The organism is Pseudomonas sp. GW822-FHT04C11 (assembly GCF_058800905.1).
On the sequence record NZ_JBXAMS010000009.1, the window covers coordinates 56,189 to 237,828 of the forward strand.

A 181,640-nucleotide genomic window follows, 5' to 3' on the forward strand; every position below is an offset into this window, starting at 1 on the left:
AAGCCTGATTTGACTACTGAGAGATCGTTCCCACGCAGTGGGAACGATCAGGGTTACTTCCAGATGTGGATCGGCCAACCGGCCTTTTCGGCATGTTCGAGCAGTACCGGATCCGGGTTGACCACATGCGGATGGTCGACTTTGATCAGCAACGGCAGATCGTTGCGTGAGTCGGAATAGAAACTTGCGCCTTCAAGGTTCTCCTCTTCGGCGTCCAGCCACTCCAGCAAGCGAGTGATCTTGCCTTCGCGATAGGTCAGGGTGCCAACCGTTTTGCCGCTGTAGACCCCGTGAGTCACTTCCAGGTCTATACCGAGGATCTCGTCGATGCCCAGGCGTTCGGCGATGGGTTTGACCAGATGTGTGCCCGAAGCGGAGATCACCAGAATCCGGTCGCCGGCCTTGCGGTGCTCGGCGATGGCTTTGCAGGCGTCGCTGAAAATGATCGGCTCGATGAAATCTTCGACCCATGGGGCCACAAGGTGCTCGATTTCTTCCGGAGTGCGTCCGGCCATCGGCTCCAGGCTGAAGGTCATGTAATCCTCCATGGCCAGGTGGCCCCTGCCATAGGCGTCCATCAATTCCTTGTCGCGACGCAGGAAGGATTCGCCGTCGACCCAGCCGAGGCGGGCCATCTGCTCGCTCCACAGCGAGGCGCAGTCGCCGTGGATCAGGGTTTCGTCCAGATCAAAAATTGCCAAAGCCATCAGTGCTGCTCTCTCTTTAACAGTGTGCACAGCGAAAACATCAGGCTACCTCACACAGGGCTGTCGGATCGATGGAAAGTGCCAGCCGTTGACCATCGGCATGCAGGTCAGCCGCCGAACGGTTCAGCACGTCCACCACCAGTTCAACGCCGCGAGCCTCGACCCGATAGCGGATCACGTTGCCGAGCAGGCTGTGGCTACGGATCAGCGCATCCGGCTCGCCATTACGGCTCAGTTCGATGGCTTCCGGGCGAATCGCGATGCGGCCATTGATCGGACGTTGCAGCAGCTTGCTGGCGCTGGCGGCATCGAGCAGGTTGTAGTTGCCGATGAAGCCTGCGGCAAACACATCGACCGGTGCGGTGTAGAGCGTTTCAGCATCGCCGCTCTGGACGATCTTGCCTTGGTTCATCAGGAAGATCCGGTCGGACATGGTCAGGGCTTCTTCCTGATCGTGCGTCACGAAAATCGTGGTCAGCCCCAGCTCGCGCTGAATCTGCCGGATCTGCTCACGCAGGTGCTTGCGGATTCGTGCATCGAGTGCCGACAGCGGCTCATCGAGCAGCAGCAGGCGTGGTCGGGTGACCAGCGAGCGGGCGAGGGCCACGCGCTGGCATTGGCCGCCGGACAGTTGATGCGGATAGCGGCTGGCAAAATCGGTCAGTTCCACCAATTGCAGCACTTCGAGCACCCGCTTGCGGCTGTCGTCGGCGTTGACCTTCTGCATGCGCAAACCGAAGGCGACGTTCTGCTCCACGGTCATGTTGGGGAACAGCGCGTAGCTCTGGAACACCATGCCGATTCCGCGTTTCTGCGGGCTCAGCGGCACCAGGTCATGGCCGTCCAGCAGGATCTTGCCACCATCCACCGCGGTCAGCCCGGCGATGCAGCGCAGCAGGGTCGATTTGCCGCAACCGGACGGGCCGAGCAGGGTGACGAACTCGCCTTTCTGGATTTCGCAGTTGATATCGCTGAACACCGGAGTGCCGGCGGAGCCCGTTTGCGAGTAGCTTTTTTGCAGGTGTTGGACGCTGACATAGCTCATTGGCTTTTGTCCTTGTTCAAGATATTGGCAGCCCAGGTCAGAACCAGCACAAAGAAAAAGTAGGAAATCACCAGCGCGCTGGTGAAGTGACCGCTGCTGTTACGCATGTTATTGAGGTAGACCTGCAGGGTTTCGTAGCGCGTGCCGACGAGGATGTTGGCGAACACGAACTCACCGAAAAGGAATGAGAATGACAGCAGCAACGCAACCATCAAGCCTTTGCGCAGGTTCGGCAGCACCACCAGGAACGCCGCTTGCCAGGTGCTGGCACCGAGCAGCTGGGCGGAGTCCATCAGGTCGCGCAGGTTGATCGCCTGCAGGTTGTTGGTGATCGCCCGGTACATGAACGGCAGCGCCACGGTGAAGTAGCAACCGACCAGAATCCACGGTGTGCCGACCATCGCGAACGGGCCCGAACCGTAGAGCTGCAACAGCCCCACCGAAGACACCACGGGCGGCACCGCGAACGGCAGCAGGATCAGGATGTTCATCAGCGCATCGAGTTTCGGGAAGTGGTAATGCACCACGAACAGCAGCGGCAGAATCAGCACCACCGACAGAATCAGCGCGCCCACGCAGACCAGCAGCGACTGGCCAAAGGCGTTGAGAAAACGCGGGTCGCTCCACAGTTGGATATACCATTTGAAGGTAAAGCCGCTGGGCAGAACGGTGGCCGACCAACTGCTGGCGATCGAGTAGATCAGGGTCCCGGCCAGCGGCAGCAACAGAATGGCGAACAGCAGATAAACCACGACCCGGTGATAGACACCGACGGGGCCCAGTTCAGCGCGAGACATGGTAGCTCCTCTTCAACAGCAACTGATGGACCACGGTCACCAGGGTCATCAACGTCACCAGCACAACGGCCAGGGCACTGGCCATGTTCGGGTCCAGGGAAATATCGCCCGAAACCATCGCCGCGATGCGGATCGGCAGCACGTTGAAGTTGCCGGTGGTCAGGGCGTAGACGGTGGCGTAGGCGCCGAGGGCGTTGGCCAACAGGATCACGAAGGTGCCGAGCAAGGCCGGGGTCAGTACTGGCAAGCCGATGTGCCGCCAGAACTGCCAGCCGCTGGCACCGAGCAGGGATGCCGATTCGCGCCAGTCTTCACGCAGGGCGTCGAATGCCGGGTACAGCAGCAACACGCCGAGGGGAATCTGGAAGTAGGTGTAGAGGATGATCAACCCGGTTTTCGAGTACAGGTTGAAGTCCTGAATAATCCCGGCCTGTTTGAGCATGATGGTGAAACTGCCGTTGAACCCCAGCAGGATGATGAACGCAAAGGCCAGCGGGACGCCGGCGAAGTTGCTGGTCATGTTGGCGAAGGCGTTGACGAAGTTGCGCAGCTTCGAATCGACCCGGCGCAGCGAGTAACTGCCGAGGATTGCGATGACGATGCCGAACACGCTGGACCAGAAGCTGATATCGAGGCTGTACTGGATCGCCTGCATGTAGAACTTCGAGCTGAAGATCTTGTTGAAGTTGGCCAGGCCCCAACCGAACTCTTCCGATTGCACACTGTTGATCAGCACCCAGCACAGCGGGGCGATCTGGAACACGATAAAGAAAATGGCGAAGGGCACCAGGCACAACGCCGCCAGCCACTTGCCGCGGGTGATTGAATTCACTTGAGCAGCTCCCGGCACACAGGCTTGTCGTGGGCAACACCCAGCAACTCGCAGACAGTGCCACACAGTTCGGTTTGTTTCGGGGCTGCATGGGGATTGAAGCTGAAGGCATCGCCGATGACGAACAGCGGTACTTCACGTTCTTCGGCCAGCAGGCCGTTGTGGGAGCGGTCGTTGTTCATGCCGTGATCGGCGGTCACCAGCACCTGATAGCCAGCGTCGAGCCAGCCTTGCAGGTGGTCGGCGAGAATGATGTCGGCCGAGCGGGCACTGTTGCGGTATTGCGCAGTGTCGAGGCCGTGCTTGTGTCCGGCGTCGTCGATGTTCATGGGGTGAACCAGCAGAAAGTTCGGCGCATGACGCAGACGCAGGTTCTCGGCGTCGGCGAACAGGTGCGAATCGGGGTAGTGATCGGACCAGTAGAAATGCGCATGCTGGATTGGCAGTTCAATGTTGTCGGTGTGGCGGTCGCGGGCCGCCACAAATGGCGAACGGTTATACAGTTCGCTGACCCAGTGGTAGGCCGCAGCGGCGGTGCTGAGCCCGGCGGCGGTGGCGTAGTGGAACACGCTGCGCTGGTTGGACAGGCGTGACACGTTGTTGTGGACGATACCGCTGTCGATCGGTGTGACGCCGGTGAGGATGCATTCATAGAGCGGGCGCGACAGGGACGGCAGTTCGCATTCGAGTTTGTAGAGGGCTGCGCGTCCTGCGCCGACATAAGCCTGAAGATGTCCCATGGCGTGGCGGGCAACCTCGTAATTGAGGCCGTCGAGCACGACAAGGATGACGTTGTGCTTCATGGGGGAGGAAACTCCAAAATCAGGTGGTAGCGTCAAAACCTGTAGGAGCAAGGCTTGCCCGCGATGGTATCGCCGCGCTCGTTAGACAGATCGCGGTGCCTGCATCGCGAGCAAGCTTTGCTCCTACGGATGCAGCATTACTGCATATTGATGATGACTTCTTCCTGCCACTTCTGCGGCAGGGCCTTGGAGGTTTTTTCCCAGGCATCGGCGTCGGTGATCGGCTTGGGCTTGGCGGCTTCGTACTGCGCGGCCGGGATCAGGTTTTTCGCGACATCAGCAGGCAGTTTCAGGCCCGTTTCAGCACGAATCGGACGGGCGTTACCGCGCGCCAGATTGATTTGGCCGGCATCGCTGAAGATGTACTCGCGGGCCAGTTTTGCGGCGTTCGGGTGCTTGGCGTATTTGTTGATGATGGTGGTGTAACCGGACTTCACCGAACCATCGGACGGGATCAGCACGACGTAGTCATCCGGGTTGACCATCTTGGCTTTATAGCTCAGGCCATTGAAGTCCCAGACCACACCGACTTCGACTTCACCCTTTTCCATGGTGGAAATGGTCGGGTTGGCCAGCGACAGGCGACCTTGCTTGGCGATCTCGGCGAACATCAGCAGTGCTGGCTGAATATTCTTCTCATCACCACCGTTGGCGATGGCGGCGGCCAATACACCGTTGGCGGCTTGTGCAGCGGTGCTCACGTCACCGATGGAGACCTTGTATTTACCGGTTTTCAGGTCAGCCCACTTTGTCGGGGCTTCGGAGCCGTGGAGCAGCTTCTTGTTGACGATAAACGCGATGGTGCCGGTGTAGGCCAGTGCCCAGTTACCGTCCTTGTCCTTGGCCCAGTCCGGAACTTGCGCCCAGGTGCTTGGCTTGTACGGTTGAACCACGCCTTGCTTGACTGCGATCGGGCCGAAGGCGGCGCCGACGTCGCCGATGTCAGCACTGGCATTGTCTTTTTCGGCGGCGAACTTGGCGACTTCCTGGGCCGAGCTCATGTCGGTGTCGATATGCTTGAGGCCGTAGTTCTTGGCCAGGTCTTCCCAGGTACCTTTCCAGTTGGCCCAGTCATCGGGCATGCCGACGCTGTTGACGGCGCCTTCCGCTTTCGCAGCGGCTTCCAAGGCTTTTAAATCGGTATCAGCCGCCATGGCTGCGGTGCACATGGCAATGGTCGAGCCTAACAGTGATGCCAGGAAAAGCTGTTTCATCCGAAGCTCCTTTGGGCGTATTCAACGCTGCGTTTGCGGTTTGTTGGTCTAGGTCAGCAATACCTGAGCCAATTTAGGTGAGCTGGATGACACTTTGATGTCGGTATCAGGCGCGCTCGCATTCTTTTCGCTCGGTAGTGAGGGCTGCGAAGTAAGCGTAGACCATGGCCGGAAGGCCGGTTTGCAAGGACTTGGCCGCTTATTTGCACAGGTCTGGATCAGCCGTTCGGCGGCTTTGTCATCGATCAGTCATATGTATTGCCTAGGCTTGCAATACGTTTCAGGACGCGCTTTTTGGCGCAGTCCTGCTCTGAAACAGTGCTGGTCTAGTCCAGATAGGTAACGTTGATGCGTGAAGAGGCAACGAAAGCGGTGACAGCCATCGGTCAGGTGCTCCAGGAGCAGATCGACCACGGTCTGCTGGCGCCCGCGAGCAAGCTGCCGGCCGAGCGCAAGCTCAGTGAGTTGTTCGGGACCACGCGGATCACTGTGCGTGAGGCGTTGTTGCAGTTGGAGGCGCAGGGGCAGATTTATCGCGAGGAGCGGCGCGGCTGGTTCGTTTCGCCACCGCGTCTGGCGTACAACCTGATGCAACGCAGCCACTTTCACGCGATGGTCAGTGCGCAGGGGCGGGTACCGTCGACCGAGGTGATTTCGGCGCGGTTGCAGCCGGCGTCAGCGGCGGTGTGTGCCTGGTTGCAGCTGCCGGCGTTGTCGAGTGTGATTCAGATCTGCCGTTCGCGGCGTATCGATGGACGGTTGGTTTTGTATGTCGAGCACTATTTGAATCCGCAGTTTTTTCCGGGGATTCTGGCGTTTGATCTCAATCAGTCGATTACCGAGTTGTATGCGCGGCATTATGATTTGCACTATGGGCGGGTGCGCTTCGAGATTGTGCCGACGGCGTTGTCGGTGGATGCGGCGGCTGCACTTCGGGTGTCCGTGGGCAGTCCGGGGTTGCGGATTGCGCGGGTCAATTATGATCAGCATGGGCGGTTGATCGATTGTGATCTGGAGTTTTGGCGGCATGATGCGATTCATGTCGGGGTGGATGTGGTCTGAAACTGCTCCCGTTCCTGCTCCTGCTCTTGTAGGAGCCGAGCTTGCTCGCGATGGCGGCCTGACAGCCGGCCGATCTCCCGCAGATGTACATAGATCTACTGTGGGAGCTGGGCTTGCCCGCGATGGCGGCCTGACAGCCGACCAACCTCTTGCAGGTGTACATATCCATTTCTTCGGTAACGGCCGCTTAGGGTTTCGCCCTTACGGCGACTCCCTTTGGCAGACGCCCCAAAGGAAGCAAAGGTCTTCGCCCCAAGCGTACGGCACCTCGCCTAGGCTCGGCGTTCCCTCACTCCGGTGTCCATCAGGGGGCATCGCCTACGGTCTGCTGCGCGACGACCTCCTCTCGATGTGTCCGGCTGCGCCGTACGGCGCTGCGCGCCCACCCCCTGATGAACACCTGCGCTCGGCCTTCCGAAGGGGCGGGTGGATCAAGATCAACAGCACGGCGGCCTGCCGGCCGGCCTGAGTGGTAAGAGCGCGAACGGCTTTAGATCGTTGCCACGCTCTGCGTCTGCTTTTTTCTCGTTATTCCTTCTCCAGCCCGCCGGCCGCCGTCACTACTTGAATGCTCATGCGCGGTGTCGCCAAATCCAGTCCTGCTTCATCCAGATGGCGTTTGAGTGACAGGTTGAACGCTCTTGAGACTTCCCACTGTTTGATCGGTGCGGTCTTGAACCGTGCGCGCAGAATTGCGCTGCCGGACTCGAAACTCTCGACGCCCTGGATCTCCAGCGGCGACCAGATGTTGCGACGTTGTATCGGGTCGGTGCGCATTTTCTGGCCGACGTCGCGCATCAGTTTGATCGCGTCATCGATTTCCATGTTGTACGGCACTGCTACGCGGAAGATCGCGTAGCCGAATTCCCGTGAGTAGTTCTTGATGCTTTTGATTTCACTGAACGGGATGGTGTGCACGATGCCGTCGATGTCGCGCAGGCGCACGGTGCGGATGGTCAGACCTTCGACGGTGCCCAGGTGGCCGCCGACGTCCACGTAGTCGTCGATGGCCAGCGAGTCTTCGATGATGATGAACAGCCCGGTGATCAGGTCGGCAACCAGCGACTGCGCGCCAAAACCGATGGCCAGGCCGATCACGCCGGCACCTGCCAGCAGCGGTGTGACGTTCATGCCCATGTTGGCCAGTGCGACGATCATCCCGATGATGAAGATCGCCACGAACAGCACGTTGCGAATCAGCGGCATCATCGTTTGCGCCCGCGCATTGGCCTGGCCTTTGCGCGAGCGGGTGAGGGCGTGGTGCACGGCGGTGTCGCTGAGGATCCAGATCAGCCACGCGAAAATCAGCGTACCGCCCAGGCTGAACAGTTTGACGCTGACTTCATGGCCCTCACCTTCGGTGAAGCGGATCAGCGACATGCCCCAGACCCGCAAGCCGAGTTCGATGAACACCAGCCACACCGCCAGATGCGCGAGGGTATAGAAGAAGTTCTTCAGGCGCTCCGAATACAGCGCATGACGCTTTGCCCCGCGTTGTGGCTTGAGCGCGTGGCGGCGGACCAGGCCGTTGATGACCATGCACAACACCAGCAGCACGGTGCAGATCAGTGATTGGCGCAGCGCGGTGCTGGTGTCGCCAGCGGAGACGAAGGTGGCGAACAGCGAGATTCCCACCAGCACCAGTGCAGGCAAGAACCAGAAGGTCCCAAGAATCTCGATCGTGTCGCTCAGTGCACGGCGGGTCAGTCGCCGCGACAGCGGCTGGTTGCGGATCAGGTGGGCGATGGGCCGACGGAAACGCAGGATGAACAGGCCGGTGAATATCGCTGCCAGCACATTGGCGATGGTCGCGGTGATGTGCGCCAGGTGAATGCCGAGGCTGGTGACCAGCCGTGGGTCGTTCAAGGCTTCGCCGAAGGCTGCAAAACTGCCAATCAGCCACAGGGGGCGAAAGGCCTGGTGCCGCAGGATGTACAGGGCGCGATGGCGGTGCGGGCCGTCGAGCACGGAGAACGCGATCACGCAGATCGCCGAGAAGCAGGTACCGACCACCAGTGCATAAGCCAGCACCATGGCCAGGTATTTACCCAGCGATGATGGCAAGGCGTAGCTCATGTAGACGGTAATCAGCAGCGCGATCAGCCAGGGGCCGAGTTTACGCAGGGCAAAGCGCAGCATGTCCCAGGTCTTGGGGTGTTGCGGCAGTTCTTCGGTCAGGCCGAAGCGCGTTCGAACGCGATGACCGAGCCAGATCAGCGCAGCGGCGAGCAGGCTCCAGAGCATCAGGATCAGGGCGAAGGCAAAGAGCATCGGCAGCCATTCACTGGCTGGCAGCATCAGTGCGCTCAGTTCGTCCTTGGCCAGTTCGAACTCATCGGACCAGCGAGTGAGCGGGCTGTCGGCGCCGGAAAACTGTTTTTCGAGGTTGGCCAGGGTGCCGCCGATCAAACCGAGTACGCCATCTTCGGTCGGTGTCTGGGCTTTTTTGCTGACGTCGCGCAGTTTCTTCAGGTCGGCCAGCAACCTGGCTCGTTGCTGATCGTTTTCCAGTGATTTGATCACTTCGTCCAGCGATTGCCCCAGCGGTGCGGTTGCTTCGGGTTGGGCTTTTGGTGAACCGTTGAGCAGGCTCGGCAGGCCGACGGCCTGAGCAGGCGCCACGGGAAGCAGCATCAACAGGCAGATGAACAACGTAGACGGCAGGGCAAAAAGACGAGCGAACACTAGGCGGTCAACCTCAACGGGTACAGGTCGACCGAGTGTACGAGCGGGGCAAAACCAATGCGAGCGCAGTCAGTGCTTTTATTCGTTCAGCTTGGCGAGGATTTTGTAAATCACGGTGGCGAGGATCAGCAGCATGCCGATCCACATCGAGAGCACCCCGGCGTTCTTGTCACGAAAGTTGAAGCCAATGGCCAGCAGGATCATTCCCGAGAGAATCGGAATGAGCATGGAGTTGAACACAGACATCGAGATCATGACGACAGCCTTGTCGGGGAAGGTGATGTAAGTCTAGGTGGCTTTTGTGCGACGTGGGTTGATGCGTGTCAGAAATGGTTCAGCAGCATCGCGTAATGACAGTGGCGAGGGAGCAAGCTCCCTCGCCACAGGGATTGCGTTACGGCAACTCGCGACTGGCGTAGAAAGCGCTCAGCACTTTGACCAGGTGCGCCAGGTCATGGCTGCCGCACAGCTCGCGGATCGAGTGCATGGCAAACGTCGGCAGGCCGATGTCCACGGTGCGTACGCCCAAATGGCTGGCGGTGATCGGGCCGATGGTCGAACCACAGCCCATGTCGCTGCGCACCACGAAGCTTTGCACCGGAACTTCTTCGGCCATGCACAGATGACGGAAGAACCCTGCGGTTTCGCTATTGGTGGCGTAGCGCTGGTTGCTGTTGACCTTGATTACCGGGCCGGCGTTGAGTTTCGGGCCGTGATTGGCGTCGTGTTTGTCGGCGTAGTTGGGGTGTACGCCGTGGGCGTTGTCGGCTGAGACCAGCAGCGATTTCTGAATGGTGCGGACGAACTCGTCACCCTCAGGCAGCAGACGACGCAGGGTTTGTTCGAGCATCGGGCCGTCGGCACCGCATGCCGAGCAGGAGCCGACTTCTTCGTGGTCGTTGCACACCAGCACGCAGGTTTCATCGGTTTCAGCTGTCAGCAAGGCTTGCAGGCCGGCGTAGCACGACAGCAGGTTGTCCAGGCGCGCACCGGCAATGAAGTCGCCATGCAGGCCGATGACGGCAGCACTTTGGGTGTCGTAGAAGCTCAGCTCGTAATCGAGCACCACGTCGGCGTTCAGGCCGTGTTCCCGGGCCAATTGATCGGTGAGTACGGCGCGGAAGTCCACACGCTCGTCACCGGCAAATTGCGCGAGGATCGGCGGCAGTTCGGTCTGTGCGTTGATCGCCCAGCCCATGTTGGCTTCACGGTTGAGGTGAATGGCCAGGTTGGGAATGGTGGCGATCGGTGCCTTGAAGTCGATCAGTTGGCTTTCGACCTTGCCGTCGCGGCGAAAGGTCACGCGACCGGCCAGCGACAGGTCACGGTCAAACCAGGGGGCGAGCAATGCGCCGCCATAGACTTCGACGCCCAACTGCCAGAAACCCTGACGCTGCAGTTCAGGTTGTGGCTTGACTCGCAGGCATGGGCTATCGGTGTGAGCGCCAACCAGGCGGATGCCATCGTACAGAGGGGAATTGCGGCCCATCTTGATGGCAACGATCGAGGAGTCGTTGCGCGTGACGTAGTAGCGACCATTGGCTTCGGTGGTCCAGGGCTCGCGCTCGTCAAGGCGCTGATAACCCGCCGCTTCCAGGCGCTGAACAAGGCTGGCGGTGGCATGGAATGGGGTAGGGGAGGCCTTGAGGAAGTCGATCAGGCCTTGGTTCAACTCTTCGCGCATAAGTAGCTCCAGACAGCAGTGCCGCGAGTTTAACGTATTGGCTCGGGGCATTGGGCAAGTGCTTTGATAACACTGTCACGAGGCAGGCCCGCTAGCTCGTTTCGGATAATCGCTTTTTCAGATAAGCAATGATTGCCTGCTTGTCGCCTGGCTTTGTCGGCTTGGGTAATAGTTTTGGCCAGTGCCCCTGGCCCAGTGGCAAGAGCTTTTTCTTTTGGTTCTCGTCCCAACGCAGAATTTCCCGAGACGCGCTTTCCCACCACTCATGTCGACAGACCGCGTAATACGGGTGATCTGGCGCGGCACTTCCATACAGAAGATCGCGACCGACTTTTCTCAAGCTTCCACGCTTATTGCGCAGTTTCCATTTGATTTTCAGGCGCCGCCAGGCTGAAGGGAACGGTTTGCTGCGAGGGACCTCAAGGCAAAGCTCGAGCAACTGCGGGCGAAACTGTTCGCCATGCAAGGCAAAGAAGTGCTTTTGCATGGCATGAAAGAATCTTTTTTCGGCAAAGTAGTGGTAGATGAACTTCTTCGCTTCCTGCACGGGTTTGTCACGCATGGCGAATGACAGGGCAATTTGTTCGATTGTATGGATATCGAACGAGCCTTGAGTCCATTCGTCGATCAGCTTGATCGTCTCTTCCAGTAACGGCGTATCGCTGTCCGTGACGCCGCACAGACCACTGTTGTAAAGCTTGAAACTGTTGTCGGAGCTGATGCCATGGGCTTGCAGGCACGTGCCGAGCTTCACGTAGTCCGGACGTTTGCAGACGTAGCTCCAGTCGTACTCGAAACAATCCATCAGATACTGCTGAGGCTGAATTCGTTTGAGGATCAGGTTGGGGTCTTCGAGGAACAGCGTGTCGGTATCAACAAACAGGGTTTTTTCCGCCAGCTTCAACCCGGCAGCAATGGCACAGGCCTTGCGGCGATGGTGGTAACCGTTCTCGCCTTGCCATGAGGTCAAGGTCTGCTGATCCAGGGCCAGGGTTTCAACAGGCCAGCCGGCATAGTCTTCAGGTCTGTCGGTAAAGATCCTGATGCACAGGGGCTCGCCTTTCCTGAGCTGCGACAAAGCGGTCAGAATACTGAATTTGGCTTCTCTGCGGTAAACGTCCTGGTCGCCATACACCAGGTACAGCAACTGTTGCGGCGCTTTTGCCAGAGCGGTTGAGTCGGGGGCTTTATGCGTCACCGGGTTCCATGTCCTTACGATTGTCGATGGCTGCTGCGACGGGCTGCTCACTAGTGTTCAAAACGGTGCCGGGCACTCGAAGCGCAAGCGTTCGCCACTTTGCGGGTGGGTGAAGCTGAGCATGCTGGCGTGCAGGCACAGGCGCGGCCAGGCAGCCAGGGCTTGCGGGTGAGCGTAAAGCCCGTCACCCAACAACGGATGACCGATGGAGAGCATGTGCACGCGCAACTGATGCGAGCGGCCGGTAATCGGCGTCAGTTCCACCCGGCACCAGTCGCCGCAACGTTCCAGCACGCGCCAGAAGGTCAGTGCATGCTTGCCGAACTCATGGTCCACCACGTGGCGGGGTTTGGTCGGCGGGTCGTAGCGCAACGGCAAATCAATGCTGCCGCTGTCCAGTTCCGGTTGGCCCCAGCACAGTGCGGTGTAGGCTTTTTCGGTTTCGCGGTCGTGAAACTGTCGAGACAGTTCGCGATGGGTATCGGGGTCGCGGGCCAGCAGGATGATCCCGGAGGTTTCCCAGTCCAGTCGATGGACGATGCGCGCTTCCGGGTAGCCGTTTTCTTGCAGGCGGGTGATCAGGCAGTCCTTGTTGTCATCGGCGCGACCGGGCACGGAGAGCAGCAGGGTAGGCTTGTCCACCACCAGTACGGCGGCGTCCTGATGGATGATGCGGATATTCGACAGCGGCATTAAAACAGCCTCGTAACAAACGCCAACGGCGGCTCAGGTCCTCTCCGTTGCTGGAAAGGACCTGAGCCGCCGTGGCTCCAGCCGGATCGACTCAGCGATCAGGCAGGGTGATATTGAGTTCCAGAATCGAGCAGCTGCCCTGGTTTTCCAGTGCGACGTGCACGTCATCGGACCCGATATTGACGTACTTGCGGATCACCTCGACCAGTTCCTTCTGCAAGGCCGGCAGGTAATCTGGGGTACTGCGTTGGCCGCGTTCATGCGCCACGATGATCTGTAGACGCTCTTTCGCTACCGACGCGGTGCTTACTTTTTTGTTGGCACGAAAGAAGTCAAAAAGATTCATTATCTACCTCCAAACAGGCGCTCGAAGAATCCCTTCTTCTCAACGTCAAGGAACCGGTGTTGCACGGTTTTGCCCAGCAGACGATCGACGGCATCGCTGTACGCCTGACCGGCGTCGCTTTGGTCGTCGAGAATCACTGGCACGCCTTGGTTGGAAGCCTTGAGTACGGCTTGCGATTCCGGAATCACACCCAGCAGGGTGACCGCCAGAATCTCTTTGACGTCTTCGACGCCGAGCATTTCGCCGTTGCTTACGCGCTCTGGGTTGTAGCGGGTCAGCAACAGGTGTTCCTTGATCGGGTCTTCGCCGTTCTCGGCGCGACGCGACTTGCTGGCCAGCAGGCCAAGCATGCGGTCCGAGTCACGAACCGAGGAGACTTCCGGGTTGGTCACGACAATCGCTTCGTCAGCGAAATACATGGCCAGGTGGGCGCCTTTCTCGATACCCGCCGGAGAATCGCAGACCACGAACTCGAAGTCTTCTTTAAGTGCCATGAGCACTTTTTCCACGCCTTCTACGGTCAGCGCGTCTTTGTCGCGGGTCTGACTGGCGGCCAGCACGTAGAGGTTTTCCAGGCGCTTGTCTTTGATCAGGGCTTGCTGCAGGTTGGCTTCGCCGTTGACCACGTTGACGAAGTCGTACACCACGCGACGCTCGCAACCCATGATCAGGTCGAGGTTACGCAGGCCGACGTCGAAGTCGACGATAACTGTTTTGTGACCGCGCAGAGCGAGGCCGGTACCGATAGCGGCGCTGGTGGTGGTCTTACCCACACCACCCTTGCCGGATGTAACCACGAGAATCTTGGCCAAGGTGTTTCACCCCTAAGGAAAAAGGACTTTTAGCCCCTGAAAAACATCTCCTGAAAACTACTGCAGTCGGACAGCCTTGGCTGGAATCCGGTGTTGGGCGGGGTTTACCTCGGGTAAACGCTGCCTTGCGCCATTTTCCTACTTCGTTTGAGCCGTTTTCGCTACGTTTTAGAGATGCTTGGAAAATGCGGCAGTATCCGTTAAAGCCGAATGATGTTCAACACGTCACCCGACAGGCTGACTTGTACACCGGCGCCCCACAGCGGATCGCGGCGCAGATCTTCGGAAACCTTGTAATGACCGGCGATAGAGAGTAGTTCAGCGCTCAATTGCTGACAGAAAATCCGTGCCTTGGAGTCACCCTTCACACCGGCCAGCGCACGACCGCGCATCGGTCCGTATACATGGATGTTGCCATCGGCGAGAAGTTCCGCCCCCGGGCTGACCGAGGAAACCACTACCAAATCGCCACCTTGAGCATAAATCTGCTGGCCGCCACGTACTGGCGAAGTGATTATTCGGGTCGGTTTGATGGTCGGCTCCGGCGGTTTTTCCGGTTTTTTCCTGACTTCGCCTTCGTGCGGGTCAAGTGCTCGTTCGCGCGCGCCAGACGGCGGCAGCACCGGCAGGTCGACGGCAATGGCGGCGGCGATGTCTTCGATGCGACTGGCGCGGATGGCCAGCGTGCGCAAGCCATGGTGTCGGCAAACACGCATCAGCGCAGGCAGGTCGACCGCGCCTTCAGTGGCCGGGAGTTTGTCCAGGGCCAGCACCAGCGGCGCATTGCTGAAAAAGTTAGGCGCCAGGGCGACCTTCGCAGCCAGTTGTCGGTCGAGGCTTTCGAGGTCATTGCGGGCCAGTTCCAGCACCGTAATGGCGAGCATGCTGCCCTTCAACTGGAACACGGGATCTTGGTCTAGCGGTTCGGTTTGGCTCATGGTCGGCATAAAACGGCTTGTCACTAAAAGTGCCGAGACTTATAACGAGAACGCCCGTAAGCCGCAAGCCGGGTCGAACCGATGTAGAATGCGCGGCCTTGTTGTCTGTCCGGAATCGTTAATGGATCGCCCGCAATTTCGAGCTGCATTTTTTCATCCACGTTTTTGGCTGCTATGGTGCGGTCTAGGGCTGTTGTGGCTGATCGTACAGCTGCCGTATCCGCTGCTGCTGCGTATTGGTCGCCTGCTGGGTAGCGGGATGTATCGGGTTGCCACCGATCGTCGGCGCATCGCCAAACGTAACCTTGAACTGTGTTTCCCGGAAAAAACACCTGCCGAGCGCAAGCGTCTGCTCAAGGAAAACTTCGCCTCGACCGGCATTGCCTTCTTCGAGATGGCCATGAGCTGGTGGTGGTCCCGCGCGCGCCTGGCACGCCTGGCCCAGGTCGAAGGGCTGGAGCACCTCAAACAGGCTCAACGCGATGGCAAGGGTGTGATCCTGATGGCGTTGCACTTCACCACGCTGGAAATCGGCGCGGCGTTGCTCGGCCAGCAGCACACCATCGACGGCATGTACCGCGAACATAAAAACCCGCTGTTCGATTTCATTCAGCGGCGCGGTCGCGAGCGGCATAACCTCGACTCGCTGGCGGTCGAGCGCGATGACGTACGCGGCATGCTCAAGTTGCTGCGCGCTGGCCGGGCCATCTGGTACGCACCGGATCAGGACTACGGCGCCAAGCAAAGTATCTTCGTGCCGTTGTTCGGCATTATGGCGGCAACCGTTCCCGCCACCAGCAAGTTTGCCAAGCTGGGCAAGGCGCTGGTGGTGCCGTTCACCCAGGAACGCCTGGCCGACGGCAGTGGCTACCGCCTGGTGATCCATGCGCCGCTGAACAACTTTCCGGGTGAAAGTGACGAAGCTGACTGCATCCGGATCAACCAGTGGGTCGAAGGTTGCGTGCGCAATTGTCCTGAGCAATACCTCTGGACCCATCGACGCTTCAAGAGCCGTCCGCCCGGCGAGCCGAAATTGTATGCCAAGCGCGGTTGAATCCATTTCGTCAGACTAGATTGAAAGCCCCAAGCACCATGGAGTGTTGCGATGAGTTCAGGTGAGCCGGTTACAGGTTTGATTCTTTCCGGCGGCGGGGCTCGGGCGGCGTATCAGGTCGGGGTGCTGGCAGCGATAGCCGAGCTGCTGCCGGCAGGTTCCGCCAATCCGTTCCCGGTGATCGTCGGCACTTCGGCCGGGGCGATCAATGCGGTCAGCCTGGCCAGCGGGGCGACGGACTTTACCGCGGCCATCCAGCGGTTGACCGCGTTCTGGCAGGGCTTTCGCAGTGACCTGGTGTTACGTAGCGATTGGCCAGGAGTCATCAGCCAGGCGACTCGGTTTGTCAGTCACAGCCTGTTGGGGATTGGCGCAAAAGTGCCGGTGGCGCTGGTCAACAGCTCACCGCTGCGCAATTTGTTGAACGACAAGCTGCAGCTGTCCGGCATCAATGAAGCCATCGCACAAAAACAATTGCACGCAGTCGCCGTAACCGCATTCGGTTATGAGTCCGGGCAAGCCGTGACCTTCTATCAGGGGGGCCGGAGCATCGATGCCTGGCTTCGCCATCGGCGTATCGGCGTACCGACTCAATTGACTGTCGACCATTTGCTTGCCAGTTCGGCGATCCCGTTGCTGTTTGCGCCCGTGAAGATCGGCAACGAGTACTTCGGCGACGGTGCGGTGCGTCAGTCGGCGCCGATCAGCCCGGCCCTGCACCTGGGGGCGAGCAGGGTGCTGGTGGTGGGCGTCAGTGGCAACCCGCGCGGCGTTGACCCTGATAATCCGTTGCAGCGCACCTACACCGGTCAGCAACCCTCGTTGGCGCAGATTGGTGGGCACCTGCTCAACAGTACGTTCATTGACAGCCTGGAGAGCGACATCGAGCTGTTGCAACGCTTGAACGAGTTCAGTCACTTGTTACCGGCAAATACCGCGGCCCGCAGCCTCGGCGTGGCACCGGTGGACGTGTTGGTGATTGCTCCGAGTCAGCCGATCGATGAAATCGCCGCACGGCATCGACAAGAGCTGCCAGCCGCGTTGCGACTGTTCTTGCGCGGGCCGGGTGCGACCAGGACCAGCGGTGCCGGGGTGCTGAGTTATCTGCTGTTCGAGGCGGGGTATTGCAGCGAGTTGATCGAGCTTGGCCGCCGCGATGCCTTGGCCAAGCGCGAAGAGTTGTGCCGGTTTTTGGGGCTGGAAGAGCCGGCAATTCTGGCTTGAGATCGGCGGCGCGGCTATCGCGGGCAAGCCTTGCTCCTACAAATCTATGTCACACCCCAGATCCGTAGGAGCAAAGCTTGCTCGCGATGGCGTCCTTGCAGATGCAAAACTCAGGCAGTCAACCGATCATCGCGAAAATCACGCAATGCCTGTTCGATCTCCTCCCGGGTATTCATCACGAACGGCCCGTACTGCACGATCGGCTCGCCCAGTGGTTTACCGGCAATCAACAGCACTCGGGCTCCAGACTCGCTGCTCAGTTGCAGCTCACCTTCATCCGACAAACGGACCAGTTTGCTGACGCCGATACTCTGGGTTTGTCCCGGCAACTCCACGCTGCCGTCATACACGTAAAGCAGTGCCCGATGCCGATCCGGCAGTTTCGGTGTGATGCGGCTGCCGGCCGGTAGATGGAAGTCAAAGTAATACGGCTCGGTATCTGGCCGTTGTACCGCACCGGTTTGCTTGACTGTGCCGTCGTCGAATAGACCGGCGATCACTACCACCTCGACGCCTTGCGCGGTTTTCAGCTGTGGAATGTCTGCCGGCTGAATGTCCCGATAGCTGGCCGGATCGAGCTTGTGCTTGCCTGGCAGGTTCAGCCACAGCTGGAAGCCGCGCATCACGCCTTTTTCCTGCTCCGGCATCTCGCTGTGGATGATGCCCTTGGCGGCGGTCATCCATTGCACGCCACCGCCTTCCAGCAAACCGACGTTACCCAGATGGTCCTCATGACGCATGCGCCCTTCGAGCATGTAGGTCACGGTTTCGAAGCCACGGTGCGGGTGGGGTGGGAAGCCGGCAATGTAGTCGTCGGGATTTTCCGAGCCGAACTCGTCGAGCATCAGGAACGGGTCGAAGCGTTCGACGCCTGCGCCACCAAATACCCGGGTCAGCTTGACCCCGGCGCCGTCGGACGCAGGTTGGCCGGTATGCAGGCTAAGCACTTTGCGAAATTGAGTCATCGGTGCAACTCCTCGATCAGAGTGGAATGGCGCCATGCTATGCCAGACGGACTGATCAATGGTTGCGAATTTTGCGGAGGTTTAATCGGGTTGTTCGATGTGTTGGCGGCAAAGCAAAAGACCGCAGCCGGCGCCGGCCCCTACACTCGATGCGCTTATGTAGGAGCTGGCGAAGCCTGCGATCTTTCAACCCTGGATCAGAAGTGGTACTTCACCAGCAGGCTCGTGGCGCTCTGATTGGTGGTGAAGTCCTTCGTGTCTTCGATGGCGTATTTGTTTTTCCAGTAATCGTACTCGACACCGACGTACAGCTGCTTCTCGCCCCAATGCAAGGCTTTGCCCAGGTCGTATTTGATCTGCGGGTTGAAGTGCAGGTTGGCGTGGTAGGTGCCTTGGCTGTTCTTGTCGTTGTCGACCACCCAGTCCATGAACCCGTCGATCAGCACGCTGGAGCTGCCCACCGGGATGGTGTAGGACCACACCGGAGTGATCTGCCAGATGTTGTTACCCGGGCGTTTGTCGTCGGTGTGGCGATTGTAGAAGTTCAGCTGGAAGTAATCGAAACCGGGAATGGCCAGGTCGAAACCCGGACCGATCAGGTAGGAGTTGACGTCGCCTTCGCCGGTTTCGTAGGTCATGGCCAGCAGGACGTCCTTGATCGGGCCGAACTCGAGTTTCTGGTCGAAGATCTTGCCGAACGACAGACGCGGGCTGAACTCACCGTAGTACGTGTTATTACCGAGGTAAGCGTCAGGTTTACCGTTGTAGAAAATCTTGTCGATGAACAGGAAGTTGTCCCCGTATTTCCAGGCATCGGCGTGCTCGAAGGTCACGGTTTGCTGGATGCTCGGGTTGACTTTGAAGTCTTTGCCATAGAGATAGGTCAGGCTGTTGTTCTGCCACTGCAGCAGGTCGCCGGCCATTGCCTGCCCCCCAGCCAGCAAGGATCCAGCGAGCATCAGGCTAGTGCACGTACGGTTCATTCGGTTGCTCCCAAAGTAAGTAGTTCCACGTTTTTTTTTAAGTCGGCGCTCTGCTGTGGCGCCTGTTTTTCGTTGCTGTAAACGATCATCCGGTCGGTCGGTTTCAGCGCTCCGGCGAGCGCTGAGTCAAGGCTTTTAGAACGCGAAAGAATGCCTGCTCGGCTGTTCGGAAACAGTCGATCAAGCGTCCGTTCGGTTTTTATTGGAGTGTGCCGCGTGACCGTCAAGAGCCTGGATAAGCTGGCTATCTGGTCAGGAATTAATCCCGGGCTTTTTTTTAGAGCCGATTCAGGCGGCCTCGGAGAATACTGACTCGCGCACCATGGCTCAAGCGCCCCGCAACGGAGCGCCGCTATCAAGTTTGTCACTGTGTTGCTCCTCGAATGTTTTTATTGTTAAGGCGCAGACAGCCGCTGACGGCGACCGGACGTATCGCCGGCCGGTCTGTCATGCGGGTATTTCGTGTCACGGGTGAAACCGGATAACGATGGAAGGACGGGCGGACCGTCCGCTTATCCGTCAGTGCTGATGAGCGTGGCACTCGTTGTTGGTGGCTCGTTCTGCGCCGCCGAGGATGTTGAACAGCAGGTTCAACGAGAGGGCGCTGAGGGTCGCCATGGCAATGCCGCTGTGGGTGATCGGGCTCATCCACAACGGCAAGTGGGCGAAGAATTTCGGACGAACCACCGGGATCAGCCCCATGCCGATACTCACCGCCACCAGCAATTGGTTGCGACGGTCGGCGATGTCGGCTTCCTGGAGAATCTTGATCCCGGTAGCCGCGACCATGCCGAACATCGCAATCGCCGCGCCGCCGAGTACCGCCGGTGGAATCGATGCCACCAGAAAGGCCGCTTTGGGCAGCAGGCTCAGTACCACCAGCAAGCCACCGGCAACGATGGTCACCGAGCGGCAGCGCACGCCGGTCATTTGCACCAGGCCGATATTCTGGGCAAACGAGGAATGGGTGAACGTGTTGAAGAACCCGGCGAAGAATGACGCGCCGGCATCACACAGCAAACCGCGGCGGAGCATCCGTGGGCAGACTTCCTGGCCGGTAATCTTGCCCAGGGCGAGGAACATTCCGGTGGACTCGACGAAGATGATCACCACCACCAGACACATTGAAAGGATCGGCGCGAGATGGAATTGCGGCATGCCGAAATGCAGCGGGGTGACGATTTGCACCCACGGCGCCTGCGCCATGCCGCTGAGGTCGACCATGCCGATCAGGCCGCAGAGGATGTAACCCAGGCCCATGCCGATCAGTACCGAAATGTTCACCCAGAAACCGCGCATGAAGCGGTGGATCAGCAAGATGGTGCCCAGCACCAGCGCGGCGATGGTCAGGTAGACGGGGGAGCCGAATTGCGCGGCAGCGTTGCCGCCACCCGCCCAGTTCACGGCCACGGGGAACAGCGACAAACCGATCGAGGTGATGACCGTGCCGGTCACCAGCGGCGGGAAGAACCGCACCACCTTGGACATGAACGGCGCGATGAGCATGCCGAAGAACCCGGCGGCGATGGTCGCGCCGAAGATCCCTTGCAGGCCGATGCCAGGCATGCCAGCCATTGCTACCATGCTGCCGACCGCCGCGAAACTGGCGCCCATCATCACCGGCATGCGAATGCCCATGGGACCGATACCCAGTGATTGCACGACGGTTGCGATGCCGGCGACCAGCAGGTCGGCGTTGATCAGGAAGGCGATTTCTTCACGACTCAGGCCAGCGGCCTGTCCGATGATCAGTGGCACCGCGATGGCTCCGCCGTACATCAGCAGAACGTGTTGCAGGCCGACCAGAATCAGTTGCAACAGCGGCAGTCGTTGAATCGCGGGTGCGTCGGGGATGCGTGCTTCGGATGACACGGACATGCAACACCTCGGATCTTTTTTATTCTTGTGATTTTGTGCATCAGGTGGACCTGTGGCGAGGGAGCTTGCTCCCGCTGGGTCGCGAAGCGGCCCCGCTTTTCTCCAGGAAGAAAGGGGACTGCTGCGCAGTCCAGCGGGAGCAAGCTCCCTCGCCACAAAAGCCTGCTTGTCACAGGCTTTTGTATTGCTTAATTGGTTCGGGCTCCCTGATTGATCCAGGCGCCGATCAGGTCACGTTCCTGCTGGGTCATCTGCGTGATGTTGCCCAACGGCATGATCTGGCTGGCGACAGCCTGGGCCTGGATCCGCGGGGCCAATTGCTGGATCTGTTGCGGGGTATCGAACATCACGCCAGCGGGTGCCGCGCTGAACAGCGGGCTGGTCGGTTTGGCCGAATGGCAGACCGCACAACGTTCCTGAATCACGCTGTGTACCTTGCTGAAGTCCGGACCGCTTGCCGTCGAAGCTTGCGCCGGTGCCGCAGCGGCGGCCGGAGCGGCTGGTGCTGCTTCAGCGGGTTTGGCGCCACCGCCGAGGGCGGTTTCGGGCAGCGGTTGGTACTCGATCTTCGCCGGTGCCTTGGCCACTTCCGGGGTGTTCATCGGCGCTGGGCCGGTGACGTAGGCCAGGCAGATCATGCCTACTGCCGCGACAGGCAGGGTCCAGGCGAACTTGTGGCTTTCGTGGCGGGTGTTGAAATAGTGACGCACCAACACCGCGAGTACCGCGATCCCGGCCAGGATCAACCAGTTGTACTGGCTGCCGTAAGTGCTCGGGAAGTGGTTGCTGATCATGATGAACAGTACCGGCAAGGTGAAGTAGTTGTTGTGCCGTGAACGCAGCAAACCCTTGGCTGGCAGTGCCGGATCCGGCGTGCGGTTCTCGGCGATGGCCGCCACCAGTGCCCGTTGGGCCGGCATGATGATGCGGAACACGTTACCGACCATGATGGTGCCGATGATGGCGCCAACATGCAGGTACGCACCGCGACCGCTGAACACTTTGCTGAAGCCGTAAGCGGCGCCAATGATCAGCACGAACAGAATGAACCCGAGCAGGGCAGGGCGTTTACCCAGGGCCGAGTCGCACAGGAACGAGTAGATGAACCAGCCGATGAACAACGAGCCAAGACCGATGGCCACGCCTTCCGGTCCGCTCAGGCTGCTGCCCGGTGCCAGCAGGTACAGCGTCGGGTTGGAGTAGAACACCACGCACAGCAGCGCGATCCCCGACATCCAGGTGAAGTAGGCTTCCCATTTGAACCAGTGCAGGTTGTCCGGCATGGTCGGTGGGGCCAGTTTGTATTTCTCCAGGTGGTAGATCCCGCCACCGTGAATTGCCCAGAGATCGCCCGCCAGGCCGTTTTTCGGGTTGACCCGATTGAGGTTGTTTTCCAGCCAGACAAAGTAGAACGACGCGCCGATCCAGGCCACGCCAGTGATCATGTGAACCCAGCGCACGCTCAGGTTCAGCCATTCCAACAGATGTGCTTCCACAGTCTTTACCTCTCGCCTGTCACTCTTGTTGTCGAGTGATCAGACCTTCTCTTATTGGTGGGGGGCGAGGATCAAACGCTCATCCTCTTTGAAAAAATGCTCATCGCAGTTATTGCCTGTGCCACTGCGATCAACCACCAGGAAGTCATCCCGCTTTTCGATCGTCAGCACCGGGTGGTGCCAAACGCCGCGATGGTAATTAATGCCCTGCCTGCCGTTGGTGACGAAGGCGCGGACCAAGCCTGATACAGGTTCATCGCCAAGTGGCGCGACCACGATCAGAAAGGGGTTGCCGAGCAGCGGAATGAAAGCCTGGCTGCCCAGCGGATGGCGCTCCAGCATGCAGACGGTCAGCGGCATGTCCTGCGCGTCGGCGCGGAAGATGCTGATGATCGCCTTGTCTTCTGGCGTGGCGGTTTCCACCGTCGCCAGTTTGTGAAAGCGCATGGTCGAACCGTTGTTGATCATGAAGTGATCGCTGCCATCGGTTTCGATCACGTCACCGAAAGGGGCGAAGGCTTCTTTGGTCAGCGGTTCAATCGTCAATGTGCGCATGCTGGTCTTCTTAATCCAAAATTCTGTGTTGTTTATTGTGGCGAGGGAGCTTGCTCCCGCTGGACTGCGCAGCAGTCCCGATTCTTTTTAAACAAAGAGCGGGGCCGCTTCGCAGCCCAGCGCGAGCGTGCTCCCTCGCCACAGGTTCAGCGCTTATTTCGCGACTTTGCCTAGTACACGCAAGCGGCTCACGCCACCGTCCGGGAACACGTTCAGACGGATGTGGGTGATCGGGCCCAGGGCCTTGATCTGCTCGGCGAAGGTGTGTTCGGCGTGCATTTCCAGTTTCTGCGCTGGCAGCAATTCGCGCCAGAACAGCGACTGGGTTTCGATCTGGCTGTCGGTGCCGCCCTTGACGAACGCGCCCTGGATCGAGCAGGTGTCCGGGTAGTTGCCCTTGAAGTGCAGGGTGTCGACGATGATTTTTTCGATCTCGCCCGGGTGGCCCAGCGCGACGATGACCCAGTCATTGCCCGGAGTGCGACGACGTGCGGTTTCCCAGCCATCGCCCATATTGATGCCGCGACCCGGGTTGAGGATGTTGCTCATGCGACCGAAGTGTTCGTCGGAGCAAGCCAGGGCGCGACCGCCGTTCAGGGCTGCGGCCAGGTCAATTTGCTCGTTGTCGCCAACCGTCGACCAGTCGCGGTACGGAATGCCGTACACGCGCAGACGGGCGACACCGCCGTCCGGGTAGATGTTGAAGCGCAGGTGGCTGAAGGCCTGGTCGTTGTTGATTTCGTGGTAGTGGTGGCTGTTGCCTTGCAGCTCGACGGCCGACAGCACTTCAACCCACTGAGTGGTTTCAGTCGGCTCGCCGGAGGCCACGAAGCAGGCTTCCAGGGAGGCAGATGGCGGGTAGTTGCCGGTGAAGAATGAAGTGTCGATGTCCACGCCCTTGATCGAGCCTGGCACGCCGAGACGGATCACCGCGCTGTCGTAGCCTTCGAAGCGCTTGCGGCGCGATTCCCAGCCATCCATCCACTTGCCGTTGTCATCGAACACGCCTTCTTTCCATACGGCCGGGGTTGGCTGGAACAGGCGGTTGGCATCAGCGAACCAGTCATCGGTGACCGAGATGATTTTGGTGCCCAGGCGGGCGTCGGCCAGGTTGACGAACTTCTCGAAAGGTACGGCGTAAGCTTTCATTCTTCTTGTCTGCCTTTAATTGAAGTGGCTTGGGATGCTTGCAGGGCCCTGGGCGTTTTTCACGTTCATTCACGCTCGGGTCATGTTCGCTAAAGAGTCAGTAATCGGAACAGCGCAATCTTGTTGATCTCCGCCAGCGCGCATTTGAATTCGGTGTCTGCCGAGTTGTGAATGCGCGTTTCGAACGCAGCGAGGATCTGATGCCGGTTGCTGCCTTTTACCGCCATGATGAAGGGAAACTTGAACTTGGCTTTGTAGGCGTCGTTCAACTCGGTGAAGCGCTGGAACTCTTCGCTCGTGCATTGGTGAATACCGGCGCCAGCTTGCTCGTTGGTACTGGCTTCGGTCAGTTGGCCCTGGATGGCGGCTTTACCGGCCAGGTCCGGGTGAGCGTTGATCAAGGCCAGCTGGCTGGCGTGATCGGCACAGAGCAGGATATCGCTCATGCGCTGGTGCAGGGTTTCAATCTCGTCGATTGCCGCGTCCTGGCCCAAGTCGAAGGTTTTTTCGGCGACCCATGGCGAATGTTCGTAGATGTCGGCGAAGGCGTTGACGAAGGCGTCGCGGCTCAAGGTCGATGGCTTCAGGGTTTGGAAAGCAGTCATTTCGAAGCCCCTGGGTACGGATGGGTTGCGTGCCAGTGGCGGGCAATATCGACCCGGCGGCTGAACCAGACCTGCTCATGGCTTTTTGCGTATTCGATAAACCGCTTGAGTGCGGCCAGGCGGGCAGGGCGACCGATCAGGCGGCAGTGCAAACCGATGGAGAGCATTTTTGGCGATTCGGCACCTTCGGCGTAAAGCACGTCGAACGCGTCCTTGAGGTACTGGTAGAAATCGTCGCCCTTGTTGAAACCCTGAACCTGGGTGAAGCGCATGTCATTGGTGTCCAGGGTGTACGGAATCACCAGGTGCGGCTTGCCGGTCGGGTTGTTCGGCTCCCAGTACGGCAGGTCGTCGTCGTAGGTATCGCAGTCGTACAGGAAGCCGCCTTCTTCCATCACCAGCCGACGGGTGTTCGGCCCGGTACGGCCGGTGTACCAGCCCAGCGGGCGCTCGCCGCTGATTTCGGTGAGGATGCGGATCGCTTCGAGCATGTGCTCGCGTTCCTGTGCTTCGTCCATGTACTGGTAGTCGATCCAGCGATAGCCATGGCTGCAAATCTCGTGGCCGGCTTGAACCATGGCGCGGATCACGTCCGGGTGGCGCTGGGCGGCCATGGCCACGGCGAAGATGGTCAGCGGAATGTCGAATTCCTTGAACAGCTTGAGGATCCGCCAGACGCCGGCACGGCTGCCATACTCGTACAGCGACTCCATGCTCATGTTGCGCTCGCCTTGCAACGGCTGCGCCGAGACCATTTCCGAGAGGAAGGCTTCCGACTCTTTATCGCCGTGCAGGATGTTGCGCTCGCCGCCTTCCTCGTAATTGAGCACGAAGGACAAGGCAATGCGGGCATTGCCCGGCCAGTGTGGGTGGGGAGGGTTACTGCCGTAACCGATCAGGTCGCGTGGGTAGTCAGCGCTCACTGCAGTCTTCCTTCTTATTCGGGGTTACTTATTCGCGATAAGGGGTGTGTGGCGGCCTGAAGGTGAGGTGACAGGCTGGCGTCACAGCGATGGACTGATTGTATACAACTTTATATTCACTTTGTAAGCCTGATTTTTTGCATTTTTCATCAACTGTCATCTTTTCAGGGGGCTGCAAGAAACCTGCCTGAGTGGTCAGCTAATGGATGGAAGGTCCTCTGATCTTATGGTTCAGCGTCAGATTCGCCGAGAAACCATGGACGGCGAGTGCTGTGGTAAAAATGTCGTTTTTATTGTGTACAATTTTTTTAAAAAGTGTCTTAATCAGTCGCTTGCCGCCGCTTTTCGTGCTCCGAAAAGGTGCGGTCTCCTTTTTAACTGACTCCGGGAGGCGCGAGGCCTGGCTGCTGAAACGCAGGCAGGCGCGCAGAATCAATGGGACGTTTGACTACACACGTTTTGGACGCAGCACACGGTTGCCCGGGCAGCTCGATCAAGGTCGAGTTGTACCGCGTTGAGGGTTCGCAGCTGGAATTGGTCGCCAGTGCACTGACCAACAGCGACGGCCGTTGCGACGCACCCTTGTTGCAAGGCGATGACTACCGTTCCGGGGTTTATCAGCTGCAGTTTCATGCCGGCGATTACTACCGCGCGCGCGGTGTACAGCTGCCGGAGCCGGCCTTTCTGGATGTGGTGGTGCTGCGCTTCGGCATCTCGGCAGAGCAGGATCACTACCATGTGCCATTGTTGATTTCGCCCTACAGCTATTCGACCTACAGAGGAAGCTAGGACTTTCCCTCAGCTATCTTTCTCAGAAGCGACTGCGCATATAGCTTCTTTGGTCTTTCGCCCGCTCACACTGCGGGCTTTTTTTCGTCTTGAGAAATGTAGAGTCTGGGATGACGCCATCGCGGGCAAGCCTTGCTCCTACAGATCTTGAGTTGTTCTCGATATTTACGAACGACATAAATCTGTAGGAGCAAGGCTTGCCCGCGATGCTTTTAGCGGCTCAACAGGGAGGCAGCACCCGCGCCACTGAACAGCCCGGCACTGATCCGGTTGAACCAGCTCTGGCCCTTGCCGCTGCGCAGATACCGCGCCGCACCATGCGCACCGAGGCCGTAGGCCACCTTGCAGCACAGATCCAGCACGGTCCAGGTGGCGATCATGATCAGCAACTGCGGCAGGAAGGGTTGCTGTGCGCTCAAGAACTGCGGCAGGAAGGCGGCGAAGAACAGAATGTCTTTCGGGTTGCTGGCACCCAGCACGAACGCGCGCCCGAACAGTGCACGAAAGCGCGGTGTCGGCGCGGTCTGGGGCACTTCGGCGCCGACCGATGGCTGGCGCGATTGCTGCCAGCTTTGCCAGGCGAGGTAGAACAGGTACAGCGCGCCGACAATCTTCAGCGCACTGAAGAGTTGCTCCGAAGCCAGCAGCAGGGCGCCCAGACCCAATGCCGATGCGCTCAGCAGGCAGATCGAGGCAAATACGCCGCCGAGAAACGCCGGGTAAGAACGCCGCAGACCATAATTCAGACTGTTGCTGATCATCAGCAACGACAGTGGCCCCGGGATCAGGATCACCACCAGTGCAGCGCCGCTGAACAGCAGCCAGGTTTCCAGACTCATCACTTTCCTCCCTATGTGCAAAAGCCCCACCCGACGGGGTGAGGCTGGTTTGAAACGCGTACCGCTTACAAGAAAATGAACTTGGCGATAAAGATCGCGCACAGCACCCAAAGACTGATGGAAATTTCCTTGTGTTTACCCGTACCGGCCTTGAGCACCACGTAGGTGATAAAGCCCAGCGCGATACCGTCGGCAACCGAGAAGGTCAGCGGCATCATGATGGCCGTGACGATCGCCGGAATGCTGTCGGTGGCTTCACTCCATTTGATGTGCTCCAGGCCGCTCATCATCAGCATGGCCACGTAGATCAGCGCACCGGCGGTGGCGTAAGCGGGGATCATGCCAGCCAGCGGCGCGAAGAACATCGCAGCAATAAATAGCACACCTACGGTCACTGCGGTAAGACCGGTACGACCACCGGCGGCCACACCCGCGGCACTTTCCACGTAACTGGTGACTGGCGGCACACCGACCATCGCCCCGAACACGCTCGACGCACTGTCTGCTTTCAATGCTCGGGAGAGGTTTTCGATCTTCCCGTCCTTGCCGACCAAACCTGCCCGTTGCGCCACGCCCATCAAGGTCCCGGCGGTATCGAACATGTGCACGAAGAGGAACGCCAGCACCACGCTGATCATGCTGACGTTGAACACGCCGGCGATGTCCATGGCCATCCAGGTCGGTGCCAGGCTCGGCGGGGTCGACATGATGCCGCTGTAGTGCACCAGGCCCAGACCCCAACCGGCGAGAGTTACGGCGATGATGCTGATCAGGATTGCACCGAACACGCGGTGGTAACTGAGTACGGCAATCATCAGGAAGCAGACGGCGGCCAACAGCGGACCAGGGTCACGCAGATTGCCCAGCTTGATCAGCGTGGCCGGGCTGGCGACGATGATACCGGCGGTTTTCAGGCCGATGATCCCCAGGAACAAGCCAACGCCTGCGCCCATGGCGAAGCGCAAGCTCACCGGAATACTGTTGAGCAGCCATTCCCGTACGCGCGATAGCGTCAGGAACATGAACAGCACACCGGAAATGAACACCGCGCCCAGTGCCGCTTCCCAGTGGTAACCCATGGTGCCGACTACGGTGTAGGTAAAGAAGGCGTTCAAGCCCATGCCTGGCGCGAGGCCGACGGGCCAGTTGGCGTACAGACCCATCAACAGGCAACCGAGCGCAGCCGCGATGCAAGTCGCGACGAAGGCGGCGCCGTGGTCGATCCCGGCGTCCGCCATGATGTTGGGGTTGACGAAGATGATGTAGGCCATGGTGATGAAGGTGGTAATACCTGCGATCAACTCGGTCTTCACCGTGGTGCCATGCAAGCTGAGTTTAAAAATGCGCTCCAGCCAGCCATTGCGTAACGGCGGCGAGAGTTCCAGCGTCGAGGCTTCGGATTTGCGGCTTTCCACAGCGAGTACTCCTCAAGAGTTTTATTGTTATTTCCAGAGCCGGACACATGAGGTGGGCAGCGGCTCTTTGAGGTACTTGCGAATTTGTTGACCGCTTGGTCAGGAACTCGCACGAAACGGATTATGCTTTTGTATACAAATAAAGCAAATAATGTTTTTGATTTTGTAGACGAAAAGTCTGGAGAGAAAGCTATATGCAGGGGATAGGGCTGTTCCGTAGCGGCTGGCGAAGCCTGCGTTCGAGCGCGCAGCGGTCGTAAAATCCAACTCAACTCTATGGTTTATCGGGGGGAACCCTACGACTGCTTCGCAGCCGAACGCAGGCTTCGCCAGCTGCTACGAAAGCGTGGTTTAGCGGTTTTCGCCCAGCGCTTTGTTCACCGCCAACCAGCCATCCACCGCCGCCTCGCCAGCCTCGGCAAACACTCGCTCAAGCAATTTCACTTGCTCACGCCGCAGCGACTCCTCGAACCGCGCGCCGTCGACGGTCAGCTCCAGCAGGCGTTTACGCTTGTCGGTCGCTGACGCCACGCTGTCCACCAGGTGCATTTCCACCAACTGACGCAGCGGAATGTTCAGCGCCTGCTTGCTCACACCGAGTAGTGCGAGCAATTCCTTGACGCTCAGGGCTGGGTAGCGGGCGATGAAAAACACGATGCGCTGATGCACGCGGCTCAAACCGCGCCGCTCAAGCATTTCGTCGGCTTTGGCAGTAAAGGCCTGGTAGCCGAAGAAGAACGCTTCCATGGCGGTTTGCTGGGTGCTTTGGTTTTTAAGGTCAAGCATATTGACGTATCTGCTCGCGCTGTCGTAATTTCGGTCAAGTAGTTTGACTTAATTTCCTTGGCCTTCGCTACCGGTGACCCCCATGGCTTTTTCCGAACGTGTCTCGCGCCTTAAAAGTTCTTTGATTCGTGAAATCCTTGCCGCGGCTCAGCGCCCGGAAGTGATGTCGTTTGCCGGTGGCCTGCCTGCCGAAGCCATGCTGCCGAAGGTCGAGTGGGCTGACATGCCGTTGTCCATGGGCCAATACGGCATGAGCGAAGGCGAACCGGCATTACGCGAAGCGCTGGCGGCTGAGGCCCGGGCCTTGGGCGTACCGTGTGAGGCGAGTCAGGTGTTGGTGGTCAGCGGCTCCCAGCAAACCCTGGATCTGGCGGCCAAGCTGTACATCGACAAAGGCACCGAGATCATGCTCGAAGCGCCGACCTATCTGGCGGCGCTGCAAATCTTCCAGCTGTTCGGCGCTGACTGTCTGACCGTGCCGCTGGAGGCTGACGGCCCGAACCTGAATGAGCTGCGCGCGCGCCTGGAAAAACATCACCCGGCGTTCATCTATCTGATCCCGACGTTCCAGAACCCCTCGGCCGTGCGCTACAGCGAAGCCAAGCGCGATGCAGTGGCAGCGTTGCTCGATGAATTCGGCGTGACCCTGATCGAAGACGAACCCTACCGTGAACTGACCTTTGATGGCGGCAGCGCGACGCCCATCGTCAGTCGCTTGAAGAAGGCCAGCTGGATCTACACCGGCACCGTGTCCAAGACCTTGCTGCCTGGCTTGCGCGTCGGCTATTTGATCGCCAGCCCGGACCTGTTCCCGCACCTGCTGCGACTCAAGCAATCGGCTGACTTGCACACCAACCGTGTTGGCCAATGGCAGGCGTTGCAATGGATTGGCAGCGAGAAGTTTCGCGATCACCTGAGTGAGCTGCGGGACTTCTACCGGGTTCGGCGTGACGCCTTCCAGTTGGCACTGGAAACCCATTTCTGCGATCTGGCCGAGTGGAGTGTACCGCAAGGCGGGCTGTTTTTCTGGTTGATCCTGAAGCAGCCATTGGACACCCGGACCTTGCTGAACGAGGCGTTGGCGCAGAACGTGGCCTTTATGCCGGGGGAGCCGTTCTTCTCTGAACCGGACAACAATCCGGGGCATCTGCGGCTGAACTTCAGCCACATCGATCCGGCGCGGCTGGACGAAGGGCTTAAACGATTGGCTGGAGTAGTGCGTCAGGCACAGGCTGCTCAGGCTGCGTGAGGGAAGGTTAAAAACCAATAAACCGGCGAATGAGCCGGTTTATTTTTTCTGAGTTTTACGGTATCTGTGCGGGCCTCATCGCGGGCAAGCCTTGCTCCTACGGATGAGGGGCGTCCGCAAATGTTGTGATCACCGCTGCCTTTGTAGGAGCAAGGCTTGCCCGCGATAGCGCCCTCAAAAACACCACAAAACCATCAGGCTGTCGCGAAGCGCTTGTCCAGATAATCAATGATCACCTTGGATTCATACATCCAGGTAGTCTGGCCATTCTCTTCGATACGCAGGCACGGCACCTTGATCTTGCCGCCTTGCTCAAGCAGGGTTTGGCGATCCTGTTCGTTGTTCTTCGCATCACGCAAAGCCACCGGCACATTCAGGCGGCGCAGGGTGCGGCGGGTTTTCACACAGAACGGGCAGGCGTGGAACTGATACAGCGTCAGGCCTTTCGCTACGTTTTCGACCTGGGCCTGAGCGGCAGCGGGGCGCTTCTTTTTGCTCGGGCGGGTGAGGAAGTCGATGAAAATGATCAGCTGGCCGAGGCCGACACGAAGCGCTTTTACTAACACGGTATAAGCCTCACGGGCGAATGAAGAAAGGCGCGCAGCTTACCTGATTTTTCACAGGCGAAAAAAAACCGGCGATGAATGCCGGTTTTCTTCGTACAGCGATTACTTGATCAGGCTGAGAAACTCGCTGCGGGTCGCCGCGTTTTCGCGGAACTCACCAAGCATCACCGAGGTGATCATCGACGAGTTCTGTTTCTCTACACCGCGCATCATCATGCACATGTGCTGGGCTTCGATCACCACCGCCACGCCCAGGGCGCCAGTCACTTGCTGGACAGCCTCGGCGATCTGCCGGCTAAGGTTTTCCTGGATCTGCAGGCGGCGGGCGTACATATCGACGATCCGCGCGACTTTCGACAGGCCCAGCACCTTGCCACTCGGGATATAGGCCACGTGGGCCTTGCCGATGAATGGCAGCAAGTGGTGTTCGCACAACGAGTAGAGCTCGATGTTCTTGACCAGCACCATTTCGCTGTTGTCGGAGCTGAACAAGGCACCGTTGGTGACTTCTTCGAGCGTCTGCTCATAACCGCGGCAAAGGTACTGCATGGCTTTGGCGGCACGCTTCGGCGTGTCGAGCAGACCTTCGCGGGTGGCGTCTTCGCCAAGCTGGCCGAGGATCGCCGTGTAATTCTGTTCCAGGGACATGAAACTACCTGTGGGATTTTACGCAAAGGGCAAGGGTACGGCGGCGGACACGGCGCTGCAAGCGTAGCGCATCAGCTTTACTCGTCGCGACCTTCCATCATGGTCCGTTTGAGCATCACATAAACCGCTCCGGCACCGCCGTGTCTGGCCTGGCACGAGGTGAAGCCAAGCACCTGCGGATGCTGGCGCAGCCACGTGTTGACGTGACTTTTGATCATCGGCCGCTTGCCGTCCAGGCGTACAGCCTTGCCGTGAGTCACGCGCACGCAGCGGATTTCGAATTTTGTTGCTTCGGCGAGAAAAGCCCACAGCGTCTCGCGGGCTTTTTCGACGGTCATGCCGTGCAGGTCGAGGCTGCCTTCGAACGGGATCTGCCCGACCTTCAACTTGCGCATCTGGCTTTCCTGCACGCCGTCACGCGCCCACATCAGCTCGTCTTCCGGACCGACATCGATCACGAACTGATCGGACAGACCGTCAACGGTGGTGGCATCGGTGCGCACGGTGGCGGCTTGACGCAGCTTGGCGATGTGCGCGCGGTCAGCCTTGGGTTTGCCGGTTTCGGCGCGATCGTGCTTGATCGGCTTGACGCCTTGGATCGCGCTTTTGAACAGGGAAAAATCGTCGTCTTGCATGTCAGCCTCCGCGAAGGGCGGCCAGTTTACCCAAGTCGAGGTGAATCGGGCGCGTCAAAACGCAACGCGCGCCACTCAGTCATGTTTTTTCATCAAATGCGGAGCCAGGTTCAGCTCACGCGGTTGGCGCATCCGGCGACGGCAGCGACGCCACAACGCGACACCGACATACAGCAGCAACAGGCCAAGCGCCAAGACCACCGCGGCGCCGGCCGGGCTGGTGTTCAACTCGCCAAGAGCCGGCGGGTGGCCCAACAGGCTGGCGGCACCGGCCAGCGCCAGAAACACGCCGAGGGTTGCCAGCAGCGCGGAAAATGCCGCACCAAAACGATAACGCCAGTTGCGCGGGCCTTTGGGCCGCAAGCGGCGAGCGTCAAAACCATCGGATTTCTTCATTCCGACCTTCCTCAATGGGTATCGGCCCTTCGACCGGGAGTTGACCGGGTGGTTCCTGAGGCTAAGGCAATTGCGGGGAATGAGCGGTTTTTGCGGATGAGCGGCTGCGTTGGCCGCTCATCAAGCGCTTGATCAGATCAGTTCCTGAGTCTGGGCGAGGGTCGCGAAATTGTCGGCCATGATCGCCATTTCAGTCTGCTGGACATGTTCGGCGCTGAGGACGCCACCTTTGAAAGGCAGGTCCCGGGTGGCACAGGCGTCTTCGACCAGGGTGCAGCGAAAGCCCAGGTTCTTGGCGGCGCGCACGGTGGTGCTGACGCTGGAGTGACTCATGAAACCGCAGACGATCAGGTCCAGCGAGCCGAGGTCTTGCAGGCGTTTTTCCAACGGGGTGCCGTGGAACGCACTGGGCAGCAATTTACCGATGACAGTTTCGTCAGCCAGTGGCTCAAGGCCCGGGATGAATTCACCGCGTTCGCCTTGTGGGTCGAACAGGCCACCGACGGTGCCGAGGTGGCGTACATGGACGATCGGCCGACCCGCCTTGCGGGCAGCCGCGAGCAGTTGCTTGATATTGTCGACGGCGGCGTCCATGCCGGAAAGGGCCAGGGGGCCGCTCAAGTATTCTTTCTGGGCATCGATGATCACCAGCGTCGCATGGGCCAGATTGGCCGGCGCGTAACCACGACCGCTGAGTTGAAACATCGTTTTTGGAACGGACATTCTGGGGCTCCTTCGAGTGGGGCTTTTGCGACATTGTCCTCTGGCTGAGCGCTTCTGTGAATCGCTACCATCGTAGGCACCGTCGTTGCTGGCCTGCAGCCTGTCAAGAGCTGAGCAGATGTTCAATCAAAAGCTGAAAATCAGGATCAATCCTACATCCGTCCGGTGATTTTCTTGCGTCGTCGGGGCGGGTTTAGGCTGTTAGAATCGCCAGTCGTTTTTTCAGGAGTTTGCCCCGTGATCACTTCCCGCCTGCGCACCTTGCGCGACCACATTCGTTGGGCTGTCAGCCGTTTTCATGGGGAGGATCTGTTTTTCGGCCATGGGACCGACAACGCCTGGGACGAAGCCCGTCAACTGGTGTTGGGGGCGTTGCACCTGCCGTGGGAAATCGCCGATAGCTACCTGGACTGCCGTCTTGAAGACGACGAACTGGTCAACCTGCAGCGCTTGCTCAAGCGTCGAATCGAGGAGCGCATCCCGACGGCTTACCTGTTGGGCGAAGCCTGGTTCTGCGGGATGTCGTTCATCGTTGACGAGCGTGTATTGATTCCGCGTTCGCCGATTGGCGAACTGATCGAAAAACGTTTCGAGCCGTGGCTGGGCGCCGAGCCTGCACGGATTCTCGACCTGTGCACCGGTTCCGGTTGCATCGGCATAGCCTGCGCCTACGAGTTCCAGAACGCTGAAGTGGTGTTGGCGGACCTGTCTTTCGAAGCGCTGGAAGTGGCCAATCAGAACATCGAGCGCCATGGCGTCGATGAGCGCGTGTACACCGTTCAGGGCGATGGCTTCGACGGTTTGCCAGGGCAGCGTTTCGACTTGATCGTGTCCAACCCGCCTTACGTTGATGCCGAAGATTTTGCCGACATGCCGGACGAATACCAGCATGAGCCCGAACTGGGTCTGGCCTGTGGCGACGATGGTTTGAACCTGGTGCGGCGCATGCTCGCCGAAGCGGCGGATCACCTGACCGAGAAGGGCTTGCTGATCGTTGAAGTCGGCAACAGCCAGGTGCACGTCGAGGCGTTGTACCCGGAAGTCGATTTCGCCTGGCTGGAATTCGAGCGCGGCGGTCACGGTGTGTTCATGCTCAGCGCCGAGCAATGCCGCCAGCATCAGGCGTTGTTCGCTGCCAGGGTTTAATGTGGTGAACGTGGCGAGGGAGCTTGCTCCCGCTGGGCTGCGCAGCAGCCCCCGACCTTGTTTTCTCAACGATGAGGTAACAGGATTGCGAGCGCTTCGCGCTCGAGCGGGAGCAAGCTCCCTCGCCACAAGAGCCTCAGCAAGCTCCCTTGCCACAAGAACCACAGCAAACTCGGGTTTTTAGCGGTGCGTAGCAATCCAGATCAGCAGTCCCGCCTGGAACACCGAAAACGCCACCAGACAGGTGATGGTGAAACGTAGCCCGGTGTCCTCGCGTTTGTATTTGCTGACTTTCTCTTCCTGCTTTTGCAGTTTGACTTCCTGCTCCGCCAGATTCTGCTCGGCTTGCTGCAGCATCTGCGCGGCTTCGAGGATTTCCACGAATTGCAGTTTTTCGGAGTTCCAGTCGCCGAGCAGATCGCCGACCTTTACCTCTTTGACGCTGCCCTTCAAATGCTGGGCGTCGGCGTAGACCACGTCAAAGCCATGCACGCGCAGGAAGTGGTCGCGGCGCAGGCGGGTGTCTTCGTTGAGGGCGTCCTTGTTGTTCAGGTCAGCACCGTCGACGGTGTAGCTCGACCACTTTTTCTTCGCCCACGTAATGCCTTGAGCGGCCAGAAAACGGCCAATGCCACGGTTCAGCGGTTCAATCTGCAGACCGCTGTCGGGACCGAAGTGCACGCGACGGTTCTCATGATCGACCCAGACGTCCAGGTGGTTCTGTTCTTTGCGCACCCGTTGACCGGGCAGTGAAATGCTCATGCGCAGCAGGCTGCGTTCTTTGCTGTTGCGCTCGGCATAACCGAACTCGACAAAGCGCAATGGCCGCCCACCGGTCGCTCGATCGGTTTTCAGCGGCGCCAGGCGAAGCATCTTGTGGTGCTCGGCCTGGACGTCCGACCACGGCAGGTCGACCACTTCAGTGGCGGTGGTTTGCGGCGCAGTGTCGGGTGAATTCTGGGTATCAGTCATAACGGCGAGATCCTGTCCAAGCCCTGCTTGGCGGCAGCCAATGGGCTGCCGACACAGGCTTATCGGCCGTTTTTTCCAGGACTGGAGGGTAAAACCGGCTTAACTGGCGCGAAGTCCGTCAATAAAGCTCAGGATGCTCGAGCCGAGTTCGACAGCGAGGGGCAGTTGCGGGTCTTTGTAGGAGGCCAATTGCCGTTTGATGTCATTGGGCACGATACGCATCACGTGGTTCATGCCTTCGATCAGCGCCAGTTGGGCATCCGGTTTCGCCGCTTTGAGCATCTGTGCGTCACCGACACCGACCTGCATGTCGTTGCTGCCCTGGATGATCAGCGCCGGCATTTTCAATTTGGCGAAAGCCGCTGCCGGGTCCTGGCGAAACAGGCTGATCAGGTACGGTTGCACGCTGGGACGGAAGATCACCTGCAGCGGCGTCGGAACATGTTCATCGACATGTCCGGCCTTGAGGCTGTCCAGCAGCTCATTGCTGCGCAGCAGCAGATCGGGAGGCATTCGATTGCTCAATTGTTGACGCAAGACCTGATCTACCGGACGGGCGCTACCGGACACGGAGATTACTGCGGCGGCATCGACTTGCGGAGCGGCGAGTGTGGCCACCAGTGCACCTTCACTGTGCCCGAGCAGAATCAATGGCCCCATACGCGGGTCGGACTTGAGTTTCTGGCCCCAGGCCACGGCATCGGCAACGTAGGCCTCAAGGGTCAGATTGCGTTCATCCGGGGTCGCTGCGAGGCTGGCCGCCACGCCGCGTTTGTCGTAACGCACGCTGGCGATGTTGTGTTTGGCCAACACCCAGGCCAGGCGCTTGAGGCTGTCGTTGTTGCCGCCTTCCGGGTTATTGCCGTTACGATCAGTCGGGCCCGAGCCGGAAATGATCAGCACAACCGGCACCGGGCTGTCGGACTTTGGCAGCAACATCGAGCCGAAAAGCTCACCGCTGCCGGTATCCAGACTGATTGGCCGTTGCAGTACAACAGAGGCCTGGGCTGCATTGGAAAGCAGGCCAGTAAACAGGGTAAGGCTCAAGGCAATAACTCGCAGCATCATCACGCCATCATTCAGAAGGTGTCGGTTGGACTTGCAGGCACCGATAAGGTTCGAGGATGAACTAGTTGGATAGCCTGCGTATACTCGCCGACATTACATTTTCAGGTTGAGTCACTCAGCGAATTCACGGAGCGCCCTGCATGTCCGGCAATACCTACGGCAAGCTGTTCACTGTCACCACCGCGGGCGAAAGCCATGGTCCGGCGTTGGTCGCCATTGTCGACGGCTGCCCGCCGGGCCTTGAGCTGTCCCTGGAAGACTTGCAGCGTGATCTGGACCGCCGCAAGCCCGGCACCAGCCGCCACACCACCCAGCGTCAGGAAGCCGACGAAGTCGAAATCCTCTCTGGCGTGTTCGAGGGCCGCACCACCGGTTGCGCGATTGGCCTGCTGATCCGCAATACCGACCAGAAGTCCAAGGACTACTCGGCGATCAAGGACCTGTTCCGCCCGGCCCACGCTGACTACACCTATCACCACAAATATGGCGAGCGCGATTACCGTGGCGGTGGTCGCAGCTCGGCGCGGGAAACCGCCATGCGTGTGGCTGCGGGGGCGATTGCGAAAAAATACCTGGCGACCCAGGGCATCGTCATTCGCGGCTACATGAGCCAGCTCGGGCCTATCGAAATCCCGTTCAAGACCTGGGACTCGGTCGAGCAAAACGCCTTCTTCAGCCCCGACCCGGACAAAGTGCCAGAGCTTGAGGCCTACATGGATCAATTGCGCCGCGACCAGGATTCGGTCGGCGCGAAGATCACCGTAGTCGCCGAAGGCGTGAAGCCTGGGCTCGGCGAACCGATCTTCGACCGTCTCGACGCCGAACTGGCCCATGCGCTGATGAGCATCAACGCGGTGAAAGGCGTGGAAATCGGTGCCGGTTTCGCCAGTGTCGCCCAACGCGGCACCGAACACCGTGACGAAATGACCCCGGAAGGTTTCCTCAGCAACAACGCGGGCGGGATTCTGGGCGGCATCTCTTCGGGGCAACCGATCGTTGCGCACCTGGCACTCAAGCCAACGTCGAGCATCACCACGCCGGGCCGTTCGATCGATATCCACGGCAACCCGGTGGACGTTGTTACCAAGGGCCGTCATGACCCTTGCGTCGGCATCCGCGCCACGCCGATTGCCGAAGCGATGATGGCCATCGTCTTGATGGACCACTTGCTGCGCAATCGTGGGCAAAACGCCGACGTGCGCGTCAGCACTCCGGTGCTGGGCCAGCTGTGAAGCCATGCCCTGACGTCGCCGCGGTCTGACGGCCGTGGCGGCGCTTCCATACTGGCGGTTGTCCAGCTTCTATCTGTTCTATTTCGCCTTGCTCGGTTCGACCGCGCCGTTCCTGGCGCTGTACTTCGATCACCTGGGGTTTTCCAGTGCGCGCATAGGCGAACTGGTGGCGATCCCGATGCTGATGCGCTGCGTCGCACCGAATATCTGGGGCTGGCTCGGTGACTACACCGGCCGGCGCCTGGCCATCGTGCGCTTCGGCGCGATCTGTACGCTGCTGACCTTTTCGCTGATCTTCGTCAGCAAAAGCTACGCCTGGCTGGCGATGGTCATGGCGCTGCATGCATTCTTCTGGCACGCGGTATTGCCGCAGTTCGAGGTCATCACCCTCGCGCATTTGCAGGGCCAGACTTCGCGCTACAGCCAGATCCGCTTGTGGGGATCGATCGGTTTCATCATCACCGTGGTTGCGTTGGGGCGGCTGTTTGAATGGTTGAGCCTGGACATCTACCCGGTGACGCTGGTGGTGATCATGGGCGGGATAATCATCAGCAGCCTCTGGGTGCCGAACGCCCAGCCGGCGCAAGGCAATCGGCTGGCGGGCGAGGGCTTTCTCAAGCAACTGCGCAGCCCCGGCGTGTTGGCATTTTATGGCTGCGTGGCACTGATGCAGATGAGCCATGGGCCGTATTACACTTTTCTGACCCTGCACCTTGAACACCTCGGTTACAGCCGCGGCGTGATCGGTATGCTCTGGGCGTTGGGAGTGGTCGCCGAAGTCCTGATGTTTTTGTTCATGAGCAAGATCCTTGGGCGCTTCTCGGTACGCCGGGTGTTGATGGCGAGTTTCCTGCTGGCGGCGTTACGCTGGCTGCTGCTCGGCTCGTTCGCCGAATTCCTGTGGGTGCTGCTGTTTGCGCAGATTCTGCACGCGGCGACCTTCGGCAGTTTTCACGCCGCGGCCATCCATTTCGTGCAACGTAGCTTCGGCGCACGCCAGCAAGGGCAGGGCCAGGCGTTGTACGCGGCACTGGCCGGCACCGGCGGAGCGTTGGGCGCGTTGTATTCCGGTTACAGCTGGAATGCCCTGGGCGCTACATTGACCTTTAGTATTGCCAGCCTCGCAGCGTTCGCTGCAGCCGTTATCATTGCCACACGTATGCAAGAGGACAGGCCATGAGCCTTACCCGTGAACAGCTCGCCCAGCAAATCATCGACGCCGGGCGTTTTTTGTATGGCCGAGGCTGGTCGCCCGCCACCAGCAGCAACTATTCGACGCGACTGTCGGCCACTGAAGCCCTGTTGACCGTTTCCGGTAAACACAAAGGGCAGTTGGGGATGGATGACGTGCTGGCCACGGATATGTCGGGCAGCAGCCTGGAACCGGGCAAAAAGCCGTCTGCCGAAACCCTGCTGCACACCCAGTTATATAATTGGCGTGCCGACATCGGTGCGGTGCTGCACACCCATTCGGTCAATGCCACGGTGTTGTCGCGGCTGCTGCAGGGGCCGGTCATTACGTTTGAAGACTACGAACTGCAAAAAGCCTTCAGTGGGATCTCGACTCATGAGTCCAAGGTGCGGGTGCCGATCTTCGACAACGACCAGGATATCGAGCGCCTGGCGTCCAAAGTCCAGCCATGGCTCGACGACCATCCCGACTGTGTCGGTTACCTGATTCGCGGTCATGGCCTCTACACCTGGGGCCCGAAGATGAGCGATGCGTTGCGGCAGATCGAAGCGTTTGAGTTCCTGTTTGAATGCGAGCTGAAAATGCGCGCGTTGATTAACCGTTAAGGCCTACTTCACCTGAAGTCGCCAACCGCCTGATGAAACGCGTTGCCTGACCGGTCTGTAAAAGCCGGACGGCAGCGCCGCTAACGAGGAATTGCCAGCATGAGCAGCCTGTCCGTTTACCACGTTTCAAGCCCGGACCTGCCGAACAAGGTCCTGACCCACTTCGACGATATCGCCTCGACCCTGGCCGAAAAAGGTGTGCGCTTCGACCGTTGGCAAGCCGCGGCGAAGATCCAGCCCGGTGCCAGCCAGGAAGAAGTGATTGCCGCTTATCAGGTGCAGATCGATCAATTGATGACCGAGCGCGGTTACATCACCGTCGACGTGGTCAGCCTGAACAGCGATCACCCGCAAAAAGCCGAATTGCGTGCCAAGTTTCTGGAAGAACATCGTCATGGCGAAGACGAAGTACGATTTTTCGTCGCGGGCCGTGGCCTGTTTACTTTGCACATCGACGACTACGTGTACGCCGTGCTCTGCGAGAAAAACGACCTGATTTCGGTGCCCGCCGGTACTGCACACTGGTTTGACATGGGCGAGCACCCGCACTTCGTGGCGATTCGGCTGTTCAACAACCCCGAAGGCTGGGTGGCCAACTTCACCGGCGACGACATCGCCAGCCGCTTCCCGCGTCTCGAGGACTGATGGCATGACGATCAAAGCCATTCTCACCGACATCGAAGGCACCACCAGCGCGGTGAGTTTTGTGTTCGAGGTGCTGTTTCCCTACGCCGCCAAACATTTGCCGGACTTTGTCCGTCAGCAGGCGCAACGGGCCGACGTAGCCCGGCAGATCGACGCCGTTCGCCAGGACAGCGCCGAACCTGGCGCTGACGTCGAGCGGGTGATCGAAATCCTGCTGGGCTGGATTGCCGAAGACCGCAAGGCCACGCCACTCAAGGCGTTGCAAGGGATGGTCTGGGAGCAGGGTTATCAGGCCGGGCAGTTGAAGGGGCATGTTTACCCGGACGCAGTCGAGGCGCTGAAACGCTGGCATCAGGCCGGTTATCAACTGTTCGTTTACTCGTCCGGTTCGATCCAGGCCCAGAAGCTGATCTTCGGTTGCTCCGAGGCCGGTGATTTGACGCCGCTGTTCAGTGGCTACTTCGACACCACTTCGGGACCCAAGCGTGAGGCGCAGTCCTATCAGCGCATTACTCAAGCCATTGGCTGCGAGTCTGCGCAGATCCTGTTTCTCTCCGATATCGTTCAAGAACTGGATGCCGCCCGTGAAGCCGGCATGGCCACCTGCGGACTGGTACGTGATGGCGGTGAGCTCGCCGGGCATCTGAACGTCAGCAGCTTTTCGCAGATCGATCCCGCCACGTTCTGAGTCGCTACGGCTGACTGCAACACACGCGGTCAGCCGACTTTCCATCACGAACTAACATCACGACCAACGCACGTCTGTAGGACGTGTAGGAAGTTGCCTGTTGATAAGTCGGCCATGCCTGTTTGTGGTTTTCCTTACTTGTTTAATCTTGTCCCTGTGTAACTCTTCGGCCCTTAAGTTTGTTCGCTTACCCAGGCACTTTTCGCGCTTGGCAATGGTGCGGACTCCTGGTGAGAGGGCTAAGGATGAAAACACCAAAGCGACAGCGTCCGGATCCGGCAGGCAAACCGCTGAGCGAAAAGGAACTGGAGATTCTGTATTGGGCCAAGGCCGGCAAAACGGTGTGGGAAATCAGTGTGATTCGGGACATTTCCGAGGCGACGGTGAAGTTTCACCTGAGCAACATCTACTCCAAGCTCGAAGTCACCAACCGTGCCCAAGCGGTCGGCGAGGCGGTTAATCGTGGCTTGTTGAGCTGAGCTCAAAACGCACTCAGGCCGTGCAGCGCAAGGCTTGCACGACCTGAAAGGTTTGAACGGTTGAAGCTTATCTCGAGTGATAGGTCGGCAAGGCGAAACGCTGCTGGCTTTGCAGCATTGAAATCTGCGGCAGTTCGCTGGCCTGTTCGGCCAAGTCACGGCGAATGGCACTGATTACCCAGGACAGTTGATCGCCGGCGTGCAATTGAGCGTAGGAAATCGAGCGTTTGAACACTCGGCCATCGCTGCTATTGAGCGTCAGCAGAATACCGCCGTCAGGGCGTGCTTGCGTGGTGACGTCGAAGTTGGAGAACAGGGACGAAAATTTTTCCTGGATCAGGCTCATGTCGATCAGCTCCGTTTGCACTTGAATGGCAAGCATGGAGTGATAGGTGCACTGATTGTGCCATTATGAGATTTTATAAAAACTGTTATAAATCAATAGTATAGAAAGTTAGTAATTTTTTGGCATCGTGCATTTTGCATGAATGGCCATCGTGCATCCTGCATTTTGCGTGTTTGCCGCAGTATCGACCCGGATACAAAACATTTCAAAAACCGCGTGTACAGCGACACAAGCGCGGGCGTACTTTTTGGCTTGAATCGACTCTTCCACGTTTGTTTTTATCTCTAACCAGAGGTTATCTGCCGTCTCTGATTCGGGGATGAAGTTGCCTCAACATCTGCGACCAAATGTTCACCCGACAATAACAAAACAGGCCTGGCATCAAGGGCCGAACGGGAGCAACCATGAGTCTCGCGTCAAACGACATGATCACCTGGGGCATGATGCTCCGTAAGTTGCCGTCCATTGCCAAGGCCCTGCCACGGGTGGTCAAGGGGCTGAAAGTCGCCAATGTCAAACAACCGGATCAACCCTGCGGCCTCGGTTGGAGCTTCGAGCAAGCGACGCAGCGTAATCCCGATGGCCTGGCGCTGCTGCAAGGTGAGGTCAGACTGAGTTATGCACAGGTCAATCAGTGGGCCAACCACATTGCTCACTACCTGATTGCCCAAGGCATTGGCAAAGGTGATGTGGTCGGGATCTTCATCGAAAACCGCCCGGAACTGCTGATCACAGTGTTGGCGGTGGCCAAGGTTGGCGCGATCAGCGCCATGCTCAATACCTCGCAAACCCGACAGGCGCTGGTGCACAGCGTGAATCTGGTGGCTCCGGCGGCAATCGTGGTGGGCGAGGAGTTGGTCGAGGTTTATTCGGCGATCCGCGAGCAGGTTGCAATCGATACCGCGAGAACCTGGTGGGTGGCCGATCAGGACACTTCCCGTGATCCCGGTTCGGTGCCCGCAGGCTTTATCAACCTGATGTGCGTCAGCGCCGATTACCCGAGCGACAACCCGCTCAGCAGTCAGCAGGTGTACCTCAACGACCCTTGCTTCTATATCTACACCTCCGGCACGACCGGGTTGCCCAAGGCCGGAGTGTTCAAGCATGGCCGCTGGATGAAGACCTCCGCCAGTTTCGGGTTGATCGCGTTGGATATGACCCCCGACGATGTCATCTATTGCACCTTGCCGCTGTACCACGCCACGGGGTTGTGCGTGTGCTGGGGCTCGGCGATTTGCGGGGCGTCGGGCTTTGCCATTCGGCGCAAGTTCAGCGCCAGTCAGTTCTGGAACGACGCGCGCAAATACCAGGCGACCACCATCGGCTACGTCGGCGAGTTGTGCCGTTACCTGATCGATCAGCCGCCGAGCACCGTCGACTGTGATAACGCGGTGCTGAAGATGATCGGCAACGGGCTGCGCCCCGGCGTCTGGAGCGAGTTCAAGCGGCGCTTCGGGGTCAATCACATTTGCGAGTTGTACGCCGCCAGCGACGGCAATATCGGTTTCAGCAACATCCTCAACTTCGACAACACCATCGGCTTCTCACTGATGTCCTGGGCGCTGGTCGAGTACACCCACGACAGCTGCACGCCAATCCGCAACAGCAAGGGTTTCATGCAGAAAGTCGGTAAAGGACGGCAAGGCCTGTTGCTGGCAAAGATTGATGACAAGGCGCCGTTGGACGGCTACACCGACCCGCAGAAGACCGAAAAAGTTGTGCTCCACGATGTCTTCGAGAAGGGCGATCGCTACTTCAATACGGGTGACTTGCTGCGCAGCATCGGTTTTGGTCATGCACAGTTTGTCGACCGCCTCGGCGATACCTACCGCTGGAAGGGCGAGAACGTGTCGACCACCGAGGTCGAGAACATCCTCTTGAAACACTCCCACATCGCCGAGGCGGTGGCCTATGGCGTCGAGATCAACAACACCAACGGCCGCGCCGGCATGGCTGCGATTACCCCGGCTGAGTCCCTGGCGACCCTGGACTTCAGCGAGTTGCTGAGCTTCGCCCGCCAACACCTGCCGGCCTATGCAGTGCCGTTGTTTTTGCGGGTGAAAGTGAAAATGGAGACCACCGGGACCTTCAAGTACCAGAAGACCCGCCTCAAGGATGAAGCCTTCGATCCGCGCAAAACCGGCGAAGATCCAATCTACGCCTGGCTGCCGGGCTCGGACACTTATGTGCAGGTCACCGAACAGGTACTGGCGGATATCCACGCTGGCAAGTTCCGTTATTGATTCTGGCTATGGCCGGACGAGAGAAAAAAGGAGTGACAGGTGTCAGGCCGCTTAAGGAAACTAGCGGCTTTGCGATTGACCGAATGTGGAGTCCCCAATGACAGACAAATCCCGCCAGATGACCCCGGAAGAAGCCGCGGAGTTTGCCGAGCAGGTGTTCAATAAGGCACGTGATGGTGACGCGGCGATGCTCGCCGCACTGCTGAGCAAAGGCCTGCCGCCGAACCTGCGTAACCACAAGGGCGACACCTTGCTGATGTTGGCCGCCTATCACGGCCACGTCGATGCAGTGAAAGTGCTGCTTGAGCACAAGGCCGATCCAGAGATTCGCAACGAAAATGGCCAAAGCCCGATTGCCGGCGCGGCGTTCAAAGGCGATCTGGCAGTGGTGACCGCCCTGGTTGAGGGTGGCGCCGAGGTTGAAGGTTCGTCCTTTGACGGCCGCACCGCGTTGATGATGGCCGCGATGTTCAATCGCAGCGCAATCGTCGACTACCTGATCAGCAAAGGTGCTGATCCCAAGGCCAAGGACGCCAACGGCATCAACGCCCTGGACGCGGCCAGGACCATGGGCGCGGCAGATACCACGGCGCAGTTGCAGAAGCTGCTTGGCTGATCCCGAACCCTGTGGCGAGGGAGCTTGCTCCCGCTGGGGCGCGAAGCGGCCCTGAATCCTGAACCCCGGTTGTATCTGATACTCCGAGTGTTTCTGATTACGACTGCTTCGCCCGAGCGCGGACCGGCCGGCGGGAGCAAGCTCCCTCGCCACAGGTTCGCGCTTGACCTCGGGCTCGGTATCCATTCGCGAATGCGCTATCCTTCGCGCCCTCAAATTTCCCTCGCTACAGGATCCGCCCATGAAAGCCGCACTCATCGAACTCATCAGCAAAATCAGCTCCGGCTGCATGAGCGAGGCGGAAATTGTGCAGATCGCCGATGAAGCCGCCCAGGCCTATGCCGATCCCGAGGCGTTTCTGGCGGCCAACCCGGACATCAACTACGACGACACTTTCCCGATCCCGCTGGGTGAATGGGTGGTAGTCGGCAGCCTGCCGGAAACCGTGCTGTTCCAGGCCGACACCTACATGGACCTGTTTGAGCAGATCGTTGCGTCTTTCGGCCCGGGCGTGACGTTCAACATCAAGCCCAAGCAACTGGCCAAGACCGAAGCGTTGACTGCACTCAACCGCATCCAGATCCAGATGGGCAGCATGAACCCGGAAAACGGCGGCTACACGCTGATGAACTTCAGCCAGCTGCTCGATGACGAGATTCAGGTCGTGCTGGTCTATGGCAACGATGTCCCACGGGTGCTGGAGTTGTGTGCGCACATCGGGATTGCCGCGGCACCGTCGCTGGAAGCGCTGAAAGTGGCGATCCACGTTTAAGGCCATTACGGCGCCAACCGTAATAAATCGGAGCCCTTGTCAGGCCCGACTATCCTAAGGGGGAAATTCTTCTCCTGGGAGCGACACCATGGGTTCCACCTTCAATGGCCTGGTTGGCCTGATCATCCTCGCGCTGGATATCTGGGCGATCATCAACGTGCTTAAAAGCGGTGCAGAAACCGGGATGAAAATCATCTGGGTGCTGCTGATTCTCCTGCTTCCGGTGCTGGGCCTGGTTATTTGGGCAATTGCGGGCCCCCGGGGCAACGTACGGTTCTAACCCCCACACCATGACCCTGTAAGCAAGGCTTGCCCGCGATGAACATAACGCGGTTTGGCTGAAAAACGCGGAGTCTGCATCGCGGGCAAGCCTTGCTCCTACGCCGAAGTATGGCCAGCCGTAACGTGAGGTTCGACCTGTCATGTTCGGCGACGTAGAATGCGCGCCTTTCCGTGGACAATCGCCTGCCCAGCGCCTGCGATTGTCCATCATGGGCGGGTAACCGTCCGTTGCCACCAGCATTCACCGGGGGACTTCCCATGAGCACCACCAAGACAAGCGAGTACCTGGAAACCCTCTACGAAGGCTACGGCCAGCGTTTTCGCATGGAAAAACTGCTGCACGAAGTGCGCACCGAGCACCAGCACCTGGTGATTTTCGAGAACCCGCGCATGGGCCGGGTCATGGCGCTCGACGGTGTGATCCAGACCACCGAAGCCGACGAGTTCATCTACCACGAGATGCTCACTCACGTGCCGATCCTGGCTCACGGCTCCGCCAAGCGCGTATTGATCATCGGCGGTGGCGACGGCGGCATGCTGCGTGAAGTGGCCAAGCACCGCAGTGTCGAACACATCACCATGGTCGAAATCGACGGCACCGTGGTCGACATGTGCAAGGAATTCCTGCCGAATCACTCCAAAGGTGCGTTCGATGATCCACGCCTGAACCTGGTGATCGACGATGGCATGCGTTTCGTCGCCACCACCCAGGAAAAATTCGACGTGATCATCTCTGACTCCACCGACCCGATCGGTCCGGGTGAAGTGCTGTTCTCGGAGAACTTCTACCAGGCCTGCCGCCGCTGCCTGAATGAAGGCGGTATTCTGGTGACCCAGAACGGCACGCCGTTCATGCAGATCGAAGAAGTGAAAACCACCGCCGGGCGCTTGCGCAGTCTGTTCCCGGACTGGCACTTCTATCAGGCTGCGGTGCCGACTTACATCGGCGGTGCCATGACGTTTGCCTGGGGCGCGACCAACACGGCGTACCGCAAGCTGTCGCGCGAAACCCTGAGTCAGCGTTTTGCCGGCAGCGGCATCATCACCCGCTACTACAATCCGGAAATCCATATTGGCGCATTCGCTCTTCCGCAGTACGTGCTGCAAGCGGTGAACAAGCCGAGTAATGATTAAGCCGGGCTGACCGAAAAGGGCCGAGAGGCCCTTTTTGTGTTTCCAGATATACGTTGCACGAAATTTTCACAAACACTCCAAGACAATTCACCCACGCCGATTTAACGCTCAACCCCCTGTGACCCTTGTTCCAGAGCCCTGGAAGCCAGGCTTTGGGGGGGTGTTTGCCAGTAATGAATGGTAATGCCGCGAGTGATCGTGCAACATTTGCGCATCGCGCACGCTCCCGGCCACTTCCTGCAAGTAATCGCAACGGAGGGCAGGGCGCCGCAACATCTTTGAAACTTCAACTTCCAATGAGTCCTATAAACGACATGGCTAACCCGGACGCCCTTAGTCAGCAGCGAGCTTCGAATCGCTTGCTGCAACCGACCGTCAAATCGCATCTGGCGTACACACTGCTCTGTGCCGTGGTCATGATGGCAATGCTCTCCCTGCTGCGCGTTGCGCTGCTGGTGTACAACCGGGAGATGATCCTCGACACACCCGCCTCAACCTTCCTCGAAGCGTTCGCCAACGGCTTGCGTTTCGACCTGCGCCTGGTGGTCTACCTCAGCATTCCACTATTGCTGTCCCTGTTCAGTGTCCGGGCGATGGCTGCCCGTGGTCTGTTCCGGTGCTGGCTGACCATTGCCTCGAGCATCGCGCTGTTCCTCGGCCTGATGGAAATGGACTTCTACCGTGAGTTCCACCAGCGCCTCAACGGCCTGGTCTTCCAGTATGTGAAGGAAGACCCGAAAACCGTCATGAGCATGCTCTGGTATGGCTTCCCGGTCGTCCGTTATCTGTTGGCCTGGGCCGTTGGCACCTGGTTGCTGAGCCTGGCGTTCAAGGGCGCCGACCGTGCAACCCGCCCACGCGGCCCGTTCAGCGGAGGCGCAATCAGCACCCGTCAGGTAGCCCCGTGGTACGCGCGCATCGCGGTATTCGTGGTGTGCCTGTTGATCTGCGTCGTGGCTGCCCGTGGCACGTTGCGTCAAGGTCCGCCGCTGCGTTGGGGTGACGTTTACACCACCGAGTCGAACTTCGCCAACCAGTTGGGCCTGAACGGCACGTTGCAATTGGTTGCTGCTGCAAAGAGCCGCATGTCCGAAGAGCGCGACAACATCTGGAAGCCGACGATGGAACAGTCCGTGGCCCAGAAAATTGTCCGCGATATGCTGGTGATGCCGGACGATAAGCTGGTTGATGCCGGTATCGCTGCGGTACGCCGCGATTACACGCCACCGGCCGACAAGACGCTGCCGATCAAGAACGTCGTTGTGATCCTGATGGAAAGCATGGCCGGTCACTCGGTCGGTGCCTTGGGCGCGCCGGGCAACATCACGCCCAACCTCGATAAACTGTCGAAAGAAGGCCTGTTGTTCGACCGCTTCTTCTCCAACGGCACTCATACCCACCAGGGTATGTTCGCCACCATGGCCTGCTTCCCGAACCTGCCAGGTTTCGAATACCTGATGCAGACCCCGGAAGGCAGCCACATGCTGTCCGGCCTGCCACAGTTGCTCAGCGCCCGTAACTACGACGATGTGTACGTCTACAACGGTGATTTTGCCTGGGACAACCAGTCGGGCTTCTTCAGCAACCAGGGCATGACCAACTTCATCGGGCGTAACGACTACGTCAACCCGGTGTTCTCCGACCCGACGTGGGGCGTGTCCGACCAGGACATGTTCGACCGTGGCCTGCAGGAACTCAAGGCGCGCGAAGGCAAGCCGTTCTACGCGCTGCTGCAAACCCTGTCCAACCACACTCCCTATGCCTTGCCGACGCCATTGCCGGTCGAAAAAGTCACTGATCGTGGCAGCCTGAACGAGCATTTGACGGCCATGCGTTACGCCGACTGGGCGTTGGGGCAGTTCTTTGAAAAGGCCCGTAAAGAGCCGTACTTCAAGGAAACCCTGTTTGTCATCGTGGGCGACCATGGTTTCGGCAACGAGCGTCAAATCACCGAAATGGACCTGGGCCGCTTCAACGTGCCGATGCTGATGATTGCACCGGGCATCCAGGAAAAATTCGGTCAGCGTGACCACACCGTGGGCACTCAGATCGACATCGTGCCGACCATCATGGGTCGCCTCGGTGGCGAAGTGCGTCAACAGTGCTGGGGACGAGACCTGCTCAACCTGCCGCAAGGCGACACCGGTTTTGGCGTGATCAAGCCATCGGGTACTGAACAGACCACGGCCATCGTCACGGCTGACCAGATCCTGATTCTGCCGAAGGAAAAGGAAATGGATCCGAAGATGTACCAGTACCAACTGGGTGCCAACCCGCATGCCGAAATCATCCCGAATGCACCGCGTACCGCTGAGCTGAAGCTCAAGCTGGAAGCGTTCCTGCAAACCGCGACCAAGAGCTTGCTGGATAACACCGCGGGTGTGACCGAAAGCATGCAGACCAAGTAAAACGTCAATAAAAAAGAGGCCCGCGAGGGCCTTTTTTTTCGTCTGCCGAATCTGTCGGCGGGCGGTTGAACCTTGCCGACAACCCGGTCGGCTCGGCGCGTTTCCGTGCCATGCAACCGCTACGGTTTGCCTGGGGTATTCAGCAATCTGATGGTCATGGGTGTAGGAAAATCCTTCGCTACACTGCGAGCATCTTCCCCCGGAACATCAAGGCAACTCCCTATGCAAAATCGCATGATGATCACTGGTGCCGGGTCCGGCCTGGGTCGCGAAATCGCTCTGCGCTGGGCTCGAGAAGGCTGGCAGTTGGCCTTGTCGGATGTCAGCGAGCCAGGCTTGAAAGAAACCCTGAAACAGGTCCGCGAGGCGGGTGGTGACGGTTTCATTCAGCGTTGCGATGTGCGCGACTACAGCCAGCTGACCGCCTTCGCCCAAGCCTGTGAAGAGAAGCTGGGCGGCATCGATGTGATCGTCAACAACGCCGGCGTGGCCTCGGGCGGTTTCTTCAGTGAGCTGTCGCTGGAAGACTGGGATTGGCAGATTGCGATTAACCTGATGGGCGTGGTCAAAGGCTGCAAGGCGTTCCTGCCGCTGCTGGAAAAGAGTAAAGGCAAGATCATCAACATCGCCTCGATGGCTGCGTTGATGCAGGGGCCTGCCATGAGCAACTACAACGTGGCCAAGGCCGGTGTCGTGGCGCTGTCCGAGAGCCTGCTGATTGAACTGGCACAGCAGGAAATCACTGTGCATGTGGTCTGTCCGTCGTTCTTCCAGACCAACCTGCTGGACTCCTTCCGTGGCCCGACCCCGGCCATGAAAGCCCAGGTCGGCAAGTTGCTGGAAAGCTCGCCGATTACCGCCAGCGATATCGCTGACTACATCTACCAGCATGTTGCCGCAGGCGAGTTCATGATCCTGCCTCATGAGCAGGGCCGTATGGCCTGGGCACTCAAACAGAAGAATCCGCAGTCGCTCTACAACGAGATGACCGTGATGGCCGACAAGATGCGCGCCAAGGCCAGGCAAAGCGCCAGCTGAGCTTGCGAGTATCGGGCTGCGTCGTTAGGGTTGCCGCTTCTGGCCGCCCTGACGAGATGTGTGCATGCTCAATTACCTGTGGTTTTTCCTTGCGGCGCTGTTCGAAATCGCCGGCTGTTTCGCTTTCTGGATGTGGTTGCGGCAGGGCAAAAGCGTCTGGTGGGTCGTTCCGGCGCTGCTCAGCCTGACGCTGTTCGCCATTGTGCTGACCAAAGTCGAATCGACCTACGCGGGCCGTGCTTATGCAGCCTACGGCGGCATTTACATTATTGCGTCCATCGGCTGGCTCGGCGTGGTCGAGCGGATTCGACCGCTGGGCTCGGACTGGCTGGGCGTTGCACTGTGCGTACTAGGCGCGAGCATCATTCTGTTTGGCCCACGCTTCACGACACCTTGAGTCATTGATGTTGCCGTGAAAGGGAAGTCTGTAAGAGGAGTCGTTTTGCCGCGTAGGGGGGGACTGTTTTGCCGCTGTTGCATTGTAGACCCGGCCTCAGCCGGTCATCTTCAAGGCCCGGTAATCTCAAGGACTAGAGCCATGCTCGTACTCAGCCGCGTTGTGGGCGAAATGATCTCCATTGGCGACAACATCTCTGTGCGTATCCTCGCCGTGAACGGAGGCAACGTCCGGTTCGGTATCGAAGCCCCGCAAAACATCAATGTGCATCGTGCCGAAGTCTACGAGCGCATTCAGGCCAAACAGGTACACGGCAAACGCGGCTGAAGTACTCGATCAAATAGCTGCCCGGCCAAACGGGTGCTCAGTCAAACAGGTGCTTGGGCACGTCGTGCTTGAGCATCAGCTGACATTGCTGGCTTTCAGGATCGAACACGATCAGCGCCTGACCTTTGCTCAACGCATGGCGCACCCGCAACACGCGGGTTTCCAGCGGGGTTTCGTCGCCATTGTCGGTACCGTCACGGGTGACGAAGTCTTCGATCAGGCGGGTCAGGGTGTCGACTTCAAGTTGGTCGTGGGGAATCAGCATAGGCACCTCGGATCATCAATCCGGCGATCCTACGGCGCTTCACGCCGCAGGACCAGTCTGTCCGCCTTGATCCCATCATCACGAACCGCGAATCAGCTTGCGCAAGGCAAACCGATTCGGATGACAGGCCTCGGCGACGCTTCGCGGCAGGGGCAACGGTTCGTTGTCCAGCCACGCCGCCAGCAATTCGCCGGACAGCGGTGCGGTGATCAATCCGCGTGAACCGTGCCCGCTGTTGATGTACAACCCGTCGAGCCATGGACACGCGATGTCTGGCACCTGCCGAGCGTCTTTGCTCAGTGCGGTGTAGGCCTGGGCGAACGCCTGGCTGTCAGCCAATGGGCCGACGATCGGCAGGTAGTCGGGGCTGGTGCAGCGGAACGCGGCGCGACCTTGTAGCTGTTCCGGGTCCAGCTGTCTGGCGTGCAGGCGGGTGACCAGATCGCTGGATATCTCTTCCAGCAGTTCCAGGTTACCGAGGTGTTCGGCGGTGGTTGGAGTCAGGTCGTCGCTCTTGAAATCGAAGCTGGCACCCAGGGTATGTTCACCCAAGCGTGCGGGTGCGACGTAACCTTCAGCGCAAACCACCGTCGCCAGGCACTGGCTCTCAGCGGTTTGCGCCAAGCGGGTGATTTGCCCGCGAATGCGTTTGAGCGGCAGCTCGGCACTGTGCGCGAAGCGTTTGATTTCCGCTGCGCCGGCCAGTACCACCACGGGCGCGCTGGCGAGCAGGGTCTCGCCGTCCCAGGCTTGCCACTGATCATCGACCTTACGCAGTTCCAGTACATCGCGGTGCGTCAGCAGTTGGACATTGGGGGGCGATGCTTGCCATTGGCACAGGGCCGGCGGATGAACCCAACCACCCTCTGGATAGAACAGCCCGCCATGGGCCAGTTCGATTCCGGCCTGGGCCTGCGCGTGCGGCTGGTCCAGCAGGTGCAACAGATCGGCGGGGAAGGCCGCCGCCAGTTGCGCCTGACGCTCGGCTTCCTTGGCATTGAATGCCAGTTGCAGCACGCCGCAATCGTCCCAATCGACGCCACGTTGCAAGTGTTCAAGCAAGCGCCGGGTGTGCCCGAAACCGCTGACGATCAATTGCGAAAGTGCGGTGCCGTGGGCCGAGAGTTTCAGGTACAGCACGCCTTGCGGGTTGCCGGAGGCTTCTTGGGCCAGGTCGGCATGCCGTTCCAGCAGGCTGACCTGCCAACCGCGCGCGGCGAGGCTGGCGGCGCTGGCGCAACCGGCCAGTCCGGCGCCGATCACCAGTGCACGACGTTCGCCGCTCAGTTGATTCGGGCGAGCAAACCAGGGTTTGGCGGTTGCCGGGGCCGGTGTTTCCTGCGGCCAGCCGACGAACTCACCCCGCAGGATTTCCCATTTGTGGCCGATGCCCGGTGTGCGGCGCATTTTGAAACCCGCCGCATTCAGTAGACGGCGCACCCAGCCGGTGCTGGTGAAGGTGCTGATGGTCGAACCGGGTGCCGACAGACGCGCCAATTCGGCAAACAGTTCGGCGGTCCACATGTCGGGATTTTTCGCTGGAGCGAAGCCGTCGAGAAACCACGCGTCGATCTGCGCGTCCAGCTGTGGCAGTTGTTCCAGCACGTCACCGATCAACAGCGTCAGGGTCACGCGGCCATTGTCCAGCACCAGTCGCTGAAAGCCCTGGTGGATGGCGACGTACTGCGCCAACAACTGATCGGCAAACGGTTTGAGGTCGGGCCAGAGTGTCAGGGCCCGTTGCATATCTGCCGGGCTCAGCGGGTATTTCTCGACGCTGATGAAATGCAGCCGTGCGCCAGCCACAGCCTGTTGCTCGAACAACTGCCAGGCGCAGAGAAAATTCAGCCCGGTACCGAAACCGGTCTCGCCAATCACCAACCTTTCTCCGGCCGGCAGTTCGGCAAAACGTTCGCTCAGGCGGTTTTGCTCGATGAACACGTAACGGGTTTCATCAAGGCCCGACTGGTCAGAGAAATACACGTCGTCAAACACCCGCGAGCGCGGGCGACCTTGGTCGTCCCAGTCGAGCTGGGCATGCGGTACGGGGTTCGGCAGTGTTTCAGGGGTCATGGTCGGCTCAAGCGAGGCTAGGTGGCCATTCTAGCCGATCGCGACACAAGCGATTGATCCATGGCAACGTTCGGGGATGCTGGCTCAGCGAAAGTCCCGGTCGGGTTCGTTTTTTGTGGCGAGGGAGCTTGCTCCCGCTGGACGGCGAAGCCGACCCAAAACCGGCGCGCGCGGTTTATCGGACAGAACGCGTCATCCTGATTCGCGACTGCTTCGCCCGAGCGCGGACCGGCCGGCGGGAGCAAGCGCCCTCGCCACAGGGAATTTCTCTGCTAAGCACCTGCTCAATCCGCTAGTCTTGGACAATCTTGGAAGGGAGTCGCTCATGTTCGAATCTGCTGAAATCGGTCATGTGATTGATAAAGAAACCTACGATGCTGAAGTGCCGGCGTTGCGTGAGGCTTTGCTTGAAGCCCAGTTCGACCTCCAGCAGCAGGCGCGATTTCCGGTGATCGTGCTGATCAACGGGATTGAAGGTGCAGGCAAGGGCGAGACGGTCAAGTTGCTCAATGAGTGGATGGACCCGCGACTGATTGAGGTCCGCACCTTCGATCAGCAAACCGATGAAGAGCTGGCGCGACCACCGGCCTGGCGCTATTGGCGAATGCTCCCGGCCAAGGGGCGAATGGGGGTGTTTTTCGGCAACTGGTACAGCCAGATGCTGCAAGGGCGGGTCCATGGTTTGTTCAAGGATGCGGTGCTGGACCAGGCGATCAACCAGACCGAGCGCCTGGAGAAAATGCTCTGCGATGAAGGCACGGTGATCTTCAAATTCTGGTTTCACCTGTCCAAGCAACAAATGAAAGCGCGTCTCAAGTCCTTGCAGGACGACCCGCTGCACAGCTGGCGCATCAGCCCGCTGGACTGGCAGCAATCGAAAACCTACGACAAGTTCGTGCAGTATGGTGAGCGGGTGATTCGCCGCACCAGCCGCGACTACGCACCCTGGCATGTGATCGAAGGTGTGGATGCCCATTACCGCAGTCTGACCGTGGGCAAGATCCTGCTCGACGGTCTGCAAAATGCCCTCAAGCGCCCCAGGATCAACCCGGACAAAGTCAGCGCTGCGCCGCTGTCGGCCAGTGTCGATCACTTGAGTTTGCTCGGTAGTCTGGACATGAGCCAGCGGCTGGAAAAGGACGATTACGAGGAGCAACTGATTACCGAACAGGCACGGTTATCCGGCCTGATGCGTGACAAACGCATGCGCCGACACGCACTGATCGCGGTATTCGAGGGTAATGACGCCGCGGGCAAGGGCGGGGCGATTCGTCGTGTGGCCGCCGCACTCGACCCGCGCCAGTACAGCATCGTGCCGATTGCCGCGCCGACCGAGGACGAGCGCGCCCAGCCGTATTTGTGGCGTTTCTGGCGCCAGATCCCGGCGCGGGGAAAATTTACTGTCTTCGACCGTTCCTGGTATGGCCGGGTGCTGGTGGAACGCGTCGAGGGCTTTTGCAGCCAGGCCGACTGGCTGCGCGCCTATGGCGAAATCAACGACTTCGAAGAGCAGATCAGCGCCTCCGGGGTGATCGTCGTGAAGTTCTGGCTGGCCATCGACAAACAGACCCAGCTGGAGCGTTTCCAGGAGCGCGAAGCAATCCCCTTCAAGCGCTTCAAGATCACCGAAGACGACTGGCGCAACCGCGAGAAGTGGGACGACTACCGGACGGCTGTCGGCGATATGGTCGACCGCACCAGTACCGAGGTTTCGCCCTGGACCCTGGTGGAAGCCAACGACAAGCGCTGGGCCCGGGTCAAAGTACTGCGCACCCTCAACCGCGCGCTGGAAGAGGCCTTCGAGAAGTCCGACAAGGACCAGAAGAAGCTGAAGAAAGACAAGAAGTAGCCCGATGGGTTTGCATGCGCGGGGTGAATGATTGTCGCGGTCGGCCGGGAGCTGGCAGGGGCAATGTCGTGGGCACGCGTGGTTAACTGATCAACGGTAAACGTCAACTTCTCGGTGCGACCGATACAGTCTCATTTACGGCTTGTCGCCAACTGTCCGTGTGTGATGCCTCGCCGGCAGCCTAGAATGGCTTTTCTCGCCGTCAGCCTTTTGGGGTTTCCATGCATATTTCGTCCGGTCGCTGGGTTTATGGTCTGTTCCTCGCCTTGCTGACCGCGTTTTTGTGGGGAATCCTGCCGATCAAACTCAAGCAGGTATTGCTGGTGATGGACCCGGTCACGGTGACCTGGTTTCGGCTGATTGTATCCGGCAGCTTGCTGTTCCTTTATCTGGCGGCGACCAAGCGTCTGCCGAGCCGACGGGCGCTCGGGCCTAAAGGTGGCTGGCTGGTGCTGATGGCGGTACTCGGGCTGGTGGGCAATTACGTGTTGTACCTGATGGGCCTGAACCTGTTGAGCCCGGGTACTGCGCAACTGGTCGTGCAGATGGGGCCGATCCTGTTGCTGATCGCCAGCCTGTTTGTGTTCAAGGAACGTTTCAGCGTGGGGCAGGGGATTGGCCTGCTGGTGCTGTTGTTGGGGTTCGGGTTGTTTTTCAATCAGCGGCTCAGCGAGTTGCTGACATCGTTGAGTGATTACACCGCAGGCGTGTTGCTGGTACTGGCGGCGTCAACCGTCTGGACCTTCTATGCGCTGGGCCAGAAACAATTGCTGACGGCGTGGAATTCGTTGCAGGTGATGATGGTGATCTACCTGTTTTGCGCCTTGTTGCTGACGCCGTGGGTACATCCATTGGAAGCTTTGCAACTGAGCCCGCTGCAAGGCTGGTTGCTGCTTGGGTGCTGCCTGAACACGCTGATCGCTTACGGCGCTTTTGCCGAAGCGCTGGCCCATTGGGAGGCGTCGAGGGTCAGTGCGACGCTCGCCATCACACCGTTGGTGACCTTCGCGGCCGTGGCGCTGGCCGCCTGGTTATGGCCCGATTATGTACAGGCCGAACAGATCAACAGTCTGGCGTATGGCGGTGCGGTGCTGGTGGTGCTGGGGTCGGCACTGGTCGCGTTGGGGCCATCGCTGATCGCCGGGCTCAAGGCCCGACGGATGCGGGCCGCGGTCAGCCGGTAACCGCGTTATCGTTCATCGCGAGCAAGCTTTGCTCCTACAGAGGAGATGCGGGCTTCTCTTCTGTAGGAGCAGAGCTTGCTCGCGATGACTGACCGTCAGACGCTAGATAACTGACTGATTCAACCCTGCTTCCCGGCCTCCAGCATGTTCTCCGGCCGCACCCACGCATCGAACTGCTCATCCGTCAGATAACCAAGCTGCAACGCCGCCTCGCGCAGGGTCAGCCCTTCGGCATAGGCTTTCTTGGCAATCTCGGCGGATTTGTCGTAGCCGATGTGCGGGTTCAGCGCTGTTACCAGCATCAAGCCGCGTTCCAGGTGAGCGGCCATCTGCTCGGCATCCGGCTCAAGGCCTGCAATGCAATGCTGCTGGAAGTTACTGCAGCCATCACCGAGCAAGCGGATCGATTGCAGCAGGTTGTGAATGATCACCGGCTTGAACACGTTCAACTGCAGGTGGCCCTGGCTGGCGGCGAAGCCAATCGCCACGTCGTTGCCCAGTACCTGGCAGGCGAGCATCGACAATGCTTCGCACTGAGTCGGGTTGACCTTGCCAGGCATGATCGAACTGCCGGGCTCGTTGGCGGGCAGCTTGACCTCGGCGAAACCCGCCCGTGGTCCGGAGCCCAGCAAGCGCAAGTCGTTGGCGATTTTCATCAGGGTCACGGCGAGGGTTTTCAGCGCGCCAGACAAGGTGGTCAACGGTTCGTGCCCGGCCAGTGCGGCAAACTTGTTCGGCGCGGTGATAAACGGCAGGCCGGAGAGCGCGGCCAACTCGGAGGCAATCGCTTCGCCAAAGCCATGGGGCGAGTTGAGGCCGGTCCCCACCGCAGTACCGCCCTGAGCCAACTCGCAGACGGCCGGCAAGGCGCTGCGGATCGCACGTTCGGCGTAATCGAGCTGGGCGATGAACGCTGAAAGCTCCTGGCCGAAGGTGATCGGCGTGGCATCCATCATGTGCGTGCGACCGGTCTTCACCAGTTTCATGTGCCGTGCGGCCTGCTCGGCCAGCCCGGCGGAGAGTTCAGCGATGGCCGGCAACAGCTGCTGTTGTACGGCCTGCACCGTGGCGATATGCATGGCGGTGGGGAAGCTGTCGTTGGAGCTTTGCGAGCGATTGACGTGGTCGTTGGGGTGCACCGGAGCCTTGCCGCCACGAGGGTTGCCGGCCAGTTCGTTGGCGCGGCCGGCGATCACTTCGTTGACGTTCATGTTGCTTTGGGTGCCACTGCCGGTCTGCCAGACCACCAGCGGAAACTGGTCGTCATGCTGGCCGTCGAGCACTTCGTCGGCGGCCTGCTCGATCAGCCGGGCGATGTCGGCCGGTAGATCGCCATTGCGACTATTGACCCGTGCCGCGGCTTTCTTGATCAGGGCCAAGGTGTGCAGTACGGCCAGCGGCATGCGTTCATTGCCAATGGCAAAGTTAATCAGCGAGCGCTGCGTCTGAGCGCCCCAGTAGGCTTCATCCGGGACTTCCACTGGGCCAAGGCTGTCGGTTTCGATACGGCTCATCGGTTACATTCCTGTAGGTCTGATAGCGAAGTTTAGGTCGTGAATGACGCTTGGGGTTCCATCAGTCGTTTTTTTAACCGTTCGGTCCTGAAAATCAGGCCTGGCAAGGGGGAGGGGTTGAGCGCATGAGTTTTTTAGGCGCAGAATGGCCCCCCTTGGGGTTTTACCTCGCCTGCTAGAAAAGGAAACTCGATGACTCGTCTTCGTGCCATCTGTACCGCGGTTGCTCTGGTCTGTGCCAGCGGCCAGGTTTTCGCCGATACCGCCAGCCACAACGCCAGTGCCGAAGCTTTCCTGACCCTGGCGCATGCTGACAAACTGGGCACACCGGTGTACATGCAAGTACAGCAAATGTTCGCCCAGCGTTTTGAACAAACCAAAGCGCCGGAATCGAAAAAAGCTTTGCTGGAAACCTACCAGGCCAAGGCCAACGCCGCTCTGGACCAAGCCATTGGCTGGAACAAACTGAAGCCGGACATGGTCAAGCTCTACACCACCAACTTCAGCGAATCCGAGCTCAAGGACCTGGTCGCGTTCTACCAGTCGCCACTGGGCAAGAAAGTCCTGGAAAAAATGCCTCAGTTGACTCAGCAATCGGCCCAGATGACTCAAGCCAAGCTGGAAAGCGCAGTGCCTGTGGTCAACAAGCTGCTGGCTGACATGACTGCCGAGCTGACGCCGAAAGACGCCGCTGCTCCCGCCAAGAAAAAGCCTTGAGCGGAGCCCCGCAATGACCATGCAACAACGTATTGAATCGGCACTGAACGCGTTGCAACCTGCACATCTGGAGGTGCTGGACGAAAGTCATATGCACAGCCGCGGGCTGCAAACCCACTTCAAGGCCGTGGTGGTCAGCGAGCAATTTGCCGGGCTCAACAGCGTCAAGCGTCACCAGAAGGTCTACGCCACGTTGGGTGACCTGATGGGTGAATTCCATGCGTTGGCGCTGCATACCTATACGCCTGAGGAATGGGCAAAGACCGGCGCGGCACCTGCCTCGCCGACCTGTGCTGGCGGCAGCAAGCACTGATTCTGAGGGCTGTTGTGGCGAGGGAGCTTGCTCCCGCTGGGTTGCGAAGCGACCCTAATATCAACCGCCGCGAGTATTCAGATGGAACGCGATTGCCGGATTACGACCGCTTCGCGGTCCAGCGGGAGCAAGCTCCCTCGCCACAGGTGAAACACCACAGTCCTAAAACCACAGTGTTTTTGTTAGAATCTGCAACGCGCCGCTTAGCCGGCGCGTTTTTTTTCGCATCCGGTTCACCCCTTGCGCGGGTAGCCACCTGGAGAATCACCCATGACACAACAGATTGTCGTGGCGGCACTGTATAAGTTCGTCACCCTTGAAGATTACGTCGCCTTGCGCGAGCCACTGTTGCAGGCAATGGTCGACAACGGCATCAAAGGCACCTTGCTGATTGCCGAAGAAGGCATCAACGGTACGGTTTCCGGTAGCCGCGAAGGCATCGACGGGCTGATGGCCTGGCTCAAGAACGATCCGCGCATGGACGACATCGATCACAAAGAGTCGTACTGCGACGAGCAGCCGTTCTACCGCACCAAGGTCAAACTCAAGAAAGAGATCGTCACCCTGGGTGTTGAAGGCGTTGACCCGAACAAGAAGGTCGGCACCTACGTTGATCCGCAGAACTGGAACGCGTTGATCAGCGACCCCGAAGTGCTGCTGATCGATACCCGCAACGACTACGAAGTGTCGATCGGCACCTTCGAAGGCGCGATCGATCCGAAGACCACCAGTTTTCGCGAATTTCCCGACTACATCAAAGCCAACTTCGACCCGGCCAAGCACAAGAAAGTCGCGATGTTCTGCACCGGCGGCATTCGCTGTGAAAAGGCTTCGAGCTACATGCTCAGCCAGGGCTTCGATGAAGTCTTCCACCTCAAGGGCGGAATCCTCAAGTACCTCGAAGAGGTGCCGCAGGAAGAAACCAAATGGCAGGGCGACTGCTTTGTGTTCGATAACCGCGTCACCGTTCGCCACGACCTGAGCGAAGGCGACTACGATCAATGTCATGCCTGTCGTACGCCAGTGAGTGTGGAAGACCGTGCATCCGAGCACTATGTCGCCGGCATCAGCTGCCCGCATTGCTGGGATAAGCTGAGTGAGAAGACCCGCCGCAGCGCGATCGACCGGCAGAAACAGATCGAACTGGCCAAGGCCCGTAATCAGCCGCACCCGATCGGTTACAACTACAAGCAATCCAACACCGAGGCCTGAACCATGTCTGCGCGCCTGCTCTATGTAATGGATCCGATGTGCTCCTGGTGCTGGGGCTTCGCTCCGGTGGCCGAGGCCCTGGTCAAGCAGGCGCAGGCTGCGGGCGTTGATGTGCATTTGGTCGTCGGCGGTTTGCGCACCGGCAGTGGTGCAGCGCTGGAACCCACCACGCGGCGCTACATTCTCGAACACTGGCAGGCGGTCGCCGAAGCCACCGGCCAGCCGTTCAAGTTCGAAGGCGCGCTGCCCGACGGTTTTGTCTACGACACCGAACCTGCCTGCCGTGCGCTGGTGACGGCGCGCAGCCTGGCACCGGATTGCGCCTGGAAACTGCTCAAACTCATCCAGCAGGCTTTTTATACCGAGGGTCGTGACGTCACCCGCGCCAGCGTGTTGGTGGAGTTGGCCGAACAAGCCGGCTTGCCGCGTATCGAGTTCGCGGCAGCGTTCGACCGTGCCGATCAGCACGCGGCGACGGCGGCAGACTTCACCTGGGTTCAGGATCTGGGCATCGCCGGCTTCCCGACCTTGCTCGCCGAGCGCAACGGTCAATTGGCGCTGTTGACCAATGGTTATCAACCGCTCAGCGAACTGGCCCCGTTGCTCGGCCGTTGGCTGGAGCGCGCAGCCTGTGTATGAGCAACCCGATGATGCACCGCAACCCAAGCGGGTCGATCGGCTGAGTTGGGCGGAAATCCGTCGACTGGCACTTCAGCATAAAAAGTCCTTGTGGATCGCCAACGGCGTCGCCGTATTGGCAACCCTGTGCAGTGTGCCAATCCCTTTACTGTTGCCATTGCTGGTGGACGAAGTGCTGCTGGGGCATGGCGACGCCGCACTGAAAGTCATGAACCACGCGCTGCCCACCGGCTGGCAACGTGCTGCCGGTTACATCGGTCTGATGTTGCTGGTGACCTTGACCCTGCGTTGCGGCGCATTGATGTTCAACGTCTTGCAGGCGCGTCTGTTTGCAAGTCTGGCCAAGGACATCGTTTACCGTATCCGCGTACGGCTGATCGAGCGACTCAAGCGTATTTCCCTTGGCGAATACGAAAGCCTGGGCAGCGGCACGGTGACCACGCATCTGGTCACGGACCTGGACACGGTCGACAAATTCGTCGGCGAAACCCTCAGCCGCTTTCTGGTGGCGATGCTCACACTGGTCGGCACGGCGGGGATTCTGGTGTGGATGCACTGGAAGCTGGCGCTGCTGATCCTGTTGTTCAACCCGCTGGTGATCTACGCCACCGTGCAGTTGGGTAAGCGGGTCAAACACCTGAAGAAACTTGAGAACGACAGTACCTCAAGGTTCACCCAGGCGCTGACCGAGACCCTGGATGCGATACAGGAAATCCGCGCTGGCAATCGCCAGGGATTTTTCCTGGGACGGCTCGGCTTGCGGGCGCAGGAAGTGCGCAACTACGCCGTCAACTCACAGTGGAAAAGCGACGCATCGAGCCGTGCCAGCGGTTTGCTGTTCCAGTTCGGTATCGATATCTTCCGCGCCGCCGCGATGCTCACGGTGCTGTTCTCCGACCTGTCCATCGGCCAGATGCTGGCGGTGTTCAGCTACCTCTGGTTCATGATCGGGCCGGTCGAGCAGTTGCTGAATTTGCAATACGCCTATTACGCGGCCGGCGGTGCACTGACGCGAATCAACGAGCTGTTATCGCGTGCCGACGAGCCGCAATACCCAGGTGGCGTCGACCCGTTCAAAGGGCGCGAGACGGTGGGCATCGAGGTGCAAGGCTTGAGTTTCGGCTATGGCGGTGAGCTGGTGCTGGATCAGATGAACCTGTCCATCGCACCCGGTGAAAAAGTCGCCATCGTGGGCGCCAGTGGTGGCGGTAAAAGCACGCTGGTGCAGTTGCTGCTGGGGCTCTATACGCCACAGTCGGGCAGCATCCGTTTTGGTGGCGTCACTCAACAGGACATCGGCCTGGAAACCGTGCGCGAGAATGTCGCCGTGGTGTTGCAGCATCCGGCACTGTTCAACGACACCATACGGGCCAATCTCGCCATGGGCCGCGAACGCAGTGACGAAGCCTGTTGGCAGGCACTGGAAATCGCCCAGCTCGAGGCAACGGTCAAGGCGCTGCCGCAAGGTCTGGATAGCGTCGTTGGCCGTTCCGGTGTGCGCTTGTCCGGCGGGCAGCGTCAGCGCCTGGCGATTGCGCGCATGGTGCTGGCCGAACCCAAGGTCGTGGTCCTCGATGAGGCGACTTCTGCGCTGGACGCCGCCACCGAATACAACCTCCATCAGGCGCTCGCGCGGTTTCTCAGCGGTCGCACGACACTGATCATTGCTCACCGGTTGTCGGCGGTGAAACAGGCGGATCGTGTGCTGGTGTTCGATGGCGGGCAGATTGCCGAAGACGGCGACCATCAGCAACTGATTGCTGAAGGTGGCCTGTATGCCAAGTTGTATGGGCATTTGCAGCAGCATTAGCAATCTTGAGTTTTGCCCGGATTTCTGTACTTATTGATCAGCCATCCTTTTTGGGAATCGGCCTTGTGGACCCTTTGATTGTTACATTGCCCCTAAATCGAGCTTGATCGAAGCCTGACGTCTTCGAAAAATCGAAAATTAGCCTAGTCTGTGCTGCTAGGAGCGGAATTCTCTAGGGTGTTCATCAGGCAGCGCTTATGCAAGGGACCTCATGAAGCAAAAGCGGACTCTCGGAACGCCACGGTTGTTGGGCATCGTCTGGCCATTTATCGCCGTCGTATTGTTTCAGGCCCTGTTGGGCGGCGTCAGCCTGTACGTTTTGTCGGCGGTTCGCGGCTATGTTGCCGGAGAAAGCCTGTGGTCCAAGGGTCAGAAAGACGCTATCTATTACCTCAATCTCTACGCTGACAGTCGCGACGAGTCGATTTTCCTCAAGTATCAGAAGGCTATTTCAGTCCCCCAGGGCGGGCATGAACTGCGGGTCGCGCTGGATCATCAACCGCCTGATCTTGAGGCCGCGAGGCGGGGTATCCTCAACGGCGGTAACCATCCCGATGACGTTTCAAGTCTGATTTGGCTGTACCTGAACTTCCGGCATTTCAGTTACCTGGAAACCGCTATCGATCGCTGGACCGTGGGCGATGCCTACCTGATGCAGCTCGATAACGTCGCCCTTGAAATGCATCAGCGCATTGTCGGCAACCAGGCGAGCGACGCCGACATTCAGCGCTGGAAAGCCCGGATATTTGCCATCAACGAAGCGGTGACCCCCGCCGCCAAAGCATTCAGTGACGCATTGGGCGAGGGCTCGCGGCTGATTCTGCGGTTGTTGCTGTTCACTAACCTGGCCACGGCGTTGGGGTTGATTGCCCTGGCACTCTTGCGCACCCATAAGCTACTGGCTCAGCGCCACGCGTTTGCCAATGCCTTGCAGCTGGAAAAGGAACGCGCGCAAATCACCTTGCAGTCCATTGGCGATGGCGTGATCACCACCGACGTTGAAGGTGCCATTGCTTACATGAACCCGGCAGCCGAGGAGTTGACCCACTGGAAGGCTGAGCAGGCAATCGGGCTGCCGCTGGCAGCCTTGTTCAATCTGCTGGATGACAATGCCCAGGCGGATGGCTTCACGCTGATCGAGCATATTCTCAGTGGTCAGCTCAGCGGCGGCAGTGAACACTCCAAACTGATCCAGAGGCTGGATGGCAGCACGGTTTCAGTCACGCTGGTAGGTTCGCCGATTCGCAATGCCGGTAAAGTCAGTGGCACGGTACTGGTGCTGCATGACATGACCCAGGAGCGGCAGTACATTGCCAATCTTTCCTGGCAGGCCACCCACGACGCGTTGACCGGGCTGGCCAACCGCCGCGAATTCGAATATCGCCTGGAGCAGGCGTTGCACAGCCTGACGCGCCAGCCAGCCCGACATGCCTTGATGTTCCTCGATCTGGATCAATTCAAACTGGTCAACGACACTTGCGGGCATGCTGCGGGTGATGAGCTGCTGCGGCATATCTGCGCACTGTTGCAATCGGGTTTGCGCGAAGGTGACACCTTGGCCCGATTGGGCGGTGACGAGTTCGGCATTCTGCTGGAAAACTGCTCGCCGCAAGCCTCGGAAAAAATCGCCGAGGGCCTGCGCCAGACGGTACAAAACCTGCACTTTGTCTGGAAAGGCCGGCCATTCGTGACCACCGTCAGCATCGGTCTGGTGCACATCATTCAAGCTCCGGCCACCCTTGAGGCTTCATTGCGTGCTGCAGACATGGCCTGCTACATGGCGAAGGAGAAGGGCCGCAATCGGGTGCAGGTCTATCATGCCGACGACTCCGAGTTGTCCCTGCGTTTTGGCGAGATGGCCTGGGTGCAACGCCTGCACATGGCGCTGGAAGAGAACCGCTTCTGTCTGTATTCACAGGAAATCGCTGCGCTGGGGCATATCGAACGGGGCGGCGGGCATATCGAAATCCTGCTGCGTCTGCACGACGAAGCCGGGCGGATGATTCTGCCGGACAGCTTCATTCCTGCCGCCGAGCGTTATGGGCTGATGACGTCCCTGGATCGTTGGGTGGTCGAGAATGTTTTCAGGATCATTGCGCAGGGCATCGCCCAAGAGCGCAAAGGGCCGTTGGCCATGTGTGCGATCAATCTGTCAGGCACTACCATCGGTGATGAGGCTTTTCTGCACTTTCTGCGTGAAAAATTCACTGCCTATGCCATCCCGCCTGAAATGATTTGTTTTGAAATCACTGAAACCAGCGCGATTTCCAATTTGGGCAGCGCAATCAGATTTATCAATGAGCTCAAAGGGTTGGGATGTCATTTTTCGCTGGATGACTTTTGTGCCGGTATGTCCTCATTCGCCTATCTAAAACATTTACCTGTAGACTTCTTGAAGATCGACGGGAGTTTCGTAAAGGATATGCTGGACGACCCGATTAACCGTGCAATGGTCGAAGTGATCAATCACATCGGTCATGTCATGGGTAAGCGCACCATTGCCGAGTTTGTTGAAACACCCCAGATCGAGCAGGCATTGCTGGAGATCGGGGTGGATTATGCTCAAGGGTATATCATTGAACGCCCGCAATTGTTTACCTGTGACAGCCTGCAATGTCGGCCCGCCAGACCGCAGCCTCTGTTATTCAGGGCGCCTGGCACGTTCCGTTGAAATCTCTTGCTGATCCGTACCATCACAATCAAAAGGAGTGCGACAGTGATCGATACATTCAACAGGTCCGGCCCGCTTATGGAAGCCGCAAGTTACCCCGCCTGGGCTCAGCAACTGATCCGGGATTGCAGCGAGAGCAAGCGTCGGGTTGTCGAACATGAACTGTATCAGCGGATGCGTGACAACAAACTCAGTGCAAGGACCATGCGTCAGTACCTGATTGGTGGCTGGCCGGTCGTTGAACAGTTCGCGTTGTACATGGCGCAAAACCTGACGAAGACCCGCTTTGCCCGCCATCCCGGCGAGGACATGGCGCGTCGCTGGCTGATGCGCAACATTCGGGTTGAGCTCAATCATGCCGACTATTGGGTGCACTGGAGTCGCGCGCATGGCGTCAGCCTCGATGATTTGCAGGCGCAGCAGGTTGCACCTGAGCTTCATGCGTTGAGTCATTGGTGCTGGCATACCAGCTCGGCGGATTCGCTGATTGTTGCCATTGCGGCAACCAACTATGCCATTGAAGGGGCGACCGGGGAGTGGTCGGCGCTGGTGTGTTCCAGTGGAGTCTATGCGGCAGCGTTCCCTGAGGACGACCGCAAGCGCGCGATGAAGTGGCTGAAAATGCACGCTCAATACGATGATGCCCATCCATGGGAAGCCCTGGAAATCATCTGCACGCTGGCGGGCCTGAACCCCACCAGATCCCTGCAAGCTGAACTGCGTCAGGCGATCTGCAAGAGCTACGACTACATGTACCTGTTCCTGGAACGTTGCATGCAACTGGAACACTCCGAAAGGGTTCCGGTAGCCCGGGAGCGGATGGCGCTGGCCGAAAGCTAAACAATCACAGCCAGGTGGCAGTTCCTACATTCGGCGGGGTGTCATGACAGACCGCAGTCTGTAGGAGCTGCCGCAGGCTGCGATCTTTTCCGGAGCGCTTGAGTTCAAGCTTCAACCCGCCATCGCCAACCGGTTACGCCCCTCGCGCTTGGCCACATACAGCGCACTGTCGGCGCGTCGCAACAAGCTGTCTGCGGACTCACCCGGCAGCAGCGTCGAGCATCCGAGGCTGACCGTTAAGCCGATCAGCGTCCCATCCGCCGAATACTCCCCGGCTTGTGCGGCATAGCGCAGGCGTTCGCCTATCATTGCAGCGGCATCGCGGCTGGTGTTGGACAGCAGAATCAGAAACTCTTCTCCGCCGAAGCGAAAGACCATGTCTACGTTGCGCAACTGGTCTTTGATCAAGGTTGCGACAGCCTTCAACACGTCATCGCCGGCGCTGTGACCGTAGTTGTCATTGATCTGTTTGAAGTGATCGATATCGAGCATCAACAACGACAGCGGCTGCAAGTGTCGCCGGGCCATGTCGATCTCCCGTTGCAGGGTCTGATCCATGGCAATGCGATTGCCGGTGCCGGTCAGTGGGTCGCGCAGTGCACTTTGAGTGGCCGCTCGATAGAGCAGGGCATTGCGCATCGGGAAGAGCAAGCTGGATAGCAGGGATTCGAGGTTACCCTGATCCTTTTCGCTGAAGCGCTGATTGCGACGGAACACCAGATCGCCCAGGTGTGTGCCTTCGTGGCTCAGGCTATAGCTCACCGAGTGATGTCCGCGCTGACCGAACTCCAGGCGCAGGTCGCTGGTTTTGTGTTGATAGTTCAAGGCGTCCAGTGGCACAAGGCGCTGAATTTCGCGGAAAAACAGTCCCAGAATGCGCTGCGGCTCAAGGCTGGTTTGCAGTTGCAGGCCCAGCTGCTGGCGCAATTGACCGAGGCTGGCAGGACGCTCCAAAAGGGCTGGCAACTGGCCAAAGCCCAGCCGCTGCATTTTGGCGCTATCAAAGTCAATTGCGTTGGTCTGGGTTGGAGATTTCATATGGCGTGAGCCCCTAAGCAGGAATGCTGTCTTACAGGCTGGGTGAGAGCGGCTTTGGGCTGCGCGTCATACTGGTCCATCAGTCCCGTAGGACATGTGGCTAGATTTTAGTCTGCTTTGTCGAGCAAACGTAAGCTCGACATGGCGCTGCCCGATCGCTAACACGCTGCGTGTTTCAACAGGATTAGAGCGAAAGTCATGCCATTCGGTTCAGACGAATAAAATTCGTTTTAAATCAGCTTGTTGGCTTGTGTGTCGGTGACTGGTGGCTGATTCGGCGGCATTTGATTGACTTCAAACAGACGCTTGAAGGAGGGGAGGCACGTGCCGCGACAGTATGCCGTCGCGGCAGCGGGGTGCGGCGAGGGGCTTACTGAGCGTTGAACGCCTGACCGTTGATGCCAGTGCTGTCCGGCCCCATCAGGTACAGGTAAACCGGCATGATCTCTTCAGGCGTCGGGTTGTTGGCCGGGTTTTCGCCCGGGTACGCTTGAGCGCGCATGCTGGTGCGGGTTGCGCCTGGGTTGATGCTGTTTGAGCGAACCGGCGCGACGTTGTCGACTTCGTCGGCCAGGGTTTGCATCAGGCCTTCGGTGGCGAATTTCGACACGCCATAAGCGCCCCAGTACGCACGACCTTTGCGGCCGACGCTGCTGGAGGTGAAGATTACCGAGGCGTCCTGAGACAGCTTGAGCAGTGGCAGCAGGGTGCTGGTCAGCATGAACATGGCGTTGACGTTGACGTGCATCACGCGCATGAAGTTTTCGCCGGAGAGTTGCTCCAGTGGCGTGCGCGGGCCAATGATCGAGGCGTTGTGCAACAAGCCATCAAGGTGACCGAACTCGGTTTCGATCATGGCCGCCAGTTCGTCGTATTGATGCGGCAGGGCGGTTTCCAGGTTGAACGGAATCACTGCAGGCTGTGGATAACCGGCCGCTTCGATTTCGTCGTAAACCTGGGTCAGATTGGCCTCGGTCTTGCCCAGCAGCAGTACGGTAGCGCCGTGAGCGGCATAGGTTTTTGCCGCGGCAGCGCCGATGCCACGACCGGCGCCGGTGACCAGGATGACCCGATCTTTGAGTAGTTCAGGGCGGGCGGAATAATCAAACATAAAAAACCTCTACAAAGCAGAAAACAGACTGTGGCGAGGGGGCTTGCCCCCGCTGGGTTGCGAAGCGACCCCAAGCTCGGTTTGTCAGCTTCACCGAACTGGCTGATTTACGACTGCTTCGCAGCCGAACGGGGGCAAGCCCCCTCGCCACAAATGCCTCCGGCAGCCAGTTAGATCAGCAGCTACACAGCGCGCTATCGAGCACCTTGCGCAACTCCGAAGGGTGGTCCACCACCACATCCGCGCCCCAGTTTCGTGGATTGTCATCAGGGTGAATGTAGCCAAAGGTCACCGCGGCGGTCCGGGTGCCAGCATCGCGGCCCGACTCGATATCGCGCAGGTCATCACCCACGAACAGCACGCTGGCCGGGTCCAGGTCGAGCATTTTGCAGGCGAGGATCAATGGCTCCGGGTGCGGTTTGCTGTTGGTCACGTGGTCTGGGCAAATCAGCAGCGCCGAGCGTTCGGCCAGTCCCAGTTGTTGCATGATCAGCTCAGCGAAGCGCAGCGGTTTGTTAGTCACCACGCCCCAGATCAGATTGGATTTCTCGATGTCGGCCAACAGTTCAGCCATGCCATCGAAGAGTTTGCTGTGAACCGCGCAACCCTTGAGATAACGCTCCAGAAACTCCAGTCGCAATGCCTCGAAACCCGGTGATTCCGGGTCCATCGAAAAGGTTACCGCCACCATGGCTTTGGCCCCGCCAGAGATCTCGTCGCGGATGTGTTTGTCCGGGATCGGTGCCAACCCGCGGTCGGCCAGCATGCTTTGGCAGATGGCAATGAAGTCCGGCGCGGTGTCGAGCAGGGTGCCGTCCATGTCAAAAAGAACTGCTCTGATTGCCATCGGCTTACTCCTCGCGCAGCGTCTGGATCATGTAGTTGACGTCAACGTCGGCGGCCAGCTTGTAATGCTTGGTCAGCGGGTTGTACGTCAGGCCAATGATGTCCTTGACGCTCAGGCCGGCCTGGCGGCTCCAGGCACCGAGTTCGGAAGGACGGATGAATTTCTTGAAATCATGCGTGCCGCGCGGCAGCAGTTTCATGATGTATTCGGCGCCGACGATAGCGAACAGGTAAGCCTTCGGATTACGGTTGATGGTCGAGAAGAACACCTGGCCACCCGGTTTTACCATGCGGAAGCAGGCACGAATGACCGACGATGGATCGGGCACGTGCTCGAGCATTTCCAGGCAGGTGACGACATCGAATTGCTCGGGCATTTCTTCCGCCAGGGCTTCAGCGGTGATCTGCCGGTACTCGACGCTGACGCCTGATTCCAGTTGATGAAGTTGCGCGACCGCCAACGGCGCTTCGCCCATGTCGATGCCCATCACGGTGGCACCGCGTTGTGCCATGGATTCGCTGAGGATACCGCCGCCGCAACCGACGTCCAGGACCTTCTTGCCGGCCAGTTTAACGCGCTCGTCAATCCAGTTGACCCGCAGCGGGTTGATGTCGTGCAGCGGCTTGAACTCGCTTTCGCGGTCCCACCAGCGATGAGCCAGGGCTTCGAATTTGGCGATTTCAGCGTGGTCGACGTTGCTCATGGGTAATCCTCTAAATCTAAAAAATTCTGCTGTCAGCCTTGAAGTTCGATTCAAGGGGGCGTTCTATTCGGCGTGTCCGCTGATGCGCAGGCCCCAGGCGGTGGCCGTGGCGCATAGCTGTTGTTCATCGAGGCGCGTCAGGCGCCGGTCGTCGAGCAATTGCTTGCCGGCGACCCAAAGGTGTTTCACACAGTCCCGGCCGGTGGCGTAGATAAGCTGCGACACCGGCTCATAAACCGGTTGCTGGGCCAGGCCAGACAGGTCGAAGGCCACCATGTCCGCGGCCTTGCCGACTTCCAGCGAGCCCACTTCGGCTTCCAGCCCCAGCGCACGGGCCCCGTTGAGGGTCGCCATGCGCAAGGCGCGATGAGCGTCCAGGGCGGAGGCCGAGCCGGCAACGGCTTTGGCCAGCAGGGCGGCGGTGCGGGTTTCGCCCAGCAGGTCGAGGTCATTGTTGCTGGCCGCGCCATCGGTGCCGACCGCCACATTGACTCCAGCCTGCCACAAGCGCTCCACTGGGCAAAAGCCGCTGGCCAGTTTCAGGTTCGATTCCGGGCAATGAATCACACTGGTGTTACTTTCTACCAGTAACGCCAGGTCTTCTTCGCTGATTTGCGTCATGTGAACGGCCTGGAAGCGCGGGCCGAGCAAGCCCAGGCGACCGAGGCGGGCCAATGGCCGCTCGCCGCGCTGTTCGACCGATTGCTGGACTTCGAAGGCTGTTTCGTGGACGTGCATGTGAATCGCTGCGTCCAGCTCCTCGGCGATTACCCGGATTTTTTCGAGGTTTTCGTCACCGACGGTGTAGGGTGCATGAGGGCCGAAGGTGATTTTGATGCGCGGGTGATGCTTGAGATCGCCGAACAGCTCGACGCCCTGACGGATAGCCTCATCCGCATCGCAGGCGCCGGGAATCGGGAAATCGAGGATCGGGATGGCGATTTGTGCGCGAATGCCGCTGTTGTGCACGCGTTCGCTGGCAACTTTCGGGAAAAAATACATGTCCGAGAAGCAGGTGATGCCGCCCTTGATCTGCTCGGCAATGGCCAGGTCGGTGCCGTCGCGGACGAAGGCCTCATCGACCCATTTGGTCTCGGCTGGCCAGATGTGCTGCTCAAGCCAGGTCATCAGCGGCAAATCATCGGCCAGGCCACGGAACAATGTCATCGCCGCATGTCCGTGGGCGTTGATCAGGCCTGGGCTGAGCAGCATGCCCGGCAGTTCACGGACCTCGCTGGCCTTGAGCTTCAAGGCTTCGCTGCGCGGGCCGATGAAGGCAATACGCCCGTCGCGGATGCCCAGGCCGTGCTCCTTGAGGACTACGCCAGCAGGTTCGACAGGTACTAACCAGGTTGGCAGCAAGAGTAAGTCGAGCGCAGCGGCAGGATTCGGCATCGAGGGTTCGGTCCAGTGCTTTTATGTAGGATGGCGAAGTATACCCGAGCGTCTTCGCGGGGGGATCGCTATAATCGGCGGCTTTTGTTCATGAGTGCGGGGTGAGGGATGCGCGATCGACTGTTGGCTGCGGAGAAGGTGAAGGCCATCGATTGGCGGGACGGCGCCCTGTACCTGCTGGATCAGCGCATTTTGCCATTCGAAGAAACCTGGATTGCCTACACCGGCGCAGCGGGTGTGGCTGAGGCTATTCGCTCGATGGTGGTGCGTGGTGCTCCGGCAATCGGCATCAGCGCAGCCTACGGCGTGGTGCTGGCGGCGCGCGCGCGGTTTGCTGCGGGTGGCGAATGGCAGGTGGCGCTGGAAGAAGACTTTGCCCTGCTCGCGGATTCACGGCCGACCGCCGTCAACCTGTTCTGGGCGCTGGGTCGCATGCGCGAACGCCTGGAGCGGCTCAAAGATCACCCCAATCCATTGGAAGTGCTTGAGGCAGAGGCTTTGGCAATCCATGAAAGTGATCGCGAAGCCAACCTGACCATGGCGCAATTGGGTGTCGACCTGATCCGCAAGCATCAGGGCAATGCCCAGGCTGTTTTGACCCACTGTAATACGGGGGCGTTGGCGACTGGCGGTTTCGGTACTGCGCTCGGGGTGATTCGTGGCGCGTTCCTGGAGGGCATGATCGAGCGGGTTTATGCCGACGAAACCCGGCCTTGGCTGCAAGGCTCGCGCTTGACCGCCTGGGAACTGGCCAACGAAGGCATTCCGGTCACCCTGAACGCCGACTCGGCCGCTGCGCACATCATGAAAACCAAGGGCGTGACCTGGGTGATCGTCGGCGCTGACCGAATTACCGCCAACGGTGACGTGGCGAACAAGATCGGCACTTACCAGTTGGCGGTCAATGCCATGCACCACGGCGTGCGTTTCATGGTGGTGGCGCCGAGTTCGACCATCGACATGAATCTGGCCAGTGGCGACGACATCCCGATCGAAGAGCGTGATGGCAGCGAGTTGCTGGACATCGGTGGCAAGCGGGTGGGGGCTGATGTCGATGCATTCAATCCGGTGTTCGATGTCACGCCGGCTGACCTGATCGACGTCATCGTTACCGAAAAAGGCATCGTCGAGCGGCCGGATACCGCGAAGATGGCGCAACTGATGTGCCGCAAACGCTTGCACTGACGATCCGGGGGTGCCTGAAATACTGCCATCGCGGGCAAGCCTTGCTCTGTAGGAGCAAGGCTTGCCCGCGATGAACGATGACTCGGTCTGCCGTTCCTGGCACCCATATTTTGCTTGTGAATCGAGGGTTGTCACGGCTCTAAGCCTCTCTCGTCGCCTTTACGCCTGTCACCGGTCAACTAACTATGCTCCATGCGCATCTGGGGGATAGGTGCGTGGCGGCTCTTGTGATAACATCCGGCGGTTTCCAAGGTAGTCCGATGTGGCTGCCTTTACTGCGCAGATCCATGGCATAACTCGTTGATTTGTCGTAAGTCGGTGCTGGCACTCAGCCTGCAGCGGCGAGCTTCGTTCGTCCCATATGGATGTGACGAAGTTTCACCAGAAAAAGGAATCAGGCTTCTCATGGGCGAACTGGCCAAAGAAATCCTCCCGGTCAATATCGAAGACGAGCTGAAACAGTCCTACCTCGACTACGCGATGAGCGTAATTGTCGGTCGGGCACTGCCTGATGCGCGCGATGGCTTGAAGCCCGTGCATCGGCGTGTGCTGTTCGCGATGAGCGAGCTGGGTAACGACTTCAACAAGCCGTACAAGAAATCTGCCCGTGTTGTCGGTGACGTGATCGGTAAGTATCACCCGCACGGTGATACCGCGGTGTACGACACCATCGTTCGTATGGCGCAGCCATTCTCGCTGCGTTACCTGCTGGTAGACGGTCAAGGCAACTTCGGTTCGGTCGACGGCGACAACGCCGCTGCGATGCGATACACCGAAGTGCGCATGACCAAGCTGGCGCACGAGCTGCTGGCTGACCTGCATAAAGAAACCGTGGACTGGGTGCCGAACTACGACGGCACCGAAATGATCCCGGCGGTCATGCCGACCCGCATTCCCAACCTGCTGGTCAACGGTTCCAGCGGTATCGCCGTGGGCATGGCGACCAACATTCCGCCGCACAACCTCGGTGAAGTCATCGACGGTTGCCTGGCACTCATCGACAACCCCGAGTTGACCATCGATGAGCTGATGCAATACATCCCAGGTCCGGACTTCCCTACCGCCGCGATCATCAATGGTCGCGCCGGTATCATCGAAGCCTACCGTACCGGTCGCGGCCGCATTTACATGCGTGCCCGTTCGATCATCGAAGACATCGACAAGGTTGGTGGTCGTCAGCAGATCGTCATCACCGAACTGCCTTACCAGTTGAACAAGGCACGTCTGATCGAGAAGATCGCCGAGCTGGTCAAAGAGAAGAAGCTGGAAGGCATCACCGAGCTGCGCGATGAGTCCGACAAAGACGGTATGCGCGTGGTGATCGAGCTGCGTCGTGGCGAAGTGCCTGAGGTCATCCTCAACAACCTCTACGCCCAGACCCAGCTGCAAGCGGTGTTCGGTATCAACATCGTTGCGTTGATCGACGGCCGTCCGCGGATCCTGAACCTCAAGGACCTGCTGGAAGCCTTCGTGCGTCACCGCCGCGAAGTGGTGACCCGTCGTACCGTGTTCGAACTGCGTAAAGCCCGTGAGCGTGGTCACATCCTCGAAGGTCAGGCAGTTGCGCTGTCGAACATCGACCCGGTCATCGCCCTGATCAAGGCTTCGCCAACGCCGTCGGAAGCCAAGGAAGCGCTGATCAGCACGCCGTGGGAATCCTCCGCGGTGGTTGCGATGGTTGAGCGCGCCGGTGCTGACTCTTGCCGTCCAGAGACCCTGGACCCGCAATACGGTCTGCGCGAAGGCAAGTACTTCCTGTCGCCGGAACAGGCGCAAGCCATTCTGGAACTGCGTCTGCACCGTCTGACCGGCCTGGAACACGAAAAACTGCTGGCCGAGTATCAAGAGATCCTCAACCAGATCGGCGAGCTGATCCGCATCCTCAACAGCGCCACGCGCCTGATGGAAGTGATCCGCGAAGAGCTGGAAGTGATTCGTGCCGAGTACGGCGATGTGCGTCGCACCGAAATTCTCGATGCGCGTCTGGACCTGACCCTGGGTGACATGATCCCGGAAGAAGAACGCGTCGTGACCATTTCCCACGGTGGCTACGCCAAGACCCAGCCTTTGGCTGCGTACCAGGCTCAGCGTCGTGGCGGTAAAGGCAAATCGGCTACCGGCGTCAAGGATGAGGACTACATCGCTCACCTGCTGGTCGCCAACAGCCACACCACGCTGCTGCTGTTCTCCAGCAAGGGCAAGGTTTACTGGCTGAAAACCTACGAAATTCCTGAGGCATCCCGCGCTGCCCGCGGTCGTCCGCTGGTCAACCTGCTGCCGCTGGACGACGGTGAATACATCACCACCATGCTGCCGGTCGAGGAATACACCGAAGGTCACTACATCTTCATGGCTACCGCCAACGGCACCGTGAAGAAGACCCCGCTGGAATCCTTCAGTCGTCAGCGTAGCGTTGGCTTGATCGCGCTGGAGCTGGACGAAGGCGACGTGTTGATCAGTGCTGCCATCACCGATGGCGAGCGTGAAGTCATGCTGTTCTCCGACGGCGGCAAGGTTACCCGCTTCAAAGAGTCCGACGTTCGCGCCATGGGCCGTACCGCTCGCGGTGTCCGCGGCATGCGTCTGCCGGAAGGCCAGAAGCTGATTTCCATGCTGATCCCGGAAGAAGGCAGCCAGATCCTCACCGCTTCGGCGCGTGGTTTCGGCAAGCGTACCGCCATCACCGAGTTCCCTGAGTACAAGCGTGGCGGTCAGGGCGTTATCGCCATGGTCAGCAACGAGCGTAACGGCCGTCTGGTCGGCGCAGTCCAGGTGCTCGACGGCGAGGAAATCATGCTGATTTCCGACCAGGGCACCCTGGTGCGTACTCGTGTTGACGAAGTATCCAGTCTGGGTCGTAACACCCAGGGCGTGACCCTGATCAAACTGGCCAGCGATGAAACACTGGTCGGTCTGGAGCGGGTTCAGGAGCCATCGGAAGTCGAAGGCGAAGAGCTGGAAGGCGAAGAGGGTGCCGGGCTCGAAGGTGTGGTGCTCGATGCCGGCACCGAGCCGGACGATACTGTCGAAAGCCAGCAGGCTGAAGCAGCTGACGAAGAAGAGTCGCAAGACTAACCAAATCGTAGCAGGGCAGAGTGTTTGCTCTGTCCGCTACCGTGAATGCATAGCGAGAGTGGATGTGAGCAAACGAGCCTATAACTTCTGCGCAGGTCCTGCTGCGCTGCCTGAAGCTGTCCTGTTGCGTGCCCAGTCGGAATTGCTCGACTGGCATGGCAAGGGTCTCTCGGTCATGGAAATGAGCCATCGCAGCGATGAGTTCGTGTCCATTGCGACCAAGGCCGAGCAGGATCTGCGTGATCTGCTGAATATCCCCTCGAACTATAAAGTGCTGTTTCTGCAAGGCGGCGCCAGCCAGCAATTTGCTCAGATTCCTCTGAACCTGTTGCCGGAAAACGGCAAGGCCGACTATATCGACACCGGTATCTGGTCGCAGAAAGCCATTGAAGAAGCGCAGCGCTTCGGCCACGTCAACGTCGCCGCGACCGCCAAGCCTTACGACTATTTCGCAATTCCCGGCCAGAACGAATGGAAGCTGTCGCAAGACGCGGCCTACGTGCACTACGCGCCGAACGAAACCATCGGTGGTCTGGAGTTCCAGTGGATCCCGGAAACCGGTGATGTTCCGCTGGTTGCAGACATGTCTTCGGACATTCTCTCGCGCCCTGTGGATATCTCGCGTTTCGGCATGATCTACGCCGGTGCCCAGAAAAACATCGGCCCGAGCGGCATCGTCGTCAACATCGTGCGTGAAGACCTGTTGGGTCGTGCCCGTTCGTTCTGCCCGACCATGCTTGACTACAAGGTCGCGGCCGACAACGGCTCGATGTACAACACCCCGCCAACACTGGCCTGGTACTTGTCCGGTCTTGTGTTCGAATGGCTGAAAGAGCAGGGTGGTGTTGAGGCCATTGGCAAGCTCAATGAAGTCAAGCAGCGCACGCTGTACAACTTCATTGATGCCAGCGGCTTGTACAGCAACCCGATCAACAAGACTGACCGCTCGTGGATGAACGTGCCGTTCCGTCTGGCTGACGATCGCCTCGACAAGCCGTTCCTGGTCGGTGCTGAAGCACGCGGACTGCTGAACCTCAAGGGTCACCGTTCGGTAGGCGGCATGCGTGCCTCTATCTACAACGCCGTCGACATCAACGCAGTCAACGCGCTGGTGGCGTACATGGCAGAGTTCGAGAAGGAACACGGCTAATGTCTGAGCAAGAACTCAAGGCACTGCGCCTGCGCATTGATGCTCTGGACGAAAAAATCCTCGAGCTGATCAGTGAGCGTGCACGCTGCGCCCAGGAAGTCGCGCGAGTAAAGATGGCTACGCTGGCCGAAGGCGAAGTGCCGGTGTTCTATCGTCCTGAGCGTGAGGCTCAGGTGCTCAAGCGCGTAATGGAGCGCAACCAGGGGCCGCTGGGTAACGAAGAGATGGCGCGGTTGTTCCGTGAAATCATGTCCTCGTGCCTGGCGCTCGAGCAGCCGCTGAAAGTGGCCTACCTCGGCCCTGAAGGAACCTTCACTCAAGCAGCGGCCATGAAGCACTTTGGCCATGCGGTGATCAGCAAGCCAATGGCGGCGATCGACGAAGTGTTCCGTGAAGTGGCTGCCGGAGCGGTGAACTTTGGCGTGGTGCCTGTGGAAAACTCCACCGAGGGTGCGGTCAACCACACTCTCGACAGCTTCCTCGAACACGACATGGTTATCTGTGGCGAAGTCGAGCTGCGCATTCACCACCACTTGCTGGTGGGTGAAAACACCAAGACCGACAGCATCAGCCGCATTTACTCCCATGCCCAGTCCCTGGCGCAGTGCCGCAAGTGGCTGGACGCTCATTACCCGAACGTCGAACGCGTGGCGGTATCGAGCAATGCCGAAGCGGCCAAACGGGTCAAGGGTGAGTGGAACTCGGCGGCGATTGCCGGCGACATGGCGGCAGGCTTGTACGGGTTGACCCGTCTGGCCGAAAAAATCGAGGATCGCCCGGACAACTCCACGCGATTCCTGATGATCGGCAGCCAGGAAGTGCCACCGACCGGCGACGACAAAACGTCGATCATCGTCTCGATGAGCAACAAACCTGGCGCGCTTCACGAGTTGCTGGTGCCGTTCCATGACAATGGCATCGACCTGACGCGAATCGAAACCCGTCCATCGCGCAGCGGCAAGTGGACCTACGTGTTCTTCATCGATTTCGTCGGCCACCACCGCGACCCGCTGATAAAAGCGGTGCTGGAGAAAATCAGTCAGGAAGCGGTAGCACTTAAAGTGTTGGGTTCCTACCCGAAAGCAGTTCTCTAAAGGCGTTGATAATGAGTGGCGACTTCCTCGCTCTGGCACAGCCGGGCGTGCAACAACTTTCGCCTTACGTTCCGGGCAAACCCGTGGACGAACTGGCCCGCGAGCTGGACATCGATCCGGCAAAAATCGTCAAGCTGGCGAGCAACGAAAACCCGCTGGGTGCCAGTCCCAAGGCACTGGCGGCGATTCGCGAAGAACTGGCTGAGCTGACTCGCTATCCAGACGGCAACGGGTTTGCGCTGAAAACCCTGCTGGCTGAGCAGTGCCGGGTCGAGCTCAATCAAGTGACGTTGGGCAACGGCTCCAACGACATTCTTGAGCTGGTCGCGCGTGCCTATCTGGCGCCAGGTCTGAATGCGGTCTTCAGTGAGCACGCGTTTGCCGTCTACCCGATCGTCACTCAGGCGGTGGGTGCCGAGGCGCGAGTGATTCCAGCCAAAGACTGGGGGCATGACCTGTCGGCGATGCTCGAAGCCATCGACAGCAACACCCGCGTGGTGTTCATCGCCAACCCGAACAACCCGACCGGAACCTGGTTCGACGCCGAGGCGCTGGACGAGTTTCTGCAGGACGTGCCTGAGCGCGTGCTGGTGGTGCTGGATGAGGCGTACATCGAATACGCCGAAGGCAGCGACCTGCCGGATGGTCTGGATTTCCTCGCGGCGTACCCGAACCTGCTGGTTTCCCGGACCTTCTCCAAGGCCTACGGTCTGGCTGCGCTGCGTGTGGGTTATGGCTTGTCGACCGCAGTGGTCGCCGATGTGTTGAATCGTGTGCGTCAGCCATTCAACGTCAACAGCCTGGCCCTGGCAGCAGCCTGCGCAGCGTTGCAGGACGATGAATACCTGGCTGAAAGCCGTCGTCTGAACGAGTCCGGCATGCAGCAGCTCGAAGCAGGTTTTCGTGAGTTGGGGCTGAGCTGGATTCCTTCCAAGGGCAACTTCATCTGTGTCGATCTGGGGCGCGTTGCGGCGCCGGTTTTCCAGGGTTTGCTGCATGAAGGTGTGATCGTGCGTCCGGTGGCCAATTACGGCATGCCGAACCACTTGCGCATCACCATCGGTCTGCCGGCTGAAAACAGTCGCTTCCTCGAGGCGCTGGCCAAGGTTCTGGCCCGTGGTTGATGTCATCGCCGTGCAACCTGCTGTGCCTATGATCGGTCGCCTGGTGGTGATTGGTCTCGGGCTGATCGGTGGTTCGTTCGCCAAGGGCCTGCGTGAAAGCGGATTGTGCCGAGAAGTGGTGGGTGTTGACCTCGATCCGCAATCGCGAAAACTGGCGGTCGAGCTGGGCGTGGTGGACCGTTGTGAAGACGACCTCGCTACCGCGTGCTGCGGCGCCGATGTGATTCAGCTGGCGGTGCCGATCCTGGCGATGGAGAAACTGCTGGTGCTGTTGGCTGGCATGGACCTGGGGGCGGCGATTCTGACCGATGTCGGCAGTGCCAAAGGCAATGTGGTGCGCGCAGCGACCGAAGCCTTCGGTGGCATGCCGGCACGCTTCGTTCCAGGGCATCCGATCGCCGGTTCCGAGCAGAGCGGAGTCGAGGCTTCCAATGCTCAGCTGTTCCGTCGACACAAAGTGATTCTGACACCGCTTGAACAAACCGATCCGGCTGCACTGGCAGTTGTCGACCGGCTCTGGCGTGAATTGGGTGCCGATGTCGAGCACATGCAGGTCGAGCGTCACGACGAAGTGCTGGCGGCGACCAGTCATTTGCCGCACCTGTTGGCGTTCGGATTGGTCGATTCGTTGGCTAAACGCAGTGAAAATCTGGAAATCTTCCGTTACGCTGCCGGCGGTTTCCGCGATTTCACGAGAATCGCCGGCAGTGACCCGGTCATGTGGCACGACATCTTCCTCGCCAATCGCGAAGCTGTCCTGCGCACACTCGATACATTTCGCAGCGATCTCGACGCCTTGCGCGACGCGGTCGATGCAGGGGACGGGCACCAACTGTTGGGCGTCTTTACGCGCGCCCGGGTTGCCCGCGAGCATTTCAGTAAAATCCTGGCCCGCCGGGCCTATGTGGACGCTATGAACTCCAACGATCTGATTTTCCTGGCAAATCCTGGTGGCCGCCTGAGTGGGCGGATTCGTGTACCGGGCGACAAATCAATTTCCCACCGTTCGATCATGCTCGGCTCCCTCGCTGAAGGCGTTACCGAAGTCGAAGGTTTCCTCGAGGGTGAAGATGCCCTGGCGACCTTGCAGGCCTTCCGTGACATGGGTGTCGTGATCGAAGGTCCGCACCATGGTCGCGTGACCATCCACGGTGTCGGCCTGCATGGCTTGAAACCGGCTCCCGGCCCGATCTATCTGGGCAACTCGGGTACGTCGATGCGTCTGTTGTCCGGCTTGCTGGCTGCGCAGGACTTCGACAGCACCTTGACGGGCGATGCGTCGCTGTCCAAGCGTCCGATGAATCGTGTGGCCAACCCGCTGCGCGAAATGGGTGCGGTGATCGAGACGGCGGCAGAAGGTCGTCCGCCGATGACCATTCGTGGCGGCAACAAGCTCAAGGGCCTGACCTACACCATGCCGATGGCCAGCGCCCAGGTTAAATCCTGCCTGCTGTTGGCGGGTCTGTACGCCGAGGGCAAGACCACCGTCACCGAACCTGCTCCGACCCGTGACCATACCGAGCGTATGCTGCGTGGCTTCGGCTACCCGGTTACCGTCAACGGCGCCACCGCGTCGGTCGAATCCGGCCACAAGCTGAGCGCGACGCACATTGAAGTGCCGGGCGATATCTCCTCGTCGGCATTCTTCCTGGTCGCGGCGTCGATTGCCGAGGGTTCGGAGTTGGTGCTCGAGCACGTGGGGATCAACCCGACCCGTACCGGTGTGATCGACATCCTGCGTCTGATGGGCGCCGATATCACTCTGGAAAACCAGCGTGAAGTCGGTGGTGAGCCAGTGGCTGATTTGCGCGTGCGGGCAGCTAAGCTTAAGGGTATCGAAATTCCTGAAGCGCTGGTTCCGCTGGCCATCGACGAGTTCCCGGTACTGTTCGTGGCGGCGGCCTGTGCCGAAGGTCGGACTATTTTGCGCGGCGCGGAAGAGTTGCGGGTCAAGGAGTCGGATCGTATCCAGGTGATGGCGGATGGTTTGCTGGCGCTGGGCGTCAAGTGCGAGCCAACGCCGGACGGCATCATCATCGACGGCAGCCAGATTGGCGGCGGCGAAGTGCATGGTCACGGCGATCACCGGATTGCCATGGCGTTCAGCGTTGCATCGTTGCGTGCCAATGCACCGATCCGTATCCATGATTGCGCCAACGTTGCGACCTCCTTCCCGAACTTCCTCGCGTTGTGCGCGCAAGTCGGTATTCGTGTTGCTCAAGAGGCTCAGTCGTGACCAGCCACGCTCCGGTAATCACCATCGACGGACCGAGCGGCTCGGGCAAGGGCACTATTGCCGGGATTCTCGCCAAGCGCCTGGGTTGGTGCTTGCTGGATTCCGGTGCGTTGTACCGTTTGCTGGCATTCGCTGCGCGCAATCATGGTGTCGACTTGACCAACGAAGAGTCGCTGAAGCTGTTGGCCGCTCATCTCGATGTGCAGTTCATCGGGGCGACCGAAGGTCATCCGCAGCGCATCATCCTTGAAGGTGATGATGTCACTGACGATTTGCGCAACGAGCAGGTTGGGGCATGGGCCTCGCAAGTGGCGGCACTTCCTGCCGTGCGTGACGCCTTGCTGCAGCGCCAGCGGGCATTTCAGGAGGCGCCGGGGTTGGTGGCTGATGGCCGCGACATGGGCACCGTTGTATTTCCCGACGCGCCGCTGAAGATTTTTCTGACCGCCAGCGCCGAGGAACGGGCGCGCCGACGTTATTTACAGTTGAAGGGCAAAGTCGAGGGTGTTAGTCTGTCGAGTCTGCTAGATGAGATCCGTGTGCGCGATGAGCGCGACACCCAGCGAGCGGTAGCCCCGCTCAAGCCGGCGGTCGACGCCATACAGCTGGATTCCACGGAGTTGTCCATCGAGCAGGTGCTGGAACGCATCATGAGCGAGATCGCCATTCGCGATATCGCCGGGTGACCAAGAAGCACCGCAGGGGACCAGTCATAGTCTTGCGGCGTTTCTTTTATATAAACGTAACCCACATTGTCTGGGATGTGGCAGATGGGCGTATTCTTCGCCCTTATCAACAGGAATTAAAATGAGCGAAAGCTTTGCGGAACTCTTTGAAGAAAGCCTAAAAACCCTGAACCTTCAGGCAGGCTCCATCATCACCGGTGTTATCGTTGATATCGATTACCAAGCTCGCTGGGTAACCGTTCACGCTGGCCTGAAGTCTGAAGCACTCATCCCGCTTGAGCAGTTCTACAACGACGCTGGCGAACTGAATATCAACGTCGGTGACGAAGTTCACGTTGCGCTGGATTCGGTTGAAGACGGCTTTGGTGAAACCAAGCTGTCCCGTGAAAAAGCCAAGCGCGCTGAATGCTGGATCGTTCTGGAAGCAGCCTTCGCAGCCGAAGAAGTGGTCAAGGGCGTTATCAACGGTAAGGTTAAAGGCGGCTTCACTGTCGACGTTAACGGCATCCGTGCGTTCCTGCCTGGTTCTCTGGTTGACGTCCGTCCAGTGCGCGACACCACGCATCTGGAAGGCAAAGAGCTGGAATTCAAGGTCATCAAACTCGACCAGAAACGCAACAACGTTGTCGTTTCCCGTCGTAGCGTCCTCGAAGCCGAGAACTCCGCTGAGCGTGAAGCTCTGCTGGAATCCCTGCAGGAAGGTCAACAAGTCAAAGGTATCGTCAAAAACCTCACCGATTACGGCGCATTCGTCGATCTGGGTGGCGTCGATGGCCTGCTGCACATTACCGACATGGCTTGGAAGCGTATCAAGCATCCTTCCGAAATCGTCAACGTTGGCGACGAGATCGATGTCAAGGTTCTGAAGTACGATCGCGAGCGCAATCGTGTTTCCCTGGGCCTGAAGCAACTGGGCGAAGATCCATGGGTTGCTATCAAAGCCCGTTACCCAGAAAGCACTCGCGTTACCGCACGTGTGACCAACCTGACCGACTACGGCTGCTTCGCTGAGCTGGAAGAAGGCGTTGAAGGCCTGGTACACGTTTCCGAAATGGACTGGACCAACAAGAACATCCACCCTTCGAAAGTCGTACAAGTCGGCGACGAAGTGGAAGTTATGGTTCTGGACATCGACGAAGAGCGTCGTCGTATCTCCCTGGGCATCAAGCAGTGCAAATCTAACCCATGGGAAGATTTCTCTGGCCAGTTCAACAAGGGCGATAAAATCTCCGGCACCATCAAGTCGATCACCGATTTCGGTATCTTCATTGGTCTGGACGGCGGCATCGATGGCCTGGTTCATCTGTCCGACATCTCCTGGAACGAAGTGGGCGAAGAAGCCGTACGTCGCTTCAAGAAGGGCGACGAGCTGGACACCGTTATCCTGTCGGTTGACCCAGAGCGCGAACGTATCTCCCTGGGTATCAAGCAACTGGAAAGCGATCCGTTCTCCGAGTACGTTCAAGAGAACGACAAAGGCGCAATCGTTAAAGGCATCGTGAAAGAAGTTGACGCTAAAGGCGCCATCATCACTTTGGCTACCGATATCGAAGCTACTCTGAAAGCCTCCGAAATCAGCCGTGACCGCATCGAAGATGCGCGCAACGTTCTGAAAGAAGGCGAAGAAGTTGAAGCCAAGATCATCAGCGTTGACCGCAAGAGCCGTGTAATCCAGCTCTCGATCAAGTCGAAAGACGTTGAAGACGAGAAGGAAGCAATCCAGAGCCTGCGCGACAAGCCAGCTGCTTCGGATGCTCCAGTTGACACCACTCTTGGTGCTCTGCTGCGTGCACAAATGGAAAAACAGAACTAAGTTCTGTCAGACCATAGAAAAAGGGCGACTTCGGTCGCCCTTTTTTGTGCCTGAAATTTGAGGTGTCGGGGTGCTGGGGAAACAATGCGGGAATAAGGTGGTCTGTTGTTTGGGTGTATCAATTGCCTATCTGGAGCTAGGCTTTAGCTTGAACCGAGCATTCGTCGGGTGTGACTCCTGGCATTAAAGGAAGGAAATGAACAAGCTCATTGTTGTATTGGCAGTCTTGGTCTTGGTGGGGTGTACGACTAGTGTCAAGACTCACGTGGTGCGTGGCGTGAGTGGTATCGAGATCGATTGTTCGGGGCTCGGATCAGGTTGGGATAAGTGTTACAAGCGTGCTGCAAGAGAGTGTGGGGTGGAGGGGTACAAGGTCATTGGCAGGTCCAGTGATGCTAAGGAGGAGGAAGAGGATTATCTATTCGGGTGGAACCCGGCCGGATACCTCACTCGCGTCATGTTGGTGGTCTGCAGGTGACGGTTCGGTTTGCCTCTGTGGTGTGGAAGGGTGGGGTGTCGGTCTCCGGGAGGCGAGCTTTGCGGTGTCTGTCAGGGAATGCAGATAAGTCAATATATAGGCTGTTCAAAACCCTTCGAGCATGCTAAAACCTTTGAAGCGCTGATCTAGCTGCTTGAAAAAGAAGGGAAAAATATGACGAAGTCGGAGTTGATCGAACGAATTGTCACCCATCAAGGGCTACTCTCATCCAAGGATGTGGAGCTGGCCATCAAGACCATGCTTGAGCAAATGTCCCAGTGCCTGGCTACCGGTGATCGAATCGAAATCCGTGGCTTTGGCAGCTTCTCTTTACACTATCGTGCACCGCGCGTCGGCCGTAACCCAAAGACCGGCCAATCCGTCAGCCTCGACGGTAAATTCGTTCCTCATTTCAAACCGGGCAAAGAGCTCCGGGATCGGGTGAATGAGGATGAGGAGGAGGGGCTTTGACAGTCGTCATTCAGAGAGCGATTCATGCGTAATCTCAAACGCGTACTCCTCGGAGTCTTTGTGTTGTTGCTGGTTTTGGCAGTATTGGCATTCGTGCTGGAGAATCAGCAGTCAGTCTCATTGTTGTTCCTGGGGTGGGCAGGGCCACAGTTGCCGGTCTCGGTAGTGATGGTCCTCGTACTGCTATTGGGGATGGCGATCGGCCCTATCCTTGGTTGGCTCAGTCGTAAAGCCAGAATGGTGCGCAAGCACCGTGCCTGACGGTGATAGGGGTGGGGCTGGTATCGAATTTGTGCCGCAGTTTGTCTATATCCATTAGTAAAACCTTTATTAAACTGTAAAATGTTGCGCCTGTCCGAATAGCGGTACATTTCCCATTCGGTTCAGACTGACTCTGTCAGCGGCCTTTGCTCAACCGACGGCTTCTGCATTTATGGATTAGACAGCGCTCGGTTGGCGGCCCTGTCAGTAACTCAAGGGTATGGTTTCGCGTGAAAATTCTAGTAACCGGCGGCGCCGGATTTATCGGCTCGGCAGTCATTCGTCATATCATCTCCAACACTGCCGACTCTGTCGTTAACGTCGATAAGCTGACTTATGCCGGTAACCTTGAGTCGTTGGCCGAAGTCAGTCAGAACTCGCGTTACGTGTTCGAGCGCGTCGACATCTGCGACCGTGATCAAGTGGACCGTGTCCTGCGTGAACACCAACCGGATGCGATCATGCATCTGGCCGCAGAGTCTCACGTTGATCGTTCGATCTCCGGTCCGTCCGAATTTATCCAGACCAACATCATTGGTACCTACACCTTGTTGGAAGCTGCGCGCCACTATTGGGCAGCGCTGGATGACTCGCGTAAAGCCATCTTCCGCTTCCACCATATCTCGACCGACGAAGTCTATGGAGACCTCGAAGGTCCAGAAGACCTCTTCACCGAAACCACGCCGTACCAGCCAAGCTCGCCATACTCGGCCAGCAAGGCCAGTTCCGACCACCTGGTTCGTGCCTGGAGCCGTACCTATGGCCTGCCGACCCTGGTCACAAACTGCTCGAACAACTACGGCCCGTGCCATTTCCCTGAGAAGCTGATCCCACTGATCATCCTCAATGCACTGGAAGGCAAGCCATTGCCGGTCTACGGTAAAGGCAACCAAGTTCGTGACTGGCTCTACGTCGAAGACCACGCCCGCGCACTGTACAAAGTCGTAACCGAAGGCGTTATCGGCGAGACCTACAACATCGGCGGCCATAACGAAAAGCAAAACATCGAAGTGGTGCACACCCTGTGCGCACTACTCGATGAGCTGCGTCCGGACTCCGCTCATCGCCCACACGCCAGTTTGATCACCTACGTTCAAGATCGTCCGGGCCACGATCAGCGTTACGCCATCGATGCCAGTAAAATCCAGCGTGAGCTGGGTTGGGTGCCTGAAGAAACTTTCGAGACCGGGATACGCAAAACCGTCGAGTGGTACCTCGAGAACACTGAATGGGTTGCTCACGTGAAAAGCGGCAGCTATCAACAGTGGATTGATAAAAACTACGCCGACCGCTCAAGCAAAACATGAAAATCCTTCTGCTTGGAAAGAATGGCCAAGTCGGCTGGGAGCTACAGCGCTCCCTTGCGCCACTCGGAGAGGTCATTGCTCTTGACCGCCAAACAGTCGATGGGTTGAGTGGCGACTTGTCCGATCTTGACTCACTGCGCACAACGATTCGTCAGGTCAACCCCGACGTCATCGTCAACGCCGCAGCTTATACCTCGGTGGATAAAGCTGAATCAGAGCCTGAACTTGCAACTCGCATAAATGCACTGGCGACCCAGGTTATGGCCGAAGAAGCATTATTCCTTGATGCCTGGTTGATTCACTACTCGACGGACTACGTGTTCAGCGGCAGTGGGCAAAAGCCATGGCAAGAAAATGACGCAGTTGCGCCATTGAATCATTACGGTGCGAGTAAGCTCGCTGGCGAGCAGGCCATTACCGCTTCGGGCTGCAAACACCTGATTTTTCGTACCAGTTGGGCCTACGGCGCTCGGGGCAACAACTTTGCCAAAACCATGTTGCGTCTTGCTAAGGACCGGGAAACGTTGAGCGTTATTGCCGATCAGATTGGCGCACCCACCGGTGCAGATCTGATCGCAGACGTAACCGCCTTGGCTATTTGGCAAGTCGTTAAGCGCCCGGACCTGGGAGGCGTATATCACTTGGCAGCTGGCGGCGAAGTCTCATGGTACGGCTATGCTAGTTATGTAATAGATTTTGCGCGGGCCAATGGTGAGCAGTTAGCTGTAGTTGAGATCACTTCTATAGAGGCAGTGTCTTACCCTACGCCTGCACGCCGTCCTCTGAATTCCCGGTTGAATACTCAGAAGCTGCGTGACAATTTTTCTCTGCACTTACCGGATTGGCAAAGTGGCGTAACCCGAATGCTTATGGAAGTTCTAAATAAATGATCAACACGACAAATCGCAAAGGCATCATCCTCGCAGGTGGCTCGGGCACGCGCTTGCACCCGTTGACCCTCGGCGTTTCCAAGCAGATGCTGCCGATCTACGACAAGCCGATGATCTTTTATCCTCTGTCAGTGCTGATGCTTGCGGGCATGCGAGAAATTCTGATCATCTCCACCCCAGAAGACTTGCCGTGCTTCCGCAAGCTGTTAGGTGATGGCAGCCTGTACGGCATTCAGCTCACCTATGCCGAACAACCGAGCCCGGATGGCTTGGCCCAAGCCTTCATCATAGGGGAAGAATTCATTGGCAAGGATCCATGCTGCCTGATCCTGGGCGACAACATTTTTTACGGTCAACACTTCTCTGATAATCTGCGTTCAGCCAGCAGCCAGGAGCATGGGGCTACAGTGTTTGGCTATCATGTGTCCGACCCGGAGCGCTTCGGCGTGGTTGAGTTCGATGGTTCGGGCCGCGCCCTCAGCATCGAAGAAAAGCCACTCAAGCCAAAATCCAGCTATGCCGTCACCGGGCTGTATTTCTACGACAACAAGGTTGTCGAAATCGCCAAGAACATAAAGCCGTCCGAACGCGGCGAGTTGGAAATTACCGACGTTAACCGTGCCTATCTCGAGCAAAAGACTCTTAATGTAGAAATGCTCGGTCGCGGCTTCGCCTGGCTGGACACCGGTACCCACGACTCGTTGCTGGAAGCCAGCCACTTTGTGCACACCATCGAGCAGCGTCAAGGGCTGAAAGTGGCTTGCCTGGAAGAGATTGCCTATCACAACGGCTGGATCACAGCCGAGCAGTTGGGCGTCCAAGCCGACGCTCTGAAGAAGACTGGCTACGGTCAGTACTTGAAGAAACTGCTGGATTTGTCTTCCCACTATGGCGACAACACAACCTTTTGAGCTGCAGCGTTCGACTCGTTTAAGCAGGAATGGCATGCCAGTAAAACACCCAAGGGTTGCAGTTTTGCTAGCGGCCTATAATGGCATGCAGTGGATCGAGGAGCAGATTGCCTCGATCCTCATCCAGTCATCAGTAGACATAACGATCTATATTAGTGTCGACCCTTCAACGGATGGCACCGAAGTTTGGTGCGCGGCGTATGCGGCTGAGCACTCCCGTGTGGTACTGCTACCGGCCGCCGGTATCTTCGGTGGTGCCTCGCGTAATTTTTTCCGGCTGATCCGTGATGTCGATTTCGACGGTTATGACTTCATTGCCTTTGCCGATCAGGATGACGTTTGGCACACTGACAAGCTTGAGCGGGCGACACGGACTCTGAACACCGGCGAATATGCGGCTTACTCGAGCAACGTCACCGCCTTCTGGCCGGATGGTAGAACCCATTTGCTGAATAAGGCGCAGCCGCAAGTCACTTGGGATTTCCTGTTCGAAGCCGCTGGCCCCGGTTGTACCTATGTGTTTGATAAGAGTCTGGCCGAGCCCTTGAAGGCATCCATGCTTAGTAACTGGCAACAATTGCAGGAAGTCGGCTTGCACGACTGGTACTGCTACGCCTATGCCCGCAGTCACGGATTCAAGTGGTTCATTGATCCGAAATCGAGTATGCAATACCGCCAGCATGAGAATAATCAGGTAGGCGCCAATACTGGAATCAATCCTTTGATCTCGCGCTATAAAACTATTCATGACGGCTGGTGGTTCTCTCAAGTCCGGCTTATCACATGCTTGGTTGGGCAAGGCGCTGAACCGTTCGTTCAGGCTTGGTTGCCACTGCGACGTTGGCAACTGATGACGTTGTCATTCAGCGCCTGGAAATGCCGGCGGCGCGTGCGCGACAAAGTGTTCTTTTTTTGTATCTGTTGGGCCACCGCGTTGATAGGGAAGAAAGCGAAATGACTGCCCCAAAGGTATTGGTTACTGGGGCGAGCGGGTTTGTCGGCGAAGCGGTGGTCTTTCATCTGTTGCTGGAAAAGAAGTTTGTTCCAATCGCGGCGGCTCGAGGTACAACGCGACTACGTGGCTTATGTCGGGTGGAGCCCTTAGATCTGACGAATCCCAAGGTCTTGCCCTCGCTAAATAATATACATGTGGTCATCCATGCTGCCGCCCGCGTTCATGTGATGAATGAAACCGCCGTGGACGTCTTGGCCGAGTTTCGTAGAGCCAACGTGGAAGGAACTCTCAGGCTAGCCCGGAGTGCCGCCGAATCAGGGGTAAAGCGCTTCATTTTCATCAGTTCGATTAAGGTCAACGGTGAACGCACTGTCTTGGGTACACCATTTAAAGCTGATGACTGCCCGGCCCCAGTTGATCCTTATGGTGTATCCAAGTACGAAGCCGAAGAGGCGTTGAAGCGACTCGGCCGTGACACGGGCATGGAAATCGTGATCATCCGCCCACCTCTGGTCTATGGCCCCGGGGTCAAAGCCAATTTCCTGAGCATGCTGAACTGGCTCAATAGAGGGATTCCACTGCCATTGGGTGCGATCCGAAATCGGCGAAGCCTGGTAGCGATTGGAAACCTGGTAGACCTTATAATCACTTGTATTGATCATCCCGCAGCAGCCGGCCAGACGTTCCTAGTCAGCGACGGCGAGGACTTATCCACAACTGAACTGCTGCGTCATCTGGCTAGGGCACTGGGTAAAAATGCCCGACTCCTACCACTGCCTGAGTGGCTATTGAAGCTGGCAGTGTCAATACTGGGCAAGCAAGCCCTCGCCCAGCGCATCTGCGGGTCGTTGCAGGTCGATATTAGCAAGAGCCGCGAATTGCTGGGATGGACTCCTCCAATCAGCGTGGATAAAGCCATGCGTCAGACCGCTGGCCATTACTTGGATGAACAAACGAAATGATTTTTTGGTGGGTGCTACTTGCGGTATTTGCAATTTCTTGGGTGTTGACGCTTGTCCTGCGGCGTTACGCCCTAGCCAAGAGCTTGATGGACATACCCAACGAGCGCAGTTCCCACTCAATCCCTACACCTCGCGGTGGAGGCGTGGCCATTGTTGTCGCGTTTGTGCTGGCGCTTCCCATTCTTACTAGCCTCGACCTGCTGAGCTCTGCCGCATTGTATGGCCTGCTGGGCTCCGGCCTGCTTGTCGCGGTCATTGGTTTTTCCGACGACCATGGGCATATCGCTGCCAGATGGCGACTGCTGGGGCACTTTATCGCGGCAGCGTGGGCGCTGTTCTGGCTAAACGGCCTTCCGCCAATGTCGCTCTTTGGTTTTGTGGTTGATCTTGGATGGTTTGGTAATGTTCTGGCTCTGGTCTATCTGGTCTGGATGCTTAACCTTTATAACTTCATGGATGGCATTGATGGTTTAGCCAGTGCTGAAGCGATCAGCGTCTGCTTGGGAATGTGTCTGGTTTATTGGCTTAACGGGATCGTTGAGCTGATCTGGGCTCCTCTGATTCTGGCGGCCGCAGTGGCGGGTTTTCTTTGCTGGAACTTCCCTCCTGCGCGAGTTTTCATGGGCGATGCGGGGAGCGGTTTTCTTGGTTTTCTTCTAGGTGGGTTGGCGCTTCAGGCCGCCTGGATGGTTCCTGAATCATTCTGGAGCTGGATGATTTTGCTAGGAGTATTTATCGTCGATGCAACTTGGACATTGATCAGGCGATTTGCTCGTGGAGATAAAGTATCTCAAGCTCATCGAAGCCATGCTTATCAATATGCGTCGCGTCGTTTCGCTAGCCATAAAGTCGTCATATATAGCGTTACGGCGATAAACATCGTGTGGTTGACTCCCTTAGCCCTTATTGTGGCTAAGGGAGGCCTGCACGGAATCGAAGGTATGCTCTTGGCCTACTTTCCGTTATTTATTTTGAGCTATGTATTTAATGCTGGTACGCCTGAGGGGGCTAAGCAGAGCTGACAAGTATGTACTGCTGCCATACCCAGATGCAGCATAAGCGATCCACCGTGTGTACATTCAAAGCTGCCAGTTGAAGCCTGACTCTGTGCTCCGATTTCCATCATGAGGGCTGGCCCCGGGAAAAATCGGTATGCGATCCATGAACCCTACCTACCGTAAGGTGGGGCGACGGTTTACCGTGGCATCTCTGGCGAGCAGTTTCACGGCAGCAAGGCCTCATAGTCTTTGGCCGACGAGGCGTGCGGTAACCGCTCCAGTACGTGGCGCAACCACGTATAGGGCTCCTGGCCGTTGGCCTTGGCAGTCTCGACCAGGCTATAGATCTGCGCACTGGCCGTGGCACCCTTGAGCGTATCGCTGAACAGCCATACCTTACGCCCGATTACAAACGGCTTTATCGCACGCTCCGCCGTGTTGTTGTCGATCGGTAAAAAAACGGCTTCGGTGTAGCGCACCAACTTGATCCAGTTGCTGGCCAGGTAGCTGATGGCTTTGCCCAGTGCATTTTGCGCCGTCACTTTTGCTGGGTTTTCTCCAGCCATGTTTGCAACTGCGCCAACACCGGCAGGCTGTTTTGCTGTCGGCTTTCATGGCGATGTTCATCGCCGACTTCGTTTAAATCTCGCTCGATACCGTACAGCTTATTGATCAAATTCAGGGCGATATCGGCACGCCCGGTTTTACCTTTAGGCTGCTCCTTTTGCGCCCCGACAAACTTGCGTCGTGCATGTGCCCAACAGCCTAAGCGTTCGACACCGGACTGCGCGGCCAAGGCGTTGTAACCAGCATAATCGTCGGTCATCAGGTAGCCGCGATAACCTTCGAGCAGGAGCGACGGAACCTCCTGCGCCCGGCTGGTCGAGTAGTCAAAAAGGATAACGGGTTGATCCGGCGGCCCGTCGGTTTGTACCCACATCCAGGATTGGCTAGTCGGCTCTCGATCAGGCTCTTTCATCACCTGGACACGCGTTTCGTCGCAGTGGATTACACGACTTTCCAGCAGTCGATCTCGCATCAAGTTGAGCAAGGGTTGCAGGTGTTCGCTGCACTGGATAACCCAGCGCGCCAAGGTCTGGCGTGGAATATCGACGCCGTGGCGACCGAGTACTTTTTCGAAGCGGTGCAGTGGCAGGCCATCGACGTATTTGGTCGTCAGGAGCATCGCCAACACGCTGGGGCAGGCCATGCTCTTCTCAATCAGTTGCGCTGGCTTGTCTGCTGTAACCGGTGCGGTTTCGCAATCGCGGCAACTGTAGATCTACGGACATGTTTGATCACGCGGATTTGCATCGGCACGATCTCGAGCTGCTCGCTGATTTCCTCGCCAATGCTGTGTTTACGGCAACCGCAGGCGCTGGCGCAGGTTAGCTCGTGATCGGGCAGTTCGTGAATGACTTCGATACGCGGAAGATCGGCGGGTAGAGGCTTGCGTTTGCCCCTCCGCTTGGTCGGAGCTACGACTTCTTCTTCCACCGTTTCGTCGACGGACTCGGCCACGCTTTCAGCTTCGTTGAACAAGGCCATTTGCGGGGTCGCGGGATCGGCTGTTCGCTCTGACTTGAGCCCGAAAAGGCGCTGACGCAACAGCGCGTTTTCTTCTTCGAGATGAACGATTTTACCCTTGTCCGACTCGCGCTCACTCAACATCTGCGCAAGCAGTTGCTTGAGCAAAACCGGATCGTCAGGAAGGTCTTTGGGCATGGAAATCATGCCCTGGATTATACCGAATCAGGTGACGAATCGAGGCGTCAAAACTTGATGCGGACGGTTTTGCGCCACAAATCAAAACCGTCCAGTAACCAGTTGAGCTCTTGAACCGTCAGCACGATGGCTTCATCCGAACAATCCGGCGACGTTTTGAAGCGCTCAGACTCCAGCCGTTTTAGCCAAAGGCGGAAGCCGTTGCGCTCCCAATACAAAATCTTTACTCGGTTTCGAGGCTTGTTGAGGAACACGAAAAGCACCGGATCAAACACCGCGACCTTGATGTCTAGTTCGACCGCCGCCGCGAGGCCATCGATGGATTTTCGGAAGTCGACGGGCTTTGGGTAGAGACAGACTTTCTCGACTTTTGCGTCGGGACGCATCATGAGGTGCTGGCTCCGGAAAGGAATCGGGCGCACAACATCGGGGATCAGGTGGTGACTTTGAATGTGGGGTTTATGGAGCGTTTACAAACGAAAAGCACGGGGTCAAACACCGCAACCTTGATGCCCAGTTCGACCAGTGCGGCGAGACCGTTGATGGATTTTCGGAAGTCCACTGGTTTTGGGTAGAGATAGACTTTTTCGACTTTAGTGTCGGGTCGCATCATGGCGATGGGCTCCAGAAGGAATTCGGGAGCGCAGTATCGGACATCAGGCCTGGACTTTGAATGTGGGGTTTATGGAGAAGTTACGAACTCTTTGTCATTGTTCGCAAGAACTGGTTGTTCAGAGACTCGCCCAAGGGCGCGACGGTCAGGATCTATATATATGGCTGTACCACGTACTGGAGCGCTTGTCGCTGGTGGCTTCGATTGAGAGCTTCGAAGCCTTACTGCCATAGGATTGCTCGCCAGAGATGCCACGGTGACCATTAAGCCCATCGTTTGGCATGTGGGTTTATGAGAGGTTTATCGATATCGCGTAAGGCATCACAGTTAATCATGACTGCCAAATATCGAGTAGCTCATCAACATAGGTGACTACCGACTTGGGTCTTATTGAGTTTTTTGAAAGCTTTTCCAGAATAAGCGGATCTTCCGTCAACTTCAGAAGGTTTTCATAGAGTGCGTCCATGCTCCCGCGCTCGAAAAGTAGACCATCAATACCATGACGAATAGTCTCGGCTATTCCGGGTACATCAGATGCCACTACAGGGCAGCCAGCTGCTTGAGCGGAGTAAACCACCAGTGGATTATTTTCGGTCCAGATTGAAGGAACTATCAATACATCCAAATCACTCAGCACTTGAGCAATAAGTTTATTGGGGAATGTTCCGCAAAACTCTACATGCGCATCATTCTTCGAATTGTGCCGCAACTCACTTGAATATTTGGGGAAGTCAGACTCTGCACCATAGATTTTTAAGATGGCGGACCCTTTTTTCAATCGTTGAAATGCTTTTAGAAGAACATGGCAGCCTTTGTGTGGTGCCAGTGTGCCAATGAAGCCGATTCGTAGTGGGCTGCGTGGTTTTACCCTAGTACGCGGCGTTATAGACTCATCAAAATCTACTCCATATGCAGAACGAATTACTTTTTCGGGATTAACCCCATAGCGAAGTAATAGACTTTCAAGTGTGCGATTGGGCACAACTAGTTTTTTTAAAAGATTCAGTCGGTCAATATTGATTGGCAACCTTCTGCTGAGTGCTCTTACTTCATTGATGTTGGGGATCTTTGACAGGAGTTTAATGCGCGCTCTTCGGACCAAAAAGTCCCCTATGCTCAATGGTAGGTGCGCTACAAGGCTTTCAGCCAACATGCCAAAAGGTTGAGCGGCCAGATGCATTGCACAGTTTCCTGCATCAGGACTTGGACCAGAGCACTCCGTACCATCGGCGTAACTCATTCGAGCCTTTGGGCAAATAGTCCAGAAATCAGTTGGTGTAAGAAAGGCCGGAATACCAAATTTTGATGCTGTCGTAATCAAGCCGGTTCCTAAGCGACTTAAGTGAAAGAAGTGAACAATATCTGGCTTGAATGTTTTTAGCACGTCACTGAAAAAATCTGCGGCAAAGTGATTGTCATAGTCAAATTCTATCCTTGATTTTCTCCCCTCTATCAGGGGGGCATAAGAGTGATGGAATCGATAAACGTGAATCCCTTCGTAGTTATATTCGTCGAATCGATCTCGTATAGAAAGTTCGGCCTTTCCGGGGTGGCCTGTCATGACCCGTACTTCGTAACCTCGGATGATCAATTCTTTTGCAACGGAATAGGTAAGTACTTCAGTGCCGGCCGCGAAGTCGGGAAAAAACTGATGCGTGGTTAGTAAGATTTTCATTCCGAATTCCGCGGAAAATTAAAGTGACACAGTTATGGCTTAGCCAGTTCCTGCTCCATCCATTTAAGGGTTCTGGTAACCCCTTCTTTAATCGTAACTTGCGGAGCCCAGTCGAGTTCTTTCTTTGCTAATTCATTGCTGAGAATACTTACTGGAACATCGAAGTGCCGCCCGGGAGTGTAGGAAATGATAGGTGTTTTTCCGTACGCATCACCAATCAATTTAACCAATTCATTTAGGCTAGTGCCTGTTCCAGAACTGATGTTGAAAATGCATTTTTTCCCAGAGTAGGTAACTGCTTTTGCAAAAGCCTCAGCAACATCACTTACATGCAGAAAGTCCCGTTGGACGCTACCATCTCCCCAAATATCAATAGGTAGATTTTTCAATATTCTATTAATAAAAACACCGACCGCACCCTGAGCGGTTTCAACTCGCTGCCGTTCACCGTAAGGATTGGCTACACGAAGAATTATGGGTTTGATTTCACGAAGATTACCGTACATAAGCATATATTTTTCTATAGCTAGCTTAGTAATACCATAAGAAACCTCAGGGTTCGTTGGGTGAAGTTCATCGATAGGAATGTAATTAGGGCTGCCATATACAGTCCCGCCCGAGGAAATAAACACTACTCTCTTGACTTGATGTGCGACCATAGCGTCTAGCATTTGAAGGCTCGCTACCAAATTAGTCTGTACATCGTAAATAGGGTCGTCATTAGAGCTTTTTGGCAGTGTCGTAGAAACAAGATGCAAAACTACATCAGCACCCTCAACTGCAGAGCCAACATCGGCCTTGCTAAGTAAATCACCAGTAACCCAGTCGACTTTCTCATTAGTTAAGAAGTTTCGGTATGGTGCCACTCGTGGTCGCTCGAAGACCTTGATTTCGTGTCCATCCACCAAAAGTCGATCTACGATAGTGGATCCTATAAAGCCGCCGCCACCAAAAACAGTGATTTTCATGAAAATTAAAACCTCCGAGTTAGCTTGTTTTTTAACTGTCGTGTTGAACCAATAACTGTCCAGACCCACAGAAGACCGCGCTGAGACAGATACCCCTCTGGCCATCCCGTGTGCTCTAGCTCTCTAATAAGGCGTTTCAAACCGCCAATTGAGAAGAAAGCTTTAGTCCATACTGAGGAGGGAATCACTGAACTCTTGTCGTCAAATCGACCTAGGCCAAAGCTTTCATTATGGTTTAGTTTGAAGTATGTTTCTGCAATTACTGGTGGAGGAGTATTAACGATGTCCATCCAGCAAGAAACAGCCATCTCTTTTAAAGAGTCAGATGATACTGCATGTAGGCGAACGGTTTTACTTATTTTCTCAGCTGCGTGGATAACCCCTTGTTGAAAAAATGTAACCGATTCGTAATAGATGGAGTTTTCTGACTTCTGGATTAATTTATCGGCGACGTACTGCCCGTTAATATCGGTATAGCTAGTTACACTCCCACTCGGCGAATTGCAGAGCATTTCAATTGGTGCAACCTTTGAAAAAATGGCTGAGTGGGGTTGTGAAGCTTCATTTTGATTAGGCCCAAAAGAGAATTTTCTTACATTGTCTGGTTGGGCGTTAAGAAATTTATCTAGGCCTAGATAATAACCATCCAGAGTAACGTGGGGAAGCAGGTGAGAAAGATTATCTTGAATAGTACCTCTCCAACCAATGTCGACAATTGCAGCCTTTCCATTTGTTGGGAAGTTTTTTGTTGTCAAATACCCCAGCAAATTATTTTTCTTTATCCCTACTTCTGCACCGAGAGATGCGATAAAGCCTTCGTCCTTGAACAGAGATTTGATGCGCTCATCCAACCATGGATAACGGATGTCTTCAGATAAGGATATTCCGTATGAGCTGATAGTCTCGGAGAAATTATCTATATTAATACCCAAGCTACGAAATAGTGCCTGTATTGACTGGGTGCTGTAGAGAGTCCAGATTCGCATTAGTGAATCTAAAGATATATCGGACAGAGATGCAGAGAAGGTGGCCACACGGCTTACGTCGAGGAGTACCGCTTCTGGAGGTTGTATTCCAAATGGATCCTGAGCAGCTAAAGCATCGTAAATCTTCTTGAAAAATTCACCTTCTCGGGTGAAAAAGAAAATTTTTGGATACCTGTGTTTTATTGACTGCTCCATAACATAAAGCATAAACCCAACCAGTAACGGAGAGCTTTTAATACCGCAGGCATAAAGGTCTTTTGTGCGCTGAGAATCATTAAGTAAAGGCGAGTCCTTCGCTAGATCTTTCAGAGAGTCTCTGATTATTATTTCTTGGCTGTCAAATAGTTTTTCTCGCTCTAGTCTTAACGCATGCTGTTCTTTCGGAAGATAGTGAATGGTTTTTATCCCTAATTGCTTTGGTGCATACACATCTGAGTGAGCATTATCCCCTATATGAACAGCATGTTTGGCTTCTACCTGCTCGCGATCTAACACATGAGGAAAGATACGCCCGCTTCTTTTATTTAAATGGATATCACATGAGCTATACCCATCGGATATCTGTTTGTCGAAGCCTACTTTGCTGAGTATGCTCTTTAATTCACTCGCCCCCATATAGAAGTCAGACACGAAAACTTTCTTGGCGTTAGGATACTGATTAAGCGTGTTGTTGATGCTCGGATCCTGGTATGAAACCAGGTACTCTTGTGTTAGCTCGGTGTTATATAGCTCTTTCTCCACAGTCTCTAGATTGCTGCTGGATACGAGCACTTGCATTAACCAATGAGTATAAACTTCACGAAGTTGATACTCGTCATCAAAACCAGCAATCTTTTGGGCTTCCCCGACGCGAGCCTCTGCTGCGCGCCTAGCGTTGAGAAGGGCCGTGATGCATTTAAACTCATCTTTAATTTGGCTGTAATTATTTAACAGTAAAAAACGGCATGTATGAACTTTTACAGCGTCCGGGTGACATACCCTGCGAACTAGAGTATCCCAAACATCAACGGTAACTAACTTTATATTTTGCATGTGTTAAACACCCAGGCGGCGAAGGATTTTTTTCGCCAAAACTAGAACTTTATTTTTAACGGGAGCAATTGGTTGAGACGAGCTTAGACTTCTTACGATGTCATGCGAACTAACTCGTACAGTTAAGTCATTTGGCGTATTCGTACAGTCCTGGAAGGAATTGAACTGCTCCTGAATATGCGCCTCAACAGCTGGCCCTTTGCATGCGGATGCGACAACCGCAGGGAGAGAGTATTTCTCTAGGCTTTTACCGTTGAAAACTCTGTCGTTACTGTCATCGGAGTCTACCTCGTTAACAATAGACAGGAAGGTTTCTACTTCCTGCGCCGCTCCGCGATTTTTCATAAATTGGATGCCGTATTCAGACATCCTTTGCAAAATTTCGTAATTAGACAGCAGGTATAGAATTGCTTCTGCTATAGATTCCGGAGTCTGATGGGCTAAAAGAACGCCGCCTTCAGGAAGGTCATATAAGTTGTTATCTCTATAAAGCTCCACAGACGGCAAACCCGCCGCCATCATATCGAACGGGTTGCACGAGGGGTTGCTGGAGCTTAGGCACAAGCCAACGTGGCACTTGTTATAAAGGTCATTCAAACCTTCCAGGTTTAGTAACCCAGCATTCGTATATTCGAACCACAGCGGAGGACTTTGATCGGAACCAACAAGATAAATTTCAACATCGGGTCTCATTCCTTTGACGATACCTAATGCTTCGATGCCCAGTTGAGGGCAGCGTCGTGGTTTGTCATGCTGGTAGATGAAGCAAACAGAAGGCGGAGTCTTCCGTCTGTCCTTGAATGCTTTTTTTACAAAAAAATTATTCAAGTCAGATGAGAAATCCAGATGGTAAGGTATATTTCCATACTGTCTATTTAACTTAGTTGCCAACCACTTGCCGTAGGTAATTGCTTGTAAGCCATACAAGTAGGAGTTTTCAGCAAAAATAGTTCCATCACCTACTGGGCTAAAGCAGGCTTCGAAATCCTGTACCAAGTACAGTTTATTTTTCGCGTTGGCATCTCTAACAAGCTTTGCGGTATCCCAGCGAGTGGCCATGACGTAATCGTAGGCACCTTCAAGGTGGCTACCACAGAAAATACTAAATCCTTCTGCGCCGTAATATTCCAGGGCTTCTTTTTTTAATTGTTCCTTTGACTTAGAGCCGGCATCAAAAACATAGACGTCACATTTGAATTTCGCGCGGGCAAGCGCATCGGCAAAGTTGAAAATCCTTGCCACACCACCAGAACCTCTGATCGGAGCCGGGGAAATTATCGCGAATTGTTTCATTGATGCCTACTCACTTAATCAAACGAATTAATTTTGCAACTCTAAACGCTAGCGAGCTTTTATATTTGCTCAACTCCTTATTGGTTTCATTGATCAGTTTTTTCATATCATTAATGCTGGATGCTTGATCAGAGATGGTTTGATCGCGATTGTCTATAACGGATGTTTTAGTATCGATAATATCAGTCTGGGCAGAGATGGTCTTGTCTCGTTCTCGGATAAGCAGTTCCATTGCATTCATGCCGTTAACTTTGTCATTAATAATACCCGTTTGGGCGGAGATAGCCTTGTCTCGCTCTCGGATAAGCAACTCCATTGCATTCATGCCGTTAACTTTATCATTAATAATATCTGTTTGGGCGGAGATGGTCTTGTCTCGCTCTCGGATAAGCCGCTCCATTACATTCATGCCGTCAACTTTATTATTAATAATATCTGTTTGGACTGAGACCGCCTTGTCACGTTCACGAATAACTTCATCCCGTAGAAAAATAGCCTGGGATATAGGTGATATATTAGTCAGCTTGTCAAAAAGCGGATGCTTTTCCCTCTGAACCAGTGATGAACTCTTTCTAAAGCAGGCGGTGACAAAAAAATTGTTCAAATCATAGTCAACTGCTTCAACTTGAAAGCCCACTTCTGTTGCCATGTAGGTAATCGTTGCATGGGATGGGAAGAAATAATGTTCGGGATAGATATATTGTTGATAGAACATCGGTAGCTGGAGGATTACACACCCTTCATCATTCAAAATACCGTACAGTTTATGCAGCAATTGCATAGGGCTTTCTAGATGTTCAAGGACATGCCAAAGTATAAACGCATGTGCTTTTCCGGGTAGTGTGGGTACTATGTTGTCAAGGAATTCATTGCCGGGAATTTCATAGAGATTGGTTTCTTGTAAATCATAGTATTCGCGCCCCAACGCAACAAGTTTCGACGCTGGTTCACAAGCATACGCGCTGTAACCCGCATCAAGCAGTGCACGTAGTAAACTGCCTCTGCCGGAGCCTAATTCTAAGATTAAATTTTCTGCAGTAACTGGTCCCAAGTGCTTTTGTAGAGCCTTGACAAGGCTTTTAACGTTTATCAGCACATTTTCAAGTTCTTCTTTGCTACTTTCATTCCACCAGTCTTCGTGAAATTTTACTTGCTGTGAAATAGCACCTATCTCAGAGGATGACTCAACTTTGTACTCTGGAATGAATGACTGACAGCAGGGGCAGATTGAGAACTTAATATCTATATCATTCGAATCAAAAAAAGACTCGGTGTAGTGGAGGTCACCACTTCCACATAAGTTACAAAGGTTTTTCATCTGTCTGCCCCGTAAAATTTAAAGTCGGTCAGTTTGTTAGTGAATACACCATGAATCGGGGTGTGCGAAATACTCTCAAATGCAAAAATACTATGGGCCCAACACTCGACTATATGATTGAGCGGGTCTGCACCCTGTCCTAGTCCTAATGTTAATGTGTATGTTCCATTTGTAATCGCAGGCCATTTAAAATAGATCGACCCACTTGTCTTTCCTGTCGATGTGACAGAAAATCCAAGATCAAGAGAAAGCGAGTTATCCCCGCATACGTGCATTCCGTTGCGATCTACTATTAAGTAACCAACAATTACTTCGTGAATCGGTTCAATGGCGACAATATCCATGTGTATTTCAATTTCGTCACCAGGGAAAACGGTCGTGCTATCGGAGGTTATATTAACTCCATTTATAACCGCAGTAAAACTCTCGAATTTAATGCTTTGTTTGCCGCCCATGGCGTCTGGTGAAATGGCTTTTTTTGCTGCTCCGATATCCGTCCGTTTCTTTTTTTCTAGCGTTGCATTGTTAAATGCGTTGTTGTGAGCGTTTTCTTCTGTGTTGCTGTGATTTATTTTTAAATAAGTTTCGATGCCGGTTTTGACATCGCCATTAAATATAACCTGCCCTTTGTTCAGCACTATTACGCGGGAGCAAAAATTATAGATTGCCTGCATGTCATGGGTGACTAGAAGCTTGGTGCAGGAGCTCAGTTTTTCCCGCATGTATCGTATACATTTTTGTTGGAAGAAAATATCTCCAACGGCAAGAGCTTCATCGACGATTAAAATATCTGGGTTTAAATGAGCCTGGACGGCGAATGCAAGCCGTACCACCATACCGCTAGAGTAGGTTTTAATAGGCTGGTCCATGAATTGGGCGATATCAGCAAATTTGGCAATGTCATCAAAGTGTAAGTCTACTTCGCTCTTTCCTAGGCCAAGAACTGCGGCATTGAGGTAAACGTTTTCTCTGCCTGTGAACTCTGGATTGAAACCAGAGCCAAGTTCCAACAGTGCTGCAATACGTCCGTTGGTCTGTATATCACCGCTTGTAGGGTTTAGTGTTCCGCAGATCATTTGCAACAGTGTGGATTTGCCGCTGCCATTACGGCCGATGATTCCGACGGTATCTCCCTTTTCTATTTTAAATGACACATCTTGAAGAGCTGTGAAAGGCTTATAGTACTGACTAGAGGGCATCCCTATAATTCGCTGAACTCGTGGCAGTATGAATTGTTTCAAGCGGTCATGAGGGCGCTCATAAACTTCATATTGTTTGCAAAGTTTATCTACTTGGATTGCGATATTGTTAGAGTACATCAGCAAAACCCTTGCGTGTCTTTTGGAACCAGATAAATCCGAACCACGCAATAAACATGCTGGCTACTATGTATATTCCCAGTATTTCTAAGTTTGGTGCTCTATTCCAAAATAGAACTTCTCGAGCGCTTTCGATCACGGGGGTTAGTGGATTCATGTAAAGCAGAGGCCGATACTGTTCGGGGATAGCCGTGACGGGATAAAATATTGGGGAAAGAAACATTAGCGTCGCTGTAATGATTCCGATGAACTGTGAAACGTCACGTAGGTATACTCCCAGAGATGCCAGTGACCAGGTGATTCCCATTATAAAAAATACAAGTGGTAGCAGGACTAAAGGTAGGTAAAGTGTTGTGATGTTTGGCACGCCGAAGAAACATAAATAAGCAATAAGCCAGACGATAAGACTAATGGAAAAATGGAACAGCGCAGAGCCTAGGTTAACCCATGGCAAAATTTCGAGGGGGAATAGTACTTTTTTTACATAATTTGGGTTGCCAAGGATTAGTCCTGGAGCGCGGTTTATGCATTCTGAAAACAAGCTGAACACCATCAGACCTGCAAATAATATTAATGCGAATTCGGTTTTTGAGTCGCTACCTACGCCCCAGCGCGCCTTGAAAATAACGCTGAACACAAAGGTATACACCGTAAGCATGAATAGCGGATTAAAGAATGACCAAAGGATCCCCATGAAAGAGCCCCGGTATCGGCCCACGACTTCACGCCTAATAGAGGCATTTATCAAGCTACGGTTTCGCCACAAGCTGGCGACCAGCTCACGGGGGCTGGCTGAAAATTTTTGCATCAGTCAAACACCTCTGGGTGCTTAAGGCACGGGGCAGCAGCATTTTTTGCTGCATGGGTTGGTTGGCCAGTTAGTGGCCAATTAATGTCCGATATCAGGTCGCTGCACCGCGGGCCGCGTTCATGTTTTTTTCGCATTGGATTCTTGGTTATGTAAAATGCCCGTCAGTATAAGGTATTGATACCACTCTATGAGTAAAGGCTTCGAGTTTGTTTTGGGGGTTGGAGATCTGCTTATCGTTGGTTATGGTCTTTTTACGGGAACCTTCGACTGCGTTGTGCGTACCGGCACGGATTGCTGCCGTTTGGCTGGTCAGAAATGGCTTTTTTGCCCAATGTTCGCGCAGAGGATAACCACCGCCTGAGGGGGGGGCGTCGATTCAAATCTCGAAATTTCCCCCTGCGTCCGTTGTTGAGCGCTTCAGGCTCGAGCATAGTTACTACAGGAGAAGTCAGGTACGTAGCAATCATCAGTAGACCGTCTCCACCTGAGTCTGTTTGAGGTGCTGACCACAGCCGTTTTTCAGTAGAGGTGCTGTGAGTGCCTCAAGCTGCTCGGCATTAATCCATTTTTGCCGGAAGGCAATTTCTTCCTGGCAAGCCACTTCGAGTCCCTGGCGATTCTCCAGAGTGGCGATGAGCTGACTGGCTTTCAGTAGGGATTCGTGAGTCCCTGTGTCAGGCCAATCGTAGCCGAGGCCCATGATCTCCACTGATAGGGTTTTCTGCTGCAAATTGATGCGGTCGACGTCGGTGATTTCTAGCTCGACACAAGGTGATGGTTTGACATTTTTGGCGATCTCCACGACTTGCTGATCGTAAAAATACAAACCGGTAACGGCGTAGTCGATTTTCGGGTGGATGGGTTTCTCTTCGAGGCTGATTGCTTTCCCTTGCACATTGAACTCGACGATACCGTAACGCTCTGGGTCACGAACATGATAGGCGAACACGCTAGCGCTTTGAGTTCGCTGAATTGCACTTTCCTGAAGCACCTGGAAGTGATAGATGTTGTCGCCCAGCACCAGCGTGCAAAGGTCGTTTCCGATGAAGCCCTCGGCGATCAGAAATGCTCGCGCCAGTCTGTCGGGTGAGGCTTGTGCCGCATATGACAGGTGGATACCCCAGTGCGCGCTGTCACCCAGCAGTTTCTCAAGTCGCGGGGTGTCTTCAGGCGTTGATATGATCAGAATGTCCCGAATTCCCGCCACCATCAGGGTCGTCAGTGGGTAATAGATCATCGTTTTGTCATAGATCGGCAGCAGTTGTTTGGAAATGGCCAGAGTCGCTGGATACAGGTGAATTCCCGAGCCATCTGCGAGAATAATACCCTTGCACTTTATCATGAATCTTTCTCCAAAAATCTCCTGAGCATCCGTGTCGTGCCGACTTGCCAGCTAGGGAGTCTCAGAGGAAAGATCTTTTGCATGTTTTTGTGTTGGGCGTACATCTCGTTCCGGCTGGATAGATCGCGGTAGAAGTGATCTCAATCTTTTCGAGTTACCTGAAGTCTACTAACGTCTCTTTGGCCTGCCAGAGGGTAAGGCGGATGAAATTAAATTCGTCGCGACGTTGCAGCGCTGTAGTATGGGGTCCGGCCCGCCTGTGGCATCTTTACCGAGCGGAGCGATTGTCGCGCGGTACGTCCTGCGTAATTCTTTTCAATCCAATCTCGATAGCTGCTCGATTGAGTATTGCTGACCCAGCTCTGATTTTCCAAGTGCCATTGCACCGTTTACGGACTCCTGTATCGAGCGTTTCCAGCCCGCCACTCGCTCAAGTTTGCGGGTATCAATGGCGTAGCGGTGATCGTGACCTGAGTGATCGGTAGCGTAGGCTATCTGCTGCTGGTAAGGTTTTCCATCAATGCGCAGGTGCACACGGTGCTCATTGTATCCAGATTGGGTTTCTCGTTCCAATCACTGCATTATAGGTTTCGCCAAGCTGGCCAGGCTCAAGCACTCGACGAATGGCGCTGCGGTGATCCTTGGCGTATAGCCAGCACGGATTTGTTGACTGTCACCGTACACCGACTTTGTCTTACCCGCCAAGGCGTTAGCGATCATCAGTGTGATGAGTTTTTCAGAAAGGTAATAAGTGTCGTAGTTATTAGAGCAATTAGTGGCAGGTGCTGGCAAGTCGTAGGTGTGATGGTAGGCGCGCGCCAAGTGATCGCTAGCCGCCTTGCTCGCCGAATATGGGCTGCTGCGCTCGTATTTGTGTTCTTTGCTAAACGCAGGTTTGTCTTTGCGCCGTGAGCCATAGATTTCGTCGGTTGACATATGAGGAAAGCGGGGCGTTTGCTGCGCTTCAGTCTCTAGAGTCCTCCAATATGCCTGCGCTGTTTTGACGATATTGGTCTCGATAAAGTCTTCCAAGTCATAAATGGAGCGGTCGACATGCGGTTCGGCGGAAAAATTCAGGACGGCCCGTGGCTGATGCTCTTCTAACAGACGCTTAGCCCATGTGGTGTCTGCTATTTCACCATGTACAAAAATATGTCGATCATCGTTCGCGAGGCAGCTGAGCGTATCCAAGTTTCCTGTATAGGTAAACTTGTCGAGATTTACTATGGTTTCATCACCTTGAGTCAACCAGGCTAGAGCGAAGCTTGTATCAGTAAGTCCGGCGCCACTGGTTACAAAAATAGTCAATATGTCATATTTTATTAAGTAAAGTGGCTAAAGTAAGTCCGAGGTTACCAAGGAATGTTTGCTTATGTATACCCGCCCTGAGCATGCCTACTGCTCTACCCAGGAGCTTTTTGTTTCGGGCTATTTTGAATTGAGTCAGAGTGGCTTGATGGTCTGGGCGAAGCTGAAGGTGCATTGTTTCGAGTGCGTGGATATTTTGATCTGTCCAATTGTAATTCCGCCCTTGCAATGCTGATCTTAAACGGCTAAGGCTAGCCTTCCAATTGGATCGGCTGCCAATGAGGTTCTCTTCGTGTTGGCGATATAGAACTTTGGGGATAGGATCATAGTGGATTATTCCGTCGGCTCCGGAAATTAGTTGATATGCCCACCAATCATGAGATGGCACAATCAAAGCGTCCCCCGCCTCTTGCAGAAGGTTGCGCGCTGCTTGGTTAAAGACTATGGTGTTGCCGCCACAAATGTTTTGTACTAGCGCATTAGTGAAGTGCGGCGGAAGGCGGAAGTTTACGGAGTGTCCGACTGGTGCGCCCGATTCACTTATCAGCTTAGTCCTACCACAGTAAAGCGCAGGAGTCGCTTTGGGAATCGTTTGTAACCAGGTTAGCGCGATCTGAAGTTTGTCCTCGCACCAGATATCATCCTGATCGGACCAAGCGTAAAAATCTGCTTGTATATCTGGGCGGCAAGTAAGGGAGAGAAAGTTGGCAGCGTAGCCTCGTTTTGGGCCATTCACTATCCTGAGACGTTCAGCCCCCCAGCTATTACTGTATGCTTGTAAAAGCTGCAATGTTCTATCCTGCGATCCGTCGTCAGAAACTACCAGCTTCCAATTGTTATGCGTTTGGAGTGAAAATGAGTTGAGTTGTTCGTGAAGAAAGCGTTCACCGTTGTACGTGCACATAAGTATCGCTACATTCGCCACGCTTGTCTCCGGTGGAAGGCCGGAACACGGCAGAGCACCCTTGTGATCAATAATGAAGGGGATTTTAATGAGGCGAGTCACAAGACCTTTTCCTGCGTGTTGGCCATGCGGAATTCTGCTGAGCTGGGTTGAGCCCGGGAAATATCCGTCAGCGCGAGAAAACCTGTCAAGGAGCCGACGCGCTCCTAATCTTCTCCTAAAATACCATAACCCTTTTTTTTTTTCTTGACAAAAAGTAGCCCAGCCAACGGCGAGCGTGGCAGGTTAACGTCGATAGGCAGGTTTGAAGGCGTAGCGTGGATGACATCTATAATGCTTCTGAAGTCGTCGCTGCCGATAGGATGAATGAGCCCCATGAAAGACAGGACACCATCCTCCTTTCTCACCATAAGGGATAGGCAAATGACAGTGTTTATGACTAATGGCGAAGATAAGAATGTAGAACTTCTCGGCGAGGAGCGGCATCGCCGCTGGAGCGCCGGGCAAAGGCTGGCCATGGTTCGCTAGAGTCTGGAGCCCCGACAGAGTGTGTCCGTGGTCGCCAGGCGCAACAGCATCAATGCCAACCAACTGTTCCTCTGGCGCAAGTTTTACCAGAGCGGCAGCTTTTCGGCGGCCAGTGCCGGCGCAGCCGTTGTACCCGCGTCCGAGTTGAGCGACACGTTCAAACAGATCCGTGAACCGCAACGGATGCTGGGCAAAAAAACCGGGGAAAGGCGATCCTCAAAGAGACCGTAGAGATCGCCTGCTCACGAAAGTGGATTGCGCACTCACTCTTGTTGTCAGGGGGGGGCGGTTAGTGAAGCTGGCTAGGCCTTCACTTTCGGGTGTTTGTGCCTGGCGTAATTGTCCAAGATCAGATGCAACTGAAGATGCTTGGGCGTTTCGCGATTGATCTTTTTGAGAAAAACCAGCCACTCCTATGCCGGTGTTGACGTTCGATGCAACTGATCAAGCGTCCTTGCGGATCGTCCAGCGCAGTGAACAAGATGGCAGTGCTGAAGCTGATTATAGTCATGCGATTGCGCACGGATATGCCTGATTCCCTGAGGCAGAGACTAGGCCGCTTGCGCTCCTGGGCTTGACCTGGCTTTTCTCATTGCAGCAGAACATCAACGCTCTGTCTGGCGGGCTGAGATGCAGTCCGATCACATCCCCAAACTACTCTTCGAAATGCCAAGCATTGGACAGATTGATGGTGCGGGTCAAGCGCGTTTTCAGGTCATTGGCGGTCCAGAGTTCATGCACGCTGGTGGCCGAGATTTCAGGCAGGTGACCATGGGGAGTGAGAAACCGGTCAAGTGTGCTATCTCTATCCTCGAACATCCTTGGGCTGCCAGCAAGATCATCCGGGAGCGACGGCCGTCGCGCTAGCTAATGGTGGCTGAACGGTACTCAGCGGCTCAGTTCGGTCTGTTCTTCTGGGCTGAGGATAATCTCTTGGGCGCTCACTTGCGGTCCCTCGAGCAATGAATGGTCGGAGTAGTATAGCAAGGATCTGAGAAAAACTATTTTTAGAACAGCACTCTAGGGTACGACCCATACTCCGGGACGCTTCTCCACGCATTATCAGGTACAGCATTTTCTCTGTGATGATGCTCCTTACGTAAGTACAATGTATTTCGCCGGTTCAACCAAGGGAGTAGGCCAGATTGGTACGGGGGAAGATGGATAGGCTGCGCGGGTTCTTGCTGGGTTTGCCACGACGCCAGAAGCGATTGATTCAAGTTCTGACGGACGTCGTTCTCGTTTGGGTCGCATTGTGGCTGGCATTTATCGTCCGCCTGGGGATCGACGAGATGATCAATCCTCTGAAGGTTCACCTCTGGCTGTTTCTCTGTGCTCCGGTTGTTGCTATTCCCCTGTTCATCCGCTTCGGCATGTACCGTGCCGTCATGCGCTACTTCGGCAACGACGCCCTCATAGCCATCGTCAAGGCCGTAAGCCTCTCGTCACTGATCCTGGCAGTCGTTGTCTATTGGTACAGCAATCACCAAACTGTGGTTCCGCGCTCCATCATCTTCAACTACTGGTGGCTCAGCCTGGTCATCATCGGCGGCTTACGCCTGTGCATGCGTCAATACTTCATGGGTGACTGGTTCACCGCCGCTCAGCACGTGCCGTTCACCAGTCGTGATGATGGTTTGACCAAGGTCGCCATCTACGGCGCGGGTGTTGCTGGCAACCAGCTCGTCGCGGCGCTTCGTATGGGGCGGGTAATGCGTCCTGTGGCCTTCATCGATGACGACGCGAGTATCGCGGATCGCTCTATTTCAGGCCTGCAGGTCTACAAGCCCAAGCATATTCGGCAGATGATCGATGTCACCGGCGCGCAGGAAATTCTTCTGGCGCTGCCGTCATCCACGCGAGCACGACGTAGGGAAATTCTGAATCTTCTGGAAGGCTTTCCGCTTCACATCCGTAGCGTTCCGAATTTCACTGACCTGGCCAGTGGGCGGGTGAAGGTCGAGGACATCCAGGAGGTCGACATTGCCGACTTGCTGGGGCGTGACTCGGTACCGGCTCAGCCTGATTTGCTGGAGCGTTGTATCAAGCGCAAAACGGTCATGGTGACCGGTGCGGGCGGCTCTATCGGTGCGGAGCTTTGCCGGCAGATTTTTTCTCTTGGTCCTACGACGCTAATCCTGTTTGAACACAGCGAGTTCAATCTTTACAGCATTCTTTCCGAGTTGGAGAAACGAGCCAGTCGTGAATCCCTGTCTGTTCGCCTGCTGCCTATCCTCGGTTCTGTCCGGCATCAGGAAAAGCTTCTGGACGTGATGAAAACCTGGAAAGTGGAAACGGTTTACCACGCAGCGGCGTATAAGCATGTGCCGATGGTTGAGCACAATATCGCCGAAGGCGTGTTGAACAATGTGATGGGTACGCTCAATACCGCACAAGCCGCTTTGCAATCAGGTGTCGCCAACTTTGTGCTGATCTCCACCGACAAAGCCGTGCGTCCGACCAATGTGATGGGTAGCACCAAGCGCTTGGCCGAAATGACACTGCAGGCGCTTAGTCGTGAGATTGCGCCGGTATTGCTGGGCGACAAGGCCAATGTATCGCGTGTCAACAAGACCCGGTTCACGATGGTGCGCTTTGGTAATGTGCTGGGCTCTTCCGGTTCGGTGATCCCGTTGTTCCATAGTCAGATCAAGTCGGGTGGGCCGTTGACGGTGACTCACCCGAAGATCACGCGCTACTTCATGACCATTCCCGAGGCGGCGCAACTGGTGATCCAGGCTGGTTCCATGGGGCAGGGCGGCGATGTGTTTGTGCTGGACATGGGTGAGCCGGTGAAGATTGTCGAGCTGGCTGAAAAGATGATCCATCTGTCTGGTTTGAGCATTCGCTCGGAGAAGAACCTGCAAGGTGACATTGCCATTGAGTTCACAGGTTTGCGCCCGGGTGAAAAGCTCTATGAAGAGTTACTGATCGGCGATAACGTCGCAGCGACTCAGCACCCAATGATCATGAGTGCCAATGAAGACCATCTGCCTTGGGACGTGCTCAAGGCGCGGCTGACCGAGCTGCTCGGAGCTGTCGAGCGGGATGACTACTCGCGGGTTCGTCAGTTGTTACGCGAAACCGTCAGCGGCTACACCCCCGATGGTGAAATCGTCGACTGGATCTACCAGCAACGCCGCCTCGAGCCCTGATTGTTACACACCCTGTAACCGATACATTTTTGACAGGCTCACAGCATGACCTAGGTTTGGGAGGCAGCTTCGGAAAAGCTGCTTCTTTCCTATCGATGTCATGGAGCGTCACTAATGCGTACAGGCTATTTCTACTCTCTGGTTTTTGCCCTGCTGACCAGCGCCTCTATTGCCGCTATCGCTGCACCAGCGACAAACACGGAGGCTGTAAGCGCGCCATTGACCGTACAGGTCGCACCGTCCGGGGAGGCTGCAAAAGTCGATCTCAATACGGCGGATGCAACGACACTGCAGCGGGAACTCGCCGGAGTAGGTGAGGCCAAGGCCAAGGCGATTGTTGCATATCGTGAGAGTAATGGACCGTTTGCATCGGTGGATGAGTTGTTGGAGGTCAAGGGCATCGGCAAGGCGATTCTGGACAAGAATCGCGACAAGCTTGAGGTGAACTGATTCGTAGCGCTAGCGCCAGAGGCCGGTCATTGACCGGCCTTTTTCGTTGGTGCACCCAATTGCGTCTTGCAGTGGCTGTTAGAGAAGTTGCGAGACGGTCAAGAGGACGTTGCCCGCAAAACTTTCATCTTGCACCGTAACGCCTATGATTTGTGTGGGCGGTTAAGCCCTTTGGTATCAGTCATTTTCAACGTCTCATCAGTGGAAACCGGTCCCATGAAAACGATGTTTGGTAGCCTGATACGCAACATTGGCCTGATTTCCCTGGGCAGCGTGCTGATCGCCACGGCTGCTCTGGCCGAGGAGGCACCGGGTATGCGTATCGGCGTGCGCGGTGAAATCACCGGCGTATCCGAAGAGGTCTTGAAGGTGCATGCCAACACGGGCGAGAACGTGATCATCCAGTTGACCAAGGACACCCAGGTTCGCGGTGTAACCCCGGCCAATATCGAAGACATCAAGCCCGGCAGCTACATTGGCTCAGCGGCAATACCGCAAGACGATGGCACGCTCAAGGCACTGGAAGTGCATGTGTTCCCACCTGAAATGGCTGGCACCGGCGACGGCCACCGTCCGTTCGATCTGGTCAAGGGCAGCAGCATGACCAATGGCATCGTCGGCGATCTGGTGGTCAACAATGGCCGAATCCTGACCGTCAATTACAAGGGTGGCCAGCAGACCATCCTGGTGCCGGAAGACGTGCCGATCGTCAACCTGACACCGGCTGATCGCAGCCTGCTCAAAGTCGGGGTCAAGGTCGTGTTGTTCGCCACTCAAAGCGCCGATGGCACCCTGACGGCGCAATCGATCTCGGCTGGCAAGGATGGCGTGGCACCGCCGATGTGAGTTACCGGCGGGTATGAAAAAGGCGACTACTGAGGTCGCCTTTTTCATTGCTGATCCAGCGCTTATTGCCCGCTGTAAATCTGGTCGAAAACCCCACCATCGTTGAAGTGGGTTTTCTGCACGGTGCGCCAGTCACCGAAGGTTTTCTCCACCGACAGGAAGTCGACTTTCGGGAAGCGGTCGGTGTGCTTGGCCAAAACGGCCGGGTCACGCGGACGCAGGTAGTTGGCGGCGGCGATTTCCTGGCCTTCCGGGGACCACAGGTACTTCAGGTATTCCTCGGCGGCAGCGCGGGTGCCTTTCTTGTCGACAACTTTGTCGACCACGCTTACCGGCGGCTCGGCCTCGGCGGAGACGCTTGGGTAGATGACTTCGAATTGGTCGCGACCGAACTCGCGGGCGATCATTTCCGCTTCGTTCTCGAAGGTCACCAGCACATCGCCGATCTGATTGGTCATGAAGGTGGTGGTGGCTGCGCGGCCACCGGTGTCGAGTACCGGGGCTTGTTTGAACAGCTTGCCGACGAAGGCCTTGGCCTTGTTCTCGTCACCGCCGTTTTTCAGCACGTAACCCCACGCCGACAAATAGGTGTAGCGGCCATTACCCGAGGTTTTCGGGTTGGGCACGATCACCTGCACGCCGTCCTTGAGCAGGTCCGGCCAGTCTTTCAGGGCTTTCGGGTTGCCCTTGCGCACGATAAACACGGTGGCGGAAGTGAACGGCGCACTGTGGTCCGGCAGGCGAGTTACCCAGTTGTCCGGGACCAGTTTGCCGTTGTCGACCAACGCGTTGATGTCGGTGGCCATGTTCATGGTGATGACGTCAGCCGGCAGGCCATCGATCACTGATCGGGCCTGTTTGCTGGAGCCGCCGAAGGACATCTGCAGGGTGATGTTTTCGTTGTGCTCGGCTTGCCAGTGTTTCTGGAAGGCGGTGTTGTAGTCCTTGTAGAAATCGCGCATCACGTCATAGGACACGTTGAGCAGGGTCGGTGCGGCCTGGGCCACGCTCGTGAGGGTCAGGCCAGCGGCCAGAAGTGAGGCGCCAAAGATCTTTTTCACTGCACATTCCTTTTGTTCGAGATGAAGGCAATTTGCCGTCGACTATAGCTGGGGCTACATATCCCTTTAAAGATTAAAAAGTACTTTGCTTATTCTATTTTCTTGAACAGTGCATTGCCGCAGCGTGAGCAAAATGCCGCGCTGTGTTCGTGCTGGTTTTTGCGGCACACCGGGCAGTCATGTTGCAGTTGTTCGCCGCGCATGGCGTTGGCCAGTTCGGCGGTAAAAATCCCGGTGGGGACGGCGATGATCGAGTAACCGGTGACCATCACCATCGCTGAGATGACCTGCCCCAAAGCGGTCTTGGGCACGATGTCGCCGTAGCCGACGGTGGTCAGGGTGACGATCGCCCAATAGATCCCTTTGGGGATGCTGGTAAAGCCATGCTCCGGGCCTTCGACCACATACATCAGCGTGCCGAACACCGTTACCAGCGTGCAGACGCTGAGCAGGAATACGATGATTTTCTGTTTGCTGCCACGCAGGGCGTCGAGCAGGTAATGGGCCTGCTTCAGGTAGGGGAGCAGTTTGAGCACGCGAAAGATCCGCAGCATACGGATGATTCGGATGATCAGCAGGTACTGCGCATCGCTGTAATAGATCGCAAGGATGCCGGGAACAATCGCCAGCAAATCCACCAGCCCGTAAAAACTGAAGGCGTAACGCAGCGGCCTGGGCGAGCAGTACAAGCGCAACATGTACTCGACCAGGAAGATCAGGGTAAAGCCCCACTCGAAGTACGCCAGGGTGTTGGCGAAGTTCTGGTGAACGTCATCGATGCTGTCGAGGATCACCACCACCAGACTGGCAAGGATGATCAGCAGCAGCGTTTTATCGAAGCGCCGCCCGGCCACCGTGTCGGTATGGAAAATCATCACGTACAGGCGCTTACGCCACGTGTCGTTGCTGTCCATTCAAATCGCCTTGGCCATAAATCAGCGCAGCCTAGGTTGATTCTCCGAGGTTTGGCAAGGCGCACTGTCTGTAGTTGCGTGGCGCAGCAGGCGAATACCCGAGCGCAGCAACCAGCAGGCGAGAATGAACGGCGCGGTCAAGGTCGCCAACCCCACGGCAGCAAACGCCGGTGTGAGGAGGATCGCCAGTGCAATACCCAGCAGGGGCAGCCAGGGTTGGCGGCGTTGCTGGCTGAAGGCGAGGGCGGCCAGCGCCGGGTTGTAGCCATACAGGCCGAGCAATGCGTCGGGCGTTTGGTTCAGCCACACGGCGCAGAGCAGACCCGCGGCGGAACCCAGCAGTGCCCAGAGCGCGGCACGGCGGTTGGCAAGCAGCAGCCCGACGACGATCAGCACGCCTGCCAAAGGATGGTCGAGGAAGATGACTTGGCCCAGGCCTCTGAACTCGGCGCCGAGCAGGCTCAGGGCGTCGAGTTCCGGCAGTGGTGTAGGTGCCGAATGGGCCGGGGCGGCAACGCTCAGCAGTATCCAGCCCAGTCCCACGAAAGGTGCGGTGTAGGCGGGTAGAAAATGCTGGTCGCGTGCGCGCTTGAGCCATTGCTGGGTGACGATCGCACTCAGTCCACCGCTGGCGAGGATCAGTGGCGGCAGCATGGCCGACCAACTGAACTGCAGGCTCAGCAAGAGGCCGAGTAAGACGCCGTTGTAGCTGAAGAGTCCGGCTTGGCGATCAGCCTTGGCGTAGCCGCGACGTTGCGCAGTGAGCAAGCCGGCCACGCCCCCCAACAGGGCGCCGCCGAGCAACGTCGGAGCGCTAAACAGGATGGCCAACAGGCACAGCAGGCCGCACAGCGGATGGCGCTGGAGGAAAATCTGACTGAAACCGTTGAGCAGGGCAGTGGCCCAGTCGGGGCAGTGGGTGTTGAAGTGGTTGGCAGGCATGTTGGGGTCTAAGGGCAGAGGAAGCACCAAGGAGTTGCATCAAGCCCGTGGCGAGGGAGCTTGCTCCCGCTGGGGCGCGGAGCGGCCCCAAAACGTATCCCGTTTTTTATAGGAGGAATCGGGATTACGTATCACGACTGCTGTGCAGTCGAGCGGGAGCTAGCTCCCTCGCCACAAAAGCTGTTCGCTAAATCAACGTCTCTATACGCAACGAGTTCGTTGATCCTGGCTGACCGAAAGGCACACCCGCAGTGATCAACAACGTATCACCACGCTTGGCCATGCCTTGCGCCTGGGCGATTTCCAGGGCGGTGGAGCACACCTCGTCGACCTGCCGCAAACGATCGTTGACCACCGAGTGCACGCCCCACGCCACGCTCAAGCGCCGCGCGGTTTGCAGGTTCGGCGTCAGGTTGAGGATCGGCACCGCTGGCCGCTCCCGCGCCGCACGCAAACTCGAACTGCCGGACTCGCTGTAGTTCACCAGCACCGCTACTGGAAGGATGTTGCTGATCCGGCGGATCGCACAGCTGATGGCGTCCGAAGTCGTGGCTTCGGCTTTTGGCCGGCTGACATCCAGTTGCGCCTGGTAATCCGGACCGCTTTCGACCTGACGGATGATCTTGCTCATCATCTGCACCGCTTCGAGCGGGTAATCGCCAGAAGCGGTTTCCGCCGAGAGCATCACCGCGTCAGCCCCTTCAGCTACCGCGTTGGCGACGTCGGTTACCTCGGCCCGTGTCGGCGCCGGGGAGAAGCGCATCGACTCAAGCATCTGGGTCGCCACCACCACCGGTTTGCCGAGCTGGCGGCAGGTGCTGATGATGTCTTTCTGGATCTGCGGCACGCTCTCGGCCGGCACTTCCACACCGAGGTCGCCACGGGCAACCATGATCGCGTCGCTCAGCTCGGCGATTTCGCGCAGTTGTTCAACGGCCGACGGTTTTTCGATTTTCGCCATCAAAAAGGCTTTGTTGCCGATCAGTGCGCGGGCTTCACGAATGTCTTCAGGGCGCTGCACAAATGACAGCGCGACCCAATCGACACCCAGCTCCAGGCCAAAACTCAGGTCGCGACGATCCTTGGCGGTCAGCGGACTGAGGTCGAGCACCGCTTGCGGCACGTTGACGCCTTTGCGGTCCGACAACTCGCCGCCATTGAGCACCGTGGTGTCGATGGCATCGGCGTACTTGGTCACCACCCGCAAACGCAGTTTGCCGTCGTCCAGCAACAGGTCCATGCCGGGTTCCAGCGCGGCGATGATTTCCGGGTGCGGCAGGTTGACCCGCCGCTCGTCACCCGGCGTGGCGTCGAGGTCCAGGCGCAGGGCCTGACCGCGCACCAGTTGCACCTTGCCCTCGGCAAACTGGCCGACCCGCAGCTTCGGGCCTTGCAGGTCCATCAGAATGCCCAGCGGGTAATTGAGTTGGCGCTCGACTTCGCGGATCCACTGGTAGCGCTGGGCGTGGTCGGCGTGATCGCCGTGGCTGAAGTTCAGGCGAAAGATATTCACCCCGGCTTGCACCAGCTCGCGGATGTCATCTATCCCGTCAGTGGCCGGGCCAAGGGTGGCGAGGATTTTGACTTTTTTATCAGGCGTCATGTTCAGGGCTCTCGAGGATCAGGATGGCGCGGAAGTCGTTGACGTTGGTGCGCGTCGGTTCGGTGACGATCAGCCCGTCGAGCGCAGCGAAATAGCCATAGCCATTGTTGTTGTCCAATTCGTCGCTGGCGCTCAAACCGAGAGCCGTGGCGCGGGCGTAGCTGTCCGGGGTCATGATTGCGCCGGCGTTGTCCTCGGAGCCGTCGATGCCATCGGTATCACCGGCCAGCGCGTAGACGCCGGGCAGGCCTTTGAGGCTATCGGTCAGGCTCAGCAGGAACTCGGCGTTGCGTCCGCCTCGACCATTGCCGCGCACGGTGACGGTGGTTTCGCCGCCCGAGAGAATCACGCAGGGCGCCGCCAACGGCTGAGCGTGCAGCACCACCTGGCGGGCGATGCCTGCGTGGACTTTCGCCACTTCGCGGGATTCGCCTTCCAGATCGCCGAGGATCAACGGGCTGAAACCGGCCTGGCGCGCTTTCACCGCTGCCGCTTCCAGGGATTGCTGTGGTCGGGCGATCAGCTGGAAATGGCTACGAGTGAGGCTCGGGTCGCCAGGTTTTACCGTCTCCGATTCGGGGCTTTGCAACCAGCTGCGTACCGACGCCGGAACCTCGATAGCGTAGCGCTTGAGGATCGCCAGGGCTTCAGCCGAGGTGCTCGGATCGGCCACGGTCGGGCCGGAAGCAATCACCGTGGCGAGGTCGCCCGGGACATCGGAAATCGCGTAGGTATAAACCGTCGCTGGCCAGCAGGCTTTACCGAGGCGGCCGCCCTTGATTGCCGAGAGGTGCTTGCGCACGCAGTTCATCTCGCCGATGGTCGCGCCGGATTTGAGCAGGGCTTTGTTGATTGCCTGTTTGTCGGCCAGAGTGATACCGGCTGCGGGCAGGGCGAGCAGGGCCGAACCGCCGCCCGAGAGCAGGAAGATCACCCGGTCGTCTGCGCTCAGGTTACTGACCAGTTCCAGCACCCGTTTGGCTACCGCCAGACCGGCCGCATCAGGCACTGGGTGGGCGGCTTCGACCACTTCGATTTTTTCGCAAGGGGCGCCGTGACCGTAGCGGGTGACCACCAGGCCAGACACTTCACCCTGCCAGCAGCGCTCGACCACCTGGGCCATGGCCGCGGCGGCTTTGCCGGCACCAATGACGATCACCCGACCGCTGCGATCTTTCGGTAAATGGGCTTCGAGGACCTGCTGCGGATGGGCCGCGTCGATGGCTGTGGCAAACAGCTCGCGCAGGAATTGTTGCGGATCGACCGACATGGCGGGCTCCCGGAATTCTTGTTATTGGGGATATCGAGACTTGCATAGCCCCTGTAGGAGCAAGGCTTGCCCGCGATCCAGACACCACGGTGTTTCAGCTGCACCGAGGCGATTCGATCGCGGGCAAGCCTTGCTCCTACAGAGGGTCAAGCTAACCCTCTGTAGCAGGGCTTACTTATCGCGAATCGAGAAGTTCGCCATGTGTTCCAGACCTTTGATCAGCGCCGAGTGGTCCCAGTTGCTACCACCGAGGGCCGCGCAGGTGCTGAACACTTGCTGGGTGCCCGCGGTGTTGGGCAGGTTGATGCCCAATTCGCGCGCACCGGCCAACGCCAGGTTGAGGTCCTTCTGATGCAGGCTGATGCGGAAGCCTGGATCGAAGGTGCCTTTGATCATGCGCTCTCCATGTACTTCAAGGATCTTCGAGGAGGCGAAACCGCCCATCAGCGCTTCACGGACCTTGGCAGGATCGGCACCGTTCTTGGAGGCGAACAGCAAGGCTTCGGCCACGGCCTGGATGTTCAGCGCCACGATGATCTGGTTCGCCACTTTGGCGGTTTGACCGTCGCCATTGCCGCCGACCAGGGTGATGTTCTTGCCCATGCTCTGGAACAGCGGCAGCGCGCGTTCGAACGCATCGCTGTCGCCACCGACCATGATGCTCAGGGTCGCAGCCTTGGCACCGACTTCACCACCGGACACCGGAGCGTCAAGGTATTGCGCGCCTTTCTCGTTGATCTTCGCCGCGAAGGCTTTGGTCGCGGTCGGCGAGATCGAGCTCATGTCGATGACCACTTTGCCTTTGCCGACACCGGCGGCGACGCCATCGGCACGGAACAGCACATCATCGACCTGTGGGGTATCCGGCACCATGATGATGATGAATTCGGCTTCCTGAGCGACTTCTTTCGGGCTCGCCAGGGCGACCGCGCCAGCGGCAACCAGGTCAGCCGGAGCAGCGTCGTGGTGCGCCGACAGGAACAGGCTGTGACCGGCTTTCTGCAGGTTCAACGCCATTGGGTGGCCCATGATGCCGGTGCCGATAAATCCGATTTTAGCCATGAGAAAATCCTCTTGTTTTTATAGCTCTGTTCGCAACTCCACCTACAGGTAAACCTGACTCCTGTAGGAGCAAGGCTTGCCCGCGATGAACGATGACGCGGTCTTCGATCAGATTGCGTTATGGGTTTTCAACCAGCCAAGACCCGCTTCAGTGGTGGTCAGCGGCTTGTATTCACAGCCGATCCAGCCCTGGTAGCCGATGCGGTCCAGGTGTTCGAACAGGAAGCGGTAGTTGATTTCACCGGTGCCCGGCTCGTTGCGGCCCGGGTTGTCGGCCAGTTGAATGTGGTTGATCTCTTCCAGGTGCGTCGCCATGGTGCGGGCCAGGTCGCCCTCCATGATTTGCATGTGGTAGATGTCGTATTGCAGGAACAGGTTGGCGCTGCCCACTTGTTCGCGAATCGACAGCGCCTGGGCGGTGTTGTTCAGGTAGAAGCCCGGGATGTCGCGGGTATTGATCGCTTCCATCACCAGTTTGATGCCCACCGCTTGCAGCTTGTCGGCGGCATATTTGAGGTTGGCGACAAAGGTCTTTTCCACGGTGGCGTCGTCGACGCCTTGTGGGCGGATACCGGCCAGGCAGTTGACTTGGGTGTTGCCCAGAACCTGTGCATAAGCGATCGCCAGATCGACGCCGGCGCGGAACTCTTCCACGCGATCCGGATGGCAGGCGATCCCGCGCTCACCCTTGGCCCAGTCACCGGCCGGCAGGTTGAACAGCACTTGGGTCAGACCGTTGGCATCCAGTTGAGCCTTGATGTCGGCGGAGCTGAAATCGTAAGGGAACAGGTATTCGACACCACTGAAGCCGGCTTTGGCGGCCGCTTCAAAGCGGGCAAGAAAATCCTGCTCGGTAAACAGCATGGACAGGTTGGCTGCGAAACGCGGCATGGTGGTCTCCTGTAAAAAATATGTGCCTGTAGCAGCTGCCGAGGCACGAGGCTGCGTTGGGCTGCGAAGCGGCCCCCGACGGCGGTCCTGCGGACACGCAACGCAGCCTCGTGCCTCGGCAGCTGCTACAGGTGACAAGTCATTCTTAATCCAGCAACGAAATCGCTGTCGGTGCGTCGCTGCCGACCAGCGCCAGATCCTCGAATTCGTTGACGGCGTTGATCTCGGTGCCCATGGAAATGTTGGTCACGCGCTCCAGGATGATCTCGACGATCACCGGAACCTTGAACTCCTCGATCAGCTCCTCGGCCTTGCGCAGGGCAGGGGCGATGCCCGCCGGCTCGAACACGCGCAACGCCTTGCAACCCAAACCTTCGGCAACCGCTACGTGGTCCACCCCGTAACCATTGAGCTCCGGTGCGTTGAGATTGTCGAAGGACAATTGCACACAGTAGTCCATGTCGAAACCGCGCTGCGCCTGACGGATCAGACCCAGGTACGAGTTGTTCACCACAACGTGGATGTACGGCAGTTTGAACTGCGCGCCCACCGCCAGTTCTTCGATCATGAACTGGAAGTCATAGTCGCCCGAGAGTGCCACGACCTTACGGCTCGGATCGGCCTTGACCACGCCCAGCGCTGCCGGAATGGTCCAGCCCAGAGGGCCGGCCTGACCGCAGTTGATCCAGTGACGCGGTTTGTAGACGTGCAGGAACTGCGCGCCGGCAATCTGCGACAGACCGATGGTGCTGACGTAGCAGGTGTCTTTGCCGAACACCTGGTTCATCTCTTCGTACACGCGCTGCGGTTTGACCGGCACGTTGTCGAAGTGAGTCTTGCGGTGCAGGCTGGCCTTGCGCTGCTGGCAGTCTTGCAACCAGGCGCTGCGATCCTTCAGTTTGCCGGCGGCTTTCCACTCGCGGGCGACTTCGATGAACATTTTCAGCGCCAGGCCGGCGTCGGAAACGATGCCCTGGTCCGGGGTGAATACGCGGCCGATCTGGGTCGGCTCGATGTCGACGTGAATGAATTTTCGGCCTTCGGTGTACACCTCGACCGAACCGGTATGACGGTTGGCCCAACGGTTACCCACGCCCAGCACCACGTCGGATTTGAGCATCGTCGCGTTGCCGTAGCGGTGCGAAGTCTGCAGGCCAACCATGCCGACCATCAGCGGGTGATCGTCCGGGATCGTGCCCCAACCCATCAGGGTCGGGATCACCGGAATACCGGTCAGCTCGGCGAATTCCACCAACAGGTCGCTGGCATCGGCGTTGATGATGCCGCCGCCGGCTACCAGCAATGGACGTTCAGCCTGATCGAGCATGGCCAGGGCTTTCTCGACTTGCTTGCGGGTTGCCGCGGGCTTGGCCAATGGCAGTGGTTCGTAGGTGTCGATGTCGAATTCGATTTCGGCCATCTGCACGTCGAACGGCAGGTCGATCAGTACCGGGCCCGGACGGCCGGAGCGCATTTCATCGAAGGCTTTCTGGAACGCGTAAGGCACCTGGCCCGGCTCCAGAACGGTGGTCGCCCACTTGGTCACCGGCTTGACGATGCTGGTGATGTCGACGGCCTGGAAGTCTTCCTTGTGCATACGGGCGCGGGGTGCCTGGCCGGTGATGCAAAGAATCGGGATCGAGTCGGCCGAGGCGCTGTAGAGCCCGGTGACCATGTCGGTACCGGCTGGGCCGGAAGTGCCGATGCACACGCCGATGTTGCCGGCCTTGGTGCGGGTGTAACCCTCGGCCATGTGCGAGGCGCCTTCAACGTGGCGAGCGAGGACGTGATCGATGCCGCCGACCTTTTGCAGGGCGGAGTACAGCGGGTTGATTGCAGCGCCCGGAATGCCAAAAGCGGTATCAACCCCTTCACGGCGCATCACCAGAACGGCGGCTTCGATTGCTCTCATTTTGCTCATGGTTTTGTGCCTCTTTACGTTTTGTAATTGTATACAAGTGGCTTTGCGCAGAGTGTATTCACGGCGGACGGCGCAGGTCAATCCATTTTCTCAAGCGGCTGTTTCATTCGTCGGAGGGCCGAAATACTGTGGCGTTTCGTCGCATGAGCCGTATTTCGAGAATTATTGTATACAAAAAAATAATTCATTGTGTTCTATTTGTTGTGTCGGGCTTCTCAACAAACAGAACCCAAAGGGCTTTCCCATAACAAGATAAGGACGGCACCCATGAGCGCTTTAACCTTGAAAGTCGCAGTCAGCCTGACCAATCGGGCTATCGTTGCGGGGCGCAAGATCGCCGCGGCACCGCTGACCATTGCAGTACTCGATGCGGGCGGGCATTTGTTGAGCCTGCAACGCGAAGACGGCGCGAGCCTGCTTCGTCCACAGATCGCCATCGGCAAAGCCTGGGGCGCGATCGCGCTGGGTAAAGGCTCGCGGCTATTGGCACTGGACGCGCAACAGCGCCCGGCGTTTATCGCCGCGTTGAACAGCCTGGGGCAGGGCAGCGTCGTACCCGCACCGGGCGGGGTGCTGATTCGTGATCAGGACGGGGTTGTGCTGGGGGCCATCGGCATCAGCGGCGACACTTCGGACATCGACGAGCAATGCGCGATCAACGCCATCGAGGAACAGGGGTTGCGGGCGGATGCGGGTGTCAGTGCTTGACCTGGAGTAAGCCGATATCGTCTGTTAAAGGATAGCGGTGACGAGAGAGGGGGACGTCTATAGACTGTCGCCCCCTCTCGTTCTGTATCAAGGAAGATCCCGCGTGAAAACGCTTTTTGGTATTACCCTGTCTGCGATTCTGGCTCTAGGCATTTCTTCTGCGCACGCCGAAACTCTGGATGCCGATGAGATTGCTTTTCAGGCGCTAAGCCCGGTTGTCAGCGCGTTGCTCAACAGCGAAGACGCTGACGAATTAATGGTTAGAGCCGATAAACTCGAATCCACGGATACCCTGCAGGCTATCGCCGTTTACCTGGCTGCCACCCGTGAAGACCACAAGCAAATACTGGCGCCTTATCAAGTGGCGGCGCTATTTGCCCGACGCGGGGATGACAAGCTGGCGGAGCGCTTTTTGAAGGTGGCCGATGACCGAGGCCTGTGGTTCGGTCCGCAGCTGGCGGGTGACGAAGACTTTGCCGATCTACGTCAGACGTCGACCTTCAAGAGCGTGTTGGCCAATGCTCAGCAGCGTTACGCAAAGATCGCCAAAGGCAAGGTCGGCGCGATTTCAGTGTTGAATCCTCCTGCAACTATCCCCGTTCCGGCGGCTTGTCGTCCCGTGTTGGTATGGCTGCATGGTTACGGCGTCAACGGTGAGGTGGATGAGAGTTATCAGCCGCTCGCCGACACCGGGGCAATTGTGTTGGGGATCAACGGCACGGAAATGATCAACGCTGTCGACAGCTTTCGCTGGATCGGTCCAGGTTTCGAGGGAACACATAAAGCGGTACAGAACGGCCTGAAAGAACTGGCCGCGCAACAATGCATCGACCGCAAGCGTGTTTATTTGATGGGGTTCTCTCAGGGCTCTCAGCATGCCGGCGCGCTGTTGGCACAGCATCCTGAGGATTATGCCGGAGCGTTGCTGTTGTCACCCGGTGGTAATCAGCCGACGCCTACGGTGAGCAAGGCTCGCGGGAAAAAGGTTTACGTAATCAACGGGAAAATGGAAGGGCCGGGTAATCAGCAGATGAGTGCCGATTTCCGCAAACTGTTTAGTGAAGGAAACGAGGTCAAGTCCACCACCCATGACGGGGGACACTTCTTCCCGGAGGACTGGAGAACATCACTACCGCTGGCGTTGCGTTGGATGATGGGCACTGAAGCCTGAGACCAACAGATCGCAGGCTTCGCCAGCTCCTTGCCGAACGCGTTGGAGTCGCCGAAGGCTGCGATCTCTTAATCAGTCCGGCTCGCAGCCCTTGAGCACCAACCGAATGATGGTTTGCGCCGCGGCTTCGTAGTCGCTTTCATCCAGTTTGGCCTTGCCGGTGACGGCGGAGATCTGCCAGTCGAAGTCGGCGTAGGTCTGGGTCGCGGCCCAGATGCTGAACATCAGGTGGTTGGGCTCGATCGGGGCGATCTGGCCGCGATCGATCCAGGTCTGGATGCAGTCGATGTTGTGCTTGGCCTGGGCGTTGAGCTGTTCGACCAGGTCGGCGCTCAGGTGCGGCGCACCGTGCATGATCTCGCTGGCAAACACCTTGGATGCGAACGGCAGGTCGCGGGAGATGCGAATCTTCGAGCGAATGTAGCCGCTGAGCACTTCGCTCGGCACGCCATCCGCGTTGAACGGCGTCGAGGCCTGGAGAATCGGCTCGATGATGCTTTCCAGGACCTCGCGGTAGAGGTTTTCCTTGGATTTGAAGTAGTAATAGACGTTGGGCTTGGGTAACCCCGCCTTGGCCGCGATGTCACTGGTTTTGGTCGCAGCGAAGCCTTTGTCGGCAAACTCTTCACTGGCGGCACGCAGGATCAGTTCTTTATTGCGCTCGCGGATAGTGCTCATAAACCAGGTGATTCCTTGCCGATACTGGCGGTTGCGCATGGTAGCACCGGCCTTGCGCAGCGCTCAAGAATGCACTTGGGCACCGCGGCACGCTATGCTGCGCAACATTTATATACCAAGGAAGCCTGACCCATGGCAGGAAGCAGTTTGCTGGTGTTGATCGACGATATCGCCGCCGTACTCGACGATGTCGCGCTGATGACCAAGATGGCCGCGAAGAAAACCGCCGGCGTGCTCGGCGACGACTTGGCGCTCAACGCCCAGCAGGTATCCGGTGTCCGCGCCGAGCGGGAAATTCCGGTGGTCTGGGCCGTGGCCAAGGGCTCGTTTCGCAACAAGCTGATCCTGGTGCCGTCGGCGTTGGCCATCAGTGCATTCGTTCCTTGGCTGGTCACGCCCTTGTTGATGGTCGGTGGGGCCTACTTGTGTTTCGAAGGCTTCGAAAAGCTTGCTCACTCGTTTTTGCACAGCAAGGCTGAAGATCAGGCGGAACATGCGCAGTTGGTTGAAGCCGTCGCTGATCCGGCGACAGATCTGGTGGCATACGAGCAGGACAAGATCAAAGGCGCGGTGCGCACCGACTTTATCCTTTCGGCTGAAATCATCGCCATCACCCTCGGCACCGTCGCCGGTGCAACGCTGATGCAGCAAGTGATCGTGGTTTCAGGCATCGCTATCGTCATGACCATCGGCGTCTATGGTCTGGTGGCGGGTATCGTCAAGCTCGACGACCTTGGCCTGTGGCTGACCCGCAAGCCTGGGCAATTGGCCAAAAGCATCGGTGGCGCGATCCTGCGCACCGCGCCGTACATGATGAAAAGCCTCTCGGTGATCGGCACCGCGGCGATGTTTTTGGTCGGCGGCGGGATCCTGACCCACGGTGTGCCGGTGGTGCATCACTGGATCGAAAGTGCCGGCGCGGTGGCGGGCGGTGCCGGGTTTATCGTGCCGACGTTGCTCAACGCAGTGGCGGGGATTATTGCCGGTGCGGTGGTGTTGGCGGGTGTGATGGCCGTCAGCAAAGTTTGGCGGGCTGTAAAAGGCTGAAAAGATCGCAGGCTGCGATCTTTGCGATGTATGCAAAGCTAAATAAAAAAGGCCATTCGATTCATATCGAATGGCCTTTTTTGTTACCCGCTGAATGCCTTACTCGGCAATCTGCAGCTTGCGTGCTTCGGTGTACACGTAACGCACTTTCTCGTACTCGAACGGCGAGTTCAGCTGGCCGTAGCGGAAGTTGGTCTGATAGCGCTTGTCGATGCTGCGCAGGACCCAGATTTCCGGGTGGTTTGCGCTGACTTTCGAGACGTTCAGGTAGTTGATGGCCGACTCCGCCGTATAGTCGACCGCAAGGCCTGCGGTATCACGCAGGTTCGAGGGACCGAGGATTGGCAGTACGAAGTAAGCGCCGCCCGGAACCCCGTAGAAGCCCAGCGTCTGGCCGAAGTCTTCGACCTGGCGCGGCAGGCCCATGGCGGTGGCCGGGTCCCACAGGCCGCCGATGCCGAGGGTCGTGTTGAGCAGCAATCGCCCGGTGATGTCCAGTGAGCGCTGGCCCTTGAACTGCAGCAGGCTGTTCACCAGATTGGGTACGTCACCCAGGTTGTTGAAAAAGTTGCTGACGCCAGTGCGCAGGAAGCTTGGGGTAACGTAGCGATAACCGTCGACTACCGGCAGGAACACCCATTGGTCGAAGCGGTAGTTGAAGTGGTAGACCCGACGGTTCCACGACTCCAGCGGGTCATAGACACTCAGCGCATTCAGGGTCGAGCGTTCGAACTCACGCTGGTCCAGTCCCGGGTTGAACTTGAGTTTGGTCATCGGCTCGGTGAAGCCGTCCTGATCAACCACAGTCGTGGAGTTGGCCTTGCTGTTGTCGGCATGGGCATAGCCGACTGCGCCAAGCAGTGCAGCAAGCAGAAGGAGGTGTTTAGCCACGGAAGAACTCCAGCATGGCGTCGGCGTTGACGCGGTAGTTGAGGTTGCCGCAATGGCCGCCGTGAGGGTAAACCGTCAGGCGATCGCCGAAGGTTTTACGCAAGAAACCGAGGTCGCCCGGGCCGAGGATTACATCGTCGGCATTGTGCATCACGGCAATTTTCGGGCTGTCGTGCAGGTAGTCCTTGAGTGCGTAGAGGCTGACCTGGTCAATCAACTGCAAGATGCTGCCGCCGTCGGTCCGGGCGCGCCACATCGGGATCACCTGCTCGGTGAGGTAGCAGTTGAAATCACATTGCAGTGCACGCTTGAGGAATGGCGTGAGGCTGGTGCCTTCGGTGATCGGAAACTTGGGCGGGGTGATCAGGCCGCGTCGGTTGATCAGGTCCGAGGTGAAGGTGATGTCGGCGGCCGAAAAACGGAACGAGGTGCCGATCAGCATGGCCATCTGTTCGTTGCTCAGGTGCTGTTTCGATTGCTGGAAGTCGTAGACCAGCGCGTCGTTGAGGTCGATGTAGCCTTTTTGCTGGAAGTAGCGCGTCAGCTTGTTGAGCATCAGTTCATAGAACGTGGTGCTGTTGTTGATGCCCTTGACCTCGGTTTGTACAAGCTTGTCGAGGTTGGTGACAGAGGTGTAGAGGTTGACTGGAGGATTGAGCAGCAAGACTTTCTTGAAGTTGAAGCTGCGTCGGGTTTCATCCAGCTTGCTGACAAACGCCGCATCCAGTCCACCCAGGCTGTAGCCGGTGAGGTAGTAGTCGGTGATCGGCAGCTTTGGGTTTTGTGCACGCACCGCTTGCATCACGCGGTACATGTCCTCGGCGTCTTCCTTGGACACGCCCGGGGTGGCAAAGCGGGAAGCGGCGCTCATGAAGTCGAAACTGGTCGGTGAGGACAGTTGCACGACGTGATAACCGGCCTTGTAGTAGAGCTTTTTCAGGTATTCGTTAATGCTGCTGTCAAAGCGCGCGCCGGTGCCGGCAATCAGGAAAATCAGCGGTGCGGCGTGATCCTGTGTGGCCATGCGATAGGTGAGCTTTTTCACTGGCCAGAAATTGTCCGGCAGGTCGAACTCGCGTTCCGGGCGCAGCTTCAGGGTGTAGTCGGATTGATGGATCGCGTCATCGGACGGCAACTCGGGACGCAACTCCGGCGGGGTCGTGGCGATGGTCGCCTCGAACGGGTTGGTCAAGGGGTAGCCATAACTGACGGCGTCGATGTCTGCCGCCAGTGCGGACGCACTCAAAATAACGCCGCTTATCAAGGCAGCAAAGCGCAAGGAACGGAGCATGACTAATTCCCTTAGAGGAAGGTACCTGATGATGTTCGCAGGCTATGACCACCGCTGCTGCGCCAAAGTGCCATGCGGCGGCACCAAAGAGGCTGAATTCGGATCAATAGCGGCTGAACGATACACTTTGCAGCGATTGTCTGAACAGATTTCTACGGGTCTCGCTTGCTTACGGCTGGCGGGCGATTAAGCTGGGCGCCGTTTTCGTTTATCGGAGTGCTTCATGTCTCGCCGTCTGCCCGTCATTATTTTGCTTATCGCCTTGCCGCTGTGGCTGGCTGCCAGTTATGGCCTGCGTTATGTCCTGATGGAGGATGCCCAGTGGGTGGGTCTCTGTGTTGATGAGGCAAGCCGTTGGGAATGCCAGGCGCGCTCGACCCTCGGCTTGATGATTCACTTCAAGGTGATGGGCGGGGCTGCATTGGCGGCAGCGGTGCTGGGCTTTGTGGTGCCGGGCCGGGCTGGCTGGTGGCTGGCGGTGTTGGCGCTGGTGTTCGGATTTCCGGCATTGGCGCTGTACAACACCGGCATTGCGGTATTTGCCGTGGTGATCGCAGGGTTGCGGTTGGTGCGGGCGTGTGGCGAGGGGGCTTGACGGAACGCCGCACCGCCCCGTTCGGCTGCGAAGCAGCCGTAAAAAGCTCGTGGTGAACCGGCTGGACTCGGGACTACTCCGTAGTCCAGCGGGGGCAAGCCCCCTCGCCACAAAGGACCGCCGATAATCAATGCGATTTATCAGGTATTGCGAACCCGCAAGCTGCGCCACAGCGCGGCAATCATCAGCAGGCAAACCAGCGCCCAGCCCCAGGCTTGCTGGTTGAACAGGCCTTCGCGGTACAGCTGCGGGGCGATGCTGGCGCCGATGATGAAAGTCAGCAGTGCAATTTCCCGGCGCGGTGCGCTGACCGGGCGAATCAGATAGACCAGCGCTGGCAGCAGCAGGGCGGCGCTCGGGAAGCTGCGATAGCGCGGTTCGAACACCAGCCCCAGCATCATCACCGCGCCAGCGAATCCGGCGGCAGCGAGCAGCCAGCCAGCGCGACGTTCCAGTGCATTGAAGGCGCGTTCACGCCAACCGGTTCTGGCGCTGAGGAACAACGCCGCATGAGCCAGCACCAAAAAGTTCAGGCCGGTCAGTAACGCAGCCCAGATCCACTCATCGGCAAAGCGGCTGGTAGCGCGAGCCAGCTCACCCCAGGTGCCAATGGAGCATGCAGCGACCGCACCGAGCAGTGGCAACACCAACGCTGCGCGAGTACTGCGTACGCGGCCGCCAAGCATCAGCGTACCGAGGAAGATCAGGCTGCCGACGGCCAGCCATTGCGGCCAGAACGGCAGGTTGGTGACGGGGCCTGCCAGTACGCCCTTGTCCTGGCGGTTTGCGTCGAACAGCCCCCAGTAACCGCCGACCGCTCCTTCACTGGCGCGTTTCCACGGTTGGTCAAAGGCTTCGATCAGGTTGTAGTGCCAGCCTTGCTGCTCGGCCATCGCCACAAAACCACGAATGAACTTGGCTTCATTGACGCGGCTCGGTACGGCGGTTTCCCGTTGGCGACCTTCACTCGGCCAGCCGGTTTCGCCAATCAGCACGTCCTTGGGCGCGAAGCGGCTGCCGAAGATCTGCCGAACCTCGGCAACGTGCTGCAGGGCGGCGTCGATGTTGGACGGATCATCTTCCCAGTACGGCAGCAAGTGGATGGTCAGGAAGTCCACCGCCGGGGCGACTTCAGGATGCTTGAGCCAGAACTCCCAGACGTCGGCGTAGGTCACTGGCTGTTTGACGTGGCTCTTGACGTGGTTGATCAGCTTGGCCAATTGCGCGCCGGTGACTTCCTTGCGCAGCAGGGTTTCGTTGCCTACGATCACTGAGCTGACCACGTCCGGGTTGGCGTTGGCCTCGGCGATCAGCAGTTCGACTTCCTTGGCAGTGTCCACCGGGTTGCTGTTGACCCAGGCGCCGATCATCAGCTTCAGGCCATGCTTGCGCGCCAGGTCCGGCAGCGCTTCGAGACCGGTCATCGAATAGGTGCGAATGCACTCGAAGCGGGTTGCCAGCAACGCGAGGTCGGCGTCCATGCGTTCAGGGCGCAGTTTGAACGGCTGATCGAATGGCGATTGGTCCTTGTCGAATGGTGTGTACGAGGCGCACTGCAATTTGTGCGTGGCGCTGGCCACGTCCGGCAGCAGCACCGGTTGACCGAGCCCGTACCAGTAACCACCAAGGGCAAACAGGCCAAGCAGGCAGGCAAATAGATAAGCGAAAAAGGGGAAGCGCGAGGTGGCGGGCATGGTCAGGCCGTCTGGGAACAAAGCCGCGCATCTTACCTGCATTTGTCCCGTGCTTGGTGACCTGCATGGTTTTGACATGCAAAGTTCAGGCGGGATTCGCAGGGGCATTTTTGCAGGGCGCGATTACTGGCGTTCTGATGTCGTTTCTCGATGCCTTGAGGTCGCAGGCAGAGCAGGTCGCCGCAGGCGCGAGGTTGATTATCGACTCGTCAGTACTCCGCTGATGTTCGAACGGGTTTGCGGTGAGGCGTGATGGGGGCGCTGGGCACCATAACAATACATTGACGCTGCTCGGCATCCGTCGGGCGCAGCACTTTCGGGGAAGTAACGATGAAGATGCGACTACTCTTGGGCGCAGGTGCGGCTTTGGTGCTGGCGATCAGTTCTACTATGGCCAGCGCCGAAAGCAAGGCAGTGACGATCGGTTATGTCGATGGTTGGTCGGACAGCGTCGCCACCACCAACGTGGCTGCAGAAGTGATCAAGCAAAAGCTCGGCTACGACGTGAAACTGCAAGCCGTGGCCACCGGGATCATGTGGCAGGGTGTAGCCACCGGTAAACTCGATGCAATGCTGTCGGCCTGGCTGCCAGTAACTCATGGCGAATACTGGGCGAAGAACAAGGATCAGGTCGTCGATTACGGCCCGAACTTCAAGGATGCGAAAATCGGTCTGATCGTGCCGGAGTACGTCAAGGCCAAGACCATTGAGGATCTTAAAACCGACGAGAGCTTCAAAGGTCGTATCGTCGGCATTGACGCCGGTTCAGGCGTGATGCTCAAGACCGATCAGGCGATCAAGGATTACGGTCTGAGCAACTACACCCTCAAGGCCAGTTCCGGTGCCGGCATGATTGCCGAGCTGACCCGTGCCGAGAAGAAAAACGAATCCATCGCGGTCACCGGTTGGGTGCCGCACTGGATGTTCGCCAAGTGGAAACTGCGCTTCCTGGAAGACCCAAAAGGCGTTTATGGCGCAGCTGAAACCGTAAACAGCATCGGTAGCAAAGAACTGGCAACCAAAGCGCCGGAAGTTGCGAAGTTCCTGAAGAACTTCCAGTGGGCGTCGAAAGACGAAATCGGCGAAGTCATGCTGGCGATCCAGGATGGTGCCAAGCCTGAAGTGGCAGCCAAGGACTGGGTGGCCAAACACCCGGCGCGCGTCGCCGAGTGGACCAAGTAATTTGATCTGACGCGTCTGGTCAGCACGTTCCAGGGCCACCTGATATCACAGTAGGAGCCGAGCTTGCTCGCGATGCGGTCTTAAGGACGTCATCGCCGGCAAGCCGTGCTCCTACAGTGATGTAGGTGGCTTTTGTATTTTTGTTGGGGAGGGGCGCTTTTTATCGACTGATAATTGGCGAAATGGTCATGTCGTTCTAATACTAAGGTCGTCTGGAACCTGTTCTGCAGCCGCATAGAGTGGATACGTTCCAACTAAAATCTGTGCTGCGAGGATAAAAACAATGAACGACAGCATTTACCTCTCGATTCAAAACAGCCCGCGCTTCAAGGAGCTGGTTCGCAAACGAGAGCGGTTCGCCTGGATTCTCTCGGCGATCATGCTTGGGCTGTACGCAGGATTCATTCTTCTGATTGCTTACGGGCCGCATCTACTGGGGGCGAAGATCAGCCCTGAGTCATCGATTACCTGGGGCATACCGATTGGTGTAGGGCTGATTGTGTCGGCCTTCGTCCTGACGGCCATCTACGTACGACGCGCCAATGGCGAATTCGACGACCTGAACAATGCGATTCTCAAGGAGGCTCAGCAATGATCCGGCGTCTATTGGCAGCTTTAGGCATTGCAGCCTTCGCACCGGCCGTTTGGGCGGCCGAAGCGCTTACTGGCGAAGTGCATAAACAACCGCTCAACGTCTCGGCGATCCTGATGTTCGTGGTGTTCGTCGGTGCAACACTGTGTATCACCTACTGGGCCTCCAAGCGCAATAAGTCGGCGGCTGACTACTACGCGGCGGGTGGCAGGATCACCGGTTTGCAGAACGGCCTGGCGATTGCCGGTGACTACATGTCGGCGGCGTCCTTCCTGGGGATTTCCGCACTGGTGTTTGCCTCGGGCTACGATGGCCTGATCTACTCGATCGGCTTCCTGGTGGGCTGGCCGATCATTCTGTTTTTGATCGCCGAGCGTCTGCGTAACCTGGGTAAGTACACCTTTGCCGACGTGGCGTCCTACCGCCTCGGGCAAACCCAGATTCGCACCTTGTCCGCCTGCGGTTCGCTGGTGGTGGTGGCGTTCTACCTGATCGCGCAAATGGTCGGTGCCGGCAAGCTGATCCAGCTGCTGTTTGGCCTGGATTACCATGTTGCGGTGATTCTGGTGGGGATCCTGATGTGCCTCTATGTGTTGTTCGGCGGCATGCTGGCGACCACTTGGGTGCAGATCATCAAGGCTGTGCTGTTGTTGTCCGGTGCGTCGTTCATGGCGCTGATGGTGATGAAGCACGTTCACTTCGACTTCAATACGCTGTTCTCCGAGGCGATCAAGGTTCACCCTAAAGGTGAAGCGATCATGAGTCCGGGCGGTCTGGTGAAAGACCCTATCTCGGCATTCTCCCTTGGCCTGGCATTGATGTTCGGTACCGCTGGCCTGCCGCACATCCTGATGCGCTTCTTCACCGTGAGTGACGCTAAAGAAGCGCGCAAAAGCGTGCTGTATGCCACCGGCTTCATCGGTTACTTCTACATCCTGACGTTCATCATCGGCTTCGGCGCAATCCTGCTGGTCAGCACCAATCCGGCCTTCAAGGACGCTACGGGCGCGCTGTTGGGCGGCAACAACATGGCGGCGGTGCACCTGGCCAATGCGGTGGGCGGCAGTATCTTCCTCGGCTTCATCTCGGCAGTAGCCTTCGCCACCATTCTGGCGGTGGTTGCCGGACTGACCCTGGCCGGGGCCACGGCGGTGTCTCACGACCTGTACGCCAGTGTGATCAAGAAGGGCAAGGCCAACGAGAAGGATGAGATCCGGGTTTCGAAGATCACCACCATCGCCTTGGGCGTGTTGGCGATTGTTCTGGGCATCCTGTTCGAAAGTCAGAACATCGCGTTCATGGTGGGCCTGGCATTCTCGATCGCTGCCAGCTGCAACTTCCCGGTACTGCTGCTTTCCATGTACTGGAAGAAACTGACTACGCGCGGTGCGATGGTCGGCGGCTGGATGGGGCTGGTCAGTGCGGTGGGCCTGATGGTGCTGGGCCCGACCATTTGGGTGCAGATCATGGGGCACGAGAAGGCGATCTTCCCGTATGAGTACCCGGCGCTGTTCTCGATGGCCATTGCCTTTGTCGGTATCTGGTTCTTCTCGATCACCGACAAGTCCGCAGCGGCTGACAATGAGCGGGCGCTGTTCTTCCCGCAATTCGTCCGTTCGCAGACCGGATTGGGGGCGAGCGGGGCGGTGTCGCACTAACGTACAGGGTTGTATAAGCGTCTCTATATAAGCAGCGTTAAACAGAAATGCCCCGGTCGAGAGATCGGGGCATTTTTTATGAGAAGTACGCTCTCCGTAGCAGCTGCCGAGCCTGCGAGGCTGCGTTCGGCTGCGCAGCAGTCGCAAATCAGGCGCGTCGGTTCTTCGGGGGGCATCGTGTATGGCGGGTTTACAGGGGGTGGTGGGGTGATCCGGGGTAAACAAAAACGGCCTCTGCTCTTTTATCAGAGGCAGAGGCCGTTTTCGGTGCAGCTAAGACGTTATCGCAAGACAGGTCTTACTTGCGGTCTTCAAGCCGGGTGATGTCGCGCGACTCGTAGCCGGTGTACAGCTGGCGCGGGCGGCCAATCTTGTACGGGCTGGAGAGCATTTCTTTCCAGTGGGAGATCCAGCCAACGGTCCGCGCCAGGGCGAAGATCACGGTGAACATACTGGTTGGAATGCCGATCGCCTTGAGGATGATCCCCGAGTAGAAGTCGACGTTCGGGTACAGCGAGCGTTCGATGAAGTACGGGTCGGTCAGGGCGATCTCTTCCAGGCGCATGGCCAGTTCGAGTTGCGGATCGTTCTGGATACCCAGTTCCTTGAGCACTTCGTCGCAGGTCTTTTTCATGACGGTAGCGCGTGGGTCGCGGTTTTTGTAAACCCGGTGACCGAAGCCCATCAGTTTGAACGGATCGTTCTTGTCCTTGGCCTTGGCGATGAACTTGTCGATGTTCGAGACATCGCCAATTTCGTCGAGCATGGTCAGCACGGCTTCGTTGGCGCCGCCGTGAGCCGGGCCCCAAAGTGCAGCGATACCGGCAGCGATACAGGCGAACGGGTTGGCACCCGACGAGCCGGCCAGGCGTACGGTGGAGGTCGATGCGTTCTGCTCGTGGTCGGCGTGGAGGATGAAGATCCGGTCCATGGCCTTGGCGAGTACCGGGCTGATCGGTTTGATCTCGCACGGGGTGTTGAACATCATGTGCAGGAAGTTTTCCGCATACGACAGGTCGTTGCGCGGGTACATCATGGGTTGACCCATGGAGTACTTGTAAACCATCGCTGCGAGGGTTGGCATCTTGGCAACCAGGCGGATCGCGGAGATTTCGCGATGCTGCGGGTTATTGATGTCCAGGGAGTCGTGGTAGAACGCCGAAAGGGCGCCGACTACACCGCACATGACGGCCATCGGGTGGGCGTCGCGACGGAAGCCGTTGAAGAAGGTCTTCAGTTGCTCATGAACCATGGTGTGGTTCTTGACGGTGCTGACGAACTGGGCCTTCTGTTCTGCAGTCGGCAATTCGCCGTTGAGCAGCAGGTAGCAGGTTTCCAGATAGTCCGACTTCTCGGCGAGTTGCTCGATCGGGTAGCCGCGGTGCAACAAAATGCCGTTGTCGCCGTCGATATAGGTAATCTTCGATTCGCAAGAGGCGGTCGACATGAAACCCGGGTCAAAAGTGAAACGGCCCGTGGCCGTCAGGCCCCGAACGTCGATTACATCGGGACCAACGGTGCCGGTTAAAATGGGCAGCTCGACGGGGGCTGCGCCCTCGATGATCAACTGCGCTTTTTTGTCAGCCATGTGGCCTCCTATTTATGCTTGAAATCATCAGACAGACCCCCCACGCAGGGCCCGCACCACTATAGTGAGATAAATTCGAATGTCAATTTGCCTAAAGTCTTGCTCCAGAAGGCTTTAACCGGACTTTTTCCTCGAAATTACCTGCCGTTTACGCCTTTTATCCCGCTTGCGCAATGAGCTATTAGGGGAAGGTGAACGCGTTGTCATTAGTAGCCTAACTGTCTATACTCGGCCACCGACCGCCAGGGGCTTTTGGGCCTGCTTTATTGGGGGTCGCATCCCTGGGTGGTGGTTACCTGACCAGTGCACTCCCCAACAACTTTGCCCTGATTGTTAGGGGCTCTTCAGTGTGAAAAAAAAGCCGTGAAAAGCCAACGACCTGTAAACCTAGACCTAAGGACCATCAAACTCCCCATCACCGGCGTTACGTCGTTTCTTCACCGTGTTTCCGGCATCATCCTCTTCCTGGGCCTTGGCATCATGCTGTATGCATTGAGCAAATCCCTGGGTTCCGAGGAAGGTTTTGCCGAGGTGAAGGCATGCTTGACCAGTCCGCTGGCCAAGTTCGTAGCATGGGGCCTGCTGTCCGCCTTGCTGTATCACATGGTGGCCGGTGTACGCCATCTGATCATGGACATGGGCATCGGTGAGACGCTGGAAGGCGGCAAACTGGGCTCGAAAATTATCATCGCCATTTCCGTGGTGTTGATCGTTCTGGCGGGAGTTTGGATATGGTAACCAGCGTTACGAACCTATCGCGTTCGGGCCTCTATGACTGGATGGCACAGCGTGTGTCTGCGGTCGTTCTCGCGGCTTATTTCATTTTTCTGATCGGATACCTTGTTGCGCACCCTGGCCTTGGCTACGCCCAATGGCACTTGCTGTTCGCAAACAACTGGATGCGCATCTTCAGTCTGTTGGCCCTGGTTGCCCTTGGCGCTCACGCCTGGGTCGGCATGTGGACCATCGCGACCGACTACCTGACGCCGATGGCGCTGGGCAAGTCCGCGACTGCAGTACGTTTCCTTTTCCAGGCAGTATGCGGCGTTGCAATGTTCGCTTACTTCGTCTGGGGTGTGCAGATTCTCTGGGGTATCTGATTCATGTCTAACTCAGTAAATACGCTTTCGTTCGACGCCATCATCATTGGCGGCGGCGGTGCCGGCATGCGCGCTGCGCTGCAGCTGGCACAAGGTGGTCACAAGACTGCCGTAGTTACCAAGGTTTTCCCGACTCGTTCGCACACCGTATCCGCACAGGGTGGCATCACCTGCGCCATCGCCTCCGCTGATCCGAACGATGACTGGCGCTGGCACATGTACGATACCGTCAAGGGTTCCGACTACATCGGTGACCAGGACGCTATCGAATACATGTGTTCCGTAGGCCCGGAAGCGGTCTTCGAGCTCGAGCACATGGGCTTGCCGTTCTCCCGTACCGAACAGGGTCGCATCTATCAGCGTCCGTTCGGCGGTCAGTCGAAAGACTTCGGTAAAGGTGGCCAGGCTGCCCGTACCTGCGCTGCTGCCGACCGTACCGGTCACGCTCTGCTGCACACCCTGTACCAGGCCAACCTGAAGGCCGGCACCGTATTTCTCAACGAATACTACGGCGTCGACCTGGTGAAGAACGAAGACGGTGCCTTTGTCGGCATGATCGTCATCTGCATCGAAACCGGCGAAACCTCCTACGTCCGCGCTAACGCCACCGTTCTGGCGACTGGCGGTGCAGGTCGTATCTACTCGTCCACCACCAACGCCCTGATCAACACCGGTGACGGCGTCGGCATGGCTCTGCGTGCTGGCGTGCCGGTACAAGACATCGAAATGTGGCAGTTCCACCCGACCGGCATCGCCGGCGCCGGTGTACTGGTTACCGAAGGTTGCCGCGGTGAAGGCGGTTATCTGATCAACAAGCACGGCGAGCGTTTCATGGAGCGTTATGCTCCGAACGCCAAAGACCTTGCCGGTCGTGACGTGGTTGCTCGCTCGATGGTTAAAGAAATCATCGCCGGCAACGGTTGCGGTCCGGATGGCGACCACGTGATGCTGAAACTCGATCACCTCGGTGAAGAAGTTCTGCACAGCCGTCTGCCAGGCATCATGGAACTGTCCAAGACCTTCGCTCACGTCGATCCAGCCGTAGCGCCGATCCCGGTTGTTCCAACCTGCCACTATATGATGGGCGGCGTTGCCACCAACATTCATGGCCAGGCAATCACTCAGGACGCCGACGGCAAGGACCAGATCATTCCTGGCCTGTTCGCGGTAGGCGAAGTGGCGTGCGTATCGGTTCACGGTGCCAACCGTCTGGGCGGCAACTCGCTGCTCGACCTGGTGGTATTCGGCCGTGCGGCCGGCCTGTTCCTGGAGCAGACCCTGAAAGAAGGCGTCGACTACGCTCGCCCTCGCCAGTCCGACATCGACGCAGCCCTGGCGCGTCTCGATGGCCTGAACTCGCGTACCGAAGGCGAAGACGTCGCTACCCTGCGTAAAGAGCTGCAAAGCTGCATGCAGAACTACTTCGGTGTATTCCGTACCGGCGAATACATGCAGAAGGGTATTGCTCAGCTGGCTGATCTGCGTGGCCGTATCGCCAACGTCAAGATCAACGATAAGAGCCAGGCGTTCAACACTGCTCGTATCGAAGCGCTGGAACTGCAAAACCTGCTGGAAGTGGCCGAAGCTACTGCCATTGCTGCAGAGATCCGCAAAGAGTCCCGCGGCGCTCACGCCCGTGAAGACTACGAAGATCGCGACGACGAAAACTGGCTGTGCCACACCCTGTACTTCCCGGGTGACAAGCGCGTTACCAAGCGTGCCGTGAACTTCTCGCCGAAGACTGTTCCGACTTTTGAACCTAAGATTCGGACTTATTAAGGGTGGCCGCCATGTTGCAAGTCAGTGTTTATCGCTACAACCCTGATCAGGACGCCGCGCCGTTCATGCAGGAATTCAAGGTCGACACCGGTGGTAAAGACCTGATGGTGCTGGACGTGCTGGCCCTGATCAAAGAGCAGGACGAGGGTTTCTCCTATCGTCGCTCTTGCCGTGAAGGTGTTTGCGGTTCCGACGGCATGAACATCAACGGCAAAAACGGTCTGGCCTGCGTCACGCCGCTGTCTGCCGTCGTCAAAGGTAACAAGTTGATCGTTCGTCCTCTGCCAGGTTTGCCGGTTATCCGTGACCTGGTCGTCGATATGAGCATCTTCTACAAGCAATACGAAAAGGTTAAGCCTTTCCTGCAGAACGACACGCCGGCTCCGGCCATCGAGCGTCTGCAGACTCCTGAAGAGCGTGAAAAGCTCGACGGTCTGTACGAGTGCATCCTGTGCGCTTGCTGCTCGACCTCTTGCCCGTCCTTCTGGTGGAACCCGGACAAGTTCCTGGGTCCAGCTGCTCTGCTGCAAGCCTACCGCTTCCTGGCAGACAGCCGTGACACCAAGACTTCCGAGCGTCTGGCTTCGCTGGATGACCCGTTCAGCGTATTCCGCTGCCGCGGGATCATGAACTGCGTCAACGTATGTCCGAAAGGCCTGAACCCGACTAAGGCCATCGGTCACATACGTAACATGCTGCTGCAAAGCGGCGTGTGATTCAGCTGTTGTACCCGTAGAACTGCTGTACCCGTAGAGGCTAAGGCGCGGGCTTCAACCCGCGTCTTGGCTATAACCAGAGTGGCAGCCCACAAGGCTGCGGCTCTTATTTTGAAGAAATGAGACAAGCAGGGGCATCCGGGCTGGTACCCGGACTATCAGCGTGATCCTAAGTGGCTTGTTTTGGTCGCTGCACTCGGACTTCTGCAAGCTTGCTCGGTGTCTTCGCCGATGGTGTTCCCCTAACCGAGGGTGACCAAGCATGCAAGAAAGCGTGATGCAGCGCATGTGGAACAGCGGCTATCTTTCAGGTGGTAACGCTGCCTATGTGGAAGAGCTTTATGAGCTCTACCTGCACGACCCTAACGCTGTGCCAGAAGAGTGGCGCACCAAATTTCAGACGTTGCCCGCTGACGGCAACGCTGCCACCGATGTATCGCACTCGACGATTCGCGATCATTTCGTGCTGCTGGCAAAGAACCAGCGCCGCGCCCAACCGGTTTCCGCCGGCAGCGTGAGCAGTGAGCACGAGAAGAAGCAAGTTGAAGTACTGCGACTGATCCAGGCCTACCGTATGCGTGGCCACCAGGCAGCCCAGCTTGACCCGCTGGGGCTGTGGCAGCGTCCTGCACCTGCAGACCTGTCGATCAATCATTACGGCTTGACCAATGCCGATCTTGATACGACCTTCCGTGCCGGCGACCTGTTCATCGGCAAAGAGGAAGCGAGCCTACGCGAAATTCACGAAGCGTTGCAGCAGACATATTGCCGCACCATCGGCGCTGAATTTACTCACATCGTCGATTCCGAGCAGCGCCAGTGGTTCCAGCAGCGTCTGGAAGGCGTGCGTGGTCGTCCGGTGTATTCGGCCGACATCAAGAGCCATCTGCTTGAGCGCGTCACCGCAGGTGAAGGTCTGGAAAAATACCTGGGTACCAAATACCCGGGCACCAAGCGTTTCGGCCTGGAAGGCGGCGAAAGCCTGATTCCGATGCTGGACGAGCTGATCCAGCGCTCCGGTTCCTACGGCACCAAGGAAATCGTTATCGGCATGGCCCACCGTGGCCGTCTGAACGTGCTGGTCAACACCTTCGGCAAGAACCCGCGCGAGCTGTTCGACGAGTTCGAAGGCAAGAAGAAGGTCGAGCTGGGCTCCGGTGACGTTAAATACCACCAGGGCTTCTCCTCCAACGTGATGACCGCAGGCGGCGAAGTCCACCTGGCCATGGCCTTCAACCCGTCCCACCTGGAAATCGTTTCGCCAGTGGTCGAGGGTTCGGTCCGTGCCCGTCAGGATCGTCGCAACGATCCAACCGGTGAGAAAGTCCTGCCGATTTCCATCCACGGTGACGCGGCATTCGCCGGTCAGGGCGTGGTCATGGAAACCTTCCAGATGTCGCAGACTCGCGGCTTCCGGACTGGCGGTACGGTTCACATCGTGATCAACAACCAGGTTGGCTTCACCATCAGCAACCCGGAAGACTCGCGCTCCACCGAGTACGCCACCGACGTTGCGAAAATGATCCAGGCGCCGATCCTCCATGTGAATGGTGATGATCCGGAAGCCGTATTGTTCGTGACCCAGCTGGCCATCGACTACCGCATGCAGTTCAAGCGTGACGTGGTGATCGACCTGGTCTGCTACCGTCGTCGCGGCCACAACGAAGCGGACGAGCCAAGCGGCACCCAGCCTCTGATGTATCAGCAGATCACCAAGCAGCGCACCACGCGTGAGCTGTATGCCGATCGCCTGACCCAGAGCGGTGTGCTTGACGCAGCGCGTGTTCAGACGAAAGTCGACGAATACCGCAACGCGCTGGACAACGGTCTGCACGTAGTGAAAAGCCTGGTCAAGGAGCCGAACAAAGAGCTGTTCGTCGACTGGCGTCCGTATCTGGGCCACGCCTGGACTGCGCGTCACGACACCACGTTCGATCTGAAGACCCTGCAAGAGCTGTCCGCCAAACTGCTGGAAATCCCGGAAGGTTTCGTGGTTCAGCGCCAGGTTGCGAAGATCTACGAAGACCGTCAGAAAATGCAAGCCGGCGGCCTGCCGATCAACTGGGGTTACGCCGAAACCATGGCGTACGCGACCCTGGCGTTCGAAGGTCACCCGATTCGCATGACCGGCCAGGACATCGGCCGCGGTACGTTCTCGCACCGTCATGCGGTATTGCACAACCAGAAAGACGCGGGCACCTACATCCCGTTGCAACACCTGTACGAAGGCCAGCCACGTTTCGACCTGTACGATTCGTTCCTGTCCGAAGAAGCCGTACTGGCGTTCGAATACGGCTACTCCACCACCACGCCTGACGCGCTGGTGATCTGGGAAGCCCAGTTCGGCGACTTCGCCAACGGTGCCCAAGTGGTTATCGACCAGTTCATCACCAGCGGTGAGCACAAGTGGGGCCGTCTGTGCGGTCTGACCATGTTGCTGCCACACGGTTATGAAGGTCAGGGTCCGGAGCACTCTTCGGCTCGTCTGGAGCGTTACCTGCAGCTGTGCGCCGAGCACAACATTCAGGTGTGCATGCCGACTACGCCGGCCCAGATCTACCACTTGCTGCGTCGCCAGGTGATTCGTCCTCTGCGCAAACCACTGGTAGTGCTGACTCCGAAGTCGCTGTTGCGTCACAAGCTGGCCATCTCGACCCTGGAAGATCTGGCCGAAGGTTCGTTCCAGACCGTTATTCCGGAAATCGATGCGCATGATCCGAAAAAGGTCACTCGTCTCGTGCTGTGTAGCGGCAAGGTCTACTACGACCTGCTGGAAAAACGCCGTGCCGAAGGTCGTGACGACATCGCCATCGTGCGTCTTGAGCAGCTGTACCCATTCCCTGAGGACGACTTGATTGAAGTCCTGGCTCCTTATTCCAACCTCAAACACGTCGTTTGGTGTCAGGAAGAGCCGATGAACCAGGGTGCCTGGTACTGCAGCCAGCATCACATGCGTCGCATCGTTGGCGGTCACAACAAGTCTCTCGTACTCGAGTACGCGGGCCGTGACGCTTCTGCTGCACCTGCATGTGGTTATGCATCGATGCACGCCGAGCAGCAGGAAAAACTGCTGCAAGACGCCTTTACTGTTTAACGCCTTCGCGCACCTGAAACCGAATTTAAGGAACCACAGACAATGGCTATCGAGATCAAAGCCCCCACTTTCCCGGAATCGGTTGCCGATGGCACCGTTGCCACCTGGCACAAAAAACCGGGCGACGCGGTCAAGCGCGACGAACTGATCGTCGACATCGAAACCGATAAAGTCGTACTGGAAGTGTTGGCTACCGCTGATGGCGTACTGGGCGCTATCGTCAAGAACGAAGGCGACACCGTTCTGTCCGACGAAGTCCTGGGCTCCATCGGGGAGGGCGGTGCTGTTGCCGCCGCTCCGGCTGCCGCTGCTGCACCTGCACAGGCTGCTGCTTTGTCCGTTGTTGGCGAAGATGATCCTGTTGCTGCACCGGCTGCTCGCAAGCTGGCTGAAGAAAACGGCATCAACATCGCTTCCGTTGCCGGTACTGGCAAAGGCGGTCGTGTGACCAAGGAAGACGTGGTTGCAGCCGTTGCTGCCAAGGCCGCTGCTCCGGCTGCCGCGCCTGCCAAGGCCGCTGCCCCGGCTGCCGCTGCTCCTGTGTTCGCCGCTGGCGACCGCACCGAGAAGCGCGTACCGATGACCCGCGTGCGTGCAACCGTGGCCAAGCGCCTGGTTGAAGCCCAGTCGAACATGGCGATGCTGACTACTTTCAACGAAGTCGACATGACTGAAGTCATGGCCCTGCGTTCGAAGTACAAGGACCTGTTCGAGAAGTCCCACAATGGCGTGCGCCTGGGCTTCATGTCGTTCTTCGTGAAAGCGGCTACCGAGGCGCTGAAACGCTTCCCGGCTGTCAACGCTTCCATCGACGGTGGCGACATCGTGTACCACGGCTATGCTGACGTCGGCGTTGCCGTGTCCAGCGACCGTGGCCTGGTGGTGCCGGTTCTGCGTAACGCCGAACTGATGAGCCTGGCTGAAATCGAAGGCGGCATTGCCAACTTCGGCAAGAAGGCTCGCGACGGCAAGCTGACCATCGACGAAATGACTGGTGGCACGTTCACCATCACCAACGGTGGTACATTCGGCTCGATGATGTCGACCCCGATCGTCAACCCGCCACAAGCGGCTATCCTGGGCATGCACAACATTCTGCAGCGTCCGATGGCGATCAACGGTCAGGTTGTTATTCGTCCGATGATGTACCTGGCTCTGTCCTACGATCACCGTTTGATCGACGGCAAAGAAGCTGTGACCTTCCTGGTTACCATCAAGAACCTGCTGGAAGACCCGGCTCGTCTGCTGCTGGATATCTGATTTCGTTGCACGGGCCGCTCAGCGATGAGCGGCCCATCTGTAATGACCAGCTTCGTCCCACGACGGTCCCCTGAACGGGATCGTCCGGTTTGATTCGAGAAGGAATGACACATGACTCAGAAATTCGACGTGGTAGTGATTGGTGCGGGCCCTGGCGGCTACGTAGCTGCCATTAAAGCGGCGCAACTTGGCCTTTCGACTGCCTGCATCGAGAAATACACCGACAAAGAGGGCAAACTGGCCCTCGGCGGTACTTGCCTGAACGTCGGCTGCATTCCGTCCAAGGCGCTGCTGGACAGCTCCTGGAAGTTTCACGAAGCTCAAGACGGCTTCGCGATCCACGGCATCAACCACGCTGGCGTGACCATGGACGTGCCAGCAATGGTCGGCCGCAAGGCCAACATCGTCAAAGGCCTGACCTCTGGCGTTGCCACCCTGTTCAAAGCCAATGGCGTGACCTCCCTGCAAGGCCACGGCAAACTGCTGGCCGGCAAGAAAGTCGAGCTGACCAAGCCTGACGGCAGCGTCGAAATCATCGAAGCCGAGAACGTGATCCTGGCTCCAGGTTCGCGTCCGATCGACATTCCACCGGCACCGGTTGACCAGAACGTGATCGTCGATTCGACCGGCGCTCTGGAATTCCAGTCCGTACCTAAGCGTCTGGGCGTAATCGGCGCTGGCGTGATTGGTCTGGAGTTGGGTTCGGTCTGGTCCCGTCTGGGCGCAGAAGTTACCGTTCTTGAAGCGCTGGACACCTTCCTGATGGCGGCTGACGCTGCTGTTTCCAAGGAAGCGCTGAAAACCCTGACCAAACAGGGTCTGGACATCAAGCTGGGGGCTCGCGTTACCGGTTCCAAAGTGAACGGCAACGAAGTCGTTGTGAACTACACCGATGCCAACGGCGAACAGAACATCACTTTCGACAAGCTGATCGTAGCCGTTGGTCGCCGTCCAGTGACCACTGATCTGCTGTCCGCCGATTGCGGCGTGACCCTCGACGAGCGCGGTTTCGTGCACGTTGACGATCACTGCGCCACCACCGTACCGGGCGTTTACGCCATTGGTGACGTGGTTCGCGGCATGATGCTGGCACACAAGGCCTCGGAAGAGGGCATCATGGTTGTCGAGCGCATCAAGGGCCACAAAGCCCAGATGAACTATGACCTGATCCCTTCGGTTATTTATACTCACCCGGAAATTGCATGGGTCGGTAAAACCGAGCAGGCCTTGAAAGCTGAAGGCGTTGAAGTTAACGTCGGCACTTTCCCGTTTGCAGCCTCTGGCCGTGCCATGGCAGCCAACGATACCGGTGGTTTCGTCAAAGTTATCGCCGATGCCAAGACTGACCGCGTATTGGGCGTCCACGTGATCGGCCCGAGCGCAGCAGAACTGGTACAGCAGGGCGCAATCGGCATGGAATTCGGCACTAGCGCCGAAGACCTGGGCATGATGGTTTTCTCCCATCCGACCCTGTCCGAAGCCTTGCACGAAGCAGCTCTGGCAGTGAATGGCGGCGCCATCCACATCGCCAACCGCAAGAAGCGTTAAGACAATAAGAAACCACGGCGGAATGGCCCGTCGTGAGCCTTGCCTGCAAGACTCACCGCGGAATATCCGCTGGACGCAGCCTTGCGTAGCTGTACCGGGTATCCGGAAAAGCTACGCAAGCAGCAGTCACAGGTGGTGCGGCACTTGAATGAGTGCAGCACCGAATGCGCAGTACCTAACGAAGACGGTAATAAGCATGAATCTTCACGAGTATCAGGGTAAGCAGCTGTTCGCTGAGTACGGCCTGCCAGTATCGACCGGTTACGCGGTAGACACCCCGGAAGCAGCAGCAGAAGCTTGCGACAAAATCGGCGGCAGCGAGTGGGTTGTCAAAGCCCAGGTTCACGCCGGTGGTCGCGGTAAAGCGGGCGGCGTCAAGCTGGTTCGCAGCAAAGAAGACGCTAAAGCATTCGCTCAACAGTGGTTGGGCAAGCGTCTGGTGACTTACCAGACTGATGCCAATGGTCAGCCAGTCACCAAGATCCTGGTTGAATCGTGCACTGATATCGCTAAAGAGCTGTACCTGGGCGCTGTCGTTGACCGTTCGAGCCGTCGCATCGTGTTCATGGCTTCCACCGAAGGTGGCGTGGACATCGAGAAAATCGCTCACGACACCCCTGAGAAAATCCTCAAGGCCACTATCGATCCACTGGTTGGCGCTCAGCCATTCCAGGGTCGCGAGCTGGCATTCCAGCTGGGTCTGGAAGGCAAGCAAGTTGCTCAGTTCGCCAAGATCTTCGTAGGTCTGGCCAAGCTGTTCAAGGATCACGACCTGGCTCTGCTGGAAGTGAACCCGCTGGTGATCAAGGCTGACGGCGATCTGCACTGCCTGGACGCGAAGATCAACATCGACGCCAACGCCATGTACCGTCAGCCTAAGCTGAAGACTTTCCACGATCCGTCGCAAGACGATCCGCGCGAAGCGCACGCTGCCAAGTTCGAACTGAACTACGTAGCCCTGGAAGGCAACATCGGTTGCATGGTCAACGGTGCTGGCCTGGCCATGGGTACCATGGACATCGTCAACCTGCATGGCGGCAAACCAGCCAACTTCCTCGACGTGGGCGGCGGTGCTACCAAAGAACGCGTTACCGAAGCGTTCAAGATCATCCTGTCCGACACTAACGTCGCTGCAGTATTGGTCAACATCTTCGGCGGCATCGTTCGCTGCGACATGATTGCCGAAGGCATCATCGGCGCTGTGAAAGAAGTCGGCGTGAAAATCCCGGTTGTTGTTCGCCTTGAAGGCAACAACGCTGAGCTGGGCGCTAAAGTACTGGCAGAAAGCGGTTTGAACATCATCGCTGCTACCAGCCTGACCGACGCTGCTCAACAAGTCGTTAAAGCTGCGGAGGGCAAATAATGAGCGTCCTGATCAATAAAGACACCAAAGTTATCTGCCAGGGTATTACCGGTTCGCAAGGTAGTTTCCACACCCAGCAAGCCATCGAATACGGCACCAAGATGGTTGGTGGCGTAACTCCAGGCAAAGGCGGCACCGAGCACCTGGGTCTGCCAGTGTTCAACACTGTGAAAGACGCTGTAGCAGCCACTGGCGCCACCGCCAGCGTGATCTACGTTCCAGCTCCTTTCTGCAAGGACTCGATCCTGGAAGCAGCATTCGGCGGCATCAAGCTGATCGTTTGCATCACTGAAGGCATTCCTACCCTGGACATGCTGGATGCCAAGGTCAAGTGCGACGAACTGGGCGTGATCCTGATCGGCCCTAACTGCCCAGGCGTGATCACTCCAGGCGAATGCAAGATCGGTATCATGCCAGGTCACATTCACTTGCCAGGCAAAGTCGGTATCGTTTCGCGTTCCGGCACCCTGACCTACGAAGCTGTGAAGCAGACTACTGACGCCGGTTTCGGTCAGTCGACTTGCGTCGGCATCGGTGGTGACCCGATCCCGGGTTCGAACTTCATCGACATCCTGAAACTGTTCCAGGAAGACCCGAAGACCGAAGCGATCGTGATGATCGGTGAGATCGGCGGTTCGGCTGAAGAAGAAGCGGCTGCCTACATCAAGGCACACGTGACCAAGCCGGTTGTTTCCTACATCGCTGGTGTGACTGCTCCTGCGGGCAAGCGCATGGGCCATGCTGGCGCAATCATCTCTGGCGGCAAAGGCACTGCAGACGAGAAATTCGCTGCTCTGCAAGACGCAGGCGTTAAAACCGTGCGTTCGCTGGCAGACATCGGCAAGGCCCTGGCCGAGCTGACTGGCTGGGCTGTCAAGTAAGCCTCGCGCTTAGCTGACGCTCCACCAAACAAAGGCCACCTTCGGGTGGCCTTTGTCGTTTCCGGGGGTATGTGTTGCCAGACAGGCCCGCGATGGCGTCCTGACGGCAAACGGAGATTTAGATGCAAAAACACGACATGGATATGTCGCGCATCGGATAGTTCGCCCTGTAATAGTGCGTTTGTCAGACAAATTAGTTACGCTAGCCGCCATTTTGCGTTTGCTGCCCACAAGGACGCTGCGCGCTAAACGGGTCGGTCCTATACGGACCGACAGCATTTCCCTCACCCATAAGGGAAATCCCTCTCTAAATTCCGATTCAGTAGTGTGGTATTTCCTTAATGAAAGTGTTGAAAGGCCAGGACATCCTGGCACTCGGCTTCATGACGTTTGCCCTGTTCGTCGGGGCTGGCAACATCATCTTCCCGCCTATCGTCGGTTTGCAGTCCGGGCCTAATGTCTGGATGGCGGCGCTCGGCTTTCTGATCACCGCCGTCGGTCTGCCGGTGATCACCGTTGTCGCGCTGGCCAAGGTCGGTGGTGCCATGGACTCTTTGAGCAGCCCGATCGGCAAAATCGCCGGTGGTGTGCTGGCCGCCGCGTGCTACCTCGCGGTGGGCCCGCTGTTCGCCACCCCGCGGACCGCGACCGTGTCCTTCGAAGTGGGCCTGGCGCCGCTGACCGGCGAAAGCCCGCTGGCGCTGCTGCTCTACAGCTCGGTCTACTTCCTGTTGGTGTTCTTTATCTCGCTGTACCCGGGCCGTCTGCTGGACACCGTGGGCCGTTTCCTCGCGCCACTGAAGATCATCGCACTGGCCGTACTCGGCATCGCCGCGTTCGCCTTGCCGGCGGGTGACATCGGCACCGCCACACCTGAGTACGTTGCGGCACCGTTCTCCCAGGGTTTCATCAATGGTTACCTGACCATGGATACCCTCGGCGCACTGGTGTTCGGCATCGTGATCGTCAACGCCATTCGTTCTCGCGGCGTCGAGTCTCCAGCCCTGATCACGCGTTACGCGATCATCGCCGGGTTGATTGCCGGTGTCGGTCTGGCGCTGGTGTACGTGAGTCTGTTCCGCCTGGGGTCGGGCAGCCATGAAGTGGCTGTCGGTGCTACCAACGGCGCAGCGGTATTGCACGCTTATGTGCAACACACCTTTGGATCCCTCGGCAGCGGTTTCCTCGCAGTGCTGATCTCCCTGGCCTGCCTGGTGACGGCAGTCGGCCTGACCTGTGCTTGCGCCGAATACTTCAGTCGTGTGTTGCCACTGTCCTACAAGACACTGGTGATCATCCTGGCAGCGTTCTCGCTGCTGGTGTCCAACCTGGGCCTGACCAAGCTGATCGCGTTCTCGATCCCGGTACTGACCGCGATTTACCCGCCTTGCATCGTCTTGGTGGCGCTGAGCTTCTGCAAGGATTTCTGGCTGGAGCAAGGTCGCATCGTTGGCCCGGTGATGCTGGTGTCGTTCCTGTTCGGCATGATCGACGCGCTCAAGGGCGCGGGCCTGGCGGACTGGATGCCGACTCAATTGGCACACTTGCCGCTGGCCGAACAAGGTCTGGCGTGGCTGGTGCCATGCGTCTTTACCCTGGTGGTTGCATTTGCCTGCGACCGTTTGCTGGGCAAGCGCAGCGAAGCTTTGGCTTAACGCTTCAAGGCCCGTCACAAGCAGGCCTTGAGCAACAACGGAAATGCCCCGTATCAATCGATACGGGGCATTTTTTATGGGCGAGCGGCGGTGTCTTTTTCTTTGCGCTAACGTCGAAGCACTACCTGTAGGAGCAAGGCTTGTCCGCGATGAGGACATAACATCCGACGGAGTCGTCGACTGACACACCGCCATCGCGGGCAAGCCTTGCTCCTACAGGTTTCAACCTTGTCAACGCCTAACAGGGATACGCATGTCGTTCATCCACACCAATCTGATCCACATTCTTGCCGCGCTCTGGTTTGTCATCTGCTGGGGCGGTTACACCCGTTACGCTATCTGGAAGGGCCGCGATACCGCGTGCCTGGCCAGTGTGCTGCACCTTTACCGCGAAGACTGGATGCGCCGCATGCTGCTGCGCGACAACCGCATCGCTGACGCCAGTGTGGTGGGCAACCTGGAGCGTAACGCCTCGTTCTTCGCTTCGAGCACCTTGATCATCCTTGCCGGTATTCTCACGGTGCTGGGATCCTCCGAGCGGGCGTTGTCGTTGCTGGCGGACATTCCGATGGTTCAGCAGGCTTCCCAAGGCATGTCGGAAATCAAGCTGCTGTGCCTGGCGCTGGTGTTCGTCTACGCCTTCTTCACCTTCAGTTGGTGCATGCGCCAATACAACTTCGCGGCGATCCTGATCGGCTCGGCGCCCATGATCGGTGAGCGCCACGTGTCCGAGCAGGAACGCAAGGCCTTCGCTTCGCGCGCCGCGCGGGTGATCTCGATGGCGGCCAACCAGTTCAACTTCGGTCTGCGCTCCTATTACTTCGGCATGACCATGCTCGCCTGGTTCGTCAGCCCGTGGCTGTTCATGTTGATGAGCGCAGGTGTGGTGCTGGTGTTATATCGCCGGGAGTTTCATTCCGACGTGCTCGACGTAATGGTCTATACCCCTACAGAGGCGCCATTGCCTGAGGCGATCAAAGAGGTAGCCTGATGAGTATCCCGTTCTGGTGCGTGTTTATCAGTGCCTTGCTGATTTTCATCGCCCGCATACCGGTGGCCAAGGCCATGAAAGAGCAGGGGGGTTACAACAATCACCTGCCGCGCGCGCAACAAGTACAGCTCACAGGCTTCGGCGCTCGCGCACTGGCCGCGCATCAGAACAGTTTCGAGGCCTTCCTGTTGTTTGCGGTCGGGGTGTTGATGGCGCACACCACGCAAACGGCGGGGTGGCTGATTGACGGGTTGGCAATCATCTTTGTGATTGCCCGGGTGATCTACTTGTTGTGCTACTGGGCAGACCTGGCCTGGCAACGAAGTCTGGTGTGGTTTGTCGGCTTTGTCTGTTCGTTGCTGCTGATGGTAAGTCCGACTTTTCGCACGGTGTTGCTCTAACGCTTTAGCGGCGAACACAATAAAGCCCGCACTTGGCGGGCTTTATTTTTGCTGCTCTAAAACCGATTAGTTGGTTTTAGGTGCGGCTTGTTCAGCAGCTGTCTTGCTCGAATCTACCTGAGCTTTGGCAGCATCAGCGGCTTCTTTCGCTGCGTCGTTCACTTTATCCTGAGCTTCACCAATTTTTTGCTGGGCTTGTTCAATTTTTTGGGTGGCTTCTTGAGCTTTGTCCTCGGGTTTTTTACCGCAGGCAGCGATGCCGAGGGAAGCGGTCAACATCAAGGCAATAGCTAAAGTCTTACGCATGGGGTGTTTCTCCTGGTGGAAAATATCTACTTGCCCTTTCGAACGCACCACCGTGGGTTAAGTTCCATGTTTCCTACAGATATATAAGATTTATCTTGGGGGAACTTTTTCTTAGTCCCTATGCTGCTATGCAACACCACTAAAAAGAGCCTTTATCGAATGATCGACAACCCCGTTTTCGAGCGAGCGACGCGGTTTTTATCGGCGCTGAGGCATTGCCAGGTGCTCGGGTTACGTGTGCACAGCGCAAGTAATGACGGGCTGACGATCACGTTGCCGTACAGCCCGCAGATCGTCGGTAATCCGCAAACCGGGGTGATTCATGGCGGTGCCATCACCTCGCTGATGGACACCGCGTGCGGCATGGCAACGCTCTGTGTTTTGCCGGAGTTCGAGGTTTGCCCGACCCTGGATCTGCGTATCGACTACATGCATCCGGCCGAGCCGCATAAAGAGGTGCATGGTTTTGCCCAGTGCTACCGGGTGACGACTGACGTGATCTTCACGCGCGGGTTTGCTTACCAGGATGATCCGCAAAAGCCGATCGCCCATGTGGTCGGGACCTTCATGCGCATGGGCAAAGGTGTCAAAGGCACCAAAGGTTTTGGTGGCGTCATCAGTGGTGATACGAAATGACTGATAACTTCAAAGAACAATTGCAGCAGGCTCACGAGCGTGGCGATTACGCCTCGCTGCTGCAGATGATTCCCTACGCCAAGCTGATCGGCGTCGAGTGCTCGCGATTGGGTGACGAACTGCTTTTTCGTTTGCCGGCGAACAAGGACAATATTGGCAACCCTTTGCTGCCAGCAATTCATGGCGGGGTGATTGCCGGGTTCATGGAGCTGGCGGCGGCCCTGCATTTGCTGATCTTCACCGGTTCCCCCGGTGTGCCGAAGATCATCGACTTCTCCCTCGATTATCTGCGTGCCGGGCAGTTTCGTGACACCTACGCCAAATGCCAGGTGTGCCGTCAGGGGCGGCGGGTCGCCAACGTTGCGATAACCGCGTGGCAGAGCACTCAAACCGAGCCGATTGCCACGGCGCGTGCGCATTTCAAGATTGAAGAAACGCCAAGCCCTTGAAATCCTCGGCATAGCCCCCAACTCTGATGACATCCCGCCGTCACCCCTTCAGGGTGCGGCCACTGCCATCCAATCGGAGTTTGATGACCATGAGCGTGGAAACTCAAAAGGAAACCCTGGGCTTCCAGACCGAGGTGAAGCAACTGCTGCACCTGATGATCCATTCGCTGTATTCCAACAAGGAAATTTTCCTTCGCGAACTGATCTCCAACGCCTCCGACGCTGTCGACAAATTACGTTTCGAAGCCCTGTCCAAGCCTGAGTGGCTGGAAGGTGGCGCCGAACTGAAAATCCGCGTGAGCTTCGACAAGGACGCGAAAACCGTCACCCTCGAAGACAACGGTATCGGCATGAGCCGTGACGATGTCGTGACCCACCTGGGTACCATCGCCAAATCCGGCACTGCCGATTTCATGAAACACCTGTCCGGCGATCAGAAGAAAGACTCGCACCTGATCGGCCAGTTCGGCGTGGGTTTCTACTCGGCATTCATTGTTGCCGATAAAGTTGACGTATACAGCCGCCGTGCCGGTCTCGCTGCCAGCGAAGGCGTGCACTGGTCGTCCAAGGGTGAAGGCGAATTCGACGTCGCCACCATCGACAAGGAAGACCGTGGTACTCGCATCGTCCTGCATCTGAAGTCCGCTGAAGACGAGTTCGCCGATGGCTGGCGTCTGCGCAACATCATCAAGAAGTACTCCGATCACATCGCTTTGCCGATCGAGCTGCCGAAAGAAGTGGCAGCCGCCGAAGGCGAAGAGAAGCCAGCCGTTGAATGGGAAACCGTCAACCGCGCCAGTGCTCTTTGGACCCGTCCGCGTACCGAAGTCAAAGACGAGGAATACCAGGAGTTCTACAAACACATCGCTCACGATTTCGAGAACCCGCTGAGCTGGAGCCACAACAAGGTCGAAGGCAAGCTGGAGTACAACTCGCTGCTTTACGTGCCGGCCCGTGCTCCGTTCGACCTGTATCAGCGTGAAGCACCACGCGGCCTGAAGCTGTACGTGCAGCGCGTGTTCGTCATGGACCAGGCTGAATCGTTCCTGCCGCTGTACCTGCGTTTCATCAAAGGTGTGGTCGACTCTAACGACCTGTCGCTGAACGTCTCGCGGGAAATTCTGCAGAAAGACCCGATCATCGATTCGATGAAGTCGGCGCTGACCAAGCGCGTTCTGGACATGCTGGAAAAACTGGCGAAGAACGAGCCTGAGCAATACAAGGGCTTCTGGAAAAACTTCGGTCAGGTCATGAAAGAAGGCCCGGCTGAAGATTTCGCCAACAAAGAGAAAATCGCTGGCCTGCTGCGCTTCGCCTCCACCCAGGGTGAAGAGGGCGAGCAAGTAGTCTCGCTGACCGAATACCTGGCTCGCGCCAAGGAAGGTCAGGACAAGATCTACTACCTGACCGGTGAAACTTATGCACAGGTCAAGAACAGCCCGCACCTGGAAGTCTTCCGCAAGAAAGGCATCGAAGTGCTGCTGCTGACCGACCGTATCGACGAGTGGCTGATGAGCTACCTCAGCGATTTCGACGGCAAGAGCTTTGTCGACGTGGCGCGCGGTGACCTGGACCTGGGCAACCTGGACTCGGCAGAGGACAAGAAAGCCGCAGAAGAAGTCGCCAAGAGCAAGGAAGGCCTGGTTGAGCGGATCAAGACTGCGCTGGGTGAAACCGTCAGCGAAGTGCGGGTTTCCCACCGTCTGACCGATTCTCCGGCGATTCTGGCGATCGGTGAGCAGGACCTTGGCCTGCAAATGCGTCAGATCCTCGAAGCCAGCGGTCAGAAGGTTCCGGATTCCAAGCCGATCTTCGAATTCAACCCGGCTCACCCGCTGATCGAAAAACTCGACGGTGAGCAGAGCGAAGAGCGTTTTGGCGACCTGTCGCACATCCTCTTCGATCAGGCAGCCCTGGCTGCCGGCGACAGCTTGAAAGACCCGGCCGCCTATGTGCGCCGTCTGAACAAGCTGCTGGTTGAACTGTCGGTTTAACTGAGTTGTAGAAAAACCCGCTTCGGCGGGTTTTTTCATTCTGGCGTTTCTTTACGGGAGTGAGTCATGAGCCAGGTTACTGTGCGTTCCGTGGTCTATCAGATTGAGGGGCAGTCTTACGAAGGTCGTCTGGCGTTCGACGCCGGCCACACAGGCCCACGTCCGGGCTTGCTGATGGCGCCGAACTGGATGGGTGTCAGCGCCGGGGCCGAGAAGATTGCCCAGGAGGTCGCAGCCAAAGGTTATGTAGTGTTGATTGCTGACCTGTATGGGCAGTCGATTCGCCCACAGAATGGCGACGAGGCGGGCGCGGCGATGATGCCGCTGAAGAATGATCGTGCGTTGTTGCGCAAGCGCATGCAGGCGGCATTTGCTGCCTTGCAGAGCCAGGGTGAAGCGGCGGTCGATACTTCGAAACTGGCAGCGTTCGGTTTCTGCTTCGGCGGTTGCTGTGCTCTGGAGCTGGCCCGTACCGGCGCGCCGCTCAAGGCTGCCGTGTCGTTCCACGGTACGCTGGATACGCCGAACCCTGCCGATGCGAAAAACATCAAGGGCTCGGTGCTGGTGTTGCACGGTGCATCCGATCCATTGGTGGCGAAAGAGCAACTGCCGGCCTTCGAAGCTGAAATGAATGCTGCAGGCGTGGATTGGCAATTGCTCAGCTACGGCGGCGCGGTGCATTCCTTTACCGATCCGCACGCCAATGTGCCGGGCACGATGATGTACGACGCCAAGACCGCCAAGCGGGCCTTTGTGTCGATGCACAACTTGCTGGATGAAGTGTTCAACGGCTGACGCCCCAGTGATCGTTCCCACGCCCCGCGTGGGAATGCCTCAATGGACGCTCCGCGTCCGCTCTTGAATGTGGGAACGATCAGTTACAGAGGTGTCGGTGGGGCTGGTTTTGTAGGCAACTCGATCCGCTCACTCTCGCCCGGTACGGTTGGCCAATCACCGGCCGCCCAGCGTCGGCGGGCCTCATCGATCACCGCGGGATTGCTGGCGACGAAGTTCCAGTTGATCCGGCGCGGCCCGTCCATGGGTGCGCCGCCAAACAGCATGACGTGGCAATCGCTTTCGGCGAACAGGTCCATTTCTTCCCCGGCAGGCAGCACCACCAGGGAGTGCGGTTCAATCGGCTCGCCATTGAGTTGGGCTTCACCGTCCAGCACGTAAAGGGCGCGTTCTTCATGCTCGGTGGGGATCAGCAAGGTCGTCGCCGTTTTCAGCTCAAGCTCTGCGTACAGCGTAGGGGAAAGCACCGGCACCGGTGACTCCAGGCAAAAGCCTTTGCCGGCAATCATCCTGATCTTCACCCCGAGGTTATCGCTGACCGGCAGGCTGGCGGCCGGGTGATGGCTGTAATGGCCGGGACCTTGTTCGTGCTCTTTGGGGGAGGCCAGCCAGATTTGCAGGCCGTGCATCTTGAAGTCGGTATTCCACAAGGCTTTCGGTGTACGTTCGACGTGAGCAATCGCACTGCCTGCGGTCATCCAGCTGACGTCGCCCGGTTTCACGATCTGGTCAGAGCCCAGGCTGTCCTTGTGCTGGAGCTCGCCTTCGAACAGGTAGGTGAGGGTGGACAGGCCGATGTGCGGATGCTGGCGGATGTTCATGCCCTTGCCGGCCGGGTAGCGGGTTTCAAGCATGTGATCGAAAAACACGAAAGGCCCGACGCTGCGGCATTGGGCCGACGGCAGCGGGCGCAGGATCGGTTGGCCTTCGACATCTTCGGTGCGTGGGCGGATCACGAGCGGGCTGTTCATGGTGCATTCCAGGCTGTACGAGTGATGCCGCTGAGCATAACCCGCACCGCCTGTGTTTGCCGCTATTGGCTGAAGGCGCCTTCAGACAGGTGAGTCTCGATAGTCACTTCGCTGGTGGTCATCAGCTTGTGCACCGGGCAGCGGTCGGCCACTCGATGCAACTCTTCACGCTGGGCGTCGGTGAGTACGCCTTTGAGGGTCAGTTTGACGTGCAGGGCGTATTTGCCTTTCTGCTCCTGGCTGTTGTCGCGCTTGACCTCGACCGTGACGCCGGTCAGCGGGATTTCCTTCTTCTGTGCATAGAGCTTGAGGGTCAGTGCCTTGCAGGCGCCCAGCGCTGCGTCGAAGTAATCGTGGGGCTCTGGTGCGGAACCTTCGCCGCCGGAGGCTTTGGGCACATCGGCGAAGAGTTGATGGTCGTCGATCTGGATGCTGTGACGAAAACCTTCGCTGGATTCGGTATTGACGGTAATGGTCATGACAAACCTCATGGGCAGTAAGAAAGAGTGTGCGTCAGGAAAAGACCTTGCAGTTATAGAGCATCTGGCGATTCAGGTGTTCCACTGGCTTATCGATCGCCCAATAAAAAACGCCCCGAACCAGTCGGGGCGTTTTCATGTGCAGCGAAGCAGCGGGGGCGTTATTTGCCCTGCCAGCGCTTCAGGACCAGAGTGGCGTTGGTGCCGCCGAAGCCGAAGCTGTTGCTCATCACGGTGTTGATGGTGGCGTCTTCGCGAGTCTTGGTCAGGATTGGCATATCAGCCACTTCCGGATCCAGTTCTTCGATGTTGGCAGAACCTGCCATGAAGTTGCCTTCCATCATCAGCATGCAGTAGATCGCTTCGTGAACGCCGGCGGCGCCCAGGGAGTGACCCGACAGGCTCTTGGTGGAGCTGATGGCTGGAGCCTTGTCGCCGAAGACTTCACGCACGCCTTTCATTTCCGCGACGTCGCCGACCGGAGTCGAAGTGCCGTGGGTGTTCAGGTAGTCGATCGGCGTGTCGACGGTGGACATGGCCATCTGCATGCAGCGGATGGCGCCTTCGCCGCTTGGAGCGACCATGTCGTAGCCGTCGGAAGTCGCGCCGTAGCCGACGATTTCCGCGTAGATCTTCGCGCCGCGGGCCAGAGCGTGTTCCAGCTCTTCGACCACGACCATGCCGCCACCGCCGGCGATGACAAAACCGTCACGCTTGGCGTCGTAGGCACGGGAAGCTTTTTCCGGTGTCTCGTTGTACTGGCTGGACAGTGCGCCCATGGCGTCGAACAGGAACGATTGGCTCCAATGCTCTTCTTCACCGCCGCCGGCGAACACGACGTCCTGCTTGCCCATCTGGATCTGTTCCATGGCGTTGCCGATGCAGTGAGCACTGGTGGCGCAGGCAGAAGCGATGGAGTAGTTCAGGCCCTTGATCTTGAATGGAGTGGCCAGGCAAGCGGAAACCGTGCTGCTCATGGTCCGCGTTACGCGGTATGGGCCGACGCGCTTGACGCCTTTTTCGCGCAGGATATCCAGCGCTTCCATCTGGTTCAGGGTCGATGCGCCACCGGAACCGGCGATCAGGCCGGTGCGCGGGTTGGAAACCTGCTCTTCGGTCAGGCCGGAGTCAGCAATGGCGTCTTTCATGGCCAGGTAGGCGTAAGCCGCCGCGTGGCCGACGAAGCGATAGATCTTGCGATCGATCAACTCTTCGAGTGGCAGGTCAATGGAGCCGGAAACCTGGCTACGCAGACCCATTTCGGCATATTCCGGGTTGAACCGGATGCCAGGGCGGCTTGCACGCAGGTTAGCGGAGACGGTCTCTTTGTCATTGCCCAGGCACGAAACGATGCCCAGACCAGTGATAACGACGCGGCGCATGCGGATAACCCTTAGAAGTTGTCAGTGGATGTGAATACGCCGACCCGAAGGCCTTCGGCGGTGTAGATCTCGCGGCCGTCGACGCTGACCGAACCATCGGCGATGGCCAGGTTCAGCTTGCCCTTCAGGACGCGTTTGATCTGAATGTTGTAAGTGACTTTTTTAGCGGTCGGCAGAACCTGGCCAAAGAATTTCACTTCGCCCGAACCCAGGGCGCGGCCGCGGCCCGGCAGGCCTTGCCAGCCGAGGAAGAAACCGACCAGCTGCCACATGGCATCGAGGCCCAGGCAGCCTGGCATCACCGGGTCACCTTCGAAGTGGCAGGCGAAGAACCACAGGTCCGGAGTGATATCCAGCTCGGCGACCAATTCACCTTTGCCGTACTTGCCACCCTCTTCGCTGATATGAGTGATGCGATCCACCATCAGCATGTTCGGGGCGGGCAGTTGCGCGTTACCAGGGCCGAACAGCTCACCGCGACTGCAGCGCAGCAGGTCTTCCCGGGTAAAGGCGTTTTGTTTGGTCATGCGAGCTCCTCAATAGTCCCATGCGGCAGGTGGGGCAAATCTTCCCGGCCGATCGAAGCGTTCATGCTTCGAACCGGCAGCCTACTCATAGACTATTGCGTTGTGGTGAAAGTCACAGCACAAGGGACATGAATGTACACTTGTGCACTGAAATTATTTTTCAAGCCCGATTCCGAGCTGTCAAGGTGCCTAAGACTGCCGCACTTTCGCCTTTCACGCCAGTCGCAGATGGAGGATCACTCCCCACTACCGTACCCAACGTTGCAGAATTTGCTGCAGATCAGCGCGTTTGAAAGGTTTGGCCAGATAATCGTTCATCCCCGCCGACAGGCAGGCCTCGCGGTCACCCTGCAGCGCGTTGGCGGTCAGGGCGATAATGGGCAGGTCCGTGCAGCCGGGCAATTGACGGATCTGCCGGGTGGCTTCGTAACCATCGATAACCGGTAGCCGGCAATCCATCAGAATCGCCTCGAAAATCAGGCTCTCGGCACTGCGTACCGCCTGTGCTCCATCGGTGGCGACGCTGACAGTAAAGCCCAGGCTGCGCAGCATAGCTTTGATGACGGTCTGATTCACCGGATTGTCTTCCACCAGCAGCACATTGCGCCCCTCGCCGTGGTCGATGCCGGCAGGCGTGCGCGGTGCCAGAGCCGGTGGTGTCTGCCTGGACCGCGCCAGCGGAATTTCCAGGGTGAATACCGAGCCTCGGCTTTCCTCGCTCTGGGCACGTAGTGTGCCGCCCATCCGCTCGGCCAGCGTGCGCGCAATCGGCAGGCCCAGGCCGGTGCCGCCGTAACGTCGGGAGATCGAGCTGTCAGCCTGCTGGAAGGCGTTGAACATCAGCTCGAGGCTTTCGGCCGAAATGCCAATCCCGCTATCGCGCACGGTGCAGGTGAACCACAGCAGTTCGTGGTCCAGCGATTGCCACTGCGGCTCGATCGTTACCCGGCCTTTCTCGGTGAACTTCAAGGCATTGCCGATCAGGTTGACCAGGATCTGCCGGATCCGCGTCGGGTCGCCCTGTACCTGCAAGGCTTGCATGTCGTCCGGAATCTGCAGCTCCAGGCTCAGGCCGCGTTGCATCGCGCTGTGCTGGAAAGCCTGGGCGCAGCTGTTGATCAGCTCGGCGAGGTTGAACGGGATGTGCTCCAGCTCCAGGGCCGAGCGTTCGATGCGCGAGAAGTCGAGAATGTCGTTGATGACCTTGAGCAAGTGCTCGGTAGACTCCGACGCCAGCGCGGCGTACTCGATCTGCTCCTCGGTCATGTTGGTGGTTTCGAGCAGTTGCAGCATGCCCAGCACACCATTCATCGGTGTGCGCAATTCATGGCTCATCATCGCCAGGAAGTCGGACTTGGCGCTGTTGGCCTTTTCCGCTTCTTCGCGGGTCTGGATCAGTTGCGCCATGGCCTGATGCTGCTCGCGGCTGGCGAGCTCAAGGCCATCGGCGAGGTTGTTGATGTGGCGCGACAGGTCGCCCAGTTCTGAATCGTCGACGATCGGCAGCGGCTTTTTGTAGTCGCCTTGCTGAATCGCTTTCACCGCATTGCCCATGGCGCTGATGGGCTCCGACAGGCTGGCGGCCAGGCGCCGCGCCAGCAGGAAGGTAAAGAGCAGGGCAAACAGTGCGAGGATCGCGGCCTTGAGCAGGATCTCCTGTTGCCGCTGGCTGAAGGCATCGTTGGACATGCCGACGACGACGCGCCCCAGATAGTCTTCGGAAGGACCGATTGCCGGTGGTGGCCCCTGCAGGAAATCGTCGCTGAGCCTGATCCGTTGCAAGCGTACCGGTGCTTGAAACACTTCGATCTGTTGCGAGCGTTGGCGGTTTTCCGAGGGCTGCTCGACGTGCACCAAGACCTTGTTGGCGTTGTCCTGCACCTCGAGAAAACGCACGTGCGGCGTTGTCAGCGAGGCTTTCATCAGGCTTTCGAGCACCTCATTGTTGCCGGAGATCACCCCGTATTCGGTGGCCGGGGCCAGTTGATTGGCGATCAGTTGGCCGGTGTGGTTGAGCTCCTGGCGTAAATCCTGGATTCGCACGACGGTAAAGAAGCTGATCAGCAGCAACGTCAGCAGCAGCGCCGGGCCGAGGCTGATGATCTGGGTGCGGGTATTGATGCCCCAATGGCGACGCAGGTTCATGGGCGGTTTTCTCCTTCGGCCAACTGTGTTGCAACAGCCGTGGGGTCAATTTGTTCTATGCCTAAGGAACGAGCGACTTGCGGGTTACTTAATACCTTGAAGCGCTGCGGATAGAGGGTGCGCGGCCAGCTGGCCGGTGGACGGTCAAGCACGTTATCCAGAACGGCCAGCCAATCGCCCTGATCGCTGTAGGTGCTGGCCAGGCTGCCGGCCTTGACGAACCCGGCGTTGGGGCCGATCAACGCAAGTTGTCGGGCATAGCTGCTGAGCAGCAGATTCTTGGCGGTTTTCGGGTTGTACAGGTCCGGATCGTCGAGCCCCAACAGTACGTCGCTGTTCTTCAACAGGGTTTGCAGAGGCCGGCTGTCATTGGTGTTGTCCCAACGTTCGGCGACGATCTCCAGCCCCAGCCGGTGCGCGGCGTGGTGCAGTTCCTTGAGCAGAAATTCGCTGTTCGTCCCGTACAGCACGCCGACCCGTCGGACTTGCGGCAACAGGGCCTGGATCAGGTGAAGTTGGCGGCCCGGCGGTGGATCACTCCATAGCAGGCTCAGGTGCAGGGGCAGGGCATTACCCAGGCGCTGATGGGCTTGCAGGCGGCTGATGCGCAGCACCAGCGTCGCCGGCCCTTCGCTGTCTTGCAGGCGCCAGTCGAGGCTCGGCAGGTCAAGCAGGATCAGTCGGGTCGCGGCGGGTAGCCGGGACGGCGCGGGGAGGTCGGCAACGCGTGCGAAGCGCACCGTGTCTTCGGGGCGCTGCTCGGCCAGGGCGCGGGTAAAGGCCTGCACGCCAGGACTGTCCTCGGCGCCGGTCAGCAACACGTCGGCAGCACGCACGGGCAAACTGCCCAGGCAGACAAGCAACAGTCCCCAAACCCAAGGCCGGCGGCTTCGGGGGGAGCGGGTACGTGTCTGGTTGAGGGCCATGTCAGAACTCTAACTCGGCGCTGAAGTAGAGCGCATGGCGCGAGTCGTAGTTGTTGTCGACGAAGGTGGTCGGCTGGCTGTCGAGGCGTTGTTGCAGGATACCGGCCAGTTCGAGATTGGCCTTGCCCAGCGCAATACGTTTGGCGATGCGCGTGTCGATACGTTCGAAGCGGTAGCCATTCAGTGCGTCGTCGCCATAGTAGAACAGTGCACTGTTCCAGCCATTGCCCCAATCGCGTAGCCAACCGGCAGAGCCGCTGTTGCGTGCGCTGAACTGTTCGTCCAGAGGGTTACTGGCCGTGGCATCGACATAGGCGTAGGTCAGGCGCAGCCGGTCAGCGGTGCTGACACGCCAGTCAAGCTGGGTTTCCGCGCCGCTGAAGCGCGAGGCATTGCTGTTGCTGGCAATGTACTGATTGTTGCGCAGCGGCTCGCTGATCATGTCGGTGATTTCGTCGTAGAACAGTTTCACGTCGACGTTCAGCCCAAGGTCAGCGAAGAAGCCGTTATACCCCAGTTCCCGCGAACGCATGTGTTCTTGAGCGAGGTTGCCGGGACCTCGGGTCTTGACGAAGTAACGGGCACTGGACTGACCGTAGGCACCGGGGCTGAGGTTGGTCACCTGATAGCTCCAGTTGACGTTGTTCTCGAACATGTCGGGCGAGCGGATGGCCTCCGAATACACCGCGCGCAGGCCGTGGCGCGGGTTGATCAGGTAATTGATTGCCACGCGTGGGGTTAGCGAGTCGCCGACCAATTCGGTTTTTTCGTACATCGCACCGCCTTGCAACAGCCAGTGCTCGCTGGCGCGCCACTCCAGTTGGCCGAACAACCGCCAGATAGAGTCGTCGAGAGTGCCATTGAAGTACGTTTCGGAGTCGGCCCGGTCGTATCGATAGTTCATGCCGCTGACCAGTCGCAGACTGTCGGACAGGCTCAGGGTGTCCTGCAATTCCAGGTCGTAGCGAGACTCGCGGGCGCTCTGGTCGATGTCACCGCAGACGGTGCGGTTGGCGCCACCTTTCCATTGATCGAGCACCTGGTTGGCCAGTGCCTGCTCGGTTGGCGTGCCGTGCGGTGCACCGGTGCCGGTATAGCTTTCCATGTGCCGCGCCAGGCGCTCGGCATAGTTGGGATCGAGCTGCCAGAGTTGGGTGAGCTGCGGGCTGAACGACACTTCGGCGTCGCAGGCGCGCCAGACCTGTTGGCGATCCCAGTGCTGCGCCGAACCCTGGACGTAAAGGCTGTGATCCGGGTTGAGCTCCAGGTTCCAGCGCAACGAACCGGCGTAATCCTTGGCGATCACGTCAGAGTTGTCGCCCGCCGAGGTAATCCCGGAAAACACCGGGCGGTAGGTATAAGGCCGCTGGTTGGTGCCGTCTTTGGCATTCAGTTGCCAATCGATGCTTTGCTGCTCATTGAGCGTCTGGCTGACGGCCAGGTTGACGCGGTTCAAGCGGCGACTGTCGCGGTAGTCTGCTCCCAGGCGGTTCGAGTCGAAACCATGGTCTTCCTGGCCGGACAGCGACAAGCGCAGGTCGCCGGTTTCCCAGCCAGTGCCCTGGCTGGCGTACCAGTCGTTGATCCCACGTTCACCGCGAGTGACTTTCAGCCGCGTGCCATGGCTGTTGGCCGGTGCGCGGGTGATGATGTTGACCACCGCCATCAGCGCGTTGGCGCCATAGCTGACGGTGTTCGGGCCACGGAACACCTCGATGCGCTCGATGTCTTCCATGGCCACCGGAATGTCACTCCAGTCCACGGTCGCCAGACCTGCGCGGTACACCGAACGGCCGTCGATCAACACTTGCATGCGTCGCGCTTCGCTGGCGTTGGTGCCGTGATAGTTCACTGCAGCCTGGTTGCCGCTGACGTTACCGACCATCATCCCCGGCACCAGCCGCAGCAATTCGCTGATGTCGCGGGCACCGCTGGCCTTGATCAGTTCGCTGTCGATTACCGTCATGCTTCCGGGCACGGCGGCCGCCGACTGTTTGAGTCGGGTGGCAGTCAATACCTGGGGCAGCGCGGTGTTGTCGAGAAACAGGTCATCGGCCAACAACGGGTCGCTGAGCATCAGCGCCAGAACCAGCGAGGAGCGAAGGTGAGGAGGGCCAACAGACACGGTACAGCCTTGATCGCAGTTGATTGCCGCGCATGTTAACCGAGCTGTTCGAGTTTTCCAGTCACGTTACCGGCATTTTCCCAGGTTTTGGAGGTCTGCTTCCTACAAGTGCCGCTAATTGATAGAGGGGCTGGCCGACGCTGGACCGCCCCGTATAATGCGGCTATCGCCACTGGTATGGATTAACGGATTGCATATGACTGAACAGCGCCCGATTGCGGTCCTGGGAGGCGGAAGTTTTGGTACCGCCGTGGCTAATTTGTTGGCCGAGAACGGTCATCAGGTCCGGCAGTGGATGCGCGACCCTGAACAGGCCGAGGCCATTCGGGTCAACCGCGAGAATCCACGCTACCTCAAGGGCATCAAGGTTCACCCTGCGGTGGAGCCGGTCACCGACTTGCTTGCTACCCTCAATGAGTGCGACCTGTGTTTCGTCGCACTGCCTTCAAACGCCCTGCGTTCGGTGCTCGCACCCTATGCCGAGCGTCTGAGCGGCAAGCTGCTGGTGAGCCTGACCAAAGGCATCGAGGCCCACACCTTCAAGCTGATGAGCGAAATCCTTCAGGAAATCGCTCCGCAAGCGCGCATCGGCGTGTTGTCCGGGCCGAACCTGGCCCGTGAAGTGGCCGAACACGCGCTGACCGCCACAGTGGTCGCCAGTGAAGACGAAGAACTCTGCCAGCGGGTTCAGGCGGCATTGCACGGTCGGACCTTTCGCGTATACGCCAGTGCCGACCGTTATGGTGTGGAATTGGGCGGGGCACTGAAAAACGTCTACGCGATCATCGCCGGCATGGCGGTGGCGTTGGGCATGGGTGAAAACACCAAGAGCATGCTGATCACCCGGGCATTGGCGGAAATGACCCGCTTTGCGGTGAATCAGGGAGCCAACCCGATGACGTTCCTGGGGCTGGCCGGGGTGGGCGATTTGATCGTCACCTGTTCGTCACCGAAAAGCCGCAACTATCAGGTCGGTTTTGCCCTTGGCCAGGGCATGAGCCTGGAAGAGGCGGTGGCGAGTCTTGGTGAAGTCGCCGAAGGCGTCAACACCCTCAAGGTACTCAAGGCCAAGGCCCAGGAAGTCGGGGTTTACATGCCATTGGTCGCCGGTTTGCATGCGATCCTGTTTGAAGGACGCACGCTCAACCAGGTGATTGAGCTGTTGATGCGCGGCGAGCCGAAAACCGATGTCGATTTTATCTCCACCAGCGGTTTCAACTGAGTCCCCCATTTACAGGGGCAGGGAGCGAGACATGAACGATCCAAAAGTAGCAGCCAAGTACGAATCCATCCTGCTGCGCGTGCTGTGGATGCTGGTGTATGTGCTGGTCTGGCAAGTCGCGCAATTGATCCTCGGCGCCGTGGTGCTGGTGCAGCTCATCTATCGGTTGATCTACGGTGCACCGAACGCCGGCCTGATGAACTTCGGTGACAGCCTCAGCCAGTTCCTGGCGCAGATCGGCCGCTTCGGCAGTTTTCACAGTGACCAGAAACCTTGGCCATTCGCCGATTGGCCGACACCGCGTGCACCGGAAGGCGAGGCCCCGCACGCTGTCCCGCCAGCGCCGCATCCGGCCCGTGATGAGGAGCCAAAGCTATGAAACTCTGGGTGTTGCGCCACGGTGAAGCCGAGTCTCACGCCCGGAGCGATGCTGAGCGGGAGTTGACTGCACATGGCCGCGAAGAAGTGCTGCGCAGTGCCGCGCAACTGATCGGCCAGCCGATTCAGGCGATCATCGCCAGCCCGTACATGCGGGCGCAGCAGACTGCGCAACTGGTGCGTGAGGTGTTGGGTTTTGAGCCGGAGATCCGCACCGAGACCTGGCTGGCGCCAGACAGCAATCCGTTGACCGTCGTCGATCGGCTCGACACGGAGGATAACGTCCTGCTGGTCAGCCATAACCCGCTGGTGGGGAGTTTGATCGGCTACTTGCAGCACGGTCATTTGCGTGCGCCGCAGCCGATGAGCACGGCCAGCCTGGCTGAGCTTGAAGCTGATTTGCCGTTGGCTGGGGGCATGACGCTCAATAGTGTCAAGAACCCGTAATCCGGGTTTTGTGGGAGCGTGGCTTGCCCGCGATGGCATCAACACCGCATACCTGATGCACCGCGGTGTCTGCATCGCGGGCAAGCCACGCTCCCACAGGTAAGGAGTCGCTCTTGATTTTCTGTATGAAATAGCCAACCAAGCAATTGCTTGGTTGGACTACGCTTGCCGCCATACCGAACAAAAAGGAGCGCATCGCATGTCCGCCGCTTTTCGTTTGCCGCTGCAAGTGTTCTACGAGCGTGAAGCTCGCCATCCCCGCCAGCGCTTTCTGGTACAGCCGATGGGCGGTGGTCAGGTCGAGACGCTGACCTGGGCCGACGTCGGCCATCAGGCGCGGTGCGCCGCTCACTGGCTACGCGCCCGGGAGTTGCCTCAAGGCAGCCACATTGCGCTGATCTCAAAAAACTGTGCGCACTGGATCATTGCCGACCTGGCGATCTGGATGGCCGGGCATGTCTCCGTTCCGTTGTACCCCAACCTCACTGCCGATTCGGTGGCCCAGGTGCTCGAACATTCCGAAGCCGCGCTGGCGTTCATCGGCAAACTGGACGATTGGCCGGGCATGTCCAGAGGCGTCAGCGCCGATCTGCCGACCATCAGCCTGCCGTTGTGTCCAGCGGGTGACTTTGATTTCAGTTGGGCCGACCTGCAACGCAGCTCACCGATACAGGACGACCCAACGCCCGACGCCGACCAGTTGGCGACCATCATCTACACCTCCGGCACTACCGGCTTGCCCAAAGGCGTGATGCACAGCTTCGGCAACTTGGGCTTCGCCACGACTCACGGTACGCAGTTGTTTGGCCTCAATGAGTCGGACCGGTTGCTGTCGTACCTGCCGCTGTGCCACGTCGCCGAACGGATGTTTGTCGAGCTGGCGTCGATCTATACCGGGCAAACGGTATTTTTTGCTGAAAGCCTCGACACGTTTCTCAGCGATTTGCAGCGTGCGCGGCCCACGGCGCTGTTCGGCGTGCCGCGCATCTGGAGCAAATTCCAGATGGGTGTGTACAGCAAAATTCCGGCAAAACGCCTGGATTTCCTCCTTGGCTTGCCGATCATCGGTAAGCGGGTCGGGCACAAGGTGCTTTCAGGACTGGGGCTGGATGCCTTGCGCATAGCCTTGTCGGGCGCCGCGCCAGTGCCGCAAGCCTTGCTGCACTGGTACCAGCGCCTTGGACTGGAGGTGCTTGAGGTCTATGGCATGACCGAAAATTGCGGCTATTCGCATATTTGCCTGCCGGGCCAGAACAAGCCTGGCTGGATCGGCAAGCCGTGTCCGGAGGTGGAGGTGCGGATCGAGGACTCGGGCGAGGTGCTGGTACGCAGTGGTGCGACCATGCTCGGCTATTTCAAGGAACCGCAGAAAACCGCCGAGACGATCACCAGGGACGGCTTTCTGCGCACCGGTGACAAGGGCGAGCAAGACGCCGAAGGCAACTTGCGCCTGACCGGGCGGCTCAAGGAAATCTTCAAGACCAGCAAGGGCAAGTACGTCGCACCGGCGCCGATTGAAAACCGTCTGGCGGTACATTCACGCATCGAGCAGGTGTGTGTGGTCGGTGACGGTCTGAGTGCGCCACTTGGGTTGTGCGTGCTCTCGGCTGTGGGTTTGCAGGACGCCGCCAGCGTGGCGCGCAATGCCTTGCAGTCGAGCCTGGAAAGCTTGCTCGACGAGGTCAACGGTGCCCTTGATAAACACGAACGCCTGCGCCAACTGGTGGTGGTCAAAGACAGCTGGGCGGTGGAAAACGGCTTTCTCACGCCGACACTGAAGATCAAGCGCAACGTGATCGAGGCCGTGTATGGCGCACGGTTTGAGGAATGGAGTGCGCGCAGCGAAGCCGTGCTGTGGCAGGATTGACCTGAAATAAAACCAACGAAGGATGCAGTGATGACTCTGTGGCGTACCGCTCCCAACATTGAACAGCTGAACTCGATTCAGAAAAACACCATCGGCGAAGTGCTGGATATACGCTTCGAGGCGTTTGATGACGAGTCGCTGACCGCCAGCATGGTCATCGACCATCGCACCCACCAGCCCTACGGTTTGCTGCATGGCGGCGCCTCGGTGGTACTGGCCGAAACCGTCGGTTCCGCGGCCAGCTTCCTGTGCATCGACGCCAGCAAATTCTATTGCGTGGGCCTGGAAATCAACGCCAACCACTTGCGCGGCTTGCGCAGCGGTCGGGTAACGGCGGTGGCCAAACCGATCCACATCGGCCGCACCACACACGTCTGGGATATTCGCTTGAGCAGCGATGAAGGCAAGGCCAGCTGTGTGTCGCGGTTGACCATGGCAGTAGTGCCGCTGGGTGAAACACCGCCGGCTCGTTGATTTTTGAGCGAGTAAGACTCGGTGATGAGAGGGTTTACTGTGGCGAGGGAGCTTGCTCCCGCTCGGCGGCGCAGCCGTCGTAAACCTGATTGACGCGGAGTGTCTGTCGATATGCGAGCACAGGTTTTGGGGCCGCTGCGCACCCCAGCGGGAGCAAGCTCCCTCGCCACAACAGCTCGCACGGGGCTGAATTGCCCATAGCCTTGGCCTGACTGTCATCATTCCTGGCAGTTACGGTCATTGCTGTGGGCTTGCGTCTTACGGACAATCAACACCTGATTTCGTTTATGGACGCGCCGTTATGTCGCAGCAGATTTTTTTCGCCCATGCCAATGGCTTTCCTTCAGGCACCTACGGCAAGTTGTTTGCCGCGCTGGCGCCGGAGTACCAAGTCGCGCATCTGCAGCAGCACGCCCATGACCCGCGGTTCCCGGCCGACGATAACTGGCACAACCTGGTGGACGAGCTGATCCATCATCTGAAACAGCAACCCGAGCCGGTGTGGGGCGTTGGCCATTCCTTTGGTGGCGTCTTGCACCTGCACGCGGCCTTACGTTGCCCAGAGCTGTATCGTGGCGTGGTGATGCTGGATTCACCGGTGCTGACCCGCCCCGATCAATGGGTTATCCGCGCCGCCAAGCGTTTTGGCTTTATCGACCGCTTGACCCCGGCTGGTCGCACGTTGGGGCGTCGCGAGGAGTTCGCCGATCTGGAATCGGCGCGCAGCTATTTCGCCGGTAAAACCCTGTTCCGCGGTTTCGATCCGGACTGCCTCGATGCGTATTTGCAACACGGCCTGCACCAGGTTGGTGATCGCCTGCGTTTGCGCTTTGATCCGGCCACCGAGATCAGCATCTATCGTGGCGTTCCGCACACCAGTCCAGGTCGTCCTCGCCAGTTGAAAGTACCGCTGGCGGTGGTTCGTGGCCGGCAGAGCCGGGTGGTCATGCGCCATCACGCCAGCTTCGTCGGCCGTATGCCGCAAGGTGAGTCGCTGACCATGCCCGGTGGCCACATGTTTCCCCTTGAGCGCCCGCAAGACACCGCGACGTTGCTGAAAAACCTGTTCAGCCGGTGGGAAGGGCGCAACGAGCGGAGTTGCGCATGAGCAGCGTCGAAGAAGTCCGCCTGAGCCTGCCGCACATCGAGTTGGCCGCGCACCTGTTCGGCCCGGAAGACGGTCTGCCGGTGATTGCCTTGCACGGTTGGCTCGACAACGCCAACAGCTTTTCGCGCCTGGCGCCGAAGCTTGAAGGGCTGCGCATTGTCGCGCTGGACATGGCCGGCCACGGGCATTCCGGGCATCGGCCATTGGGTGCCGGTTATGCGCTGTGGGATTATGCTCACGACGTGTTGCGAGTCGCCGAACAGTTGGGCTGGAAGCGGTTTGCGCTGCTTGGCCATTCCTTGGGTGCAATCGTTTCGGTGGTGCTCGCCGGTGCCTTGCCCGAGCGCGTGACGCACCTGGCGCTGATCGACGGGGTGATTCCGCCCACTGCCGCTCACGATAACGCCGCCGAACGCATGGGCATGGCCCTGCAAGCGCAGCTGGATCTGCAAGAAAAGCGCAAACCGGTCTACCACACCCTGGATCGCGCCATCGAAGCCCGCATGAAAGGCCTGGTCGCGGTCAGTCGCGAAGCTGCCGAGTTACTCGCTCAGCGGGGATTGATGCCGGTGCCGGGCGGCTACACCTGGCGCACCGACAGTCGCCTGACGCTGGCATCGCCACTGCGCCTGACCGATGAACAGGCGATGTCCTTCGTTCAGCGAGTCAGTTGTCCTGCGCAACTGGTGGTCGCTGCTGACGGCATGCTCGCCAAACATCCAGAATTGCTGGAGCGTCTACCCTTTAGCCGTGAACAGCTGCCTGGCGGCCATCATTTGCACCTGAATGACGAGCCCGGCGCCGCCCTTGTTGCAGACTGTTTCAATCGGTTCTTCGCCGTTCCTTGACTTGCAGCGGGCAACTGTCGAGGCTGGGCGGGTTGAAATGGGAGACAACCATGATAGATCTCTACACCGCTGCGACCCCGAATGGCCACAAGGTCTCTATCGTGCTCGAGGAACTCGGCATGCCCTATACGGTGCATGTCTTGAGTTTCGACAAAAAGGAACAAAAGGCTCCAGCGTTTCTCAAGATCAATCCCAATGGCCGGATTCCGGCGATTGTCGACCGGGACAACGGTGATTTCGCCGTGTTCGAATCCGGCGCGATTCTCATCTACCTGGCTGAACTGAGCGGAAAACTGCTGCCCAAGGATCCGAAAGGACGTTCGGTGGTGATCCAGTGGCTGATGTTCCAGATGGGCGGGATTGGCCCGATGCAGGGGCAGGCCAACGTGTTTTTCCGTTATTTCCCGGAAAAGCTTCAGGGCGCCATCGACCGCTATCAGCATGAAACCCGGCGTTTGTATGAAGTGCTGAACACGCGTCTGGAAACTGTCGAGTACCTGGCCGATGGCTACAGCATTGCCGACATCGCCACTTATCCGTGGGTCCGTGGCCATGAGTGGTCTGGCGTTTCGGTGGACGGTTTACCCGCCTTGCAACGCTGGATGGCGGCGATGGAAGCTCGCCCGGCCGTGCAGCGTGGCTTGCAGATTCCGCCGCGTAACGACGACGCGAATGTCGTCAAAGGCGCTCAGGCCATGCTGATCCGATGAGAGTACCTTCAAGGTTGAACAGCATGCGCTTGATCTGTTTGTTGGGGCTGGGGTGTTTCAGTTCGCTGGTGTTTGCCGCCGATGTACCGGGAAGTCACGATTTGCCGCTGGTGCCGCGTCTGGCCGATGCGCAGATCGTTGACTATCGCCCAACTGCCGAGCTTGAACGGATCTATCCCATGGGCTCGATCCGCAAAATCAGCGGCCAATTGCGTTTCGATGGCCAGGTCAGTGCCCGCGGAAAAGTGACCTCGGTGACCTACGAATTGCCGCCAGAACATTCGTCCACCGAGGCCTTCACCCTAGCTCGCGAAGCCTTGCAGAAACAGGGGGCCGAACTGCTGTTCTGGTGCCAGGCCCGTGATTGCGGCGAAAGCAGCCTGTGGGCCAATCAAGTGTTCGGCAACGCCAAGCTCTATGGCGCCGACGATCAACAGGCTTATCTGTTGTTGCGACTTGCGGCACCGCAGGACAACTCGCTGTTGGCGCTTTACAGCATCACTCGGGGCAATCGAAAAGCCTATCTGCACGTCGAGCAGTTCGACGCCAGCACGCCATTGGGCGAGTTGTTGCCGACCTCGGCGACGCTATTGCGTCAGCTCAAGGACACCGGCGTGCTGGACCTGCCGCGGCTGACGGGGGAGCCGCAACCGATTTGGCTGACGTTGCTGTCGCGCGGCTTGAACCTCGATACGACTTTGCGCGTCAGTGTTTCCGGAGCCAACGCCGAAGCCTGGCGTCAGGCGCTGGTCGGGCAGGGCGTGCGTGCGGCGCGGATGGAGCTCGGCAATGTGCCGGCAACTGGTCTGCACATCGAGTTCCTGCGATAGTTTTTCCCTCGGCGAACGTGCCATTGGCCGTTCGCCTACTCTTTGTTGATTGACCTTGCTCGAGACTTTTCATGATCAATAACGATCGCCTGTTGGTGCAGATCCTGCTCCTGGTGTTGTTCGGTGCCAGCTTCTGGGTGATGGCGCCCTTTTGGTCGGCGCTGTTCTGGGGCGCGGTGCTGGCGTTCGCCAGTTGGCCGCTGATGCGCTTGCTGACTCGCTGGCTCAATGGTCACGAATCCCTCGCGGCGGCGTTGCTGACGCTGGGCTGGATGGTACTGGTGGCGGTGCCGTTGGTGTGGCTCGGTTTTAACCTGGCCGATCATGTGCGCGATGCCACGGTGTTCATCAAGGACGTTCAGGTTGACGGCTTGCCGGCGGCACCGGTGTGGCTGGCCGGGATTCCGCTGGTTGGCGAGCGGCTGGTTGGGCTCTGGAACAGCCTTGATCAGCAAGGCGCGGCGCTGTTGTTGGCGGTCAAACCCTATCTGGGACAGGTCGGCAACTGGTTGTTGGCGCGCAGTGCGCAGATCGGCGGAGGGATTCTCGAGCTGACCTTGAGCATCGTTTTCGTGTTCTTTTTCTATCGGGACGGCCCACGGTTGGCGATGTTTGCTCACCGTCTGCTGGAACGGCTGATCGGCGAGCGTGCCGGTTATTACATCGAGCTGGTCGCCGGAACGGTGCAGCGGGTGGTCAACGGGGTTATCGGCACTGCCGCCGCCCAGGCGATCCTGGCGCTGATCGGCTTCCTGATTGCCGGTATTCCGGGCGCACTGGTGCTGAGTATCGTCACCTTCCTGCTCAGCCTGATCCCCATGGGCCCGCCGTTGGTGTGGATTCCGGCGACGGCCTGGCTGGCCTGGAAGGGCGAGTACGGTATGGCGGTGTTCCTCGGCATTTGGGGCACGTTTATCATCAGCGGCGTCGATAACGTGCTCAAGCCCTACCTGATCAGCCGTGGCGGCAACTTGCCGTTGGTGATCGTGCTGCTTGGGGTGTTTGGCGGGTTGATCGCCTTTGGCTTTATCGGCTTGTTCATCGGTCCGACCTTGTTGGCCGTGGCGTACAGCCTGTTGACCGACTGGAGTAACAGTCAGGGGCGGGTTGAAGAAAAGCGTTGATCAATTGTGGTGAGGGGGCTTGTCCTAATGCCGATCAGTTAAGCCGAATACTGAACCTGTGGCGAGGGAGCTTGTCGGAACGCCGCACCGTCCCGCTGGGGCGCGAAGCGGCCCTAAAAATGGGACTGCTACGCAGTCCAGCGGGAGCAAGCTCCCTCGCCACAGGTTATGGGTTCAATAGCCTCAGGCCGCGGCGCTCAGGTTTTTGCTTGAGTTCAGGGTATTGGCCTGCGAGTACTGCTGGTTCATGCTGACGATCAATTTGCTCAGCGCCTCGGCTACTGCGCCTTGATCGATGGTGCCGCTGTTCTGGCTGTTGTCCGTGTCGAGCATCTTCAGCAGAGCCGCACCATTGTCGGTGCTGCTGGTGGACGAGGTCGCGGCCAGGGCGCTACTCAGTTCGCTGGTGCTGATGCTGCCATCACCATTCGTGTCGAGCTGGCCAAACAGGGACTGGCTGGACAGTTGTTGTGGCGGCTGAGGCGGCGTGAGGGCGGCAACCAGCTCGTCCTTGCTCACGCTCCCGTCGTTGTTCGTGTCCAGCGCCGCAAACAGGCTCTTGCTGTCGGCAGTACTGTCGGCTTTCGTCAGACCCGCGCTCAGCTCATCGCTGCTGATGCTGCCATTACTGTTGCTGTCCAGAAGACTGAGCATGCTGTCGGCCAGTTCGGTGCTGGGCGGCTGATCATTATGGGCTTGGCAGGACGATGGCGTCATGGCGGCCATTTCCTGGCTGCTCAGACCTCCACTGTTATCGCTGTCCAGGCTGCTGAATTGCTGGCTCAGGCTGTTCAGTACGCGGCTGTCGCTTTTCTTCGTCAGGGCGCTGTTCAGCTCATCCTTGGAAACGGTTCCATCACCATTCGTGTCGAGCTTGGCAAACAACTCTTTCTGACGCTGCTGGAGTCGGGCGGTATAGGCCGCACTGGTGGCGCTGGTATAGCTGGAGTTACTGCTGACGCTGCCGATCATGGGCTCACTCCCTGGATGGATAAAACCGGTGAAGGCACCGGCCCATGCAGCCTCGAGGGAGCAGTTGTCGTGGGTATGTGGAATTTGTACGAATCAGCACACAGAGTCTGTTCAGACCCGTGGCAGGCAGACCACGGCAGTCAGGCCGCCGCCTGGGGTTTCTTCCAGGCTTAATGCTCCGCCCAGCCGTTGAGCAGCTTCGCGGGCGATGGTCATGCCCAGTCCAATGCCGCCAGAGTTGCGATTGCGTGAACCTTCCAGGCGAAAGAACGGCTCGAACACGGCTTCGCGTTTGTCGGCGTTGATCCCCGGGCCATGGTCGATCACTCGAATGATCAACTGTTCACGGCTGTCTTCAAGGGTGATCAGTGCCTGGCCGGCGTACCGCAAGGCATTGTCCAGCAAGTTGTTGATGCACGACCGCAGGGCCATCGGTTGAACCTGCAACGGTGCGCAGTGCCCACTGGCCTGCACGTCAGCGCCTTGATCCTGGGCGTTTTCGCAGAGTGATTCGATCAGCGCCTGCACGTCCATCCACTGCAGGGCTTCGCTGGTACGTTGTTCGTGCAGGTAGCTGAGGGTCGCATCGAGCATGCGAATCATGTCGTCGAGGTCTTGCCGCATCTGCCCTTGCAGCTTGATGTCGTCGATCTGCTCCAGGCGCAACTTGAGCCGCGACAGTGGCGTACGCAGGTCATGGGAAACGGCGCCGAGCATCCGCGAGCGCTGCTGCACCTGCTCACGGATACGCTTCTGCATCAGGTTGAAGGTGTGCGCCGCCTGCCGTGATTCTCGGGGGCCGGACTCATCAAGCGGTGGGCTGTCGAGGTTTTCGCTGAGGCTCTCGGCGGCCGCGCTCAAGCGTTGAATCGGCCGGGACAGCAGTTTTGCGCCGTACCAGGCGGCGATTACCAACGAGATGAGCTGAAAGGTCAGCGGTACGATCGGGCCGCCAAACCAGGGCCGCGGTGGTCTGTGTTTGAAGGGCGGTGGCGGCTGCCCATTGAACCCGGCGGAAAACTCCGGCGGTGGCGGGGGCGGGGGATGGCCGTAATGGTGAAACCAGAAGAACGCCAGAAGGTGCGCCAGGATAATCGCCAGCAACAACACGCCAAACAGGCGGCCGAACAGCGTATCGAAGCGCGCACGCATCAGCCGATGTCTCGGGCGTCGAACAGGTAACCTTCGCCGCGAACGGTTTTGATCAACTGGGGTGATTTGGGATCGTCACCGAGCTTTTGTCGCAGGCGCGAGACCAGCAGATCGATACTGCGATCGAACGCTTCGATCGAGCGTCCACGAGCGGCATCCAGTAATTGCTCGCGGCTGAGCACTCGTCGCGGGCGTTCGATGAATACCCAGAGCAAGCGGAATTCGGCGTTCGACAGCGGCACCACCAGGCCATCGACGGAGATCAACTGACGCAGCACGCTATTGAGGCGCCAGTTGTCGAAGCGAATGTTGGCGCGTTGTTCGGCACGGTCATCGCGCACGCGGCGCAGGATGGTTTGAATCCGCGCGACCAGCTCTCGTGGCTCGAACGGCTTGGCCATGTAATCGTCGGCCCCCAGTTCCAGGCCGATGATGCGGTCGGTGGGTTCGCAGCGGGCGGTGAGCATCAGGATCGGGATGTCCGATTCGGCGCGCAGCCAGCGGCACAGCGACAGACCGTCTTCGCCGGGCAGCATCAGGTCCAGCACCACCACGTCGTAATGCTCCGCTTGCAGCGCCAGGCGCATGGCGGCACCGTCGGTAACGCCGCTGGCGTGGATGTTGAAGCGGGCCAGGTAGTCGATCAGCAGTTCGCGGATTGGAACGTCGTCGTCAACGATCAGCGCGCGGGTGTTCCAGCGTTTGTCTTCGCCGGCTGCGGGGGCTTTTTGATCATCGTTCAGAGGAGCAGGGCTATTTTGCATGCGTACGTTCATCTGCCAGAGAGGCTGCCAACCACAAAAGATGGGCTGCGAGGTTGTGGCTTCAGCATAAGGCGTCCGGCCGTGAGGCGGGAAGTGCTGTAGGAAGTCTTGCGGTTGCCGAGGGTAGCCTTGGGCGGTGTTGAGGGCGTGTCGTGAGTGTATCTGTTTCGACACAATTGCCAGGCGTGCAGGGCTTATCATCCACCAACCGGCACTGTTGAAGATGATTTACCGATCATCGGGTCCCGGACGGGCTCGCGTTCCGCTACAATGCGCGCCGATTTCGACTTGCCTGAGAGCCCACTCATGTCCGCCTGCCAGACTCCTATCATCGTCGCCCTGGATTTCCCTACCCGTGACGCCGCACTGAAGCTGGCCGACCAGTTGGACCCGAAACTGTGCCGGGTCAAAGTCGGTAAGGAACTGTTCACCAGCTGCGCTTCGGAAATCGTCGGGACCTTGCGTGACAAGGGCTTCGAGGTGTTTCTCGACCTTAAATTCCATGACATTCCGAACACCACCGCGATGGCCGTCAAGGCGGCTGCGGAAATGGGCGTGTGGATGGTCAACGTGCATTGCTCCGGCGGCCTGCGCATGATGGCGGCCTGTCGCGAGGTGCTCGACCAGCGCAGCGGTCCTAAACCACTGTTGATCGGCGTGACCGTGCTGACCAGCATGGAGCGTGAGGATCTGGCCGGGATTGGCCTGGACATCGAGCCACAGGAGCAAGTATTGCGTCTGGCGGCACTGGCAGAAAAAGCCGGGATGGATGGCCTGGTGTGCTCGGCGCTCGAGGCATCGGCGTTGAAAGCGGCGCATCCGTCGCTGCAACTGGTGACGCCGGGGATCCGTCCGGCGGGCAGCGCCCAGGACGATCAGCGTCGCATCCTGACACCGCGCCAGGCCCTGGATGCCGGTTCCGACTATCTGGTGATCGGCCGTCCGATCAGTCAGGCAGCCGACCCGGCCAAGGCCTTGGCCGACGTCGTGGCCGAACTGGCTTAAGCGCAGCCCGGTAAAACCAATCGCGGGCAAGCCTTGCTCCTACAGTATTGATGTCGTGCGCGGATGATGCGACCGACAGATGACCTGTAGGAGCAAGGCTTGCCCGCGATGCTTTTGGGCTACACCTTCAACACCAGCTTCCCAAAATTCTCACCGCTGAACAGCTTCATCAGCGTTTCCGGGAATGTCTCCAGCCCTTCGACGATGTCTTCCTTGCTCTTGAGCTGTCCCTTGGCCATCCACCCGGCCATTTCCTGTCCCGCAGCAGCGAACTGCGCGGCGTAATCCATCACCACAAAGCCTTCCATCCGCGCACGGTTGACCAGCAGCGATAGATAATTGGCCGGGCCTTTGACCGCTTCCTTGTTGTTGTACTGGCTGATGGCGCCGCAGATCACCACGCGGGCCTTCATGTTCAGGCGGCTGAGCACGGCGTCGAGAATATCCCCGCCGACGTTATCGAAATACACGTCTACGCCTTTCGGGCATTCGCGCTTGAGGCCGGCAACCACGTCTTCGTGCTTGTAGTCGATGGCGCCGTCGAAGCCCAGTTCGTCAATCAGGAACCTGCACTTGTCCGCGCCGCCGGCGATACCCACCACGCGGCAGCCTTTGATCTTGGCAATCTGCCCGGCAATGCTGCCTACCGCGCCGGCTGCACCCGACAGCACCACGGTCTCCCCGGCCTTCGGTGCGCCGACGTCGAGCAGCGCGAAGTAAGCGGTCATGCCGGTCATGCCCAGTGCTGACAAATAACGCGGCAATGGCGCCAGTTTCGGATCGACCTTGTAGAAACCTCGAGGCTCCCCAAGGAAGTAATCCTGTACGCCCAGCGCACCGTTGACGTAATCGCCCACGGCAAAGCCCGGGTTGTTCGAGGCAATCACTTTGCCCACGCCGAGTGCGCGCATGACTTCGCCGATGCCCACAGGCGGGATGTAGGACTTGCCTTCGTTCATCCAGCCACGCATGGCCGGGTCCAGCGACAAGTACTCGTTCTTGACCAGAATCTGGCCCGCAGCCGGCTCGCCGACAGGGACTTGCTGATAGGTAAAGGTCTCGCGGGTCGCAGCTCCCACCGGGCGTTTGGCGAGCAGGAATTGACGGTTGATCTGGGCAGTCATGGCGGGCACTCAAAGTTGAATGAAGTCTGATTGATAGACCCTCATGGCGGTTGTCGCAAGGTTTGCTGACGCAGCGAATACAGTCCGATCCAAAGGAGTGATAGTCGGGCGGGGATCTTCATCACCGCAACTCATAAGCAATCAACCGGCCCTCTGATAGTGCTGCCGCGTGACGGGGCAGGGTGCTTAGACTGCGAAAACGAGATCACCCACATCTTTCGAGGACCTAACAATGAGCATGACGTTTTCCGGCCAGGTTGCGTTGGTGACAGGGGCTGCCGCCGGTATTGGCCGCGCAACCGCCCAGGCGTTTGCTGCCGAGGGATTGAAAGTGGTGGTCGCGGACCTTGATGTGGCTGGCGGCGAAGGTACCGCCGAGCTGATTCGGGCTGCCGGTGGCGAAGCGGTTTTCGTGCAGTGCAACGTGACCCTGGAGAGCGATGTCCAGAATCTGATGGCGAAGGCGGTGAGCACTTATGGTCGCGTCGACTACGCCTTCAACAATGCCGGGATCGAAATCGAAAAGGGCAAGCTCGCCGAAGGCACGCTCGATGAGTTCGACGCGATCATGGGCGTCAACGTCAAGGGCGTCTGGTTGTGCATGAAGTACCAACTGCCGCTGATGCTGGCGCAAGGTGGCGGCGCGATCGTCAATACCGCTTCGGTGGCCGGGCTTGGCGCGGCGCCGAAGATGAGTATTTATGCGGCGTCCAAGCACGCGGTCATCGGCCTGACCAAATCGGCAGCCATCGAATACGCGAAGAAGAAAATTCGCGTGAATGCAGTCTGTCCGGCGGTTATCGACACCGACATGTTCCGTCGTGCCTATGAAGCCGATCCGAAGAAAGCCGATTTTGCCGCCGCCATGCACCCGGTGGGACGTATCGGCAAGGTCGAGGAAATTGCCAGTGCGGTGTTGTATCTGTGCAGCGATGGGGCGGCGTTCACCACCGGGCACTCGCTGGCGGTGGATGGCGGGGTGACGGCGTTCTGAGGGTTTGCCTGCGACGTCGCGCCGGACATTGTGTTTCAAGGGGTTAGAGGAGGGTGTTTTAGCGGCGTTGTCGCACATCTTCATGCGAGCGCCTGTGCTTAACTGGCCCCAGAAAAACAGTTGGAGTGGGTCTCTCATGGAATTGAGAATCGATCGGCAGGCGTTGGTGCCCGTCGTGCAGCAAATTGTTGATGCCCTCGCTGGCTGGATTCGCCAAAGTGCCATTGAGCCCGGAACGCGTTTGCCGTCCATTCGACAACTGGCCCGGGAAAACCTGCTCAGTCAGTCCAGTGTCATCGAGGCGTATGAGCGCATGGTCGCCCAAGGCGTGCTGGCGTCGCGTCATGGCTCGGGGTTTTTCGTTGCCGGGCCTTTGGGTGCGCCCCATCGTTGCGCTGACCTAGCGGGCCCCATGGCGGCTGACGCAAACAGTGTCGGGTTGGTCGACGACCCGTTGGGCATGTTGCCGCTGGGGCGTGGTGGTCTGCCCGAAAGCTGGCGCGAGAGCGACGATCTCAGTTATGCCATTCGCCAGGTTTCGCGTACCGACATGGCCGGACTGTTCAACTACAGCCCTTCATACGGGTTGCCGGTCTTGCGCCAACAGATCCTCAAACGCTTGCAACAGATGAGTATTACCGTCGATGAGAACCAGGTTCTCACTACTACGGGAGCTACTCACGGGCTTGATCTGATCGTACGGACGCTGCTCAAGCCGGGTGATTGCGTGGTGGTCGAAAGTCCGGGGTATTCGAATCTGTTCAAGCTGCTCAAGTTGCATGGTGTCAGGTTGCTGGAAGTACCAAGGACCTCTCGCGGCCCGGACATTGAAGTGCTTGAGGCCTTGTTGAGCGCGAACAATCCCCGTGCGTTGTTCATCAATAGCCTGTTCCACAATCCGACCGGCAGTAGCCTGGCACCCGCCGTTGCGCAACGGATTCTGCAATTGGCCAAGCGTCATGAGTTAATCATCGTCGAGGATGACGTCTACGCTGACTTCCAGGGCAGTGCCGGCACCCGCCTGGCGGCAGTGGACGCGGGTCAGAGCGTGGTCTATGTCGGCAGCTTTTCGAAAACCCTCAGCAGTTCGCTGCGGGTCGGTTATGTCGTGGCCAGCGCTGCAATCATTGCGCGCCTGGCAGACATGAAGATGATTACCAGCCTGGGAGCTTCGCGGTTTTGCGAGTCGGTGCTGAGCAGTCTTTTGGCCAATGGCGCCTATCGCAAACTGGTACAGCGCCAGCGTCAGCGATTGAAGCGGGATATGGCGGCGACATTGCTGGTGCTTGAAGACGCCGACTGGGAGGTGTTCGGCAAGCCTGCGGGCGGGTTGTACATTTGGGCCCGACCACGAGAGCACGAATCGGCATGGGTGCGCACGCTGGCTCACTCATTCGGTATCGTGCTGTCCTCCAGGACGGCCTTCAGCCCCAGTGGCGAGACCATCGATTGGCTGCGTATCAATGTGGCTTATGCCAACGATCCTCGGGCACAGGCGTTTTTTCAGGCGTGCGCCTTACCGGATCGACTTCGACCGTTCTGAAAACGACTCACGCGTAGCTTTTTGCCATTATCGCGGCGCCAAAGGCTTGTGCTTGGGTGCACCCCATTGCGAATCTGCAACAACAGAAAATGGTCGTGTTGCCATTGAGTATGGGAAGGGGGTTACGAGCAATGATTTCGGCCGTGCAAGGACGTTTTGCCAACCTCGGTATGGCAAAAAAACTGGGTGTCGGTTTTATTCTGGTCCTGATGTTGACGGCCGTGGTGGCCGCTATCGGCGTCTGGTCCTTGCAAACCATCAGCCAGCGCTTCGACGGGCTCAAGCAGATGTCGTCGCTCAACAGTGGCCTGCTCAAGGTGCGTTTGCTTGAGCAGGAATACGCCTTGCACAGTGATCCGAAAACCGTCGATGCCTTGCACAAGGGTGTTGACGCGTTGGTCGCCCTCGCAACGCAACTCAAGGCTCAGTCGGCAGCTAACGTTCCGGTGATGAATGATGTCGAGCAGTCGCTGGGGGCTTACCGCAAAGCCTTCGATGAATTCGTCGAACTGACCCAGTCCAAGGAACTGGCGCTGGAAATGGCCAGTTGGTCGGTGTCCAGCGTGGCCAATAACCTTGATGTGCTGCAAGCTGGCCTTGCCGACGATGGTGCTTATGCGCTCAAGGATACGCAAGGCAAGGAGGGCGCTGAGTTTATCGAGCAGGCCAATCAGGTCAGTCAGGTATCGAGGCTGATGTTGCAGGCCATGAATGAGGCGCGAGTGCGCCTGGATCAAAGCCGCAAGGCCAGTGATGAAAGTGCCGAGCAAGGCAAGATTGAACAGGCCGACCAGGCATTGACCCAGGTTGAGGCATTGAAGAGCGCGGTCAAGGATGCGGGCTACCAGACAGTGCTCAACGAAGTGGCCGGGCATATCGCCAGTTTCAGCGAAAAACTTGCCGAGTACACGGGACTGCTGAGTCAGGAGAAAAAGGTCTATCAGCAGTTGCATGAGCGCGCCGCCGAAGTGGTGCAGCGGGTCGACCAGGCTTACGCGGCCGAGGACCAGTCGATGCAGGCAGAACTGAAGAAGAATTCGGTGTTGATCATTGCGTCTTCGGCGCTTGCGTTGCTGGTCGGGCTGATTGCCGCGTGGGTGATTACTCGCTTGATCGTTGCGCCACTGCGCAGTGTGATTCTCGTCGCCCAGAAAATTGCGGCGGGCGATCTGAGCGCGACCGTGCAGGTGACACGGCGTGATGAAATCGGCCAGTTGATGCAGGCCATGCAGCAAATGGGCGCGGGGTTGAGCAGCATTGTCAGCGGCTTGCAGGCGGGTATCGAGCAGCTTGCGAATTCCGCGCAATCGCTCTCGGCGGTGACCGAGCAAACCAACCTGGAAGTCAGCAGCCAGAAAGAAGAGACCGAGCAAGTTGCCACCGCGATGAATCAGATGACCGCGACCGTGCATGACGTTGCGCGCAATGCCGAGGAAGCTGCACTGGCAGCGCAGACGGCAGACGGCAAGGTCGAAACCGGTCAGCAGGTCGTGCGTCAGAGTATGCAGCGCATCGAGCAACTGGCTGACTCGGCGACGTCGGCCAGCTCCAGCATCGAAAGCCTCAGTGCGGAAATCCAGAACATTGGCACTGTCCTCAGCGTGATCAAGAGCGTTGCCGAGCAGACCAACCTGCTGGCACTCAATGCGGCCATCGAGGCAGCGCGAGCGGGTGAGCAGGGCAGGGGCTTTGCCGTGGTTGCCGATGAAGTCCGGGCCCTGGCCAAGCGTACCCAGCAATCCACAGAAGAAATCGAACGTCTGGTGAGTGCCTTGCGTTCCGCTGCGCAGGCATCGGTGCAGCAAATACAGAGCAGCGGTGAGTTGGTCAAGCTCGCCGTCAGTGATGCGCTACAGACCGAGAGTGCGCTGGGCAGTATCGCTGCGGCGGTCTCGCTGATTCAGCAGATGAACCAGCAGATCGCTGCAGCGGCCGAACAACAGAGTTCGGTTGCCGAAGAGATCAATCGTAGCGTGACCAGCATCCGTGCCAGTGCCGATCAATCCTCGGTGGCCATGCAAGGCAATGCCACGTCGAGTATCGAACTGGCGCAATTGGGGATTGAGCTGAAGGGGATGGTGGGGCATTTCAGATTGTAAGCGTGTGTGGCGAAGGAGCTTGTGCTCCCGTCAGCACGGTCCGTGCTCGGGTGCAGCAGTTGTACAGCGGTACTTGCGGTCTGACTGAACTGAGCGAAGGGGGAGGGTCGCTTCGCGACCCAGCGGGAGCAAGCTCCCTCGCCACGGGTGTTACCACTATCAGTCGTAGATAGCTTTCTTCTTCCAGTCTGCGTCGGCTTCCACGTCCTTGAGGCCTTCGGTCAACTCGTTAACTTCGCCTTCCACCGGTGCAATGTTGGTCAGCACCATGGAGTTGGCGCGCGCCAACAGTTTTTCCAGGTACTGCAACTGCTCGCTGTAAACCTGCGGGTCTTGCTGTTTGCGCAAGTACTGCACGCCACGTTCGAACGCCAGGCGGGCTTGCCCAGGTTGTTCCTGCTGCAGCGCATGTTGACCGAGGTTGTTGAAGAACTCGATGTGCAGCAATACCAGGATGTGGCGAACTTCACGAATCCAGCGCTTGGCTTCGTTGGTTGGCAGGAAACCGTCCTGTGCTGCGCGAGTGATCTGGCCATGCAAGGCTTCAAGCAAAAAGCGTATGTCCTTGGCCTTGGCTTCAGTCTGGATCGGTGCCGGTGGGTTGTTGACCGGAATCGATTCACCTCGTGCGACCAGTGCACGCAGTTCCTCGATGCGGGCTTTGGCCGTCGAATTGGTTTTATCCAGATTGAGCAGGCGTTGGCAGACGTTGAGTTCCAGTCGCGTCAGCAGCAGCTTGAGCGCCGGAGTCATCAGCTGGCCAGGGAAGGTCTCGGTGATTTCGCCACAGCGGCGCAATCGATCATTGAGTTCGACCTTGGTGCGGGCCTTTTCCAGTTTATTGTTTTCCACCACATGGTTCATGTAGCCAATGGCGATCAATATTGCGATCCCGACTATTACTAGCAGGGTGATCATGAGTGGTGTCACCGTGAAGACCTCTTTATAGGGTTTGCGTGCGAGTGTAGTGGCTAAGCCTGGGGGCGCATAGGGTGGCGCGACGAGTTGGATCGAGCCTTTGCGCTGTCTATATAGGCAATGTGTGGGTGGGTGCACATTGCCATCATCTGCTGGAGAGGACTATAGCGCCTTGGCGAGTGACAGAATATAGGCGTCAAACCCCGGTCGGACGAAAACCCGGAATTGCCCCTTAAAGGGGGGCGAAGTCATTGATTTAAATAAATTTATAGTTGGGGGTTGACGACCCCTCAATCCATCCATAGAATGCGCGCCACTTACAGCGGAAAGCACACAGCGAAACGCGGTAGGGAGTGAATGTTGTACGTGTGTCCCCTTCGTCTAGTGGCCTAGGACACCGCCCTTTCACGGCGGTAACAGGGGTTCGAGTCCCCTAGGGGACGCC

168 protein-coding genes, 1 tRNA gene and 5 pseudogenes (1 of these 174 cut by a window edge) are annotated in these 181,640 nt (G+C 57.9%); 93 read left to right on the forward strand and 81 right to left on the reverse strand.

The window, feature by feature from the left end; genetic code table 11:
• Positions 1–13, forward strand: partial view of a zinc-binding dehydrogenase gene (locus AC1RJ3_RS16470; protein WP_054593524.1) — the 3' portion only. Its footprint begins 950 nt before the window's first position; the window shows 13 of its 963 coding nt (coding positions 951–963); the start codon falls outside the window, past its left edge; its stop codon occupies positions 11–13.
• 40 nt (positions 14–53) lie between these two features.
• On the opposite strand, the gene AC1RJ3_RS16475 is transcribed toward AC1RJ3_RS16470, so the two are convergent.
• From AC1RJ3_RS16475 to AC1RJ3_RS16500, 6 genes are all read right to left on the reverse strand, one after another.
• Entirely contained in the window at positions 54–707 is a 654-nt protein-coding gene (locus tag AC1RJ3_RS16475; protein ID WP_103319897.1) for an HAD family hydrolase, read from the reverse strand.
• A gap of 40 nt (positions 708–747) precedes the next feature.
• Positions 748–1,752, reverse strand: coding sequence for an ABC transporter ATP-binding protein (locus tag AC1RJ3_RS16480; protein WP_103319899.1), 1,005 nt, complete (start codon positions 1,750–1,752; stop codon positions 748–750).
• The gene (locus AC1RJ3_RS16485; RefSeq protein ID WP_054593521.1) at positions 1,749–2,549 is read right to left on the reverse strand and encodes an ABC transporter permease; all 801 of its coding nucleotides are present in this window, start codon (positions 2,547–2,549) and stop codon (positions 1,749–1,751) included. The genes AC1RJ3_RS16480 and AC1RJ3_RS16485 overlap by 4 nt, the downstream gene beginning before the upstream one ends.
• Complete coding sequence (locus AC1RJ3_RS16490) at positions 2,536–3,381, reverse strand: ABC transporter permease (RefSeq protein WP_493079521.1); 846 nt, start codon at positions 3,379–3,381, stop codon at positions 2,536–2,538. Before AC1RJ3_RS16490 ends, AC1RJ3_RS16485 begins: the two co-directional genes overlap by 14 nt.
• On the reverse strand, positions 3,378–4,184 hold the full coding sequence (locus tag AC1RJ3_RS16495) for an alkaline phosphatase family protein (protein ID WP_493079522.1): 807 nt from the start codon (positions 4,182–4,184) through the stop codon (positions 3,378–3,380). The genes AC1RJ3_RS16490 and AC1RJ3_RS16495 overlap by 4 nt, the downstream gene beginning before the upstream one ends.
• Before the next feature lie 137 nt (positions 4,185–4,321).
• Positions 4,322–5,398 carry an ABC transporter substrate-binding protein gene (locus AC1RJ3_RS16500; RefSeq protein WP_054593518.1) on the reverse strand — a complete coding sequence of 359 codons (1,077 nt, stop codon included), beginning with the start codon at positions 5,396–5,398 and terminating at the stop codon, positions 4,322–4,324.
• 348 nt (positions 5,399–5,746) lie between these two features.
• Between AC1RJ3_RS16500 and phnR the strand changes: the two genes are divergently transcribed.
• On the forward strand, positions 5,747–6,460 hold the full coding sequence (phnR, locus tag AC1RJ3_RS16505) for a phosphonate utilization transcriptional regulator PhnR (protein ID WP_054593517.1): 714 nt from the start codon (positions 5,747–5,749) through the stop codon (positions 6,458–6,460).
• A 528-nt stretch (positions 6,461–6,988) separates the two neighbouring features.
• On the opposite strand, the gene AC1RJ3_RS16510 is transcribed toward phnR, so the two are convergent.
• The 8 genes from AC1RJ3_RS16510 to minC form a co-directional block, all read right to left on the reverse strand.
• Positions 6,989–9,145 carry a mechanosensitive ion channel family protein gene (locus AC1RJ3_RS16510; RefSeq protein WP_054593516.1) on the reverse strand — a complete coding sequence of 719 codons (2,157 nt, stop codon included), beginning with the start codon at positions 9,143–9,145 and terminating at the stop codon, positions 6,989–6,991.
• 78 nt (positions 9,146–9,223) lie between these two features.
• Entirely contained in the window at positions 9,224–9,400 is a 177-nt protein-coding gene (locus tag AC1RJ3_RS16515; protein WP_173860023.1) for a hypothetical protein, read from the reverse strand.
• Between the two features lie 139 nt (positions 9,401–9,539).
• Positions 9,540–10,829, reverse strand: coding sequence for a M18 family aminopeptidase (locus AC1RJ3_RS16520; RefSeq protein ID WP_103319906.1), 1,290 nt, complete (start codon positions 10,827–10,829; stop codon positions 9,540–9,542).
• Positions 10,830–10,920: 91 nt separating this feature from the next.
• Positions 10,921–12,027, reverse strand: a complete 1,107-nt coding sequence (locus tag AC1RJ3_RS16525; protein WP_103319909.1) for a hypothetical protein — start codon at positions 12,025–12,027, stop codon at positions 10,921–10,923.
• 57 nt (positions 12,028–12,084) lie between these two features.
• The gene (locus AC1RJ3_RS16530; protein ID WP_007940846.1) at positions 12,085–12,720 is read right to left on the reverse strand and encodes an RluA family pseudouridine synthase; all 636 of its coding nucleotides are present in this window, start codon (positions 12,718–12,720) and stop codon (positions 12,085–12,087) included.
• Between the two features lie 91 nt (positions 12,721–12,811).
• Positions 12,812–13,066, reverse strand: a complete 255-nt coding sequence (gene minE / locus AC1RJ3_RS16535) for a cell division topological specificity factor MinE (protein ID WP_019693048.1) — start codon at positions 13,064–13,066, stop codon at positions 12,812–12,814.
• Positions 13,066–13,878, reverse strand: coding sequence for a septum site-determining protein MinD (gene minD, locus AC1RJ3_RS16540; protein WP_054593514.1), 813 nt, complete (start codon positions 13,876–13,878; stop codon positions 13,066–13,068). Before minD ends, minE begins: the two co-directional genes overlap by 1 nt.
• A 200-nt stretch (positions 13,879–14,078) precedes the next feature.
• Positions 14,079–14,816: a septum site-determining protein MinC gene (minC, locus tag AC1RJ3_RS16545; protein ID WP_054598158.1), complete on the reverse strand. Its 738-nt coding sequence runs from the start codon at positions 14,814–14,816 to the stop codon at positions 14,079–14,081.
• A gap of 121 nt (positions 14,817–14,937) precedes the next feature.
• On the opposite strand from minC, the gene AC1RJ3_RS16550 reads away from it, so the two are divergent.
• Together AC1RJ3_RS16550 and AC1RJ3_RS16555 are read left to right on the forward strand one after the other, a co-directional pair.
• Positions 14,938–15,870, forward strand: coding sequence for a lipid A biosynthesis lauroyl acyltransferase (locus AC1RJ3_RS16550; protein ID WP_493079523.1), 933 nt, complete (start codon positions 14,938–14,940; stop codon positions 15,868–15,870).
• Between the two features lie 51 nt (positions 15,871–15,921).
• Positions 15,922–17,094: a patatin-like phospholipase family protein gene (locus AC1RJ3_RS16555; RefSeq protein ID WP_493079524.1), complete on the forward strand. Its 1,173-nt coding sequence runs from the start codon at positions 15,922–15,924 to the stop codon at positions 17,092–17,094.
• A 110-nt stretch (positions 17,095–17,204) separates the two neighbouring features.
• On the opposite strand, the gene AC1RJ3_RS16560 is transcribed toward AC1RJ3_RS16555, so the two are convergent.
• The 8 genes from AC1RJ3_RS16560 to puuE form a co-directional block, all read right to left on the reverse strand.
• Complete coding sequence (locus tag AC1RJ3_RS16560) at positions 17,205–18,059, reverse strand: pirin family protein (RefSeq protein ID WP_493079525.1); 855 nt, start codon at positions 18,057–18,059, stop codon at positions 17,205–17,207.
• Between the two features lie 197 nt (positions 18,060–18,256).
• Positions 18,257–19,042, reverse strand: coding sequence for an outer membrane protein OmpK (locus AC1RJ3_RS16565; protein WP_347927713.1), 786 nt, complete (start codon positions 19,040–19,042; stop codon positions 18,257–18,259).
• Between the two features lie 519 nt (positions 19,043–19,561).
• A complete protein-coding gene (locus AC1RJ3_RS16570) occupies positions 19,562–20,920 on the reverse strand; it encodes a nucleobase:cation symporter-2 family protein (RefSeq protein ID WP_493079526.1) in 1,359 nt (452 codons plus the stop codon).
• Between the two features lie 188 nt (positions 20,921–21,108).
• On the reverse strand, positions 21,109–22,416 hold the full coding sequence (locus AC1RJ3_RS16575) for a urate hydroxylase PuuD (RefSeq protein WP_347927712.1): 1,308 nt from the start codon (positions 22,414–22,416) through the stop codon (positions 21,109–21,111).
• A gap of 51 nt (positions 22,417–22,467) precedes the next feature.
• On the reverse strand, positions 22,468–22,971 hold the full coding sequence (locus AC1RJ3_RS16580) for an ureidoglycolate lyase (RefSeq protein WP_007898831.1): 504 nt from the start codon (positions 22,969–22,971) through the stop codon (positions 22,468–22,470).
• Positions 22,972–23,124: 153 nt separating this feature from the next.
• A complete protein-coding gene (gene alc, locus AC1RJ3_RS16585) occupies positions 23,125–24,120 on the reverse strand; it encodes an allantoicase (protein WP_347927711.1) in 996 nt (331 codons plus the stop codon).
• 89 nt (positions 24,121–24,209) lie between these two features.
• Positions 24,210–24,725, reverse strand: a complete 516-nt coding sequence (gene uraD, locus AC1RJ3_RS16590; protein WP_493079527.1) for a 2-oxo-4-hydroxy-4-carboxy-5-ureidoimidazoline decarboxylase — start codon at positions 24,723–24,725, stop codon at positions 24,210–24,212.
• Positions 24,722–25,648: an allantoinase PuuE gene (gene puuE, locus AC1RJ3_RS16595; protein ID WP_216742623.1), complete on the reverse strand. Its 927-nt coding sequence runs from the start codon at positions 25,646–25,648 to the stop codon at positions 24,722–24,724. The genes uraD and puuE overlap by 4 nt, the downstream gene beginning before the upstream one ends.
• A gap of 435 nt (positions 25,649–26,083) precedes the next feature.
• Here puuE and uraH point away from each other — a divergent pair, with 435 nt between their 5' ends.
• Positions 26,084–26,437, forward strand: a complete 354-nt coding sequence (uraH, locus tag AC1RJ3_RS16600) for a hydroxyisourate hydrolase (protein WP_095078352.1) — start codon at positions 26,084–26,086, stop codon at positions 26,435–26,437.
• 212 nt (positions 26,438–26,649) lie between these two features.
• On the opposite strand, the gene AC1RJ3_RS16605 is transcribed toward uraH, so the two are convergent.
• From AC1RJ3_RS16605 to AC1RJ3_RS16615, 3 genes are all read right to left on the reverse strand, one after another.
• Entirely contained in the window at positions 26,650–27,276 is a 627-nt protein-coding gene (locus AC1RJ3_RS16605) for a LysE family translocator (protein WP_054593504.1), read from the reverse strand.
• Between the two features lie 65 nt (positions 27,277–27,341).
• The gene (locus AC1RJ3_RS16610; RefSeq protein ID WP_493079528.1) at positions 27,342–28,691 is read right to left on the reverse strand and encodes an NCS2 family permease; all 1,350 of its coding nucleotides are present in this window, start codon (positions 28,689–28,691) and stop codon (positions 27,342–27,344) included.
• 351 nt (positions 28,692–29,042) lie between these two features.
• Entirely contained in the window at positions 29,043–29,477 is a 435-nt protein-coding gene (locus AC1RJ3_RS16615) for a MarR family winged helix-turn-helix transcriptional regulator (RefSeq protein ID WP_347927709.1), read from the reverse strand.
• Between the two features lie 82 nt (positions 29,478–29,559).
• Between AC1RJ3_RS16615 and AC1RJ3_RS16620 the strand changes: the two genes are divergently transcribed.
• Positions 29,560–30,726: an aminotransferase-like domain-containing protein gene (locus AC1RJ3_RS16620; RefSeq protein WP_493079529.1), complete on the forward strand. Its 1,167-nt coding sequence runs from the start codon at positions 29,560–29,562 to the stop codon at positions 30,724–30,726.
• 194 nt (positions 30,727–30,920) lie between these two features.
• On the opposite strand, the gene AC1RJ3_RS16625 is transcribed toward AC1RJ3_RS16620, so the two are convergent.
• The 5 genes from AC1RJ3_RS16625 to AC1RJ3_RS16645 form a co-directional block, all read right to left on the reverse strand.
• On the reverse strand, positions 30,921–31,292 hold the full coding sequence (locus tag AC1RJ3_RS16625) for a glutathione S-transferase N-terminal domain-containing protein (RefSeq protein WP_493079530.1): 372 nt from the start codon (positions 31,290–31,292) through the stop codon (positions 30,921–30,923).
• A gap of 102 nt (positions 31,293–31,394) precedes the next feature.
• The gene (gene folE / locus AC1RJ3_RS16630; RefSeq protein ID WP_019693029.1) at positions 31,395–31,940 is read right to left on the reverse strand and encodes a GTP cyclohydrolase I FolE; all 546 of its coding nucleotides are present in this window, start codon (positions 31,938–31,940) and stop codon (positions 31,395–31,397) included.
• A 77-nt stretch (positions 31,941–32,017) separates the two neighbouring features.
• Positions 32,018–32,575, reverse strand: coding sequence for a Smr/MutS family protein (locus AC1RJ3_RS16635; protein WP_019693028.1), 558 nt, complete (start codon positions 32,573–32,575; stop codon positions 32,018–32,020).
• A 75-nt stretch (positions 32,576–32,650) separates the two neighbouring features.
• Complete coding sequence (locus tag AC1RJ3_RS16640; protein ID WP_493079531.1) at positions 32,651–32,971, reverse strand: hypothetical protein; 321 nt, start codon at positions 32,969–32,971, stop codon at positions 32,651–32,653.
• Between the two features lie 132 nt (positions 32,972–33,103).
• Positions 33,104–33,694, reverse strand: a complete 591-nt coding sequence (locus AC1RJ3_RS16645; protein WP_103315806.1) for a cysteine hydrolase family protein — start codon at positions 33,692–33,694, stop codon at positions 33,104–33,106.
• Positions 33,695–33,931: 237 nt separating this feature from the next.
• On the opposite strand from AC1RJ3_RS16645, the gene prmB reads away from it, so the two are divergent.
• A complete protein-coding gene (gene prmB / locus AC1RJ3_RS16650; protein WP_427541508.1) occupies positions 33,932–34,840 on the forward strand; it encodes a 50S ribosomal protein L3 N(5)-glutamine methyltransferase in 909 nt (302 codons plus the stop codon).
• A gap of 180 nt (positions 34,841–35,020) precedes the next feature.
• Here the strand turns inward: prmB and AC1RJ3_RS16655 are convergent, their stop codons facing one another.
• Complete coding sequence (locus AC1RJ3_RS16655) at positions 35,021–35,812, reverse strand: hypothetical protein (RefSeq protein ID WP_103315808.1); 792 nt, start codon at positions 35,810–35,812, stop codon at positions 35,021–35,023.
• 99 nt (positions 35,813–35,911) lie between these two features.
• Positions 35,912–36,925: an alpha/beta hydrolase gene (locus tag AC1RJ3_RS16660; protein WP_081013690.1), complete on the reverse strand. Its 1,014-nt coding sequence runs from the start codon at positions 36,923–36,925 to the stop codon at positions 35,912–35,914.
• A gap of 95 nt (positions 36,926–37,020) precedes the next feature.
• Here AC1RJ3_RS16660 and aroC point away from each other — a divergent pair, with 95 nt between their 5' ends.
• The 6 genes from aroC to AC1RJ3_RS16690 all read left to right on the forward strand — a co-directional run bounded on the left by aroC (position 37,021) and on the right by AC1RJ3_RS16690 (position 41,721).
• Positions 37,021–38,112 carry a chorismate synthase gene (aroC, locus tag AC1RJ3_RS16665; RefSeq protein ID WP_019693022.1) on the forward strand — a complete coding sequence of 364 codons (1,092 nt, stop codon included), beginning with the start codon at positions 37,021–37,023 and terminating at the stop codon, positions 38,110–38,112.
• A 34-nt stretch (positions 38,113–38,146) separates the two neighbouring features.
• Positions 38,147–39,292, forward strand: a complete 1,146-nt coding sequence (locus tag AC1RJ3_RS16670) for an MFS transporter (protein ID WP_054593493.1) — start codon at positions 38,147–38,149, stop codon at positions 39,290–39,292.
• Positions 39,289–39,909: a methylthioribulose 1-phosphate dehydratase gene (locus tag AC1RJ3_RS16675; RefSeq protein ID WP_429539832.1), complete on the forward strand. Its 621-nt coding sequence runs from the start codon at positions 39,289–39,291 to the stop codon at positions 39,907–39,909. The genes AC1RJ3_RS16670 and AC1RJ3_RS16675 overlap by 4 nt, the downstream gene beginning before the upstream one ends.
• 99 nt (positions 39,910–40,008) lie before the next feature.
• Positions 40,009–40,554 (forward strand): 1,2-dihydroxy-3-keto-5-methylthiopentene dioxygenase, encoded by a 546-nt coding sequence (locus AC1RJ3_RS16680; protein WP_054593491.1) that lies wholly within the window; start codon positions 40,009–40,011, stop codon positions 40,552–40,554.
• A 4-nt stretch (positions 40,555–40,558) separates the two neighbouring features.
• Positions 40,559–41,242, forward strand: coding sequence for an acireductone synthase (gene mtnC, locus AC1RJ3_RS16685; protein WP_493079532.1), 684 nt, complete (start codon positions 40,559–40,561; stop codon positions 41,240–41,242).
• Positions 41,243–41,487: 245 nt separating this feature from the next.
• Positions 41,488–41,721 (forward strand): response regulator transcription factor, encoded by a 234-nt coding sequence (locus AC1RJ3_RS16690; protein WP_054593490.1) that lies wholly within the window; start codon positions 41,488–41,490, stop codon positions 41,719–41,721.
• A gap of 67 nt (positions 41,722–41,788) precedes the next feature.
• On the opposite strand, the gene AC1RJ3_RS16695 is transcribed toward AC1RJ3_RS16690, so the two are convergent.
• Positions 41,789–42,067: a DUF3509 domain-containing protein gene (locus AC1RJ3_RS16695; protein ID WP_024264778.1), complete on the reverse strand. Its 279-nt coding sequence runs from the start codon at positions 42,065–42,067 to the stop codon at positions 41,789–41,791.
• 404 nt (positions 42,068–42,471) lie between these two features.
• Here AC1RJ3_RS16695 and AC1RJ3_RS16700 point away from each other — a divergent pair, with 404 nt between their 5' ends.
• The 9 genes from AC1RJ3_RS16700 (at position 42,472) to csrA (ending at position 51,284) form a co-directional block, all read left to right on the forward strand.
• Entirely contained in the window at positions 42,472–44,310 is a 1,839-nt protein-coding gene (locus AC1RJ3_RS16700; RefSeq protein WP_493079533.1) for a long-chain-acyl-CoA synthetase, read from the forward strand.
• A 97-nt stretch (positions 44,311–44,407) separates the two neighbouring features.
• Complete coding sequence (locus AC1RJ3_RS16705) at positions 44,408–44,926, forward strand: ankyrin repeat domain-containing protein (protein ID WP_054593488.1); 519 nt, start codon at positions 44,408–44,410, stop codon at positions 44,924–44,926.
• Between the two features lie 241 nt (positions 44,927–45,167).
• Positions 45,168–45,698, forward strand: a complete 531-nt coding sequence (locus AC1RJ3_RS16710; protein ID WP_347927701.1) for a hypothetical protein — start codon at positions 45,168–45,170, stop codon at positions 45,696–45,698.
• A gap of 88 nt (positions 45,699–45,786) precedes the next feature.
• Positions 45,787–45,978: a PLDc N-terminal domain-containing protein gene (locus AC1RJ3_RS16715; RefSeq protein WP_054593487.1), complete on the forward strand. Its 192-nt coding sequence runs from the start codon at positions 45,787–45,789 to the stop codon at positions 45,976–45,978.
• A gap of 260 nt (positions 45,979–46,238) precedes the next feature.
• Positions 46,239–47,114, forward strand: a complete 876-nt coding sequence (speE, locus tag AC1RJ3_RS16720) for a polyamine aminopropyltransferase (RefSeq protein WP_123580367.1) — start codon at positions 46,239–46,241, stop codon at positions 47,112–47,114.
• Between the two features lie 314 nt (positions 47,115–47,428).
• Complete coding sequence (locus tag AC1RJ3_RS16725; protein WP_347930075.1) at positions 47,429–49,522, forward strand: LTA synthase family protein; 2,094 nt, start codon at positions 47,429–47,431, stop codon at positions 49,520–49,522.
• Positions 49,523–49,744: 222 nt separating this feature from the next.
• The gene (locus AC1RJ3_RS16730; RefSeq protein ID WP_493079534.1) at positions 49,745–50,560 is read left to right on the forward strand and encodes an SDR family oxidoreductase; all 816 of its coding nucleotides are present in this window, start codon (positions 49,745–49,747) and stop codon (positions 50,558–50,560) included.
• 64 nt (positions 50,561–50,624) lie between these two features.
• The gene (locus AC1RJ3_RS16735; RefSeq protein ID WP_103315817.1) at positions 50,625–50,957 is read left to right on the forward strand and encodes a YnfA family protein; all 333 of its coding nucleotides are present in this window, start codon (positions 50,625–50,627) and stop codon (positions 50,955–50,957) included.
• 141 nt (positions 50,958–51,098) lie between these two features.
• A complete protein-coding gene (csrA, locus tag AC1RJ3_RS16740) occupies positions 51,099–51,284 on the forward strand; it encodes a carbon storage regulator CsrA (RefSeq protein ID WP_054593482.1) in 186 nt (61 codons plus the stop codon).
• A gap of 37 nt (positions 51,285–51,321) precedes the next feature.
• On the opposite strand, the gene AC1RJ3_RS16745 is transcribed toward csrA, so the two are convergent.
• On the reverse strand, positions 51,322–51,549 hold the full coding sequence (locus AC1RJ3_RS16745; RefSeq protein WP_019693006.1) for a YheU family protein: 228 nt from the start codon (positions 51,547–51,549) through the stop codon (positions 51,322–51,324).
• 78 nt (positions 51,550–51,627) lie between these two features.
• Positions 51,628–53,622, reverse strand: a complete 1,995-nt coding sequence (mnmC, locus tag AC1RJ3_RS16750; RefSeq protein WP_493079535.1) for a bifunctional tRNA (5-methylaminomethyl-2-thiouridine)(34)-methyltransferase MnmC2/FAD-dependent 5-carboxymethylaminomethyl-2-thiouridine(34) oxidoreductase MnmC1 — start codon at positions 53,620–53,622, stop codon at positions 51,628–51,630.
• Positions 53,623–53,947: 325 nt separating this feature from the next.
• Between mnmC and pap the strand changes: the two genes are divergently transcribed.
• Together pap and AC1RJ3_RS16760 are read left to right on the forward strand one after the other, a co-directional pair.
• Positions 53,948–55,471: a polyphosphate:AMP phosphotransferase gene (pap, locus tag AC1RJ3_RS16755; protein ID WP_103315818.1), complete on the forward strand. Its 1,524-nt coding sequence runs from the start codon at positions 53,948–53,950 to the stop codon at positions 55,469–55,471.
• A gap of 221 nt (positions 55,472–55,692) precedes the next feature.
• Positions 55,693–56,655: a DMT family transporter gene (locus AC1RJ3_RS16760; protein ID WP_103315819.1), complete on the forward strand. Its 963-nt coding sequence runs from the start codon at positions 55,693–55,695 to the stop codon at positions 56,653–56,655.
• A 119-nt stretch (positions 56,656–56,774) separates the two neighbouring features.
• On the opposite strand, the gene AC1RJ3_RS16765 is transcribed toward AC1RJ3_RS16760, so the two are convergent.
• Positions 56,775–58,169 carry a class II fumarate hydratase gene (locus AC1RJ3_RS16765; RefSeq protein WP_493079536.1) on the reverse strand — a complete coding sequence of 465 codons (1,395 nt, stop codon included), beginning with the start codon at positions 58,167–58,169 and terminating at the stop codon, positions 56,775–56,777.
• A gap of 192 nt (positions 58,170–58,361) precedes the next feature.
• Here AC1RJ3_RS16765 and AC1RJ3_RS16770 point away from each other — a divergent pair, with 192 nt between their 5' ends.
• The 7 genes from AC1RJ3_RS16770 (at position 58,362) to AC1RJ3_RS16800 (ending at position 66,371) form a co-directional block, all read left to right on the forward strand.
• Positions 58,362–58,886 carry a DUF2059 domain-containing protein gene (locus tag AC1RJ3_RS16770; protein ID WP_054593477.1) on the forward strand — a complete coding sequence of 175 codons (525 nt, stop codon included), beginning with the start codon at positions 58,362–58,364 and terminating at the stop codon, positions 58,884–58,886.
• A gap of 13 nt (positions 58,887–58,899) precedes the next feature.
• Positions 58,900–59,199: a BolA family protein gene (locus AC1RJ3_RS16775; RefSeq protein ID WP_103315821.1), complete on the forward strand. Its 300-nt coding sequence runs from the start codon at positions 58,900–58,902 to the stop codon at positions 59,197–59,199.
• 270 nt (positions 59,200–59,469) lie between these two features.
• Entirely contained in the window at positions 59,470–60,411 is a 942-nt protein-coding gene (gene trhO / locus AC1RJ3_RS16780; protein WP_054593475.1) for an oxygen-dependent tRNA uridine(34) hydroxylase TrhO, read from the forward strand.
• Between the two features lie 36 nt (positions 60,412–60,447).
• On the forward strand, positions 60,448–61,050 hold the full coding sequence (locus AC1RJ3_RS16785; protein WP_177474832.1) for a DsbA family protein: 603 nt from the start codon (positions 60,448–60,450) through the stop codon (positions 61,048–61,050).
• A complete protein-coding gene (locus tag AC1RJ3_RS16790; protein ID WP_054593473.1) occupies positions 61,043–62,860 on the forward strand; it encodes an ABC transporter ATP-binding protein in 1,818 nt (605 codons plus the stop codon). The genes AC1RJ3_RS16785 and AC1RJ3_RS16790 overlap by 8 nt, the downstream gene beginning before the upstream one ends.
• A gap of 211 nt (positions 62,861–63,071) precedes the next feature.
• Positions 63,072–65,531, forward strand: coding sequence for an EAL domain-containing protein (locus AC1RJ3_RS16795; RefSeq protein WP_054593472.1), 2,460 nt, complete (start codon positions 63,072–63,074; stop codon positions 65,529–65,531).
• Between the two features lie 78 nt (positions 65,532–65,609).
• Positions 65,610–66,371: an iron-containing redox enzyme family protein gene (locus AC1RJ3_RS16800; RefSeq protein ID WP_219731512.1), complete on the forward strand. Its 762-nt coding sequence runs from the start codon at positions 65,610–65,612 to the stop codon at positions 66,369–66,371.
• 111 nt (positions 66,372–66,482) lie between these two features.
• Here the strand turns inward: AC1RJ3_RS16800 and AC1RJ3_RS16805 are convergent, their stop codons facing one another.
• The 5 genes from AC1RJ3_RS16805 to AC1RJ3_RS16825 form a co-directional block, all read right to left on the reverse strand.
• On the reverse strand, positions 66,483–67,409 hold the full coding sequence (locus tag AC1RJ3_RS16805) for a GGDEF domain-containing protein (protein ID WP_054593470.1): 927 nt from the start codon (positions 67,407–67,409) through the stop codon (positions 66,483–66,485).
• Between the two features lie 370 nt (positions 67,410–67,779).
• Entirely contained in the window at positions 67,780–68,520 is a 741-nt protein-coding gene (locus AC1RJ3_RS16810; protein ID WP_054593469.1) for a YciK family oxidoreductase, read from the reverse strand.
• A gap of 175 nt (positions 68,521–68,695) precedes the next feature.
• A complete protein-coding gene (mupP, locus tag AC1RJ3_RS16815; protein ID WP_054593468.1) occupies positions 68,696–69,367 on the reverse strand; it encodes an N-acetylmuramic acid 6-phosphate phosphatase MupP in 672 nt (223 codons plus the stop codon).
• 4 nt (positions 69,368–69,371) lie between these two features.
• Positions 69,372–70,070, reverse strand: coding sequence for a bifunctional 2-polyprenyl-6-hydroxyphenol methylase/3-demethylubiquinol 3-O-methyltransferase UbiG (gene ubiG, locus AC1RJ3_RS16820; protein WP_019692990.1), 699 nt, complete (start codon positions 70,068–70,070; stop codon positions 69,372–69,374).
• Between the two features lie 63 nt (positions 70,071–70,133).
• The gene (locus AC1RJ3_RS16825; RefSeq protein ID WP_054593466.1) at positions 70,134–71,465 is read right to left on the reverse strand and encodes a TRZ/ATZ family hydrolase; all 1,332 of its coding nucleotides are present in this window, start codon (positions 71,463–71,465) and stop codon (positions 70,134–70,136) included.
• A 108-nt stretch (positions 71,466–71,573) separates the two neighbouring features.
• On the opposite strand from AC1RJ3_RS16825, the gene mtnA reads away from it, so the two are divergent.
• From mtnA to AC1RJ3_RS16910, 17 genes are all read left to right on the forward strand, one after another.
• On the forward strand, positions 71,574–72,650 hold the full coding sequence (gene mtnA / locus AC1RJ3_RS16830; RefSeq protein WP_493079537.1) for an S-methyl-5-thioribose-1-phosphate isomerase: 1,077 nt from the start codon (positions 71,574–71,576) through the stop codon (positions 72,648–72,650).
• Positions 72,651–73,055: 405 nt separating this feature from the next.
• Positions 73,056–75,725 (forward strand): DNA gyrase subunit A, encoded by a 2,670-nt coding sequence (gyrA, locus tag AC1RJ3_RS16835; protein WP_489111565.1) that lies wholly within the window; start codon positions 73,056–73,058, stop codon positions 75,723–75,725.
• A gap of 64 nt (positions 75,726–75,789) precedes the next feature.
• Positions 75,790–76,875, forward strand: a complete 1,086-nt coding sequence (serC, locus tag AC1RJ3_RS16840; protein ID WP_493079538.1) for a 3-phosphoserine/phosphohydroxythreonine transaminase — start codon at positions 75,790–75,792, stop codon at positions 76,873–76,875.
• The gene (gene pheA / locus AC1RJ3_RS16845) at positions 76,875–77,969 is read left to right on the forward strand and encodes a prephenate dehydratase (protein WP_019692985.1); all 1,095 of its coding nucleotides are present in this window, start codon (positions 76,875–76,877) and stop codon (positions 77,967–77,969) included. Before serC ends, pheA begins: the two co-directional genes overlap by 1 nt.
• A gap of 11 nt (positions 77,970–77,980) precedes the next feature.
• Positions 77,981–79,093, forward strand: a complete 1,113-nt coding sequence (gene hisC / locus AC1RJ3_RS16850; protein ID WP_054593463.1) for a histidinol-phosphate transaminase — start codon at positions 77,981–77,983, stop codon at positions 79,091–79,093.
• A gap of 28 nt (positions 79,094–79,121) precedes the next feature.
• Entirely contained in the window at positions 79,122–81,329 is a 2,208-nt protein-coding gene (locus tag AC1RJ3_RS16855; protein WP_054598155.1) for a bifunctional prephenate dehydrogenase/3-phosphoshikimate 1-carboxyvinyltransferase, read from the forward strand.
• Positions 81,326–82,015, forward strand: a complete 690-nt coding sequence (gene cmk / locus AC1RJ3_RS16860; RefSeq protein WP_054593462.1) for a (d)CMP kinase — start codon at positions 81,326–81,328, stop codon at positions 82,013–82,015. The genes AC1RJ3_RS16855 and cmk overlap by 4 nt, the downstream gene beginning before the upstream one ends.
• Before the next feature lie 121 nt (positions 82,016–82,136).
• Positions 82,137–83,828, forward strand: a complete 1,692-nt coding sequence (gene rpsA / locus AC1RJ3_RS16865) for a 30S ribosomal protein S1 (RefSeq protein ID WP_019692981.1) — start codon at positions 82,137–82,139, stop codon at positions 83,826–83,828.
• Positions 83,829–84,024: 196 nt separating this feature from the next.
• Positions 84,025–84,306 (forward strand): hypothetical protein, encoded by a 282-nt coding sequence (locus AC1RJ3_RS16870; RefSeq protein ID WP_493079539.1) that lies wholly within the window; start codon positions 84,025–84,027, stop codon positions 84,304–84,306.
• 174 nt (positions 84,307–84,480) lie between these two features.
• Positions 84,481–84,777: an integration host factor subunit beta gene (gene ihfB, locus AC1RJ3_RS16875; protein ID WP_003369729.1), complete on the forward strand. Its 297-nt coding sequence runs from the start codon at positions 84,481–84,483 to the stop codon at positions 84,775–84,777.
• 24 nt (positions 84,778–84,801) lie between these two features.
• Positions 84,802–85,038 (forward strand): lipopolysaccharide assembly protein LapA domain-containing protein, encoded by a 237-nt coding sequence (locus AC1RJ3_RS16880; protein ID WP_493079540.1) that lies wholly within the window; start codon positions 84,802–84,804, stop codon positions 85,036–85,038.
• A 230-nt stretch (positions 85,039–85,268) separates the two neighbouring features.
• On the forward strand, positions 85,269–86,345 hold the full coding sequence (gene rfbB, locus AC1RJ3_RS16885; protein WP_493079541.1) for a dTDP-glucose 4,6-dehydratase: 1,077 nt from the start codon (positions 85,269–85,271) through the stop codon (positions 86,343–86,345).
• Positions 86,342–87,235, forward strand: a complete 894-nt coding sequence (rfbD, locus tag AC1RJ3_RS16890; RefSeq protein ID WP_493079542.1) for a dTDP-4-dehydrorhamnose reductase — start codon at positions 86,342–86,344, stop codon at positions 87,233–87,235. The genes rfbB and rfbD overlap by 4 nt, the downstream gene beginning before the upstream one ends.
• A complete protein-coding gene (gene rfbA / locus AC1RJ3_RS16895) occupies positions 87,235–88,146 on the forward strand; it encodes a glucose-1-phosphate thymidylyltransferase RfbA (protein ID WP_493079581.1) in 912 nt (303 codons plus the stop codon). The genes rfbD and rfbA (AC1RJ3_RS16895) overlap by 1 nt, the downstream gene beginning before the upstream one ends.
• Positions 88,147–88,180: 34 nt before the next feature.
• Positions 88,181–89,104 carry a glycosyltransferase gene (locus tag AC1RJ3_RS16900; protein WP_493079543.1) on the forward strand — a complete coding sequence of 308 codons (924 nt, stop codon included), beginning with the start codon at positions 88,181–88,183 and terminating at the stop codon, positions 89,102–89,104.
• The gene (locus tag AC1RJ3_RS16905; RefSeq protein ID WP_493079544.1) at positions 89,101–90,063 is read left to right on the forward strand and encodes a UDP-glucose 4-epimerase family protein; all 963 of its coding nucleotides are present in this window, start codon (positions 89,101–89,103) and stop codon (positions 90,061–90,063) included. The genes AC1RJ3_RS16900 and AC1RJ3_RS16905 overlap by 4 nt, the downstream gene beginning before the upstream one ends.
• Entirely contained in the window at positions 90,060–91,085 is a 1,026-nt protein-coding gene (locus AC1RJ3_RS16910) for an MraY family glycosyltransferase (protein ID WP_493079545.1), read from the forward strand. The genes AC1RJ3_RS16905 and AC1RJ3_RS16910 overlap by 4 nt, the downstream gene beginning before the upstream one ends.
• 200 nt (positions 91,086–91,285) lie before the next feature.
• Here the strand turns inward: AC1RJ3_RS16910 and tnpC are convergent.
• From tnpC to tnpB (AC1RJ3_RS16925), 3 genes and pseudogenes are all read right to left on the reverse strand, one after another.
• Positions 91,286–92,795, reverse strand: a pseudogene (gene tnpC, locus AC1RJ3_RS16915) (IS66 family transposase).
• 38 nt (positions 92,796–92,833) lie between these two features.
• Positions 92,834–93,175 (reverse strand): IS66 family insertion sequence element accessory protein TnpB, encoded by a 342-nt coding sequence (tnpB, locus tag AC1RJ3_RS16920; RefSeq protein WP_493079546.1) that lies wholly within the window; start codon positions 93,173–93,175, stop codon positions 92,834–92,836.
• A 44-nt stretch (positions 93,176–93,219) separates the two neighbouring features.
• Complete coding sequence (tnpB, locus tag AC1RJ3_RS16925) at positions 93,220–93,399, reverse strand: IS66 family insertion sequence element accessory protein TnpB (protein WP_493079547.1); 180 nt, start codon at positions 93,397–93,399, stop codon at positions 93,220–93,222.
• Positions 93,400–93,474: 75 nt separating this feature from the next.
• On the opposite strand from tnpB (AC1RJ3_RS16925), the pseudogene AC1RJ3_RS16930 reads away from it, so the two are divergent.
• A pseudogene (locus tag AC1RJ3_RS16930) lies at positions 93,475–93,632 on the forward strand (IS66 family transposase); the annotation flags it as partial.
• Between the two features lie 98 nt (positions 93,633–93,730).
• Here AC1RJ3_RS16930 and AC1RJ3_RS16935 read toward each other — a convergent pair.
• The 10 genes and pseudogenes from AC1RJ3_RS16935 to AC1RJ3_RS16980 all read right to left on the reverse strand — a co-directional run bounded on the left by AC1RJ3_RS16935 (position 93,731) and on the right by AC1RJ3_RS16980 (position 106,457).
• A complete protein-coding gene (locus AC1RJ3_RS16935; RefSeq protein WP_493079548.1) occupies positions 93,731–95,074 on the reverse strand; it encodes a glycosyltransferase in 1,344 nt (447 codons plus the stop codon).
• A 32-nt stretch (positions 95,075–95,106) separates the two neighbouring features.
• A complete protein-coding gene (locus AC1RJ3_RS16940) occupies positions 95,107–96,042 on the reverse strand; it encodes an NAD-dependent epimerase/dehydratase family protein (protein ID WP_493079549.1) in 936 nt (311 codons plus the stop codon).
• A 5-nt stretch (positions 96,043–96,047) separates the two neighbouring features.
• On the reverse strand, positions 96,048–98,060 hold the full coding sequence (locus tag AC1RJ3_RS16945) for a hypothetical protein (RefSeq protein WP_493079550.1): 2,013 nt from the start codon (positions 98,058–98,060) through the stop codon (positions 96,048–96,050).
• A gap of 3 nt (positions 98,061–98,063) precedes the next feature.
• Entirely contained in the window at positions 98,064–99,353 is a 1,290-nt protein-coding gene (locus AC1RJ3_RS16950) for a rhamnosyltransferase WsaF family glycosyltransferase (protein ID WP_493079551.1), read from the reverse strand.
• A gap of 10 nt (positions 99,354–99,363) precedes the next feature.
• A complete protein-coding gene (locus AC1RJ3_RS16955; RefSeq protein WP_493079552.1) occupies positions 99,364–100,671 on the reverse strand; it encodes a class I SAM-dependent methyltransferase in 1,308 nt (435 codons plus the stop codon).
• Positions 100,668–101,990: an ABC transporter ATP-binding protein gene (locus tag AC1RJ3_RS16960; protein ID WP_493079553.1), complete on the reverse strand. Its 1,323-nt coding sequence runs from the start codon at positions 101,988–101,990 to the stop codon at positions 100,668–100,670. Before AC1RJ3_RS16960 ends, AC1RJ3_RS16955 begins: the two co-directional genes overlap by 4 nt.
• Positions 101,980–102,798, reverse strand: coding sequence for an ABC transporter permease (locus AC1RJ3_RS16965; RefSeq protein ID WP_493079554.1), 819 nt, complete (start codon positions 102,796–102,798; stop codon positions 101,980–101,982). Before AC1RJ3_RS16965 ends, AC1RJ3_RS16960 begins: the two co-directional genes overlap by 11 nt.
• A 469-nt stretch (positions 102,799–103,267) precedes the next feature.
• Positions 103,268–104,140, reverse strand: coding sequence for a glucose-1-phosphate thymidylyltransferase RfbA (rfbA, locus tag AC1RJ3_RS16970; protein ID WP_493079582.1), 873 nt, complete (start codon positions 104,138–104,140; stop codon positions 103,268–103,270).
• A 293-nt stretch (positions 104,141–104,433) separates the two neighbouring features.
• Positions 104,434–105,451: pseudogene (locus tag AC1RJ3_RS16975) on the reverse strand (dTDP-glucose 4,6-dehydratase); the annotation flags it as partial.
• Positions 105,452–105,455: 4 nt separating this feature from the next.
• The gene (locus AC1RJ3_RS16980; RefSeq protein ID WP_493079555.1) at positions 105,456–106,457 is read right to left on the reverse strand and encodes a glycosyltransferase family 2 protein; all 1,002 of its coding nucleotides are present in this window, start codon (positions 106,455–106,457) and stop codon (positions 105,456–105,458) included.
• Positions 106,458–106,886: 429 nt separating this feature from the next.
• Between AC1RJ3_RS16980 and AC1RJ3_RS16985 the strand changes: the two genes are divergently transcribed.
• A complete protein-coding gene (locus AC1RJ3_RS16985; protein ID WP_493079583.1) occupies positions 106,887–107,114 on the forward strand; it encodes a transposase in 228 nt (75 codons plus the stop codon).
• 74 nt (positions 107,115–107,188) lie between these two features.
• On the opposite strand, the pseudogene AC1RJ3_RS16990 reads toward AC1RJ3_RS16985, so the two are convergent.
• Positions 107,189–107,828 (reverse strand): annotated as a pseudogene (locus tag AC1RJ3_RS16990) (transposase); the annotation flags it as partial.
• A gap of 215 nt (positions 107,829–108,043) precedes the next feature.
• Between AC1RJ3_RS16990 and AC1RJ3_RS16995 the strand changes: the two are divergent.
• From AC1RJ3_RS16995 to AC1RJ3_RS17005, 3 genes are all read left to right on the forward strand, one after another.
• A complete protein-coding gene (locus AC1RJ3_RS16995; protein ID WP_493079556.1) occupies positions 108,044–110,038 on the forward strand; it encodes a polysaccharide biosynthesis protein in 1,995 nt (664 codons plus the stop codon).
• A gap of 114 nt (positions 110,039–110,152) precedes the next feature.
• Positions 110,153–110,488 (forward strand): ComEA family DNA-binding protein, encoded by a 336-nt coding sequence (locus AC1RJ3_RS17000; RefSeq protein ID WP_493079557.1) that lies wholly within the window; start codon positions 110,153–110,155, stop codon positions 110,486–110,488.
• A 216-nt stretch (positions 110,489–110,704) separates the two neighbouring features.
• Positions 110,705–111,334 (forward strand): DUF5666 domain-containing protein, encoded by a 630-nt coding sequence (locus AC1RJ3_RS17005; protein ID WP_493079558.1) that lies wholly within the window; start codon positions 110,705–110,707, stop codon positions 111,332–111,334.
• 62 nt (positions 111,335–111,396) lie between these two features.
• Here AC1RJ3_RS17005 and AC1RJ3_RS17010 read toward each other — a convergent pair whose 3' ends face one another.
• From AC1RJ3_RS17010 to gcl, 8 genes are all read right to left on the reverse strand, one after another.
• Positions 111,397–112,395, reverse strand: a complete 999-nt coding sequence (locus AC1RJ3_RS17010; protein WP_493079559.1) for a sulfate ABC transporter substrate-binding protein — start codon at positions 112,393–112,395, stop codon at positions 111,397–111,399.
• Positions 112,396–112,484: 89 nt separating this feature from the next.
• Positions 112,485–113,309, reverse strand: a complete 825-nt coding sequence (locus AC1RJ3_RS17015) for an ion transporter (RefSeq protein WP_493079560.1) — start codon at positions 113,307–113,309, stop codon at positions 112,485–112,487.
• Positions 113,310–113,330: 21 nt separating this feature from the next.
• Positions 113,331–114,251 carry an urea transporter gene (locus AC1RJ3_RS17020; protein ID WP_493079561.1) on the reverse strand — a complete coding sequence of 307 codons (921 nt, stop codon included), beginning with the start codon at positions 114,249–114,251 and terminating at the stop codon, positions 113,331–113,333.
• A gap of 187 nt (positions 114,252–114,438) precedes the next feature.
• Entirely contained in the window at positions 114,439–115,854 is a 1,416-nt protein-coding gene (gene pyk / locus AC1RJ3_RS17025; RefSeq protein ID WP_103315858.1) for a pyruvate kinase, read from the reverse strand.
• Complete coding sequence (locus AC1RJ3_RS17030) at positions 115,844–117,124, reverse strand: glycerate kinase type-2 family protein (protein WP_493079562.1); 1,281 nt, start codon at positions 117,122–117,124, stop codon at positions 115,844–115,846. The genes pyk and AC1RJ3_RS17030 overlap by 11 nt, the downstream gene beginning before the upstream one ends.
• A gap of 171 nt (positions 117,125–117,295) precedes the next feature.
• Complete coding sequence (locus AC1RJ3_RS17035) at positions 117,296–118,186, reverse strand: 2-hydroxy-3-oxopropionate reductase (protein WP_103315860.1); 891 nt, start codon at positions 118,184–118,186, stop codon at positions 117,296–117,298.
• A 108-nt stretch (positions 118,187–118,294) separates the two neighbouring features.
• Positions 118,295–119,077, reverse strand: coding sequence for a hydroxypyruvate isomerase (hyi, locus tag AC1RJ3_RS17040; protein ID WP_054593439.1), 783 nt, complete (start codon positions 119,075–119,077; stop codon positions 118,295–118,297).
• Between the two features lie 145 nt (positions 119,078–119,222).
• A complete protein-coding gene (gcl, locus tag AC1RJ3_RS17045) occupies positions 119,223–120,998 on the reverse strand; it encodes a glyoxylate carboligase (protein WP_493079563.1) in 1,776 nt (591 codons plus the stop codon).
• Between the two features lie 267 nt (positions 120,999–121,265).
• Between gcl and AC1RJ3_RS17050 the strand changes: the two genes are divergently transcribed.
• Positions 121,266–121,706: a GlcG/HbpS family heme-binding protein gene (locus tag AC1RJ3_RS17050; protein WP_054593437.1), complete on the forward strand. Its 441-nt coding sequence runs from the start codon at positions 121,266–121,268 to the stop codon at positions 121,704–121,706.
• Positions 121,707–121,809: 103 nt separating this feature from the next.
• Positions 121,810–122,877, forward strand: a complete 1,068-nt coding sequence (locus AC1RJ3_RS17055) for an alpha/beta hydrolase (RefSeq protein ID WP_493079564.1) — start codon at positions 121,810–121,812, stop codon at positions 122,875–122,877.
• A gap of 72 nt (positions 122,878–122,949) precedes the next feature.
• On the opposite strand, the gene AC1RJ3_RS17060 is transcribed toward AC1RJ3_RS17055, so the two are convergent.
• On the reverse strand, positions 122,950–123,555 hold the full coding sequence (locus AC1RJ3_RS17060) for a TetR/AcrR family transcriptional regulator (RefSeq protein ID WP_054593435.1): 606 nt from the start codon (positions 123,553–123,555) through the stop codon (positions 122,950–122,952).
• A 132-nt stretch (positions 123,556–123,687) separates the two neighbouring features.
• Here AC1RJ3_RS17060 and AC1RJ3_RS17065 point away from each other — a divergent pair, with 132 nt between their 5' ends.
• Positions 123,688–124,602, forward strand: coding sequence for a DUF808 domain-containing protein (locus AC1RJ3_RS17065; protein WP_347927645.1), 915 nt, complete (start codon positions 123,688–123,690; stop codon positions 124,600–124,602).
• 99 nt (positions 124,603–124,701) lie between these two features.
• Here AC1RJ3_RS17065 and AC1RJ3_RS17070 read toward each other — a convergent pair whose 3' ends face one another.
• Both AC1RJ3_RS17070 and AC1RJ3_RS17075 read right to left on the reverse strand, forming a co-directional pair.
• Positions 124,702–125,493 (reverse strand): MlaA family lipoprotein, encoded by a 792-nt coding sequence (locus AC1RJ3_RS17070; RefSeq protein ID WP_054593433.1) that lies wholly within the window; start codon positions 125,491–125,493, stop codon positions 124,702–124,704.
• On the reverse strand, positions 125,486–126,784 hold the full coding sequence (locus AC1RJ3_RS17075) for an alpha/beta fold hydrolase family protein (protein WP_054593432.1): 1,299 nt from the start codon (positions 126,782–126,784) through the stop codon (positions 125,486–125,488). The genes AC1RJ3_RS17070 and AC1RJ3_RS17075 overlap by 8 nt, the downstream gene beginning before the upstream one ends.
• On the opposite strand from AC1RJ3_RS17075, the gene AC1RJ3_RS17080 reads away from it, so the two are divergent.
• On the forward strand, positions 126,783–126,974 hold the full coding sequence (locus AC1RJ3_RS17080; protein ID WP_146016098.1) for a hypothetical protein: 192 nt from the start codon (positions 126,783–126,785) through the stop codon (positions 126,972–126,974). The two genes, AC1RJ3_RS17075 and AC1RJ3_RS17080, sit on opposite strands and share 2 nt — an antisense overlap.
• 33 nt (positions 126,975–127,007) lie before the next feature.
• Positions 127,008–127,379: a hypothetical protein gene (locus AC1RJ3_RS17085; RefSeq protein WP_347927642.1), complete on the forward strand. Its 372-nt coding sequence runs from the start codon at positions 127,008–127,010 to the stop codon at positions 127,377–127,379.
• A gap of 140 nt (positions 127,380–127,519) precedes the next feature.
• On the opposite strand, the gene AC1RJ3_RS17090 is transcribed toward AC1RJ3_RS17085, so the two are convergent.
• Positions 127,520–129,115, reverse strand: coding sequence for a glycoside hydrolase family 17 protein (locus tag AC1RJ3_RS17090; RefSeq protein ID WP_493079565.1), 1,596 nt, complete (start codon positions 129,113–129,115; stop codon positions 127,520–127,522).
• A gap of 288 nt (positions 129,116–129,403) precedes the next feature.
• On the opposite strand from AC1RJ3_RS17090, the gene AC1RJ3_RS17095 reads away from it, so the two are divergent.
• From AC1RJ3_RS17095 to AC1RJ3_RS17105, 3 genes are all read left to right on the forward strand, one after another.
• Entirely contained in the window at positions 129,404–130,255 is an 852-nt protein-coding gene (locus tag AC1RJ3_RS17095) for a glycine betaine ABC transporter substrate-binding protein (protein ID WP_347927638.1), read from the forward strand.
• Between the two features lie 283 nt (positions 130,256–130,538).
• A complete protein-coding gene (locus AC1RJ3_RS17100; RefSeq protein WP_054593428.1) occupies positions 130,539–130,850 on the forward strand; it encodes a DUF485 domain-containing protein in 312 nt (103 codons plus the stop codon).
• Positions 130,847–132,505, forward strand: coding sequence for a cation acetate symporter (locus AC1RJ3_RS17105; protein ID WP_054593427.1), 1,659 nt, complete (start codon positions 130,847–130,849; stop codon positions 132,503–132,505). Before AC1RJ3_RS17100 ends, AC1RJ3_RS17105 begins: the two co-directional genes overlap by 4 nt.
• Positions 132,506–132,803: 298 nt before the next feature.
• Here the strand turns inward: AC1RJ3_RS17105 and gltA are convergent, their stop codons facing one another.
• The gene (gene gltA / locus AC1RJ3_RS17110; RefSeq protein WP_019692325.1) at positions 132,804–134,093 is read right to left on the reverse strand and encodes a citrate synthase; all 1,290 of its coding nucleotides are present in this window, start codon (positions 134,091–134,093) and stop codon (positions 132,804–132,806) included.
• Between the two features lie 363 nt (positions 134,094–134,456).
• On the opposite strand from gltA, the gene sdhC reads away from it, so the two are divergent.
• From sdhC to AC1RJ3_RS17170, 12 genes are all read left to right on the forward strand, one after another.
• A complete protein-coding gene (sdhC, locus tag AC1RJ3_RS17115; protein ID WP_081013689.1) occupies positions 134,457–134,831 on the forward strand; it encodes a succinate dehydrogenase, cytochrome b556 subunit in 375 nt (124 codons plus the stop codon).
• The gene (gene sdhD, locus AC1RJ3_RS17120) at positions 134,825–135,193 is read left to right on the forward strand and encodes a succinate dehydrogenase, hydrophobic membrane anchor protein (protein WP_019692323.1); all 369 of its coding nucleotides are present in this window, start codon (positions 134,825–134,827) and stop codon (positions 135,191–135,193) included. The genes sdhC and sdhD overlap by 7 nt, the downstream gene beginning before the upstream one ends.
• A 3-nt stretch (positions 135,194–135,196) precedes the next feature.
• Positions 135,197–136,972, forward strand: a complete 1,776-nt coding sequence (gene sdhA, locus AC1RJ3_RS17125) for a succinate dehydrogenase flavoprotein subunit (protein ID WP_054593425.1) — start codon at positions 135,197–135,199, stop codon at positions 136,970–136,972.
• An 11-nt stretch (positions 136,973–136,983) separates the two neighbouring features.
• Positions 136,984–137,688 carry a succinate dehydrogenase iron-sulfur subunit gene (locus AC1RJ3_RS17130; protein WP_054593424.1) on the forward strand — a complete coding sequence of 235 codons (705 nt, stop codon included), beginning with the start codon at positions 136,984–136,986 and terminating at the stop codon, positions 137,686–137,688.
• Between the two features lie 262 nt (positions 137,689–137,950).
• The gene (locus AC1RJ3_RS17135) at positions 137,951–140,782 is read left to right on the forward strand and encodes a 2-oxoglutarate dehydrogenase E1 component (protein ID WP_054593423.1); all 2,832 of its coding nucleotides are present in this window, start codon (positions 137,951–137,953) and stop codon (positions 140,780–140,782) included.
• Positions 140,783–140,824: 42 nt separating this feature from the next.
• Positions 140,825–142,042 (forward strand): 2-oxoglutarate dehydrogenase complex dihydrolipoyllysine-residue succinyltransferase, encoded by a 1,218-nt coding sequence (gene odhB / locus AC1RJ3_RS17140; RefSeq protein ID WP_054593422.1) that lies wholly within the window; start codon positions 140,825–140,827, stop codon positions 142,040–142,042.
• 111 nt (positions 142,043–142,153) lie between these two features.
• On the forward strand, positions 142,154–143,590 hold the full coding sequence (lpdA, locus tag AC1RJ3_RS17145; RefSeq protein ID WP_054593421.1) for a dihydrolipoyl dehydrogenase: 1,437 nt from the start codon (positions 142,154–142,156) through the stop codon (positions 143,588–143,590).
• A gap of 196 nt (positions 143,591–143,786) precedes the next feature.
• The gene (sucC, locus tag AC1RJ3_RS17150; RefSeq protein ID WP_007919879.1) at positions 143,787–144,953 is read left to right on the forward strand and encodes an ADP-forming succinate--CoA ligase subunit beta; all 1,167 of its coding nucleotides are present in this window, start codon (positions 143,787–143,789) and stop codon (positions 144,951–144,953) included.
• Positions 144,953–145,834 (forward strand): succinate--CoA ligase subunit alpha, encoded by an 882-nt coding sequence (gene sucD / locus AC1RJ3_RS17155; RefSeq protein ID WP_019692317.1) that lies wholly within the window; start codon positions 144,953–144,955, stop codon positions 145,832–145,834. The genes sucC and sucD overlap by 1 nt, the downstream gene beginning before the upstream one ends.
• Before the next feature lie 341 nt (positions 145,835–146,175).
• Complete coding sequence (brnQ, locus tag AC1RJ3_RS17160) at positions 146,176–147,489, forward strand: branched-chain amino acid transport system II carrier protein (RefSeq protein WP_054593420.1); 1,314 nt, start codon at positions 146,176–146,178, stop codon at positions 147,487–147,489.
• Between the two features lie 253 nt (positions 147,490–147,742).
• Positions 147,743–148,480, forward strand: a complete 738-nt coding sequence (locus AC1RJ3_RS17165; RefSeq protein WP_103319047.1) for a DUF599 domain-containing protein — start codon at positions 147,743–147,745, stop codon at positions 148,478–148,480.
• Positions 148,480–148,881, forward strand: a complete 402-nt coding sequence (locus tag AC1RJ3_RS17170) for an MAPEG family protein (protein WP_493079566.1) — start codon at positions 148,480–148,482, stop codon at positions 148,879–148,881. The genes AC1RJ3_RS17165 and AC1RJ3_RS17170 overlap by 1 nt, the downstream gene beginning before the upstream one ends.
• A gap of 66 nt (positions 148,882–148,947) precedes the next feature.
• On the opposite strand, the gene AC1RJ3_RS17175 is transcribed toward AC1RJ3_RS17170, so the two are convergent.
• Positions 148,948–149,187: a hypothetical protein gene (locus AC1RJ3_RS17175; RefSeq protein WP_103319052.1), complete on the reverse strand. Its 240-nt coding sequence runs from the start codon at positions 149,185–149,187 to the stop codon at positions 148,948–148,950.
• A gap of 159 nt (positions 149,188–149,346) precedes the next feature.
• Here AC1RJ3_RS17175 and AC1RJ3_RS17180 point away from each other — a divergent pair, with 159 nt between their 5' ends.
• The 4 genes from AC1RJ3_RS17180 (at position 149,347) to AC1RJ3_RS17195 (ending at position 153,061) form a co-directional block, all read left to right on the forward strand.
• Positions 149,347–149,823: a PaaI family thioesterase gene (locus AC1RJ3_RS17180; RefSeq protein ID WP_493079567.1), complete on the forward strand. Its 477-nt coding sequence runs from the start codon at positions 149,347–149,349 to the stop codon at positions 149,821–149,823.
• A complete protein-coding gene (locus AC1RJ3_RS17185) occupies positions 149,820–150,272 on the forward strand; it encodes a PaaI family thioesterase (RefSeq protein ID WP_054593415.1) in 453 nt (150 codons plus the stop codon). The genes AC1RJ3_RS17180 and AC1RJ3_RS17185 overlap by 4 nt, the downstream gene beginning before the upstream one ends.
• An 89-nt stretch (positions 150,273–150,361) precedes the next feature.
• Positions 150,362–152,266: a molecular chaperone HtpG gene (gene htpG / locus AC1RJ3_RS17190; RefSeq protein WP_054598153.1), complete on the forward strand. Its 1,905-nt coding sequence runs from the start codon at positions 150,362–150,364 to the stop codon at positions 152,264–152,266.
• 66 nt (positions 152,267–152,332) lie between these two features.
• Entirely contained in the window at positions 152,333–153,061 is a 729-nt protein-coding gene (locus AC1RJ3_RS17195) for a dienelactone hydrolase family protein (protein WP_054593414.1), read from the forward strand.
• Positions 153,062–153,144: 83 nt separating this feature from the next.
• On the opposite strand, the gene AC1RJ3_RS17200 is transcribed toward AC1RJ3_RS17195, so the two are convergent.
• The 7 genes from AC1RJ3_RS17200 to AC1RJ3_RS17230 form a co-directional block, all read right to left on the reverse strand.
• Positions 153,145–154,032, reverse strand: coding sequence for a pirin family protein (locus AC1RJ3_RS17200; RefSeq protein WP_493079568.1), 888 nt, complete (start codon positions 154,030–154,032; stop codon positions 153,145–153,147).
• Between the two features lie 62 nt (positions 154,033–154,094).
• Positions 154,095–154,511 carry an OsmC family protein gene (locus tag AC1RJ3_RS17205; RefSeq protein WP_054593412.1) on the reverse strand — a complete coding sequence of 139 codons (417 nt, stop codon included), beginning with the start codon at positions 154,509–154,511 and terminating at the stop codon, positions 154,095–154,097.
• A gap of 161 nt (positions 154,512–154,672) precedes the next feature.
• Entirely contained in the window at positions 154,673–155,893 is a 1,221-nt protein-coding gene (gene fabB, locus AC1RJ3_RS17210) for a beta-ketoacyl-ACP synthase I (protein ID WP_019692305.1), read from the reverse strand.
• 11 nt (positions 155,894–155,904) lie between these two features.
• Entirely contained in the window at positions 155,905–156,420 is a 516-nt protein-coding gene (fabA, locus tag AC1RJ3_RS17215) for a 3-hydroxyacyl-[acyl-carrier-protein] dehydratase FabA (protein WP_010211704.1), read from the reverse strand.
• A 246-nt stretch (positions 156,421–156,666) separates the two neighbouring features.
• Positions 156,667–158,565 carry an ATP-binding protein gene (locus tag AC1RJ3_RS17220; protein ID WP_347927624.1) on the reverse strand — a complete coding sequence of 633 codons (1,899 nt, stop codon included), beginning with the start codon at positions 158,563–158,565 and terminating at the stop codon, positions 156,667–156,669.
• Positions 158,562–159,491 (reverse strand): ABC transporter substrate-binding protein, encoded by a 930-nt coding sequence (locus tag AC1RJ3_RS17225; RefSeq protein ID WP_493079569.1) that lies wholly within the window; start codon positions 159,489–159,491, stop codon positions 158,562–158,564. Before AC1RJ3_RS17225 ends, AC1RJ3_RS17220 begins: the two co-directional genes overlap by 4 nt.
• A 1-nt stretch (position 159,492) precedes the next feature.
• On the reverse strand, positions 159,493–161,616 hold the full coding sequence (locus AC1RJ3_RS17230; RefSeq protein ID WP_493079570.1) for a TonB-dependent receptor plug domain-containing protein: 2,124 nt from the start codon (positions 161,614–161,616) through the stop codon (positions 159,493–159,495).
• Between the two features lie 196 nt (positions 161,617–161,812).
• Between AC1RJ3_RS17230 and AC1RJ3_RS17235 the strand changes: the two genes are divergently transcribed.
• The 10 genes from AC1RJ3_RS17235 to AC1RJ3_RS17280 all read left to right on the forward strand — a co-directional run bounded on the left by AC1RJ3_RS17235 (position 161,813) and on the right by AC1RJ3_RS17280 (position 170,624).
• Positions 161,813–162,838 (forward strand): NAD(P)H-dependent glycerol-3-phosphate dehydrogenase, encoded by a 1,026-nt coding sequence (locus AC1RJ3_RS17235; RefSeq protein ID WP_493079571.1) that lies wholly within the window; start codon positions 161,813–161,815, stop codon positions 162,836–162,838.
• A gap of 31 nt (positions 162,839–162,869) precedes the next feature.
• Entirely contained in the window at positions 162,870–163,217 is a 348-nt protein-coding gene (locus tag AC1RJ3_RS17240; protein ID WP_054593407.1) for a DUF4389 domain-containing protein, read from the forward strand.
• Positions 163,214–163,663: a phosphohistidine phosphatase SixA gene (sixA, locus tag AC1RJ3_RS17245; protein ID WP_054593406.1), complete on the forward strand. Its 450-nt coding sequence runs from the start codon at positions 163,214–163,216 to the stop codon at positions 163,661–163,663. The genes AC1RJ3_RS17240 and sixA overlap by 4 nt, the downstream gene beginning before the upstream one ends.
• A gap of 199 nt (positions 163,664–163,862) precedes the next feature.
• Entirely contained in the window at positions 163,863–165,530 is a 1,668-nt protein-coding gene (locus AC1RJ3_RS17250) for an AMP-binding protein (RefSeq protein ID WP_493079572.1), read from the forward strand.
• Positions 165,531–165,560: 30 nt separating this feature from the next.
• The gene (locus AC1RJ3_RS17255; protein WP_054593404.1) at positions 165,561–166,004 is read left to right on the forward strand and encodes a hotdog fold thioesterase; all 444 of its coding nucleotides are present in this window, start codon (positions 165,561–165,563) and stop codon (positions 166,002–166,004) included.
• A gap of 301 nt (positions 166,005–166,305) precedes the next feature.
• A complete protein-coding gene (locus AC1RJ3_RS17260) occupies positions 166,306–167,112 on the forward strand; it encodes an alpha/beta fold hydrolase (RefSeq protein WP_054593403.1) in 807 nt (268 codons plus the stop codon).
• Positions 167,109–167,960: an alpha/beta hydrolase gene (locus AC1RJ3_RS17265; protein ID WP_493079573.1), complete on the forward strand. Its 852-nt coding sequence runs from the start codon at positions 167,109–167,111 to the stop codon at positions 167,958–167,960. The genes AC1RJ3_RS17260 and AC1RJ3_RS17265 overlap by 4 nt, the downstream gene beginning before the upstream one ends.
• A 50-nt stretch (positions 167,961–168,010) precedes the next feature.
• Positions 168,011–168,670, forward strand: a complete 660-nt coding sequence (locus tag AC1RJ3_RS17270) for a glutathione S-transferase family protein (RefSeq protein ID WP_493079574.1) — start codon at positions 168,011–168,013, stop codon at positions 168,668–168,670.
• A 23-nt stretch (positions 168,671–168,693) separates the two neighbouring features.
• Complete coding sequence (locus tag AC1RJ3_RS17275; protein ID WP_493079575.1) at positions 168,694–169,500, forward strand: DUF4892 domain-containing protein; 807 nt, start codon at positions 168,694–168,696, stop codon at positions 169,498–169,500.
• Between the two features lie 71 nt (positions 169,501–169,571).
• Entirely contained in the window at positions 169,572–170,624 is a 1,053-nt protein-coding gene (locus AC1RJ3_RS17280) for an AI-2E family transporter (RefSeq protein WP_493079576.1), read from the forward strand.
• Positions 170,625–170,807: 183 nt separating this feature from the next.
• On the opposite strand, the gene xopAW is transcribed toward AC1RJ3_RS17280, so the two are convergent.
• The 3 genes from xopAW to AC1RJ3_RS17295 form a co-directional block, all read right to left on the reverse strand.
• Complete coding sequence (gene xopAW, locus AC1RJ3_RS17285) at positions 170,808–171,596, reverse strand: XopAW family type III secretion system calcium-binding effector (protein WP_493079577.1); 789 nt, start codon at positions 171,594–171,596, stop codon at positions 170,808–170,810.
• A gap of 111 nt (positions 171,597–171,707) precedes the next feature.
• Entirely contained in the window at positions 171,708–172,748 is a 1,041-nt protein-coding gene (locus AC1RJ3_RS17290) for a sensor histidine kinase (RefSeq protein WP_054593398.1), read from the reverse strand.
• On the reverse strand, positions 172,748–173,512 hold the full coding sequence (locus AC1RJ3_RS17295) for a response regulator (RefSeq protein WP_347927609.1): 765 nt from the start codon (positions 173,510–173,512) through the stop codon (positions 172,748–172,750). Before AC1RJ3_RS17295 ends, AC1RJ3_RS17290 begins: the two co-directional genes overlap by 1 nt.
• Before the next feature lie 306 nt (positions 173,513–173,818).
• Here AC1RJ3_RS17295 and pyrF point away from each other — a divergent pair, with 306 nt between their 5' ends.
• Entirely contained in the window at positions 173,819–174,517 is a 699-nt protein-coding gene (gene pyrF, locus AC1RJ3_RS17300; protein ID WP_162491267.1) for an orotidine-5'-phosphate decarboxylase, read from the forward strand.
• 119 nt (positions 174,518–174,636) lie between these two features.
• Here the strand turns inward: pyrF and AC1RJ3_RS17305 are convergent, their stop codons facing one another.
• Positions 174,637–175,641 carry an NADP-dependent oxidoreductase gene (locus AC1RJ3_RS17305; protein WP_054593395.1) on the reverse strand — a complete coding sequence of 335 codons (1,005 nt, stop codon included), beginning with the start codon at positions 175,639–175,641 and terminating at the stop codon, positions 174,637–174,639.
• Positions 175,642–175,873: 232 nt separating this feature from the next.
• Between AC1RJ3_RS17305 and AC1RJ3_RS17310 the strand changes: the two genes are divergently transcribed.
• The 4 genes and pseudogenes from AC1RJ3_RS17310 (at position 175,874) to AC1RJ3_RS17325 (ending at position 180,277) form a co-directional block, all read left to right on the forward strand.
• The gene (locus tag AC1RJ3_RS17310) at positions 175,874–176,635 is read left to right on the forward strand and encodes an SDR family oxidoreductase (RefSeq protein ID WP_103319092.1); all 762 of its coding nucleotides are present in this window, start codon (positions 175,874–175,876) and stop codon (positions 176,633–176,635) included.
• A gap of 136 nt (positions 176,636–176,771) precedes the next feature.
• Positions 176,772–178,178: an aminotransferase-like domain-containing protein gene (locus AC1RJ3_RS17315; protein ID WP_493079578.1), complete on the forward strand. Its 1,407-nt coding sequence runs from the start codon at positions 176,772–176,774 to the stop codon at positions 178,176–178,178.
• A gap of 209 nt (positions 178,179–178,387) precedes the next feature.
• A pseudogene (locus tag AC1RJ3_RS17320) lies at positions 178,388–179,416 on the forward strand (HAMP domain-containing protein); the annotation flags it as partial.
• Positions 179,414–180,277 (forward strand): methyl-accepting chemotaxis protein, encoded by an 864-nt coding sequence (locus tag AC1RJ3_RS17325; protein ID WP_493079584.1) that lies wholly within the window; start codon positions 179,414–179,416, stop codon positions 180,275–180,277. The pseudogene AC1RJ3_RS17320 and the gene AC1RJ3_RS17325, both read left to right, overlap by 3 nt.
• A 159-nt stretch (positions 180,278–180,436) precedes the next feature.
• Here AC1RJ3_RS17325 and AC1RJ3_RS17330 read toward each other — a convergent pair whose 3' ends face one another.
• Entirely contained in the window at positions 180,437–181,195 is a 759-nt protein-coding gene (locus tag AC1RJ3_RS17330; protein WP_493079579.1) for a hypothetical protein, read from the reverse strand.
• A 370-nt stretch (positions 181,196–181,565) separates the two neighbouring features.
• On the opposite strand from AC1RJ3_RS17330, the gene AC1RJ3_RS17335 reads away from it, so the two are divergent.
• Positions 181,566–181,638: transfer RNA gene (locus AC1RJ3_RS17335), tRNA-Glu, on the forward strand.
• The last annotated feature ends 2 nt before the right edge of the window (positions 181,639–181,640 follow it).

Bases quoted from the DNA above. Each gene is read 5' to 3' on its own strand.
- AC1RJ3_RS16475 (WP_103319897.1), bottom strand. From the start codon at position 707: ATGGCTTTGGCAATTTTTGATCTGGACGAAACCCTGATCCACGGCGAC.
- AC1RJ3_RS16480 (WP_103319899.1), bottom strand. From the start codon at position 1,752: ATGAGCTATGTCAGCGTCCAACACCTGCAAAAAAGCTACTCGCAAACG.
- AC1RJ3_RS16485 (WP_054593521.1), bottom strand. From the start codon at position 2,549: ATGTCTCGCGCTGAACTGGGCCCCGTCGGTGTCTATCACCGGGTCGTG.
- AC1RJ3_RS16495 (WP_493079522.1), bottom strand. From the start codon at position 4,184: ATGAAGCACAACGTCATCCTTGTCGTGCTCGACGGCCTCAATTACGAG.
- AC1RJ3_RS16500 (WP_054593518.1), bottom strand. From the start codon at position 5,398: ATGAAACAGCTTTTCCTGGCATCACTGTTAGGCTCGACCATTGCCATG.
- phnR (WP_054593517.1), top strand. From the start codon at position 5,747: ATGCGTGAAGAGGCAACGAAAGCGGTGACAGCCATCGGTCAGGTGCTC.
- AC1RJ3_RS16515 (WP_173860023.1), bottom strand. From the start codon at position 9,400: ATGATCTCGATGTCTGTGTTCAACTCCATGCTCATTCCGATTCTCTCG.
- AC1RJ3_RS16520 (WP_103319906.1), bottom strand. From the start codon at position 10,829: ATGCGCGAAGAGTTGAACCAAGGCCTGATCGACTTCCTCAAGGCCTCC.
- AC1RJ3_RS16530 (WP_007940846.1), bottom strand. From the start codon at position 12,720: ATGCCGCTGTCGAATATCCGCATCATCCATCAGGACGCCGCCGTACTG.
- minE (WP_019693048.1), bottom strand. From the start codon at position 13,066: ATGAATCTTTTTGACTTCTTTCGTGCCAACAAAAAAGTAAGCACCGCG.
- minC (WP_054598158.1), bottom strand. From the start codon at position 14,816: ATGAGCCAAACCGAACCGCTAGACCAAGATCCCGTGTTCCAGTTGAAG.
- AC1RJ3_RS16550 (WP_493079523.1), top strand. From the start codon at position 14,938: ATGGATCGCCCGCAATTTCGAGCTGCATTTTTTCATCCACGTTTTTGG.
- AC1RJ3_RS16555 (WP_493079524.1), top strand. From the start codon at position 15,922: ATGAGTTCAGGTGAGCCGGTTACAGGTTTGATTCTTTCCGGCGGCGGG.
- AC1RJ3_RS16560 (WP_493079525.1), bottom strand. From the start codon at position 18,059: ATGACTCAATTTCGCAAAGTGCTTAGCCTGCATACCGGCCAACCTGCG.
- AC1RJ3_RS16565 (WP_347927713.1), bottom strand. From the start codon at position 19,042: ATGAACCGTACGTGCACTAGCCTGATGCTCGCTGGATCCTTGCTGGCT.
- AC1RJ3_RS16570 (WP_493079526.1), bottom strand. From the start codon at position 20,920: ATGTCCGTGTCATCCGAAGCACGCATCCCCGACGCACCCGCGATTCAA.
- AC1RJ3_RS16580 (WP_007898831.1), bottom strand. From the start codon at position 22,971: ATGCGCACATTGACGATTGAACCGCTGACCAAAGAAGCCTTCGCCCCT.
- alc (WP_347927711.1), bottom strand. From the start codon at position 24,120: ATGAAAGCTTACGCCGTACCTTTCGAGAAGTTCGTCAACCTGGCCGAC.
- uraD (WP_493079527.1), bottom strand. From the start codon at position 24,725: ATGACTGCTTTCCAAACCCTGAAGCCATCGACCTTGAGCCGCGACGCC.
- uraH (WP_095078352.1), top strand. From the start codon at position 26,084: ATGGGACGTTTGACTACACACGTTTTGGACGCAGCACACGGTTGCCCG.
- AC1RJ3_RS16605 (WP_054593504.1), bottom strand. From the start codon at position 27,276: ATGAGTCTGGAAACCTGGCTGCTGTTCAGCGGCGCTGCACTGGTGGTG.
- AC1RJ3_RS16615 (WP_347927709.1), bottom strand. From the start codon at position 29,477: ATGCTTGACCTTAAAAACCAAAGCACCCAGCAAACCGCCATGGAAGCG.
- AC1RJ3_RS16620 (WP_493079529.1), top strand. From the start codon at position 29,560: ATGGCTTTTTCCGAACGTGTCTCGCGCCTTAAAAGTTCTTTGATTCGT.
- folE (WP_019693029.1), bottom strand. From the start codon at position 31,940: ATGTCCCTGGAACAGAATTACACGGCGATCCTCGGCCAGCTTGGCGAA.
- AC1RJ3_RS16635 (WP_019693028.1), bottom strand. From the start codon at position 32,575: ATGCAAGACGACGATTTTTCCCTGTTCAAAAGCGCGATCCAAGGCGTC.
- AC1RJ3_RS16640 (WP_493079531.1), bottom strand. From the start codon at position 32,971: ATGAAGAAATCCGATGGTTTTGACGCTCGCCGCTTGCGGCCCAAAGGC.
- AC1RJ3_RS16645 (WP_103315806.1), bottom strand. From the start codon at position 33,694: ATGTCCGTTCCAAAAACGATGTTTCAACTCAGCGGTCGTGGTTACGCG.
- AC1RJ3_RS16655 (WP_103315808.1), bottom strand. From the start codon at position 35,812: ATGACTGATACCCAGAATTCACCCGACACTGCGCCGCAAACCACCGCC.
- aroC (WP_019693022.1), top strand. From the start codon at position 37,021: ATGTCCGGCAATACCTACGGCAAGCTGTTCACTGTCACCACCGCGGGC.
- AC1RJ3_RS16675 (WP_429539832.1), top strand. From the start codon at position 39,289: ATGAGCCTTACCCGTGAACAGCTCGCCCAGCAAATCATCGACGCCGGG.
- AC1RJ3_RS16680 (WP_054593491.1), top strand. From the start codon at position 40,009: ATGAGCAGCCTGTCCGTTTACCACGTTTCAAGCCCGGACCTGCCGAAC.
- mtnC (WP_493079532.1), top strand. From the start codon at position 40,559: ATGACGATCAAAGCCATTCTCACCGACATCGAAGGCACCACCAGCGCG.
- AC1RJ3_RS16690 (WP_054593490.1), top strand. From the start codon at position 41,488: ATGAAAACACCAAAGCGACAGCGTCCGGATCCGGCAGGCAAACCGCTG.
- AC1RJ3_RS16695 (WP_024264778.1), bottom strand. From the start codon at position 42,067: ATGAGCCTGATCCAGGAAAAATTTTCGTCCCTGTTCTCCAACTTCGAC.
- AC1RJ3_RS16700 (WP_493079533.1), top strand. From the start codon at position 42,472: ATGAGTCTCGCGTCAAACGACATGATCACCTGGGGCATGATGCTCCGT.
- AC1RJ3_RS16705 (WP_054593488.1), top strand. From the start codon at position 44,408: ATGACAGACAAATCCCGCCAGATGACCCCGGAAGAAGCCGCGGAGTTT.
- AC1RJ3_RS16710 (WP_347927701.1), top strand. From the start codon at position 45,168: ATGAAAGCCGCACTCATCGAACTCATCAGCAAAATCAGCTCCGGCTGC.
- AC1RJ3_RS16715 (WP_054593487.1), top strand. From the start codon at position 45,787: ATGGGTTCCACCTTCAATGGCCTGGTTGGCCTGATCATCCTCGCGCTG.
- speE (WP_123580367.1), top strand. From the start codon at position 46,239: ATGAGCACCACCAAGACAAGCGAGTACCTGGAAACCCTCTACGAAGGC.
- AC1RJ3_RS16725 (WP_347930075.1), top strand. From the start codon at position 47,429: ATGGCTAACCCGGACGCCCTTAGTCAGCAGCGAGCTTCGAATCGCTTG.
- AC1RJ3_RS16730 (WP_493079534.1), top strand. From the start codon at position 49,745: ATGCAAAATCGCATGATGATCACTGGTGCCGGGTCCGGCCTGGGTCGC.
- AC1RJ3_RS16735 (WP_103315817.1), top strand. From the start codon at position 50,625: ATGCTCAATTACCTGTGGTTTTTCCTTGCGGCGCTGTTCGAAATCGCC.
- csrA (WP_054593482.1), top strand. From the start codon at position 51,099: ATGCTCGTACTCAGCCGCGTTGTGGGCGAAATGATCTCCATTGGCGAC.
- AC1RJ3_RS16745 (WP_019693006.1), bottom strand. From the start codon at position 51,549: ATGCTGATTCCCCACGACCAACTTGAAGTCGACACCCTGACCCGCCTG.
- mnmC (WP_493079535.1), bottom strand. From the start codon at position 53,622: ATGACCCCTGAAACACTGCCGAACCCCGTACCGCATGCCCAGCTCGAC.
- pap (WP_103315818.1), top strand. From the start codon at position 53,948: ATGTTCGAATCTGCTGAAATCGGTCATGTGATTGATAAAGAAACCTAC.
- AC1RJ3_RS16760 (WP_103315819.1), top strand. From the start codon at position 55,693: ATGCATATTTCGTCCGGTCGCTGGGTTTATGGTCTGTTCCTCGCCTTG.
- AC1RJ3_RS16765 (WP_493079536.1), bottom strand. From the start codon at position 58,169: ATGAGCCGTATCGAAACCGACAGCCTTGGCCCAGTGGAAGTCCCGGAT.
- AC1RJ3_RS16770 (WP_054593477.1), top strand. From the start codon at position 58,362: ATGACTCGTCTTCGTGCCATCTGTACCGCGGTTGCTCTGGTCTGTGCC.
- AC1RJ3_RS16775 (WP_103315821.1), top strand. From the start codon at position 58,900: ATGACCATGCAACAACGTATTGAATCGGCACTGAACGCGTTGCAACCT.
- trhO (WP_054593475.1), top strand. From the start codon at position 59,470: ATGACACAACAGATTGTCGTGGCGGCACTGTATAAGTTCGTCACCCTT.
- AC1RJ3_RS16785 (WP_177474832.1), top strand. From the start codon at position 60,448: ATGTGCTCCTGGTGCTGGGGCTTCGCTCCGGTGGCCGAGGCCCTGGTC.
- AC1RJ3_RS16795 (WP_054593472.1), top strand. From the start codon at position 63,072: ATGAAGCAAAAGCGGACTCTCGGAACGCCACGGTTGTTGGGCATCGTC.
- AC1RJ3_RS16800 (WP_219731512.1), top strand. From the start codon at position 65,610: ATGGAAGCCGCAAGTTACCCCGCCTGGGCTCAGCAACTGATCCGGGAT.
- AC1RJ3_RS16805 (WP_054593470.1), bottom strand. From the start codon at position 67,409: ATGAAATCTCCAACCCAGACCAACGCAATTGACTTTGATAGCGCCAAA.
- AC1RJ3_RS16810 (WP_054593469.1), bottom strand. From the start codon at position 68,520: ATGTTTGATTATTCCGCCCGCCCTGAACTACTCAAAGATCGGGTCATC.
- mupP (WP_054593468.1), bottom strand. From the start codon at position 69,367: ATGGCAATCAGAGCAGTTCTTTTTGACATGGACGGCACCCTGCTCGAC.
- ubiG (WP_019692990.1), bottom strand. From the start codon at position 70,070: ATGAGCAACGTCGACCACGCTGAAATCGCCAAATTCGAAGCCCTGGCT.
- AC1RJ3_RS16825 (WP_054593466.1), bottom strand. From the start codon at position 71,465: ATGCCGAATCCTGCCGCTGCGCTCGACTTACTCTTGCTGCCAACCTGG.
- mtnA (WP_493079537.1), top strand. From the start codon at position 71,574: ATGCGCGATCGACTGTTGGCTGCGGAGAAGGTGAAGGCCATCGATTGG.
- gyrA (WP_489111565.1), top strand. From the start codon at position 73,056: ATGGGCGAACTGGCCAAAGAAATCCTCCCGGTCAATATCGAAGACGAG.
- pheA (WP_019692985.1), top strand. From the start codon at position 76,875: ATGTCTGAGCAAGAACTCAAGGCACTGCGCCTGCGCATTGATGCTCTG.
- hisC (WP_054593463.1), top strand. From the start codon at position 77,981: ATGAGTGGCGACTTCCTCGCTCTGGCACAGCCGGGCGTGCAACAACTT.
- AC1RJ3_RS16855 (WP_054598155.1), top strand. From the start codon at position 79,122: ATGATCGGTCGCCTGGTGGTGATTGGTCTCGGGCTGATCGGTGGTTCG.
- rpsA (WP_019692981.1), top strand. From the start codon at position 82,137: ATGAGCGAAAGCTTTGCGGAACTCTTTGAAGAAAGCCTAAAAACCCTG.
- AC1RJ3_RS16870 (WP_493079539.1), top strand. From the start codon at position 84,025: ATGAACAAGCTCATTGTTGTATTGGCAGTCTTGGTCTTGGTGGGGTGT.
- ihfB (WP_003369729.1), top strand. From the start codon at position 84,481: ATGACGAAGTCGGAGTTGATCGAACGAATTGTCACCCATCAAGGGCTA.
- AC1RJ3_RS16880 (WP_493079540.1), top strand. From the start codon at position 84,802: ATGCGTAATCTCAAACGCGTACTCCTCGGAGTCTTTGTGTTGTTGCTG.
- rfbD (WP_493079542.1), top strand. From the start codon at position 86,342: ATGAAAATCCTTCTGCTTGGAAAGAATGGCCAAGTCGGCTGGGAGCTA.
- AC1RJ3_RS16900 (WP_493079543.1), top strand. From the start codon at position 88,181: ATGCCAGTAAAACACCCAAGGGTTGCAGTTTTGCTAGCGGCCTATAAT.
- AC1RJ3_RS16905 (WP_493079544.1), top strand. From the start codon at position 89,101: ATGACTGCCCCAAAGGTATTGGTTACTGGGGCGAGCGGGTTTGTCGGC.
- AC1RJ3_RS16910 (WP_493079545.1), top strand. From the start codon at position 90,060: ATGATTTTTTGGTGGGTGCTACTTGCGGTATTTGCAATTTCTTGGGTG.
- tnpB (WP_493079546.1), bottom strand. From the start codon at position 93,175: ATGATGCGTCCCGACGCAAAAGTCGAGAAAGTCTGTCTCTACCCAAAG.
- tnpB (WP_493079547.1), bottom strand. From the start codon at position 93,399: ATGATGCGACCCGACACTAAAGTCGAAAAAGTCTATCTCTACCCAAAA.
- AC1RJ3_RS16935 (WP_493079548.1), bottom strand. From the start codon at position 95,074: ATGAAAATCTTACTAACCACGCATCAGTTTTTTCCCGACTTCGCGGCC.
- AC1RJ3_RS16940 (WP_493079549.1), bottom strand. From the start codon at position 96,042: ATGAAAATCACTGTTTTTGGTGGCGGCGGCTTTATAGGATCCACTATC.
- AC1RJ3_RS16945 (WP_493079550.1), bottom strand. From the start codon at position 98,060: ATGCAAAATATAAAGTTAGTTACCGTTGATGTTTGGGATACTCTAGTT.
- AC1RJ3_RS16950 (WP_493079551.1), bottom strand. From the start codon at position 99,353: ATGAAACAATTCGCGATAATTTCCCCGGCTCCGATCAGAGGTTCTGGT.
- AC1RJ3_RS16955 (WP_493079552.1), bottom strand. From the start codon at position 100,671: ATGAAAAACCTTTGTAACTTATGTGGAAGTGGTGACCTCCACTACACC.
- AC1RJ3_RS16960 (WP_493079553.1), bottom strand. From the start codon at position 101,990: ATGTACTCTAACAATATCGCAATCCAAGTAGATAAACTTTGCAAACAA.
- AC1RJ3_RS16965 (WP_493079554.1), bottom strand. From the start codon at position 102,798: ATGCAAAAATTTTCAGCCAGCCCCCGTGAGCTGGTCGCCAGCTTGTGG.
- AC1RJ3_RS16995 (WP_493079556.1), top strand. From the start codon at position 108,044: ATGGATAGGCTGCGCGGGTTCTTGCTGGGTTTGCCACGACGCCAGAAG.
- AC1RJ3_RS17000 (WP_493079557.1), top strand. From the start codon at position 110,153: ATGCGTACAGGCTATTTCTACTCTCTGGTTTTTGCCCTGCTGACCAGC.
- AC1RJ3_RS17005 (WP_493079558.1), top strand. From the start codon at position 110,705: ATGAAAACGATGTTTGGTAGCCTGATACGCAACATTGGCCTGATTTCC.
- AC1RJ3_RS17015 (WP_493079560.1), bottom strand. From the start codon at position 113,309: ATGGACAGCAACGACACGTGGCGTAAGCGCCTGTACGTGATGATTTTC.
- AC1RJ3_RS17020 (WP_493079561.1), bottom strand. From the start codon at position 114,251: ATGCCTGCCAACCACTTCAACACCCACTGCCCCGACTGGGCCACTGCC.
- pyk (WP_103315858.1), bottom strand. From the start codon at position 115,854: ATGACGCCTGATAAAAAAGTCAAAATCCTCGCCACCCTTGGCCCGGCC.
- AC1RJ3_RS17030 (WP_493079562.1), bottom strand. From the start codon at position 117,124: ATGTCGGTCGATCCGCAACAATTCCTGCGCGAGCTGTTTGCCACAGCC.
- AC1RJ3_RS17035 (WP_103315860.1), bottom strand. From the start codon at position 118,186: ATGGCTAAAATCGGATTTATCGGCACCGGCATCATGGGCCACCCAATG.
- hyi (WP_054593439.1), bottom strand. From the start codon at position 119,077: ATGCCGCGTTTCGCAGCCAACCTGTCCATGCTGTTTACCGAGCAGGAT.
- gcl (WP_493079563.1), bottom strand. From the start codon at position 120,998: ATGAGCAAAATGAGAGCAATCGAAGCCGCCGTTCTGGTGATGCGCCGT.
- AC1RJ3_RS17050 (WP_054593437.1), top strand. From the start codon at position 121,266: ATGAGCGCTTTAACCTTGAAAGTCGCAGTCAGCCTGACCAATCGGGCT.
- AC1RJ3_RS17060 (WP_054593435.1), bottom strand. From the start codon at position 123,555: ATGAGCACTATCCGCGAGCGCAATAAAGAACTGATCCTGCGTGCCGCC.
- AC1RJ3_RS17065 (WP_347927645.1), top strand. From the start codon at position 123,688: ATGGCAGGAAGCAGTTTGCTGGTGTTGATCGACGATATCGCCGCCGTA.
- AC1RJ3_RS17080 (WP_146016098.1), top strand. From the start codon at position 126,783: ATGACTAATTCCCTTAGAGGAAGGTACCTGATGATGTTCGCAGGCTAT.
- AC1RJ3_RS17075 (WP_054593432.1), bottom strand. From the start codon at position 126,784: ATGCTCCGTTCCTTGCGCTTTGCTGCCTTGATAAGCGGCGTTATTTTG.
- AC1RJ3_RS17085 (WP_347927642.1), top strand. From the start codon at position 127,008: ATGTCTCGCCGTCTGCCCGTCATTATTTTGCTTATCGCCTTGCCGCTG.
- AC1RJ3_RS17090 (WP_493079565.1), bottom strand. From the start codon at position 129,115: ATGCAGGTAAGATGCGCGGCTTTGTTCCCAGACGGCCTGACCATGCCC.
- AC1RJ3_RS17095 (WP_347927638.1), top strand. From the start codon at position 129,404: ATGAAGATGCGACTACTCTTGGGCGCAGGTGCGGCTTTGGTGCTGGCG.
- AC1RJ3_RS17100 (WP_054593428.1), top strand. From the start codon at position 130,539: ATGAACGACAGCATTTACCTCTCGATTCAAAACAGCCCGCGCTTCAAG.
- AC1RJ3_RS17105 (WP_054593427.1), top strand. From the start codon at position 130,847: ATGATCCGGCGTCTATTGGCAGCTTTAGGCATTGCAGCCTTCGCACCG.
- gltA (WP_019692325.1), bottom strand. From the start codon at position 134,093: ATGGCTGACAAAAAAGCGCAGTTGATCATCGAGGGCGCAGCCCCCGTC.
- sdhD (WP_019692323.1), top strand. From the start codon at position 134,825: ATGGTAACCAGCGTTACGAACCTATCGCGTTCGGGCCTCTATGACTGG.
- sdhA (WP_054593425.1), top strand. From the start codon at position 135,197: ATGTCTAACTCAGTAAATACGCTTTCGTTCGACGCCATCATCATTGGC.
- AC1RJ3_RS17130 (WP_054593424.1), top strand. From the start codon at position 136,984: ATGTTGCAAGTCAGTGTTTATCGCTACAACCCTGATCAGGACGCCGCG.
- AC1RJ3_RS17135 (WP_054593423.1), top strand. From the start codon at position 137,951: ATGCAAGAAAGCGTGATGCAGCGCATGTGGAACAGCGGCTATCTTTCA.
- odhB (WP_054593422.1), top strand. From the start codon at position 140,825: ATGGCTATCGAGATCAAAGCCCCCACTTTCCCGGAATCGGTTGCCGAT.
- lpdA (WP_054593421.1), top strand. From the start codon at position 142,154: ATGACTCAGAAATTCGACGTGGTAGTGATTGGTGCGGGCCCTGGCGGC.
- sucC (WP_007919879.1), top strand. From the start codon at position 143,787: ATGAATCTTCACGAGTATCAGGGTAAGCAGCTGTTCGCTGAGTACGGC.
- sucD (WP_019692317.1), top strand. From the start codon at position 144,953: ATGAGCGTCCTGATCAATAAAGACACCAAAGTTATCTGCCAGGGTATT.
- brnQ (WP_054593420.1), top strand. From the start codon at position 146,176: ATGAAAGTGTTGAAAGGCCAGGACATCCTGGCACTCGGCTTCATGACG.
- AC1RJ3_RS17165 (WP_103319047.1), top strand. From the start codon at position 147,743: ATGTCGTTCATCCACACCAATCTGATCCACATTCTTGCCGCGCTCTGG.
- AC1RJ3_RS17170 (WP_493079566.1), top strand. From the start codon at position 148,480: ATGAGTATCCCGTTCTGGTGCGTGTTTATCAGTGCCTTGCTGATTTTC.
- AC1RJ3_RS17175 (WP_103319052.1), bottom strand. From the start codon at position 149,187: ATGCGTAAGACTTTAGCTATTGCCTTGATGTTGACCGCTTCCCTCGGC.
- AC1RJ3_RS17180 (WP_493079567.1), top strand. From the start codon at position 149,347: ATGATCGACAACCCCGTTTTCGAGCGAGCGACGCGGTTTTTATCGGCG.
- AC1RJ3_RS17185 (WP_054593415.1), top strand. From the start codon at position 149,820: ATGACTGATAACTTCAAAGAACAATTGCAGCAGGCTCACGAGCGTGGC.
- htpG (WP_054598153.1), top strand. From the start codon at position 150,362: ATGAGCGTGGAAACTCAAAAGGAAACCCTGGGCTTCCAGACCGAGGTG.
- AC1RJ3_RS17195 (WP_054593414.1), top strand. From the start codon at position 152,333: ATGAGCCAGGTTACTGTGCGTTCCGTGGTCTATCAGATTGAGGGGCAG.
- AC1RJ3_RS17200 (WP_493079568.1), bottom strand. From the start codon at position 154,032: ATGAACAGCCCGCTCGTGATCCGCCCACGCACCGAAGATGTCGAAGGC.
- AC1RJ3_RS17205 (WP_054593412.1), bottom strand. From the start codon at position 154,511: ATGACCATTACCGTCAATACCGAATCCAGCGAAGGTTTTCGTCACAGC.
- fabB (WP_019692305.1), bottom strand. From the start codon at position 155,893: ATGCGCCGCGTCGTTATCACTGGTCTGGGCATCGTTTCGTGCCTGGGC.
- fabA (WP_010211704.1), bottom strand. From the start codon at position 156,420: ATGACCAAACAAAACGCCTTTACCCGGGAAGACCTGCTGCGCTGCAGT.
- AC1RJ3_RS17220 (WP_347927624.1), bottom strand. From the start codon at position 158,565: ATGAACCTGCGTCGCCATTGGGGCATCAATACCCGCACCCAGATCATC.
- AC1RJ3_RS17225 (WP_493079569.1), bottom strand. From the start codon at position 159,491: ATGGCCCTCAACCAGACACGTACCCGCTCCCCCCGAAGCCGCCGGCCT.
- AC1RJ3_RS17235 (WP_493079571.1), top strand. From the start codon at position 161,813: ATGACTGAACAGCGCCCGATTGCGGTCCTGGGAGGCGGAAGTTTTGGT.
- AC1RJ3_RS17240 (WP_054593407.1), top strand. From the start codon at position 162,870: ATGAACGATCCAAAAGTAGCAGCCAAGTACGAATCCATCCTGCTGCGC.
- sixA (WP_054593406.1), top strand. From the start codon at position 163,214: ATGAAACTCTGGGTGTTGCGCCACGGTGAAGCCGAGTCTCACGCCCGG.
- AC1RJ3_RS17250 (WP_493079572.1), top strand. From the start codon at position 163,863: ATGTCCGCCGCTTTTCGTTTGCCGCTGCAAGTGTTCTACGAGCGTGAA.
- AC1RJ3_RS17255 (WP_054593404.1), top strand. From the start codon at position 165,561: ATGACTCTGTGGCGTACCGCTCCCAACATTGAACAGCTGAACTCGATT.
- AC1RJ3_RS17260 (WP_054593403.1), top strand. From the start codon at position 166,306: ATGTCGCAGCAGATTTTTTTCGCCCATGCCAATGGCTTTCCTTCAGGC.
- AC1RJ3_RS17265 (WP_493079573.1), top strand. From the start codon at position 167,109: ATGAGCAGCGTCGAAGAAGTCCGCCTGAGCCTGCCGCACATCGAGTTG.
- AC1RJ3_RS17270 (WP_493079574.1), top strand. From the start codon at position 168,011: ATGATAGATCTCTACACCGCTGCGACCCCGAATGGCCACAAGGTCTCT.
- AC1RJ3_RS17275 (WP_493079575.1), top strand. From the start codon at position 168,694: ATGCGCTTGATCTGTTTGTTGGGGCTGGGGTGTTTCAGTTCGCTGGTG.
- AC1RJ3_RS17280 (WP_493079576.1), top strand. From the start codon at position 169,572: ATGATCAATAACGATCGCCTGTTGGTGCAGATCCTGCTCCTGGTGTTG.
- xopAW (WP_493079577.1), bottom strand. From the start codon at position 171,596: ATGATCGGCAGCGTCAGCAGTAACTCCAGCTATACCAGCGCCACCAGT.
- AC1RJ3_RS17290 (WP_054593398.1), bottom strand. From the start codon at position 172,748: ATGCGTGCGCGCTTCGATACGCTGTTCGGCCGCCTGTTTGGCGTGTTG.
- AC1RJ3_RS17295 (WP_347927609.1), bottom strand. From the start codon at position 173,512: ATGCAAAATAGCCCTGCTCCTCTGAACGATGATCAAAAAGCCCCCGCA.
- pyrF (WP_162491267.1), top strand. From the start codon at position 173,819: ATGTCCGCCTGCCAGACTCCTATCATCGTCGCCCTGGATTTCCCTACC.
- AC1RJ3_RS17305 (WP_054593395.1), bottom strand. From the start codon at position 175,641: ATGACTGCCCAGATCAACCGTCAATTCCTGCTCGCCAAACGCCCGGTG.
- AC1RJ3_RS17310 (WP_103319092.1), top strand. From the start codon at position 175,874: ATGAGCATGACGTTTTCCGGCCAGGTTGCGTTGGTGACAGGGGCTGCC.
- AC1RJ3_RS17315 (WP_493079578.1), top strand. From the start codon at position 176,772: ATGGAATTGAGAATCGATCGGCAGGCGTTGGTGCCCGTCGTGCAGCAA.
- AC1RJ3_RS17325 (WP_493079584.1), top strand. From the start codon at position 179,414: ATGGGCGCGGGGTTGAGCAGCATTGTCAGCGGCTTGCAGGCGGGTATC.
- AC1RJ3_RS17330 (WP_493079579.1), bottom strand. From the start codon at position 181,195: ATGATCACCCTGCTAGTAATAGTCGGGATCGCAATATTGATCGCCATT.